Annotated in this window: 173 protein-coding genes, 6 tRNA genes, 1 other RNA gene, 2 pseudogenes and 2 riboswitches; of the genes and pseudogenes, 117 read left to right on the top strand and 65 right to left on the bottom strand. The window is 59.7% G+C overall.

Annotated features, from left to right (window positions below; translation table 11 throughout):
* Positions 1 to 408: 408 nt before the first annotated feature.
* Positions 409 to 726: a PTS system regulator TmaR gene (gene tmaR, locus BN1130_RS10585; RefSeq protein ID WP_042041924.1), complete on the top strand. Its 318-nt coding sequence runs from the start codon at positions 409 to 411 to the stop codon at positions 724 to 726.
* Positions 727 to 931: 205 nt separating this feature from the next.
* Entirely contained in the window at positions 932 to 4,030 is a 3,099-nt protein-coding gene (locus BN1130_RS10580; protein WP_042041923.1) for a transglycosylase domain-containing protein, read from the top strand.
* A gap of 75 nt (positions 4,031 to 4,105) precedes the next feature.
* Here BN1130_RS10580 and yjgA read toward each other — a convergent pair whose 3' ends face one another.
* Positions 4,106 to 4,630: a ribosome biogenesis factor YjgA gene (gene yjgA / locus BN1130_RS10575; protein ID WP_042041922.1), complete on the bottom strand. Its 525-nt coding sequence runs from the start codon at positions 4,628 to 4,630 to the stop codon at positions 4,106 to 4,108.
* Between the two features lie 112 nt (positions 4,631 to 4,742).
* On the opposite strand from yjgA, the gene pmbA reads away from it, so the two are divergent.
* On the top strand, positions 4,743 to 6,086 hold the full coding sequence (gene pmbA, locus BN1130_RS10570) for a metalloprotease PmbA (RefSeq protein WP_042041921.1): 1,344 nt from the start codon (positions 4,743 to 4,745) through the stop codon (positions 6,084 to 6,086).
* A gap of 76 nt (positions 6,087 to 6,162) precedes the next feature.
* On the opposite strand, the gene murA is transcribed toward pmbA, so the two are convergent.
* From murA to mlaF, 7 genes are read right to left on the bottom strand one after another with little or no spacing between them, the layout of a single operon-like run.
* Positions 6,163 to 7,419, bottom strand: a complete 1,257-nt coding sequence (gene murA / locus BN1130_RS10565; protein ID WP_042041919.1) for a UDP-N-acetylglucosamine 1-carboxyvinyltransferase — start codon at positions 7,417 to 7,419, stop codon at positions 6,163 to 6,165.
* Between the two features lie 17 nt (positions 7,420 to 7,436).
* Complete coding sequence (ibaG, locus tag BN1130_RS10560) at positions 7,437 to 7,694, bottom strand: BolA family iron metabolism protein IbaG (protein WP_005891007.1); 258 nt, start codon at positions 7,692 to 7,694, stop codon at positions 7,437 to 7,439.
* Positions 7,694 to 7,966: an STAS domain-containing protein gene (locus tag BN1130_RS10555; RefSeq protein WP_042041917.1), complete on the bottom strand. Its 273-nt coding sequence runs from the start codon at positions 7,964 to 7,966 to the stop codon at positions 7,694 to 7,696. The genes ibaG and BN1130_RS10555 overlap by 1 nt, the downstream gene beginning before the upstream one ends.
* On the bottom strand, positions 7,963 to 8,595 hold the full coding sequence (gene mlaC / locus BN1130_RS10550) for a phospholipid-binding protein MlaC (protein WP_042041916.1): 633 nt from the start codon (positions 8,593 to 8,595) through the stop codon (positions 7,963 to 7,965). The genes BN1130_RS10555 and mlaC overlap by 4 nt, the downstream gene beginning before the upstream one ends.
* Before the next feature lie 2 nt (positions 8,596 to 8,597).
* A complete protein-coding gene (gene mlaD / locus BN1130_RS10545; RefSeq protein ID WP_042041915.1) occupies positions 8,598 to 9,095 on the bottom strand; it encodes an outer membrane lipid asymmetry maintenance protein MlaD in 498 nt (165 codons plus the stop codon).
* Positions 9,096 to 9,102: 7 nt separating this feature from the next.
* Complete coding sequence (gene mlaE / locus BN1130_RS10540) at positions 9,103 to 9,882, bottom strand: lipid asymmetry maintenance ABC transporter permease subunit MlaE (RefSeq protein ID WP_042041914.1); 780 nt, start codon at positions 9,880 to 9,882, stop codon at positions 9,103 to 9,105.
* On the bottom strand, positions 9,882 to 10,682 hold the full coding sequence (mlaF, locus tag BN1130_RS10535; RefSeq protein ID WP_042041913.1) for a phospholipid ABC transporter ATP-binding protein MlaF: 801 nt from the start codon (positions 10,680 to 10,682) through the stop codon (positions 9,882 to 9,884). The genes mlaE and mlaF overlap by 1 nt, the downstream gene beginning before the upstream one ends.
* A gap of 206 nt (positions 10,683 to 10,888) precedes the next feature.
* Between mlaF and BN1130_RS10530 the strand changes: the two genes are divergently transcribed.
* From BN1130_RS10530 to npr, 10 genes are all read left to right on the top strand, one after another.
* Positions 10,889 to 11,884, top strand: a complete 996-nt coding sequence (locus BN1130_RS10530) for a KpsF/GutQ family sugar-phosphate isomerase (RefSeq protein ID WP_042041912.1) — start codon at positions 10,889 to 10,891, stop codon at positions 11,882 to 11,884.
* Positions 11,884 to 12,438 (top strand): 3-deoxy-manno-octulosonate-8-phosphatase KdsC, encoded by a 555-nt coding sequence (kdsC, locus tag BN1130_RS10525; RefSeq protein WP_042041911.1) that lies wholly within the window; start codon positions 11,884 to 11,886, stop codon positions 12,436 to 12,438. Before BN1130_RS10530 ends, kdsC begins: the two co-directional genes overlap by 1 nt.
* The gene (gene lptC, locus BN1130_RS10520; protein ID WP_042041962.1) at positions 12,438 to 12,998 is read left to right on the top strand and encodes an LPS export ABC transporter periplasmic protein LptC; all 561 of its coding nucleotides are present in this window, start codon (positions 12,438 to 12,440) and stop codon (positions 12,996 to 12,998) included. Before kdsC ends, lptC begins: the two co-directional genes overlap by 1 nt.
* Positions 12,985 to 13,509, top strand: a complete 525-nt coding sequence (gene lptA / locus BN1130_RS10515; RefSeq protein WP_042041910.1) for a lipopolysaccharide transport periplasmic protein LptA — start codon at positions 12,985 to 12,987, stop codon at positions 13,507 to 13,509. Before lptC ends, lptA begins: the two co-directional genes overlap by 14 nt.
* A gap of 3 nt (positions 13,510 to 13,512) precedes the next feature.
* Positions 13,513 to 14,238, top strand: a complete 726-nt coding sequence (lptB, locus tag BN1130_RS10510; protein WP_042041909.1) for an LPS export ABC transporter ATP-binding protein — start codon at positions 13,513 to 13,515, stop codon at positions 14,236 to 14,238.
* Positions 14,239 to 14,303: 65 nt separating this feature from the next.
* Positions 14,304 to 15,743, top strand: a complete 1,440-nt coding sequence (locus BN1130_RS10505) for an RNA polymerase factor sigma-54 (RefSeq protein ID WP_042041908.1) — start codon at positions 14,304 to 14,306, stop codon at positions 15,741 to 15,743.
* A gap of 21 nt (positions 15,744 to 15,764) precedes the next feature.
* Complete coding sequence (gene hpf, locus BN1130_RS10500; protein WP_042041907.1) at positions 15,765 to 16,052, top strand: ribosome hibernation promoting factor; 288 nt, start codon at positions 15,765 to 15,767, stop codon at positions 16,050 to 16,052.
* Positions 16,053 to 16,054: 2 nt separating this feature from the next.
* Complete coding sequence (gene ptsN, locus BN1130_RS10495; RefSeq protein WP_042041906.1) at positions 16,055 to 16,501, top strand: PTS IIA-like nitrogen regulatory protein PtsN; 447 nt, start codon at positions 16,055 to 16,057, stop codon at positions 16,499 to 16,501.
* Positions 16,502 to 16,548: 47 nt separating this feature from the next.
* Complete coding sequence (rapZ, locus tag BN1130_RS10490) at positions 16,549 to 17,415, top strand: RNase adapter RapZ (RefSeq protein ID WP_042041905.1); 867 nt, start codon at positions 16,549 to 16,551, stop codon at positions 17,413 to 17,415.
* A gap of 19 nt (positions 17,416 to 17,434) precedes the next feature.
* Positions 17,435 to 17,707 (top strand): PTS phosphocarrier protein NPr, encoded by a 273-nt coding sequence (npr, locus tag BN1130_RS10485; protein ID WP_005891045.1) that lies wholly within the window; start codon positions 17,435 to 17,437, stop codon positions 17,705 to 17,707.
* Positions 17,708 to 17,725: 18 nt separating this feature from the next.
* Here npr and BN1130_RS10480 read toward each other — a convergent pair whose 3' ends face one another.
* The 12 genes from BN1130_RS10480 to BN1130_RS10425 all read right to left on the bottom strand — a co-directional run bounded on the left by BN1130_RS10480 (position 17,726) and on the right by BN1130_RS10425 (position 28,661).
* Positions 17,726 to 19,630: a BglG family transcription antiterminator gene (locus BN1130_RS10480; protein WP_042041904.1), complete on the bottom strand. Its 1,905-nt coding sequence runs from the start codon at positions 19,628 to 19,630 to the stop codon at positions 17,726 to 17,728.
* Positions 19,631 to 19,755: 125 nt separating this feature from the next.
* Positions 19,756 to 20,496 carry a 2-dehydro-3-deoxy-phosphogluconate aldolase gene (dagF, locus tag BN1130_RS10475; protein WP_042041903.1) on the bottom strand — a complete coding sequence of 247 codons (741 nt, stop codon included), beginning with the start codon at positions 20,494 to 20,496 and terminating at the stop codon, positions 19,756 to 19,758.
* Entirely contained in the window at positions 20,496 to 21,611 is a 1,116-nt protein-coding gene (locus tag BN1130_RS10470) for a DgaE family pyridoxal phosphate-dependent ammonia lyase (protein WP_042041902.1), read from the bottom strand. The genes dagF and BN1130_RS10470 overlap by 1 nt, the downstream gene beginning before the upstream one ends.
* A complete protein-coding gene (locus tag BN1130_RS10465; protein ID WP_042041901.1) occupies positions 21,595 to 22,731 on the bottom strand; it encodes an amidohydrolase/deacetylase family metallohydrolase in 1,137 nt (378 codons plus the stop codon). The genes BN1130_RS10470 and BN1130_RS10465 overlap by 17 nt, the downstream gene beginning before the upstream one ends.
* Positions 22,732 to 22,781: 50 nt before the next feature.
* Entirely contained in the window at positions 22,782 to 23,432 is a 651-nt protein-coding gene (locus BN1130_RS10460; RefSeq protein WP_042041900.1) for a DUF4310 family protein, read from the bottom strand.
* A 10-nt stretch (positions 23,433 to 23,442) separates the two neighbouring features.
* Positions 23,443 to 24,219: a DUF4311 domain-containing protein gene (locus BN1130_RS10455; RefSeq protein WP_042041899.1), complete on the bottom strand. Its 777-nt coding sequence runs from the start codon at positions 24,217 to 24,219 to the stop codon at positions 23,443 to 23,445.
* 24 nt (positions 24,220 to 24,243) lie between these two features.
* A complete protein-coding gene (locus BN1130_RS10450; RefSeq protein WP_042041898.1) occupies positions 24,244 to 24,540 on the bottom strand; it encodes a DUF4312 family protein in 297 nt (98 codons plus the stop codon).
* Positions 24,540 to 24,905 (bottom strand): SFCGS family glycine-rich protein, encoded by a 366-nt coding sequence (locus BN1130_RS10445; protein ID WP_005891061.1) that lies wholly within the window; start codon positions 24,903 to 24,905, stop codon positions 24,540 to 24,542. Before BN1130_RS10445 ends, BN1130_RS10450 begins: the two co-directional genes overlap by 1 nt.
* A complete protein-coding gene (locus BN1130_RS10440; RefSeq protein WP_042041897.1) occupies positions 24,906 to 25,277 on the bottom strand; it encodes a transcriptional regulator in 372 nt (123 codons plus the stop codon). It abuts the gene before it with no gap.
* Between the two features lie 328 nt (positions 25,278 to 25,605).
* Entirely contained in the window at positions 25,606 to 26,730 is a 1,125-nt protein-coding gene (gene degS, locus BN1130_RS10435) for an outer membrane-stress sensor serine endopeptidase DegS (protein ID WP_042041896.1), read from the bottom strand.
* Between the two features lie 110 nt (positions 26,731 to 26,840).
* The gene (locus BN1130_RS10430) at positions 26,841 to 28,199 is read right to left on the bottom strand and encodes a DegQ family serine endoprotease (RefSeq protein WP_042041895.1); all 1,359 of its coding nucleotides are present in this window, start codon (positions 28,197 to 28,199) and stop codon (positions 26,841 to 26,843) included.
* An 81-nt stretch (positions 28,200 to 28,280) separates the two neighbouring features.
* Positions 28,281 to 28,661, bottom strand: a complete 381-nt coding sequence (locus BN1130_RS10425; protein ID WP_042041894.1) for a Z-ring associated ZapG family protein — start codon at positions 28,659 to 28,661, stop codon at positions 28,281 to 28,283.
* Between the two features lie 139 nt (positions 28,662 to 28,800).
* Between BN1130_RS10425 and zapE the strand changes: the two genes are divergently transcribed.
* From zapE to BN1130_RS10385, 8 genes are all read left to right on the top strand, one after another.
* Complete coding sequence (gene zapE / locus BN1130_RS10420; RefSeq protein ID WP_042041893.1) at positions 28,801 to 29,895, top strand: cell division protein ZapE; 1,095 nt, start codon at positions 28,801 to 28,803, stop codon at positions 29,893 to 29,895.
* A 268-nt stretch (positions 29,896 to 30,163) separates the two neighbouring features.
* On the top strand, positions 30,164 to 30,592 hold the full coding sequence (gene rplM, locus BN1130_RS10415) for a 50S ribosomal protein L13 (RefSeq protein WP_042019612.1): 429 nt from the start codon (positions 30,164 to 30,166) through the stop codon (positions 30,590 to 30,592).
* A 15-nt stretch (positions 30,593 to 30,607) separates the two neighbouring features.
* Positions 30,608 to 31,000 (top strand): 30S ribosomal protein S9, encoded by a 393-nt coding sequence (gene rpsI / locus BN1130_RS10410; RefSeq protein WP_005891084.1) that lies wholly within the window; start codon positions 30,608 to 30,610, stop codon positions 30,998 to 31,000.
* A gap of 288 nt (positions 31,001 to 31,288) precedes the next feature.
* Positions 31,289 to 31,879, top strand: coding sequence for a ubiquinol-cytochrome c reductase iron-sulfur subunit (petA, locus tag BN1130_RS10405; protein ID WP_042041892.1), 591 nt, complete (start codon positions 31,289 to 31,291; stop codon positions 31,877 to 31,879).
* Positions 31,880 to 31,881: 2 nt separating this feature from the next.
* Positions 31,882 to 33,099 carry a cytochrome b gene (locus tag BN1130_RS10400; RefSeq protein WP_042041891.1) on the top strand — a complete coding sequence of 406 codons (1,218 nt, stop codon included), beginning with the start codon at positions 31,882 to 31,884 and terminating at the stop codon, positions 33,097 to 33,099.
* Positions 33,096 to 33,830 carry a cytochrome c1 gene (locus BN1130_RS10395; protein ID WP_042041890.1) on the top strand — a complete coding sequence of 245 codons (735 nt, stop codon included), beginning with the start codon at positions 33,096 to 33,098 and terminating at the stop codon, positions 33,828 to 33,830. The genes BN1130_RS10400 and BN1130_RS10395 overlap by 4 nt, the downstream gene beginning before the upstream one ends.
* Positions 33,831 to 33,917: 87 nt before the next feature.
* Positions 33,918 to 34,547, top strand: coding sequence for a stringent starvation protein SspA (gene sspA, locus BN1130_RS10390; protein WP_005891096.1), 630 nt, complete (start codon positions 33,918 to 33,920; stop codon positions 34,545 to 34,547).
* Positions 34,544 to 34,969 (top strand): ClpXP protease specificity-enhancing factor, encoded by a 426-nt coding sequence (locus tag BN1130_RS10385; RefSeq protein ID WP_042041888.1) that lies wholly within the window; start codon positions 34,544 to 34,546, stop codon positions 34,967 to 34,969. The genes sspA and BN1130_RS10385 overlap by 4 nt, the downstream gene beginning before the upstream one ends.
* Before the next feature lie 66 nt (positions 34,970 to 35,035).
* Here the strand turns inward: BN1130_RS10385 and dolP are convergent, their stop codons facing one another.
* Genes dolP through BN1130_RS10365 form a run of 4 tightly spaced genes read right to left on the bottom strand, consistent with a single transcriptional unit; the run spans position 35,036 to position 38,475 of the window.
* A complete protein-coding gene (gene dolP / locus BN1130_RS10380; RefSeq protein ID WP_042041887.1) occupies positions 35,036 to 35,614 on the bottom strand; it encodes a division/outer membrane stress-associated lipid-binding lipoprotein in 579 nt (192 codons plus the stop codon).
* 4 nt (positions 35,615 to 35,618) lie between these two features.
* Positions 35,619 to 36,209: a D-sedoheptulose-7-phosphate isomerase gene (locus BN1130_RS10375; protein WP_005891102.1), complete on the bottom strand. Its 591-nt coding sequence runs from the start codon at positions 36,207 to 36,209 to the stop codon at positions 35,619 to 35,621.
* 9 nt (positions 36,210 to 36,218) lie between these two features.
* Complete coding sequence (locus BN1130_RS10370; RefSeq protein ID WP_042041886.1) at positions 36,219 to 36,620, bottom strand: YraN family protein; 402 nt, start codon at positions 36,618 to 36,620, stop codon at positions 36,219 to 36,221.
* Positions 36,532 to 38,475, bottom strand: coding sequence for a penicillin-binding protein activator (locus tag BN1130_RS10365; RefSeq protein WP_042041885.1), 1,944 nt, complete (start codon positions 38,473 to 38,475; stop codon positions 36,532 to 36,534). Before BN1130_RS10365 ends, BN1130_RS10370 begins: the two co-directional genes overlap by 89 nt.
* Before the next feature lie 79 nt (positions 38,476 to 38,554).
* On the opposite strand from BN1130_RS10365, the gene rsmI reads away from it, so the two are divergent.
* The 16 genes from rsmI to BN1130_RS10290 all read left to right on the top strand — a co-directional run bounded on the left by rsmI (position 38,555) and on the right by BN1130_RS10290 (position 53,816).
* Complete coding sequence (gene rsmI / locus BN1130_RS10360) at positions 38,555 to 39,397, top strand: 16S rRNA (cytidine(1402)-2'-O)-methyltransferase (protein WP_042041884.1); 843 nt, start codon at positions 38,555 to 38,557, stop codon at positions 39,395 to 39,397.
* A gap of 208 nt (positions 39,398 to 39,605) precedes the next feature.
* Positions 39,606 to 39,991, top strand: an RNA gene (rnpB, locus tag BN1130_RS21320) — RNase P RNA component class A.
* A gap of 219 nt (positions 39,992 to 40,210) precedes the next feature.
* Positions 40,211 to 41,083: a FliM/FliN family flagellar motor switch protein gene (locus BN1130_RS10355; protein WP_198135258.1), complete on the top strand. Its 873-nt coding sequence runs from the start codon at positions 40,211 to 40,213 to the stop codon at positions 41,081 to 41,083.
* Between the two features lie 7 nt (positions 41,084 to 41,090).
* A complete protein-coding gene (gene lfiN, locus BN1130_RS10350; RefSeq protein ID WP_042041883.1) occupies positions 41,091 to 41,468 on the top strand; it encodes a lateral flagellar motor switch protein LfiN in 378 nt (125 codons plus the stop codon).
* Positions 41,468 to 42,199 carry a flagellar type III secretion system pore protein FliP gene (fliP, locus tag BN1130_RS10345; protein ID WP_042041882.1) on the top strand — a complete coding sequence of 244 codons (732 nt, stop codon included), beginning with the start codon at positions 41,468 to 41,470 and terminating at the stop codon, positions 42,197 to 42,199. The genes lfiN and fliP overlap by 1 nt, the downstream gene beginning before the upstream one ends.
* A 2-nt stretch (positions 42,200 to 42,201) precedes the next feature.
* The gene (fliQ, locus tag BN1130_RS10340) at positions 42,202 to 42,471 is read left to right on the top strand and encodes a flagellar biosynthesis protein FliQ (protein ID WP_042041880.1); all 270 of its coding nucleotides are present in this window, start codon (positions 42,202 to 42,204) and stop codon (positions 42,469 to 42,471) included.
* Complete coding sequence (gene lfiR, locus BN1130_RS10335; RefSeq protein ID WP_042041879.1) at positions 42,468 to 43,250, top strand: lateral flagellar biosynthetic protein LfiR; 783 nt, start codon at positions 42,468 to 42,470, stop codon at positions 43,248 to 43,250. Before fliQ ends, lfiR begins: the two co-directional genes overlap by 4 nt.
* Positions 43,247 to 44,383 (top strand): flagellar biosynthesis protein FlhB, encoded by a 1,137-nt coding sequence (gene flhB / locus BN1130_RS10330; RefSeq protein WP_042041878.1) that lies wholly within the window; start codon positions 43,247 to 43,249, stop codon positions 44,381 to 44,383. Before lfiR ends, flhB begins: the two co-directional genes overlap by 4 nt.
* 3 nt (positions 44,384 to 44,386) lie before the next feature.
* Positions 44,387 to 46,462 carry a lateral flagellar biosynthesis protein LfhA gene (gene lfhA / locus BN1130_RS10325; protein ID WP_042041876.1) on the top strand — a complete coding sequence of 692 codons (2,076 nt, stop codon included), beginning with the start codon at positions 44,387 to 44,389 and terminating at the stop codon, positions 46,460 to 46,462.
* A 195-nt stretch (positions 46,463 to 46,657) separates the two neighbouring features.
* A riboswitch (cyclic di-GMP riboswitch) is annotated at positions 46,658 to 46,745 on the top strand.
* 246 nt (positions 46,746 to 46,991) lie between these two features.
* Positions 46,992 to 48,257, top strand: coding sequence for a sigma-54-dependent transcriptional regulator (locus tag BN1130_RS10320; protein ID WP_370736605.1), 1,266 nt, complete (start codon positions 46,992 to 46,994; stop codon positions 48,255 to 48,257).
* Positions 48,258 to 48,268: 11 nt separating this feature from the next.
* A complete protein-coding gene (gene lfiE, locus BN1130_RS10315; RefSeq protein WP_084218181.1) occupies positions 48,269 to 48,595 on the top strand; it encodes a lateral flagellar hook-basal body complex protein LfiE in 327 nt (108 codons plus the stop codon).
* 74 nt (positions 48,596 to 48,669) lie between these two features.
* Positions 48,670 to 50,349 carry a lateral flagellar M-ring protein FliFL gene (gene fliFL / locus BN1130_RS10310; RefSeq protein ID WP_042041959.1) on the top strand — a complete coding sequence of 560 codons (1,680 nt, stop codon included), beginning with the start codon at positions 48,670 to 48,672 and terminating at the stop codon, positions 50,347 to 50,349.
* Positions 50,336 to 51,364, top strand: coding sequence for a lateral flagellar motor switch protein FliGL (fliGL, locus tag BN1130_RS10305; protein ID WP_042041871.1), 1,029 nt, complete (start codon positions 50,336 to 50,338; stop codon positions 51,362 to 51,364). The genes fliFL and fliGL overlap by 14 nt, the downstream gene beginning before the upstream one ends.
* Before the next feature lie 12 nt (positions 51,365 to 51,376).
* Positions 51,377 to 52,069, top strand: a complete 693-nt coding sequence (locus tag BN1130_RS10300) for a FliH/SctL family protein (protein ID WP_042041870.1) — start codon at positions 51,377 to 51,379, stop codon at positions 52,067 to 52,069.
* Positions 52,062 to 53,396 carry a lateral flagellar FliI-like assembly ATPase LfiI gene (lfiI, locus tag BN1130_RS10295; RefSeq protein WP_042041869.1) on the top strand — a complete coding sequence of 445 codons (1,335 nt, stop codon included), beginning with the start codon at positions 52,062 to 52,064 and terminating at the stop codon, positions 53,394 to 53,396. The genes BN1130_RS10300 and lfiI overlap by 8 nt, the downstream gene beginning before the upstream one ends.
* Positions 53,397 to 53,405: 9 nt before the next feature.
* On the top strand, positions 53,406 to 53,816 hold the full coding sequence (locus BN1130_RS10290; RefSeq protein ID WP_042041867.1) for a flagellar FliJ family protein: 411 nt from the start codon (positions 53,406 to 53,408) through the stop codon (positions 53,814 to 53,816).
* A gap of 24 nt (positions 53,817 to 53,840) precedes the next feature.
* On the opposite strand, the gene BN1130_RS10285 is transcribed toward BN1130_RS10290, so the two are convergent.
* The 3 genes from BN1130_RS10285 to flgA all read right to left on the bottom strand — a co-directional run bounded on the left by BN1130_RS10285 (position 53,841) and on the right by flgA (position 55,412).
* Entirely contained in the window at positions 53,841 to 54,287 is a 447-nt protein-coding gene (locus BN1130_RS10285; RefSeq protein ID WP_042041866.1) for a flagellar protein FlgN, read from the bottom strand.
* On the bottom strand, positions 54,284 to 54,556 hold the full coding sequence (gene flgM / locus BN1130_RS10280; protein ID WP_042041863.1) for a flagellar biosynthesis anti-sigma factor FlgM: 273 nt from the start codon (positions 54,554 to 54,556) through the stop codon (positions 54,284 to 54,286). The genes BN1130_RS10285 and flgM overlap by 4 nt, the downstream gene beginning before the upstream one ends.
* Before the next feature lie 79 nt (positions 54,557 to 54,635).
* Positions 54,636 to 55,412, bottom strand: coding sequence for a flagellar basal body P-ring formation chaperone FlgA (gene flgA / locus BN1130_RS10275; protein ID WP_157013968.1), 777 nt, complete (start codon positions 55,410 to 55,412; stop codon positions 54,636 to 54,638).
* An 88-nt stretch (positions 55,413 to 55,500) separates the two neighbouring features.
* Here flgA and lfgB point away from each other — a divergent pair, with 88 nt between their 5' ends.
* From lfgB to BN1130_RS10215, 12 genes are all read left to right on the top strand, one after another.
* Positions 55,501 to 55,890: a lateral flagellar basal body rod protein LfgB gene (lfgB, locus tag BN1130_RS10270; RefSeq protein WP_042041862.1), complete on the top strand. Its 390-nt coding sequence runs from the start codon at positions 55,501 to 55,503 to the stop codon at positions 55,888 to 55,890.
* Positions 55,891 to 55,892: 2 nt separating this feature from the next.
* Positions 55,893 to 56,315 carry a lateral flagellar basal body rod protein FlgCL gene (gene flgCL / locus BN1130_RS10265; protein WP_042041861.1) on the top strand — a complete coding sequence of 141 codons (423 nt, stop codon included), beginning with the start codon at positions 55,893 to 55,895 and terminating at the stop codon, positions 56,313 to 56,315.
* 2 nt (positions 56,316 to 56,317) lie between these two features.
* The gene (locus tag BN1130_RS10260) at positions 56,318 to 56,995 is read left to right on the top strand and encodes a flagellar hook assembly protein FlgD (RefSeq protein ID WP_042041859.1); all 678 of its coding nucleotides are present in this window, start codon (positions 56,318 to 56,320) and stop codon (positions 56,993 to 56,995) included.
* 18 nt (positions 56,996 to 57,013) lie between these two features.
* Entirely contained in the window at positions 57,014 to 58,216 is a 1,203-nt protein-coding gene (gene flgEL, locus BN1130_RS10255; RefSeq protein ID WP_042041857.1) for a lateral flagellar hook protein FlgEL, read from the top strand.
* A gap of 9 nt (positions 58,217 to 58,225) precedes the next feature.
* Complete coding sequence (gene lfgF / locus BN1130_RS10250; RefSeq protein ID WP_042041855.1) at positions 58,226 to 58,960, top strand: lateral flagellar basal-body rod protein LfgF; 735 nt, start codon at positions 58,226 to 58,228, stop codon at positions 58,958 to 58,960.
* Positions 58,961 to 59,026: 66 nt separating this feature from the next.
* Positions 59,027 to 59,812, top strand: a complete 786-nt coding sequence (lfgG, locus tag BN1130_RS10245) for a lateral flagellar basal-body rod protein LfgG (protein WP_042041854.1) — start codon at positions 59,027 to 59,029, stop codon at positions 59,810 to 59,812.
* Positions 59,812 to 60,483, top strand: coding sequence for a flagellar basal body L-ring protein FlgH (gene flgH / locus BN1130_RS10240; protein WP_042041852.1), 672 nt, complete (start codon positions 59,812 to 59,814; stop codon positions 60,481 to 60,483). Before lfgG ends, flgH begins: the two co-directional genes overlap by 1 nt.
* A gap of 8 nt (positions 60,484 to 60,491) precedes the next feature.
* Positions 60,492 to 61,598 (top strand): lateral flagellar basal body P-ring FlgIL, encoded by a 1,107-nt coding sequence (fgIL, locus tag BN1130_RS10235; RefSeq protein WP_042041851.1) that lies wholly within the window; start codon positions 60,492 to 60,494, stop codon positions 61,596 to 61,598.
* 9 nt (positions 61,599 to 61,607) lie between these two features.
* Complete coding sequence (locus BN1130_RS10230) at positions 61,608 to 62,000, top strand: rod-binding protein (RefSeq protein WP_042041849.1); 393 nt, start codon at positions 61,608 to 61,610, stop codon at positions 61,998 to 62,000.
* 61 nt (positions 62,001 to 62,061) lie between these two features.
* On the top strand, positions 62,062 to 63,381 hold the full coding sequence (gene lfgK / locus BN1130_RS10225; protein WP_042041847.1) for a lateral flagellar hook-associated protein LfgK: 1,320 nt from the start codon (positions 62,062 to 62,064) through the stop codon (positions 63,379 to 63,381).
* A 77-nt stretch (positions 63,382 to 63,458) separates the two neighbouring features.
* Complete coding sequence (lfgL, locus tag BN1130_RS10220; protein WP_042041845.1) at positions 63,459 to 64,358, top strand: lateral flagellar hook-associated protein LfgL; 900 nt, start codon at positions 63,459 to 63,461, stop codon at positions 64,356 to 64,358.
* A gap of 18 nt (positions 64,359 to 64,376) precedes the next feature.
* Positions 64,377 to 65,381, top strand: a complete 1,005-nt coding sequence (locus BN1130_RS10215; RefSeq protein ID WP_042041844.1) for a hypothetical protein — start codon at positions 64,377 to 64,379, stop codon at positions 65,379 to 65,381.
* A 77-nt stretch (positions 65,382 to 65,458) separates the two neighbouring features.
* Here the strand turns inward: BN1130_RS10215 and fliB are convergent, their stop codons facing one another.
* A complete protein-coding gene (fliB, locus tag BN1130_RS10210; protein WP_198135257.1) occupies positions 65,459 to 66,631 on the bottom strand; it encodes a flagellin lysine-N-methylase in 1,173 nt (390 codons plus the stop codon).
* A 237-nt stretch (positions 66,632 to 66,868) separates the two neighbouring features.
* Between fliB and lafA (BN1130_RS10205) the strand changes: the two genes are divergently transcribed.
* The 11 genes from lafA (BN1130_RS10205) (at position 66,869) to BN1130_RS21650 (ending at position 75,667) form a co-directional block, all read left to right on the top strand.
* Positions 66,869 to 67,729, top strand: coding sequence for a lateral flagellin LafA (gene lafA / locus BN1130_RS10205; protein ID WP_042041841.1), 861 nt, complete (start codon positions 66,869 to 66,871; stop codon positions 67,727 to 67,729).
* 171 nt (positions 67,730 to 67,900) lie between these two features.
* Positions 67,901 to 68,767, top strand: coding sequence for a lateral flagellin LafA (gene lafA, locus BN1130_RS10200; RefSeq protein WP_042041839.1), 867 nt, complete (start codon positions 67,901 to 67,903; stop codon positions 68,765 to 68,767).
* A 119-nt stretch (positions 68,768 to 68,886) separates the two neighbouring features.
* A complete protein-coding gene (gene lafB, locus BN1130_RS10195; protein WP_042041838.1) occupies positions 68,887 to 70,170 on the top strand; it encodes a lateral flagellar capping protein LafB in 1,284 nt (427 codons plus the stop codon).
* Between the two features lie 39 nt (positions 70,171 to 70,209).
* Complete coding sequence (gene lafC / locus BN1130_RS10190; protein ID WP_042041837.1) at positions 70,210 to 70,602, top strand: lateral flagellar export chaperone LafC; 393 nt, start codon at positions 70,210 to 70,212, stop codon at positions 70,600 to 70,602.
* 125 nt (positions 70,603 to 70,727) lie between these two features.
* Positions 70,728 to 71,066 (top strand): hypothetical protein, encoded by a 339-nt coding sequence (locus tag BN1130_RS10185; RefSeq protein ID WP_042041835.1) that lies wholly within the window; start codon positions 70,728 to 70,730, stop codon positions 71,064 to 71,066.
* On the top strand, positions 71,057 to 72,157 hold the full coding sequence (locus tag BN1130_RS23030; RefSeq protein WP_269745809.1) for a flagellar hook-length control protein FliK: 1,101 nt from the start codon (positions 71,057 to 71,059) through the stop codon (positions 72,155 to 72,157). Before BN1130_RS10185 ends, BN1130_RS23030 begins: the two co-directional genes overlap by 10 nt.
* A gap of 31 nt (positions 72,158 to 72,188) precedes the next feature.
* Positions 72,189 to 72,647, top strand: coding sequence for a lateral flagellar basal body-associated protein LafF (gene lafF / locus BN1130_RS10175; protein WP_042041832.1), 459 nt, complete (start codon positions 72,189 to 72,191; stop codon positions 72,645 to 72,647).
* A gap of 7 nt (positions 72,648 to 72,654) precedes the next feature.
* Positions 72,655 to 73,365, top strand: coding sequence for a lateral flagellar system RNA polymerase sigma factor LafS (gene lafS / locus BN1130_RS10170; protein ID WP_042041830.1), 711 nt, complete (start codon positions 72,655 to 72,657; stop codon positions 73,363 to 73,365).
* 53 nt (positions 73,366 to 73,418) lie between these two features.
* Positions 73,419 to 74,276, top strand: coding sequence for a lateral flagellar motor stator protein LafT (lafT, locus tag BN1130_RS10165; RefSeq protein ID WP_042041828.1), 858 nt, complete (start codon positions 73,419 to 73,421; stop codon positions 74,274 to 74,276).
* A complete protein-coding gene (gene lafU, locus BN1130_RS10160; RefSeq protein ID WP_042041825.1) occupies positions 74,277 to 75,215 on the top strand; it encodes a lateral flagellar motor protein LafU in 939 nt (312 codons plus the stop codon).
* Entirely contained in the window at positions 75,212 to 75,667 is a 456-nt protein-coding gene (locus tag BN1130_RS21650) for a hypothetical protein (RefSeq protein ID WP_084218179.1), read from the top strand. The genes lafU and BN1130_RS21650 overlap by 4 nt, the downstream gene beginning before the upstream one ends.
* On the opposite strand, the gene BN1130_RS10150 is transcribed toward BN1130_RS21650, so the two are convergent.
* Positions 75,603 to 76,502, bottom strand: a complete 900-nt coding sequence (locus BN1130_RS10150; protein WP_232301964.1) for a lytic transglycosylase domain-containing protein — start codon at positions 76,500 to 76,502, stop codon at positions 75,603 to 75,605. The two genes, BN1130_RS21650 and BN1130_RS10150, sit on opposite strands and share 65 nt — an antisense overlap.
* Before the next feature lie 218 nt (positions 76,503 to 76,720).
* On the opposite strand from BN1130_RS10150, the gene BN1130_RS10145 reads away from it, so the two are divergent.
* From BN1130_RS10145 to mutT, 19 genes are all read left to right on the top strand, one after another.
* Complete coding sequence (locus BN1130_RS10145; protein ID WP_042041823.1) at positions 76,721 to 77,017, top strand: hypothetical protein; 297 nt, start codon at positions 76,721 to 76,723, stop codon at positions 77,015 to 77,017.
* 241 nt (positions 77,018 to 77,258) lie between these two features.
* Positions 77,259 to 77,717, top strand: coding sequence for a division/cell wall cluster transcriptional repressor MraZ (gene mraZ, locus BN1130_RS10140; protein ID WP_042041821.1), 459 nt, complete (start codon positions 77,259 to 77,261; stop codon positions 77,715 to 77,717).
* Positions 77,718 to 78,656: a 16S rRNA (cytosine(1402)-N(4))-methyltransferase RsmH gene (rsmH, locus tag BN1130_RS10135; protein WP_042041819.1), complete on the top strand. Its 939-nt coding sequence runs from the start codon at positions 77,718 to 77,720 to the stop codon at positions 78,654 to 78,656. It abuts the gene before it with no gap.
* A 3-nt stretch (positions 78,657 to 78,659) separates the two neighbouring features.
* A complete protein-coding gene (ftsL, locus tag BN1130_RS10130; protein WP_042041817.1) occupies positions 78,660 to 78,974 on the top strand; it encodes a cell division protein FtsL in 315 nt (104 codons plus the stop codon).
* Positions 78,971 to 80,716, top strand: coding sequence for a penicillin-binding transpeptidase domain-containing protein (locus BN1130_RS10125; protein WP_042041815.1), 1,746 nt, complete (start codon positions 78,971 to 78,973; stop codon positions 80,714 to 80,716). Before ftsL ends, BN1130_RS10125 begins: the two co-directional genes overlap by 4 nt.
* Positions 80,700 to 82,193: a UDP-N-acetylmuramoyl-L-alanyl-D-glutamate--2,6-diaminopimelate ligase gene (gene murE / locus BN1130_RS10120; RefSeq protein ID WP_232301963.1), complete on the top strand. Its 1,494-nt coding sequence runs from the start codon at positions 80,700 to 80,702 to the stop codon at positions 82,191 to 82,193. Before BN1130_RS10125 ends, murE begins: the two co-directional genes overlap by 17 nt.
* Positions 82,194 to 82,263: 70 nt before the next feature.
* A complete protein-coding gene (locus BN1130_RS10115) occupies positions 82,264 to 83,619 on the top strand; it encodes a UDP-N-acetylmuramoyl-tripeptide--D-alanyl-D-alanine ligase (protein ID WP_042041812.1) in 1,356 nt (451 codons plus the stop codon).
* A complete protein-coding gene (mraY, locus tag BN1130_RS10110; protein WP_042041811.1) occupies positions 83,613 to 84,695 on the top strand; it encodes a phospho-N-acetylmuramoyl-pentapeptide-transferase in 1,083 nt (360 codons plus the stop codon). The genes BN1130_RS10115 and mraY overlap by 7 nt, the downstream gene beginning before the upstream one ends.
* 2 nt (positions 84,696 to 84,697) lie before the next feature.
* Positions 84,698 to 85,981 carry a UDP-N-acetylmuramoyl-L-alanine--D-glutamate ligase gene (murD, locus tag BN1130_RS10105; protein ID WP_042041810.1) on the top strand — a complete coding sequence of 428 codons (1,284 nt, stop codon included), beginning with the start codon at positions 84,698 to 84,700 and terminating at the stop codon, positions 85,979 to 85,981.
* A 91-nt stretch (positions 85,982 to 86,072) separates the two neighbouring features.
* Positions 86,073 to 87,257: a cell division protein FtsW gene (gene ftsW, locus BN1130_RS10100; RefSeq protein WP_042041809.1), complete on the top strand. Its 1,185-nt coding sequence runs from the start codon at positions 86,073 to 86,075 to the stop codon at positions 87,255 to 87,257.
* Positions 87,254 to 88,348 carry an undecaprenyldiphospho-muramoylpentapeptide beta-N-acetylglucosaminyltransferase gene (murG, locus tag BN1130_RS10095; RefSeq protein WP_269745808.1) on the top strand — a complete coding sequence of 365 codons (1,095 nt, stop codon included), beginning with the start codon at positions 87,254 to 87,256 and terminating at the stop codon, positions 88,346 to 88,348. The genes ftsW and murG overlap by 4 nt, the downstream gene beginning before the upstream one ends.
* A gap of 108 nt (positions 88,349 to 88,456) precedes the next feature.
* Positions 88,457 to 89,911 (top strand): UDP-N-acetylmuramate--L-alanine ligase, encoded by a 1,455-nt coding sequence (murC, locus tag BN1130_RS10090; RefSeq protein WP_042041808.1) that lies wholly within the window; start codon positions 88,457 to 88,459, stop codon positions 89,909 to 89,911.
* A 96-nt stretch (positions 89,912 to 90,007) separates the two neighbouring features.
* On the top strand, positions 90,008 to 90,760 hold the full coding sequence (locus BN1130_RS10085; RefSeq protein WP_042041807.1) for a cell division protein FtsQ/DivIB: 753 nt from the start codon (positions 90,008 to 90,010) through the stop codon (positions 90,758 to 90,760).
* Complete coding sequence (ftsA, locus tag BN1130_RS10080; protein WP_042041806.1) at positions 90,741 to 92,000, top strand: cell division protein FtsA; 1,260 nt, start codon at positions 90,741 to 90,743, stop codon at positions 91,998 to 92,000. The genes BN1130_RS10085 and ftsA overlap by 20 nt, the downstream gene beginning before the upstream one ends.
* Before the next feature lie 40 nt (positions 92,001 to 92,040).
* Positions 92,041 to 93,192, top strand: a complete 1,152-nt coding sequence (ftsZ, locus tag BN1130_RS10075; protein WP_005891146.1) for a cell division protein FtsZ — start codon at positions 92,041 to 92,043, stop codon at positions 93,190 to 93,192.
* Between the two features lie 95 nt (positions 93,193 to 93,287).
* Positions 93,288 to 94,211, top strand: coding sequence for a UDP-3-O-acyl-N-acetylglucosamine deacetylase (gene lpxC / locus BN1130_RS10070; RefSeq protein ID WP_042041805.1), 924 nt, complete (start codon positions 93,288 to 93,290; stop codon positions 94,209 to 94,211).
* Between the two features lie 137 nt (positions 94,212 to 94,348).
* Positions 94,349 to 95,254 (top strand): M23 family metallopeptidase, encoded by a 906-nt coding sequence (locus BN1130_RS10065; protein ID WP_042041802.1) that lies wholly within the window; start codon positions 94,349 to 94,351, stop codon positions 95,252 to 95,254.
* 57 nt (positions 95,255 to 95,311) lie between these two features.
* The gene (gene secA / locus BN1130_RS10060) at positions 95,312 to 98,032 is read left to right on the top strand and encodes a preprotein translocase subunit SecA (protein WP_042041800.1); all 2,721 of its coding nucleotides are present in this window, start codon (positions 95,312 to 95,314) and stop codon (positions 98,030 to 98,032) included.
* Positions 98,033 to 98,117: 85 nt separating this feature from the next.
* Entirely contained in the window at positions 98,118 to 98,528 is a 411-nt protein-coding gene (mutT, locus tag BN1130_RS10055) for an 8-oxo-dGTP diphosphatase MutT (RefSeq protein WP_042041952.1), read from the top strand.
* A 75-nt stretch (positions 98,529 to 98,603) separates the two neighbouring features.
* On the opposite strand, the gene yacG is transcribed toward mutT, so the two are convergent.
* From yacG to BN1130_RS10010, 9 genes are all read right to left on the bottom strand, one after another.
* Positions 98,604 to 98,798 carry a DNA gyrase inhibitor YacG gene (yacG, locus tag BN1130_RS10050; protein WP_042041799.1) on the bottom strand — a complete coding sequence of 65 codons (195 nt, stop codon included), beginning with the start codon at positions 98,796 to 98,798 and terminating at the stop codon, positions 98,604 to 98,606.
* A gap of 61 nt (positions 98,799 to 98,859) precedes the next feature.
* On the bottom strand, positions 98,860 to 99,582 hold the full coding sequence (gene zapD / locus BN1130_RS10045; RefSeq protein WP_042041798.1) for a cell division protein ZapD: 723 nt from the start codon (positions 99,580 to 99,582) through the stop codon (positions 98,860 to 98,862).
* A gap of 37 nt (positions 99,583 to 99,619) precedes the next feature.
* On the bottom strand, positions 99,620 to 100,234 hold the full coding sequence (gene coaE, locus BN1130_RS10040; RefSeq protein WP_042041797.1) for a dephospho-CoA kinase: 615 nt from the start codon (positions 100,232 to 100,234) through the stop codon (positions 99,620 to 99,622).
* A gap of 66 nt (positions 100,235 to 100,300) precedes the next feature.
* Positions 100,301 to 101,173 carry a prepilin peptidase gene (locus BN1130_RS10035; RefSeq protein ID WP_042041796.1) on the bottom strand — a complete coding sequence of 291 codons (873 nt, stop codon included), beginning with the start codon at positions 101,171 to 101,173 and terminating at the stop codon, positions 100,301 to 100,303.
* A gap of 84 nt (positions 101,174 to 101,257) precedes the next feature.
* Positions 101,258 to 102,499, bottom strand: a complete 1,242-nt coding sequence (locus BN1130_RS10030) for a type II secretion system F family protein (RefSeq protein WP_042041795.1) — start codon at positions 102,497 to 102,499, stop codon at positions 101,258 to 101,260.
* A 62-nt stretch (positions 102,500 to 102,561) separates the two neighbouring features.
* Positions 102,562 to 104,268, bottom strand: a complete 1,707-nt coding sequence (tapB, locus tag BN1130_RS10025) for a PilB family type IVa pilus assembly ATPase TapB (RefSeq protein ID WP_042041794.1) — start codon at positions 104,266 to 104,268, stop codon at positions 102,562 to 102,564.
* A 3-nt stretch (positions 104,269 to 104,271) separates the two neighbouring features.
* Positions 104,272 to 104,706, bottom strand: coding sequence for a pilin (locus tag BN1130_RS23025; protein ID WP_042041793.1), 435 nt, complete (start codon positions 104,704 to 104,706; stop codon positions 104,272 to 104,274).
* A 424-nt stretch (positions 104,707 to 105,130) separates the two neighbouring features.
* Positions 105,131 to 106,000 (bottom strand): carboxylating nicotinate-nucleotide diphosphorylase, encoded by an 870-nt coding sequence (gene nadC, locus BN1130_RS10015; RefSeq protein ID WP_042041792.1) that lies wholly within the window; start codon positions 105,998 to 106,000, stop codon positions 105,131 to 105,133.
* A gap of 5 nt (positions 106,001 to 106,005) precedes the next feature.
* Positions 106,006 to 106,482, bottom strand: a complete 477-nt coding sequence (locus tag BN1130_RS10010) for a retropepsin-like aspartic protease family protein (RefSeq protein WP_042041791.1) — start codon at positions 106,480 to 106,482, stop codon at positions 106,006 to 106,008.
* A gap of 112 nt (positions 106,483 to 106,594) precedes the next feature.
* On the opposite strand from BN1130_RS10010, the gene ampD reads away from it, so the two are divergent.
* The 5 genes from ampD to lpdA all read left to right on the top strand — a co-directional run bounded on the left by ampD (position 106,595) and on the right by lpdA (position 114,590).
* Positions 106,595 to 107,170 (top strand): 1,6-anhydro-N-acetylmuramyl-L-alanine amidase AmpD, encoded by a 576-nt coding sequence (gene ampD, locus BN1130_RS10005; protein ID WP_042041950.1) that lies wholly within the window; start codon positions 106,595 to 106,597, stop codon positions 107,168 to 107,170.
* A 273-nt stretch (positions 107,171 to 107,443) separates the two neighbouring features.
* Positions 107,444 to 108,208, top strand: a complete 765-nt coding sequence (gene pdhR, locus BN1130_RS10000) for a pyruvate dehydrogenase complex transcriptional repressor PdhR (protein WP_042041789.1) — start codon at positions 107,444 to 107,446, stop codon at positions 108,206 to 108,208.
* Positions 108,209 to 108,286: 78 nt separating this feature from the next.
* Positions 108,287 to 110,947, top strand: coding sequence for a pyruvate dehydrogenase (acetyl-transferring), homodimeric type (gene aceE / locus BN1130_RS09995; RefSeq protein WP_042041788.1), 2,661 nt, complete (start codon positions 108,287 to 108,289; stop codon positions 110,945 to 110,947).
* 163 nt (positions 110,948 to 111,110) lie between these two features.
* Positions 111,111 to 113,009, top strand: coding sequence for a pyruvate dehydrogenase complex dihydrolipoyllysine-residue acetyltransferase (gene aceF / locus BN1130_RS09990; RefSeq protein ID WP_042041787.1), 1,899 nt, complete (start codon positions 111,111 to 111,113; stop codon positions 113,007 to 113,009).
* A gap of 153 nt (positions 113,010 to 113,162) precedes the next feature.
* Positions 113,163 to 114,590 carry a dihydrolipoyl dehydrogenase gene (gene lpdA, locus BN1130_RS09985; protein ID WP_042041786.1) on the top strand — a complete coding sequence of 476 codons (1,428 nt, stop codon included), beginning with the start codon at positions 113,163 to 113,165 and terminating at the stop codon, positions 114,588 to 114,590.
* A 79-nt stretch (positions 114,591 to 114,669) separates the two neighbouring features.
* On the opposite strand, the gene BN1130_RS09980 is transcribed toward lpdA, so the two are convergent.
* From BN1130_RS09980 to BN1130_RS09965, 4 genes are all read right to left on the bottom strand, one after another.
* A complete protein-coding gene (locus BN1130_RS09980) occupies positions 114,670 to 114,984 on the bottom strand; it encodes a hypothetical protein (RefSeq protein WP_042041785.1) in 315 nt (104 codons plus the stop codon).
* Positions 114,985 to 115,409: 425 nt separating this feature from the next.
* Entirely contained in the window at positions 115,410 to 115,622 is a 213-nt protein-coding gene (locus tag BN1130_RS09975; protein ID WP_042041784.1) for a hypothetical protein, read from the bottom strand.
* 143 nt (positions 115,623 to 115,765) lie between these two features.
* On the bottom strand, positions 115,766 to 117,412 hold the full coding sequence (locus tag BN1130_RS09970; protein WP_042041783.1) for a methyl-accepting chemotaxis protein: 1,647 nt from the start codon (positions 117,410 to 117,412) through the stop codon (positions 115,766 to 115,768).
* Positions 117,413 to 117,583: 171 nt separating this feature from the next.
* The gene (locus BN1130_RS09965) at positions 117,584 to 119,494 is read right to left on the bottom strand and encodes a methyl-accepting chemotaxis protein (RefSeq protein WP_042041782.1); all 1,911 of its coding nucleotides are present in this window, start codon (positions 119,492 to 119,494) and stop codon (positions 117,584 to 117,586) included.
* A 302-nt stretch (positions 119,495 to 119,796) separates the two neighbouring features.
* Between BN1130_RS09965 and BN1130_RS09960 the strand changes: the two genes are divergently transcribed.
* From BN1130_RS09960 to BN1130_RS09945, 4 genes are all read left to right on the top strand, one after another.
* Positions 119,797 to 122,076 carry a patatin-like phospholipase family protein gene (locus BN1130_RS09960; protein WP_042041781.1) on the top strand — a complete coding sequence of 760 codons (2,280 nt, stop codon included), beginning with the start codon at positions 119,797 to 119,799 and terminating at the stop codon, positions 122,074 to 122,076.
* 227 nt (positions 122,077 to 122,303) lie between these two features.
* On the top strand, positions 122,304 to 124,901 hold the full coding sequence (gene acnB, locus BN1130_RS09955; RefSeq protein ID WP_042041779.1) for a bifunctional aconitate hydratase 2/2-methylisocitrate dehydratase: 2,598 nt from the start codon (positions 122,304 to 122,306) through the stop codon (positions 124,899 to 124,901).
* Positions 124,902 to 125,238: 337 nt separating this feature from the next.
* Positions 125,239 to 126,813 carry an EAL domain-containing protein gene (locus BN1130_RS09950; RefSeq protein WP_042041778.1) on the top strand — a complete coding sequence of 525 codons (1,575 nt, stop codon included), beginning with the start codon at positions 125,239 to 125,241 and terminating at the stop codon, positions 126,811 to 126,813.
* 160 nt (positions 126,814 to 126,973) lie between these two features.
* Positions 126,974 to 128,557: an EAL domain-containing protein gene (locus BN1130_RS09945; RefSeq protein WP_042041777.1), complete on the top strand. Its 1,584-nt coding sequence runs from the start codon at positions 126,974 to 126,976 to the stop codon at positions 128,555 to 128,557.
* A 127-nt stretch (positions 128,558 to 128,684) separates the two neighbouring features.
* On the opposite strand, the gene BN1130_RS21645 is transcribed toward BN1130_RS09945, so the two are convergent.
* Together BN1130_RS21645 and BN1130_RS09940 are read right to left on the bottom strand one after the other, a co-directional pair.
* On the bottom strand, positions 128,685 to 128,858 hold the full coding sequence (locus BN1130_RS21645; protein ID WP_232301962.1) for an SDR family oxidoreductase: 174 nt from the start codon (positions 128,856 to 128,858) through the stop codon (positions 128,685 to 128,687).
* A gap of 258 nt (positions 128,859 to 129,116) precedes the next feature.
* Complete coding sequence (locus BN1130_RS09940; protein WP_042041776.1) at positions 129,117 to 130,025, bottom strand: LysR family transcriptional regulator; 909 nt, start codon at positions 130,023 to 130,025, stop codon at positions 129,117 to 129,119.
* A 76-nt stretch (positions 130,026 to 130,101) separates the two neighbouring features.
* Here BN1130_RS09940 and BN1130_RS09935 point away from each other — a divergent pair, with 76 nt between their 5' ends.
* The 4 genes from BN1130_RS09935 (at position 130,102) to mdtD (ending at position 135,087) form a co-directional block, all read left to right on the top strand.
* Positions 130,102 to 130,719, top strand: a complete 618-nt coding sequence (locus tag BN1130_RS09935) for a LysE family transporter (protein WP_042041775.1) — start codon at positions 130,102 to 130,104, stop codon at positions 130,717 to 130,719.
* A gap of 116 nt (positions 130,720 to 130,835) precedes the next feature.
* Positions 130,836 to 132,257, top strand: coding sequence for a D-arabinono-1,4-lactone oxidase (locus BN1130_RS09930; RefSeq protein ID WP_042041774.1), 1,422 nt, complete (start codon positions 130,836 to 130,838; stop codon positions 132,255 to 132,257).
* Positions 132,250 to 133,389: a CobW family GTP-binding protein gene (locus BN1130_RS09925; RefSeq protein ID WP_042041773.1), complete on the top strand. Its 1,140-nt coding sequence runs from the start codon at positions 132,250 to 132,252 to the stop codon at positions 133,387 to 133,389. Before BN1130_RS09930 ends, BN1130_RS09925 begins: the two co-directional genes overlap by 8 nt.
* 297 nt (positions 133,390 to 133,686) lie before the next feature.
* Positions 133,687 to 135,087 carry a multidrug transporter subunit MdtD gene (mdtD, locus tag BN1130_RS09920; RefSeq protein ID WP_042041772.1) on the top strand — a complete coding sequence of 467 codons (1,401 nt, stop codon included), beginning with the start codon at positions 133,687 to 133,689 and terminating at the stop codon, positions 135,085 to 135,087.
* A 94-nt stretch (positions 135,088 to 135,181) separates the two neighbouring features.
* Here the strand turns inward: mdtD and BN1130_RS09915 are convergent, their stop codons facing one another.
* The 4 genes from BN1130_RS09915 to folB form a co-directional block, all read right to left on the bottom strand.
* Positions 135,182 to 137,017 (bottom strand): methyl-accepting chemotaxis protein, encoded by a 1,836-nt coding sequence (locus BN1130_RS09915; RefSeq protein ID WP_042041771.1) that lies wholly within the window; start codon positions 137,015 to 137,017, stop codon positions 135,182 to 135,184.
* A gap of 66 nt (positions 137,018 to 137,083) precedes the next feature.
* Positions 137,084 to 137,665 carry a YbaK/EbsC family protein gene (locus tag BN1130_RS09910; RefSeq protein ID WP_084218184.1) on the bottom strand — a complete coding sequence of 194 codons (582 nt, stop codon included), beginning with the start codon at positions 137,663 to 137,665 and terminating at the stop codon, positions 137,084 to 137,086.
* 134 nt (positions 137,666 to 137,799) lie between these two features.
* Entirely contained in the window at positions 137,800 to 138,306 is a 507-nt protein-coding gene (gene folK, locus BN1130_RS09905; protein ID WP_042041769.1) for a 2-amino-4-hydroxy-6-hydroxymethyldihydropteridine diphosphokinase, read from the bottom strand.
* 46 nt (positions 138,307 to 138,352) lie between these two features.
* Positions 138,353 to 138,724 (bottom strand): dihydroneopterin aldolase, encoded by a 372-nt coding sequence (gene folB, locus BN1130_RS09900; RefSeq protein WP_042041768.1) that lies wholly within the window; start codon positions 138,722 to 138,724, stop codon positions 138,353 to 138,355.
* A 152-nt stretch (positions 138,725 to 138,876) separates the two neighbouring features.
* Here folB and plsY point away from each other — a divergent pair.
* From plsY to BN1130_RS21640, 7 genes and pseudogenes are all read left to right on the top strand, one after another.
* Positions 138,877 to 139,548, top strand: a pseudogene (gene plsY, locus BN1130_RS09895) (glycerol-3-phosphate 1-O-acyltransferase PlsY).
* Positions 139,549 to 139,595: 47 nt separating this feature from the next.
* Positions 139,596 to 139,671 (top strand) — tRNA-Phe (locus tag BN1130_RS09890).
* Between the two features lie 51 nt (positions 139,672 to 139,722).
* Positions 139,723 to 139,798, top strand: a tRNA-Thr gene (locus BN1130_RS09885).
* 10 nt (positions 139,799 to 139,808) lie between these two features.
* A tRNA-Phe gene (locus BN1130_RS09880) sits at positions 139,809 to 139,884 on the top strand.
* Between the two features lie 44 nt (positions 139,885 to 139,928).
* Positions 139,929 to 140,004, top strand: a tRNA-Asn gene (locus BN1130_RS09875).
* A 290-nt stretch (positions 140,005 to 140,294) separates the two neighbouring features.
* Positions 140,295 to 140,447: pseudogene (locus BN1130_RS22245) on the top strand (potassium channel family protein); the annotation flags it as partial.
* Positions 140,448 to 140,979: 532 nt separating this feature from the next.
* Entirely contained in the window at positions 140,980 to 141,309 is a 330-nt protein-coding gene (locus BN1130_RS21640) for a hypothetical protein (RefSeq protein WP_084218177.1), read from the top strand.
* A 100-nt stretch (positions 141,310 to 141,409) separates the two neighbouring features.
* Here BN1130_RS21640 and BN1130_RS22240 read toward each other — a convergent pair whose 3' ends face one another.
* Positions 141,410 to 142,234 (bottom strand): DUF6236 family protein, encoded by an 825-nt coding sequence (locus BN1130_RS22240; protein WP_157013966.1) that lies wholly within the window; start codon positions 142,232 to 142,234, stop codon positions 141,410 to 141,412.
* Positions 142,235 to 142,422: 188 nt separating this feature from the next.
* Here BN1130_RS22240 and BN1130_RS09870 point away from each other — a divergent pair, with 188 nt between their 5' ends.
* From BN1130_RS09870 to BN1130_RS09840, 7 genes are all read left to right on the top strand, one after another.
* Entirely contained in the window at positions 142,423 to 142,641 is a 219-nt protein-coding gene (locus BN1130_RS09870) for a YMGG-like glycine zipper-containing protein (protein WP_042041766.1), read from the top strand.
* An 11-nt stretch (positions 142,642 to 142,652) separates the two neighbouring features.
* Positions 142,653 to 143,177: a hypothetical protein gene (locus BN1130_RS09865; protein WP_042041765.1), complete on the top strand. Its 525-nt coding sequence runs from the start codon at positions 142,653 to 142,655 to the stop codon at positions 143,175 to 143,177.
* A 19-nt stretch (positions 143,178 to 143,196) separates the two neighbouring features.
* Positions 143,197 to 143,691, top strand: coding sequence for a hypothetical protein (locus BN1130_RS09860; RefSeq protein ID WP_042041764.1), 495 nt, complete (start codon positions 143,197 to 143,199; stop codon positions 143,689 to 143,691).
* Between the two features lie 67 nt (positions 143,692 to 143,758).
* On the top strand, positions 143,759 to 144,205 hold the full coding sequence (locus BN1130_RS09855) for a DUF2787 family protein (RefSeq protein WP_042041763.1): 447 nt from the start codon (positions 143,759 to 143,761) through the stop codon (positions 144,203 to 144,205).
* A 183-nt stretch (positions 144,206 to 144,388) separates the two neighbouring features.
* Entirely contained in the window at positions 144,389 to 145,114 is a 726-nt protein-coding gene (locus BN1130_RS09850) for a site-specific integrase family protein (RefSeq protein ID WP_232301961.1), read from the top strand.
* Positions 145,083 to 145,844, top strand: a complete 762-nt coding sequence (locus BN1130_RS09845; protein ID WP_042041761.1) for a hypothetical protein — start codon at positions 145,083 to 145,085, stop codon at positions 145,842 to 145,844. The genes BN1130_RS09850 and BN1130_RS09845 overlap by 32 nt, the downstream gene beginning before the upstream one ends.
* Positions 145,837 to 146,226, top strand: coding sequence for a hypothetical protein (locus BN1130_RS09840; RefSeq protein ID WP_042041759.1), 390 nt, complete (start codon positions 145,837 to 145,839; stop codon positions 146,224 to 146,226). Before BN1130_RS09845 ends, BN1130_RS09840 begins: the two co-directional genes overlap by 8 nt.
* A gap of 67 nt (positions 146,227 to 146,293) precedes the next feature.
* Here the strand turns inward: BN1130_RS09840 and BN1130_RS22235 are convergent, their stop codons facing one another.
* Complete coding sequence (locus tag BN1130_RS22235) at positions 146,294 to 147,772, bottom strand: P-loop ATPase, Sll1717 family (protein WP_157013965.1); 1,479 nt, start codon at positions 147,770 to 147,772, stop codon at positions 146,294 to 146,296.
* 170 nt (positions 147,773 to 147,942) lie between these two features.
* Between BN1130_RS22235 and BN1130_RS09835 the strand changes: the two genes are divergently transcribed.
* Positions 147,943 to 148,018 (top strand) — tRNA-Asn (locus tag BN1130_RS09835).
* Between the two features lie 266 nt (positions 148,019 to 148,284).
* Positions 148,285 to 148,794 carry a DUF1993 domain-containing protein gene (locus BN1130_RS09825; protein ID WP_042041757.1) on the top strand — a complete coding sequence of 170 codons (510 nt, stop codon included), beginning with the start codon at positions 148,285 to 148,287 and terminating at the stop codon, positions 148,792 to 148,794.
* An 86-nt stretch (positions 148,795 to 148,880) separates the two neighbouring features.
* Here the strand turns inward: BN1130_RS09825 and BN1130_RS09820 are convergent, their stop codons facing one another.
* Both BN1130_RS09820 and BN1130_RS09815 read right to left on the bottom strand, forming a co-directional pair.
* Positions 148,881 to 149,486 carry a LysE family translocator gene (locus tag BN1130_RS09820; RefSeq protein ID WP_042041756.1) on the bottom strand — a complete coding sequence of 202 codons (606 nt, stop codon included), beginning with the start codon at positions 149,484 to 149,486 and terminating at the stop codon, positions 148,881 to 148,883.
* Positions 149,487 to 149,502: 16 nt separating this feature from the next.
* Positions 149,503 to 150,327, bottom strand: coding sequence for an AraC family transcriptional regulator (locus BN1130_RS09815; RefSeq protein WP_042041755.1), 825 nt, complete (start codon positions 150,325 to 150,327; stop codon positions 149,503 to 149,505).
* A gap of 242 nt (positions 150,328 to 150,569) precedes the next feature.
* Between BN1130_RS09815 and BN1130_RS09810 the strand changes: the two genes are divergently transcribed.
* Complete coding sequence (locus tag BN1130_RS09810) at positions 150,570 to 150,902, top strand: YegP family protein (protein WP_042041753.1); 333 nt, start codon at positions 150,570 to 150,572, stop codon at positions 150,900 to 150,902.
* A gap of 136 nt (positions 150,903 to 151,038) precedes the next feature.
* Here BN1130_RS09810 and BN1130_RS09805 read toward each other — a convergent pair whose 3' ends face one another.
* The gene (locus BN1130_RS09805; RefSeq protein ID WP_042041752.1) at positions 151,039 to 151,371 is read right to left on the bottom strand and encodes a hypothetical protein; all 333 of its coding nucleotides are present in this window, start codon (positions 151,369 to 151,371) and stop codon (positions 151,039 to 151,041) included.
* A 357-nt stretch (positions 151,372 to 151,728) separates the two neighbouring features.
* A complete protein-coding gene (locus tag BN1130_RS09800) occupies positions 151,729 to 152,595 on the bottom strand; it encodes an EamA family transporter (protein WP_042041751.1) in 867 nt (288 codons plus the stop codon).
* A gap of 106 nt (positions 152,596 to 152,701) precedes the next feature.
* Here BN1130_RS09800 and BN1130_RS09795 point away from each other — a divergent pair, with 106 nt between their 5' ends.
* Positions 152,702 to 153,160 (top strand): Lrp/AsnC family transcriptional regulator, encoded by a 459-nt coding sequence (locus BN1130_RS09795; RefSeq protein WP_042041750.1) that lies wholly within the window; start codon positions 152,702 to 152,704, stop codon positions 153,158 to 153,160.
* Between the two features lie 126 nt (positions 153,161 to 153,286).
* On the opposite strand, the gene BN1130_RS09790 is transcribed toward BN1130_RS09795, so the two are convergent.
* From BN1130_RS09790 to treR, 4 genes are all read right to left on the bottom strand, one after another.
* A complete protein-coding gene (locus BN1130_RS09790; RefSeq protein ID WP_042041749.1) occupies positions 153,287 to 153,892 on the bottom strand; it encodes a sugar O-acetyltransferase in 606 nt (201 codons plus the stop codon).
* 3 nt (positions 153,893 to 153,895) lie between these two features.
* The gene (treC, locus tag BN1130_RS09785; protein WP_042041945.1) at positions 153,896 to 155,557 is read right to left on the bottom strand and encodes an alpha,alpha-phosphotrehalase; all 1,662 of its coding nucleotides are present in this window, start codon (positions 155,555 to 155,557) and stop codon (positions 153,896 to 153,898) included.
* Positions 155,558 to 155,648: 91 nt separating this feature from the next.
* Entirely contained in the window at positions 155,649 to 157,079 is a 1,431-nt protein-coding gene (gene treB, locus BN1130_RS09780; protein WP_042041746.1) for a PTS trehalose transporter subunit IIBC, read from the bottom strand.
* Positions 157,080 to 157,266: 187 nt separating this feature from the next.
* The gene (gene treR / locus BN1130_RS09775; protein WP_042041745.1) at positions 157,267 to 158,214 is read right to left on the bottom strand and encodes a trehalose operon repressor TreR; all 948 of its coding nucleotides are present in this window, start codon (positions 158,212 to 158,214) and stop codon (positions 157,267 to 157,269) included.
* Positions 158,215 to 158,352: 138 nt separating this feature from the next.
* Between treR and BN1130_RS09770 the strand changes: the two genes are divergently transcribed.
* The 3 genes from BN1130_RS09770 to ansB all read left to right on the top strand — a co-directional run bounded on the left by BN1130_RS09770 (position 158,353) and on the right by ansB (position 160,775).
* The gene (locus BN1130_RS09770) at positions 158,353 to 159,303 is read left to right on the top strand and encodes an AEC family transporter (RefSeq protein ID WP_042041744.1); all 951 of its coding nucleotides are present in this window, start codon (positions 158,353 to 158,355) and stop codon (positions 159,301 to 159,303) included.
* A 90-nt stretch (positions 159,304 to 159,393) separates the two neighbouring features.
* A complete protein-coding gene (locus BN1130_RS09765) occupies positions 159,394 to 159,588 on the top strand; it encodes a heavy-metal-associated domain-containing protein (RefSeq protein ID WP_042041743.1) in 195 nt (64 codons plus the stop codon).
* Positions 159,589 to 159,716: 128 nt separating this feature from the next.
* Positions 159,717 to 160,775: an L-asparaginase 2 gene (ansB, locus tag BN1130_RS09760; protein WP_042041742.1), complete on the top strand. Its 1,059-nt coding sequence runs from the start codon at positions 159,717 to 159,719 to the stop codon at positions 160,773 to 160,775.
* A 95-nt stretch (positions 160,776 to 160,870) separates the two neighbouring features.
* On the opposite strand, the gene BN1130_RS09755 is transcribed toward ansB, so the two are convergent.
* Positions 160,871 to 161,857: a sodium:calcium antiporter gene (locus BN1130_RS09755; protein WP_042041741.1), complete on the bottom strand. Its 987-nt coding sequence runs from the start codon at positions 161,855 to 161,857 to the stop codon at positions 160,871 to 160,873.
* Between the two features lie 88 nt (positions 161,858 to 161,945).
* A riboswitch (yybP-ykoY riboswitch) is annotated at positions 161,946 to 162,053 on the bottom strand.
* A 204-nt stretch (positions 162,054 to 162,257) separates the two neighbouring features.
* Between BN1130_RS09755 and BN1130_RS09750 the strand changes: the two genes are divergently transcribed.
* A complete protein-coding gene (locus tag BN1130_RS09750; RefSeq protein ID WP_042041740.1) occupies positions 162,258 to 162,845 on the top strand; it encodes a superinfection exclusion B family protein in 588 nt (195 codons plus the stop codon).
* 69 nt (positions 162,846 to 162,914) lie between these two features.
* Here the strand turns inward: BN1130_RS09750 and BN1130_RS09745 are convergent, their stop codons facing one another.
* From BN1130_RS09745 to BN1130_RS09735, 3 genes are all read right to left on the bottom strand, one after another.
* Entirely contained in the window at positions 162,915 to 163,373 is a 459-nt protein-coding gene (locus tag BN1130_RS09745) for a methylglyoxal synthase (protein ID WP_042041739.1), read from the bottom strand.
* A gap of 170 nt (positions 163,374 to 163,543) precedes the next feature.
* A complete protein-coding gene (gene bfr, locus BN1130_RS09740) occupies positions 163,544 to 164,020 on the bottom strand; it encodes a bacterioferritin (RefSeq protein WP_042041738.1) in 477 nt (158 codons plus the stop codon).
* Between the two features lie 107 nt (positions 164,021 to 164,127).
* Positions 164,128 to 164,316, bottom strand: coding sequence for a bacterioferritin-associated ferredoxin (locus BN1130_RS09735; protein ID WP_042041737.1), 189 nt, complete (start codon positions 164,314 to 164,316; stop codon positions 164,128 to 164,130).
* 135 nt (positions 164,317 to 164,451) lie between these two features.
* Between BN1130_RS09735 and BN1130_RS09730 the strand changes: the two genes are divergently transcribed.
* Positions 164,452 to 164,754, top strand: a complete 303-nt coding sequence (locus BN1130_RS09730; RefSeq protein ID WP_042041736.1) for an HlyU family transcriptional regulator — start codon at positions 164,452 to 164,454, stop codon at positions 164,752 to 164,754.
* Positions 164,736 to 166,802, top strand: a complete 2,067-nt coding sequence (locus tag BN1130_RS09725) for a tRNA(Met) cytidine acetyltransferase TmcA (protein ID WP_370736607.1) — start codon at positions 164,736 to 164,738, stop codon at positions 166,800 to 166,802. Before BN1130_RS09730 ends, BN1130_RS09725 begins: the two co-directional genes overlap by 19 nt.
* Before the next feature lie 78 nt (positions 166,803 to 166,880).
* Here the strand turns inward: BN1130_RS09725 and nhaC are convergent, their stop codons facing one another.
* On the bottom strand, positions 166,881 to 168,287 hold the full coding sequence (gene nhaC, locus BN1130_RS09720; protein WP_042041733.1) for a Na+/H+ antiporter NhaC: 1,407 nt from the start codon (positions 168,285 to 168,287) through the stop codon (positions 166,881 to 166,883).
* A gap of 304 nt (positions 168,288 to 168,591) precedes the next feature.
* On the opposite strand from nhaC, the gene BN1130_RS09715 reads away from it, so the two are divergent.
* Positions 168,592 to 168,801, top strand: coding sequence for a hypothetical protein (locus BN1130_RS09715; RefSeq protein WP_042041943.1), 210 nt, complete (start codon positions 168,592 to 168,594; stop codon positions 168,799 to 168,801).
* A gap of 7 nt (positions 168,802 to 168,808) precedes the next feature.
* Here BN1130_RS09715 and BN1130_RS09710 read toward each other — a convergent pair whose 3' ends face one another.
* Together BN1130_RS09710 and BN1130_RS09705 are read right to left on the bottom strand one after the other, a co-directional pair.
* The gene (locus BN1130_RS09710) at positions 168,809 to 169,078 is read right to left on the bottom strand and encodes a late competence development ComFB family protein (RefSeq protein ID WP_042041732.1); all 270 of its coding nucleotides are present in this window, start codon (positions 169,076 to 169,078) and stop codon (positions 168,809 to 168,811) included.
* Between the two features lie 96 nt (positions 169,079 to 169,174).
* Positions 169,175 to 169,260: transfer RNA gene (locus BN1130_RS09705), tRNA-Leu, on the bottom strand.
* Positions 169,261 to 169,389: the final 129 nt, after the last annotated feature.

The following is a 169,389-nucleotide window of genomic DNA, read 5'->3' as shown; positions in this document are numbered from 1 at the left end:
GAACTCAGAAGTGAAACGCGGTAGCGCCGATGGTAGTGTGGCATTCGCCATGCGAGAGTAGGACACTGCCAGGCTCCTAATTACGGTCACAGCGATGTGATTGGCCACAAATGCAGAGGCATTTGACTGGTAGCAAGACCCTGAAAGCCCGCTCTCACGAGCGGGCTTTTTTCATGCCTGAAATTCCGGAAGGAATAGATCCTCCATGTTACCTTCTGCTTACTTCCTCTTTTCAAATCATATGTTTACTGGCCGGACATCTAGCGTTAGCACGCAATAGGCTTGTATCTGTCATATAACTCGGTAGAGTGAAGAGATGTGATGTTCGCCTGCTTTTCTGCAGATGGTTTTTCGTATCAGGCGTAACCTGCCCCCCGCTTTTATCAACCTTGAGTCAGTGGTATCGATATGGAACAAGTAAATAAATCTACTTTTAGCGATGTATTGGAATACGTGCGTATGTCTCGTCGTCAGAACAAGCTCAAACGCGAGATCACCGATAACGAGAAAAAAATCCGTGATAACCAGAAGCGAGTACTGTTGCTCGATAACCTAAGTGACTACATCAAGCCGGGCATGAGCATAGATGAAGTTCAGGCCATCATCGCCAACATGCGCACCGACTATGAAGAGCGAGTCGATGACCATATCATCAAGAATGCTGAGCTCTCCAAGGAGCGTAAGGAGCTGAGCTCCAAGCTGAAAGCGATGAGCTCCCAGAAGTAATCCATCCAGGATAGAGATATTGAACACCGGCACATCGCCGGTGTTTTTGCATGAGTACAGCGGGTTAGAACGAGACAATCGACTCCCATTTTGGAGGTCGGCCTGTTACCATCGGCACGAAGCGGTGAATAGTTTTCAAGCCATTGACTTGAAAAGACTAAGCTTGAGTGAAACACAATAAATTGCGTAACCATGGTGGGCAAATATGGGCGCATTACAACGGACGGATCTGGATACAGTGGCACCTCAAGAGTTTCCCGTCCCGCCAGAGGGCGGTCCCAAAAAGCGCAAGCGTCGCTCCTGGTGGCGTTGGCTATTCTGTCTGTTTATCTTGCTCTGCCTGATAGCGGCAGGCCTGCTGATCGCTTACGAGATGAAGACCTCCAAGCTTCAATCACAAGAGATTTCCCGTTATGCGGCCAAGCTGACATATCAGGTCGAGCCAGGGCCGAGCAAACAGATTATCTTCCCGGATGACGGCCCCTTTGATAAACGGTTGGGCTATGTCTTGTTGCCCATGATGCAGGAGCGCTTGCTTCAGCGAGGCTATGAGGTAAGCGCGCAGGTACGCTTCTCCGATGCGCTCTACGACTATGCCAAACGTGGTTTCTTCGTACCATACACCGAGAAGGTACAGGCTGGTCTGACCCTGCATGACTGCCGGGCCGACTCTTTCTACGCGTTCCACTATCCCACTTATTACTACCCCGATTTTGCCGCGATCCCGCCGCTGGTCGTGCAGTCTTTGCTGTTCATCGAGAACCGCGATCTGCTGAGTAATGAGCAGCCTTTGGCGAATCCCGCTGTCGACTGGCCACGCTTTACCAAGGCGGCCGTCTCCCAGCTTGGCAAGGCGCTGGACATGGAAGGGCAGTCGGCGGGTGGCAGTACCCTGGCAACCCAAGTGGAGAAATACCGGCACTCACCCGATGGTTTGACCGTCTCGCCGACTGAGAAGATCCGTCAGATGATTTCAGCCAGCGTAAGGGCTTATCGATTGGGGCCTGAAACCCTGGAAGCGCGCAAACTGGTCGCCTGGGCCTACCTTAACTCTGTCCCCTTGTCGGCAGCCCCTGGTCATGGCGAGGTGCATGGACTGGGTGATGGTCTCTGGGTATGGTTTGGTGCCGATGTGGCCGAGGTGAATCGCCTGCTCGATCCTGCGCGCAATCAGGATGCCTCCCTGGACGATAAAGGGTTGGCACTGCGCCAGGTGGTCTCCTTGATGATCGCCCACCGTCGTCCCTCCTACTACCTCGCTCAGGGGCGTGATGCCCTGTCCGCGCTCACCGACAGCTATCTGCGTCTCTTTGTGCAAGAGGGCATGATCACCCCGGATCTGATGGCGGCTGGCCTTAAGGCCAAGATCAAATACCGGGATTTCTTGCAGTCACCTGCTATTACCAAGGTCAATAACAACAAGGGGTTGCAGGTTGCTCGCACTCGTTTGAGCCGCCAGCTAGGGGTGCAGTTGTACGATCTGGATCGCATGGATTTGACCGCCGAGACCAGCCTCAATATGCCGCTGCAAAAAGAGATCACTGGCTACCTGCATCAGTTGGCCGATCCCGTCTTTGCCGAGAAAGTCGGTTTATTTGGTGAGCGGTTACTCTCGCCGGAGAAGACGGGGGATGTGCGTTACAGCTTTACCCTGTTCGAGAAATCCCAGGATGGCTTCAAGGTTCGGGTACAGACCGACAACACGGATCAACCCTTCGACATCAACGAGGGCAGCAAGCTGGAGCTGGGATCTACCGCCAAGTTGCGGGTGCTGACGACTTATCTGCAGATCGTCGCCGAACTGCATGACAACTATGTGGATATGCCGGCTGAGAACCTGCGCAAGCTGGATCTCTCCCCCCAGGACAACATCAGCCGCTGGGCAGTCTCCTATCTGGCCTCGGCCAAGGACAAGAGCCTGTCCACCATGCTGGAGGTGGCACTGGATCGCAAATATTCGGCCAGCCCCTATGAAGGCTTCTTCACGGGCGGCGGCATGCACACCTTCAACAACTTCAACAAGTACGATAACAATCGCAATCCGTCGATCCGTGACGCGCTGCGCGAGTCCCTCAACCTGCCATTCGTGCGTCTGATGCGTGATCTGGTGCGCTATACCCTCTACAAGGAAGGTAACCGCAATCAGCTGCTCAAGGATGACAAGGATCCGCGCCGCACCGAGTATCTGACCCGGTTTGCCGATAAGGAGGGGCAGACCTATTTGCTGCGCTTCTGGCGCAAATACAATGGCAAGACCCCGACCGAGCAGATCGATACCTTCCTCGATGGGCTCAAACCGAGTGCGAGTCGTTTGGCGGCGGTGCATCGCTATCTCTACCCCGATGCGGATTTACCGACCTTCACCGCCTTCCTGGATGCGCGTCTGCCCAAGGTGCTGCGTAATCAGTTGAGTGAAAAGCGTATCAGCCAGCTCTATGACTCTTATGGTCCAGGTAAGTATTCACTACCGGATCAGGGCTATATCGCGCGGGTACACCCTCTCGAACTGTGGCTGGTCTCCTATCTCAAGGCCTATGAGAAGGCGACGTTCGCCGATGCGGTGCTGGCGAGTCGGGACGAACGTCAGGAGGTCTATAGCTGGTTGTTCAAGACCCGCCATCGCAGTGCCCGCGATACCCGGGTTCGTACCATGCTGGAGGTGGAGGCCTTCCTCGACATTCATCAGCGCTGGGCCAAGGTGGGCTATCCGTTCGATCACCTGGTGCCCTCTCTGGCCACCGCCCTGGGCAGCTCGGGCGACCGGCCAGCGGCCCTGGCGGAGCTGATGGGCATCATTCAGAACGATGGTATCCGGGCACCGACCTTACGCATCGACCACCTGTCGTTTGCCAAGGGCACGCCGTTCGAGACCGAATTTGAGCCACTCCATACCCAGGGTGAGCGGGTGCTACCCTCCGAGGTGGCGACAGCCCTGCGGGGTGCGCTCTCCAAAGTGGTGGAAGGCGGCACGGCGCGGCGCATCTCTGGCGCCTTTACCCTGGCCGACGGCACAGTGCTGACCATGGGTGGCAAGACGGGGACAGGGGACAACAGGCTCGAAACCGTGGGACGCTACGGCAATGTCACCAGCTCCCTGGCTCGTAACCGCACGGCTACCTTCGTGTTTTTCATCGGCGATGATCACTTCGGAACCCTGACCGCCTATGTACCTGGCAGTCAGTCAGACAAGTTCCGCTTCACGTCGGCGCTGCCAGTGCAGGTGCTCAAGGGCATGGCACCCTTGCTCACTCCTTATCTGGTGCCTGGGACCCAGACCCAGTGTCTGGCACCGGTTGCGGGTTGAGAACAAGAGAATGCCAGATACGAAAACGGGGCCTGATGGCCCCGTTTTTATGGCGATATCCGCCCAGCACTTCCCTTACAACTGGTCTTCTATCTCGCCACGCAGATACTGGTAGATCTCGCGAAACGCCGCGGGCGGCTTGTTATGCTCGCGCTCTTTCTTGGCGTTGCGGATCAACTGGCGCAGCTTCTGGCGATCCAGTTCATGGAACTGGGACATCAGTTCATTGAGTGCCTCGTCCCCTTCGACAATCAAGCGCTCGCGCCACTGCTCCAGGCGGTGCAGGCGAGCATTGATGGTGGAGTGGCGATTCTTGAAGATCGACAGTGCTTCGGTGATGGGCGCTATGTCGCGACTGCGCATCAGTTTACCGATGAACTGCAGGTGACGGCGGTAGGACTCATCCTTCTTGGGCTTGAGTTTACGACCCAGCTCGATGGCTTCCGCCAGCTCTTCGTCCAGTGTGATACGTTCCAGCTCACTGTGGCTGAGATCGACGAGATCATCACCCATCTGCTGCAGTATCTCGGCCTCACGCTTCAACTGGCTCTTGCTGGGGCCCCAGTCATCCAACTCTTGCTCATCGTTAAAGTGGCTCATTATTCTTCATATCCTGTCATTCGCGTTTGGTCGATATGTTACCAGTTTCTCCCGCTGGGCGCAGGGGTCTGATATGCTTAGCCCCCTTCCTTTCTTCACGCAGACTTGAGTTATGACGCAGCAAGACGAAATCCGCCAGGATCAGGCGCAACTGGAGGCCGTGGTGGCCGAGGCGCTTGAGATTGCCAAAGGGCTGGGCGCCTCCTTGGCGGAGGTCTCTATCAGCAAGCAGACCGGTTTGTCGGTCAATACCCGCGGCTGCGAGCTGGAAAGCATCGAATTCAACAAGGATGGGGCGCTGGGCATCGCCGTCTACCGTAACGGTTGCAAGGGATCCTCATCGACCACGGATCTGAGCCAGTCCGCGATTCGTGCCGCCGTCGAAGCGGCCATCGAGATTGCCCGCCACACCTCGGCCGATGATTGTGCCGGCCTGGCCGATCCCGAGCTGCTCGCCTGGGATGCCCCGGACTTGCAGCTCTGTCACCCCATAGAACTGGATCCCCAGCGTGGCATCGCATTGGCTATCGAGTGCGAGCGGCTCTCCCTGAATCGAGACAGCCGGATCAAGCACTCCGATGGTGCCGGTTTCTCCAGCCACCTCGGCATCAAGGTCTATGGCAACAGTCACGGTTTTGTGAAGGGCTATGCGGCTTCGCGTAACTCTCTGAGCTGCATGCTGATCGGGGAGCAGGATGGCGACATGCAGCGTGATTATGGTTACTCCTCCAGCCGTGACCTTGCCGGGCTCTGGAGCCCGCAACGCATCGCCGATGAGGCCGTAGAGCGTACTCTAGCCCGCCTTGGTGCCCGCAAGATAACGACCCGCCATGCTCCTGTGCTCTTCCACCCCGATACCGCAGCCGGTCTGTGGGGGCATCTGGTGATGGCCATCAGCGGCGGCAATCTCTACCGCAAGTCGAGCTTCCTGCAAGGTCGACTGGGTGAACAGATCCTGCCTGCCTGGCTCAGGATCCAGGAGTTCCCCCATCTGCTGGGGGGCTTGGCCAGTTCGCCCTTCGATGGTGAGGGGGTGCGTACCCAGGATCGCGACATCATCCGCGATGGCAGCCTGATGAGCTGGCTGCTCACCTCCTACTCGGCGCGCAAGCTGGGGCTGACCACCACGGGCCACGCCGGTGGCATTCACAACTGGCAGGTGTCAAACACGGGTCAGGATTTCCAGAGCTTGCTCAAGGAGATGGGCACGGGTCTGCTGGTGACCGAGCTGATGGGGCAGGGGGTCAATATCGTCAATGGCGACTACTCCCGTGGCGCGGCTGGGTTCTGGGTCGAGAATGGCGAGATAGCCTACCCGGTCGAGGAGATCACCATCGCGGGCAACCTCAATGACATGTACCGCCAGATAGTGGCAGTCGGTACCGACGAAGATGAACGCTCCAGCCTCAAGACCGGCTCTGTGCTGATCGAGAACATGAAGCTGGCCGGCCACTGAGTCTTTGCCAGCCAAGACAATATAAAAAGGCCCCCTCGCCTGGCGAGGGGGCCTTTTTTATTGGCCAGCATGGGTTTTAGCCGGCGATGCGCTCGATGCGACCACCCAGGGCTTGCAGCTTGTGCTCTATGTCTTCATAGCCACGGTCGATGTGATAGATGCGCTCGACTATGGTGGTGCCTTCGGCGACGAAGCCAGCCAGAACCAGGCTGGCGGAGGCGCGCAGATCGGTGGCCATGACCTGGGCACCCTTGAGCTGCTCGGTGTCACGGCAGATGGCAACGTTACCCTGCAACTCGATATCCGCGCCCATCCGCACCAGCTCGGGCACGTGCATGAAACGGTTCTCGAAGATGGTCTCGGTGACCATGCCGGTGCCCTTGGCGACGGCGTTCAACACGGTAAACTGGGCCTGCATGTCGGTCGGGAAGGCCGGGTAGGGAGCCGTCTTGATGGTGACCGGCTTGAGGGTGCGGCCTGTCATGTCGAGGCTGATCCAGTCTGGGCCCTTCTCGATGAGTGCGCCAGCCTCTTCCAGCTTGACCAGCACAGCTTCCAGCAGGGAGGGGTCCGTCTTGCGGCAGACAACTTTGCCACCGGTGACGGCGGCACCGACCAGGAAGGTACCGGTTTCGATGCGATCCGGCTGGACGCTGTAGGCGCCACCGTGCAGCTTCTCGACCCCGTCGATAGTCAGGGTATCTGTGCCTGCACCCTGTACCTTGGCGCCGAGGGTGTTGAGGAAGTTGGCGAGATCGACCACTTCCGGCTCACGGGCGGCGTTCTCGATCACGGTGCGGCCATCGGCCAGGGCCGCGGCCATCATCAGGTTCTCGGTGCCGGTGACGGAGATCATGTCCATCAGTATGTGGGCACCCTTGAGGCGACCATCGACACGGGCCTTGATGTAACCATCTTCGATGGTGATCTTGGCACCCATCAGCTCCAGGCCATGCACATGCAGGTTGACCGGACGGGCTCCAATGGCGCAACCGCCAGGCAGGGAGACGTCTGCGGCACCGAAGCGGGCGGCCAGGGGGCCGAGGGCCAGTATGGAGGCGCGCATGGTCTTGACCAGCTCATAGGGGGCGACGTGGTTGTTGACGGCACCGGTCAGTACGGTCACGTTACCGTTGACCTTGGTGCTGGCACCCAGCATCTCCAGCAGCTTGAGGGTGGTGCCGACATCTTTGAGGCGAGGCACGTTGGAGAGCTGGATCTCTTCGTCACACAACAAGGTGGCGAACAGGATCGGCAGGGCGGCGTTTTTGGCGCCGGAGATGGTCACTTCGCCGTTGAGAGTACAACGACCATCGATCTTGAATTTGTCCATGTTACTTAAATACCAAATCAGGAGGGCAGGATAAATTTGCGTTCACGGGCCCACTCGGTAGGCGTAAAGGCCTTGATGGAGAGGGCATGAATGGCGTTGGTGGCGATCTTGTCCATCAGCGGGGCGTAGATGGCCTGCTGCTTCTTGACCCGGCTCATGCCGTCGAACATGTCGCCGACGGCGATCACCTGGTAGTGACTGCCATCCCCTTTGACGTGCACTTCGGACAGGGGCAATGCCTCTAGGAGTAGTGCTTCAATTTCAGAGACTTGCATTATGCGTCCTCGGTTTGTTGGGCAATGGGTTGGAAAAGAGCGACGACCCCGTACAGGGTCGCCAGAGTATAGATGTCGGCGGTGGCATTGATCAGCTGTGGTTGGGCGCCCCGGGCCAGTGCGGCCTTGGCCCACTTGACCAGCAGCGCCAGCCCGGCGGAGTCGAGTCGCTCGACCTGGCTGAGGTCCAGACTGTCTTGCTGCCACCACTGATCGCGGCTCTGCCACAGAGTGATGACCTGCTCGGATTGCAGGTCGGCACCGAATGTCATGACTTGAGTACCAGCGGCTTGGCGTTGTGGGCCTGCAGCTGGGCAATCACGGCGTCTATGCCGTTCTGGCGGATCAGGCCACCGAGCTCGCTCTGCTTGGCGGAGAGCAGGCTGATACCTTCGGCCACCATGTCAAACGCCTTCCACTCACCGGTCTTGTTGTTCTTGCGCAGCTTGAATTCGAGGAAGAGATCGGGCTTGCCGCTCTCCTTGACGCTGACGCTGACCGCCGTGATGTTACCGGTCGCGGGCTTGCCCGGTTCAACCTTGACCACCTGCTTGTCAAAATGGGCAAGGGCATCGGCATAGGAGCTCACCATGTATTCGGTGAACACCTGCACGAAGGCATCACGCTGGGCCGGGGTGGTCTCTTTGATCTGGTTGCCGAGCACCTTGTAGGCAGCAAAGCGGGTGTCGATGTAGGGCAGCAGCTCTTCGCGGATGATGACTCTCAGGTGATCCGGATCCTGCTTGATTTGTGCCTGATCGGCCTTCAAGCGGGCGAACGTCTGCTTGGCTGCGGTATCGACCAGAGCATAGGGGTCGCTCGGATAGCTCTCGGCCTGGGCCACCAAGGAGAACAATATGCTGGTCATCAGCCCGATCAGCAGGGTCATTTTCTTCAACATGGTTACTCCTTCTTGGTGTCGTCTTTGCTGTCGGAAGATTGGCTATACAAGAACTTGCCAATCAGATCCTCGAGCACTATGGCGGACTTGGTGTCTTCTATGGTGTCACCATTCTTGAGCATGCCTGTCCCCATCTCCTCGTCGGAGAAACCGGGTGCCAGGCCGATATATTGCTCGCCGAGCAGGCCAGAGGTCAGGATGGAGAGGCTGCTGGTTTCGGAGAACTCTCCGGCACTCTTTTGCATCTCCAGGGTGACAACGGGCACCTGGGTTTTGCTGTCCAGGCTGATGTCACTGACTCGACCGACTACCACGCCGCCCACCTTGATCGGCGAGCGCACTTTCAGGCCGCCGATATTATCGAAATGGGCGCGCAGGGTATAGGTTTCTCCCTCAGGTTTAAAGCTCAAACCGGCGACTTGCAATGCCAACGCCAGAATGGCCGCGATGCCGGCCAGCATGAAGGCGCCAACCAGGAATTCTACTTTGCTGAACTTCATCTTTACCTTATCCAAACATGATTGCGGTGAGTATAAAATCCAGGCCGAGCACGGCCAGGGAGGAGTTGACCACGGTGCGGGTCGTGGCCTGGCTTATCCCAGCCGAGGTGGGTTTGGCATCATAACCGTTAAAGAGCGCAATCCAGGTGACAACCAGGGCGAAGATCACGCTCTTGATGGCGCCCTGCATGATGTCGTCCTGCCAGTCTACCGCGGCCTGCATGGCGGACCAGAAGCCGCCCTCATCGACACCGAGCCAGTCTACCCCGACCAATTTGCCACCCATGATGCCAATCAGGCTGAACATGAAGGCCAGCAGCGGCATGCTGATGACGCCAGCCCAGAAACGGGGGGCGACCACGCGGCGCAGGGGATCTACCGCCATCATCTCGAGGCTGGAGAGCTGCTCGGTCGCCTTCATCAAACCTATCTCGGCGGTGAGTGCTGAACCGGCCCGGCCTGCGAACAGCAGCGCCGTGACCACAGGACCCAGCTCACGGAGCAGGGAGAGGGAGACCAGCGGCCCCAGGCTGCCTTCTGCACCGAAGTCTTTCAGTACGTTGTAACCCTGCAGCGAGAGCACCATGCCGATGAAGAGGCCGGAGACCAGGATGATGGCGACCGACTGCACCCCCACCACATAGAGCTGCTGGATGAGCAGCGGGAAGTGCTTGCGCGGTTGCGGGCGACCGGCCAGGGCGTGAAACAGCATTATGGTCGCCCGTCCCATGGCGGTCAGAGACTGGATCCCGGCTCGCCCCAACTGGGTTATTTGACTTATCAACATCATAGATCCTGTAGCAGTTCGCCAGCCGGGAAATGAAATGGAACCGGACCATCGGGCAGCCCTTGCAGGAACTGTTCGACCTCGGGATTGCGATCCTCCCGCAACTGCTGGGGTGTGCCCTGGGCCACGACCTTGCGATTGGCGATGATATAGGCGTAATCGGCGATGCCCATCACCTCGGTGACATCATGGGTGACGATGACGGAGGTAATGCCAAGGGCATCGTTGAGCTCGCGAATAAGTTTTACCAGCACCCCCATGGTGATGGGATCCTGGCCGACGAAGGGCTCATCGAACATGATGAGGTCCGGATCCAGGGCGATGGCCCTTGCCAGGGCCGCGCGTCTGGCCATGCCCCCCGAGAGCTGGGAGGGCATCAGGGATGCCGCGCCGCGCAGACCGACGGCTTCCAGCTTCATCATGACGATGGTGTGGATCAGCGCCTCGGGCAAGCCGGAGTGCTCACGCAGGGGGAAGGCTACATTGTCGAACACCGTCATGCCGGTGAAGAGGGCACCACTCTGGAACAGCATGCTCATCCGCTTGCGCAGGGTATAGAGTCGGCCGCGCGACAGGCTGGGCACGTCCTCACCGTCAAACAGTATGGTGCCAGCATCGGGTTTGAGTTGACCGCCTATCAGCCGCAGCAGCGTGGTCTTGCCGATCCCGCTTGGCCCCATCACGGCGGTCACCTTGCCACGGGGGATGGTGAGGCTGATGTTGTCGTAGAGCAGGCGATCGCCGTGACTGAAGCTGAGATCGGAGATGGTGATCAGATCGTTGTTCAAACAATTGTCCATCGGGTGCAAATGAAGAGCGAATTTTATGGGCTAGTCTAGGTCTAAGCAACAACAAGGCACAACTATTGAGCAGGCCCGTCCCCTCTGTCGGCGACAGTTTCCGGCCTTTCGCCCCCCATCATGCTCACCAGAAACCATCAGATTCGCTTATCTGGACAGACTTTTTTATAATCCCGCAGCTAATTTCGGCCCGGAGCTCTCCCCATATGTCTATCAAGCCTGAAAACCTGTCTGAAATGTTCGATTTTCGTCGCAGTGCCAAAGCGGTGCTGGACATAGAGAAACAAGCCATCGAGGGCTTGCATCAGTATCTGGACGAGACCTTTGTTCGTGCCTGCCAGCTGATGCTGGGCTGCGGGGGCAAGATAGTCATCACTGGCATGGGCAAGTCCGGCCACATCGGCAACAAGATTGCCGCTACCCTGGCCAGTACGGGTACCCCGGCCTTTTTCCTGCATCCTGGCGAAGCCAGTCATGGGGACCTTGGCATGATCTCGGCAGGGGATCTCATCATTGCCATCTCCAACTCCGGGGAGAGCGACGAGATCCTGGCCCTGCTGCCGGTACTCAAGCGCCGGGGCATACCGCTCATCTGCATGACCGGCAATCCAGCCTCGACCATGGCCAAAGAGGCGAATGTGCACCTCTGTGTCAGGGTCGAACAAGAGGCCTGCCCCCTGGGACTGGCCCCGACCTCCAGCACCACGGCTACCTTAGTCATGGGAGATGCTCTGGCGGTGGCTCTGCTGGAAGCCCGTGGCTTCACCGCCGATGACTTCGCGCTCTCCCATCCGGGGGGATCCCTGGGCAAGCGCCTGTTGCTGCGGGTTGGCGATCTGATGCATGCCGGAGATCTGTTGCCCCGGGTAGGGATAGATGCCACCATCAGCCAGGCTCTGCTGGAAGTCAGCAGCAAGGGGCTCGGCATGACGGCCGTGGTCGATGGCGACGGCCTGTTGGCCGGCCTGTTTACCGATGGTGACCTGCGCCGCATCCTGGATCTGCGGGTCGATATTCACAGCACGCCTATCGCGCAGGTGATGACGGCCAACTGTGTTACCGTAAGACCAGAGATGATGGCCGCCGAGGCGGTAAAGCTGATGGAAACGAAAAAAATCAATGGCTTGTTGGTAGTTGATGCGGACAAACGACCGCTCGGTGCCTTCAACATGCACGATCTGCTTAAGGCGGGAGTGATTTGATGCAACAGATTGCAACGCCCTATGGCCCAGTGACGGCAGCCCAGTATGAGAAGGCTGCCCGTATACGCCTGCTGGTGTGCGACGTGGACGGCGTACTCTCCAATGGCCTCATCTATATGGGCAACGATGGCGAAGAGCTCAAGACCTTCTGCACCCGGGACGGGGCAGGCATGAAGGCCTTGATGAAGGCGGGGATTGAGATTGCCATCATCACCGGCCGCAACTCGCGCATCGTCAGCAACCGGATGGCGAGTCTGGGGGTCAAGCATCTGGTACAGGGGGCGGACACCAAGCGGCCTCACTTTGAGGCGCTATTGGCCAAACTGGGCCTGGAGGCCAACCAGGCCGCTTATATGGGGGATGACACCATAGATCTGCCGGTGATGCAGGCCTGTGGGTTGGGGGTCGCAGTTGCCGATGCTCATCCGCTGGTTGCGGCCCGGGCCGATCTGGTCACCCGTTTGGGTGGCGGCCTGGGGGCGGTACGCGAGTTGTGCGATCTCATCTTGCAGGCTCAGGGCCATGCAGATGAGCTGGCCGAGGTGTCGGCATGATCAATCGCCAGACCTTGCTGTTCGCCGTGCTCTTCCTGGCTGCCCTGGCCATCTGGCAATTGGGAGACGTGACCCTGGCGCCGCCAGCCGCGACCAAGACAGAACATTATCAGCCGGACTTCATCGCCAAGGATCTGGTGACCACCCGCTTCGACGAGACAGGCAAGCGCAGCGAGCGGCTGGAGTCTGTCTATGCCGAGTATTTTCAGCTGCTCGAGCAGGCTACCTTCGACAAGCCCATCGTCTATCTGTTTGATGACAAGGGTCAGGAAGAGTGGAAGGTGACCGCCGAGACGGGAGTGCTCAACACGGACGACAACGTGATACTGCGCGACAAGGTCCATCTCGATGGCCTCTTGCCCACCTCCTTCATCTCCACCCTGGACACACCCTATCTGGAGCTGGACTTGGTGACCCAGGATGTGAGAAGCAATCGGCAGGTCAACATAGTCGCCAAAGAGTTCCAGACCGAGGGCGTGGGCCTGAAGGGTCATCTGGATCGCAAATATTTCGAATTACTGGATCAAGGTCATGCCATCTATTTCAATGAAAAACGTTAATCTGGCCGTCCTGGCACTGCTGCTGTGCGGCGGCGTCAACGCCAAAGAGTCCGACTTCGCCGAGAAGGTGTATGTGGACGCCGTCAAGCAGATCGCCGAGATGCAGGATAATCGCGTCACCTTCAGTGACGATGTGATCATCACCCAGGGCACCATCAAGATTAAGGCCGACAAGGTCGTGGTGATCCGCTCCGGCGAGAAGGGTGCCGAGGTGATGACCGCCTATGGCAAGCCCGCCACCTTCTTCCAGATCCTCGATAACGGCAAGCCGGTCAATGCGCACGGTGACAGCATCCGCTATGAGCTGAAGAACCGCCTGGTGACCATTACCGGCAACGGTGAACTCAAGCAGGAGGACAGCCAGGTCAACGGCGACCTCATTCGCTATGACATCGTCAAGCAGAAGATGATCGCCGAGAGCAAGGGGGAGACCAATCGCGTCAAGACGGTCTTCCTGCCTGATCAGGTTGAGAACTTCGACAAGCCCGCCGACAAGAAGCAGGACAAATAAACCATGGCCGTGTTGAAAGCAGCAGGGCTGCAGAAGAGCTACAAGAAGCGCATGGTGGTCAGTGATGTCAGCCTGGAAGTGGGCACTGGCCAGATCGTGGGTCTGCTCGGCCCGAACGGTGCGGGCAAGACCACCTCTTTTTACATGATCGTCGGCCTGGTGCAGCGCGATGCGGGCCTCATCACCATCGATGAGCAGGACATCAGCCTGCAGCCCATGCATATCCGTGCCCGCAATGGCATCGGTTACTTGCCGCAAGAAGCGTCCATTTTTCGTCGCCTCTCCGTCTATGACAACCTCATGGGGGTCATGCAGACCCGCAAGGGGCTGAGTCGGGAGGAGCGTGAAGACAAGGTTGAGCAACTGCTGGAAGAGTTCAGCATCACCCACATTCGCGACAACCTGGGCCAGAGCCTGTCCGGTGGCGAGCGACGCCGAGTCGAGATAGCCCGTGCCCTGGCCGCCGAACCGCGCTTCATCCTGCTGGATGAGCCCTTTGCCGGGGTAGATCCCATCTCCGTCATCGACATCAAGAAGATCATCCAGCACCTCAAGGAGCGGGGCCTGGGTGTGCTTATCACCGACCACAACGTGCGGGAGACGCTGGACGTGTGCGAGAAGGCCTATATCGTCAGCCATGGCCAGATGATAGCGGAAGGCACTCCCGCCGAGATCCTGGCCGATGAACAGGTCAAGCGTGTCTATTTGGGCGATCAATTCAGTCTATAGTAAGGGGAAATCACCCTTTGCTGCCTGATGACCGCCTCGCTGAATATAAGGATATCCCGACGTAGATGAAGCCGACACTCCAGTTGCGCCTCGGTCAGCAATTGACCATGACGCCACAGTTACAACAAGCGATTCGTCTGCTCCAGCTCTCCTCATTGGAACTTCAGCAGGAGATCCAGCAAGCCCTCGATAACAACCCCCTGCTCGAGCAAGAAGAGGCCGAGCTGCAGGAGACCCATGCCGAGGTCAAGCAAGACGAGAGTCAGCTCGACAGCAGCGAGGCCATGGCGCAGGAACAGATGCCGGACGATCTGCCGGTCGACAGCAGCTGGGATGATGTCTACTCGGCCGGTACTGGCCAGAGTGCGGGGCCCGTCTTTGAGGGGGAAGAGAGCGTCTACCAGGGGGAAACCACCGAAAACCTGCAGGACTACCTGCTGTGGCAGATGCGACTCACCCCCTTTAGCGATGTCGATGCCGCCATCGCCCTGGCCATCATCGATGGCATTGATGAGTCCGGTTACCTGACCAGTCCCTTGGAGGATATCCGGCAGGCGGTGAGCAGCGAAGAGGTTGAGGTAGAGCTCGACGAGGTGGAAGCCGTGCTCAAGCGGGTGCAGCATTTCGATCCCGTGGGCATCGCCGCCCGTTCGGTGCAAGAGTGCCTGCTGATCCAGTTGGGTCAGTTCAGTCCCGATCTGCCCTGGCTGGCCGAGGCGCGGGAGGTGATTGGCGAGCACATGGATTTGCTGGGCAATCGTGACTATCGCACCCTGGCGCGCAAGACCCGCCTCAAGGAGGGGGATCTCAAGGAGGTCATCGACCTTATCCAGCAACTCGAGCCCAGACCCGGCAACAGGGTGGTGCAGAGTGACTCCCAGTATGTGATCCCGGATGTGTCCGTCATCAAGCGTCAGAATCGCTGGGTGGTGGAGCTCAATCCGGATTCGGCACCGCGCATTCGGGTCAACGAAACCTATGCGGCCATGGCCCGCCAGGCGCGCACCAGCCAGGATACCCAGTTCATTCGCTCCCATCTGCAAGATGCAAAATGGTTCATCAAGAGCCTGGAGAGCCGCAATGAGACGCTGCTGAAAGTTGCCACTTGCATCGTGGAGCAGCAGCAGGGGTTCTTTGAATATGGCGAAGAGGCCATGAAACCCATGGTGCTCAACGACATCGCCGAGGCGGTGGAGATGCATGAATCGACTATTTCCCGGGTGACTACCCAGAAGTACATGCATACCCCGCGCGGCATCTTCGAACTGAAGTATTTTTTCTCCAGCCACGTCAATACCGAAGGAGGAGGTGAATGTTCATCGACTGCAATTCGCGCCCTGATCAAGAAGCTGGTGACGGCGGAGAACCCGGCGAAACCGTTAAGTGATAGCAAGATCGCGGATTTGTTGGCCGAACAGGGTATTATGGTGGCACGACGCACGATCGCCAAATACCGTGAATCCTTGTTGATACCACCGTCCAATCAGCGCAAACGCCTGGTTTAGGCAAAACAAAAGGAAGACGTTATGCAAATTAACTTGACCGGACACCACGTAGAGATCACCGAAGCACTACGTGATTATGTGAATAACAAGTTTGCCAGACTCGAGCGTCACTTTGACCAGATCAACAATGTTCACGTGGTGTTGAGCGTAGAAAAACTGAACCAGATTGCCGAAGCCAAGCTACACGTCAGCGGGGGCGAAGTGTTCGCCAACTCACAACATGCAGATATGTATGCTGCGATAGATAGCCTGCTCGACAAACTTGATCGACAGATCATCAAGCACAAAGACAAGCTAAATCAAAAATAACTATGCAACTTGAACACATACTGAGTCGGGACTGCACCAAGAGTGCGGTCCCTTGTACCAGCAAGAAACGCGCCCTGGAAATCATCAGCGAACTGGCCGCCGAGCGGCTGGGAACCTCACGCCAGGCCCTGTTTGAATGTCTGCTTGCCCGTGAAAAGATGGGTAGCACCGGCATAGGTGCCGGGATCGCCATTCCCCACGGTCGTATCGGCGACGAGTTCCCGCCAACGGCCGTCCTGATGACCTTCGCAGAACCCATCCCCTTTGACTCCATCGACAATCAGCCCGTCGATCTGCTGTTTGCGTTGCTGGTGCCGGAGAGCGAGTGCAAGCAGCACCTCAAGACCCTCTCCCTGATGGCATCCAAGCTCGGTGACAAGGCGGTGTGCCGCCAGTTGCGCCAGGCCAGCAGCGATGATGATCTCTACCAGATCATGATCTCCGCCTGATGGGCATCACTCAGCTCTAATCAATCCTTGTTGTGGGAGGGCGCAAGATGCAGCTCATCGTAGTCAGTGGCCGATCCGGGTCGGGCAAGACAGTCGCCCTGCGGGTGCTGGAAGATCTCGGTTATTACTGTGTCGACAACCTGCCGGTCAATTTATTGCCCCAGCTGATCGTGTCGGTACAGAGTCAGTACGACAAGCTGGCGGTCAGCATAGACGTGCGCAATCTGCCCAGCGATCCGGAGCGGCTAGAGACGCTGCTCGCCCAGGTGCGCAACGATGGCCGGGTGCAGTACAGCAGCTTCTTCTTCGATGCCGAGAACAGCACCCTGCTCAAGCGCTATGGCGAGAGTCGCCGTTTGCACCCGCTGTCACGCAAGAGTCTCTCATTGGACGAGGCGATCCGTGAAGAGACCCATCTGCTGGCGCCTATCTCGGCCAGCGCCGACCTGCGCATCGACACCACAAGCCTCAGCATCCATGACCTGAGCGAGCTCATCAAGACCCGGGTGCTCGGCAAGAAAGAGAACGAGCTGGTGCTGGTGTTCGAGTCGTTCGGTTTCAAATATGGCATTCCCAAGGATGCCGACTTCGTGTTCGATGCCCGCTTCCTGCCCAATCCGCACTGGATCCCCGAACTCAAGCCCTTTACCGGCAAGGACGAGCCCGTGGCTCGCTACCTGGCCAGTCAGCCGGACGTGATGCAGTTCACCCTGCAGATAGAGAACATGCTGGCGACCTGGTTGCCAGCTCTGGAGCGCAACAACCGCAGCTACCTCACGGTCGGCATTGGCTGTACCGGTGGCCAGCACAGATCGGTGTTTATCGCCGAACAGCTGGCTCGCACCTTCGAGGGGCTCGGCAAGAACGTGCAGATCCGCCATCGCACCCTGGACAAACGCGATCCGCAACATTGATGGCCCAACGGGAGGTCAGATGACAGTTTCCGCCTCGGTAGAAGTGAAGAACAAGCTGGGCATGCATGCGCGCCCGGCCATGATGCTGTTCGAGCTGGTACAGGGGTTCGATGCCCATGTGCTGCTGCGTAACGAAGAGGGGGTCGAGGCCGATGCCGATAGCGTCATCGGCATGCTGATGCTGGATTCTGCCCAGGGCAAGCAGGTGGAAGTGCAGGCCGAAGGGCCCCAGGAAGAGGCGGCCCTGGCCGCAGTGGTGGCGCTGTTCACCTCGGGTTTCAACGAGGAGTAGGGCCGGCCACTCCCCTGGTTAGCGGGGCCCGGTGCGTGCCAGCGCCTTGAAACTGGCAAAGTTTTCACAGGCCAGCAGACTCTTGCTGGCCTTCTCGTTCATCAGGCTGATGAAGAGATCGTAGAGGCCCATGGCCTCCTCATAGTCCCCCTTGCTGATGGCCAGCACGAAGATGAGGCTGGCACTCTCGCCGTTGCCCCACTCTATGCCTTGTGGCGCCAGCACCGTATAGACACAAGTACGCTTGGCCAGCAGGCCGAGGGAGTGGGGCAGGGCTATCCCTTCCCCCAGCATGGTGGAGACGATGTGCTCGCGCTCGAACAGAGAGGCGCGAAAACCGGCCTCGACCATCTCTTCCGCTTCCAACTGCTCGCAGACTCGCATCAGTAGCTGACTCTGGCTGATGGCTTCATTGAGAATAAGGAAGTGGCGCTCGCTGAAGTATTTGTCGAGCAGGTAGGGGCGGGTGCGATCGATCAGCACCAGCTTGCCGAGCTGCTCCAGCTGATACTGGGTCGGAAAAGGGTTGACCTGTACCACTGGGATGCCCTTCTCGCTCACCCGTACCGTGCTTATCACGAAATCCTGATCCAGCCTGTCCAGGGCCTCGTAGTCGCGCACCGAATCCAGGCTGGTGAACCTCAGTTGCGGGTATTCACGTCTGATGCTGGCCTCCAGTACCCGGAAGGTGGCATTGCCCGCATCGCAGAGCAGCAGGGCATGGGGGCGACGCTCGTAGCCGATGTCGTAGTGACGCTCCAGCCCGACCCCTATGTGGATCACCAGGTAACCAATCTCGTGGTTGGTGAGCCGGTAAGGGGTCTGCCTGATCCACTCGGAGATGGCGGCAAGGGTGATGTCGTAGGCGAGGGGGTAGTGCTGCTTGATGTGCTCGGCCAGCGGGTTGTGACTGCCTATCTGGTATTTGACCCGCAGCAGCATGGTGCTGATGTGGGTGAGCAGATCCCCGCGCAGCTGGGCATCGTGGCGCAGGTCATAGGGGAAATGCTGATGGATATAATCGAGCAGATGGCTGACGAGCCGCTCACTCTCAGCGGCCATGACCGGATTGAGCAGGGGATTGTCGGCAATGACCCGTGCCTGGATCTGGATGGCCAGACAGGCCAGCTCGCTTGCACCCGGCCGGGTCAGGCTGGGCAGTTGCGCGAAGATGGCTTCGGCCGCCGTCAACATGCTGTCGGTCAAGTCTTCGGTATCGAACTGGGCCAGCTCATGCCCTGCGGCGAGACGCAGCAAGGCGACGGCGCAGTAGATGGTCAGCTGTTGCAACCCCTCATCGGTCAGCCGCAACTGGTGGCGGCTGAGTTGCTCGTGGATCCGATTGCCGAGCACCTCCAGGGTCTTGCTGGGGCAGAGGGTGGGCAGCAGGCTCTGCAACTGGGTGTTATGGAGCAGCTCCTGATAGAGCAACTGGGTCAGGCAGGCGCGGATCGCCGTCTCCTCGCCCTGGATGCGCATGCCGAGGCGAGCCTTGCTCTCTATGGTCAGCCCGAAGTGAGCCAACCGCTCGCGCACCTCGGCCATGTCCCCCTGCAGTGCCGCCCGGCTCAGATACCAGGTATCGGCCAGGTCTTCCAGCCTGATCCCCTGCTCGGCGCTGAGCAGCATGATCTGCAGATGCAACACCCGCTCCCGGCTGGTGCGTGGCAGGCTCGCCTCCTGCTGGCGGCTGGCAAGCAGCGCATCGAAGAGCGTCTGGTTGTAGATCTTGAGCCGATAACCGGCACCACGCTGATGAATGAGGTGGGCACCGTGGTTGGCGATCAGCTCATTGAGGGTAGAGACATCGGTGCGCACCGTGCGGGTCGAGACCTGCAGCTGGCGCGCGAGCTCCTCCTGGGGCAAGGCTTGATCGCGCAGGGCATCCAGCAACTGGTTCAGGCGGGGAGTGGGAAACTTCATAGGGGTCTGGGTCGCTCCGATCTGGCCATGAGGGGATGAGGGATGGGATCATATCGACAAATCATTCAATAACCCAACCCGACCAGCTGGGTCGGGTTGGGTGTTAACCAGGGGCTATGGCGATATCAAGCCAGCAAGCCCTTGACGGTGGCGAGCAGGGTGCGTACATCCTCGGGGCGGGTCTCGCCACTGGCCTGGTCGATGATGGAGCTGTAGATGTGCGGTATCACCTTGGTGACGCCGGCCTCCAGGGCAATGCGCACTATCTCCTCGAAGTTGTCGAGGTCGATGCCGCCGGTGGGCTCCAGCCAGAAGTCATGGCGGGCGCACGCCTCGGCCACCGCCACATACTCATCCCGGTAGGCGAGACCATTCATGGGGAAGAACTTGACCGAGCTGCCGCCCATGTCTTTGAGCAGGGCGATGGCGGTATCGATGGGCACTATGCCATCGGCCTGCTGCGCGCTGAGGGCGCCGGTGGAGATCTTGACCATGCCGGGGGTGCCGGTCGGGGAGATGAGACCATTGACCAGGCTCTCGCTCTGACCGAGCAGCGCCCGGCTGGCGCCGACCCCGGTGAACACCTGGTTGACGTGTTGGGGCTGCAGCTGGCGGGCCAGCTCGGCCACCATGGCGGACTGGCGGGGATCCCCTGCGCCCAGGCCGATGGAGAGGGCGTTGTCGATAAGCTTCGCGTACTCACTCATGTCGGCGACGGCGGAGGGCACATCCGGGTAGTTCTTGGAGAGCACGCCGACCAGCACATGGCCCTCGGCGGCTTCATAGACATCGACGGCGTTTTGCCTGGAGCCGGCCAGCACGTTGAGGCAGACACGGTCACGGTAGTAGTTGGGAATAAGGGACATCAGCGGGTCTCCTGGGTTAACTGGGCGATGGCGGTATGGATCTGATCGAGCTGGGCAGGGCTGACGCTGCGCACATCTATCTCGATATGGCCTTCATTGGCCTTGTAGCCGCGACAGTAGATGGCCGGGTTGCCCTGTTGCAGGCGCTGCACCAGCTGGGTCGTATTCATCGGGAGTCTGGCGTGGTCGAAGGCGATGTCGGTGCGGGCGATGTCGCGTCCGGCACTGTCCCACACCGTTCTGGCGCTGACGCCCGGTAGCTGATTGAGCCGCTCGATGAAGGGGGTCATCTTGGCGACCATGGCGGCGCCGCTCTCTTTTTCTTTGACGAGATAGCGTTCGATGGCGTGGGTCAGGCCGAGGATCCCCTCCTTGCCCACCTTCATGGCGCGACCTATGCCGTTGCTCTGCTGCTTGACCCACTCCACATACTGACGCTTGCCGAGCACCAGGCCGCTGGTCGGGCCCTCGATCGCCTTGGCGCCACTGTAGATGACGAGATCGGCGCCGAGTCGATAGTAGAGCTGCAGATCCTCCTCGGCCGCCGCATCGACGATGAGCGGCAACTGGTGAGCCTGGGCCACCTCGACTGCCTCTGCGACCGACAGCATGCTCTTCTGCACGCAGTGGTGAGACTTGATATAGAGGATGGCGGCGGTATTGGGGTTGATGGCGGCGGCCAGTTGGGCGGGGGAGCATTCGTTGGCATAGCCCGCCTCGACCAGCTTGCCGCCGCCCAGATTGATCATGGTGCCGACCGGGGCGCCGAAGTTCACGTTATGGCCCTTGGCCAACACGATTTCGCTTGGCACCTGATGCGGGTGGGCGTGCAGTTGCTCCAGGCGGTAGGGATCGCCGCGCACTATCATGGCGGCCACCGACTGGGCGATGCCTGCGGAGGCGCAGGAGACCACCACGGCGTCTTCCACATCCAGCAGGCGGGCGATATAGGCGCCGCTCTTGTTGACCAGATCCTTCACTTCGAAGTAGTGATCCAAGCCGAAGTTGACCGCCTCGACCACTTCTTGTTCCGGGGTCGAGACCCCGAGAATCGTCATGCGGCCGGAGGCGTTGATCACAGGTTTGAGATCATATTTTTCATAGACGGAAGACATGATGAGATTCCCCATGTTGAGTCAGAGTCAGTTTGCCCGCGACCAGGGCGGCAACAGGCATTAGCTGGTGGTCGCCGCTGCGGTGCTGCGCCTCGGTATCGGCGAACAGGCGCGGCTGGTGGGCTAGCTCGAACAGGGTCAGGTCGGCATCGGCCCCCAGGCTTAAGCGCCCCTTGCCGCGCAGGCGCAGGGCATCGGCGGCGCGGTCGGTGACGCAGGAGATGACCCGCTCCAGGGGCAGGCCGATGGCCAAGAATTTGGACATGACGTGCGCCAGGCTGTAGACGGGGCCCTTGATGCGGTTCTTGCAGTAGATATCCGAGCTGATGGTGTCCGGCAGCACGCCAGCCTTGATGGCTTGCTCCGCCACCTCGAAACTGAAGCTGGCACCACCGTGGCCGACGTCCATCAGCAGGCCGCGGGTCATGGCGCTGCGCACGGAATGCCTGAGTTCCCCGGCCGGGGTTAGGATGCGATTGGGCTTGCCGTTATAGCAGTGGGTCAGCAGATCCCCGTCGCCGAGCAGGGCGACCAGCTCATCCAGGTCCGGCGGGGTGTTGCCCACATGCACCATGAGCGGCAAGTTGCCGTTGTCGCGCTGGATCTGCTTGGCGATACGCAGGGGTTCCAGACCGTTTTCGCCCACCACGCTGCCACTCATCCGAGCCTTGATACCGACGATGAAGTCCGGGTGACGGCGGATGGCTGCCTGGGCCAGGGCCGGGTCGATGTCTGCGCGGTTGGCCAGCTCATTCTGGCGCAGCAGACCGATACGGGAGATGTTGAGCAGGGCATGGACCCGGGTCTGACAATGGGCGGTCAGGGCCTGGAAGTCATCCACGTCGTCGGCGCCGGTGCTGCCGGCATCGATGACGGTGGTGACGCCGGACTCGACGCCTACCTTGTCCGGCTCATCCTGATAGATGGGGGACCTTGGGTAACAGTGGGTGTGGGAGTCTATCCAGCCAGCGCTGAGATAGAGGTTGCCACCGAGATCCAGCTCGCGGCTGGCGTGGGCCTTGTCAAGCTGACCGAGGGCGGCAATCTTGCCAGCCGCGATGGCCACATCGGTCAGGTCGCCGCAGGCCAGGCGTGCTCGTCTGAAGATGATGTCGTACATAGGATGCCTCGCAGGTTCTGTTCGCCACCCCCGGGTGGCGAACAGAAGGGTCAGGAGATGGCGATCGGGAAGAAGGCGCCCAGCAGCATGGCGCCGAGTATGGCCCCCCCCGTGATGGGTTTGCCCCAGAGGTAGAAGAGCAGGGCACCAAACAGGGATCCCAGGCCGATGGGGATGGAAGCCCCGATGGCGGAGAGGATGATCAAGGGGCCCAGGAAGCGGCCTGAACTGTTGCCGGCCCCCATCATCACATCCGCCCCGTAGGTGGAGTCACTCTGGTTCACGGTGAATTTACGGGCCAGTATGATGAGGCCGCCGATGATGACCCCCACGGCCATGCCGGTTGCGAGAGCCGCCCCGAAGTTCTCCACCGGGTACATGATGCCCGCGCCCATCAGCAGCGCCGGGATCCCCAAGCCAACCCCGGTCTGGATGGCGCCACCTATATCGAGTATCCCCACCAGGGAGCCTTCGATGATGCGGGCGAACAGGAAGCTGGCCCCAAAGGCGGCGACAGCACCGTAGACGCCGGTATCAATGCCGGCGCGCAGCATGGAGACGAAGGCCACTTCGTTGAAGGCACCCACCCCGTAGAGGTAGTACATGTGGGTACCGGCAAAGACACCGGCCGAGAGCAGCCCCACGAAGATGGGGAAGGACCAGTCGGCATACCAGAAGTTGTTTCTCAGTTTCTCATCCATGGGATAGCCCTTATTTGCTGCTAAGCAGGTTATGGACATTATCCAGCCACAGGGGGATACCCATGTGGAAAGACTCAATCAGTTTCATGTCGAAGCCGCGGAAGAATCCGCTCAGCACGAACAGCAGCACGATGGCGGTCATCATCACGCGAGTGACATGGTTCCAGCCGCTCTCTTCGACCCCTTTACCGATCAGGATGCCGAGTACCAGACCCGGTACGGCGTTACCCATGATGAGCTGGGCCAGGCCCCCAAAGATGGTGGCCCAGAAGCCGGACTTCTTGCCCGCCTCTATGGCTGCCAGCCAGAAGATCACCGGCATGATGGTGTTGACCAGCAGGTTGGCGGCGGGCACCAGCACCTTGACGGCGGTCACCTGCAAGGCTTCGGGGACGGCGGCGGCGGTGCTGTTGAGGAAGGTGACCACGATGGCACCAATGATGCCGCCGGCGATGGCCATCTTCTTGGGATCGTGCAAGGTGGTGGCGAGATCCCGGTTCTTGATCATCAGCACGGCAGTGGCCCAGTGCGGGATGATGCGGTGATCCACGTCCTGGGTGAAGGCGCCGGCCGCCACGGTCGAGGCCCAGGCGTTGAAGAAGAAGCCGAGGCCGAAGGAGAAGTGGGAGGCAGGATCCCCTTCACAGGAGTTGAGCTCTCCCAGGGTACGAAACGCCCCCATGCCCTGCACGGTCGGCGCGTGGAACATGCGGGCCGCTCCGGCCCCGACCCCGACGCCTACCAGGCCACCGATGATCAGCGACTTGATAAAAATGATGAGAAACATGCAATTTATCCTTTGTGAATTGCGTTACACCCGGGTGAAGTCCAGCTGCCGGGTATCGATCGCGTTGATGCTGACCTGGATCTCGAGTTCGACCCGAAATTCGTGTCGCGTCCGGGGCAGGAAGAAGAACAGGAACTTTTCGACCCGAATCGACTCTTCCGCCTTGAGTACCTTGACCGCGAGGGGTTCAACCCGCAGCAGCACCTGCTCTGTCTCCTTGAGCAGATTCTGTTGCACCTTGCTGAGGGCCGCGGCAAAGGCTTGTTGCCGGGTGGCCCCCTTGCCGCTCACGACCACCTGGCTGGTGAACTGGTGCTGCATCAGGCGCGACCGTGTTTCTTGGCGAAGGCTTCAATCAGCTTCTGACCCAGCTCTTCCTTGTCCATGAAACCAAAGCCCAGCACCACACAGCCATCATTGATGGCGGTGACCCCCTCTTCGACGGAGCGCATGCCATAGCGGCACTTGTAGCCGTACTTGGTCTGGGCCGTGATGGCGCCAGCGCCGCCGCTGCCGCAGAAGGAGATGCCCAGATCCGCCTGCTCCTTGTTCATCACATCACCGAGCTTCATGTCCGCGGCCATACCGGGGATGACAGTGACCTCTGCCCCGGCTGCACTGGCACCGGCGCCGACTTTCTGGCCCTTGCCGAGACGATCTCCAATCACGAGTTTGATGGCTGACATTTAGTTATCTCCTGTGGTTACTGGTCGAGCAGCTGAGCTGAGTTCGTTTTCTTTGGCCACTTCGAAGTGGACAGACAACAGATGGGCTTCTTCATAGGCCAGATTATCCAGCCAGGCGACGACCTGTTCGGCCAGTCGCAGGGACAGGGGGGAGATCTCGTCAAACAGGGAGAGATCAACCTCCGGCAGTGCTTCACCACTGTATGAGCGCCACACCATGGCCTTGACGTGGGAGGCGAGCATCTGCTGCTGGACGTCATTGGGGACTATGCCGCGCTCGGCGAGCAGAGGATAGATTCTGGCCAGGGTATCGGTACTCTTGCGCCCTATTTGTGGGCTGTCCGGGGTGAGGTTGTGGCTACTTGCTTGCAAAGTCTTCTCTCCTGATGACAACGAGATGGTGACGACGAGACATGGGCTTACCCTATGCCTCCCCGGAATGGACAGGGAGGCAGGCTTTTTCCACAAGCAAATGGAAATTCGCCATCATCGGCGTTGAGGGGAGGGTTTTCTTGAACTGGATCCGGGGAATGGGCGTCAAGGGGCCCGAGGATGTGAGCCGCCTCACACCCCGGTGGCGTAGGCCGTGGCGAAGCCGGGTGCAGGAAGTGTGACCCTGTTCACATCAGGGAAGGAGGATGGCGAGGGCATGGAGGTGAAGGGGCGGACGGTATGAGTCCCGTCCGCCGCAGGGCAAGTGTCAGCTGGCGCTGGCTGCGCTGGTGCTGCCTTGCTGGTTCTGGTAGCGCAGGTCTTCTTCTATGGTGACCGTCAGTTCGAGGGGCTTGCCGTCGCGGATCACCGAGATCTTCATCTGGGCGCCGGGTCGGCTCTCGACAATTTTATCCATGGCGGCACGGACGCCGCTGATGGCCTCGCCGTTGATCTTGAGCAGCACGTCACCGCGCTGAATACCCCCTTTGGCAGCAGGACCGGCAGGGTCCAGGCTTTCGACCACCAGGCCGCGGAGATCGCCAAGGTTCATCATGCGCGCGACGATGGGATTGATTTCGACGCTGGAGATGCCGAGGTAGCCGCGGATGACCCGGCCATTGCTGATCAATTCGTCCATGATGCGCTTGGCAAGGCGATAGGGGATGGCGAAGCTGATGCCATAGCTCTCCTGGTTGCCACTCAGGTGATAGGCGGCGGTGTTGATACCGACCAGATTGCCATTGGCGTTGACCAGGGCCCCCCCCGAGTTGCCCTCGTTGATGGCGGCATCGGTCTGCAGCAGATCCTGGCGGCCATTGCTGTCGGGCCCCATGCTGGAAAGGCCGAGGCGACCGGTGGCACTGATGATGCCCTGGGTGATGGTCTGGCCGACGTTATAGGGGTTGCCGATGGCGAGCACCACGTCCCCGACGTCCGGGCGCAGATCGGGATCCTGAGGGATCACCGGCAGGTTATCTGATTCGATATAGAGCACGGCAAGATCGGTGAGCTTGTCGGTACCGACCAGCTCGGCGCTGAACACCCGGCCATCTTGCAGCGCGACAATGATTTGGTCCGCATCGGCGATGACATGGTAGTTGGTCAGCACATGGCCACGGGGGTTCATGATGACCCCGGAGCCCAGCCCCTGAGGCCTGAGCTCGGCCTTCTCGCCACGATTGCCAGCGAAGCTGCGGGTGTAGATGTTGACCACGGCAGGACCTGCGCGGTGGGCGGCATAGGAGAAGCTCATCTCCCGATTGTTACTGATGAGGTCGGGCAGCAGGGCACCGCCTCTGAGGCTGGGGAAGAACAACAGCAATAGGGCCGCGACCGTGAGGCCAAAGGCGACTGACTTGCCCAAGTAACTGATCAGAGGTGGGATTTTCATTTCATTCTCATTGCGGCTCGCTGCCAGCAGAGAATAACACTAACGGTGCATAAAAATCACCCGCGACCTGGGTCGCGGGTGATGGGGGTTAATGCGTGCTCATGAAGGGATCAGCGGATCACCAGGTAGAGCGAGGAGTCGCCGCGCTGGATGTTGAGGGCCAGCACATCCGGCTTGTTCTTCAACGCCTTGGTCAGGTCGGCAAGGGCATTCACTCTCAGCCGGTTGACCCCGATGATGATGTCGCCCTTCTGCAGGCCGGAAGCGGCTGCCGGAGAGCGCGGATCTATCTCGGAGACGGCAACACCCGCCACGGGGTCTGTGGTGGTGCTGAGCTTGGCGCCTTCCAGAGCCGGATGCAGGGCACTGGCACGCACCTCGCTGTCATCGGCCTGTTTCAGGGTGACCTTGACGCTCTGCTCCTTGCCATCACGCACTATGCCCAGGGTGACTTGTTTGCCGGCACCCATGGTCGCGATTTTGGCACGCAGTTCCCCAAACGAACGTATGGGCTTGCCATCTATGCTGGAGATGATGTCCCCGGCCTTGATGCCAGCCTTGTCGGCGGAGGAGCCCGGCATGACCTGGTTGACGAAGGCACCATTCTGCTTGGTTGAGCCGAAGGTCTTGGCCAGATCCGAGGTCAGCTCGGCACCTGTGATGCCCAGCTGGCCACGGCGCACTTCACCGAACTTGATGATCTGATCGGACAGGTCGCGCACCATGTTGGATGGAATGGCGAAGCCAATGCCGATGTTGCCCCCATTCGGACCCAGGATGGCGGTGTTGATGCCGATCAGCTCGCCACGCAGGTTGAGCAAGGCGCCACCCGAGTTGCCCGAGTTGATGGCCGCGTCAGTCTGAATAAAGTTTTCGAAGTTCTCGATGTTCAGGCCGCTGCGCCCCAGGGCGGAGACGATGCCTGAGGTGACGGTCTGACCCAGGCCGAAGGGGTTGCCGATGGCCAGGGCATAATCCCCGACTCTCAGTTCGTCGGAGTCAGCCAGCTTGATGGCCGTCAGGTCATCCGCCTTGATCTGCAGCAGGGCGATATCGGACTGCTTGTCTTCGCCGATCTTCTTGGCCGTGAATTCGCGGCCATCCTTGAGGCTGACCTTGATCTCGTCCGCTTCGTGGATCACGTGAGCATTGGTGATCACATAGCCTTTCTTGGCATCAATGATGACCCCGGAGCCGAGCGCCTGGAAAGGCTGTTCGCTGACCTGTTCATCAGGCATGTTGGGGCCGAAGAAGAAACGGAATTGCTCGGGCAGACGCTGTCTGGTGACTTTCTTGCCGGAGACAGAGATGTTGACCACAGCAGGAGTCACCTGTTCCAGCACGGGGGCCAGACTCGGGATCTCCTGATTTCCCATCAGGGAGGGCAGTGCCGCCTGGGCAGGGGCCGCAGACATGGCGATACCGACGCTGAGGGCTAGCACGCTGAGCAGAGAAAGAGGTTTACGCATATGAATAACAGCTCCCAGTTAATTGACAGTGCTTTTGCCAAGAATCTGACTACGGATCAAGGAATTAGTTCCAGGAAAGTGTCAGCTGGATTGCTTGAGCAGGCCTGAGGCGCTACCGGCATAGTCCCGCGGAGGCAGACCCTGGCTCTCTTCATCCTTGACTTGTGTCGGTTCGACTTCTTGCTCGCGGAACAGGGGTTCCTCGGCCTTGGCCAGGAATTTGCTCTGTTCGGCCATGTGGCGGTAGAGGGTCTGGTAATGCTCGGCTAGCTGCTCCATCAGGGCGGCGCTGTCGGCAAAGTGAGTGTTGATCTGGCCCTGGTAACTCTCCATGTCCTTGCGGGCCGTGCTGAGTTCGCGCTCGAGGCGACCGGCATCACGGCTACGTACCGAGAAACGACCAATCAGGACGCCGATAATCAGGGCGGCAACGGCCAGCAGGATCCCATTTAACAGACTCATAGATGCTCCTTGTTACAGCTAATTCAACATGTGGATGATGGCCCAGAATGGCCGTCAACCCTGGTGGCACTATACCGTGCACCCCGGGGCCGTGATACCCTTTTGTCCTCTATTCAGGGACTTGGAGACGTTTGACAGGATGACCCCGCAGCAAAAATATCAGCAAGATCTGCAACGCTCTGATTTTCAGGCCGATCCGGCCCAGGCGATGGCAGTGGCACATCTGGAGCGACTCTATCAGGATTTGTGCGCTCCCCCGACTCCGACCAGATCCCGTGGCTGGCTGGGCTGGTTGCAAAAACCGCAAGCCGTCACGCCTGTCCAGGGATTATATATGTGGGGTGGGGTCGGCCGGGGCAAGACCTGGTTGATGGATATTTTTTTTGACGCCCTGCCCGGGGATCGTAAGTTACGGGTGCATTTTCACCGTTTCATGCACAGGGTTCATGATGAACTCAGCGGCTTGACCGGTCAGGCCGATCCACTGGAACTCATTGCCAGCAAGCTGGCCAGCGAGACAGACATCATCTGTTTCGATGAGTTTTTTGTCTCGGACATCACCGATGCCATGCTGCTGGGCACCCTGTTTCAGGCGCTGTTTGGCCACGGTGTCGTGCTAGTGGCGACCTCCAATATTCCCCCCAAGGATCTCTACCGCAATGGGCTGCAACGGGCGCGCTTTCTGCCAGCCATCGCGTTGATCGAACAGCATTGCGAGATCCTCAATGTCGATGGGGGAGTCGATTACCGGCTGCGGACGTTGGAGCAGGCCGAGATCTATCACCATCCCCTCGACGGGGAAGCAAGATTGAACTTGGAGCGCTATTTCCAGCAACTGACCGGGCAGAAGCAACCAGTGCCATTGGCCATCGAAGTGAATCATCGTCAGTTGCAGACACTGGGGGCCGAGGAGGGACTGCTCTACATCAGCTTCGATCAACTCTGTCGGAGCGCCCGCTCTCAGGGGGATTACATCGAGCTGTCACGGCTGTTTCATACCGTGCTGCTGGCCGAGGTACAACCAATGGGGGCGGGGTCGGACGATGCAGCCCGGCGTTTCATTGCCATGGTTGACGAGTTCTATGAGCGTCACGTCAAGCTCATCATGTCGGCAGCCGTCCCCATGGCGGAACTCTACAGCGGAGGCTTGCTCAGCTTCGAGTTCAAGCGCTGTCTTTCACGGCTCCAGGAGATGCAATCGCACGAATACCTTGCCAGAGTGCACCTTCCTTAGTCACAATACCCGCGCCTGCCAGTCGGATGGGCATCTGCGGCAGGTAGGGTCGGGCGACATTTGCTAGCGTCATGGCAGTGAAATTAGCAGGTGATATTTAAGGCAACTTCACTTATAATCGCCCGGCCCACGTTACAGCTGTCGATAAGACAGCAATACTTTAAAGCTTTACTTGTATTCGAAGGGGTACAGGTAGGCCATCGTTTGTTGCTTGTGGGCGAGCCCCCATAAGCAATTGGGTCTGTAACAGGTAATTGGGTTTAACTTAATGAAAACTTTCGTTGCCAAGCCAGAAACCGTAAAACGTGACTGGTACATTGTGGACGCAGAAGGTAAAACTCTGGGTCGTATCGCAACTGAGATTGCTTCTCGTCTGCGTGGTAAGCACAAAGCTGAGTATACTCCGCACGTTGACACCGGTGATTACATCATCGTTGTAAACGCTGAGAAGGTGCATGTTACCGGTAAGAAATTTACCGATAAAATCTACCATTCTCACTCCGGTTTCCCGGGTGGTATCAAGTCAATCAGCTTCGACAAGCTGATCAAGCGTAAACCGGAAATGGTAATCGAAGCTGCTATCAAAGGCATGCTGCCGAAAGGTCCTCTGGGCCGTGCCATGTTCCGTAAACTGAAAGTTTACGCAGGCGCCGAGCATGCTCATGCTGCTCAGCAACCTCAAGTACTGGATATCTAATCGGGAACTGGCAACATGGCAGAAAATCAATACTACGGTACCGGCCGTCGCAAAAGCTCCACTGCTCGCGTCTTTATCAAAGCGGGTAGCGGTAAAATCGTAATCAACCAGCGCTCCCTGGAGCAGTACTTCGGTCGTCCGACTGCCCGTATGGTAGTTCGTCAGCCGCTGGAACTGGTTGAAATGACCGAGAAACTGGATCTGTACATCACCGTTAACGGTGGTGGCATCTCCGGTCAAGCTGGTGCGATCCGTCACGGTATCACTCGTGCTCTGATGCAGTACGATGAGACCCTGCGCGGTGAACTGCGTAAAGCAGGCTTTGTTACTCGTGATGCCCGTAAGGTTGAGCGTAAGAAAGTCGGTCTGCACAAAGCTCGTAAGCGTCCGCAGTACTCCAAGCGTTAATTCGCTTTTGGTACTCACTCTTTCGAGTGTTAAAAAAGCCTGGCAGCCGCCAGGCTTTTTTTATTGGTAACGTTTCGATAGCCATTGCTAACCTCACGTCACAAAAGACAAAAAATTGTGTCTTTATTGTTTTTGCCCTTCGCTTCTCTTTCTTGTCAATTTGTTATCTTTTCTTTAAAATTTCCTCGATTTTTCTGTGACAATTGTAACTCCTGCTTCCGCCACTGTTGTCACAGGGGAACAGGGACATTATAAGAATGCGCCGAGTCCACATGGGAGAGTTTTTGGATGAGCAATGCGCCAGTTGATACCGGCCGCCGCAGATTTCTTACCTGGTCAACGATCGCCGTTGGTGGGGTAGGGGCTGCTTTTACCGCAGTGCCGTTTATAAAATCATGGAACCCGAGTGCCAAGGCCAAGGCTGCTGGCGCTCCGGTTGAAGTCGACATTAGCAAGTTGGAGCCGGGTCAACTCATTCGCGTTGAATGGCGCGGCAAACCGGTTTGGGTGGTCAATCGCTCCAAGCAGATCCTGGATGGCCTGCCGACGCACGATAACTTGTTGCGCGATCCAAAGTCCGATGAGCCCCAACAACCTGACTATGCCCATAATGGATACAGATCCATCAAGCCGGAAATCTTCGTGGCTGTTGGTATCTGTACTCATTTGGGTTGCTCCCCGTCTTATCTGCCGGACAGCTTCGGTGAACAGGTCGAAGGGGTCAGTTCTGGCTTTTTCTGCCCCTGTCATGGCTCCAAGTTTGACATGGCCGGTCGCGTGTTTCAGGGGGTTCCTGCCCCATTGAACCTGGTGATCCCGCCGTACCAGTATCTCAACGACACCACCATCCTGGTCGGTGCCGATGGCAAGGAGGCCTGACCATGTTTGCCAAATTGATGGGCTGGATCGATTATCGTTTTCCGCTCACAGCCATGTACAACGACCACATGGCCAAGTACCCGGCACCGAAGAACCTCAATTTTTGGTACTTTTTCGGGTCCCTTGCCATGCTGGTGCTGGTTAACCAGATAGTCACAGGCATCTGGCTGACCATGAACTACAACCCGTCGGCCGAGGGTGCTTTCGCCTCTGTCGAATACATCATGCGGGATGTGGATTACGGCTGGCTGCTGCGCTACATGCACAGTACCGGCGCCTCCGCCTTCTTCGTGGTGGTCTATCTGCACATGTTCCGTGGCCTCATCTATGGTTCCTACCAGAAACCCCGTGAGCTGCTGTGGATCTTCGGCATGCTGATCTTCCTGGTATTGATGGCGGAAGCCTTCATGGGGTACTTGTTGCCCTGGGGGCAGATGTCCTTCTGGGGCGCTCAGGTCATCATCTCGTTGTTTGGTGCCATCCCGGTGATCGGTGACGATCTGACCCTGTGGATCCGGGGTGACTATGTTATCTCGGGGGCAACACTCACCCGCTTCTTTGCACTGCATGTCATCGCATTGCCGTTAGTCATAGTCTTGCTGGTTGCCATGCATATTTTGGCACTGCATGAGGTGGGCTCCAACAACCCGGACGGGATCGAGATCAAGGCACACAAGGACGAGAATGGCTGGCCGCTGGATGCCGTTGCCTTCCACCCCTACTTCACCGTCAAGGACATGATAGGTGTGGCCGGGTTCCTGTTCTTCTTCTGCGCCATCATCTTCTTCAAGCCGGACATGTGGGGTTATTTCCTCGAGAAGCCGAACTTTGAAGTGGCGAATGGTCTGAAGACCCCGGAGCATATCGCCCCGGTCTGGTACTTCACTCCTTTCTACGCCATCTTGCGTGCGGTGCCGGACAAGTTGCTCGGTGTCATCATGATGGGCCTCTCCATCGTCGTGCTCTTCCTGCTGCCATGGCTGGATCGCTGCAAGGTGCGTTCGGTACGCTACCGCAGCATCCTGCATAAGCTGAACATCGCCCAGTTTGTGGTTTGCTTCGTCATTCTCGGTGTGCTTGGCGTATTGCCCTCCACCCCGACACTGACCCTGCTTGCCCAGATCTGTTCGCTTGGTTACTTCGGGTTCTTTGTCCTGCTCTATTTCTATAGCAAGAACGAAAATACCAAGCCGCTGCCGGAGAGGATCACATTCAAATGAAACGGATAATCTTTGCTGTGCTGGCTCTGCTCCCCGGACTGGCGATGGCGGCCACTCATGGTGTAGCCCTGGACAAGGCTGATTATGATCTGAGCGACAAGGCGTCTTTGCAGCGTGGCGCGACCACCTTCATGAACTACTGTGCAGGCTGCCATTCCACCCAGTATCAGCGTTACAACCGGGTGGCTGAGGATTTGGATATACCCGAGGATCTGATGCGGGACAATCTCATCTTCACCGGTGCCAAGGTGGGGGATCTGATGAAGAGCTCCATCGCCGAGAAGGATGCTGCCCGCTGGTTCGGCGCACCGCCACCGGACTTGACGCTGGTCGCCCGGGTGCGTGGTGCAGACTGGATCTACACCTACCTGCGCTCCTTCTACGTGGATCCGACGCGCCCATTCGGGGTGAATAACCTGGTGTTCCCCTCTGTGGGCATGCCCCATGTGCTGGAGCCGCTGCAGGGTACTCCACGTCTGGAACAGGAGACCCGCCTGGTCGATGGGCAAGAGGTGCAGGAGACCATTGGCATCAAATCCGACGGCAATGGCGAAATGACCAACGAAGAATATGATCAGACGGTACTGGATCTGGTAAACTTCTTGGTCTACTCGGCTGAGCCGGTCAAACTGGAGCGCGAACGCATGGGCTTCTGGGTGCTGGGCTTTATCGCGATCTTCTTCATCTTCACTGTGCTGTTGAAGAAGGAATTCTGGCGCGACGTTCACTAAGCGACCAGATCCGAGTAATATAATGCACGGCAATGAGGTCCAAGTTACTTCATTGCCGTTTCTGCTTTTTAATGACGGGAGGGTTCAATGGCTGTAGCTGCCAATAAGCGTTCGGTAATGACGCTGTTTTCCGGTGCCAACGATATGTTCAGCCATCAGGTGCGCATTGTCCTGGCGGAGAAGGGTGTTAGCGTAGATATCTGCCAGGTTGACCCGAGCAACCTGCCGGATGAACTGGCTGAGCTGAACCCGTACAACTCGGTGCCGACTCTGGTGGATCGTGAGCTTGCACTCTATACCTCACGCATCATCATGGAGTATCTGGACGAGCGCTTCCCCCATCCACCACTGATGCCTGTCTACCCGGTTGCCCGTGGTAACAGCCGTCTGATGATGCATCGCATCGAACTGGACTGGTACAGTCTGGCCGACAAGATCATGGCTGGCACCGATGTCGAGGCGGCACGCAACGAGTTGCGTGACAATCTGCTGGCCATCGCCCCCATCTTCGGTGAAATGCCCTATTTCATGAGCGAAGAGTTCGGTTTGGTTGACTGCTACATGGCTCCATTGCTGTGGCGTTTACCGAGCCTGGGGATCGATCTGGGTGGCCGTGGCGCGAAAGAGCTGAAGGCCTATATGGTTCGTCTGTTCGAGCGTGAGTCCTTCCAGGCATCGCTCACTGAAGCTGAGCGCGAGATCCGCTCCGGTATATGAGTATGGAACCGACAATGACCCCGAGCCGCCCGTATCTGTTGCGGGCGTTCTTTGACTGGCTGCTGGACAATGACTTGACGCCTCACCTGGTGGTGAACGTCAACATTCCCCATGTGCAGGTGCCGCTGCAATTTGCCCAAGATGGGCAGATAGTGCTGAACATAGCGCCGCGAGCGGTGATGCAGTTCCACATGGATAATGATGCTATCAGCTTCAGCGCCCGCTTTGGTGGCGTGTCCCAGCAGGTTTATATTCCCATGGCGGCCATAGTGGCCATCCATGCCAGAGAGAACGGTGTTGGTACTCTGTTCCCGCCCGAGCCAGCTTATGACCTCTGGCTGGAGCAGGCGGAAGATCAGGCGCAACCTGAGCCTGAACCGCCGCGCCCCACGGGCAGGCCGAGTCTCACTGTCATCAAGTAACCTTGTTGAATCAATAAAAACGCAGCCAATCGGCTGCGTTTTTTTATTTCGGATGCGGGACCCGCATCAGTCCTGAGCGTATTCGAACGCCTTGATGACCCGGGTCACACCGCTGACGTGGCGGGCAATCTCGACCGACTGTTCCGCCTCTTTACGGGTTACCAGACCGATCAGGAAGACCTCGCCGTTCTCTGTCACCACCTTGACCTTGGCACTGTCGAAGTCCTTGGCGGCCAGCATGTCGGTGCGCACCTTGGAGGTGATCCAGGAGTCGTTGCTGCGGGTACCTATGCTCACCGGTTTGCCAAGGCGCAGTTCGTTGTAGACGTGACGAACGCCCTCAATGCGCCCAACCGACTGGCCTGCGGTCTGCTTGTAAGCATCGGTTGGTGTCTGACCGACCAGCAGCACGCGGCCATTATTGCTGTAGACACTGATCTTGCTGGCCGCAGAGAGCTGCTTGTTGTCTGCCAGCACGTTGGACGCTTTCAACTCGATGGCCTGATCGTCCCACTGGGTGCTCAGGGTGCGGCGATCGCCGGCGCTGGATGCGGTACCGGCGGCACCACCGACCAGCACGGCCGCACAGCCTTGCAGCAGGAGAGTTCCGGCCACCAGGGTCAGGGTCAGCGTGGTTTTTTTCAAGATGTCAGTCCTCTTGTTGCGGGAAAAGCGTCTGATCGATGAGATCACAGAGGCAATGCAGGGTCAACAGGTTGACTTCCAAAATGCGTGGTCGACGGGCAGAGGGAACCCGGATCTCGACATCGTTTGGACCGAGCAGACCGGCCATCTCGCCGCCGTCACCGCCGCTCAGCACCACTATGGTCATGTCACGGGAGAGGGCGGCTTCGGCCGCCTTGATCAGACTGCGGCTGTGGCCGGAGGTGGTAATGACCACCAGGATGTCACCGGGTTGACCCAGGGCGCGGATCTGCTTGGCATACACCTCTTCGAAGCCGTGATCGGTGGCGATGGCACTGATGGTCGCCATGTCCGCGGTCAGTGCCATGCCAGGCAGGGAGGGGCGCTGTGTCTCGTAGCAGTTGACCAGCTCGCTGATAAACAGCTGCGCCAGGGCGGCGGAGGGACCGTTGCCACAGGCTAGTACCTTGTGGCCATTGAGCAGGCAGATGGTGATCATCTGCGCCGCAGTATGGATGGCATCCGGTAGCGCCTCCGAGGCGGCGATCTTGGTTTGAATGCTTTCTGTGTAGTTTTCTTTGATGCGATCTGTCATGGGATCCTCTTAAAAAGCGTTCTGGATCCAGTCAGGCTGGTTGCCCTCGAACGCCAGCACATCGAATCGACAGGCCTGGCTGGCCTCGTTGATGCCATGGTGCGTCAAATAGTGGCGGGCGGCTAGCATGAGCTTGCGCTGTTTGGCCGGAGTGACCGAGGCGGCGGCACCGCCATGGTCGTTATTGGCCCGATATCGAACCTCGACAAACACCAGGGTATCACCCTGGCGCATGATGAGATCCAGCTCGCCACCGCGACAGTGATAGTTGCGTTCAATCAGTTGCAGGCCCTTGGCCTGCAACCAGTCGGCGGCGACTAACTCAAAGTGCTGCCCCGGGCGCTGTGGTGTCGCTGTCGTCTGAAACAGGTTCAGGCAGTGCTGTATCAGGGGCTTGAGCCGGCTCTTCATCGCTGGACTCCGGGGTGTCAGGGAGTGTGGCTTGCTCCATGCCGATGGGGTTACCTGTTGCATCGAGCAGCTTGCCATCCTGATAGGTGGCCCAGCTCTGCTCCCGCTGTACGACGCCATCCTGACTAATGCTGAGCTGACCGCTCAAACCCGGCTGTTTCATGGCGCCGACGGCGCGCATCTGCATCAGGTTAGGACTCAGGCTGACGGCGTCATAGCCCAGGGCAAACAGGCGCAGCAGGTCACCCTGAGTCTGTGGCCAGAGCAGCTGGGCCTTGCCGCGCAGCTCGTTGAACTCACCCAGCATCAACGGCATATCGCCTATGCGCAGACCATTGAGCTCCGAGGCTGCCTCGGTGGCCCCGCTGTCATAACCGCGGGGGCCGGTGAAGATCGGCAGGCTACCCATGGGATTGACCGAGATATCCACATAGGGTTTGACCATGCGGGTCTCGAGGTTGTTGGCGATCAGATAGACGACATCGATGCTGCGCGGCGTCTCATCGGAGAGCTGCATGACCTCGCCCGCCCGGGCGGTGGAGCGACCGCTCAAGGCATTTTTCACCATGCCCGGCACCTCTTTGCGGGAGGTAAAGGTCGCGACCACGGGCTTGTCCTGACTCAGACCGCTCCAGGTCTGCTCGAACGCCTTGATGCTGCCATAGCCAATGCGGCCCTGGGTGGCGATCAGCAGGGGCTTGCGATAGCCCTGGCCAAACAAGTAGTTGGCAGCCTGACTTGCATCGGCGGCGGCCGAGAGGGAGAAGTAGAAGGTGCTGTCATTGACGATCGGCTTGTCCAGCTCGTTCAGGGCGAGCACGGGCACGGTCGGGTTGAGCTTGAGCAGCTCCTCGACCCTGTCCTTGAGCAAGGGACCGATGATCATGTCGGCACCATCCTGGATGGCTTGCTGGTAAAGCTCGCCAACGGATTTGGTCTGGGTGTCGTAGAAGTTCAGGCTGTATTGGCCGTTATTCTCCTTGTAGGACATCAGCATACCGTTGCGGATTGCCGATCCCTGGGGCTCCAGATTGCCGGACAGTGGCAAGAACACGGCGATCTGCTGAGGAGCCAGGCCAGTGGTACTGGCCAAGTCGCCAAGACCGGCCGGCATGTCCTGTTGGGCAGGATGGTTTGGGAAGTCACGCTTCCAGCCATCTAACTGACGAGCCAGCTGGCTCGGCTGAGCACCAAACTCGTTGACCAGGGCAGCCAGTCGCAGCCAGCCGGTGGTCACATCGGGTGCCGGTGCTTCTTCCAGCGCTTGCAGGGTGGTGGGGGTCATGCTTTTCAGCAGGGACCAGATCTGCTTGTGATTGGTGGCAACCTCCTCTTTGGCCAGATAGGGCTCCAGCAAGATCAGGGATTTGGCGGCACCAAACTTGTTATTGATGTCGAGCTGCAACACGGTGCGCTGGCGATACCAGTCACGCTGGGTATCGGCATCGAGCTCCACCGCCGGCTTGCCTTCCAGCAAGATCAGGGCCTGATTGGCATTGCCCTGGGCCAGGAGCACATGGGCTTCAAGCAACTGCGCCTGAGCTTGCTGTTGTGGTGTCTTGGCCTGTTTTTGCAGCTGTTGCAGCAAGGCCTGCGCCGGGTTGAGCTGGCCTTGAGCCAGATAGCTGCGCGCAGCCAGGGTTTGCCAGATGAAGGCTTCATCCGGCTTGGCCGGATCCACCTTGGCCAGATAGGCCTCTGGATTCTGGGTCAGTGTGGCGAAGCCAGAGAGGCCTCCTTCCTGTCCAGAGGGTTGATTGGGTTCCGACGCGCAACCCGCAAGCAGGATAGCTGCGAGTAGGATGCCGAAGAGTCGTGATACACTTAGCTGCTTTGTAACCCGGTTCAAGTTCATTCCCCGACCAGTGTTGAAGTTACCCATAGTGTAAACGGGCCAATATGGCGACACAATTGTCGGGATGCTCGGAGATCCCATGAGTGACACCCCAACCCTCTATATAGTCCCCACTCCCATCGGTAATTTGGCCGATATCACCCAGCGCGCCCTCGATATTCTGCGCCGGGTCGATCTGGTGGCGGCCGAGGATACCCGCCACACCGGCATACTGCTCAAACACTACCAGATCTCGGTGAGCTGCTTCCCTTTGCACGATCACAACGAGCAGCAGAAGGCCGAGGTGTTGATAGCGAAAATCAAGGAAGGCAAGAGTGTAGCCCTGGTATCGGATGCGGGCACGCCGCTGATTAGCGACCCCGGTTATCACCTGGTCACCCGCTGTCGCGAAGCCGGGGTCAAGGTAGTGCCGCTGCCGGGCCCGTGCGCGGCCATCACGGCGCTCAGTGCTGCTGGCCTGCCCACCGACCGTTTCGCCTTCGAGGGATTCTTGCCTGCGAAAGCCAAGGGACGTGACGACCGGCTGCAGGCCGTCATCGAAGATACCCGCTCCCTGGTGTTCTACGAGTCACCGCGCCGGGTGCAGGACACGGTAGAAGCGATTGCTCGCATCCTGGGGGAGCGCCAGGTGGTGGTGTGCCGCGAGTTGACCAAGACCTTTGAATCCATCCACGGTCTGCCCGCCTCCGAGATGCTGGTCTGGCTGGGCGAGGATGAAAACCGTTGCCGCGGTGAAATCGTGCTGGTGGTGGCCGGCGCCAGCAAGGTGGAAGAAGAGCTGCCCTTTGATGCGATCCGCACCCTGGGTCTGCTGGTGGCCGAACTGCCCCTCAAGAAGGCGGCCGCGCTGACCGCCGAGATCCATGGGGTGAAGAAGAACGCCCTCTACAAGTACGGACTGGATCACCACCAGAAAGCATAAATAGAGTCGTCGGTTCGGGTCACAGGGTCATCCTCACCATGAGGGTCTCTGACGAAGGTCGCATCTACCAACCTGACCTGGCAGCCCATCGATGGGGGCGGCTTGATGACAGTGTCACTCTAGAATGAGTCATCAAGCCGTTAATAAATGCCACTATCGAAAATTGCCGGTTTACCCCGGCCAGCAGACAGGGCTATAATCCGCGCCCGGAGTCGGCTGGACAATCGCTGCTTCGTCGTTGTGCCTTTCGGGGCAGACGGGCGGAGGGGAGGAAAGTCCGGGCTTCATAGGGCAGGGTGCCAGGTAACGCCTGGGAGGCGTGAGCCTACGACCAGTGCAACAGAGAGCAAACCGCCGATGGCCCGCAAGGGATCAGGTAAGGGTGAAAGGGTGCGGTAAGAGCGCACCGCGCGTCTGGCAACAGTTCGTGGCACGGTAAACTCCACCCGAAGCAAGACCAAATAGGCCCCTATTGGCGCGGCCCGCGTTGGGGGCGGGTAGGTTGCTTGAGCCAGTGAGCGATTGCTGGCCTAGAGGAATGATTGTCACCGGGGCAACCCGGAACAGAACCCGGCTTACAGGCCGACTCCGACCTAATTTCAGGGTACTCTGTTACCCACAAGAATCCCGGTACCTTCTGGTCCGGGATTTTTCTTTATGGGCCTGCCTGGGTCGATAGCACCTTTTTTCATTTTGTAATACAGTTCCCGCCCATTTTGGTCGCTTCAAGTCGACTGGTCCCCTTTTCTCCACCTGCCCCGTCACCCTGATGTGGGTTAAGGGTGGCATGAACATGGTTAAGGTGAATTCGCAATGTCAGCTAGCAGCCTAACGCTAACACCCTCCCGGCTGCTGCCGGCCGAACAGGGACGGGGGCTTCCTCGCTACGATCTGCTCGGTGTCGAGCGAGCCAAACAGGGTCATCTCAAGCAGATGAATGCCCACTTGGCCAGCTTCTCCTTGCAGGCTGCCGGGTGCATAGCCCAGCTGTTCAACAGCGCCGAGTGCGATCTCGTGTTTCAGGATTTCGTCAGTGCCGGCCATTTCCCTCCTGAAGATCAGCAGTTCTGGCTCGAAGCCAGGGCCCAGCGTGACGAGCGCTACCGAGTGTTTTTCTCCATCTCAGCGTCCGTCATCTATCGTCTCGCCGTGATCTTCTTCGGAGGACAGCTGCAAGCGGGTGAGGAGCCGAGTCAGGCCAAATCCCTCAGTGATACCGAGCAGCGCCTGTTGCACCGACTCTGCCAATACCAGGTCGATATTCTCTCCTCCTGCATGGGACTCGGCGATCTGGGCTGGCAGCTCACCCCCGTGCCTGCCGATGTGCTGCCAGTGGGGCCTGCGCTCTGGTCCAGCCAGGCGACCCTGAGTCTGGGAGAACATAACCATCAGTGGCGGTTGTGGTGGCTGCAGGCCGAAACCGAGGCGCAACTGACCGATCAACGCCCTGTTCGCGGTGAGCTGGAACAAGCGATGACTCACCTGCCGGTGCAATTGCGGGTGGTGATGGGACAGATGGCCATGACCCTGGCTGATCTGGAGACCTTGCAGGTTGGTGATGTGCTGGCCTTGGATATGCCTGACCTGGTGCCTGCCCTGATCGGCAGCCGCCCCTGTTTCAATGGACGCATTGCCGAGCAAAAAGGCAGCCTGGTGTATCAGGTAACGGCAGTGATAGAGGAGTAAGAACAAGATGAACGAACATAACATCAATGATCCCCTGGATCTGGACAGCCTGGATCAGTTGTTTGATGACGAACTCAGCATGCCGAGTGCGGCCGATTACCTGGCGCCGACCGGTAGCGGCAAGCCGAGGGATCTCTCCTTCTTCCGCCAGATCCCGGTCAAGGTGACCCTGGAAGTGGCCAGTGCAGAGGTGCCGCTTGGGGATCTGATGCAGCTCGAAGAGGGGGCTGTCATCGAGCTGGACAAGTTGGCGGGTGAGCCGCTGGATGTCCGGGTCAATGGCAAACTGTTGGCCCGTGGTGAGGTGGTGGTGGTCAATGGCAAGTATGGCCTGCGTCTGGTCGAGGTGGTTGACACCAAGCTGCTGGGTGGCATGGACGACTGATGCGCGTCCTGCTGCCGCTGCTCTTGCTCGTCGCCCTGCCCAGCTGGGGTGCGGACATGACCCTCTTCTCGGTCGCGCCTGGCGCCGAAGGGGGCGAGGACTACAACATCAAGTTGCAGATCCTCTTCTTCATGACCCTGCTGGGGTTGTTGCCGACCCTGTTACTGATGATGACCAGCTTTACCCGCATCATCATAGTGCTGGCCATATTGCGCCAGGCGCTGGGTCTGCAACAGAGCCCACCAAACCGAGTACTGATCGGCATCAGTTTGATCCTGACGCTGGTCATCATGCGTCCGGTCTGGACCGAGATGTACGAAAACGCCTTCCTGCCCTATGACAACGACGAAATCACCCTGTCCGAGGGGATAAGCCGTGCCGAGCAACCCTTGCGGCGCTTCATGTTGGCGCAGACCCGGGAGCCGGATCTGGAGCAGATGCTGCGGATCTCGGGGGAGTCGACCAACCTCACCAAGGCGGAAATACCCTTCGGTGTCTTGTTGCCCGCCTTCGTGCTGAGCGAGCTCAATACCGCGTTTCAGATAGGCTTCATGCTGTTTATCCCCTTCCTGGTGATCGATTTGGTGGTCGCCAGCGTCTTGATGGCCATGGGGATGATGATGCTGTCGCCGCTCATCATCTCGTTGCCGTTCAAGCTGATGGTATTCGTATTGGTTGATGGGTGGTCGATGACGGTCGGCACCCTGGCCGCCAGCTTCGGGGGGGGCTGACCATGACCCCCGAGCAGAGCGTCAGTCTGGTGGGTGGCGCAGTGAATCTGGTGGTGATCATGGTCTCTGTGCTGGTGGTGCCCGGCTTGATCGTCGGACTCATCGTGAGTGTGTTTCAGGCGGCGACCCAGATCCAGGAACAGACCCTCAGCTTCCTGCCCCGTTTCATCGTGACGCTGTTGACGCTGATCTTCACTGGCCACTGGCTTTTGGCCCAGATCACCACCCTCTTCAATGAGCTGTTTGCCAAGATCCCCGGGCTTATCGGATGAATTCGCTGATCTCGGTCAGTGCGGCCGAGCTGACGGCCTGGCTGGGACAGTGGTGGTGGCCCTTCATTCGTATCGGCGCCGCCTTCTGGGTGATGCCCTTCTTCGGCGATGGCCGGGTGCCGCCCCAGATCCGGCTGTTGCTCGCCTTCCTGCTCAGCCTGTTGCTGGCCCCCATGCTCAAGGCCATGCCGCTGATAGACCCCTTCTCGGCACAGGCTATCCTGGTCACGCTGGAACAGTTGATGTTCGGCCTGTTATTCGGGCTCTGCGTCCAGATGCTGTTCATGGTGATGACCATGGCGGGCCAGATACTGTCGATGCAAATGGGTCTGGGTATGGCGGTCATGAATGACCCCAGCAATGGTGAATCGGCGCCCATCATCAGCCAGATCATGCTCATCTTTGCCACGCTGTTGTTTCTCGGCCTCAATGGCCATCTGGTGGTGCTGGAGGTGCTGGTGCAGAGTCTGCGCAGCTGGCCGCCGGGCTCTTCGCTCTACCTGCTCGATATCAAGGGGGTCATCGGCCTGTTTGGCTGGAGTATCGGGGCCGCCCTCATCCTGACCCTGCCTGCCGTGGTGGCGATGCTGATGGTGAATCTCACCTTCGGGGTCATGAACCGCACGGCCCCCTCCCTCAACATCTTCTCCCTGGGGTTCCCCATGACGCTGTTGCTGGGGTTGCTGACCATGGCGCTCTCCATCAGCGGGGTGCCTGCTCGTTATCTCGATCTGGTCAGCCATGTGCTGGAGCAGTTGCAGGGATTGAGTGTGCAATGAGTCAGACCAGCGCCCAGGATAAAACCGAGCAGGCCTCCACCCAGAAACAGCGCAAGGCTCGGGATGAGGGGCAGATTGCCCGCTCCCGGGAGATGAGCTCGGCGGGTTTGCTGCTGCTCGGTGGACTCGCCATGCAGTGGATGGTGCCCGGCCTTGGCAGTTTCTTCGCCGAATTGATGAAACGTCCCATCCGTTTCGACTGGCAGGGGGCGCGGGATCCCCAGATGATGATGAGCTGGACCGGGGAGGCCCTGCTCAGCATGCTCATGGCCTTGCTGCCCCTGTTCGGTTTCCTGGCACTGATGCTGATCCTGGTCAGCATGGTGCCGGGGGGCATGGTGTTCACCTGGAAAAAGTTGATGCCCAGCGGTGAGAAACTCAATCCGCTCAAGGGGCTCAAGCGCATGTTTTCCACCCATAGCCTGATGGAGCTGCTCAAGTCCATTCTCAAGATAGTGCTGATTGGTTCAACCTTGGCCCTGTTATTGCAGCATCAGTGGCCGACCCTGTTGCAAATGAATCGAATGCCGCCCCAGATGGCGATGGAGCAGGCGCTGGGGATCCTCTCCCAGGCCTTTATCCTACTTGGCGCCGTTCAGATGCTGATCGCCCTGCTCGATGTGCCTTACCAACGCTGGTCGATGCAGAAACAACTGCGCATGACCAAGCAGGAGGTCAAGGATGAGCACAAGAACAGCGAGGGTCGCCCGGAGATCAAGGCGAAGATCCGTCAAGTACAAGCCATGCTGGCCAGGGCCCGCATCGAGAAGCGGGTGCCCCAGGCCGATGTGATAGTGGTGAACCCGAGCCACTATGCGGTGGCCATCAAATACGATCCCGCCCGCGCCAATGCCCCTTATGTGATCGCCAAGGGGGTCGACAGCATGGCCGAGCGGATCAAGCAGGTGGGCAAGCAGCACGACAAGATGGTATTGAGCCTGCCTGAGCTGACTCGAGCCATCTACTACTCGACCCGAATCGATCAGGAGGTCCCGGCCGGTCTCTATACCGCGGTGGCTTATGTCCTGAACCATGTATTGCAGTTGCAGGCCTATCAGGCTGGGCGGGGCAAGCAGCCCGGCCCGCTAGCCCCCCTGCATGTGCCCCCTGAATTGCGTCAACCCGAGAGGTAAGTTGTGAACTGGCGTACCCTGACCAAGTCCTATACGGCCATCCCCCTGATGCTGCTGGCCATACTGGCCATGATGATACTGCCGCTGCCGGGTTGGCTGCTCGATGGCCTGTTCACCTTCAACATAGTGTTGGCGATCATGGTGTTGCTGGTCTCGGTCTCGGCCCGCCGTCCCCTCGACTTCTCCGTGTTCCCGACCGTGCTGCTGGTGGCTACCCTGATGAGGCTCTCCCTCAACGTCGCCTCGACCCGGGTGGTGCTGCTCAATGGCCATGAGGGCAATGATGCGGCGGGCAAGGTCATCCAGGCGTTTGGCGAGGTGGTCATCGGCGGCAACTATGTGGTTGGCCTGGTGGTGTTCATCATCTTGATGATCATCAACTTCGTGGTCATCACCAAGGGTGGCGAACGGATATCCGAGGTGTCGGCCCGCTTCACCCTGGACGCCATGCCGGGCAAACAGATGGCCATAGATGCCGACTTGAATGCCGGCATCATGGATCAACACCAGGCCCGGGCCCGGCGGGAAGAGATCTCCCGCGAGGCCGACTTCTACGGGGCCATGGATGGTGCCTCCAAGTTCGTGCGTGGGGATGCCATCGCCGGGTTGCTGGTGCTCATCATCAACCTGGTTGGCGGTCTTGCCATCGGTATCTTTCAGCATGCCCTGCCGGTGGCAGAGGCCTTCCAGCGCTATGCCCTGCTCACCATAGGGGACGGTCTGGTTGCCCAGATCCCCTCCCTGCTGATGTCTACCGCAGCCGCCATCATAGTGACCCGGGTCAGTGATGAGGGGGAGATGTCCGATCAGGTGGGCCAGCAGCTATTGGCGTCGCCCAGGGTTATCTACACGGCTGCCGCCATCATGCTGATCCTGGGTCTGGTGCCCGGCATGCCCATGCTGGCCTTCGTCAGTTTTGCCGCCGTGCTGGCCTGGACCGGCTGGCGGGTGAGCCTGCGACAGCAGCAGGATCCGGCGCTCGATGCCGCCGAGCAACTGAGTCAGCAGTTGGTGTTGCCTGAACATCAGGGGTTGGAGTGGCAGGATCTGCCCTATGTCGATCCCATCGCCATCGAGCTTGGTTACAAGCTGGTTCCCCTGGCCGAGGCGGACAAGGGCGCCGAGCTGCTGGTGCGGGTGCGGGGCATCAGAAAGACCCTCTCCGAGCAGTATGGTTTCTTGCTGCCCGAGATCAGGGTGCGCGACAACCTGCAGCTGCAACCCGATCAATACCGAGTCCGGATCTCCTCCGTGCCCATGGCGAGCGGGCAGGTGGATTGCCAGCGGCTGATGGCCATCAGCAGTGGCGAGACCTACGGTGCCCTGGACGGCGAGCTGACCCAGGATCCCGCCTACGGCATGAACGCGGTCTGGATAGCCCCGGACCACAAGGCCAAGGCACTCAATCTGGGTTACTCGGTGGTGGACTCGGCGACCGTGATAGCGACCCATGCCAGCAAGCTGCTGCGTGAACAGCTCGACACCCTGTTCGGCCACGATGAAGTCGGCAAGCTGGGTCAATACCTGGCGACCCTGTCTCCCCGTCTGGCGGAGGAGCTCAACCTCGCCCTGACCCAGATGCAGCAGCTTCGGGTGTTCCGGCAACTGCTCAAGGAGCAGGTGAGCCTGACCGACATCCGCACCATAGCGACCACCTTGCTCGACGCGAGCGAGCTGACCAAGGATCCCGTGCTGCTGGCGGCGGACGTGCGCTGCGCCCTCAAGCGCCAGATAGTGCGCCAGGTGATAGGACAGCGTGAGCTGCTGGCCACCTTTACGCTGGATGAACGGCTGGAGCAGACACTGTTGGCGGCCATGAATCAGGCTCAGCAACAGGGCAAGGTGGCGCTGGACAGTTTCCCGGTTGACCCCCAATTGCTGGCTCAGCTCCAACAAAATATGCCCCTTGTCAAGGAGCAGCTCCAGCAGCAGGGCCATGCCCCAGTATTGGTGGTGATGCCCCAACTGAGACCTTTGCTGTCCCGTTATGCCACCTCCTTCGCCAAGGGGCTCAAGGTACTCTCTTACAACGAGATCCCGGAGGAGCTGAGGGTGGAAGTGGTCGGTACCCTGGGGTGAAGAGAATTGCCCTTGATCTCAGTCAGATAGGAAAACCTTATTCCGCATCTGTGCTTGAACTGTCTTCTCAACTTGTTATGATGCGCCGTGTTTTGACGCTTTCCGCCAAAACATACTGATAAATATAATAATTTGATACGTGCTGCCAGGCTGCGACAACCGCTGTCTGGCTGTCCTTTTGCATAAGGGCATATCGCATGAAAAAGGCAAACTGAACTGAAAAGTCAGGACGCAAAGCCTCCGGTCTAATGGCGGGAATGCCAATGATAGCGGGGTTACCAGGGATAGGTACCGTCACGAATGACGCCTATAGCAAACCGACATGCACGCAGATGCATGGCGGCGGCCACCTCTTTCCTCGGTTTTGACATTTCAGTTCTGTTGATTGACGACAATACAATCACAGGTTCAGGTTCATATGCTTTCGGATGTTTCTCTGAAATGTACCCCGACGCCGCCAGGCCTTGGGGGGCTCCCTCATCTGTTATTGCTGCAGCCAGACTCTTCTGCCGGGGAAGAGATACTGATCATGCTGGAGAGTTCGGGATATCGGGTATCTATCGTCGACTCGGCAAGGCAGGCATGCGCCAGCCTTGCCAATGACAGGGTCGATCTGCTGTTGCTGGACGTGAGCACGCCCATCGACAACCTCAAGGGCTTTCTGGGCAAATTGACCGACACCGACAGTGTCATCCTGGTCAATGAGCACCAGGGGCATCTGGCGGCCGAGGCCATGGGGGCCGGCGCCATCGATTACATCATCAAACCCTTCGGGCGACAGCAGATGCTGGATGCGATCCGGGGAGCCTTGCGCCTGCGCCAGCCGATCCCGGATCTGATTGCTGAGTCGAGTGCCAGTCGTCAGGTATTGCAGCTGGCCCGCCGGGCCGCCAAGACCTCGGCCACTATTCTCATCGGTGGTGAATCCGGGACCGGCAAGGAGCGCCTGGCACGGTACATCCATGAGATGTCCAACCGCTGTGATGGCCCCTTCGTCGCCATCAACTGCGCCGCCATCCCCGAGTCGATGATCGAGTCCATCCTGTTTGGTCATGCCAAAGGGGCCTTCACCGGGGCGGTGTCGGCCCAGCCTGGCAAGTTCGAGCAGGCGCAGGGGGGGACCCTGTTGCTGGACGAAATCTCCGAACTGCCCCTGGCACTGCAAGCCAAGCTGCTGCGGGTGTTGCAGGAGCGCCAGGTCGAGCGACTGGGGAGCCATCAACTGATCAACCTGGATGTACGCATCATCGCGGCCAGCAACAAGGATCTGCGGACCCTGGTGGCCGCAGGGCTGTTTCGCGAGGATCTCTTCTACCGCCTCGATGTGCTGCCCATGAGCTGGCCTGCGTTGCGTGAACGGCCGGGAGATATCCTGCCGCTGGCTGAATATTTCATCGCCCGCTATGCACCCAGACAGGGTCATTGGTTGAGCGAGCTGGCACGCAAGCAGATGCTTGCTTATCCCTGGCCCGGCAATGTGCGCGAGCTCGACAATGTCATTCAGCGTTCGCTCATCATGGCGCGAGGATTGCATATTCAAGCGATCGATTTGATGCTGCCCCGTGAGCCGGGGGCCGCAGAACCCGGTTTGGTCGAGCCTTTATTGGCCCCTGAAGGGCTGATGGAGACCCGCCGCCATGCCGAGTTTCAGTTCGTATTAGAGACCCTGCGCCGCTGTAGCGGCCATCGAACCCGCACGGCCGAGGCCCTGGGCATGACGACCCGGGCATTGCGCTACAAGCTGGCGGCGATGCGTGAGCAGGGCATAGACATTGAACTCCAGATTCAAAATTGAGGGATAACCCAGTGAAGATTGAAATGATGTCGTCACAGACCACTCTGTTGCAGCAGATGCAGGAGCTGAAGCGGGTGGCGAGCCAGGAGCCTCACATCGAGCTCCAGGGCGGTCAGGAAGTCTCCTTCGGCAATGCCATGCGAGACGTGGTCAATCGGGTCAACGAACAACAAAACATCTCTTCCCGTCTGATGACGGCGGTCGATGCGGGCCAGAGCGATGATCTGGTCGGGGCCATGGTGGCCAGTCAGAAAGCCGGTCTTAGCTTTTCCGCCCTGATGCAGGTGCGCAACAAGCTGATGACGGGTTTCGATGACATCATGCGCATGCCGCTCTGAGGTTACTGATGACTGAATTGGTAAGCGGCTCGCCACGGGAGGCCGTCAGCATGCAGCAGCGCATACAGGCGTGGCTGAAGAACTGGCGCAGCCTCTCTCGCGACAATAAATCCATCCTGACCATAGCCCTGTTGGCCGCCACCGTGGCGGGGACCATAGTGGTCATCCTCTGGACCTCCAGCAAGAACTACGTGCCCCTGTACGGCAAGCAGGAGTTGTACGACACCGCCAATATCATGGAGATGCTGGAGAAAGAGCAGATCCCCTTCCAGCTTGAGAAAAGCTCCGGGCAGGTACTGGTGCCAGAGGGTCAACTGGCTCACATTCGTATGGCACTAGCTGCGCGTGGGGTCCGTGCCGCCATGCCCTCTGGCCTGGAAGGGCTGGATGCGGTCACGGGTCTTGGCACCAGCGAATTCATGGAAGGGGCGCGTTATCGTCACGCCCTGGAAGGGGAGCTGGCGCGTACCATTATCTCCCTCAACGCGGTGCGCAGTGCCCGTGTCCATCTGGCTATTCCCAAGCGAACCCTGTTTGTCGGTCGTGATGAAGAGAAGCCCAGTGCCTCTGTCATGGTGGATCTGCAACCGGGTCAATCGATGGAAGCGGGTCAGGTTGAGGCCATCGCCAATCTGGTGGCCGGTAGCATCTCCGGCATGAAACCGGGCGCCGTGACCATCATCGATCAGGCTGGCCAGCTGCTGAGCAGCGAGCTGGGAGACAAGATGGGCTTTGGCAAACAGAGCGTGCAGCAGATGGAATACGTGCGCAAGCTGGAGCAATACATACGCCAGCGTGCCACTGACATGCTCTACCCCATGCTGGGCACGGGCAACTTCCGGGTGCAGATAGCCGCAGACGTCAATTTCAATGCGGTCGAAGAGACTCAGCAGCAGTTCGATCCGCAAGGTGTGATCACCCAGGAGACCAACAAGTCCGACAAGACGGTCGATGCCCTGGCCATGGGGATCCCGGGAGCCCTGTCCAATCGGCCACCCGAGACGGCACCCCAGGCCGAACCGGCCGATGGTGCCGCCGCGGTACCCGCGGAACCGGCCCCCAAGAACGACAGCCGGACCGAGCGCCAGGAGAGCAGTCGCCAATACGAAAATAGCCGCACCGTGGTGCATACCCGCTATCAGCAGGGGCGACTCGAGCGGATGAACGTCTCGGTGCTGCTCAACGAGCAGACTGCGCCGAAAGAGGGCTGGAATGAGGCTCAGCTTGGCCAGATCCGTCAGATGGTGGAGCGGGCCGTCGGCTTTGATACCGGTCGGGGCGATCAGATCAGCCTGCAGGTATTCAACTTCACCGACGAGGTGCAGGTCGCCCCTCCCGAATCCAGCTGGTGGGAGACCCCGTACTGGCAGGACTCCCTGCGTTACCTGGTCGGCGGCCTGCTGGGTCTGACTCTGGTGTTCTTCGGGATACGTCCCCTGGTCAAGCATCTGGTGCGTACCCAGCAGCCAGTGGTCGTGCCGGACGAAGAAGAGCAGGAGGAGCGGGAACCCGAACTCGGCCTGCCGCTACAGCGCCGGACCGATGAGACGCTGGCGGCGCCTCACAGTAAAGGTCTCATCCGTACCGATGATGAGCAGGGGCCTCACTTCAGCGCCCTGGACCTCGATGCGCTGCCCGAGCCGGGCTCTGAACTCGAGGTGCAGCTGAAACACCTGCAACTGCTGGTGGACAAAGACACGGCCCGGGTGGCCGAAGTGGTCAAGGCATGGGTGAGCAGTAATGAGCAACGCTAACATGAACCAGAGTGCAGTGGACATCGACATAGACAACCTGGAGAAGGCGGCCATCTTGTTGCTCAGCATGGGCACAGAGGCGGCCGCCAAGGTGATGCAGAAGCTGTCGCGCGACGAGGTGCAACGGCTCATCTCCAAGATGGCGGGCCTGTCCGGGGTCAGCTCCATCGAGGCGAAGTGGACCCTGCAGCAGTTCTTCATCCAGTACCGGGAGCAGAGCGGCATCGCCAGCGCCTCCCGGGATTATCTGGAGCAGACCCTGGATCTTGCCCTGGGCCAACGGCTCTCCCGCAGCCTGCTCGATAGCCTGTATGGCGACGCCATGAGCCAGGATATCCAGCGTCTGCAGTGGGTGCCTGCCGAGGTGCTTGCCCGCTTCTTTCGCAACGAACACCCGCAGATGCAGGCCGTCTTGCTGGCCTTCCTGCCGCCCCAGACCGCCTCGGCAGTGCTCGATGCCTTGCCAGGTTCGCTCCACGATGACCTGCTGGTTCGGGTCGCCGGACTCAGCTCGGTGAGCGAGCATGTGCTCGATGAGCTGCGACTCACCCTGGATCGCTGTCTGGCCTATGTGGCGGATCAGTCCGGCGCCAAGGTCAACGGGGTGCGCCAGGTTGCCGATATCCTCAATCGTTATCAGGGCAACAAGGAGCAGATGCTCTCCCTGCTGCGTGAGCGCGATGGCGACATGGCCCTCGAAATAGAGAAGAACATGTTCGACTTCATGGCCCTGCGCCGTCAGAGCGACGACACCTTGCAGCGCCTGGTGCAGGAGTTGCCCGCCGATCTGCTGGCCCTGGCTCTGAAGAACACCGAGACCAGCTTTCGCAAGGTGGTGCTCGGTGCCATGCCCAAGCGGATGGCCCAGTCCCTCGAGGCCCAGATCCAGGATCAGGGCAGCGTCTCTTTGCGCAAGGTGGAACAAGCACGGGACGACATCATGCAACTGGTGCGCGAACTGGTCGAGCAGGGCGAGGTCGAGTTCCAGCTGTTCGAAGAGCCCACGGTCAACTGATGAGAGACGAGCATGCCTAACAAGATGCGCAAGTTGGCCCCGGGGGCGACCCGTCGCTACCGTTTCCCGCAACTCGGCCAGGTCGGAGAGGGGGAGCCGAGCGAGCAGGAGCAGTTCGAGTTCGGTTACCAGCAGGGGCTGGAGCAGGGCCAGGATCTGGGTTATCAGGAAGGTTACCAGCAGGGACTCACCAGCGGCCTGATTGAGGGTGAGAGTCGTGGGGTGGCGCAGGGCCAGGCCCGGGGCCTTGCCCAGGGATTGGCCGAAGGACGCGGCTCCTTCGACCAGGCCATGGTGCCTTTTGAGAAATTGCAGCAACAGTGGGATAGCCTCTGCCAGGCCCGCATGTTGCAGCAAAAGCAGGTGTTGGCTCAGTTGGTTGAGCAGGTGGCGCGGCGGGTCATCCAGGCCGAGTTCACCCTCAACCCCCAGCAAGTGCTGACGCAAGTCGAGCAGGCGCTGGCCAGCCTGCCGAGCCAGCCTGAAGAGTTGGTCATCTACCTCAATGAGGGAGACAGACGCCGTCTGGCCGAACTCGGCGTGACCCGCTGCGCTGGCTGGCCGTTGCAGCAGGATGCGGCCCTGGCCATGGGGGATGCCAGGCTCGAGACTCAGGCGGCTGTGATTGAGGTCAATACCGCGGAGCGGCTCGACGCCTGCCTTGACAAGATCAACAGCGCCCTGGATGCCAGCCTGAATGGATAAGCGTTTGCAGCAGGCGCTCAGTTCGGCACTGGATGACTTTGAGCCCGCCCCCGGCTTTCGCCGTTATGGCCGGCTGGTGCGGGTCACGGGGCTCACCCTGGAAGTGGTTGGCTGCCAGCTGGTCATGGGCCAGCGCTGCCGGGTGGATACCGCGGGCGAGGGCTATCTGCTGGCGGAGGTGGTCGGCTTCAATCGCGACGTCTCTTACCTGATGCCGTTGCAGGCCATGAGTGGCCTCTACTCGGGGGCGAGGGTGTTGCCCATCTCGGGTGAGGAGACGATCCGGGTCGGCGATCACCTGCTTGGCCGCGTGCTCGATGGTTTGTTGCAACCTCTGGATGGCCTCCCGCTGCCAGACGCCGGGGAGCGCGTCAGCTTGTTCAGTTCCCCCCCCAATCCCCTGCAGCGTACCCCGGTGCGCGAGCCCCTCGACGTCGGGGTGCGTGCCATCAATGGCTTGCTCACGGTCGGCAAGGGTCAGCGGCTTGGGTTATTCGCAGGCTCCGGGGTCGGCAAGAGCATGCTGCTTGGCATGATGACCCGCAACACCACGGCCCAGATCGTCATCGTCGGTCTGATCGGCGAGCGAGGGCGCGAGGTGCGCGAGTTTATCGAACACAGCCTGGGCCGCGAGGGGCTGGCGCGGGCCGTGGTCATTGCAGCACCGGCCGATCAATCCCCGCTGATGCGGCTGCGCGCGGCTCAGCTTTGTCATCGCCTCGCCGAATACTTTCGCGAGCAGGGCCAGGACGTGTTGCTGCTGATGGACTCCCTGACCCGTTATGCCCAGGCCCAGCGCGAGATAGCCCTGGCCATCGGTGAGCCACCCGCCACTCGGGGTTATCCGCCTTCTGTGTTCAGCATGTTGACCCAGCTGGTGGAGCGGGCCGGTAACGGTGTCGATCCCAATGGCAGCCTGAGCGCCTTCTATACGGTGCTGGCGGAAGGGGACGATCAGCAAGATCCTGTGGTGGATGCGGCCCGCGCCATTCTGGATGGCCACATAGTGCTGACCCGGCGCCTGGCCGAAGAGGGCCACTATCCGGCCATCGACATCGGTGCCTCGGTCAGCCGGGTCATGCCTCAGGTGGTACCGGCAGAGTGGCAATCCCTGGCGGTCACCCTGCGCCAGCTGTGGGGGCGTTATCAGCAGGTGCGCGAATTGCTGCCTCTTGGCGGTTATCAGGCGGGGGCGGATGCCCAGATGGATGAGGCCGTGCAGCGTTACCCCGCCATCGCGGCGCTGCTGCAGCAAGGGATCCATGAAGTGACCCCCCTGGCCGAGGCCCCTGCCGGGTTGCGCCAGGCGCTTGGCCGCCCGGCCTAAGGAGAGACAGTGCTCAATGCCTATCTGGGTTTACAACAGCAGGCGCTGGACGAGATGGGCAAGGAGCGTCAGCGGTTGCGTGAGCTGGCTCAGCGTGAGGAGCTGCGGGCATTCAGATTGCAGGAGGTGATCGCCAGCCTGGGTCAGGGGCAGGGTTTCCACCCTCTGTTGCTGCAAAATCGTCAGCAGATGGATGCCCAGCTGCGCCGCTTGCATGCCCATCAGGTTCAGCAATCGGCGATGGCGCGCCTCGATCTGGATCGCCATGAGTTGCAATTGCGCCAGCAGTTCGGGCGCGTGAAGGGATTGGAAGGGGTGCTGGATCGGCGGGCACTGGCGGACAGGAGACTCAGGGAGTCACAGGAGCAGCGTCTGCTCGATGAGATAAGCGGCCTGCGCCATCGTACCCGGGGTAGTTGACGCAGGGGGGGAAGAGCCTGAGGTTCAGGCTTCCTGGCCATACTCCTGGCGCTGACCGAGCAGGGTATGCAGGGTTTCAATCTGTCCCGCCAGCAGGCGACCGTTGCGATCGTTCTGCTGTTGGCACTGGCGCAGGCTGGACTCGAGTTGTTGCCACTGGCCCGTCATGGTGTGTTGCAACTGAGCGGGCAGGCGAGCGATCAGCTTGGCCATGCCCTGCTCATTGGGCGCCATGCCCAGGGCGAGCAGATGCTGGCAGCGTTGCTGAGCCTGTTGCTCTATCTGCTTCATCAGTTCAGTTTGCTGCAGATTATGCTGGGTCAAGGCATCCACTTCGTGGGTCGCCAGCAACAGATGCTGGCGCTGCAGCATCTGTTGCAACTCGCCATAGCGGCCGAGATCCCGCTGGATGCCGAGCAGCAGTTGCTTGACTCTCTGTTTGGCATCCAGAGGGCTGGCGGATTGGCTCATCGACGGTGCAGTTCCAATATGGCCTGGCTCAAGGCATCCATGTCGAGGCTCAGATGCCCTTCGCCTATGGCCTGACGGATCTGCTCGACCTTGGCCATGTCGACATCCGGGGTGTCGGCCAGGGCGATACTGGCTTGTGCCATGGTCTGGGCAGTGGCACTGATCTGGCTCTCACCGCTCTGGCGAGGTGGGTTTGGCGTTGGGGCCGCATCCTGCCTGCGTTGAGTCAGGGGTTGAGTCGGGATGAGGTCGGCGCGGGTGATCTTCATATGTTCACTTCCTGATGGTCTACTGGAGTAAAGCGACCGGGGTTCAGCATAACTTGAATGGACTGTTCGCTCAAAACACTCAAAATCGTGTCTCCACCTCGCCCTTGCCCAGCACCCAGGTCTGGATCTCTCTGCCCGAGCTGTTGTTGCGTACCCTGATACCCTCGCCAATGGCGCCATTTTCCAGCGCCTCCCCCCGTGTCGTGGCGGCAAAGCTGCCCTGACCCGCCCGGATCAGTACCCCTTCCCCCTGGCGCACCGCCCACTGTTTCTGCAGGTCGAGTTCACCGATCAGCTGGCCCGTGCGCAGCCTGCGACCGCTTTTTTGCTCGAGCAAGGAGAGGCTCGCCGGGGTGAAACCGCGCTGAATGCGGCTGACTTCCAGCTCCTTGGCAACCAGATCGGCGACCTGGATTGGGTGCCCCTTGGCTATCTCCTGGGCCGTGGCCCAGACCGACATGAAGACGCTGACATCGACCCTGCCCCTGAGTTGCCATTGGGGATCGCCGCAGCTGATGAGGTAGGGGCGCCGACCCCAGGGCTGGCGATAGAGACCGCCAGCCTGCAACCCGAGGGCTTGTCGACAAGGGGGCAGGTGCGCCGCCGCTGGCGCGAGCCAGACTTGATAATCGACGCGGTTGGCCTGCCAGCGTTGCAGGGTCAGATAATCGTCGAGCTGACGTTGCGCCTGTTGGCGCAGGGTCTGCTCCAGGGCGGTGATATCCAGTGTCTCCGTCTGGGCTTGCACCCCGGGAGACAGGGCGAGCAGCAGCATCAACAAGAGGCCGCCCCACTTCCTGCCGGGAAAGCCAGCTTCCCCCTGATGCGTGCCAGGCAGGGTATGAGGCCACGCCATAGGGCGAACGGGGTGATTTTTCATGGTTGGCATGAGTCTTGATATGGCCTGCACGGGTCTGACTATTTCGCTGACGAGAGGATGAAGCATGAGTATCTCATTTGACAGTGCGCTGGGGGTACATCCCTATGCCCTGAATGTGCGAACGGATAGGGCGCGTATCCTCGCAGGTAATCTGGCAAATGTGGATACCCCGGGCTATCTGGCCAGGGACGTGGATTATAAGAGCATTCTGGGTCGGGTCGCACAGCAAGTGGCGGCCAAGGAAGAGAGCGGTGCCATTGCGGGGGGGCGTCTGCAGGATGATATGCAGCATCCCCTCTACCGCATGCCTTACCAGGTCTCCATGGATGGCAACACCGCCGAGCTCAGTGTGGAGCAGAGCAAGTTTGCCAACAATGCCACCGATTTTCAGACCAGCCTGACCTTCCTCAATATGAAACTCAGCGGGATCGCCAAGGCGATCGAGGGCCGTTAATCATGTCGTTCAATCGAATCTATGAGATCGCCGGCAGTGCCATGCGGGCACAGACGGTCCGTCTCGATACCGTCGCCTCCAACCTTGCCAACGTCGATAGCGTGGCGGGACGGGAAGAGGAGGCTTTTCGTGCCATCAAGCCGGTGTTCTCCACCCTGTATCAGCGGGTTCAGGATGCCGATGGCATGGGGGCCGCCCAGGTACAGATTGCCGGCATAGTGCAATCCGATCGCCAGATTGAGCGGCGGCTGGAGCCGACCAATCCCCTGGCCGATGAGGATGGCTTCGTGTACCACTCCAACGTCAATGCAGTGGAGGAGATGGCCGACATGATGAGTGCCTCGCGCGGCTTTGAGACCTCGGTGGAGGTCATCAATCGTATCTCCAGCATGCAGCAGGGTCTCCTGCGCCTCGGGCAGGTCTGATCATGAGCCTTCCTCAGGTCAGTAGCCTGGACACGGCCCGCAGCATCAGTCAGAGCCTGGATGACAACATCGCTGGCAACGGCACGGCGAGCGGTGGCATGCAGCTGCGCAACGAGTTTTTGCAGATGATGGTGGCCCAGCTCCAGAATCAGGATCCCACCAATCCCCTCGACGGCTCCCAATACGTCACCCAGCTGGCCCAGTTCAGCATGGTGGAGGGGGTCGAGCAGTTGAAGGTATTGCAGCAAAAGTCCATCGCCATGATGGATACCCAGCAGGTGCTGCAGAGCACGGATCTGATCGGTCGGGATGTCATGGTGCCGACTGCTTCCCTCAAGCAGGGGGCAGAGAAGGCGATACGGGGCCAGATTGAGCTGGGTGGCGCGGCCGACCAGGTCGAGCTCAAGGTATTTGATCAACATGGCACCCTGGTTGCGACCCGCAACTGGGGTGAGAGCAAGGCTGGTGGCATCGATTACGACCTGCCGGTATTACCCGCCGGCGAGTACAGCTTTGAGGTGAAAGCCTCCCTGGCCGGGAGCAAGGTGCAGAGCAAGCACTATGTCTCCAGTACGGTGGACAGGGTCACCCTGCCCGGCACCGGCGACATCATGTTAGAGGTGGCGGGCGTTGGGGAAGTCCCCCTGTTCAGCGCCATCCAGTTTGGCAAATCGGCATAAGCCCATAGGAGCGACACAGTGTCTTTTAGTATCGGACTGAGCGGCCTGCGCGCCGTTAACCAGGAATTGAGCGTCATCAGCAACAACGTAGCCAACGTCAGCACCGCCGGTTTCAAATCGAGCCGTGCCGAGTTTGCAGCCATCTATGGTGGCGGCCAGGCGGGTGGGGTCGAGATGAACAACGTCTCCCAGAACTTCGATCGCAACGGCGATCTGATGCGCACCGGCCGTGGTCTGGATCTGGCGATCTCCGGCAATGGTTTCTTCCAGCTCAAGGATGGCAACGGCCAGACCTCCTACACCCGTGCCGGCATGTTCCAGCGCGATGCCAACAACTACCTCACCACCTCGACCGGGGATCGCCTGCAAGGCTATACCGTCAACGGCGCCGGTCAGTTGCAGACGGGGGTTGTGGGCGATCTGCAGGTGGGTACCGGCAGTCTGCCCGCCAAGGCCTCCGACTCCCTGGAGTTTGTGGGCAATCTGAAGGCGGATGCCAGCAACATAGACACCACGCTCAATCCGTTCGATGCCAGCAAGGCGGAGAGCTACAACTTCTCCCAGTCCAGCAAGGTGTTTGACTCCCTGGGCAGCGAACACAATGTCACCCAGTATTTCGTCAAGGTTGGCAGCAACGACTGGCAGGTGCACTACACGGTCGATGGCGTCGCCAACGGGACCACCACCAACCTCAAGTTCAATACGGATGGTTCTTTTGATGCGGTGGGCAGCGGTGCCGACAAGGCGACCCTGGCCCTGACACCGCAGGGTGCGGAGCCCATGACCCTGGACATCGGTCTGAGCAAGTTCAGCCAGTATGCCTCCGACTTCAACGTCAGCCGCAACCAGTCCAACGGTTACACCTCCGGCGACCTGACCGGGGTCCGCATCGATGGGGATGGCGGCGTCTACGCCACCTTCACCAATGGTCAGAGCCTGTTGCAGGGGCAGGTGGTCATGGCCAATTTCGCCAACCCCAATGGTCTGCTGCAGAGCAACAACACCACCTGGCAGCAATCCTTCTCCTCCGGTCAGCCAGTGGTCGGTGCCCCGGGCAGCGGCACCCTGGGTTCGCTGACCTCGGGCGCCTACGAGGGCTCCAACGTGGACTTGACCGGTGAGCTGGTGAACCTGATGACCTCTCAGCGCAACTACCAGGCGAACGCCAAGAGCATCAGCTCGGCAGACAAGATGACCCAGGTGCTCTTCAACTCCTTCTGAGGCTGATCCGTGGAAAAGCTAATCTACACCGCCATGTCCGGCGCCCAGCACTCCCTGGTCGCCCAGCAGATCCGGGCCAACAACCTGGCGAACCTCAACACGGCGGGTTTTCGAGCCGATTTCGAGCGGGTCTCCGCTTACGCCTTGAGCGGGGATGGTTACCAGAGCCGCGTCATGGCGCGGGAAGAGGTAGCCGGCACCGACTTTCGAGCCGGTGCCCTGATGCAGACGGATCGCAAGCTGGACGTGGCGGTGCGTGGTGAGGGTTTTCTGACGGTGCAAACGGCAGATGGTGCAGAGGCCTATACCCGGGCCGGCAATCTGGAAGTCGATGCCGATGGCCTGCTCAGCCTCAATGGCCGCCCCGTGCTGGGGGATGGCGGTGAACTGGTGGTGCCGGCCTATCGGGATCTCAGTTTCGGCAATGATGGCTCCCTGAGCATCACGCCTCCCGGTGGGGGCGCCCGCCTCGATGTGGGACGGCTCAAGCTGGTCAATCCGGCGGCCAGCGAGCTGGTCAAGGGACTGGATGGCTTGTTTCGCCTGCGCCAGGGCGGCGATGCCGAGCCGAGTGAAGAGGTGGTGATGGCCTCCGGCTTCCTGGAAGGGGGCAACGTCAACGCGGTCGACGAGCTGATCGGCAGCATGGCACTGACCCGCAACTTCGAATTGCAGGTCAAGTTGATGAAGACGGCAGACGATCAGGCCCGCCAGGGCGCCCGCCTCATCTCGGGCCAGGGTTAACCCTCAGGGGCAATATTTCGGATCCGGCCCCTGGCCGGGTCCTCATGAACGCAGTGGAGAGAGTCGATGCACGCAGCATTATGGGTCAGCAAGACCGGCCTGTCGGCACAAGATGCCAAGATGGCCAGCATTTCCAACAACCTGGCCAACGTCAACACGGTCGGCTTCAAGCGAGATAGGGTTGCTTTCGAAGACCTCTTCTATCAGGTCCAGCGCCAACCGGGTGCCCAGCAGGATCAACAGAATCTGGCGCCGATCGGCATCCAGATGGGGAACGGGGTTCGGGTGGTCGGGACCCAGAAGGTGTTCACCTCGGGTCAGTTCCAGAATACCAACCAGGAACTGGACATGGCGGTGGTCGGGGCGGGTTTCTTCGGGGTAGAGCGCCCGGATGGTGAAACCGCCTATAGCCGCAATGGCCAGTGGCATCGCAGCGCCGAGGGGTTGCTGGTCAATGCCGATGGCCTGCCCATGCTGCCGCAGATCCAGATCCCGGACAATGCCACCAAGGTCTCCATCGGCACAGATGGCACCGTCAGTGCCACTCTGCCGGGCCAGCAGGAGAACGTGGAGCTCGGCCGGATCACCCTGACCAACTTCGCCAATCCGGCCGGTCTGGAGGCGCTGGGCGGTAACCTGTATCGGGCCACCGGAGCCTCCGGTGAGGCGATCGAAGGGGTGCCTGGCGAGGATGCCATGGGGGCCATCAAGCAGTACACCCTGGAGAGTTCCAACGTCAATGTGGTGGAAGAGATGGTCGACATGATCACCACCCAGCGCGCCTATGAGATGAATGCCAAGGTGGTCTCGGCGGCGGATCAGATGCTGAAGTTCGTGACCCAGGCCCTGTGATGATGAGCGTGTTCAGGCAGAGTCTCTGGCTGGTGTTGCTGCTCGGTGGCTGCGCCACCTATGAGCTGCGCGCCCCCGAGCCGGGTGAAGAGCAGTGGGCCCCCTCGCGTCCCAATCTGCCCGTGGCGGCCAGTGGCGAGGATGGCAGCCTCTATCGCGACAACTATATGTTCACCCTGTTTCAGGACAGGCGCGCCTATCGGGTCGGCGACATCTTGACCGTCATGCTGGAGGAGCGAACCCAATCCAGCAAGAAGGCCAATACCAGTACCAGCAAGAGCAGCAGTCTCAATGTACCGGCCCCGTCCATCGGCGGTGAGGTGCGCACCGACTGGGGGGCAACCCTGAGCGCTGACCGGGATTTTGACGGCGGCGCGACGTCCAGCCAGCAAAACACCCTGTCCGGTGCCATCACGGTCACAGTGGCAGAGGTGATGCCCAATGGGGTGATAGGGATCCGCGGCGAGAAGTGGATCCGTCTCAACCAGGGGGACGAGTATGTGCGGCTCGGCGGCATGGTGCGGGTCGAAGACATCGATCAGCGCAATCGCATCTCTTCCCAGCGCATCGCCGACGCCCGCATCACCTATGCCGGGCGAGGTGCCTTGGCAGACAGCAACCAGATGGGGTGGTTGAGCCGCTTCTTCAGCTCAGCCTTTGCGCCATTTTGAGGACTCTTATGAAAAAGTGGCTTCCTGCCCTGCTCTGCCTGGTTCTGCCCCTGCTTGCGACGGCGGCACCGGCCAGCAAGCGTGCTCTGCTCGACATTGCGGACGTGCAGGGACTGCGCCCCAACCAGTTGGTGGGCTATGGCCTGGTGGTCGGTCTGTCCGGCACCGGGGATCGCAGCCAGGTCAAATTCACCGGTCAGTCGATGGCCAACATGCTCAAGCAGTTCGGTGTGCAGCTGCCTGACGATATCGATCCCAAGCTCAAGAACGTGGCCGCGGTGTCGGTGCAGGCGACCCTGCCTGCCCTGGCGGGCAAGGGCCAGCTGGTGGACGTGACAGTCACCTCCATCGGCGATGCCAAGAGCCTGCGTGGCGGCTCCTTGCTGTTGACGCCACTGCGGGGTATTGACGGTGAAGTCTATGCGGTCGCCCAGGGCAATCTGGTGGTCGCCGGGGTGAAGGCCGAAGGCCAGTCCGGCTCCTCGGTCACCATCAATGTCCCGACCGCAGGTATCATCCCCAATGGCGCCATCATAGAGCGGGAGGCGGTCAACAGCTTCGCCGACAAGCCTGAAGTGACCCTCAACCTGCATCAACCCAACTTCCGAACCGCTCGCAACGTGGAGCGCGCCATCAATGCCCAGTTGGGGCCGGTGGCCAGGGCGGTGAGCGCGGGCCGCATCCAGTTGGCGGCCCCCAAGGATGAGAGCCAACGTATCTCCTTCATGGCCTTGCTCGAAGACATCCAGATTGACCTTGGCAAGGCGCGGCCCAGGGTGGTATTCAACAGCCGGACCGGCACCGTGGTGATGGGGCAGGGGGTCAAGGTGCGCAAGGCGGCGGTCAGCCATGGTAGTCTCACTGTCACCATAGGCGAGAGCCAGACGGTGAGTCAGCCCAACGCCTTCTCCAATGGGCAGACCACCACCACACCGAACTCCCAGATCCAGGTTGATCGGGAGCGCAACAATATGTTTGTCTGGCCGGAAGGGACCTCCCTCGAGGTGATCGTCAAGGCGGTCAACTCCCTGGGAGCCACCCCGGATGATGTCATGGCCATACTGCAAGCCCTCGATGAGGCGGGAGCCCTCGAAGGCGAGCTGGTGGTCATCTGAGGACCTATCATGACTAGAATCACATCAGAACCTGGTTTTTATCAGGATCTCAATGAGTTGCAGCAGATAAAGAGCAACCCGGATCAGCGGGCCGCCCTGGAGGCGGCCGCCGGCCAGTTCGAGGTTGGCTTTTTGCAGACGGTGCTCAAGCACATGCGAGCCGCGACCGATGCCTTGCAAGACGAGGATGACAAGCTGATCAAGGGCGAGGGGCTCTATCGCGACATGTATGACAGCCAGCTCGCCATGAGCCTGGTGCAGCGCGGTGGTTTGGGGCTCAAGGAGCAGATGGTCAGGCAACTGGATCCCGCATTAAAGAATCCCGAGCCCATGGTCGCTTCACAGGAACAGGGCCTGGTGGCTTTCCAGCAACCCCTGACCCGGATGAAGAAACCGGGGTGATGCCAAGGCATACCCGCTTCTATCCCTATCGCCAACCTGCCAACAGAAGGAACGCTGACAGATGTCACTGCTCAATATCGGCTTCAGTGGTCTCAACGCCGCCCAGATAGCGTTGAATGTCAGCGCCCAGAACATTGCCAACGCCAATACCACCGGCTATTCGCGCCAGGAGGCCATGATGGGCAGCCTGTCTGGTTTTGGTCGGCTGGATAACGGCATGGGGGTTGAAGTCGTCGGAGTGCGCCGCATCACCGACGACTATCTGGTGGCCCAGCACTGGCGTGCCGGCTCCTCCCTGGGATCTGCCTACTCCTTTCATCAATACATCAATACCACCGAGCAACTGCTTGGCAGCGAATCGATGAATATTGCCAAGGGACTCGACAGTTTCTTTGCCTCACTCAGTGCGGCCCTGGACAGTCCGGAAACCCCGGCCCAGCGCAGTCAGATTGTCAGCTCGGCCGGTGCGCTTGCCAACCGTTTCAATCAGCTAAGCGAGAGCCTGCTGACTCAGGAGAAGCAGATCGACGATCAGCTCAACGGCAGCGTCAGTCAGGTCAACAGTTACCTGGGGCAGGTGGCCGAACTCAACAAGCAGATCGGCGATCAATCCTCGAAAGGGGTGAATACCTCGGTGCTGGAAGATAGCCGGGATCAGGTGATCCGTGAGCTTTCCACCCTGATGGAGGTCAGGGTCAACCGCCAGAGCGATGGATCCGTGGCACTCAGCCTGCCTCAGGGACAACCCCTGGTGCTGGGCGCGAGCAGCAGCAGCCTCACCATCAAGGGTGACCAGCTCTCCCTGAGCTTTGGCCCCCAGACGTTCGAGGTGCCCAAGCTCAGTGGCGGCACCCTGGCCGGCATGCTCGCTTACCGTGCCGAGGTACTGCGTCCGACCCGGGATGAGCTAGGCCAGATAGCCAGCAAGCTGGCCGATGAATTCAATGCCAAGCAGATGAACGGCATAGACCTCAATGGCGGCACCGGCAAGCCGCTGTTCGTCTATGACCCGCTGGATCCTGCCGGCACGCTCAAGCTGGCGTCGGGTTTTAAAGGGGACGATCTCGCCTTTGCCCAGGTCGGAGGGGGCCCGGGCGACAACCGTAATCTGCAGGCGCTGATCACCATCAAGGATGGCCAGTATGACGCCTACGGCAGTTTGCTTGGCCAGATGGCGGTGCAGAGCGGCCAGGCCAAGGCCCAACTGGATGCCAACGCCAACCTGGAGCAGCAACTCTCCCTCAAGCTGAGCAGTGTCAGCGGCGTCAATACCGATGAGGAAGGGGTCAAGGTGATGGCCTACACCAAGGCGTATCAGGCCAATGCCAAGGTGATCAGCACCTCGGATCAACTCTTCACCTCCCTCCTGAATATGTTCTGAGGCTAAGTCCATGATTGTCAGCGCCGACCAGCACCCGCTCTTCACCTTTTTCCTGAACATGTTCTGAGGAACTCTCCATGCGTGTCAGTACCAACCAGATCCAGCTCAGCATGCTCGGCAACCTGCAACAGGGCTTCGGTGACTATGCGCGGCTCGATCGTCAGATCGCGAGCAACAAGCGGATCCTGCAGCCATCGGATGACGCCATCGGCAGCGTGCGCCTGCAGGGGCTGCACAAAGAGCAGACGGCCATGGCCCAGTACCAGAAGAACATTTTCAATGCCAAGAGCCAGCTATCCCAAGGGGAGCAGCAGCTCGACACCATGACCAACATGCTGATGCGGTTGCGAGACCTGACCCAGATGGCGGCCACCGGCAGCATGTCCCCCGATGACAGGGCTGCGGTTGCCAGCGAGCTGGCGGTGCTCAAGGAGGGTCTGCTCGATCTCGCCAATGGCCGCAACGAGAGTGGCTCCAGCCTGTTTGCGGGCAGTCAGGTCGACAAGACCGCCATCGTCAAGGATGCGGGTGGCAACTACCTCTATCAGGGGGATGCCCTGGTGCGGGAGGTGGTGGTGGCCAAGGGGGTGACGGTCGGCCTCAATCACACCGCCGATAGCCTCTTCATTCAGGGCGGGGACTTCTTCAAACAGCTGGACGATCTGGTGACGCTGCTGGAGAGCTCGACCGGTGATACCAATGCCGAGGCGGGTGCCATGCTGGATCGCAGTCAGCTGTTGCAAGATGAGATCAGCCAGATGGTGAGCGGCATAGGCGCCCGCATCAATCTGCTCGACCAGATCGACGAGAGCCATGCCGAGAAGACCATCTATAGCAAGGAAGTGAGCGATCAGATAGAGTCCCTCGATTATGCCGAGGCGGTGACCAAGCAAGCCCATGTGCTGATGGCTCTTCAGGTCCAGCAGCAGGCGTTTGCCAAGGTCAATGGCCTGAGCCTGTTCAACTACATTCCCTGACCCGGATAAGGACCCAAGATGCAGATCCAGCAGACCAGACCGGGCGGTGTGGCCGAAGCCCCCGCCCAGCTCAAGTTGCGCGGTCAGGCATCTGTCCAGGGGAAGAATAAGAGTCGCCAGCCGGTCGCCATGGATCGTCACCCCAATGTGGCGAGGCTGGAACGTTGGGCGCTGATTGGCACGGCCCAGCAACGTATCGCCCATGCTCAGGGTGGCGAGCAGGCCCTCGGTCAGGTGTGGGGCGAGCTCAAGCGCCTGGAGCGGCAGCTCTCGCAGACCACGAGTGCCGGGGGGGAGATAGTCCAGCGTCTGCGCACCCTCGAAGAGAAACTGACCAGTCAGGATGCCCCCTTGACGGATGCCCTCAAGCCGAGGTTGCTGAATGGTGCGGGCAGCCGGGTTCATTATGGGGTCGATCATCTGGAGCTGCTGACGGCCAAACCGACGGCCGAGCGACTGGTACTGGCCTTTCCCGTCAGCAACAGCGCGGTGGAAGTGTTGATTCCGGCGGGAGCCCAGGGACAAGAGGTGATCAAGCGGCTGGATCAGGCCCTGAACAAGGAGCAGATCCAGGCCAGGATGAGTGAGCAGGGCAAGCTGGAGCTGAGTCTACCGGAGGCGCAGAGACGCAAACTGGATGAACCTGTCCTCATCAGTGGTGAAGGGATCCGGATCCCGGCCGGTAACCCGGTGCCGGTCAAGTTCAAGCAGCACCCTGGTCAATTGAGCCTGCTGGGTGAGGGGCTGGGGCGCGGTGAGATCAAGCAGGAGCAGCGCAGATTGCACAAGCTGCTCGGCGAGATAGAGCAGTCGGTTCGCGAACTCAAACAGTTCCGCCAGAAGATGGTCCAGCAGCTGGACAAGGTGAAATCCCGCAGCCAGAGTCTCAAGCTCGATGAGCTGGAACAGCTGCAAAGCAAGTTGAGCAGCCAGCTCAAGGATGGCGGTTTTGCCGGTACCATGGCGGGCCTGTTGGCCCAGGCCAATGTCTCCCGCCAGAATGTGGTGGCCCTGCTGGCCTGATCGCGTCGTGCATTTGGTGACACAGACAACACCCCGTGACCCGGGGTGTTGTCGTTTCTGGCATCCCCGCTCCCGGATTATCCCGTCTTGAGCAAGGCGTAGAGGGTCAGGTCGCTGGCGAGCCCGGAATCTTCCAACCCCTTCTCTAGGGTGCTCAGGAAGGTCGCGTTGTGCTGGCGAACCGTGTGATAGCTGTAGAAGAGGTCCGTGACATCCCCCTCGGTCAGGGGCGCATCCCCCATGGCCAGCAGGCACAGGTAGCTGCGCAGCAGGAAGTAGTCCGCGATCAGCAGGCGATAGGCCAGCTGCGGACTCTGTCCCTGGGCCGGGAACTGGTTGTGATAGACGTAATAGAGCAGGTGGTTCTGCTGAATATGGGGTCGTTCGGCCAGGAAGGGGGCAACCCGTTCATGCCAGCACTGATGCAGGCTGGCGAGTTTGTGTTCATCATACTCGCCCTCCAGCACCCGATTGATGGTCTCCAGACAGCGGCTCATGGTCACGCGCCCACGGCGCTGCTGGTGCTGGTTGTTGAGCATCAGCAGATGGGTGAGGGTGCGCAGCGCCCACCACTGGATCTTGCCCATGAAGGGGAGCTGGGCGAAGGCCGTGGCGAGTTGGCCCTGCTCTATCATGGGCACCATCTGCTCGAGGAAGGCCTGGTTAGATACCTTGCTCTCATCTCTGTGTACCAGCATGCCAATCAACCAGAGCCGCTCTTCCACCGTCATGGCATCGGCCAGCAGCACATCGATGCTCAACATGTGCAAGGAGGCCTGGGCCGGAGCGATGGCCTTGGGCTTGCCCTTGCCGATGAAGGGGGTCGCCTCCATCGCCATGGCCTGGGGGTCGAGCAACACCCGGCGGCTGACCTCGGGGCAGGAGAGCATCAGACTGCGCCTGTGCTGATCACCCAACTGGGTTTGCTGCCTGGGGTAGCTCTTGCAGGTCTGGCTGAGGGCTTCGGGGCCCGCCTGCTTGTGGACATTGCACAATCCTGTTCCGTCGAGGAAGGGGCAGGCTCCCGTCTTGTCCATGCGGATGGTGCCCCAATGAGCATCGGATTTTTTCACCTTCTGGATATGCTGTTTGGCGGTGCTCTGGATGAGTTGATCAGGGTGGCTGACGTAGTGGCGATAGGTCTGCTTGTCGATGGAAATGGTCCAACCATGACAGCAGTTGTCTTCGCATCGATCGCCGATGCACTGGAATTGCTGATAGTACCTGGGGGTAAGCAGGGTATGGGCCATTCTGATCTCCTTGCGTGGCTTGAACCTCATGATCGCACGGGCGGCTGCCCGTATTGATCGCTGTGGCCGACGCACTGCAAGAAGGGTGCCCGAAGTGGCAAGCGATGCACCCAGGCAGGGGGCGGGTGAAAATTTTAAAAAAGTGCGGCCGTCATTTCATTTTCACCGCCGGGCGGTCGCTCTTGAAGGGAGTCAACCAATCAGCTGCCCGGCAGCATCTCACTCAAGGAAACGACCATGGGTCTGTCCATTCACACCAACTTCGCCTCGCTGACCACTCAGAGCCAGCTCAATACCACCAACAAGATGCTGGGCACCGCCATGCAGCGTCTGGGCACCGGTCTGCGCATCAACTCCGCCGCCGACGATGCCGCCGGTCTGCAGATGGCTACCCGCCTGCAAGCCCAGTCCAATGGCCAGAAAGTGGGCATGCGCAACGCCCAGGATGCCGTCTCCATGATGCAGACCGCCGAAGGCGCCATGGACGAGATGACCAATATCGTCCAGCGCATGAAGGACCTGGCCACCCAGGGTGCCAACGGCACCACCAATGATGACGATCGTCTGGCTATTGGTGCCGAGATGAAGGAATTGACTGCTGAGTTGAAAAATATCAGTGACAATACCAAGTTTGGCGGCCAGGCCTTGATCAGCGATGCTGGCAAGTTTGGTGCTGCTGCCGTGACTTTCCAGATAGGTGGTACTGCTGGTGAGAAACTTGATGTGAATGCCAGTGCAAATGTTAAAGCTGTGAATGCAACCATCACAACTGCTACAGCAGACTTTGGCACTGCCGATACGGCTGCCCTCGCTGCTACGGCCTTCAATGCTCAAATCACTAAGATGGAAGATACCTTAGACGCCATTGGTACCGCACGTTCCCAATTCGGTGCCAACATCAACCGTCTGGAGCACACGGTCAACAACCTCTCCAACATGAAAGAGAACACCGACATGGCGAACGGCCGCATCATGGATGCCGACTTCGCCCAGGAGACCACCAACATGACCAAGAACCAGATGCTGATGCAAGCTGGCATGTCCGTGCTCTCCAACTCCAACCAGATGACCGGCATGGTCACCTCCCTGCTGCGTTGATATCTGTGGCACTCATCCCCTGGATGAGTGCCTTTTTCCGCTTCCTCCCCTCCTGACCGTTTCCGCTTTTCCCGTATTTTTTCAGTAATCCATTCAAGTCTTGGCCGCCCCCGGTCGCTTCTCCTCCCTACAGGGTTACCCGCTGCATCGCAGCTTTTCGAGGAGTACATCATGGGTTTGTCCATTCACACCAACTTCGCCTCTCTGACCACTCAGAGCCAGCTCAATACCACCAACAAGATGCTGGGCACCGCCATGCAGCGTCTGGGCACCGGTCTGCGCATCAACTCCGCCGCCGATGATGCCGCCGGTCTGCAGATGGCCACCCGCCTGCAGGCCCAGTCCAACGGCCAGAAGGTCGGCATGCGCAACGCCCAGGATGCCGTCTCCATGATGCAGACTGGCGAAGGGGCGATGGACGAGATGACCAATATCGTCCAGCGCATGAAGGATCTGGCCACCCAGGGCGCTAACGGCACCACCAATGATGACGATCGTCTGGCCATCGGTGCCGAGATGAAGGAGCTCTCCGCCGAGCTGAAAAACATCAGCGACAACACCAAGTTTGGCGGCCAGGCCCTAATCAGCGATGCTGGCAAGTTTGGTGCTGCCGCCGTGACCTTCCAGATCGGTGGCACTGCTGGGGAGAAACTTGATGTTGATGCCAGCACCAATGTTCAAGCAGTGAACAAAGCTATCGATGATGCTGAAACTGCTTTTAAGGACGCCGATGTGGCCGCTACCGTATTGAAGTCCACCGATTTCAATACGCAAATCACCGAGATGGAAAATGCCCTGGACGCCATCGGTACCGCCCGTTCCCAGTTCGGTGCCAACATCAACCGTCTGGAGCACACGGTCAACAACCTCTCCAACATGAAAGAGAACACCGACATGGCGAACGGTCGCATCATGGATGCCGACTTCGCCCAGGAGACCACCAACATGACCAAGAACCAGATGCTGATGCAAGCTGGCATGTCCGTGCTCTCCAACTCCAACCAGATGACTGGCATGGTCACTTCCCTGCTGCGTTAATGGTGTTGACAGGCTGCCCTGTCCGGGCGGCCTGTTTTTATCGCCTGTCCATCGGAAAGCAGGTGCCTGTGTTTTCCAATCGACATGCCGGATGAACCTAGTCTCAAGGGTGTAACAAGATGCAGATAGATCCCTCCTCCATGGCCTCTCAGCTGGTTGCCGCCGAGCGTCAGAACATGGATGCCCTGCTCAATCGCCAGATGGCGAGCGTCAAGGGGCAGCAGACGGCGTTGAGCGCGCTCAACACCAAGCTCTCCACCTTCCAGACCATGCTCAAGGACTTGAACAAGGCTTCCACCTTGCAGGCCCAGAAGGCGACCATGTCCCAGGAGGGCTTCATGACGGTCACCAGCAACGGCAAGGCGAGCTCGGGTCAATACAGTTTCTTCGTCGAGCAGCTGGCTCAGGCTCATCAGCTGGGGGTGCAGCTCGACAGCGACACGGATCTCCTGCCGGCGAGTGGCACTCTCTCTCTGGCGGTGAAGGGCAAGACCATGAACGTGGACCTGGCCGCCCTGCCGGCGGGGGCGACCGTCAAGGATCTGGTCTCCCACATCAACAATGCCACGGACAACCCCGGGATCAAGGCGACCCTGGTGCGCACCGATGGCAAGGTCAACCTGGTACTGACCGGCAAGGAGACGGGGGAGGAGAACGTCATCAATCTGAGTTACAGCGGCGATCCGGCCAGTGCCTTCGCCACTGCGCTGGCGGCTCGCACCGACATCACCAAGGCGCAGGATGCCAAGTTGCGGATGGGGGGGGATAGCCCGCTCACCATCACCTCTGCCAGCAACAAGATAGAGAATGTGGTCGATGGTCTCACTTTGGAGCTGACCAAGGTGCAGGCGGCCGGGGATCCCCCGATGCAGGTCACCATTGGTCAAGATACCGAGGCCGTGACCGGCTCCCTCAAGCAGTTTGTCGACAGCTACAACGAGCTGGTGGGCGAGTTGGCCAAGATGACCGCCAGCGATCCCAAGGCGCCGGGAGCCCTTGCCTCGGACAGTGGGGTGCGCGGTCTCAAGAGCCTGCTGGCTGCCAAGGTACGGGATCTGCCCAATGGCCTGACCCTGAATAGCTTGGGGATCAAGACGGATAAGGCGGGCAAGCTGGCGTTCAACGAGACTGACTTCAACAAGGCGCTGGAGAAGGACCCCGAGCTGCTTGGCAAGGCATTGATGGGGGATGATGGTCTGCTCAAGCGGATGAGTAACGCCATGGATCCTTACACCAAGCGGGATGGGATGCTCAAAGGACGCAAGACGGGTCTTGAGAACAACCAGCGCCGTCTGGACGAGCGGATGGAGGCACTGGATCGGCGCATGGAATCCACGTATAAGCGCTACCTCAATCAATTCACCACCATGAACCAGATGATGCAGACCATGGGTTCTTTGTGAGTCGATGCCCGCGCTTTATTCTGACTAAGTGAGTTTTCCATGTTTGAACACCAAGATGGCTACGATGCCTACCAATTTGCCGCCACTCAGGCCAAGGCCGCCAGCGCCGATCCCCATCAGCTGGTGCTGATGTTGATGGATGGCCTGCTCGATGAGATAGCCCGGGCCGAAGGCCATATCCAGGCCAGGCAGTATGAGCGCAAGGGGCAGGCCATCAACAAGTGTCTGCAGATCCTCGGTGGCCTCGACAGCGCCCTCGACATGGAGAAGGGGGGGGAGCTTGCGGCCAACCTGCACCGTCTCTATGACTACTGTGGCCAGCGCCTGTTCGAGATCAGCGTCAGCAATGATTTGGCTGGTTTCGCCGATGTGCGACGCATTCTACTGGAGCTAAAACAGGGCTGGGAAGCCATGGCGGCTCACAAGGGGTGAAGCAGGCGGAAGCAGCACTTCCCGCCATTCCCATGTCGACATCCTAATTCATTGATAATTATTATTTATTTTATGGCCCACTCCTTGCTAGTGGCTATGTGCTACCACTCATTAAGGCCCTTGCCATGCCCGTCAAAAAGCCATCGATACCCGGCATCGAGTATGAGACTCGCCAGCGCCAGCTGCTGGCTCTGGGTCGTCAGTTGCAACAGCAGGCCCAGGCCGGTCAGTGGGATGCGGTGCGCTTGACCGATCAGCGGTTGGCACAGTTTTGCGGCGCACTGGCGAACTCGCCCTCCCTTTGGCAGGCTCTGCAGCCTGTCCGTCAGCAGATCAAAGCCTGGCATGGCGAGGCGCTTGCCCAGTGCCGGGCCGAGCTGGAGACCCGTCAGCAAGAGTGGCAACGACTCAGTCAGGGGCACGAAGGGATGCAAGCCTATGACGAGGTGCAGTCATGGCTGTGATCCGCCATCTGGAGCAGGCGACACTGGCCGCCGCGTCCCCAGAGCAGGGCACTATTCGTAGTCGCCAGCCGGTGGAGCCCGAACAGGGTTACCTGCCGCTCGACAGCCCCCACGCTGAGGTACCGCCTCTTCCTTTGCCAACGCTGCCTCAAGAACAAGGCAATGAGCAGGCCCCGCCGGAAGAGGGTCACCATGATGAGGAGGCGCTGGCCGCCGCCCTCGCTGTTTTCCTGCAGCAAGACCCCATGACTGGTTTCACAGCATCCACGAGCAGCGGCTTCTCCCGGCGCAGTGCCGGGGTGGAGACACTGACTTTCAGCGTGGAGTCGCGCCCGACGCAGGTAACCCAGGCACTTGTCTCGACTCGGGAGGATCGGCCGCTGTTGCCGGATGTGCCATCGCTCGCATTCGAGACGCTGCAGGCGAGGCTCAAGCTGCGTCAAGGTGCCTTCGCCGATCTGGCCGGTCAAGCCAGCCAGGCTGAACATCAGACTCCCGCGACAACCCGCGCCGGTGAAGCCGTTACCGCCCGTCCCTTACCCGTTTTGCCTCCCGCCCTGATCGCTGCGTTGGGGGGGGATCTGCCCAAAGGGGAGGGGGTCGAATCGAAAGGGATGCAAGTGCCCACCCTCACCACCCAGCAGCTGGCTCGCGGTCCCGAGTATCAATGGGCACCGGCCAAGCTGGCAGACAACCAGTCTCAATGGGGTCAGCAACTGGCCGATCTGCTTCGCGACAAGGTCGAGATGCAGGTCAACCATCAGATAAAGCAGGCTCATATTCGCCTGGACCCCCCTGAGCTGGGGCGCCTTGAGCTCACGGTGCGGATGGAGGGAGACAAGCTCAGTGTGCAGCTGAATGTGGCTAATCCGGCGGTGCGTGACGCCCTTATCCAGTCAATGGAACGGCTGCGCATGAGCCTGGCACCCCATCATGCCGGTGGGGTCGAGGTCAATGTGGGTCAGGGGGGCGAGCAGGAGCGGCGTCAGGCCTGGACTCAGGATGAGGTACTGGCCGGGCGGCGCGACTGGGCCGATGAACCCTCACCGACCGACACCCGGGGCCGAGATTGGCTCAACACCCTGGTCTGATAGCAACCGAACAACAAGGTAACGAGATACGATGCGGCGATTTTTCAAGTGGTTGATGGTGATAGTGGCGGCTTGCTGCTTACTGCTGGTGCTAGCTTATGGCGCTTATCTGAAGCGGGAGCAGATCGGGGTCTGGCTCGGTCTGACCGAGGCCAAGCCTGAACTCAGTGCGACGCCGTTATTCAAACCCATGGAGCGTTTCGTCATCAGCCTGGAGGGGGGGGCCCAGACCCATTATCTGGTACTGGAACTGGCCCTGGTGACCCACAATCCGGCCCAACTGACCGTGCTGGAAGAGCTCAAACCCCTGATCCGCAACGCCATGGTGCAGTACTTCAGCCATCGGACCCTGGAGAACGTGCGGCAGGAGCTGCAGAACATCAGCGTCCTGCAGAGCTCGCTGCTTGGCAAGTTGACCACGACGCTACAGGGATATGGTTATCAGACCTATCTGGATGAAGTGCTGATCACCAAGGTGTTGGTGCAATAGGTCCGCGATGAGTCATTCGGAGTGGGAGCAGCCAGATGTCTTCGCCGCCAAGAGGCCCATCTTAGGCGAGCAGGCCATCTTGATGCGCTATCTGCCCCTGGTCAAACGGGCGGCCAGTCACCTGCGTAGCCAGGTATCTGCCAGTTTCGATCAGGATGACATGGAGCAGGTGGGCATGATGGGCTTGCTGGAGGCCTGGCGTCGCTATGATGGTGAGCCGGATCAACAGTTCGAGAGTTATGCCTTCAAGCGCGTCCGTGGCGCCATGCTCGACGAGCTGCGTCGTCTCGACTGGCGACCACGCCAACTGCGTCAGCAGGTCCATGTTTACAACCAGGCCCAGCGCGAGCTGCACAACAGCGCAGGGCGCGCACCGACCGAGCAAGAGCTGGCCGATGCGCTCGCCACCTCGGTGGAGGAGGTCCGCCAGCTTGCCTATGCCAGCCAGGCCGAGGCTTTGCAGAGTCTGGAAGAGTGGCTGGAGAACGGTGGCCGGGCGCCGACCGCCGAATCCGATGATGCCGACCTGGCCATGACCCTCAGCAAGGTGCTCGCCACCCTGGACAAGCGGGAGCAGTTGCTGCTCTCCCTCTACTACCAACATGAGCTGAACATGAAGGAGATAGCCCTGGTACTCGGTCTGACCGAGTCCCGGGTTTGTCAGCTGCATAAGCAGTGTGTGCTTCAGCTCAAGAAGCAATTGGTCGATTCCATCTAATCATGCCTCGCCACACCCCGTGGCGAGGCTCCTTGTGTTGTGCGGGAGCATTCATGCAAAAACAGCTAGGCCTGGGCATCATCTTCGTGTGTGTGCTGGGCGGTTTCATGATGGCCGGTGGGCGCCTGCTCGCCCTGTGGCAGCCCGCCGAGATGGTCATTATCTTCGGCGCGGCCATCGGCTCCATGTTCATCGGCAACTCCAAAGAGGTGCTCCACGAGATGTGGCGCCAGATCAAACTGGTGGCCAAGCCAAACAAGGCTGAGCGGGAGCTCTACCGCGAGTTGCTGACCTTGATGCATCAACTGCTGGAAGAGACCCGCAGCAAGGGCCTCAAGGCCCTCGATGAACACATCGAGAATCCGCAGCAGAGCTCGGTCTTCCTGATGTACCCGCAGATCGCCGAGGATCCTCAGTTGCTGGGCTTCATCATCGACAACCTGCGCCTGCTCGGCATGGGCAAGATCAGCCCCCATGAACTGGAGACCATGCTCGAGCAGGAGATCATGGCCATCGAGGAGGAGATGCTCAAACCGGCCCATGCCCTGCACAAGACGGGGGAGGCCTGCCCGGGCTTCGGCATACTGGCGGCAGTCATGGGCATCATCATCACCATGCAGCAGCTCGATGGCCCTCTCACCGCCATTGGCGTACACGTGGCTGCGGCCCTGGTCGGCACCTTCATCGGGATATTCATGTGTTACTGCCTGCTCGAGCCCCTGAGCAGCGCCATGGAAGATCTGGTCAAACGGCGCATCTCCCTGCTGATGTGCGTCAAATCCATACTGCTGGCCCAGTTGCGTGGCAAACAGCCTCTGCTTGCGGTGGACTCGGGACGCAAGGTATTAGAGCCCGACGTCAAACCCAGCTTCATGGAGCTGGAAGAGTGGGTCACCAACAAGGCGATGTAGATGCGTAACCACGAACAGATCATTATCAAGCGGCAGAACCGACGCAACTCGGCGCCCAAGAGCGGAGGGGCCTGGAAGGTGGCCTTCGCCGACTTCACCCTCGCCATGATGGCCCTGTTCATGGTGCTCTGGATCCTGGCCGTCTCCAATCAGGAGGAGCGTGAGCAGGTCGCCAGCCATCTGCGTGATTACAGTATTCTGGACAACGCGGCCAATCCCTTCGATATCCGTAATAGCCCCTTCCCGGTCGACCTCGGCGGCCAGCCCTCACCCCTGGAAGAGCTGGTGCCCGTTTACACGCCGGACGGCCAGTTGATGCCCAGACACAGAGACCCCAGCCAGAGCATCCTCAATGAGAAGGGAGTCGATCACTACAGCAACCTGATTGTGGGGCGGGTCGAGGGCAAGCAACAGATGGCGCAATTGGCTGGCGTCATCGACTCCCTGGCCGATCAACTGCAGGCCAAGAACAACCTGGAGCTTCAGCTGGTGCCGCAGGGGCTGCGGATCCTCATCCGGGACAACGAGGACAGGGAGATGTACAGCCGGGGTAGTGCCAGGATCAGCCCCTTCTTCCGTCATCTGCTGATGGGGCTGGCCCCGGTGTTTCAGCGGGTGGAGAACCGGGTGATGATCTCGGGTCACACGGATAACACCCCCTTTGCCGGAGACAACTACAGCAACTGGGAGCTCTCCTCCGATCGCGCCATGATGGCCAGACGGGTGTTGCTGGCAGGCGGCATGCCGCCACAGCGGATTGCCCAGGTAGTGGCGATGTCAGATACCATGCTGGAGGATGCCGATAACCCGACCGGTAGCCGTAACCGGCGCATCGAATTGCTGATCATGACGACCGAGGCCGAGCAGAGCCTAGATCAGTTGTTCAGCTCACAGATACAGGCCGCGACGGCCCAGGCCAAGGAAGGTGTGCCCAGATGAAGGATGAACTAGCCCATGAGCTAACGCTGCTGCAGCAGGATCCCAGACGCAAGGTACCGCGTTGGTATCTGCACGACGGCACCACCCCCTTAGAGGCGCAAAGCTGTGGCATCGCCGCTCGCCTGCTGATCAGCGGTCTGTTGTTTGACAAGCGGATCGGGCGGGCAGTGATCAAGGACATAGGACCTGGCGGGGTGGGCTTCCTGGCCCCGTCCCGTTTCGAACTGCCTGACACCATCAGCCTCTCGCTTGCCCCCCACATCCGGCTCGAGTGCCAGATCATGCATAGGCGCGGCATAGGCCAGTATTTGAGTTTCTATGGAGCCAGCTGGACGGATCCGGGACAAGTGGATCTGGCTCCTGTGCTCAGCCACTGGCGACACTGCTTCATGGCAGTAGCGGAACCGGGCGTCGATCCAGACCCAGCGGATCAGGCACCTTCTCCAACCTGAGCCCGCCTTGACCCAGATCCAGTCCCTTGCTTGCCTGGAGCAGCAAGGGATCATGCAGACTCTCCAATGAAATGGTACTGGCGATAAAGGGCCCCCTGGTCGCTTGATGTCCACTGGGTTGGTGCCCGTCGGATGTGCTGTAGGCAATGGGACAACGGCTTACCCCCTGAGCCTGGGGCAGGCGCCAGGCGGGATTCCAGCGACTGGCATCATTCATGGAAACACCTTTCTCAAGTGCCCAGGCCAGCAGGGAACAGCCCTGAGGTTCTGATTCGAGTTGCAGATCGGCCCCTTGGCGCCAGGGGGGTAGCATGAAACTGTAGCGATCTGGGTTCTGCAACAGACGAGAGAGGGCCAGCAGGCGTGCGACATAGAAAAGGGTCTCCTCCGGCAGCGCCAGATCCCACAGATTACGGCTGTTGGCGGCCAGTATGGCCTTGGCGACTCGACCCTCCCCCGCGTTGTAGGCTGCCAAGGCCAATGGCCAGTCCCGATCGAACAGTTGATAGAGCCAGGCGAGGTAGGTGAGTGCTGCCTCGGTGGCGAGCGGCAGGGAGTAGCGGCCATCAAAGCTGTTGTTAATGGGGACCCCGAAGCGACTCGCCGTCTGGGGCATCAATTGCCAGGGACCGGCTGCCCCCGCGTGGGAGACAACCTCCAACCGGTAACTGCTCTCGATGAGGGGTACGAAACTGAGCAGGGGGGGGAGATGTCTGGCTTCGACCTGCTGGGCGACCCAGCGGATCATCGGTTGCACCTGACTCAGGCGTCGCTGCAGATAATCCTGCTGTTTGAGCAGGAACTGAGTCTGTTCCTGTACCAGCTCATTGCCCACCCCTGTCAGGGGGCTGGGAAAACCCGACTGCCAATGATAGTTTTGATAAGAATAACAACAGGATGATGTCAAAATTGTCAGCGAGTACAGCCATTTTGTTATGACTCTCATGGCGCCGCCATCTCTGGGTGGCCGAATGGGAATAAAAACATGGTTGCTCTCAACAGTTTCAGACCTTTTTTGTCGACTGTTCATGTGGATTCAAGGATGTGATGAGCATGATACCACAAGCAAAAACCCCCTCGACAGCAGGCAGAACACTACAGAAATTTCTGCTCTATCTCATCCTGATTAACTTCGTGCTGATGGGACTCTACATCCTTTATATGGATGGACTGGGTCTGGCGACAAATATGCTGCTGAGCGCCCTCCTCATTCTCTACAACCTGCTGCTTTGTCAGCTTGTTTGCCTGCGAGCACGGCGGGCTGGGGATGGTTACATCATCTATCCCGTGGTCGGTGTGAGCATTGCCTTGTGTACCTTAATCCTTTATCGCTTTATTATTTCGCCCTGAATGGAGGCGTTGCCTCAATGGGTCTCTAATTAATCGCTGTCTTTTTCCAGCAAATAACTTGTGGAAAATCAACTCACTTAATCTGCCCTTGTCAGCCGCTGCGTCAATATGTTCCCCGCCGTAAGGATCCTTGCTTGAAAAGCACTTTACTCGTCCTTAAACTTCACAGTGGAGAAAAGTGGATCAAAGTGGTTTTTCTGGGCAAAGGCCCACCATGTGTTACTCATTGGGGATGGCTAATTTGTTGCGTGGTGCTCACGCCATCAGCCTGGATGTCAAAGGGCGACTGGCGATTCCGACCAAATACCGTGATTGGCTGCGCGACGAATGCGACGGCCAGCTGGTCTGTACCATCGATATCGCCCACCCCTGCCTGCTGCTCTACCCCTTGCATGAATGGGAGGAGATTGAGCGCAAGCTGAAGACACTCTCGAGCATGGATCCGGCACAGCGCCGCCTGCAGCGTCTGCTGCTCGGCCACGCGACCGAATGTGAACTGGACGGCAATGGCCGTCTTTTGCTCTCCCAGCCCCTGCGCACTCATGCCGGGCTGGACAAAAAAATCATGCTGGTGGGTCAGCTCAACAAGTTTGAGCTGTGGGACGAGTCCCGCTGGCAACATCAGATCGATACCGATATCGCGAGCCTGCCCGAGGATGACTGGGCTGGCTCGGATCGTTTACAGGATTTCTCGCTATAAATGAGCCAAGCCGCTGAACACATCACAGTGCTGTTGCACGAAGCCGTCGAAGGTCTGGCCATCCAGCCGGACGGCATCTACGTCGACGGCACCTTTGGCCGTGGCGGTCACTCCCGTCTCATCTTGGAAAAACTGGGCCCCCATGGCCGCTTGATCGCGATTGACCGCGATCCCCAGGCCATCGCCGAGGCCGCCAAGATCCAGGACTCCCGTTTCGAGATAGTCCATGGCCCCTTCTCCGGCATCACCGACTACCTCAATGATCGCGGCCTGCTCGGCAAGGTAAACGGCTTCCTGCTGGATCTGGGGGTCTCCTCGCCTCAGCTCGATGATGCAGAGCGCGGTTTCAGCTTCATGAAAGATGGCCCCCTCGACATGCGCATGGATCCGACCAGCGGCCAGAGCGCCGCCGAGTGGCTGGCCAGGGCCGATGTGGATGATATTGCCTGGGTGCTCAAGACCTTTGGTGAGGAGCGCTTCGCCAAGAAGATAGCCCGCGCCATCGTCCATGACCGTGCCACTGAGCCCTATGTGCGTACCCGGCCACTGGCGGAGATGATTGCCAGGGTCAATCCGAGCAAAGAGAAGGGTAAACACGCCGCCACCCGCAGCTTCCAGGCGATCCGCATCTATATCAACAGCGAGCTGGACGAGATAGAGACGGCCCTCGATGGTGCCTTGCAGGCCCTGGCCCCGGAAGGGCGCCTGTCGGTCATCAGCTTCCACTCCCTGGAAGATCGCCTCGTGAAACACTTCATCCGCAAACATGAGAAGGGCCCGGACGTTCCCCGCGGCATCCCCCTGACCGAGTCCCAACTGGCCGGTGGTCGCAAGTTGAAGTCGGTGGGCAAGGCACTCAAGCCTTCTGACCATGAAGTCAGCGAAAACAGCCGATCACGCAGCTCGGTGCTGCGGGTCGCCCAGCGGTTGGCGGATTAACTCATGAGCGAGCCCCGCGTTCACCTCGGCAAGGAGATAATCCAGGACCTGTGGCGCCACAAGCTGCAGCTCGCGCTGGCCGTTGCCGTGCTGGTGACCTCCTTTGCGGTGATCCTGGTGACCAACATGACGCGGGTCATGACGTCGACCCAGAACGATCTCATGGCCGAGGAAGACAGGCTCAATATCGAATGGCGTCACCTGCTGCTGGAGCAGGGGACCCTGGCCGAGCACTCCCGTGTGGCAGCGCTGGCCATGGATAAGTTACAGATGGCTCGCCCCCTGGTGACCACTGAGAAGGTAATCAACCAACCATGAAACGCAAGACGCCCGCCAAGGCGCAGGCCAAAGCCCCGTCACTCTATCCGTGGCGCTTTCGCACCCTGGTGTTCTTCATCGGGGTCGCGTTTATCGGGCTTATCTTGCGTCTGGCCTGGATCCAGGTGATCAACCCGGACAGGTTGCGTCAGGAGGGGGACCTGCGCTCTTTGCGTACCACCTCGACCCAGGCTGTGCGCGGCATGATCACGGATCGGAACGGCGAACAGCTGGCCGTCTCCGTGCCGGTTGAGGCGGTCTGGGCCGATCCCAAGACGGTGCACGAATCCGGCTCCATCCATAACGAGCGGGCCTGGCTGGCGCTCTCCGCCGTGCTGAAGGTCGATATCGATGTGCTCAAGCGCCGTACCGCCAACCCCAAGAAACGCTTCGTTTACTTGCAGCGCCAGGTGACCCCTGCGGTGGCCGAATACATCAAGGGCCTCAAGCTGGGGGGGGTCTTCCTGCGCCCGGAATCCCGCCGTTTCTACCCCACTGGGGAGATCAGCTCTCATCTGGTGGGGGTGACCAACATCGATGGCCACGGCATCGAAGGCATAGAGCGCAGTTACGACCAGTGGCTGACGGCAACCCCTGGGGAACAGCGGGTGCGCAAGGATCGTCAGGGTCGGGTCATAGAGCGGCTCGGGGTGGTGAAAGAGGGCAAGAATGCCAACAACCTGGCCTTGAGCATCGATCAGCGGGTACAGGCGCTGGCCTACCGCGCCCTCAAGCGCGCCACCGATGAGAACAAGGCGACCTCCGGATCCCTGGTCATGCTGGACGTCAAGACAGGGGAGGTGCTGGCCATGGTCAACACCCCCTCCTACAACCCGAATAACCGCGGTCAGTATCAGAGTTTCCGGGTGCGCAACCGGGTTGTGACAGATACCTATGAGCCGGGCTCCACCCTCAAGCCGTTGATATTGTTGAGTGCCTTGCAGGCCGGGGTGACGAGCTGGAAAGATCATATCCCGGGTGGCCCGCTCTATATCGGCGCCAAGCAGATCAGGGATGTCAGCATCCACAGTGCCAACAACCTGTTCGACATACTGCGTTACTCCTCCAACATCGGCATGTCACGGATCGCCTTGCGCATGCCGGCTCAGGAGATGATCAACACCCTCAGCCTGTTCGGGCTTGGCAATGACACCGGCAGCGGCCTGATCGGTGAGAGCCTTGGGATGCTGCCCCAGCGTCGGCGCTGGTCCGATATCGAGCGCGCCACCCTGTCGTTCGGCTACGGCCTGCGGGTGACACCGCTGCAGCTGGCCTCCGCCTACGCCACCCTGGCCAATCAGGGCAAGCGGGTACCCATCTCCACAATCAAGCTGGACAAGGCGCCCAGGGGAGAGCAGGTCATCGACCACAACAACGCCAAGGCCATGATGCAGGCGCTGGAGTTCGTGGTCGACAATGCCATTCCCAAGGCCAAGGTGCCCGGCTACCGCATCGGTGGCAAGAGTGGCACCGCCAAGGTGGCGGTCGCCGGTGGCTATGGCAAGGACTACATGGGCTGGTTCGCCGGCTTCGCGCCAGCCAGCGATCCTCGCTTCGTCATGGTGGTGGTGATCAACGAGCCCAAGGGCAGTGCCTATTACGGTGGCGCCGTTGCCACCCCGCCCTTCGCCGAGGCCATGGGCGGCGTACTCCAGCTCTACAACATTCGTCCCGATGCGGTGCCCAATGCGCCGCCCCCCTCGCTCGCCCAGATGGAGGCCGCCGTTGTCCCTCACACTTGATGCACTCGTGCGCCCCCTTGGCATTGAGGCCCAGGCGCTCCCGCTGACCGACATGCAGCTCGATAGCCGACGGGTCGGCCCCGGCTGTCTGTTCGTGGCGCTCAAGGGGCATCAGGTCGACGGCAGACAGTTCATCGAACAGGCGGTTGCCCAGGGGGCGAGCGCCGTGCTGTTTGAGGAAGATGGGACATTCGTACCGTCTGCGCTCGATGTGCCCTGCGTCGGTATTCGCGATCTGCCCGCCAGGCTGTCGGGTCTGGCCGGGCGTTTCTTCGGGGAGCCTGCGGCGGCGCTGGACTTGATTGGTATCACCGGCACCAATGGCAAGAGCACCACCGCCTTGCTGGTCGCCAACTGGCATAGCCTGCTGGTCGGTGAACCGGGTGGCAAGGCCGCCGTCATGGGCACCATAGGCAATGGTCTGTTTGGCGAGCTGATTGAAGCCGCCAACACCACGGGCAGCGCCCTCGAAGTGCAGGCCAATCTGGCCGCCTTGCGGGACAAAGGCGCCAGTCTGGTTGCCATGGAAGTCTCCAGCCACGGTCTGGTTCAGCACAGGGTCGCCGACCTGCATTTTGCCGCCACTGTTTTCACTAATCTGAGTCGGGATCACCTCGACTATCACGGCACCATGGCCGCCTATGGCGAGGCCAAGGCGCTGCTGCTCAAGCAGGTCGATGCCGCGAATGCCGTCATCAATCATGATGACCCGCTCGGGCGCGAATGGTTGAACCTGTATCCCCAGGCGGTGGCCTTTGGCACCAATGGCCCGATTGAAAATCATCCAGGGCGACAGTTGACGGCGCAGGATCCCCAATTTCATCAGCAGGGATTCAGTTCTGCCATTAACTCCAGCTGGGGGAATGGTGTATTATCCGCCCCCTTGCTCGGCCGCTTCAACGTCAGCAATGTGCTGGCCGCCATGGGGGTCATGCTGGTGCTCGGCCATGAGCTCGAGCAGCTGCTGGTGACCGCTCCCCGCTTGCAGGGAGTCACGGGGCGCATGGAGTGCTTCGGTGGTGGTCAGGTGCCGCTTGCCGTGGTCGATTATGCCCATACCCCGGATGCGCTGGAGAAGGCATTGCAGGCCCTGCGGGTGCACTGCGAGGGTCGTCTGTGGTGCATCGTCGGTTGCGGCGGTGACAGAGACAGCGGCAAGCGTCCCATGATGGCTGCCATGGCAGAGCAACATGCGGATTGCGTGATCCTGACCGATGACAATCCCCGTACCGAATCGCCGGCCCGCATCATGGCTGACATGGTGGCGGGTCTTGCCGATCCTGATGCTGTGACCATAGAGCACGACAGGGTCAAGGCCATCGAATTCGCGTTGGCGCAGGCGAGCAAAGAGGACATCATCCTGGTGGCCGGTAAGGGGCACGAGGATTATCAGATCATTGGTACCGACAAGCGGCACTACAGCGATCGGGAGACCGTCGCGGCCGCCTTGGACACAATAATGGAGTCATTCAGATGATGGCCCTCAGGCTTTCCGACCGGGAGACCGTCGCGGCCGCCTTGGACACAATATTATTGGAGTCATTCACATGATGACCCTCAGGCTTGCCGAACTGGCGCAGGCACTCGATGCCCGGTTACTGGGTGAGGACGCAGAGATCACCGCGATCAGCACGGATACCCGTACCCTGGGTCCGGGCGCACTTTTCGTTGCCTTGCGCGGTGAGCGTTTCGACGCCCACGATTTTTGTGAGCAAGCCATGGCGGCAGGCGCCAGCGCCTTGCTGGTTGAGCGCGAGCTGCCCCTGGCCATTCCCCAGCTGATAGTGACAAACAGCCTCAAGGGGTTGGGTCTGCTCGGTCGACTGGTGCGCGAGCGCGTCAACCCCAAGGTGCTGGCCATCACCGGCAGTTGCGGCAAGACCACGGTGAAAGAGATGGCGACCGCCATACTGCGCCATGAAGGCGAGGTGCTGGCCACCGCTGGCAACTTCAACAACGAAGTGGGCGTACCGCTCACCCTGCTGCGCCTCGAGGCGCAGCACCAGTTTGCGGTGATGGAGCTGGGTGCCAACCACCCGGGGGAGATCGCCTGGACCACCTCCCTGGCCCGGCCCGATGCCGCCATCATCAACAACGTGGCGGCGGCTCATCTGGAAGGTTTTGGCTCTCTGGAAGGGGTGTTCCATGCCAAGAGCGAAATCTTCGAAGGTCTGGGCGAGTGCGGTAACGCCATCGTCAATGCCGACAACGAGTTCTGGCCCCAGTGGCGGGAACGGGGCATTCGGTGCGCCTTCTCCCTCGAAGATCAGAGCCAGCCCTTCCATGCCCGTGACATCGTACTCAACGGGCAGGGCTGCGCCGAATTCGTGCTAGTGACCCCGCAGGGAGAGTTGACCCTTACCCTGGCCATTCCCGGTCGCCACAACGTGGCCAATGCCCTGGCCGCCGCCGCGGGCTGCCTGGCACTGGGGGCGTCGCTTGCCTCGGTCAAGGCGGGGCTGGAGCAGATGGCGCCGGTCAAGGGCCGCTTCTGCGTGCGGCGCTGGGGTGACCTGACCCTGATTGATGACACTTACAACGCCAGTGTGGAGTCCGTACTGGCTGGCATCGATGCCCTGACCGCCATGGGTGGCTACAAGGTGCTGGTGTTTGGTGACATGAAGGAGTTGGGCGAGGAGTCTGCCGCGCAACATGCCCGGGTTGGACACCACGCCCGCGAACGCGGCCTCGACGCCGTGCTGACAGTGGGTGAACAGAGCCGCCACACCGCGGATGCTGCGGGCGGCCGACATTTTGACAACAAGGCGTCCTTGTATGACGCGCTGGCACAGATGATAAACACAGAGCAAACCATCTCGATTCTGGTGAAAGGGGCGCGTGGTTCGCGCATGGAAGAGATAGTCAACATGGTCGCCGACCATCAGGAGCAAGCCTCATGCTAGTCTGGCTGGCGGAATTACTCACCCCGCACTTCACCTTCTTCAACGTCTTCTCCTATCTGACGCTGCGCGCCATCCTGTCTATCCTCACGGCGCTCGGAGTGGCACTCTGGTTGGGACCACGGCTGATCCGTCGCCTGCAGATCATGAAATTTGGCCAGGTGATCCGCCAGGACGGCCCTGAGTCTCATTTCAGCAAGGCGGGTACCCCGACCATGGGCGGCCTGATGATACTGGCGGCCATCTTCGTCTCTGTGCTGCTCTGGTGTCGCCTCGACAACCCCTATGTCTGGCTGGTGCTGTTCGTGCTGGCCGCCTACGGTGCCATCGGTTTCGTCGATGACTATCGCAAGGTGGTGCGCAAGAATACCGATGGCCTGATCGCCCGCTGGAAATATTTCTGGCAATCCGCGGTGGCACTGATCGTCGCCGTCTTCCTCTACACCACGGCCACCCATGATGGTCAGACTCAGCTGGTGGTGCCCTTCCTCAAGGATGTGATGCCGCAGCTCGGGCTGATGTTCATCCTGCTGACCTACTTCGTCATCGTCGGTACCTCCAACGCGGTCAATCTGACCGATGGTCTGGATGGTCTGGCCATCATGCCGACCGTTATGGTGGCAGGAGGCTTCGCCCTGATTGCCTGGGCGACCGGCAACGTCAATTTTGCCAGCTACCTGCACATTCCTTATGTGCCCTATACCTCCGAGCTGGTGATTGTGTGCACCGCCATCATAGGGGCGGGCCTGGGCTTCCTCTGGTTCAATACCTATCCCGCTCAGGTCTTCATGGGGGATGTGGGCTCACTGGCTCTGGGCGGTGCCCTTGGCACCATAGCCGTGCTGGTACGCCAGGAGTTCCTGCTGGTGATCATGGGGGGCGTCTTCGTGATGGAGACCGTCTCCGTTATCCTGCAGGTTGGGTCCTACAAGCTGCGCGGGGTACGCATCTTCCGCATGGCGCCCATTCATCACCACTACGAGAAGAAGGGCTGGCCCGAGCCGCGCGTCATCGTGCGCTTCTGGATCATCACCCTGATGCTGGTGCTGCTGGGTCTTGCCACCCTGAAGGTGCGTTAATCATGGTCATCATCATAGGTCTGGGGAAAACCGGTCTCTCTTGTGTCGATTATTTCCTCGGCCGTGGTGTGACCCCCCTGGTGATGGATACCCGTCGCAATCCCCCTGGTCAGGATCAGCTCCCGGCCGGGGTTGAACTCATTGAGGGACTGGATGAAGCCTTGCTCACCCAGGCCCATCTGATCGTGGCCAGTCCCGGTATCGCCCTGGCGACCCCCGAACTCAGGGCTGCCGCCGAGCGGGGGGTGGACATAGTCGGCGACATCGAGCTGTTCGTGCGCGAGACCCACACCCCCGTCATTGCCATCACCGGCTCCAACGGCAAGAGCACGGTCACCACTCTGGTCGGCGAGATGATCGCCGAGGCGGGCCTCAAGGTGGGCGTCGGTGGCAACATCGGCACCCCTGCGCTGACGTTGCTCAAGCAGCCGATGGATCTCTGCGTGCTGGAGCTCTCCAGCTTCCAGCTCGAGACCACCCATAGCCTGCGCGCCGTCGCCTCAGTGGTGCTGAACCTCTCTGAGGATCACATGGATCGCTACATGGGCATGGCCGATTACCGCGCCGCCAAGCAAGAGATCCATCAGCATTCCCAACATATTCTGGTCAATCGGGACGATGCCCTGACCCTGCCCGACGTGGGCGAGCTCTGGCAAAGTTTTGGCCTGGACGACAAGAGTTATGGCCGAACCCTCTGCGAGGGGCGCCTGTGGCTGAGTCTGCATGGCGAGCCGCTCATCGCGGTGGACGAGATGAAGATCGTCGGTGCCCACAACCAGGCCAACGCCCTTGCCGCCATGGCCCTGTGCGACGCCGTCGGCATTCCCCGCGAGCCACAGCTTGCCGTGCTGCGCCGCTTCGAAGGACTGCCCCACCGTGCCCGCTTCGTGCGCGAGGTGGCGGGGGTTCGCTGGATCAATGACTCCAAGGCCACCAACGTGGGGGCCACCCTGGCCGCCGTGGCTGGGGTGCGGGAATCGGTCAAGGGGCACCTGCTGCTGTTGGCTGGCGGCCAGGGCAAGGGCCAGGATTTTGGCCCTGTGCAAGCGCTGCTCGGCAGCCAGATAGACAAGATGTACTGCTTTGGTCAGGATGCCGACACCTTGCTGGCGCTGGGCGAGCAGACTGAGCGGGTTGACTCCCTCGAGGCCGCCGTCGCCAAGGCCGCAGCCGACGCCAGACCCGGCGACTGGGTGCTGCTTGCCCCGGCCTGCGCCAGTCTGGATCAGTTCAAATCCTTCGAAGCACGGGGCGATCGCTTCACCGAACTGGTACTGATGCTATGAACGCGCCCCTTGCCAGCCTGGACGGGCTTAACCTCTTCACATCCTTCGACGTTCGCGGTGATCGCCTTACCGCTGAACGGGTGATGGCCCTATGAACGCCCTGCGCGCGACCCTGGCTTTCCTGCAACGGATCCTGCTGCCCGCCCGGCCCGGTGCGCTCTACGATCGCCAGCTGGTGGTGCTGGGCTTCTCGCTGATGACGGTGGGGCTGGTCATAGTGGCCTCGGCCTCCATCCCGGAAGGGATTGCGCTGGCCAACGACCCCTTCATGTTTGTCAAACGCCACGGCCTCTTCCTGGTGATGGCGCTCGGTATCTCCTGGTTTGTCTTGCAGGTGCCCATGGCCCGCTGGCAGCAATACAACGGCCCCATGCTGCTGCTCGCCATCCTGATGCTGGTGCTGGTGCTGCTGGTGGGACGGAGCGTCAACGGCTCGGTGCGTTGGTTGCCCCTGGGGCCCTTCAACCTGCAACCGGCCGAATTTGGCAAGCTGGCGCTCTTTGTCTATCTGGCGGGCTACCTGGTACGCCGCCAGAACGAGGTGCGCGAGCGGCTCATCGGCTTCATGAAGCCGATGGCGGTGCTCTTCCTGGTGGCCGTGCTGCTGCTGGCCCAGCCGGATCTGGGCTCCGTGGTGGTGATGTTTGTCACCTCGTTGGGGATGCTGTTCCTGGCGGGGGCCCGCATGGGTCAGTTCATCGCCCTCATTCTGGTGGGGGTGAGCGCCGTGGTGACCCTGATCATCGCCGAGCCGTATCGGATGCGGCGGGTGACCTCCTTCCTCGACCCCTGGGCCGACCCCTTCGGCAGTGGCTATCAGCTGACCCAGTCGTTGATGGCGTTTGGCCGCGGCAGCTGGCTTGGGGAAGGGCTCGGCAACTCCATCCAGAAGATGGAGTACCTGCCGGAGGCCCACACCGACTTCGTGTTCGCCATCCTGGGTGAGGAGCTCGGCTATCTCGGGGTGCTCGGCGCCCTCTTCCTGATTTTCGCCCTGGCATACAAGGCGCTCAAGCTGGGTCATCAGGCCCTGGTGGCAGACAAGCTCTATGAGGGATATCTCGCCATCGGGATCGGCATCTGGTTCAGTTTCCAGACCTTCGTCAACGTGGGTGCCGCCAGTGGCATGATGCCGACCAAGGGGTTGACCCTGCCACTGGTCAGCTATGGTGGCTCCAGTCTCATCATCATGACGGTCGCGGTGAGCATGTTGATCCGGATCGATTTCGAATTGCGCCAGGCCAGTGCCCAGGCGCGCGTGCGGGAGGTTGCGTGAGTAGCAAGACGTTGTTGGTGATGGCCGGTGGTACCGGGGGCCATGTGTTCCCCGGCTTGGCGGTGGCTGACAGGCTCAAGGCACAAGGCTGGACCATACATTGGCTCGGCACGGCGGATCGCATGGAAGCCGAGCTGGTGCCGGCCCATGGCTACCCCATCTCCTTCATCGACATTCAGGGGGTGCGTGGCAATGGCATCAAGCGCTTGCTGGTCGCCCCTTACCGCATCGTCAAATCCATACTGCAGGCGCGTCAGGTACTGAGAGAGATCAAACCTGATGTGGTGCTCGGCATGGGGGGCTTCGCCTCGGGTCCAGGTGGCGTGGCGGCCTGGTTGTCCGGTATTCCTCTGCTGCTTCATGAGCAAAATGCCGCTGCCGGCATGACCAACAAGCTGCTGGCGCGCCTCGCCAAGCGAGTGCTGATGGCCTTCCCCGGCGCGTTTGCCCCCAGCAACCGCACCGCAGTGGTCGGTAATCCGGTCCGCCCGGAAGTAGTGGCGCTGCCGGAACCGGCCAGCCGCATCAACACTCAGCCCGCCCCTCTGCACCTGCTCATCATTGGCGGCAGTCTGGGGGCCCGGGTACTGAATGAACAGGTCCCCGCCGCGGTTGCCGCAGCGGGAGTGCCCATCGAGGTGCGCCACCAGACCGGCAAAGGAAACAGGGAGGCCGTGGCCAATGCCTATGCCGCCCTGGGGCAGGATGCGGAGGTGAGCGACTTTATCAAGGAGATGGCCGATGCCTATGCCTGGGCCGATCTCGTGGTGTGTCGCGCGGGGGCCCTGACCGTCTCTGAAGTGGCTGCCGCCGGTGTGGCGGCCATCTTCGTGCCGCTGCCCCATGCGGTGGACGATCACCAGACCCGCAATGCCTTGACCCTGGTCGATGGTGGCGCCGCCGAATTCCTGCCCCAGGCGGAACTGAGCCCCACCACCCTGGCGGCCCGCCTCAGCTGGCTGGCCGGGCGCAGGGAGATCTTGTTGAACATGGCCAAGGCGGCGCGGCGCGTCGCCATTATCGATGCGGCAGAACGGGTTGCCGATGAGTGCAAGCGGCTCGCAACCGGGCAGAGTGAGAAAGCATGCTGATCAGGATTGCACAGGCCAAGCCGTGCAGTCTTACCCCTCAATGTATTGAGGCCGCAGAGCGCGTTGCAGATGAGTGCGCGGGACTGGCGGCAGAGTCAAGAGAGAATTATGAACAAGGTTGAACTGGCAAAACTGCGTACTGTGATCCCCGAAATGCGCCGCGTGCGTCGCATCCACTTTATCGGAATAGGTGGTGCGGGCATGGGCGGCATTGCCGAGGTGCTGGCCAACGAAGGCTATCAGGTCTCAGGCTCTGACTTGGCCAGCAATGCCGTGACGGCGCGGCTTGCCAGCCTGGGGGCGCAGATCTTCGTCGGTCACAGTGCCGAGCATGTGGATGGCGCCAGCGTCGTGGTGGTCTCCACCGCCATCAATACCGACAACCCCGAGCTGCTTGCTGCGCGCGAGCAACGCATCCCCGTAGTGCGCCGCGCCGAGATGCTGGCCGAGCTGATGCGTTTTCGCCATGGCATCGCCGTCGCCGGCACCCACGGCAAGACCACGACTACCAGTCTGGTCGCCAGTATCTATGCCGAGGCGGACCGGGATCCCACCTTCGTCATCGGTGGCCTGCTCAACAGTGCCGGTACCAATGCGCGACTGGGCAGCAGCCGCTATCTGATAGCGGAAGCGGATGAGAGCGATGCCTCTTTCCTGCATCTGCAGCCCATGGTTTCCATCGTGACCAACATCGAAGCGGACCACATGGACACCTATGGCGGTGACTTCTCCAAGTTGAAAGCCACCTTCATCGAATTCCTCCATAACCTGCCTTTTTACGGTTTGGCTGTGGTATGTGTTGACGATCCTGTGGTCCGTGGCATGCTGCCTGAGATAGCGCGTCCGACCCTGACCTACGGCCTGTCCGATGACGCCGATGTGCAGGTGCTGGACTTCGTGCAAACTACCCATCGCAGCAGCTTCCGGGTATGCCGTAAAGATGCCGGTGAGTTGCAAGTGACTCTAAACCTGCCGGGTGTGCACAACGCGCTCAACGCCGCTGCCGCAATCGCGGTCGCGACCGAAGATGGTGTCAGTGATGAGGCCATCATCAATGCCCTGGCCAAGTTTGAGGGAGTAGGGCGTCGCTTCCAGCAATATGGCGAATTCGAGACCGGGCGTGGCAAGGCCATGCTGGTGGATGACTATGGCCATCACCCGAGCGAAGTGAAGGTCACCATCAACGCCGCGCGCGCCGGCTGGCCCGAGAAGCGTCTGGTGATGGTGTTCCAGCCGCACCGCTACAGCCGCACCCGCGATCTCTATGAAGATTTTGCCGACGTGCTCTCCAAGGTGGACGTCTTGGTGATGCTGGAGGTTTACGCCGCCGGTGAAGAGGCGATCCCGGGTGCCGATGGCCGCGCCCTGTGCCGTTCCATTCGCTCCCGTGGCAGCCTGGAGCCGGTTTTTGTCGCCACGCCGGATGATGTGCCGGCCGTGTTGGCGGATCTCATCGGTGAGGGGGATTTGGTGCTGACCCAGGGGGCGGGCAACGTGGGGGCGCTGGCCCGACGTCTCGGTGAGATGAAATTGAGCGTAGAGAGCATGAAATCCGGCGCCTGAGGGCCTAATGAGTATTTTGACCGCCAAGCCGGGGCCTATATAATGGCGCACCCGGCCCGGCCGGCGGTCTGGTCACGTTTTACGGGGATATGACGGGTGGAGGCAAGGGCACAAGGGCGCACCAAGGGCGGCTTCATCATCGGAGTGACGTTTTTCCTCCTGGTGATGGCGGGGCTCTACCAGAGTGCGCTGGACGTAAAGGATTGGCTGACAGATGCCAACCGGTTGCCCATCAGTGCCTTGCTGGTACAGGGGCAACACCAATATATCAAGGCGGAGGAGTTGCGCAGTGCCGTGCTGGATGGCGATGCGCCCCGCAACTTCTTCGAGATGGATGTGAATGCCCTGCAGACACGTCTGACGGCATTGCCCTGGGTCGCCCAGGTGTCGGTACGCAAGAAGTGGCCCGACAAGATCAAGGTCTACCTCACGGAGCAGAAGGTGGCGGCCCGCTGGAATGGCGACCGATTCATCAATGCCAAGGGTGAGCTGTTCAGTGCACCAAATCGGGTGAAGAGCCCCTTGATGCAACTGTCCGGCCCTGATGACCAGGCTGCCAAGGTGCTGGAGAACAGCCACCACTTTGAGGCGCAGCTGGCAGAGCGTGGTTACAAGCTCAGTGCGGTCAATCTGACCCCACGTTATGGCTGGGAACTGACGCTGGATAACAATGTTCAACTGTTTGTGGGGCGCTCGGATATGGCGCTCCGTCTACAGAGATTTATCGATGTCTTCCCGATCATCGAACCCCGTGAGCAAGTGGCTTATGTGGACCTTCGATACGACACCGGGATGGCGGTTGGCTGGAAGAAGAACGAAGAGAAAGCGCATGACCAAAACCGCAGATAGAAATCTGATTGTCGGGCTGGATATCGGCACTACCAAGGTGGCGGTTCTGGTGGGCGAAGTGCTGCCGGACGGTGAACTCAATGTCATCGGTATGGGCAGCCATACCTCTCGCGGCATGGACAAGGGCGGGGTCAACGATCTGGATTCCGTGGTCAAGTCCCTGCGTCGAGCCGTGGAAGAGGCCGAGATGATGGCCGACTGCCAGATTAGCTCCGTCTATCTGGGTCTGTCTGGCAAGCACATTGATTGCCGCAACGAGACCGGCATGGTGCCTATCTCCGACGAGGAGGTGACTCAGGAGGACGTGGACAACGTCATCCACACCGCCAAGTCGGTGCGTCTGTCCGATGAGCTGAGGGTGCTGCACGTGCTGCCCCAGGAGTTTGCCATCGACTACCAGGAGGGCATCAAGAACCCGGTCGGTCTGTCCGGGGTACGGATGGCCGCCAAGGTGCACCTGATCACCTGCCACAACGACATGGCTCGCAACATCGAGAAGTGTGTGGAAAAGGTGGGGTTGAGGGTCGATCAGCTGATCTTCTCCGCCCTGGCCTCCAGCTACGCCGTCTTGACCGAAGACGAGAAAGAGCTGGGCGTCTGCGTGGTCGACATCGGTGGCGGCACCATGGACATGTCGCTGTTTACCGGCGGGGCCCTGCGTCACACCAAGGTGATCCCCTATGCCGGCAGCACTGTCACCAGCGATATCGCCTACGCCTTCGGCACGCCGCCGTTGGACGCCGAAGCGATCAAGGTGCGCTACGGCTGCGCTCTGGGCCGCCTGGTCAGTAAAGAAGACAATATTGAAGTGCCCAGCGTCGGTGGACGCCCGGCCCGCAGTCTGCAACGACAGACCCTGGCCGAGGTGATAGAGCCGCGCTACACCGAGCTGCTCTCCATGATCAATGACGAGCTGGTGAAGGTGCAAAGCGAATTGAAACAGCAGGGGGTCAAGCATCAGCTGGCCGCCGGTTTGGTACTGACCGGTGGTGCGGCCCAGATCGAAGGCATAGTGGAGTGCGCAGAGCAGGTATTCCAGTGTCAGGTCCGGGTCGGGGAACCCATGAATGTGCGCGGATTGAGTGATTACGTGCAGGCGCCAGTCTACTCGACCGCGGTCGGGTTGCTGCAATACGGCCGTACCCATCAATCCACAGGCAGTAGCAACGATTATACCGCCAAGGCAAGTGTCGGTGGGCTGGTCAAACGGGTCAGCAACTGGTTGCGTGGCGAGTTCTAAAAGATTTTGCGTCAGTCAGCAAATAAAGCGGAGAGACAACATGTTTGAATTTATGGATAGCCACACGGACGAAGCTGTCATCAAGGTGATAGGCGTGGGTGGCGGCGGCGGCAACGCAGTCGAGCACATGGTTCGTCAAAACATCGAAGGTGTTGAATTCATCACCATCAACACCGACGCCCAGGCACTGCGTAACTCCAGTGCCAACACCACACTGCAGATCGGCAGTGGTATCACCAAGGGACTGGGTGCCGGAGCCAGCCCGGATGTGGGTCGTGAAGCCGCCCTGGAAGACCGTGAAGCACTGCGTGAGCTGCTGACCGGTTCCGACATGGTATTCATCGCCGCGGGCATGGGCGGTGGTACTGGTACTGGCGCGGCCCCCGTCGTGGCTGAAGTGGCCCGCGAGATGGGCATACTGACCGTCGCCGTGGTGACCAAGCCGTTCTCCTTCGAAGGCAAGAAGCGGATGGGCTTTGCCGCCCACGGCATCGAAGAGCTCTCGAAGAACGTCGACTCCCTGATCACCATCCCCAACGACAAGTTGCTGAAGGTGTTGGGCCGCGGTATCTCCCTGCTGGACGCCTTCAAGGCGGCCAACGACGTGCTGTTGGGCGCGGTACAGGGCATTGCCGAACTGATCACCCGTCCGGGCTTGATCAACGTCGACTTCGCGGATGTGCGTACCGTGATGCGTGAGATGGGTACCGCCATGATGGGTACCGGTTCCGCCTCCGGGGATGACCGTGCCGAAGAAGCTGCCGAGAAAGCCATCTCCAGCCCGCTGCTGGAAGACGTGGATCTGGCCGGTGCCCGTGGCATCCTGGTCAACATCACCGCCGGCATGGACATGACCATCGAAGAGTTCGAAACCGTGGGTAACGCGGTCAAGGCCTTCGCCTCCGAGAATGCCACCGTGGTGGTGGGTACCGTAATCGACCCAGAGATGCAAGACGAGCTGCGGGTGACCGTGGTTGCGACCGGTATCGGTGCCGATCGCAAGAGCGACATCACGCTCGTGAAAAACAACATGGTACAAGAGCGTCCGGCCCGTCAGCCCCTGATCAGCGAAGCCCTGCAGTCTCGCGTGATGGAAGAGGCCCCGGCCAAGGCGGTGAATGCCGAGCCACAAGCTCGTCGTGAGCCTGATTATCTGGATATTCCGGCTTTCCTGCGCAAGCAGGCAGACTAAGCCTCTAACGGGGCTGGTTTGTTTGTTGTTTAAGGAATGTGCTAAGATGGCCCGTCAACGACCATCTGGTCCGGAATTTAGCTGTGGATACGCCCATGATTAGACAAAGAACCTTGAAAACGAGTGTCCAGGCCACTGGTGTGGGCCTGCATTCGGGTCGGAAAGTCACAATGACATTCCGTCCGGCACCTGTGAACACAGGGATCGTTTACTTGCGTACCGATCTGGATCCTGTGGTGGAATTGCCAGCAAATGCTGACCAGGTGCGGGATACCGTACTCTGTACTGCGTTGGTCAACGAAGCTGGTGTGCGTGTTTCCACCATAGAACACCTCTCCGCCGCCTTGGCCGGAATGGGGATCGACAACCTCTATGTCGAGGTTGATGCTCCCGAGATCCCGGTCATGGATGGCAGTGCGCACCCCTTCATCTACCTGCTGCAGGAAGTCGGGATCCGCGAACAGAATGCGCCCAAGCAGTTTGTGCGGATCAAGCAGAGCATCCGGGTTGAGGACGGCGACAAGTGGGCGGAATTCCACCCCTATCGCAACGGCTTCAAGATGGATCTCGAGATCGATTTCCAGCACCCGGTGTTCGAAGGCCGCAATCAGCGTTGTGTACTGGACTTCTCCGGCGCCTCTTTCGTGAAAGAGATCAGCCGTGCCCGTACCTTCGGCTTCATGCGCGACATCGAGTACCTGCGCTCCCAGAACCTGGCCTTGGGCGGAAGCCTGGAGAATGCCGTGGTGCTGGATGACTATCGGGTGCTGAACGAAGATGGTTTGCGCTACGAAGATGAGTTCGTCAAGCACAAGATGCTGGATGCTATCGGTGACCTTTATATGTGTAACCGCAGCATCATCGGCGAATTCCGCGCCTACAAGACGGGTCATGCCTTGAACAACAAACTGCTGCGTGCCTTGCTGGCTCAGCAGGAGGCATGGGAACTGGTGACCTTCGAGGGTGAGGGCGACAAAGCGCCCATCGCTTACTACGATAACGGTTTGGTTCTAGCCTGATAGCTGTGCAACAGGACGTCGGTCATCTCTCCGCACCGACGTCCTGTCATTCTTGTTTACATCCCGATACCGATACTCTCCCGGTTTTATTTTCGTGGTGGCAACTCGCCTCACCCGACCGAGCAGATTGAATTTCTATGAGCATTACCCTGATCCTCAATGGCAAGCAGCGGCGCAAGCTGCACTTCCCCAAACAACGTCTGGCCTGGGTCGGCGGTCTCTTTCTTTCTATTCTGGTACTGGGTTGTGTCCTGTTATGGCAGAGCTGGCATCAGAAAATGGCCGCCCTCGAGCTGGCGCTGATTCAAGCAGAGCAGCAGCAGGCGAGCCAAACTACCGATCAGGCCCGTGAGCAACTCGCCATGCTGGCGGCTCAGGTAGGCACCATGCAGGGCCAGCTGGGCAGGCTCAATGCCCTCGGCGAGCGCCTGACCGAACAAGCCGAGCTCGATCCCGACGAATTCAACTTCAAAGAGCTGCCTCCCATGGGCGGCCCCTCCTATGATGCCGATCTGGAGGTGAACCTGGACGAGCTGCAAAGCTCCATGGCTCACCTCAGCAAACAGCTCAGCAGTCGTGAAGAACAGCTGTCAGTACTTGAATCTTTCATGCTCAATCACCATATCACTGACGCAGGCTTTATTTCCGGCTCGCCGGTCAAGCAGGAGCGGGTCTGGATAAGCTCCGGCTTCGGTGGCCGGGTCGATCCGTTCAACGGCCGGGCCAAGATGCACAAGGGTGTCGATTTTCGCGGCAAGCCGGGCACGCCCATATTGGCAACCGGGCCCGGCATAGTGAGCTGGTCGGGTCGGCATCCTGAATTTGGCAACATGATTGAGATCAATCATGGTAATGGCCTGGTGACTCGCTATGCCCACAACTCCAAGTTGTTGGTGGAGGTGGGCACGCTAGTGGATCAGGGTCAGCAGATAGCCCTGATGGGACGCACCGGTCGCGCGACCGGGGTCCATTTGCATTATGAAGTGTTGAAAGACGGTCGTCAGGTCAACCCCAGTCAATTCCTTACTGCCAGACGGGGTTAGGTTTTTTTCTCTCCAGTTCCAGCGACGGAACCTTATAACCAGAAACAGTTGGTACCCATGATTAGCACACTGCTTACCAAGATTATCGGCAGCCGGAACGACAGAACGCTCAAGGCCCTGCGCAAAATAGTAAAACAGATCAATGCAATGGAGCCTCAGTTCGAGGCGTTGTCTGATGCTGAACTGCAGGCCAAGACGGCCGAATATCGTCAGCGTCTGGATCAGGGCGAGACCCTGGAGCAGCTGCTGCCGGAAGCCTTCGCCACGGTGCGTGAGGCTTCGCGCCGCGTGTTTGGCATGCGCCACTTCGACGTCCAGCTGATCGGCGGCATGGTGCTCAACTCCAACCGCATCGCCGAGATGAAAACCGGTGAAGGTAAGACGCTTACCGCTACCTTGCCGGCGTATCTGAACGCCCTGAGTGGCCACGGCGTGCACGTGGTGACGGTGAACGACTATCTGGCCAGGCGTGATGCCGAGGCGAACCGCCCGCTGTTCACCTTCCTCGGCCTGACCGTGGATTGCAACGTGCCCGGCATGGATGCGTCCCAGAAGCGCGACGCTTACGCCGCCGACATCACCTACGGTACCAACAACGAATTCGGTTTCGACTACCTGCGCGACAACATGGCGTTCTCGCCGGAGCAGCGCGTGCAGCGCCCTCTCAATTATGCCCTGGTGGATGAGGTGGATTCGGTGCTGATCGATGAGGCGCGTACACCGCTCATCATCTCGGGCCCGGCGGAAGATAGCTCCGCCATGTATATCCAGATCAACAAGCTGATCCCGCTGCTGGTCAAACAGGACAAGGAAGACTCCGAAGAGTACACCGGTGACGGTCACTACACGGTCGACGAGAAGAACCGCCAAGCGCTGCTGACCGAGAATGGTCAGATCTTCGTGGAAGAGCTGCTCAAGAAGGAAGGGTTGCTGGCCGAGGATGACTCCCTGTTCTCCGCCACCAACATCAGCCTGCTGCATCACGTCAACGCCGGTCTGCGGGCTCACACCCTGTTTGAGCGCAACGTCGATTACATCGTGCAGAAAGACGAGATCGTCATCGTCGATGAACACACCGGCCGTACCATGCCGGGTCGTCGCTGGTCCGATGGCCTGCATCAGGCGGTCGAAGCGAAGGAAGGGGTCAAGATCCAGAACGAGAACCAGACCCTGGCCTCCATCACCTTCCAGAACTACTTCCGTCTCTATGACAAACTGGCGGGGATGACGGGCACCGCAGATACCGAAGCCTTCGAATTCCAGCAGATCTATGGTCTGGACACCGTGGTCATTCCGACCAACCAGCCGATGGTGCGCAAGGACATGGGCGATCTGGTCTATCTCACTGCGCAAGAAAAATACGGCGCCATCGTCGAAGATATCCGTGGTTGCGTCTCCCGCGGCCAGCCGGTGTTGGTGGGTACCGTCTCCATCGAGAACTCCGAGCTGCTGTCCGGCATCCTGACCAAGGAGAACATTCCGCACAAGGTGCTGAATGCCAAGTTCCACGCCATGGAGGCGGAGATCGTCGCTCAGGCCGGCCAACTCGGCGCCGTCACCATCGCCACCAACATGGCCGGTCGTGGTACTGACATCGTGCTGGGGGGCAACTGGCAGGCCGAGATTGCCGCGCTGGAGAACCCGACCACCGAACAGATCAGCGACATCAAGGCCGCCTGGCAGATCCGTCACGATGAAGTGCTGGCCGCCGGTGGCTTGCACATCATCGGTACCGAGCGCCATGAATCCCGCCGGATCGACAACCAGCTGCGCGGCCGTTCCGGTCGTCAGGGGGATCCGGGTTCGTCCCGCTTCTATCTCTCCATGGAAGACCAGCTGATGCGTATCTTCGCCTCTGACCGCGTCACCGGCATGATGAAGAAGCTGGGCATGGAAGAGGGCGAGGCCATCGAGCACCCATGGGTGACCAAGGCCATCGAGAATGCCCAGCGCAAGGTGGAGGGTCGCAACTTCGACATCCGCAAGAACTTGCTCGAGTTTGATGACGTGGCCAACGACCAGCGCAAGGTGGTCTACGAGCAGCGCAACGAGCTGCTGGAGACCAACGACATCTCCGAGACCATCCACATCATCCGTGATGACGTCTATGGCGCCGTGATTGACGAATACATTCCGCCCCAGTCTCTGGAAGAGATGTGGGACGTGCCCGGCCTGGAGGCCCGTTTGGCCGCCGATTTTGGCCTGGTCCTGCCCATTCAGCAGTGGCTGAGTGACGACGACAAGCTCTACGAAGAGAAGCTGCGCGAGCGCATTCTGGACGAAGCGAACCAACTCTATGCCCGCAAGGAGGAGCTGGTCGGTGTCGATGTGCTGCGCAACTTCGAGAAGGCCGTGATGCTGCAGACCCTGGATGGTCTGTGGAAGGAGCATCTGGCCGCCATGGATCACCTGCGTCAGGGCATTCATCTGCGCGGTTATGCCCAGAAGAACCCCAAGCAGGAGTACAAGCGCGAATCCTTCGACTTGTTCACCCAGATGCTGGAGACCCTCAAGCGTGACGTGGTCAGCATACTGAGCCGGGTTCAGGTACAGGAGCGGGATGTCGAGGTGATGGAAGAGCAGCAGCGCCAGCAGGCGGAAGCGACTCCCCGTACTTACACCCATGCTACCGCCGATAACCAGCTGGCCGACGAAGAGACCCAGGCCGACACGGCACCGGTTACCTTCGTGCGGGACGAGCAGAAGGTGGGCCGCAACGATCCTTGCCCCTGCGGCTCCGGCAAGAAGTACAAGCATTGCCACGGCCAGTTGACCTGAGTCGTCAATCAGTCATAAGGAGGCGGGCCCAGTGCCCGCCTTCATTTTGTTAAGGGCCCGAGTGGTCAGCCATGAGGTGAAGCGAGTGGAACAGAAGAAGCGGATTTGGGTGGCGGTTGGCGTCATCGAGAACGAGCGGGGTGACATCTTCATCGCCAAACGCTCCTCAGACCGTCACCAGGGCGATCGTTGGGAGTTCCCCGGTGGCAAGGTTGAGGCGGGGGAAGATCTGCTGGCAGCCCTGGACAGGGAGCTGTGGGAGGAGATCGGCATCCGGGTCGAGGATTGCGCCCCCTTCATGGAGTTGCATCATGACTATCCCGAGAAACAGGTATTGCTGGATATCTGGAAGGTGACGCAGTTCAGTGGTGAACCCTTTGGCAAGGAGGGCCAGGAGTGTCTGTGGGTACCCCTGGCCGAGCTGGATAACTACCAGTTCCCGGATGCCAATGGCCCCATAGTCGCGCGGCTACAGGGTTTGGTCGCTAAAAGCTGACAACGAATGCGGTAGCGAAACGTTGATAACAAAAAAGGGCCATTGTGGCCCTTTTTTGTTATGGAGGGGGAGGGCTCAGCGCCACTCCTCTCCGGCATCGGGATCTGGCAGCAGATCCGGATTGAGCTCTCCCGGGATCCGCTTCTCTTCATCGGCCCACTCGCCAAGATCGATCAGCTGGCAGCGCTTGCTGCAGAAGGGGCGAAACGGGCTCTGCGGCCCCCATTCCACGGGGGTTTGGCAATTGGGGCAGTTGACCTTGGTGACCATGAGTTCCTCCACAGGCAAGAGATGAATGACGCAGGATGGGAGCCAGGCTCCCATCTCTTGGTTAGCAGCAGGCGAGCTGGAAGGGCACATCGCCAATGGGTTGTTCCTGGGTGGGCAGGAAGCGCAGCGCAAAGCGGTTCTTGTGGCCACTCAGGGTCGGGTAGCAACCCATGGCATGGGGCAAGCGGATACGGATCAACTCCGCATTCTCCGCCGTGTCCTGATAGAAACCATTGGTGGCGACCTGATCGCTGAAGTGGGACGCATCGCGCCACAGTCGCAGCAAGAGGCCAATCGCCCCCATCAGCAACTGGATGTCGCTCAGCCAGGCTTCCATCTGCGGGTGTCGCAGGGACGCCGGGGTGGTCAACCAGTGGTGCAGCTGAGGCACATCAAAGGCGCAGAGTCCGCCGGGAATGGAGAAACGCTGGCGGATGGAGCCGAGCAGCTTGTCTTCCTTGAGGCGAGCGCCGGGACGCGCGGCACCCAACAGCTTGCGGGAAAGCTGGCTGCTCTCCTGTTGCATCGCACGGATCTGGTCGAGATCGACATCGGGCAGCTCTGCCCAGTGGCCGAGGCGCTGACTCAGGCGTTCAAGATCCTTGATGAGATCCGAGCGCAGATCTCCCCGCTCGAGCAGTTCCTGCAGATCGAACAGCCCCTTGAAGAAGGCGATATGAGACCAGGGGTGATCGCTACCCAGATTGTCATGGATCTGGTTGAACAGTGATTCCAGACGAAGATAGGTCCGGCTTTTTTCGTTGAGAGGGAAATCGTAAATCATGCCTAATCCTGGCCAGCCATAAACCGGCCTAGTGTACTCACAGTTGCCGGGCTTGTTGAGTGGCAAATGTCAGATATGTTTGGTGCAGCGCCAGAATTCGCCCACGCAATAGCTCGGGAGAGCCGTCCCGGTTCTCAATGATGTCATCGGCGGCGGCCAAGCGAGCCATACGACTCGCTTGAGCGGTGACGATGGCCCTGGCCTGTTCACGGCTGACCCCATCACGACGACAAGTGCGGGTGATCTGTGTCTCCTCGTCCACATCGACCACCAGTACCCGGTTAGCCATGGCGGTGAGCCGGTTTTCAACCAGCAGGGGCACCACCAGCAAGCAATAAGGGGAGCTAGCCTCGGCGCATTGGCGCTGCATCTCCTGGCGGATCAGGGGGTGGAGCAGGGCGTTGAGCCACCCCTTGGCATCGGGCTCTCTGAACACGCGGTCACGGAGCTTGCGTCTGTCCAGTGCACCCTCTTCATCGAGCACGCCAACCCCGAAGTGCTGGGTGATGGCCGCCAGTGCTGGCGTACCGGGTTCCACCACCTCGCGGGCGATGACATCCGCATCAATGATGTCGATGCCCAGCTCGCCAAACAGATTGGCGACAGTGGTCTTGCCACTGCCTATGCCCCCTGTGATTGCGACTATATACATGGGTGAGTGTGTCCTGAAGTGATCGTTCTTTATTCGTCTTGCTGGTTATTGTGCCCCAAGCGGGGGTCAGAGCACCATGTGCAGATACCAGGTGGTGATGCTATCTCCCCAGAGCAGAGCGACCCAACCGGCGATGGCGAGATAGGGGCCGAAGGGGATGGGTTTGCTGTGCGCTTGGCGGCGGGAGACGATAAGGGCTATGCCGATCACGGCACCCACCAAGGAGGAGAGCAGCAGGATCAGCGGCAGCGCCTGCCAGCCGAGCCAGGCACCCAGGGCTGCCAGCAACTTGAAGTCACCATAACCCATCCCTTCCTTGCCGGTGAGCAGCTTGAAGGCCCAATAGAGGCTCCAGAGCACCAGATAACCGGCCATGGCCCCGATGACGGCATCCGCCAAGGGCACCTTCTGCCAGATGAGGTTGACCAGCAGGCCAGCCCAGAGCAGCGGCAGCGTGAGGGGATCTGGCAGTAGCATCTTGTCCAGATCGATGAAGGTCAGAGCAACCAGCACCCAGGTGAGCAGCAGATAGGCCAGCAGGGAAGGGTCAGCAGGCAGGCGGCTGGCCACGACGACGGAGAGCAGGGCGGTGAGCAGCTCGACCAGGGGATAGCGCGCCGAGATAGGCGCGGAGCAGCTGCGGCAGCACCCCTTGAGCCAGAGCCAGCTCAATAGCGGGATGTTTTCCAGGGCGCTGATGGCATGGTGGCAATGGGGGCACCGGGAGCGTGGCACCATGAGGTTATAGGGCTCGGTAGGGGCGGGCTCGCTCTCAGGATGAAAGTAGTCCCGATACTCGGCCAGCCAGCCACGCTCGAGCATGATGGGCAGACGGTGGATGACGACATTGAGGAAGCTGCCAATGGTCAGGGAAAAGAGAAATACCAGGGCCAGGTAGAGCCAGGGCAGGCTGAGCGCCAGTTCAGTCATGGGTTGCATCGAGTCTCGGATAAGGAAGCAGGCAGTGTAGCATGACCCCGGCGGCTGAGGGCGCTGGCCCCCCGCCGGGATGGTTTGATCGCACTAGTGGATGACAGAGCCCAGTTTGAAAATGGGCAGATACATGGCCACCACCATGCCGCCAACCAGCACGCCCAGCACCACCATGATGAAGGGCTCGAGCAGGCTGGTGAGGCCGTCGACCAGATCGTCAACCTCCTGCTCGAAGATGGTCGCGACCTTGGAGAGCATCTCATCGATAGCGCCAGATTCCTCTCCTATCATCACCATCTGGATCACCATGTCGGGGAAGAGATCCACGGTGCGCATGGCGACGTTGATCTGCATCCCGGCGACGACCTCGTTACGAATGTCGAGGATGGCGCTGCGATAGACATAGTTCCCCGAGGCCCCTGCAGCCGAGATCAGTGCATCCACCAGGGGTATACCGGCACTGAAGGTAGTGGAGAGGGTACGGGCAAAACGGGCCATGGCGGCCTTGTGCAATATCATGCCGACCACGGGGATGGTGAGGATGAACTTGTCGGTGTTGTTGCGGACTTTGGGATAGCGGCGCCAGGCCCGCACATAGAGGAAGATGGCCAGGGCTATCCCCCCGAAGATCACATACCACCAATCCTGCATGAAGCGGGAGATGCCGATGACGAACTGGGTAAAAATGGGCAGTTCGGCGCCAAAGCTCTTGAAGATGTCTTCAAACTGGGGGATGACAAACAACAGCAGTATGGAGGTCACTATGATGGCCACCAGGATCACCATGCAGGGGTAGAACATGGCCTTCTTGATCTTGGATTTGAGCGCTTCGGCCTTTTCCCGATAGGTAGCGATGCGATCATAGATGGTCTCGAGTGCCCCGGAATGCTCCCCCGCTTCGACCAGATCGCAGTACAGCTCGTCGAAGTGGCGGGGGTGCTGGCGCAAGGCTTCCGACATGGGAGTGCCGGTTTCGACATCGCTGGCAATCTGCCCCATCAGCTCGCGCATGCTCGTCTTCTCGTGGCTGCGGGCGATGATCTGCAGGCTCTGTACGAGGGGCACGCCAGCGCTCAGCATGGTGGCTATCTGGCGGGTGACCACGGCGATGTCCATGGGCTTGATCTTGGCACCGGCTTTGGAGAAGAGCCCCTGGCTCTTCTTGTGTACCTTGGTGACGTTGACACCCTGTTTGCGCAGCTCGCTTTTGACCGTGTTGATATGCTCGGCTTGCAGCTCGCCGGATACGTTTTTACCTTTGCGGTTGACCCCTTTCCAGCGGAAGGTATAAACCTTGGGGGGAGCATTACGCTTCTTCGTAAGGGTAGCCATCCTTGCATCCTTGCAATGAGGGCCGCTTGATGAGCGGCGTGATAAGTCGGCGGCCTGACAAATTAGTTGGTGGTTATTCTATTGATTTCACTCAGACTGGTGATGCCGAGACGGGCCTTCTCAAGGCCTGATAACCGCAGGGTACGCATCCCCTCCTTCTGGGCGATGGCGGCAATTTGCAACGAGTTCGCCCCCTGCATGATGAGTTTGGCGATATTTTCTGACATCAACAGTATTTCATAAATGCCGACCCGCCCCCTGTAACCCCCGGTACACTCCTTGCATCCCTTGGGTTTGAACAGTCTTATCCCTGCGGAGACTTGCTGGGCGTTGAAGCCCAGCGCAGTCAGTTCGGTATCGGGGATAGCGTCAGGTTCTTTGCAGTGATCGCACAGCTTGCGGGCGAGCCGTTGAGCCATGATGAGGGTCACCGACGAGGCGATGTTGAAGGCCGGCACCCCCATGTTCATCATCCGGGTCAGGGTCTCTGCTGCCGAATTGGTGTGCAGGGTCGAGAGTACCAGGTGGCCGGTCTGGGCGGCCTTGATGGCTATCTCTGCGGTTTCCAGATCCCGTATTTCTCCGACCATGACCACATCGGGATCCTGGCGCAGGAAGGAGCGCAGGGCGCTGGCGAAGGTGAGCCCTGCCTTGGGATTTACCTGCACCTGGTTGACCCCGGGCAGGTTGATCTCCACCGGATCTTCTGCGGTGGAGATGTTGACTTCATGGGTATTGAGTATGTTGAGGCCGGTATAGAGGGACACCGTCTTGCCAGAGCCGGTGGGCCCTGTTACCAGGATCATGCCCTGTGGCTTGTTAAGTGCGGTCAGGTATTGCTGTTTCTGCGCCTCGTCAAAGCCCAGTTGCTCAATGTTGAGCCGGGCCGCCGAGGAGTCAAGCAACCGGATGACGACCTTCTCGCCCCACATGGTCGGCAGGGTATTGACCCGCATATCCATGGATCGGTTACGGGACAGCTTGAGTTTGATACGGCCATCCTGGGGCAGGCGTCGTTCGGCAATATCGAGTCTGGCCATAACCTTGAGGCGGGCGGCGAAGCGGTTGGCCAGATTGACCGGCGGGGTGGAGGCTTCGTGCAGTATGCCATCGATACGAAAGCGGATGCGGTACTTGAACTCATAGGGTTCGAAGTGCAGGTCGGATGCACCTTGCCGGATCGCATCCATCAAGATCTTGTTGATGTATTTGACGATGGGGGCATCGTCGTCGGCGGTATTGACGCTTTCGTCGAGGCGACTGCTATCGTCAGCCACTTCGAGTGCCGAGATCTCGGTCTCATCAATATCGTCCATGCCAAGGGCATCATGCTCGCTCTCGAGCAGCTTGCCGATGGCCTGGCTCAGTTTATCCTCTTCGACCAGCAGGGCCTCGGTATGCAGGCCAAAGCTGAAGCCGAAATCTTCCAGGGCCGCCACATTGGTCGGGTCGGACATGGCGATGTAGAGGGTATGACCCTGGGTGTAGATGGGCAGCACATGGTGCTTGTCGATCAACTTCTGATTGAGGTATTTCTGCGGGATCTCGGCCAGGTCGAAAGCGGCAAGATCCAGCAGAGGTACTCCATATTCCAGCTCGCAAAACTCGGCCAGCGTCTTGCTGGCGAGGATGTCATTCTCGATAAGGTAGGTGACAAAGGGTTTGCGCTGGGCCCGTGCCTGGCTCAGGTGGTGCTGTGAGTCGGACTCACTGATCAGGGAAGAAGCGGCCAGGCTCAGGGCCAGGCCGCTATGGGGGCTAGAGGTCATGGGTTAGCATTTACCATCAGTAACGCATGATCCTGAAATTTGCCACAACACTTGGCCACCAGGGATGACTGCACCAGAGGTAATTAATGCATAAGTGGATGAATCCAATGCGGCAGCGGCGGTGCCTGTGATGGTAATCACACCTGCGGCATTAGCTACGTCCACATTATCAAAGTTCACTGTCTGTGCGCTTGCTCCTGATACGGCATTTTCACCTGCCAAGGCACAGCTGGCACCAACAGCGCTGGATACGCCAGCCCATCCTTGCACGCACACTTCAACGGCCGTTTTTGCCGGCCCTACCGCTGCGATAACCTCCGAAAATTTGGCACGTTTGGTATAACTCTGATACGCCGGCAGGGCGATGGCGGCAAGTATGGCGACGATGGCCACGACGATCATCAGTTCGATCAGGGTAAAGCCTGTTTGCTTTCTCATCTTCAATATCCTTATTTCACATGGTCCTGATAACACTGGCGGTGACCTCACCGCTCTTGGCAGCTTAGCCAAACTGCTGCACTTGGCAACAACGCAATCCAGTTTAGTTGACGAGCATTAAATTAATGACATAAGTAGAGATAAATCAGAAGGTTAGTGGCCTCCTTTGGTTCCCTTTCATTCAGTCTGCTGTTCCGGTTTCTCCTTTTACCATGGGCGGGCCTTGCCTAAAGAAAAGGCGTCAATGGCGTCTTTTGCAAGTCGAGATGCGTCAGGGGTTGATTGCTGCCCCGGTATCGGGGAAAGGGGGGAGATCGAGGGAGTGAACCGAAAGGATTGAGGGGCTTGACTAAGAAGAGTTCCCTGCCCCCGCTGGCATCATGGCTAGCGGGGGCAGGTGAATGGTAATAACGGCGTTGACTGTTTAGATAAAGCGCATGGAGAGATCGAGGGCCCGCACATGCTTGGTCAGGGCACCGACCGAGATGTAATCCACGCCGGTGGCGGCAAATTCGGCCAGCGTGTCCAGGGTGACGTTGCCGGATACCTCCAGCTTGGCCCGGCGCTCGCCTCCCTTGCCGTTCAGGGTGACCGCCTCACCCATCATGGCCACATCAAAGTTATCCAGCATGACGATATCGGCGCCGGCATCGAGGGCGAGCGCCAGCTCGACGAGCGACTCCACCTCCACCTCCACCGGCTTGCCTGGATTGAGGCGGCGGGCCTCGCTCACGGCCTCCATGATGCCGCCGCAGGCGAGAATATGGTTCTCTTTGATGAGGTAGGCGTCATACAGACCGATACGGTGGTTTTTGCCGCCGCCGCAGGTCACCGCATATTTTTGGGCATCCCGCAGCCCTGGCAGCGTCTTGCGGGTATCGAGCAGGCGGCATTGGGTGCCGGTGAGCTCTGCGACGTAGCGGGCGGTCAGGGTGGCCACCCCGGAGAGGGTCTGCACAAAATTGAGGGCATTGCGCTCGCCGGTCAACAGCACCCGGGCCGGGCCGTGGAGACGAAACAGCTCCTGATCCGGCTGCAGAGTGTCGCCATCTTTGACCCCCCACTCAACTTGTACCTCGCCACCGAGCTGGGCAAAGACTTCATCCACCCAGGCTTGACCACAGAAGACCCCCGCCTCGCGGGTGATGACCCGGGCACTGGCCTGGCGATCGGCCGGAATGAGCTGCGCCGTGATGTCGGCGCGGGCGTCCGGTTGGCCTTGGGCGGTCAGGGCGCCCCCCAAATCTTCGAGTAACGCGGCGCGCACGGCGCGGCTGATGTCCTGTTGTAACATGCCTTTTATTCCTGCAAGGGTCTGAGAAGCAACTGCCTGTCTCGTTGAGTCAGCTCCAGCCGACCGAGGGCGTTCATGCCGACCAGGATCTCATTGCCGCTGGCGGCTGGATTGATGTAAACGGCCAGATCGTACAAGGTCAGCGGGCCCATCGCCAGGCTTTCTATCCGACCGTTGCCGACCAGAATAGGGCCAGCTGCCGTATTGACCCGACTCTGCCCCTGCACCACGAGCCCTAGGCGACTCGCCACCTCAGCCGGTATGGTGACCCGGGTGGCGCCTGTGTCGAGCAGCAGTTGCACCTCCTGGCCGTTGATGGCACCCTCCAGACGATAGTGGCCGCTGGCATCCATCGGCAGACGCAGTTCGCCGCTGGCAGTGACGCTGGGCTGGCTACCCGTGTGGAAATAGAGGGTGAGCAGTCCCATCAGCGAGAGCCAGGTCAGTAGCCAGAGCCAGCGGGCCGCAGCAGGGGCCGCCATTTAAGAGCGCCCCCCGGTGCAGGACAACAGCCCGGGCTGTGAACGCGGGGGGAGTGATAGCCAGACCCTAAGGGCGGTAATGCGCACATCCATACCATGAGCAAGAGAGATGATGACCCAGCCTAACACAGTATTTTCCATTGATTCAGACGGTTGGTGCGAGCAGGCCAGACGGGTGCCCTCTCCTCATCACAATGAGCGGGCCAGCCCCGAGGATGTCTCCTTGCTGGTGGTGCACGGTATCAGCCTGCCACCAGGGCAGTTCGGCGGTCCTCATATCGACGAGCTGTTCAGCGGCACCCTCAATCCCGACGGCCACCCCTATTTCGCCGAGATCCATCAACTGCGGGTCTCCGCCCATTGCCTGATCCGCCGTGACGGAGAGCTGGTGCAATATGTGCCTTTTATTGCCCGAGCCTGGCATGCGGGCCTCTCTTGCTGGGAGGGGCGAGAGGCGTGCAACGATTACTCCATCGGCATCGAGCTGGAGGGGACCGATGATCTGCCTTATAGCCCTGCGCAATATGCCGTGCTGGCGAGTCTCACTCGAACCATTCAGGCGCGTTTTCCGGCCATAGTGGCAGAGCGGGTGGTGGGGCACTGCGACATAGCGCCGGGCCGCAAGACGGATCCGGGCGGCAGTTTTGACTGGGTGCGATATCGCCAGGAAACAAACAAATCCTGCTAGTGTTGAAATTAAGTTTGTGTTTTTTAAATCAATGGCTTGCCAACAGGGCAGGCTATTTTTATTGGCTGTTACCCAAATGTTGTCTGTGATCTGGCGCAGAAATATTGGTCAGACCATTTTCTATGAGTGAGATCATGGTTCCCGAAGATTACCCATAAATAGGCAGTTCACTTTCTTGATGCAGATCAGATTTTGGGTGGACATTTTCCATGCCCTCTGCTAATTTTCGCCCCATTCATGAAATTGGTAATACCAATTTAACAAAGCTGCCTCATGCCCTATCGTAAAGTTACTCAACCCAAATTGGCTGACGCCATCGTCGCCGAGTTGGAGCACATGATCCTGGAAGGCAGCTTGCAGCCTGGCCAGAAGTTGCCGCCAGAGCGGGAACTCGCCATCCAGTTTCAGGTGTCGCGCCCCTCCTTGCGAGAGGCCATCCAGCGTCTGGAGGCTCGTGGGTTGCTGTATCGCCGCCAGGGCGGTGGCACCTTTGTGCAAAATGGTTTGAGCAAGGGCATCGCCGATCCCCTGTTCGAGCTGCTCAGTACCCACCCTGAAGCCCAGTATGACTTGCTGGAGTTTCGCCACGCACTGGAAGGCATCTGTGCCTACTATGCTGCACTGCGGGGTACAGAGGCAGATTTCGAGCGCATCCGCGCCGCCCAGGCCGCCATCGAGGCCGCCGGGCAGCAGGGATCGCTTGCGAGCGAGTCGAGCGCTGTCACCCAGTTCTATCTGGCGGTGGCGGAGGCCTCCCACAACGTGGTGCTGCTGCACCTGTTGCGGGCCATGGGCCCCATGCTCGAACAGAACATTTTGCGAAATAACGAAATTTTGAATCGCCGTCCGGGAGTGGTCGCCAAGATCCGTCGCCATCGTGCGTCGCTGATCGAGGCTATCCTGTCGGGGGCTCCGGAGCGGGCCAGGACTGCTTGTCATGAGCACCTGGCCTTTATCGAGGACACCTTGTTGGATATGCAGAGGGAAGATAGCCGGATCCAGCGATCCATGCGTCGGATCCGTCAGCAGGATAACTAATCCCACAAGGCTTTATTGTCGAATGCTTGCGCCCTTCGCCGTGCAATGCCGTGCAATCACAACAAATAGGAACCAGCCATGTCTGATATCCTGAAGAACGATGTGGACCCGATAGAAACGCTGGAGTGGCTTGCCTCTCTGGAATCCTTGTTGCGTGAAGAGGGTCCGCAACGCGCTCAGTTCATCCTTGAACAGCTTACTGAGAAGGCACGCGTTAGCGGTGTGGAAGTGGCTGAGAAAGCGAATCGCGATTACATCAACACCATTCCTGCCACTGACGAACCTGCTTACCCGGGCGATCAGGAGATGGAGCGCCGTATTCGCGCCATCATCCGCTGGAATGCCGTGATGATAGTGCTGCGCGCTTCTAAAAAGGATCTGGACCTGGGTGGTCACATGTCCTCCTTCGCCTCCAGTGCCACCATTTACGAAGTCTGCTACAACCACTTCTTCCGTGCTCGCAACGAGAAGGATGGTGGTGATCTGGTTTACTTCCAGGGTCACATCTCCCCGGGCATCTATGCTCGTGCCTTCGTCGAAGGTCGCCTGACCGAAGACCAGCTGGACAACTTCCGTCAGGAAGTGGACGGCAAGGGTATCCCTTCCTATCCGCACCCGAAACTGATGCCGGACTTCTGGCAGTTCCCGACCGTCTCCATGGGTCTGGGTCCTATCGCCGCCATCTATCAGGCGCGTTTCCTGAAGTACCTGACCGACCGTGGCATCAAAGACTGTGCCGACCAGACCGTGTACGCCTTCCTGGGTGACGGCGAGATGGACGAGCCGGAAGCCAAGGGCGCCCTGACCGTTGCCGTGCGTGAAAAGCTCGACAACCTGGTATTCGTGGTCAACTGCAACCTGCAGCGTCTGGATGGTCCTGTCGTCGGTAACGGCAAGGTCATCAACGAGCTGGACGGCCTGTTCGCCGGCGCCGGCTGGGACGTGACCAAGGTTATCTGGGGTCGCAAGTGGGATGAGCTGCTCAAGAAAGACACCTCAGGCAAGCTGATCCAGCTGATGAACGAGACCGTGGATGGTGACTACCAGACCATGAAGTCCCGTGACGGCGCCTATGTCCGTGAGCACTTCTTCAATCGCTACCCGGAAACCGCAGCCCTGGTCAAAGACATGACCGACGAGGAGATCTTCGCCCTGAACCGCGGTGGTCACGATCCTCGTAAGCTGTTCGCCGCCTTCTCCAAGGCCGCAGCGACCAAGGGCAAGCCGACCGTCATCCTGGCCAAGACCATCAAGGGTTATGGCATGGGCGAAGCGGCCGAAGGCAAGAACATTGCCCACCAGGTCAAGAAGATGGATCTCGGCTCTGTGCGTCACCTGCGCGATCGTTTCAACCTGCCGGTGACCGATGAGCAGATGGAAGAGCTGCCGTACCTGAAGATCGAAGAGGGTACCGAAGAGTACAAGTACCTACATGCCCGCCGTGCCGAGCTGAAAGGTTATGTACCGACTCGTCTGCGTGAGACCACCACCACCCTGGAAATCCCGGCGCTGGAGACCTTTGGTCCGCTGCTGGGCGAGCAGGCCCGTGAGATCTCCACCACCATGGCGTTCGTGCGTTCCCTGAACGTGCTGCTCAAAGACAAGTCCATCGGCAAGCGCATCGTGCCTATCCTGGCCGATGAAGCTCGTACCTTCGGGATGGAAGGTCTGTTCCGTCAGATCGGCATCTACAGCCCGCATGGTCAGCAGTACACCCCGCAAGACCGTGACATCGTCTCCTACTACAAGGAAGACAAACAGGGTCAGGTTCTGCAGGACGGTATCAACGAGCTGGGCGCCATGTCCTCCTGGCTGGCTGCTGCGACCTCCTACAGCACCAACGATTGCCCGATGATCCCGTTCTACATCTACTACTCCATGTTCGGCTTCCAGCGGATCGGTGACATGGCGTGGGCAGCGGGTGACCAGCAAGCTCGTGGTTTCCTGCTGGGCGCGACTTCCGGTCGTACCACCCTCAACGGTGAAGGTCTGCAGCACGAAGATGGTCACAGCCACATCCTGGCCGGCACCATCCCGAACTGCATCTCCTACGATCCGTCCTACGCCTATGAAGTGGCGGTGATCGTACAGGACGGCCTGCGCCGTATGTACGGTGAGAAGCCTGAGAACGTCTTCTACTACATCACCACCCTCAACGAGAACTACGCCATGCCGGCCATGCCGGAAGGCGCCGAGGAAGGCATCCGCAAGGGTATCTACAAGCTGGAATCCGTGGCCGGTACCAAGGCCAAGGTACAGCTGCTGGGTTGTGGTTCCATCCTGGGCCACGTCCGCACCGCCGCCCAGATCCTGGCGAGCGAGTATGGCGTCGGTTCCGACGTGTTCAGCGTCACCTCCTTCAACGAGCTGGCTCGTGATGGTCAGGACGTTGATCGCTGGAACATGCTGCACCCGACTGCTGCTGCCCGCGTACCCTACATCACCTCGGTACTGGGTTCCGAAGCCACCATAGCCGCGACCGACTACATGAAGTCCTTCGCCGAGCAGGTGCGTGCCTTCATGCCGACCGAGCACTACCGTGTACTGGGTACCGATGGTTATGGCCGTTCCGACAGCCGTGCCAACCTGCGTCGTCACTTCGAAGTGAACGAGTTCTATGTCGTGGTTGCTGCCCTGACCGAACTGGCCAAGCGCGGTGAGATCGACAAGCAGGTTGTGGCCGACGCCATCGCCAAGTACGGCATCGATGCCGACAAGGTTAACCCGCTGTACGCGTAAGAGGATTGAGCGCCCTGTCCGGACTTGCGTGCCGGACAGGGCCTTGCCCAGGTTAATGCGACATAAGGGTAAGAGGACAAACACAGGGGCCGGACGGCAACAACGAGCCGGAACCTGCTCTTGCCAAGGTTAACGCGACAGACGCGTAAGAGGATAAAGCACAATGTCCAAACAGATTATGGTGCCGGATATCGGTGCCGATGAAGTGGAAGTGACCGAAATCATGGTCGCTGTGGGTGACAAGGTCGAGCTCGACCAGTCCCTGATCGCAGTGGAAGGTGACAAGGCCTCCATGGAAGTCCCGGCTCCGGCCGCGGGTATCGTCAAAGAGATCCTGATCAAGGTGGGCGACAAGGTTGCCACCGGTTCCCAGATCATGATCTTCGAAGCCGAAGGTGCTGCTGCCGCCGCGCCAGCCCCCGCTCAAGCTGCCGCTCCGGTTGCTGCTGCACCGGCCGCTCCTGCTGCCGCCGCACGCAAAGACGTTCACGTCCCTGACATCGGTGACGACGAAGTCGAAGTGACCGAGCTGATGGTTGCCGTGGGTGACATGGTTGAAGCCGACCAGTCCATCATTGCCGTGGAAGGCGACAAAGCTTCCATGGAAGTGCCGGCGCCGTTCGCGGGCCGTGTGGTCGAGATCAAGGTTGCCGCCGGCGCCAAGGTCTCCACCGGTTCCCTGGTGATGGTATTCGAAGTGGCTGGCGCCGCGCCTGCCGCCGTGGCTGCCCCGGTTCAGGCTGCTGCTCCCGTGGCTGCTGCCCCGGTTGCCGCCGCTGCCAAAGAGGTCAATGTCCCTGACATCGGTGGTGATGAAGTCGAAGTCACCGAGATCATGGTCGCCGTCGGTGACAAGGTCGAAGCCGACCAGTCCCTGATCGCCGTGGAAGGTGACAAGGCCTCCATGGAAGTGCCAGCGCCCTTCGCCGGTATCATCAAAGAGATCAAGGTGAAGGCGGGTGACAAGGTCTCCACCGGCTCTCTGATCATGGTGTTCGAAGTGGCTGGCGCTGCCCCTGCTGCCGCCCCGGTTGCCCAGGCTGCTGCCCCCGTTGCCGCACCTGTTGCTGCCGCTGCGCCAGTTGCCCAAGCTGCCGCTCCGGCTGCTGCGTCCTCCGACTTCGTTGCCAACGATGCCTACGTGCACGCCTCTCCGGCTGTGCGCCGCCTGGCCCGTGAGTTCGGCGTCAACCTGGCCAAGGTGAAAGCCTCGGGTCGCAAGGGTCGCATCGTCAAAGAAGACGTGCAGGCTTATGTGAAGGATGCGGTCAAGCGCGCCGAGTCCGCCCCGGCCGCAGGTCAAGGCACTGGCAACGGCATGAGCGTCGTCGCCTGGCCCAAGGTTGATTTCAGCAAGTTCGGCCCGGTCGAAGAGCTGGAACTGACCCGGATCCAGAAGATCTCCGGTCCTGCCCTGCACCGCAACTGGGCCATGATCCCTCATGTCACCCAGTTCGACGAAGCCGATACCACGGATCTGGAAGCGTTCCGCAAAGAGCAGAACATGCTGGCCGAGAAGCAGAAGCTGGATGTGAAGATCACCCCGCTGGTGTTCATCCTGAAAGCCGCCGCCAAGGCCCTGGAAGCGCACCCGCGCTTCTGCAGCGCCCTGTCCGCAGACGGCAGCAAGCTGATCATGAAGAAGTACATCCACATCGGTGTGGCGGTAGACACCCCGGGTGGCCTGGTGGTTCCGGTGGTTCGCGACGTCAACAAGAAGGGCATCCATGAGCTGTCCCGCGACTTGGCCGAGATCTCCAAGAAGGCCCGTGCCGGCAAGCTGACCGCTGCCGACATGCAGGGCGGTTGCTTCACCATTTCCAGCTTAGGGGGCATCGGCGGTACCAGCTTTACCCCGATCGTCAACGCGCCGGAAGTGGCCATCCTCGGTGTTTCCAAGTCCGAGATGAAGCCGAAGTGGAACGGCAAAGAGTTCGTGCCGCGTCTGATGCTGCCGCTGGCACTGAGCTATGACCACCGCGTCATCGACGGTGCCGACGGTGCTCGCTTCGTCACCACCCTGAGTGGTGTGCTGTCCGACATTCGTCGACTGGTTCTGTAAATGTAAATGAGAGGGCGAGCACAGAGCTCGCCCTTTTCACTTCTCATTTCATTAACAAAATTATAAACTTGCCCCGTTTTTTTCACGGCTGCAGCCGCCTTCTTTGGCATAAGACTGTGCTGTCCGGGGATATAGAACGACAAAGAGGTCATGATGAGTAAAGAAATCAAAACTCAGGTCGTAGTACTGGGTGCTGGCCCTGCCGGTTATTCCGCTGCTTTTCGTGCCGCCGATCTGGGTCTGGAAACCGTTATCGTCGAGCGCTACTCCACCCTGGGTGGCGTCTGCCTGAACGTGGGTTGTATCCCGTCCAAGGCGCTGCTGCACGTCGCTAAAGTGATCGAAGAAGCCAAGGCGCTGTCCGATCACGGCATCGTGTTCGGTGCCCCCCAGACTGACATCGGCAAGGTGCGTCTGTGGAAAGAGAAGGTCATCAATCAGCTGACCGGCGGTCTGGCCGGCATGGCCAAGATGCGTAAAGTTCAGGTTGTGAACGGCTTCGGTAAATTCACCGGCCCCAACACCCTGGAAGTGACCGGTGATGACGGCAAGACAGTCGTTACCTTCGACAACGCCATCATCGCCGCGGGTTCCCGTCCGGTGAAACTGCCGTTCATCCCCCATGATGACCCCCGTGTATGGGATTCAACCGATGCGCTGGAACTGACCACAGTACCGGGCAAGCTGCTGGTTATCGGTGGCGGCATCATCGGTCTGGAGATGGGTACCGTGTACTCCTCCCTGGGTTCCGAGATCGACGTGGTGGAATTTGCCGACCAGCTGGTACCGGCTGCCGACAAAGACATCGTCAAGATCTACACCAAGCGCGTTGCCAAGAAATTCAACATCATGCTGGAGACCAAGGTCACCGCAGTTGAAGCCCGTGAAGATGGCCTGTACGTCTCTTACGAAGGCAAGCACGCCCCGGCCGAGCCGGTTCGCTACGACAACGTGCTGGTCGCGGTCGGTCGTGTGCCGAACGGCAAGCTGATGGACGCCGAGAAAGCCGGTGTGGCCGTCAACGAGCGCGGTTTCATCGAGGTGGACAAGCAGCTGCGTACCAACGTCGCTCACATCCACGCCATCGGTGACATAGTCGGTCAGCCGATGCTGGCCCACAAGGGTGTGCACGAAGGCCACGTGGCGGCCGAAGTCATCGCCGGCAAGAAGCACTACTTCGACCCGAAAGTGATCCCGTCCATCGCCTACACCGAGCCAGAGATGGCCTGGGTCGGTCTGACCGAGAAGGAAGCCAAGCAACAGGGCCTGAACTTCGAAGTCGCCACCTTCCCCTGGGCTGCCTCCGGCCGCGCCATCGCCTCCGATTGCTCCGACGGCATGACCAAGTTGATCTTCGACAAGGACAGCCATCGCGTCATCGGTGGTGCCATCGTCGGTACCAACGGTGGTGAGCTGCTGGGTGAGATCGGTCTGGCCATCGAGATGGGTGCCGACGCCGAAGATCTGGCGCTGACCATCCATGCTCACCCGACTCTGCACGAGTCCGTGGGTCTGGCTGCCGAAGTGTACGAAGGATCCATCACCGATCTGCCGAACGCCAAGGCCAAGAAGAAGAAATAATCTTCTTCCTGCACTCCATATGAAAAAGCCGCTCTTTTGAGCGGCTTTTTTGGTTTACAGGGTCTGCGAGCGAAAGCGCTCAGCAACGGCCCTTCTTGGCCTGGCCCGGCGGGCAGAAGGTTCGATAACCCCCCTGGCGATGGTGGTGACCATCATGGCGGTAGTAATAGCGATCGGGGTGGCGGTCATCGTAATAGCGGCGGTAATAGCCATCGTGGTGATGGCGGTTATCGTCATAGCGATAGTAATGACCCCCATGATAACGGTAGTAGCCGTCAGTGACCCGGATATGGGCATCCTCCACGCTAAAGTCTGCGCCATGCACCCGCACTGGACCACTGGTACAGGCGGTGAGCAGCGCGCCAAGCAGTACCATCAGAATCCGCTTGTCCATAACAACCTCCTAGGGTTTACCCTGATTATGCTGCCATCCCCAATAAGCATCGGGCGTGTAGATGGCGCTGCGTCATGACTTGCCGCTGGCTTAACTGGGAACATGTGGTATTCCCTCAAATCGGGGGTAGCACGGGGGCTGCACAGGCTGTGGTCTCAAGCGGTGTGCCCTTGCTGGCGCTGTCGTCCCATTGGCGCCACTGCATGGTGGAAGGGCTTATATGGTCGGCCAGAACCGTGCGGCTGCCGAGCAGGTTAGGCATTAAGGGCGCGGCCCATGGCAGGGCTCTGGCGGTGGCAGAGAGGCGCATTCCGGCTGATATGATGGTCGATGCAGGCATGGGATCCCATCTGGTTCGGCGTTGTCGCCCGCATCAGGTGCGGTTGCGGCAGGCTGAGCAGCAGATGACGACCATAAAAAAGGCGCTAGCAGCGCCCTTTCTTGGCCTGTCCCGGGGGACAGAAGCGACCCCGTTGGCCGCCGTGATAGTCATCGTCGTAATAGCCATCATTATGGCCGTCGTAGACCCGGATCCGGGTGTCATCCACGCTGACATCGGCGCCGTGCACTCGCACCGGACCGCTGCTGCAGGCCGACAACAGCGCCCCCACTACCACTACCATCATCAGTTTGCCCATTTCCGTTCTCCTTGGTTCTCCTCTGATTATGCGGTATTACGGCGGAGATCCAGAGTCGACTTGGCGGCGCTACGTCATGGCCTGCCGTTGTCGAAAAACAGGGAGCGCGGTGGCGCTCCCTGAGGGAGGAAGAGTGAGGAGGCTCAGAGCCGGAAGTTGCCTACCAGTTTGTCGAGCTGGCCGGAGAGCTGCTGCAGTCCGCGGCTGGAGTCGGTGAGCCTGTGGGCAATGTCCGTGGTCTCCATGGTGAGCTGGTTGATGTCCTCCACGTTGCGGTTGATCTCGCCCACCACGCTGGACTGCTCCTCGGTGGCGGTGGCGACCTGGATATTCATGTCGCTTATCTGGGTGATGTGCGAGGTGATATGACCCAGGGCCTCGTTGGCCTTGTCGGCTTGCGCCACCACGGCCAGGCTCTGGCTGCGCCCCTCGGCCATGGCGCTCACGGCGCGGGCGGATTGCGCCTGCAGGCTGTTGATCATCTTCTGGATCTCCTCGGTGGAGGCGGCGGAGCGGCTGGCGAGGTTGCGTACCTCATCGGCCACCACGGCGAAGCCACGACCCTGCTCACCGGCCCGGGCCGCCTCGATGGCGGCATTGAGTGCCAGCAGGTTGGTCTGCTCCGAGATGCTGCGGATGGTATCGAGTATGCTGCCGATGGCATCGGTCTGACCGGCCAGGGAGCCGATCACCCCGGAGACCTCCTCCAGCTCATTGGACAATCCCACTATGCCATGGCGGGCCTGCGCGACCACGTCCGCCCCGGATCCGGCCTGATCGTTGGCCTGCTTGGCCACCTCGGCGGCCAGGGAGGCGTTGCCGGCTATCTCGCCGACGGTGGCGCCCATCTCGTGAATGGCGGTGGCGACCTGCACGGTGCGATCCCGCTGGGCGGTGCAGTTGTGCTGGGTGAGCTGAGCCTGGTTGGCGACGTCGGTAGCCGTGCTCGCCAGCTGGCGCGAGTTGCTCGCCACCTCTTCGATGGCGCCATGGATGCGGGACACGAAGTGGTTGAAGCTGCGCGCCACCTCGGCCAGTTCATCCTTGCCCTCGATCTGGGCCCGGCTGTCGAGGGCCAGGTGTTCGGCCGCCTCGCCGATGTGCCGTTGCAAGAAGCTGACCCGACGGCGCAGGCTGGTCAGGATCTGGCTCGAGACCAGCAAGGAGATGAGGATGGCGACCACTATGATGATCATCATCTGGTTGCGGCCGCTGCCATAGCTCTCTTCACTGAGCTGGTTGCGCTGCTGGGCCTGGCCGATGAGGCCATCGAGCAAGGCGTTGGCCCCCTTGCGCATCTCCCCATAGGTCTGGCTATAGCGATCGCGATAGATGCCGCGCGCCACCTCCATCTGATCACTCTCCAGCGCCTGCAACATGGGGGTCAGCTCGTCGCGCTCCATCTGCTCGAACTGGCTGAGCAGTTTCTGGGCCTCGGCCCGCGCGCTGGGATCAACCTGGGCGTCCACCGCCTGTTGCATGGCCTGACGCATCTCGGGAATGTCTTCGGTGCGCGTCTCCTTGACCCGGGTCAGCACCCCCTTCTCGTCGCGCAGGGAGCTGTCTTGCAGCAGCATCATGTCGATGCCGACCCGCATGCGCGGGATGCGCGAGGCCACTTCGGCCATGGCCCGCATCGGCGTGGCCGTATTCTGATAGAGCTCATCGGCCTGATGCTTGATGTCGCCCATGCTGCGCAGGCTGGCGCCGCCGACCAGCAAGAGGGCAATACAGGGCACGGTGACGGCCAGGATGAGTTGAGACTTGAGGGTGATCTTTCCTGCGAGCATGGTGACTCCTTTAAGCTGCTGGGTTGGCCGCTAATCTAGTCGCTGTCGATGACAATTAGCGGTCTGGCACTGGGTGGGCCGCCGGATATCCCTACCCGGTCGATGTGCCCGCGCGGGGCCAGGGTCATCTCAATCGTTGCAAAGAGCGCCCCTGGCGCTCTTTGGTCAATGTCATAGCCGGAAGTTGCCGACCAGTTGATCCAGCTCGCTGGAGAGCTGCTGCAGACTACGACTCGATGCCGTCAACTGGTGGGCGATGTCCGCCGTCTCCATGGTGAGCTGGTTGATGTCCTCTACGTTGCGGTTGATCTCGCCGACCACGCTGGACTGCTCCTCGGTGGCGGTGGCGACCTGGATGTTCATGTCGCTTATCTGGGTGATGTGGGCGGTGATCTGGCCCAGGGCCTCGTTGGCTGCATCCGCCTGGTTTACCACGGCCAGGCTCTGGCTGTGACCCTCGGCCATGGCACTCACGGCGCGAGCGGATTGCGCCTGCAGGCTGTTGATCATCTTCTGGATCTCCTCGGTGGAGGCGGCGGAGCGGCTGGCGAGGTTGCGCACCTCGTCGGCCACCACGGCGAAGCCCCGACCCTGTTCACCGGCCCGGGCTGCCTCGATGGCGGCGTTCAGCGCCAGCAGGTTGGTCTGCTCCGAGATGCTGCGGATGGTGTCGAGTATGCTGCCGATGGCATCGGTCTGGCCGGCCAGGGAGCCGATGACCCCGGAGACCTCTTTCAGTTCACCGGAGAGTCCGACGATACCGTGGCGAGCCTGGGAGACCACACCTGCCCCGGCCTCGGCTTGCTCGTTGGCCTGCTTGGCCACCTCGGCGGCCAGGGAGGCATTGCCGGCTATCTCGCCGACGGTGGCGCCCATCTCGTGGATGGCGGTGGCGACCTGCACGGTGCGATCCCGCTGGGCGGTGCAGTTGTGCTGGGTGAGCTGGGCCTGGCTGGCAACCTGGGCGGCGGTGGCCGCCAGCTGACGGGAGTTGCTGGCCACCTGTTCGATGGAGCCATGGATCTTGGCCACGAAGTTGTTGAAGCCCTTGGCGACCTCGCTCAGTTCATCCTTGCCCTCGACCTTGAGGCGCTGGGTCAGGTCGCCATCACCGCTGCCGAGTGCCCGGAACAGGCGGGCCAGTTCGTTGAGGGGGCGGCTGACCGACCCCGCCAGCAGCATGCCAAGCAGGCCCATGCCCAGGGCGATGACCAAACTGACCAGCACTATGTGCAGGCGGGCCTTGTCGAGTTCCCCATAGATCTCGGCCTCGGGCACCTGTACCACCAGGTACCAGTCGAGCAGCGGGATATAGGTGGTGGCGAGCACCACGTCCTGGCCATCGACCTCGGCGCGGCTGGCGGAAAATGCCTGCTTGGTGAGCAGGGCCGCGGCATCCGGGCCGGCCAGCTGACTCAGCGTATCCCTGTCGATGCGGGCGGCATCCGGGTGCAGCTTCACCTTGCCACTGCCATCTGTCATGAACACGAAGCCGCTGTCGCCGACCCGGAAGTTGGAGAGGGTGGCGACCATGGTATCCAGGGATTTGGCGAGTCCGGCCAGGCCGCGACCATTGAGTTGCTGGAAGTTGACGAACAACTTCATCTCGCCATTGGCTTCGCGAAAGATGCTGAGCATCAGATCCTGGGAACTCTTGGTATAGCCATAGAACCAAGCGTCCTGCTCCGGGGTCAGGTTGCGCAGGAAACCATCCTGGTTGTAGTAGGCGGCGCTCTGCCGATCGGCGAAGGAGGCGGTCACCAGGCCATATTGCGCCGTGAGATCCTTGAGCTGACCAATAAGGATGCTCTCTTGCTCCTTGGGCATGCCGCGGGCGACCCAGTCCAGCACGAAGCGGTCATTGGCCAGCTGCTTGGCGGCGTTGGCCACCGAGTTGAGATCCTTTTCGATGTCCTTGCTGATCCGTTGGGTCAGGTTCGGCAGCTCCTGTTCGAACATGCGGCTCTCGATCAGCTGCTGGGCCGAGCGCTGACTGAAATAACCCACCAGCAGGCAGGAGAGCACCACGGCCAGGGTGACGGTAGCAATAATTTTCTGTTTGAGGGTCAGGCTTGCAAGCATGGCGTTGACTCGGGATCCGGTTGAAAAGGAGGTCATGATAGTAGCGGCCGGGGGAGGGCATTCTTGAGGCTGGACGGGTTTTTATTCAGGGTTTGCGTTTGCGCGCACAGCAGACGAGGGGGGCTCGGTGTCATCTGGCATCAGCGTTCGTGTGCCTGGGCCCTGGCTCGGGTGGAGAGGGGGCCGGGATCGGTGCCGGGCGCCATGGCACCTGGTCGGGATAGAGGCTTGCTGTTCCTTGATTGGCTCTTATAGTAGGCTGCAATCATTGCAATGCCGCATCGACCCCCATGGACACTCATATGTACGCTGCTCGCCGGGAATGGACCCGCACTCTGCTTCTGCTGCTCGGCTGTCTGCCGTTGCTTGCCCTGTTTGGTGGCCAGGCCATGGCGAGTGAACGCCCCAAAATCGCACTGGTACTCAGTGGTGGCGGCGCCAAGGGCTCGGCCCACATAGGGGTGCTCAAGGTGCTGGAGGAGAAGCGGATCCCGGTCGACATCATCGTCGGCACCAGCATGGGCTCCTATGTGGCGGGCATGTATGCCATGGGCTATAGCGCCGAGGAGGTGGAGCGCACCACGCTGGCCATCGACTGGAACAAGGGTTATCAGGACAAGGTGGGGCGCAACGAACTCTCCTTGCGCAAGAAGCAGCAAAATGAGCAGTACCAGCTGCGCACCGACATCGGCGTCAACGGCAATACCACCCAGTTGCCGGATGGTTTCTTCCAGGGCCAGTCCATGGCCAGCCTGCTGCGTTTCGCCACCTCCAACCTGCCGGTACAAAAGAGCTTCGACGACCTGCCGATCCCTTACCGTGCGGTCGCGACCGACATGGAGACCGTCACCCCTTATGTGCTGGACCACGGTAGCCTGGCCAAGGCGATGCAGGCTTCGATGTCGATCCCCGGTGCACTCAAGCCGGTGGAGTGGGAGGGGCATATCCTCGCCGATGGCGGCTCGGTCAACAACATGCCGGTCGATGTGGCCAAGGCCATGGGCGCCGACATTGTCATCGCCATCGACATCGGTGCCAAGCTGCGCACCCGGGAGGAGCTCAAGTCCGGGCTGGCCATGATAGATCAGCTCACCACCTACATGACGCAAGTGGGCACCGACAAGCAGAAGGCGCTGCTGGGCCCCAAAGATATACTGCTGGTGCCTGAGTTCGGCGGCATGGGCATCGCCGATTTTGCCCTGATGCCGGAGGGCATTGAAAATGGTGAAGCTGTGGCCAGGCGGGCCGCCAGCCAGCTCGACGGGCTCTCGCTCTCCAAGGCGGACTATGCCGATTATCGCAATCAGAAGCTGAGTCGCCGCGCCGAGCGCAGCGGCCAGCCAGCCTACTTCATCGACAAGGTAGAGCTGGTCAACAAGTCCCGTCTCTCTGACGAGACCATGATAGCCACCCTCAAGGTGCGCCCCGACAAGGTGCAGACCAACGAGAGCCTGGAAGCAGGCATTCGCCGCCTCTACGCCCTGGAGTCCTTCGATCGCATCACCTATCAGGTCGAGGAGCGCAACGGTGAGAACGTGTTGGTGGTCGATGCCAGCGAGAAGAACTGGGGGCCGGGCTATCTCAACTTCCAGCTCGGCTTCTCCGATGATTTCCAGAGCGACTCCAACTACAACGTCGGCATGTCCTACACCCTCACCAATGTGAACGATCTGGGGGCCGAGTGGCTGACCGAGGCGTCGCTCGGCACGGCCAAGCATATCAAAACCGACTTCTATACCCCGCTGGAGTCGTCGCAGACCTTCTATGGCGAGGCGAGCCTGGGCTATGACAAGACCCAGCGTCGGCTCTTTGTCTCACCGGACGAGGCGGGGTTCTTGCCGGTCGACTTTGTGGAGTCGGAATATAACTTCTTCAGTGCGGATGCCTCCCTTGGCTGGAACCGCCAACCCTGGAGCCGCGTCTCCATCGGCTTGAACGGCAAGATAGGCAAGATAGATCTGCAAAACTTCAAGGATGCCACTGTCGATGCCACCGCCTGGGGCCCCTACGTACGCTTCGAACACGACACCCTCGACAGTCGCTACTTCCCCTATGAAGGGGTGCAGTGGGATGTCAGAGCGGGTTATACCCGGGTCTCCACGGACGATAACACCGGTCTGGATGGCGACAACCATTCGTCGGGTGTCAGCTATCACCTCTCCCTCATCAAGCCCTGGTCCTGGGACAGGCACAGTATCAACCTGTTGCTCGAGGGCGGAGGCCTGGACACCGATGAGGTTATTCCCCTCGACATTCAGGATCTCGGCGGCCTGTTCCGTCTATCCGGTTACCAGCGCTATGAGCTCTCCGGGCGCTACAGCCTGTTTGGTGGCCTGCGCTATATCTACCGGGTGGCGGATAACGACTTCGGCGCGCTGCGGGCGCCCCTCTATCTGGGCGGCTCCATCGAACGGGGCGGGGTCTGGAACAAGGGCGAGGATATCAGCCTGGAGAGCTCCATCCTCGCAGGTTCCGTCTATGTGGGGATAGAGAGCTTCCTCGGCCCCATCTTCCTGGGCTACGGCATGGCGGAGGGCGGGAATGATGTCATCTATCTGCAGCTGGGCAGTACCTTCGAATAGGGTGTAAATGCTGACAACTTGTTAAGTTGAATTTTCTGTGTTTTCTGTTAACAGCCAAAACATCAGCAACTTTAAATGGTTAGCTGGTTGAGGTGAATAAGTGTGCAGGGATTGGATTTTAATTACTCGTTAAAACTTATATAGTGGGGGGCACCCTAAGGGTGTCCCGCAAGGACGATCGCCGCCAGCCTGGGCGAGCCCCAAAAAAGACCAAAGAGGAATTAGTCGTGCTTGAAACCTACCGTAAACACGTCGAAGAACGTGCCGCCGAGGGCGTGGTTGCCAAACCTCTGAACGCAGAGCAAGTTGCCGCACTGGTTGAACTGTTCAAGGCCCCCCCCGCCGGCGAAGAAGATTTTCTGAAAGAGCTGTTGTCCTCCCGCGTCCCGCCCGGCGTCGATGAGGCCGCCTACGTCAAGGCAGGCTTCCTGACCGCGGTCGCCAAGGGTGAAACCCTGTCGCCTATCCTGAGCGCCGCCCAAGCGGTCGAGCTGCTCGGTACCATGCAGGGTGGCTACAACATCCAGCCGCTGATCGACCTGCTCGACCACGCCGAACTGGCCCCTCTTGCTGCCAAGGGCCTCTCCCATACCCTGCTGATGTTTGACTCCTTCCATGATGTGCAGGAGAAAGCCGAGGCCGGTAACGCCTTCGCCAAACAGGTATTGCAATCCTGGGCCGATGCCGACTGGTTCCTGAACCGTCCGGAACTGGCCGAGAAGATCACCGTCACCGTGTTCAAGGTGACCGGTGAGACCAACACCGATGACCTGTCCCCCGCACCGGATGCCTGGTCCCGTCCCGATATCCCGCTCCATGCCCTGGCCATGCTGAAGAACGCCCGCCCAGGCATCACCCCGGACAATGACGGCACCATAGGTCCCATCAAGACCATCGATACGTTGAAAGAGCAGGGCTTCCCGCTGGCTTATGTCGGCGATGTGGTCGGTACCGGCTCTTCCCGTAAATCCGCGACCAACTCCGTGCTCTGGTTCATGGGCGACGACATTCCGTTCGTGCCGAACAAGCGTGCCGGTGGCGTCTGCCTCGGTGGCAAAATCGCCCCCATCTTCTTCAACACCATGGAAGATGCCGGCGCCCTGCCCATCGAAGTGGATGTGGCCAAGCTGAACATGGGCGATGTGATCGACATCTTCCCCTATGAGGGCAAGATCAAGCTCCATGGCACCGAGCAGGTGTTGGCCGAGTTTGAGCTCAAGACCGATGTGCTGATCGATGAAGTACGTGCCGGTGGCCGTATTCCGCTGATCATCGGCCGCGGCCTGACCGACAAGGCCCGCGACGTGCTGGGTCTGCCGTTCTCCACCGTGTTCCGTCGCCCGCAAGCGGTCGCCGATACCGGCAAGGGCTACACCCTGGCCCAGAAGATGGTCGGCAAGGCGTGCGGCGTGCAGGGCATTCGTCCCGGCACTTACTGCGAGCCCAAGATGACCACGGTCGGCTCCCAGGACACCACGGGCCCCATGACCCGCGATGAGCTCAAGGATTTGGCCTGCCTCGGCTTCTCCGCCGATCTGACCATGCAGTCCTTCTGCCACACCGCGGCTTACCCCAAGCCTATCGACGTGCAGACTCACCACACCCTGCCGGACTTCATCATGAACCGCGGCGGCGTCTCCCTGCGTCCGGGTGATGGGGTCATCCACTCCTGGTTGAACCGCATGTTGCTGCCCGATACCGTGGGTACCGGTGGTGACTCCCATACCCGTTTCCCCATCGGCATCTCCTTCCCGGCGGGTTCTGGCCTGGTGGCCTTCGCCGCCGCCACCGGCGTCATGCCGCTGGACATGCCGGAATCCATTCTGGTGCGCTTCAAGGGCGAGCTGCAACCGGGCATCACCCTGCGTGATCTGGTCCATGCCATCCCCTACGCCGCCATCCAGAAAGGGCTGCTGACCGTCGAGAAAGCGGGCAAGAAGAACGCCTTCTCCGGCCGCATCCTCGAGATTGAAGGTCTGCCGACCCTGAAAGTCGAACAAGCCTTCGAGCTGGCCGATGCCAGTGCCGAGCGCTCCGCCGCCGGTTGCACCATCAAGCTGGATCAGGCTCCGATCGCCGAGTACCTCAAGTCCAACATCGTCATGCTGAAATGGATGCTCTCCGAAGGCTATGGCGACGTGCGCACCATCACCCGTCGTATCAAGGGGATGGAAGAGTGGCTGGCCAACCCCGTGCTGATGGAAGCGGACAAGGATGCCGAGTACGCCGAAATCATCGAGATCGATCTGGCCACCATCAAGGAGCCTATCCTCTGCGCGCCGAACGATCCGGACGATGCCCGTCTGCTGAGCGACGTGGCGGGTGACAAGATCGATGAGGTGTTCATCGGCTCTTGCATGACCAACATCGGCCACTTCCGCGCCGCCGGCAAGCTGCTGGACAAGTATCAGGGCTCCTTGCCAACCCGGATGTGGATAGCGCCGCCCACCAAGATGGACCGCGACCAGCTGACCGAAGAGGGCTACTACGGCATCTTCGGCCGGGTCGGTGCCCGCATCGAGATACCCGGCTGCTCCCTGTGCATGGGTAACCAGGCGCGGGTGGCGGAAGGGGCCTCGGTGGTCTCCACCTCCACCCGCAACTTCCCGAACCGTCTGGGCAAGGGTGCCAACGTCTATCTGGCGTCTGCCGAGCTGGCCGCCGTTGCAGCCATCCTGGGCAAGATCCCCTCCGTGGCCGAGTACCTGCAATACGCCAAGACCCTGGATGCCACTGCGGCTGATACCTACCGTTACCTCAACTTCAACGAAATCGCCTCCTATACCCAGAAGGCCGATGCGGTGATTTTGCAGCAAGCGGTATAAGGATTGGCGCCGACTGGCGCACGCAGTCTGAAGAACAGCCCCGGTCCATGCCGGGGCTTTTTCATGGTGCTGGCTGAGGCTATTGCGGATCCTGGGCTCTGCCGTGGGCGATCCAAACGGGGAGCATCACGGCTGTCACTCCTTGTCGGCTCATCCCCATGACCTCTCGCCGCATTTCTCGTTTTATTGAGCAAAAACTGATCTGGTTCGTGAGCGCAATGGATCGGCCGCTGTATCATGCCTCGCTTTTTGGCTACGACTCTGTGCTTCATGCCGGCAAGGTGCCGACGTCATGGGGTTGGTCGTTCTATCCGCCTCATTTCTGGATGATCAGACGATGTCTCTATTGGGATTAGATGCCACGCGCCCCTGTTGGCGACTGCTATGTGCCTTGCTGGTGTTCGCATGCCCGGCCTCGGTGGGATTGTGGGAACTGCACAACAACTATCTGCACACCCTGGACAAGCAATCCGAGCTGGCGGCCACCAAGGCCGTGCGCCTGATAGAGGCCATGCTGCATCATGCCGAAGGGGTCAACAGAAACATCTTCCCGCTGATCAGCCACCCCTGTAATACGTCGCTGCTGACCCTGCGCAAGGAGGTGACCTTGACCCCTTTCGTTCGCAGTGCCAGCCTCATCAACCACTATGGGGTCTACTGCAATTCGCTGTTCGGGGATGTGCACTGGGAGGATGACGTCGGTCGCTATAGCGGGGGCTTCCTGCGGCTGCTGTCGGGCAACCCGGTCAGGGCCAATCACCCCATGCTGGTGGTGCGCACCGAGTCGCAGGATGGGGCCGTGCTCAGCACCATCGACAGCGAATACCTGAAGCTGATGCTGGCCTTGAGTGCCCCTGTCTCGGGGAAAGCGCAGCTGCATGTGGGCAATGCCTGGCTGGACGAACAGGGCCATCTGGTGGAGGGCTATCACAGATTGCCGACCCTGGCGGTGCACAAGGCCAAGTCCGAACACTACCCGCTCTCCGTCTATGTCGGTTTCGAACTGCCCTCCACCTGGGAGGCGCTGTGGCGTGTCAGGCATCTGACCATCTGGATGTTGCTGGGCTTCTCCCTGACCATCTCACTGCTGGTGTGGTGGCTGCTGGGACGGCCGGGCACCATGGAAGGGGAGCTGAAGCGGGCGCTGCGGGCCAGGGAGTTTGTGCCCTACCTGCAACCGCTGATAGCCAGCCGAAGCGGCAAGCTGATGGGGGCCGAGGTGCTGATGCGCTGGCAGCACCCCACCTCCGGCCTGATCCGACCAGACTTGTTCATTCCCCAGGCGGAAGCGTGCGGCGTCATAGTGCCCATGACCCAGCTGTTGATGCGGGATGTGGCCCAGCAGCTGGGTCAGCGGCAGGAGAGACTGCCGGACGGCTTTCATGTCGGCATCAACATCAGTGCCGTCCACTGCCGGGACTTCTCCTTGCTGACGGAGTGCCGCGCCTTCCTCGGGCACTTTGTACCGGGTCAGGTGGTGTTGGTACTGGAGCTCACCGAGCGTGAGCTATTGGTGGCGGACGCGCACACCCTCGCGCTGTTCAAGCAGCTGGATGAGATGGGGGTCAAGCTGGCCATCGATGATTTCGGTACCGGCCACTCCAGCCTGGCTTACCTGCAGCAGTTTCATGTGGACTATCTCAAGATCGACAGATCCTTTATCGGCCGGATCGGCACCGAGTCGCTGTCCGAACACATCGTTGACAACGTCATCGATCTGGCGACCCGGCTCGGCCTGGCGTTGGTGGCTGAAGGGGTCGAGACCGAGATGCAGGCCGACTATCTTCGCGGCAAGGGGGTGGATTACCTGCAGGGCTATCTGTTCGGTCATCCTGCGTCGCTGCGGTCTTTCTGTGATGCGTTATCAAAAGCAGAGGTGGGGGATAAGCAGACGCTTGTCAGGGTGGCCTGAGCCCCGGCCCTGCTGCGGATTGCGCCCAGTCAGCGCCCGAGTGTCAGGTTCTCGCACGCCGGACCTCAGTACCCTCGAGGGGAGAGTGTTTTTTGTACGGTTAGGTCAGGGTTCAGTTACAGCTGTTAGAATATCGGCCTCTTTAGTGGCTGGATCCGTTATGCCTTATAGTCCCACGTTCGATACGACTCGCCCCCACTTGCGCCTGCTGATCACCTTGCTGATGTTCTCGCTGCCCATGCTGCTTGGCAGTTTGGCGCTGCATAGCCGTTATCAGACCGAACTGCTGCAGCAGTCCAATGCCGCGGCAGCCCGGACCATGATGCTGATGGAGACCATGTTGGGCCATGCACAGGAGGCCAATCGCAATGCCTTGCCACTGTTGGGCAAGCCCTGTGAGGCGGTCCTGGATACCTTGCGGGAGCAGGTTGCCCTGGTGCCCTTCGTCCGCTCGGTCAATCTGGCGCGGCAAGGCAAGATCTACTGCACCTCTTTCTTCGGTGCGTTCAAGATGCCTTATGGGGTCGAACAGTATAGCCAAGGCAGTCTGTTGCTTGGCAATACCAGCCCGGCACGCAGGGATCACCCTTTCCTGGCGATGCGGGCCAAGCAGGGCGATGCTGCCGTCGTCACCCTGGTCGATGGCGATTACTTGAGCTTCATCCTGCATCTCAGTGATCCCTCCCTCGAGATCATGTTGAATGTGGGCGGGCGCTGGCTCGATGAGCAGGGCCATTTCTTTGACAAGACGCCGTTCTGGACAGGTCTGGCCCAGGTTAGCCTGAGCTCCGAGACCTACCCCCTCACTATTCGCGCTGGGCACAATCTTTCCTCCAGCTGGCTGAGTCTGCTGCAGTACCGCAGTTTCGGGTTGATACTGCTGTTCAGCTTCTGCGTCGGTTTTGCCTTCATTATGTGGTGGTTGCTGGGCCGACCGCGCTCGCCGACCAACGAGCTTGCCCGCGCCTTGCAGGCCAGAGAGTTTGTCCCCTTCCTGCAGCCTTTGGTGGCCAGTGATAGCGAGCGGGTCGTGGGGGCCGAAGTCTTGATGCGCTGGCAACACCCCACCGCAGGGCTGATCCGCCCGGATCTCTTTATCCCTCAAGCAGAGGCCAGTGGCCTGATCGTGCCCATGACCCATCTCATCATGACGGAGGTGGGAGCGGTGATGGCGGCCAGGCAGGCCTGTTTGCCGGATGACTTCCATATAGGGTTCAACATCAGTGCCGCCCATTGCCGTGACAATGTGCTGCTGGATCAGTGTCGTGAGTTCCTCGCCCGCTTCGCGCCGGGCAAGGTCGTCTTGGTACTCGAGCTGACCGAACGGGAGCTGCTGGTGGCGGATCCCCACACCCTTGAGCTGTTCAGGCAGCTCGATGCGCTGGGAGTGCAACTGGCGATGGATGATTTTGGCACCGGCCACTCCAGCCTGGTCTATCTGCAACAGTTTCATGTGAATTGCCTCAAGATCGATCAATCCTTCATCGGCCGGATCGGCACCGAGTCGCTCTCCGAACACATAGTCGACAATGTGATCGACTTGGGCAGCCGACTCGGCCTGGCTCTGGTGGCGGAAGGGGTCGAGACTCGGCAGCAGGCCGATTACCTCAAGGGCAAGGTAGCCTGCTTGCAGGGTTATCTGTTTGGCCGCCCCGTGCCTGTCCGGCAGTTTTGCGATGAGCAGTTGGCGCAGGCGGCCTCGCCAGCGATGGAGGTCAAACAGGAACAGCCTGAGCCAGCTTGAAGCGGACCTGCCACGCAAGCCGCATCACGAGTGTGCGGCAGTGGTGTCCCCTGATGAGCAAGCCCCGGCGAGTGCCGGGGCTTTTGTTTGTAACCTCCAACGGAGGCTCAGGCGGAGAAGCCGCCATCTATCTGGCGCCACTGACATAGCCTGCTTCAGGTCCCGCCAGGTCGGCGACGAAGCTGGCGATTTTGTCATCCTTGCCGTAGCGGGCCAGCGCCATCATCCCCTTGGGTTGCTCCGCCGATTCCCCGTCAGCCGGGTTCATGTCGGTATCGACCGGGCCTGGCTGCAATGCCAATTTCTCATCCCTTCAGGGGCTGAATCGATGACAGTACAGAACCCCTTTCTGAGCGTCAGACACTTTGTCGCCGTGGCGCAGTCGCGCAGTCGCGCAGTCGCGCAGCGGCGCTGGGGCTGACCGGCTCGGTGTGGAGCTGCGGTTCGTCTGCTGGCGGCGCAACAGAGCGGCAGTGCCTTTCGGGCCACCTGAGCCAGGTCACGGCTGGCTCAGGTGGCCCGAGGCCAACACTGCCGTGCGGGGAGGTGCAGTGAGCGCTCAGCTCAGGCTGTGCAACCAGTTCGCCAGTTTCTCGTGGGCGCTGCCGGGCTCGGGTCTGGCGGGGGCGAGCAGGTGGTAACCGGTGCCATCCGGGACGAAGCCGAGCGGGGCCGCCAATAGCCCAGCCTCCAGGTCGTCACACACCAGCCGATGGGGGCCTATGGCGACGCCAAGGCCCGCCACGGCGGCCTGCAGGCTGAAGTAGAAGTGTTCGAAGGTCTGGGTCGGCGCCTCGTCATTCTGGGGTTGCCCTGCATTCTCCTGCCAGCGTGACCAGGCATCCGGGCGCGTCTTGGTATGCAGGCGGGGGGCCGAGGGACACAGGGCGGATTTTTCTCCTCGCGGCTCGAAAAACTGCGCCACTTTGTCCGGCTGGCAGACAGGCCCGGTCAGCTCCTCGAACAGCAGCTGGCTGTGCAGATCCTCGGGCCAGTCGAAGTCATTGCGCCGGATGGCGAGATCGATGCCGCTGCCAAAGCTGAGGGCGCCGCCCCCCGCCATCAGATGCACGTCCAGCTCGGGGTGCAGGGCCTGAAAGGCGGGCCAGCGCGGGATCAGCCAGCGCATCAGCAGGGTGGGCTCGCAGGAGAGCACCAGCGACTGGGGGCGGCTCTGCTGGCGCAGGGCCTGGGCCGTCTCCCGGATCTGGCCCAGCCCCTCCCTGACCGTCTGATAGAGCTTGTCGCCCGCCTCGGTCAGGAAGACCCGGCGCTGGCGCCGCTCGAACAGCCTGACTCCCAAGTCTTCCTCCAGCAGGCGCACCGCCCGGCTGATGGCGCCATGGGTGAGGTGCAGCTCGTCAGCGGCGCGGCCGAAGTGTTCGGTGCGAGCCGCCACCTCGAAACAGCGCAGGGCCGTCAGGGAGGGCAGCGACAGGCTTTTCTGTGAATTTTTCTCACCATTCATGTCAGAAGTTATCGTTCGTCATTGGGGTTATTGCCAAATAAAATAGCCGATATTCCATGTGATCAGGACTATTTTCATGACCGAACTGTTAGCCGTAGTCGCCATTACCTTCTTTGCCGTCATCAGCCCGGGCCCCGATTTCGCCATGGTGTCGCGCAACAGCCTGCTGCTCTCCCGTCGCACCGGCGTGCTGACGGCGCTCGGCATCGCGGCCGGGGTCTGCGTCCACGTGAGCTACACCCTGCTGGGGGTGGGCCTGCTGATCCAGCAGTCCCTCTGGCTGTTCAACCTCATCAAGCTGGCGGGGGCGGCCTACCTCATCTTCCTCGGCATCAAGATGCTGCGGGCCCAGCCCGCGACCGGTGAAGAGCTGGCCAGTCAGCCAGCCCTCTCCAGCCTGGGGGCACTGCGTACCGGGTTTCTGACCAATGCGCTCAACCCCAAGACCACCATCTTCATCGTCAGCCTCTTCATGCAGGTGGTGCAGCCGCAGACGCCGTTGGCGGTTCAGCTCGGCTACGGCGCCTTCATAGTGCTGGCCCATGCTCTCTGGTTCAGCGCGGTGGCGATCTTCTTCTCCAGCGAGTCGGTGCGGGCTCGTCTGCTGGCGGTGCGCCACTGGATCGATCGGATCTTTGGCGGTCTGCTGGTGGGATTCGGCATGCTGCTGGCATTGACCCAGCAATCACGCTGAGGGGAAGAAGAGCGGCTCTCCTTATCCACCCTCGACTGTAGGGGCTTGTTTTTCATGCCTTGGCGCTCGCTTTTCGGTAGAATCCAGGCTCATTTTGAAGTCAGATGAGGCGCGGTATGACGGTCAGGTTCCAGGCATTTCATAGCATCAAGGCGATCGCGGATCGGGAGGTGCTGTTCAACTGGTCCAGAACCAACCCCCTCGGCGCCCTGGATCAGGTCTGGCGTCCCGGCAGTCATGAGGAGCTGCAGCGTCTGCTGCGCGAACAGCCTGGCCGCAAGATCCGGTTGCTTGGCTCCGGCCTCTCCTTCGAACCCATTCACAGCGTCTATGCCGAAGGCAGCCAGGCGCTGCTGGTGGATCTCTGCAAGCTGACCGGCCAGCTCGGGGTGACGGCAGACAGCGTGACTTACCACGCGGCGACGCCGCTCGATACCATCTATGGCGAGCTCATCGCCATGGATCGCATGTTGCCAGCCTCCCCCGGGGTGATCGGCATTCAGACTCTGGGCGGTGCACTCAGCACAGGCACCCATGGTCAGGGGCTGCACCAATCCACCCTGGGGGATGCCGTACTGGCGCTGCGCATCATGCTGGCCGATGGGGAGATCCGCGACATTGACCGCGCGCATCCCCAGTTCGGTGCCTTCGTGATGGGACTGGGACTGCTCGGTATCTTGCTGGCAGTCACCCTCAGGACGGTGCCGAACCGCATCATGCGCTGCACCAAGTTCACCACCGATTATCCTTTCCTGCTGGCCCATAACGAGCGGCTCAATCGCGAACATGGCTTCGTGAAGAGCTGGTGGTTCGCCTGGACGGGGGAGAGCCACATCTGGCTGGTGGACCCCGCCAGCGATGAGGAAGTAGCCCGCTACCGGGCAGGGGGCAGCGAGCCGCTGCTGCTGGAGGGGGACATAGACGCCCGGATGAACGCCACCATAGACGCCACCTTGCAGAAGATGGCCAAGGACACCAAGGATGAGGCCCTGGCGGGGGAACATTTCGAGACGGTGCGCCGCTTCAAGGATGCCTCTGACTTAGTGGGCAACGTCTATCAGATCCTCTGCAAGGGGATACCGGCGCCGCAGATCAACTGTGAGGTAGCGGTGCCCTTGCACCGCATGAACGAGGCGCTAGAGATCTTGCAGGCGTGGCAGGAGGCGAACCCCGGCGTGCTGCACTACCCCTTCATCCTGCGCTGCACCGGACCTTCCGAGGCCTGGCTCAGCGGCGCCTATCAGCAGGACGTCTGCTGGATAGGCTTCCTGGTCTACCTGGCGGCGGATGGTACCTTCGTCAATGGCTCCATGGAGCAGATGCGCGAGCTGCAACAGCTGCTGGTGCCGCTCGGTGGCATTCCGCATTTTGGCAAGCACCTGGCGATGGATCTCTACGACTTCCCGGCCCTGTTGCCACGCTGGCACGACTTCATGGCGCTCAAGGCCGAGCTGGATCCCCAGAGCCGCTTCGAAAACCGTTGGCTGGGCCAGCTGTTTGCCCCGGCCGCCCCGATGGCAGGAGAGAGCCATGACTGACAACCAGGATACCCGCATTCCCGTGACCCTGCTGACCGGCTTTCTCGGCAGCGGCAAGACCACCTTGCTCAACCACTGGGTCAAGCAGCCTGAACTTGGCGAGTGCGCCGTGCTCATCAACGAGTTCGGCTCCATCGGGCTGGATCATCATCTGGTGCAGCAGATAGACGAGCAGGTGGTACTGCTCGATTCGGGCTGCATCTGCTGCTCGGTGCAGGGCTCGTTGGTGGAGGCGCTGCAGGGGCTGTTCATGAAGGCCATCCAGAAGAAGATCAAACCCTTCAAGCGACTCATCATCGAGACCACGGGTCTGGCGGATCCCGCTCCCGTGCTGTTCACCCTGCGGGAAGAGGGCTTCATCGCCCAGCGCTACCGCTTCGATGGCACTGTGACTGTGGTGGATGCCGGCCACATCGAGCAGCAGCTGGCGAGCCAGTACGAGGCGGTCAAGCAGGTGGCGCTGGCGGACTTGTTGGTGATCAGCAAGGGCGATCTGGTGGATGTGGAGACGCTGGTGCGGGTGGAAAGCCAGCTGGCAACCCTCAACCCGGCGGCCCCCATCGAGCGGGTCAGCAACGGCGAGCTCTCGCCAGCGGTGCTGGAGAAGCTCGGCGCTTACAACGAAGGGGCGGGGCGGGATGTGCGCCGTCTGCTCGCCTGGCTGCGCACCGAGGCGCCCAGGCAGGGGCTGGCTTCCCCAATGCAGCAGATAATGCAACCCAAGATGCAGCCGTTCGCCGCCAAGGTGGGCACGGCCGCGCCCACCCATTTCGAACATGGCAACATAGAGAGCTTCTCCCTGCGGATCGGTGAGCCCCTCAAACCGGCCCGGTTATTGGCCGCCATCGAAGCGGTGCAGCTCACCCACGGGGATGCCCTGCTGCGGCTCAAGGGCATACTGCAACTGGAAGGGGAGAGTCAGCCCGTGGTGATCCACGGTGTGCACGGTCAGCTCTATCCGCTGCAGACGCTGCTCGACTGGCCGGAAGGGCGGGCCCAGTCCCGGCTGGTCTTCATCGTCAAGCGCGCAGAGCGCGCCGGGATAGAGGCGCTGTTTCTGGCGACCCTCAAGGCCCAGGAGCCAGATCTGGCAGCCCAGCTCAGGGCCATGCTGGGTACCCCCGACGCCTGAGTGGTGCTGTGTGGGTCGGCCAATCCGACCCATGTCATGAGCGTCATTTGGATTGATTAGCCCGATGCTGCGCTTGCGGCACCCGGGTCTGTGCCATGATGCACCGGACGCCGGTTCTGCGCCGAGGCGGGGCTTGTGCAAGTGGGTGAGATCCTGCGAGACTGGCTGGCGCTGCCCAAACAGCAAGGGCTGTTCTATCAGCCTGTCAGCACGCCGCCTTGTCGCGGTTGTTGCTCTGACAAGACCGGATAGGATGTGGGACCTGTTCCCTGGCGCTAACCCCTGAGGGAGATCTCAATGACGCAGCCACACCCGGAACTCTCGGCGGCCCAGCTCAAGTGGTTGCCCTGGCTGACTGCGGTCGGCTTCTTCATGCAGACCCTGGATGGCACCATCCTCAACACCGCGCTGCCGAGCATGGCCGCGACCTTGGGCGAGAGCCCGCTGCAGATGCAGTCGGTGGTCATCGCCTACATGTTGACGGTGGCGCTCTTGATCCCGGCTTCCGGCTGGCTGGCGGACAGATTTGGCACCCGCCGTGTCTATCTGTGGGCCATCGCCCTGTTCAGTTTAGGGTCGCTGGCCTGCGCCATGTCCAACACTCTCGCCATGCTGGTGGCCGCCCGGGTCTTGCAAGGGGTGGGCGGTGCCCTGTTGATGCCGGTGGGGCGTCTCGCCGTGCTGCGTGCCTTCAGCAAGCGAGAGCTGCTCAAGGTGATGTCGTTCGTGACCATCCCAGGCCTGGTCGGCCCATTGATAGGGCCCGCACTGGGGGGCTGGCTGGTGGAGGTCGCGAGTTGGCACTGGGTCTTCCTCATCAATCTGCCGGTGGGGTTGCTCGGCTTTATCGCCAGCTGGCACTACATGCCGGAGATGCGGCGCGAGACCCCCAGATTCGACTGGCGTGGTTTCGTGATGTTCAGTGCCGGCATGGTGCTGGTCTCGGTGGGTCTGCAGGGGCTGGGGGAGCACAGCCTCTCCACCGGCTGGTCTCTGTTGCTGCTCATCACCGGCCTGGCCGCCATGGCGAGCTACTGGCTCTATGCCGCCAATGCCGAGCGGCCCCTGTTCAGCCTGGCGCTGTTTCAGACCAAGACCTTTGCCATCGGCGTCTGGGGCAACCTCTTTGCCCGGCTCGGCAGTGGCGCCATGCCCTTCCTCACCCCCCTGTTTCTCCAGCTGGGCCTGGGCTTTTCACCGAGCGCGGCCGGTATGACCATGATCCCGACGGTCATCGGCGCCATGTTGACCAAGACCCTGGTCAACACGTTGATCCCGCGCATCGGTTATCGCCGAATTCTGGTGGGCAATACCCTGCTGCTGGGTGCCCTGATCGCCAGCTTCTCCCTCATTGACAATGACTTGCCCTACTGGGCACTGCTCACCTGGCTGGGGGTATTCGGCGCCGTCAACTCCTTGCAGTTCTCCGCCATGAATACTCTCACGCTGCAAGATCTGAGTGCCGAGCACGCCAGCAGCGGCAACGGCCTGCTCTCCGTGGTAATGCAGCTCTCCATGAGCCTGGGGGTCGCCATCGCCGCCAGCCTGCTGGGTCTGTTTGCGGCGGCGCACAGTGAACAGTGGTTGCATGGTTTTCACCTCACCTACCTCTGCATCGGTTTGATGTCGATGCTGGCGGCGATGATCTTCGCTCAGCTCAGGGATGAGCGGGAGGGGAAACGTTCCGACGCGGCCTGAGCGGGCTGGCAGAAAGAGTCGAACGGAGCAGGGTGATACTTGCGAGTGGAGAACGACAAGGGCGGCCCGGGGCCGCCCTTGTTATTTTCAGGGATCAGACCCGGAACTGATCGACCGCCTGGTGCAACAGACTGGCTTGCTCGGCCACATTCTGGCTGGCGCGGCTGTTCTGCTCGGCCTGCTCCATGGCCTCGTTGGCGATGTCGCGGATCACCACGGCGTTGCGGTTGATCTCGCTCGCCACCGAGCTCTGCTCCTCGACTGCCGTGGCGATTTGGGTGCTCATGTCCATCATCTGATCCATCTGGCGGGTGATGTTGGCAAGCTGCTGGCTCGCCTCGGCGGCGGCTTCGACGCTGCGCTCTCCCTGGCTGCGGCACTCGCCAATCAGGCTGACCACGCTCTGGGTGCGGGCCTGCAGCCCGCTGACGATGGTGGCTATCTCGCTGGTGCTCTGCTGGGTACGCATGGCCAGATTACGTACCTCGTCGGCGACCACGGCGAAACCGCGGCCCTGCTCCCCGGCCCGAGCGGCCTCGATGGCGGCGTTGAGGGCCAACAAGTTGGTCTGCTCGGCGATGGCACGGATCACCGCCAGCACATTGCCCACCTGCTGACTCTCTTCGGCCAGCTCCTGCACCACCTGGCTGGAGGCCTCCAGCTTGGCAGAGAGGGAGTGAATGACCGCCATGGTGGTCTCCACGCTATCCCGGCCCTGCTGAGCGCTCAGGTTGGTGGTGCGGGCGCTGTCGGCGGCACTCTCAGTGTTGTTGGCGATCTCTTGCACCGTGCTCTCCATCTCTGTGGCAGCGGTGGCGACCAGATCGCTCTCCTGCAACTGCTGCTGGGTACCTTCCCGGGCGGCGTTGGCGTTGCGCTGCAGCTGGGCGGTGAGCTGCTCGAGATCCGTGACCGAGGCGATCACCTGGCCGATGACCTTGTTGAAATGCTCAAGCATGGTGTCGAAGTCGCGCCCCATGGCGCCGAATTCGTCTTTGGAGGTGATGCGGGCGCGCAGGGTGAGATCGCTGCTGGCCGTCACCCGACGCATGGTGTCGGCCAGCCGTTGCAGACCCGCCATGACATCACGACCAATGAGCAGATTGAGGCCCAGGGCCACGAATATGCCGAGGCTGCAGAGCAAGCCCATGATCCAGAGGATGCGATCATGGGTGGCCTCGGCCTCCCGGGAGAGTGCCTGAGTCAGCCGCATGCCCGCCTGGCGCATCTGCTCGGCGCTGAGGTTGAGTTCGGCGCGCAGCCCCTCCTTGGCACTCAGACCCAGGCGCTGCTCCTGGCTCACCAGGGCGAGGAAGTTCTGGCGGTATTGCTCGAGCAGGGCGGCGAGGGCAGGTTCGCCAGCGAGGGCTGCGCTCAGGGGGGCAAGGTCTTGCTCAAACTTGTCTCTATAGCGCAGCTCACGGCGCAGCATGAAGTCTTTCTCATCCCGGCGCAGTTGCAGCATCAGCAGGCTCTCCTGCTGCTGATCCCGGCGCTTCAGCTCTTGCTCCAGGGCGTGGATGGCACCGCGCAGGGCACCGTAATAGCCGCTTTCCGGGGTGAGCCCTATCTTCTCCTGCTGGGCACGCAGGGCCTCGAACTGGCGGGCATAATCCTGAAGCTGAGTGGCAAACTTGAGGATGTCGGCCTGCTGGGGGCCCTGATGGTCTCTGGCCATGTCGGCGAGCAGGCGGCTGGCTTCATCCCGCAGTGCGCCGAAGGCGGTGGCTGCCACGGGGTCTTTGTGTAGCAGAAACTCCTTCTCCTTCAGATTCAGGGCGAGGAGATCGGCCTCTACCTGCTTGGTCAGCAGCATCTCGGCGCTGCTGCGCGACTCCTGGGCGGAGAAGTAGAACACGACCCCCATGACGATGGCCTGGATCCCGGCCACTAGGATGGCGGATAACAAGAGTTTTTGCTTGACGCTCACGGCGACCTCACGAGCAAATGGTGTGCAAGGGGTATCGGCTCGCGAAGGTATATCTTGAAGGCGGCTTTAGCCTTTTATGTCGGGCTGAACGGTGCAGGGGTCGATGGGTTTTGTCACGCCATTGTCATGGAGATAAATCACCTGATTGGTCAATCGAGCCAGCAGGATGGGCAGCGTCTCGCTATCCAGCTCCAGGGTCACGTCGGGCAGGCCCGGGGTCCAGGTGAATGCAGAATGGGTCAACAGGGCGGGGTCAACCAGCAGGGGGATATCGGGACGGGGCAGGAAGGGGCAGAGGGCACCGGGCAGGCAACCTGTCTCTTGCTGCATCTCGGCCGGGTCGCAGATGGAGGGGCTGGCGCCGAGGTGAGCACGCACGGCCCTGGCATCGAGGCGCCCCTCCCTGTGGGTCAGCAAGAGGGCGAAGCGACCATCCTTGAAGCGCAGAAACAGTGTCTTGCTGAACACCCCAAGCCAGCCGAGACGCGCCTTGACCCGTTCGTCCGTGGCGTAATCGAGAATGGGTTCATGGTTGTATTGGCGATGGGGCAGCGCGTTCAGCAGTTGCAGGTTGAAGGCGTGGATCTGTTGCAGGCGGTCGAGATCGGCCCTGGCAGTCGCGAGGGTGGTGCTGTGGTCTTGGGGCATGATGGGCTCCTGTGTGGCCCCCATAGTGCCCCTTCTCCCCTCGACTGACCAATCAGTACTGCTTATCAGAGATTAACCTCCGCGCATGGGTTAGCTGGCGGACGAGAGGCTGGCCCACCAGCGGGCGCCGAGGATCAGGCCAGGGCGTGAGCGGGCATCCAGGCAAAGGGAATGGGGGTGAGTCGCTGGGAGGCTTTGTCGTAGGCTGCCCAGTGCTCGGCCAGCGGCTGGCCCGTCTCGGGATGGGGCAACGCGGGGGCCAACTCGGCCAGGGGCCAGAGCACGAAGGCGTTCGTCAGGATCTCGCCGCGGGGCAGGGCGACGGGCTCCTGGCAGACGAGATCCCCATAGAGCAGCAGGTCGAGATCCAGGGTGCGGGGGGCAAACTTCTTGGCATCGGGTTCACGACCGTGGGCAAACTCCATGGCCCTCAGCTGGCGGCAGAGCTCGGCCAGTGGCAGCGCCGTCTCGGCACCGACCACCAGGTTGTAGAAGGGGCGACCGGCAAAACCGACCGCCTCGCTCTCAAACACCCGGGAGACCTCAAGGGGGCCACACAGTTCGTGCAGGGCATCGAGTCCGGCACGGATATGGTGATCCCTCTCTATGTTCGACCCCAGACTGATGTAGATGCGCGTCATCGGATCTGCTCCCGTTGCATCTGGATGCTGATGCTAACGCGGGTCATCACTGTTCGCTCGCGGTCGGGGTGCGATGGCGCAGAATCTCGACCCCCACTCCGGCGGCGTTGGGCACGGCCCCCGGCTTGGTCAGCGTCACCTTGACCCACTGCACCCGAAAGTCAGTCAGTATGAGGTGGGCGACCTGCTCGGCCATGGTTTCCACCAGTTCCACCACCTTGCTGCTGGCGTACTCCGACACTTTCTGGGAGAGGGTGGCGTAATCGAGCGCCAGCGTGATGTCGTCGCCTGCGGCGGCGGGGCGGTTGTCAAAGCCCATCTCGAGGTCAAAACGGAGCTTCTGGCGAATGCCTTTTTCCCACTCGTATACCCCTATGGTACTCAAAACCTCGAGTCCACGAATAAACACCTTGTCCATGACAGTACTTCTTCTTTACTCTTGATGGGCTGTGAAACAGCGCAGGGATGCTGGCCTGAGATCACGTGCCATTGACGAACGGCCCGGGTTACCCGGACCGGAGAATGTGGCCCGCATCATACCCCATTCATATCGTGGTAAAAACGACCAAGATGACGGCCCTGACGATTTTGATGATTATTCTGGCCTATCTGGGCGGATCCCTGTCCAGTGCTGTGCTGGTGTCTCGCACCAGCGGCCTGCCGGATCCGCGAGACCATGGGTCCCACAATCCGGGGGCGACCAATGTGCTGCGCCTCGGGGGACGGGGAGCCGCCCTGCTGGTACTGCTGCTCGACATGCTCAAGGGCATGGCTCCCGTCTATCTCTCCTGGTTTCTTGGTATCAAGCCCATCTATCTGGGCTTTATCGGCGTGGCAGCCTGCCTGGGTCACATGTACCCGCTCTTCTTCCACTTTCGCGGTGGCAAGGGGGTCGCCACCGCCCTTGGCACCATGCTGCCCATCGGGCTCGACATGGGGGCCATGGTGGTCGTGAGCTGGCTGCTGGTGGCCCTGCTCAGTGGTTACTCCTCACTGGCGTCCATCGTGACCGTGCTGCTGGCGCCCCTGTTTGCCTACCTGCTCAAACCCGAATATACGCTGCCGGTGTCACTGCTCTCCTGCCTTATCCTGATCCGCCACCACGAAAATATTGCCCGCCTGCTCAAGGGGGAAGAGCCCAGACTGTGGGGCAAAAGGGGACAGGGTCGGGGTTGAGCCGGATGAGAAATGCACAAAAGTCTGCTTGTTGTGCAAAAAAGAGACGAACGAGACAAAAAGTAAAATTTCCCGTTGACCCCCAAGGGCAAAATCCGTTTAATAGCGGCCACGCCCAGATAGCTCAGTCGGTAGAGCAGGGGATTGAAAATCCCCGTGTCGGCGGTTCGATTCCGTCTCTGGGCACCATATTTGGTGCCATGAAGTAAAAATTTGGTTCATGCACAGCAGTTTGAGTGTGCCGGCTTAGCTCAGTAGGCAGAGCAACTGACTTGTAATCAGTAGGTCACCAGTTCGATTCCGGTAGCCGGCACCATTTATAGATTGCCCAGATAGCTCAGTCGGTAGAGCAGGGGATTGAAAATCCCCGTGTCGGCGGTTCGATTCCGTCTCTGGGCACCAAGTTAAAGTGATGAGATAGCAATATCTGGTCTCAAAAGTACAATTCCTCCTTAGTTCAGTCGGTAGAACGGCGGACTGTTAATCCGTATGTCGCTGGTTCAAGTCCAGCAGGAGGAGCCAACACAAAAGCCCAGCAGCAATGCTGGGCTTTTCTTTGCCTGTTTGCCACGGCCATTGTCACCTACGCGTTGCGCAATAAGTGTGCACTTGAGGGACAAGCTGTCGCATTCATCCCCCCCTTATTCCTTCCCTGTCAGTGACTTGCCTTCTGTTTCTCGCCTAGTATGGTGACGTGCCGGGCGTTTGTCGCACCGCTTTTCCTGTGCCTGACCCGCCGTATCCGCCAGGGCTTTGTGTACCATGACTCTCAATCTGGCGAGGACGGGACATCTTTGTGATCGAGGTAATGTATGAATGCAACCGAGCTTTGGCAGCTTTCTCCCGAACAGTTCAACGAGTGGCGCCGGGAGAATGACTATCCCTTGATTTGGGATCTGCTGGTGGCCTCGCTACCCCATTTCAGTGACTGGATGGCGGAGCAGAAAATAGAGTCTCTTTTCATTTCTGGCTGACGGTTACCGTTCCATATCAGGTTCCGGTCCATATCTGGTCCGCTTGGCAACGCTATGTTTGTGGTGAATGGTGTCACTCAGATGAGTAGATAACAGCGTTCGCCGTCAGGCCATTTCTCCGGTCGCCAGCTCCGGTCTTTGCCGCTGAGTGGGTTGGCTATGGTAAGACCGGAGGGAGACCGGAGAGGCGCAATCAGAAGGAATAGCAGGCAAGAGTGAGCGTGGACTGTAAGCCTGATGTCAAAAGTCACCCAGCAGAGTTGACTGGATATGTTCAGCGTGGGTCTGGGGGATATCCGGTCTTGGGCTGTTGTTCCCATTTTCAATGCTAAATTCATGATTGTGCTAATCCTCCATTGATAATTTTAACTCCACAGAGGTTTTTGTTAATGCTATGTAAGAAAGCTATCTACGTAGCATTTTTTTGGCGTATTAGTGTTGCATTAATTAGGGTGTTCAGCATATAAGGATAGGGTTCGCTGAAGGCACCAAGGCCAGGAACTAATAAAACCTAGGATAAGTTATGTCAAAAAAATTCGTCACACAGTGGTTTTACGCACCTCTAGATACAAGAAAAGAGATTAGGCCAAGTGGGTTTCTGGGACTTAAAAAAGAGGTCGTAGATATCCACGAAGCAAAAATTGCAGATTTAGACAATTTCTCAGAACAATTAGAGAATATCTATAATGGGTTTGATGAAATGGGATATGATGTTGTAAATGTTGTTCCAATTTCTATAGGGAGTTCGGAACCCTGTCACTCAATATTGAGTAATGGGAAGAGCAATTATTTGGGGGAAACTGCATTTTCTATTACTCGAGGTGCGGTGGTTGTTGGGAAACTCCGTGATTAACTAGTATTCAGTAGTAGCCCTGATAATATCAAGCTGTCAGGGCTGATTATTGAATATTATTGCGATAGTTTATTTGCTTTTTATGTGTAATCTTGTCAGTTTAGAATTGTAGATTCTTTTCGATATTAACAATGTAAGATACTGCTTTTATATCTGCAGGGTAGGGATTTTTTGATAATGGGATTAGGGACGCTGATACACACCCTGCTAGCTCTAATAAAATATTGGAGTATGAGTGCGTGGTAACATCATTGACGATGTGAAATAGAGCTCCCAGTGATAAATTTACACTAATTCTAGAACTAAAATATTTTAGCCAAGGTCGATCTGAGCACTTTTTAAACTGCTCTACGCATCTTTTAAGTTCTTGAGTTGATGTATATATACCTCTGTCGGTATCAGGAGATGAAAGAATATTTTGATATAATTTATCAAGATACATATGAAGTTCGTCAAGTTCATCTTTACGTTGGTTTTTAAATTCTAAAATATCTTGAAATGATGCATCTGGGCTTGGCATAGGGAGTGATTCATGAAGCTTCATTTCAAGTAGCCCATTTCCAACAAGTTTTTTTGTATCGTCCTGAATATATTTGTCACTCACGACTGTCGTGGCTAAACTCCATTGACCTGGATTTTCTTTATTGCGCTGGCTTATCGCGTATTCAAGAGATGTAATATCAGTCTTAGGGAGAAAAGTTTCACCGTTATCATGAAATGTATGGACTAAGACACCATGATCTTCTAAAAATCTCTCATGTGATGGAGTTGAATATTCCATTAGGCTTGATGTAGGTATATCGATACGGTCCCAATAAAGAAGATAGTTCTTGAGTTTATTAGGGTGAACTGTGCCTAAATATTTAAGACTCTTATGCTCTTGTATATCTAACCCCGGTTGGACTATTATTCCCTTGCCACTCATTCTTTATCACCTCTGCACTCGCAATCATATGTAGTTTTATTAGTAGTCATGATACATGGCTACCTCTAAAATTCCCCTGTACCTGTCACACTTTTAAACACATATTACATTTAAGTATTATCTTAAACATCAGGCCCTGAGCTAACCGCTCAGGGCCTTTTTCATATCCACGATTCAAAGGAAAGAACATGTTTATCCATCACATTTTGAGCAAGCAAGTCGGCGCCGTCAGCATCAAGCCAATGAGAGACAGCAGTGTCGACTTCACGGTAAAGGGCAGCACCAAGGGAGCAGTCAAAGGTGCTATCACCGGAGCTGGCGTAGGTGTCAAAGGTGGTATCCCAGGAGCCGTCGCAGGCACCATCATCGGCGGCACTATCGGCTACATCACCGGCCCAGCAGACTAAGGGAGACTGCCATGGATGAGTTCATTCAAGAAGGAAAATACGCTTCCCACGAGACGCTAAAGGGTTATGCCCATAGTTGGCAAACGCTGAGCTTGCTGATGCAGGAGGTCATTACAAGCGGCATGTATGTTCCTGAGCTCCTGCCAGATGAAAATCAGCCTGTGCTGCTGGTCGTGATCAAAGAGGCGACCGTTCTCAAGGCCAAGTCCCTGCACCGTGAGGCACCTGAAGTATTGATCTCGATAGCAACCCATACAGGTGAGTCAGTCAGGGATGACGACGAGGGTTACTACGCCGACTACTGGAGGCAAGCTGCGGGAACCATCCAGCTTATCGACTGCGCCGAGCATGCCGTGTTCTGGCTGCCACTCCCAGCTGTCGAAACATGGGAGCCCTATCGCTTCTCCGGTTACGGCACTCCGTTCGATGCCCTGTCAGCTCCACTCCCTGTATTCCAGCATCTGGCCTTCGTTCTAAAACCTGAACAGGCACAGCCCGAGTTGGGCACCACTATCTACCTGAAATCCATTATCTGATGTACCCGAGGATCCCAATATGAATAGCAAGACCAACAAGCAAGCCGCCAGCCAGCAGACCAATACCCAGCCCGAGAACAAGGCCAGCGATAAACCCGCGCTGCCTGCCAAGGTTATCTTGACCAGTGGTGTCGCCACCTTGCTCTCGCCAGGCTCAACTACCACAGTGGGTTATGAGATAGGTCATGAGCCTGAGCAAGCTGAGCTGTTGATCCGTCTGACCGGTAGTAGCGGCGGGGGCCTCTGTTCCAAGGAGTGGTTCGGCTTGGCACAAGTCGTCGATCTGCTGAACGAGCAACAGCCGGACAAGGCATTTACCTCTGGCCTGTTCAAGGTGATCTGGCACTTCAAGGGCAGCAGCAATAACGCTGGGTTCCTGGCCGCCGTACTGCGCCATCTGGAATTGACCAAGGCTGCACCGGAAGTGCGTTTCGGCCATCTGATCACGGGCAAACATACCGAGTGGTTTGACAGCCTCAAGACCAAGCTGCCAAAGGTCAGCACCACCAACTAACCCATATCGACAGCCCGCACTATTCCATCACTCGAATCCCCACCTTTCACTTCAAGAGAAGCACAACATGACACCGACCCTCGTAATCACGGGCTTGCCTGTGAGGATAAGTCACGACCTGCAAACGCTACTGGAGCAAGCCATCAGCTCTGCGCTGGAGGATTTTCCAGACGAGATTCCGGATGGCTCCACATCTGCAGCCCTGACCCTCAACTACCGAGATCCTGACTACAGCGCAACAACCGGAGGCTATCACCCTGTCGAGATCCGTCTTGAACGCCGGGATGACGGCTGGCACCTGCGCTACGTCACTGACTTTGCCTATGTGGGCCAAGGCTGGTGCACCGAGCTCACCAAGGAGTTGGATTTCGATTTCAGCATGAGTGAGTACACCCATTCGTTGATGGGTGAAATGTCACTGGCAGAGGTGAATGAATGGTTTGACGTCTGGCAGCAGAGCTTTTGCTGCTATGCCCAGATGGACGTATTCACCCTGACAGTGACGCCAGACTGACGCCCAAGACAGGATATCGACCGGAAAGCCGGTGGCCACGAGTGGGTAAACCATCAGCGGCCAACATCACCACCAACAGATAAACCAGTACCACCAGAACAGCACAGGGATCCGACCTCCCTGTGCTGTTTTTTCTTGGGGCAATGCCAGCCCCTGCTCACACCAGTTAACAGGAGTTCCACTATGTCAGATCTCCCATCTCGTTTTCGCTTCACCCAAAAAGCGATTGAGGCGCTGCCACCCAATCCCGCAAATTCAAAATCCACAGAGGCCGAATACAGCGACACCCAGATCTCGGGGCTCAAATGCTTGGTAGGGAAAGGGGAGGGCAACAAGAAGTTCCTGATGCGATATCTGTGGCATGGTCGCAAGCGGGCTATTGCCATAGGTCGCTTTCCAGACGTAGACCTGAACACGGCTAGAGAGATTGCCACGGAGTATAAACGGCTGCTGTCACAAGGCATCGACCCCAAGCAATTGAAGGAGGATAAGAGGCAAGAGCTCACGTTGCATGAGCTGTTCCAGCTGCATTACCTGCCTTATGCCAAGCACCATAAACGCTCTTGGCGGAACGACGAGCAGCGGTTCCGGGATCACCTGCAACCGGCGCTTGGATCCCGGCTGTTATCGGAAATCAATCTGGAGCAAGGGCAAGCGTTGCAAACCAGCCTGATGTGCCAGTGCAAGCCCGCGACCAACAACCGGATCACCACCTTGCTCAAGGCCATCCTGACGTGGAGTGTGCGGATGGGGTACCTGGAGCAACATCCATTGGTCTATCTGAAGACGCTCCCCGAGAACAACCAGCGAACCCGATTCCTAGATAAGGCTGAGATCCGGCGTTTGTTCATGGCGGCGGATGCTGACGAGAATCGCTATGCAGGGCAGTACGCCCCCTGTGCTGGCTAAGGCTGGCGTTAAGTGTGCTGGAACGACAGAGGAGCAGAACGCATGGATCCTGAGGCTCTACCTTGACCGTGAGCCGGGGCAGAAGATCGACGCCAGTCACCTGATCTCGCTTCGGGAGCAGTGGCTGACGGAAAGCGACCTGATCGAAATCAAGAAGCAGATCAGGCTGCCCTACGAGTTCGACCAGAAGCGGCAGTTGGTGAACCCACGGATGGTTGAGGTGGCCGGTGAAACACACATCGCTTGCGATACGGTGCCTTGGGACGATGCTGGCATGGCGGATCATTGCCGTGCCCGTTTCGATGGATGGCGAGAGGACAACTGCCTCAAGACCATGGAGGACTGGACCAGTTGGGAGGACTACTACGAATCTGCCTTGGCTTTACAGGGTTCCAAGATGCGGATCCGAGAAGATGGCTCGCTGGGCATCTTGACCCGCATTCTGACCCGTTCACTGGTGCAGAAGGCTTGGTTCGCCCACTCGATGACTTACGGCGAGATTTCGGCGTTGCTGACCTCGGTGGGCTTGCCCGTCACGGTCGACACCTGCAAGAACAGCAAGCGGGCCGCTCTACCGGAGAATGTCGTGCCTGTTACTGGCGAGGTGCTGCGGGTGCTGGCTCTACTGCTACGCCAGCTCCCAGGCTACCCTCTTGAGCCACTGTTTAAGCCTGAGCGGTTGGCTGAGGCTACACGTCGTCTGAAGGAGTTGGAGGTGGCCCATGGCTGAACTTCAATATGGACCACAGATCCTGCTGGAAGCGCAGGCCTTGTATCAAGCCATGAAGAAGGGTAAGACCAACTATGGTCGCCGAGAAGTTTCAGACTTGATCACGCAGCATGTGCCGAGCTTATCGAATACACCCCAGTTCAGGATGGAGTTTTCTTCCTTGGTTTTGCGGAGGACTGGGTGGGGCCGGAGGGTCTTCATCAACCAGTTGTTTGATTTGATCGCGAGCCACTTTGAGATTGAAGCGCCTCATGATGTGGCTCCTGTTAATGATTGGGTCGCAGCTCCAGCCCCAGACCCCGTGAATCTAGTTGTGGACATTTGTGACATCCAGGATCTTGATCTAGACCTCCATGATCCTGACACCCCTCCTTGGGGTTAATTATCAAAACGCCGCAGCACTCGCTGCGGCGTTATTTTGTAGTGCTCTTACTAGCGAGCAAGCTGTTTTATGCAGCGCCCTGAATTAATTTGAGAGCCCCACGGTAGAGCATTGGAACCCAAAAAATAGGTTTTTCACGAGTGCCTCTCCGCTCAAAAAAACCCGCTTCAATAAGCTGCTCGATAATTATCGTCGTCTGCTCATTACTACACCCCCAAATAGTTGTTAGTGTTAAGGGAGTTTGTTGTGTTTTTTGACCTTCAAGTTTTTGTAAATAAGGTTGTAGTGATGGTTTTTCAGCACAAAGAGTCTGTTCGAATCGTGCTTTGGAGACTGATAGTAGCCCTGAGCGAATAGAGGAATTTCCAATCAAATAGAGCTGTTCTCTATCAGAACTGCCAAGTTCATCAAGTTTAAGCTGCTCATCTCTAGCCGCCAGAAGTAAGTGAATTAATTCTCTGGGCGCTGTACGTTTTGTGCCGTCCGCTGTACGAGACAACATCCAGTCGAGAGTTTTAGGCTTGCTTTTTCCTACATCTACTTGAGGTGGAAATACTTTATAGAAAAACAAACTTTGCTGCTCCGCCGACTTAAGCACTTCTTTTTGAGACATTTTATAAAACTTGCAAACACTCTCATTTGAGACAAGTCGCCTTACTATAAGGTTAAGAAGTGATTTTTGATCCCACGACAATGTGATTGATCGTGTAACATGACTAGCCTCACGAAATCCGCCCTTAACAATCTTGCTCCAGATATCATCCCGTAGAAAAATTTTAACTTTTATATGGGATAGCGACAGCATATCTAAATAGGTTCTAAACAATGATCTTAACGCTACAGCTTCTAATGTTTCTGAGTCTGAAAAAGCGACATCTAGTCTATCTAAAGCAAGCCAAACGGTTATTTTATAGATAGAGAAAACGTTATTGAGTTGAGCTAATAAATTGTCGAGAGACCTGTACCCTAAGCTTCGCTCTTCGATGGATGGTTCTTCGAAAGTTATCTTGGCTCCATATGTAACACCTGTCGGATCCGTGACGGACCCTTCAAACGAGGGAGCCAGTTTCCGAAGATACTCTAAAACACTTTTTAAACGGGTTAACAGAGTGATCCCCGGAGCAAGAAGTCCATGCTCGGACAGCAAATCAAAAACCTCATTAGCTTCCTGGTTTTTAATGTTTGAGGTTGTCAGGTGATGGCGGAGATAGTTTGCGGAAATTGATAAAAAATAAAGTTTCCATAATGAACGAAAGTTTTCTTCAGATAGATTTGATTTGGCTGACAATTCTCTGAAAACTGGTGTGCCTCGTGGGTTTTCAGCAGCAATAAAAAGAGTTCTATCTTTTACGCGGAGCTCATTTTCTTGTGCAACTAGGAGGGAATAAAGGGCACTTTTACCTGACCCTTTTGAACCGAAGACAATATCGACCTCCCCTGATAGAAGTTTTTTCCACTGGTCTGTCTCAACGAAATATGTGTGTAGCTCATCGACTTCGTCTTCCGCAATTCTGGTGCCAAAAACAGTTTCCTGCAATACAGACATTCTGTTCATCATCGCTCCGATGTACGTTGATTAGCCAAAATCCGTCCTGAGGCCAGTGCGGAAGGCAGATTGGCAATGCTATTACTCGCGCCCGCAAAAATCTACGATTCGCTGTTTTAACTTCGAAAGTTAATGCGATGGCGATTCCGTCTCTGGGCACCAAGTACAATTCCTCCTTAGTTCAGTCGGTAGAACGGCGGACTGTTAATCCGTATGTCGCTGGTTCAAGTCCAGCAGGAGGAGCCAACACAAAAGCCCAGCAGCAATGCTGGGCTTTTTCTTTATGCAGTTTTCCCCATTCCTCTCGCCATTCAAGCGGATGGCTGCGCTCATCGACATGGACAGCAGACAACATAGTTGCAAGTGGGCCACGCAGTTTCGCCCTACGGCAGAGGTTGTCGTCTGGTTGTGTTGGCGGGGCCACAAATCTGCGTGTGCGCAGGAAAAAAGGGGCTATATTGGGCTGCGCCGCCCCGCGGGGCGGCTCTCCCAGCCTTTATAGAGAGCGCATCATGAACCGTGAATTTACCGCCCAGTTTATCAAAATGCTCACCAACCTCGACCAGCTGCTGGTCAAGGCGGCGGCCCATGCCGAGATGAAGAAGTACGACGTGAATAACTTCTTCGGTGATCGGCTCATCGTCGATATGTTGCCACTGAGCAAGCAGGTACTGATTTGCTGCGAATCGGCCAAGGCCTGCGTGGCGACTGCCAGCCACAACGACAATCCGAGTTTCACGGATGAACCGGCCACCATGGCGGATCTTCGTGGTCGTATCCAGGGGACCATCGACTTCCTCAAGGGCCACCTGGATGCTGACTACAGTGCGTTCGAGAGCGGCAAGTACTTTCCTTACTGGGCCAATGGCAAGTGGATGGATGGCAAGACCTGTTTCTACGAGTACGCGCTGCCGAACTTCTATTTCCATCTGACCATGACCTATGCCCTGCTGCGCCGGGCCGGGGTCGAGCTGGGTAAAGGGGATTATCTGGGCGCGCTGGCATTCCATCAGCCGGAATAAGACAAACGGGATGCAAGACAGATGGGCCTGCCAATGTGGCAGGCCCGTTTTTATTGGTCGGTCTCTAGGCTGGGAAGCTGCGCGACTCAGCCCCTGAGAGGCAGATAGACATGTTGATAGGCCAGAGATGCGGCGGAGTAGAGCAGCAGGGCGGCCATGATGAGGTTGAAGTACCTGAACCAGCGTGGGTCTTGAATGTGGCGGCCAACGCGATCCCCCAGCAGTGAATAGCTGCCCGGTGCGCCCGCCGCCAGCAAGCCAAGCAGCAGGGACCAGGGCAGCAGGCTCCAGCCGTGGATCTGCGCCGCCGGGAACTGGATGCTGGTGATGGGCAGGGTCGCTATCATGGCCTTGGGATTGAGCAGCTGGATCACAAATCCATTGCCCATGCCGAGCGGGCGGGCCGAGGATGCTTGCCCGCTGACCTCGCCCTTGTCGAGGGCAATCTTGATGGCGAGATAGGTGATGTAGAGGTAGCCCACCAGACTGACATAGATCAGGGTATCCGCTCCGACCAACCGGGCCCCCAGCCATCCAAACAGAAGCAGTAGCAGGCACATCGCCATGCCGACGCCCAGGAAGAAACCGAGGGAGGCACGGGCCCGGCCGCCCAGGCCGGCATTGAGGCCAATCAGGTTGACGGGGCCAGGGGTATACATGATGCCAATGGCATAGGCGAGGATCTCAATCATGAAACTGTCCTTGGGCTCAGCGGTTCAGGTTGGCGCTGTATTGGGTCGGGGTCATGCCGTAGATGCGCTTGAAGCGGCGGTTGAGGTGGCTCAGATCGGTGAAACCGTAGCGATACACCAGATCCTGCACCGACTCCCCTCTCTCCAGGGCGCGGCGCGCCGCATTGATGCGGCAGTTGATCACATATTGATGGGGTGTGATGCCGAGCTGCTGGCGAAACAGACGCAGGAAGTGGTACTTGGAGATATTGGCCGCCGCGCTGATGTCGGCCAGGGAGATATCCTGCTGGAAGTGGCCATGGATGAAGTCCCTCCCCTGTAACAGGAGCCTGTCGATGCGACTCACTCTGGTATCCGGTTCGAAGCGGCCCGCCTGCTGCATCACCCGGGCGGCGAGACGATAGAGGGCAAACTCCTGCTCTATGCTGGCGGCCTGGCTGTTCACCGCCTGAGCCAGCTCGAGTATGCAGTCGCTCAGCCCGCTGTCGCGCACCAGGGGTTGTGGTAGCCGGTACTGCCCGGTGTGCTCCCCCGCCGCGTTGGCAAACAGCGGCGTGAGTTCGTGGGGAGGAATATAGAGCATGGTGTAGTCGAGGCTGGCGTTGTCTCCCGCATGGCCATCATGGACATCCCCTGGATTGAACTGGATGACGCTGCCCGCCGGACTGGAGTGGAAGCTGCCATGGCAGAAGAAGTTCTGCCGCCCGGCCAGGGTGACGCCGAAGGAGTACTCCTCGTGGGCATGACGGTCGTAGCGAAACGCCGTCATATTGACCCGCAGCGCAGTCAGGCTCGCCAAGTGCTGGCTCTGTGCGAATATGAACTGATTATCCTGCGCCATCTCTCCCTCTCTTGACCGCGATGCCATGCCCTAATCTACCGGCAAGAGGTGGCTAGCCGCTTGGACAATCTTGCTGTTTGCAGGTACTGACGGTATCCCCAGATGATAATGGCTCACATGGGTCTTCATTTGGCGCGTTCTCTGCCGGTGCTTTTTTGGTTGAGTGCCAATCCGGTCACATCCTTGTCAACAAAAGCGGGCTAGTTTAATGGGTGACCTCAACACAGCATAAGGATGCAACCATGGGATGGTATGAACTCAAGCTGGCCAAGAACGACCAGTATCACTTCGTGCTCAAGGCCGGTAATGGCGAAGTGATCCTCAACAGCGAGATGTACAACAGCAAGGCGGCGGCGCAAAACGGCATCGCCTCAGTGCAGACCAACTCTCCCGAGGCGGGCCAATATGAGCTGAAGGAGGCCGCCAACGGCAAGTATCATTTCAATCTGAAAGCGAAGAACCACCAGGTCATCGGTTCCAGCCAGATGTATGCCAGCCAGGCGTCGGCCCAGAATGGTATCGCCTCGGTGCAAACCAACGGACCCTCCGCGACCATCAAGGATCTGACCATCTAACGAGACCGGGCCCCATGGTCCGGTGTCGCGTTTGCTTTATCGCTTGCGAGCAGCTCAGCGTTGCATCGCCTGGGTTGTACTAAGCAGAAGGCCCCGCAATGCGGGGCCTTCTCTCTGAGGATGCTCGACGGGCTGCTTAGCTCTGCTTGCCGCTGCCTATGCCGAACGGGATGCGGTAGTCGCTGCTCTGTTCACCCAGGCTGACGGTCAGCGTGCCCTGAGTGCGGCTTGGGATCTTCACCACTTGGGTGCCTGTCAGGTTGGCATGAACCGAGGTCAATAAATCACCGGATCCGTCACGCACTTCCAGCATGGGGTTGGCTTTGCCATCGACCGCAGCGGTCGCGTGCCAGTTCACAAAGAGCACACCCGGGGTGGCATTGAAGTCAGCGGGAACCGAAGCCTGGGCGACACCAGCACTCATCAGGCCTGCGACGGCCAGCATCTTGATTAGGTTTTTCATGTTCATTCACTCTCTTGGTTTTTATGTCATTGGCAAGGCCGGTGAGGCCCGCATCAATGCATCCTTGCAAGAGGTTGTTCAAATACTGTGTAGGTCTTTTCTGACGTCAGACACCCTGTTCTTGGTATCCCAGCCTGGAAGAACCTGTTATTTGGCCGCTTGGCGCTCCTGCCTAAGCGATGAATGCATGGTAAACAGGTCATCGCTCGGTTGTTAGCGAGATAAATTGGTCTGAATATTCAAAAAAAATGAACAAGATGTGAGGGGGCTGCCATCTCGGATCGCCAGTGTCGGAACTGCTCCCGCCAGCGGCCAGCAGAACCGTTGCCGCAATGAAGCCGGTCGCCGCCTCTATTGAGGGGATCACGCCAGGTCGGCGCGCCGTCGTCCCCCATGCCAGGTGGTGCCCATCGAAGCGGTTATGATGGCGGCTATTCCCAGCCACTGGGACGGGGGCAGTTGCTCTCCCAGCAACAGCAACCCCATCAGGGCGCCCATGGCGGGTTCGCCGCTGGTCAGTATGCCGTAGCTCTTGAGCGGCAACCGACGCAGGGCAAACATCTCGAGGGAGTAGGGGATGGCGCTTGAGAGCAGCCCCACCCCCACTATGGTCAGCACCAGGGGAAGGGTGAAGCTGGCCTCACTCGCCCCACTCAGACCGAAGGGGAGCACCAGCAGGGTTCCCACCCACATGCCAAGGGCCGGGGCCTGGGCCCCCAGCAAGGCACCGGCCCGTTTGCCGGTCAGCATATAGAGCCCCCAGAACACGCCAGCACCGAGTGCCAGTGCGGCCCCCAGGGGATCTATGGCCTGTTCGGCGGCCCGCAGCGGCAGCAGCAACAGCAGACCGACGATGGCCAGCGCCAGCCAGATGAAGTCTTCCCGGTGGCGGGAGCTGAGCAGCGCCACCGTCAGGGGGCCTATGAACTCGATGGCCAGCGCCACGCCGAGGGGAATGCGCTCTATGGCCAGATAGAAGAGCAGGTTCATGGCTCCCAGCGAGAGTCCATAAGGGATGGCCCCCAGCAGGGTGCGTCTGTCGAGTGGCGCTCGCCAGACCCGTAACACCAGAGAGAGGAGGAGGGCAGCACACCCCAGCCGGAACAAGGTGGTGCCGGCGGCCCCGATCAAGGGAAACAGCGACTTGGCCAGGGAGGCGCCCAGGGTGATCGACAGCATGGCGAGCATGACCGCCAGCAGGGAGGGGAGGGCTGTGGTGGTCGGTGGCATCTTGTTCACACCTGAGCAGGGAAGGGGAAGTAAAATATATCTGGCGATAGCCGTAATTTCGGTCTAAAACTGGCCCCACTCGATAATTTTTATCTCTTTATCCCCCATGACCGACAAGTTCGATCTGCTCATCCTCGCCGAGCTGCAGCAGGATGCCCGTCTGCCCATTCCCGAGCTGGCCCACAGGGTCGGCCTCTCGGCGCCCGCCTGTTACCGCCGTGTCCGGACGCTGCGGGAGGCGGGACTTATCGAGCGGGAGGTGGCGCTGGTGGCACCGGCGACCATGGGCTGGCCTATCACCATGCTGGTGCTCGTCACCCTGGAGCGGGATCATGGCCGTATCGTCGATGAGATGATTGCCTGCCTGAAGGGGGAGCCTGAGGTCATGGACCTCTGGTATGTGACGGGTGAGCAGGACTTCGTGCTGCAGGTGGCCGCGCGGGACATGCCGAGTTACGAGCAGTTCACCCGGCGGGTACTGCATGCCAGGGAGCAGGTGCGCAGCTTCAAGACCCTGGTGGTCATGGGGCAGCACAAGCGCTGCGGGACCTTGCTGCCTGCCTGAGGGGGCGCCTATACTGCGATGCCGTGCCTGCAAGCCATTGGCAGGCTGTCGTGAACAAGAGAGGTTTGCAGGCGTTGGCCACAGCGCCGTGCACAAGCCGGTGCAGTATTAGCTGCCCCGGTTGTGTCAGATCTCCGCCAGCTCCTGCGCCGTCATGGGGCGTAATACCCGGCAGGGGTTGCCGACCGCGACCACATTGGCCGGGATATCTTTGGTGACCACGGATCCCGCCCCTATCACGCTGTTATCCCCTATGGTGACACCCGGGCAGATGACGGTGCTGCCCCCTATCCAGACGTTGTTGCCAATGCGCACCGGCTTGCCGAACTCGACGCCGGCCACCCGAGGGGCCACCGCCACCGGGTGGGCGGCGGTGTAGATCTGCACCCCAGGCGCCAGCAGCACGTTGTCACCTATGTGTACCTCGCACACGTCGAGGATGGTGCAGTTGACGTTGGCGTAGAAGTTCTCGCCCACGAAGATGTTGGCGCCATAGTCACAGAAGAACGGCGGGTTGATGGCGCACAGCTCGCCCCGGCTGCCGAGCAGTGCGCTCAGCAGGGCGTCCCGCTCCGGCTGCTCCTGCCAGTGGGTGTTGAAGCTGTGATAGAGGAAACGGCAGCGCTCGCGGGCCGCCTTCAGCTCGGGGTGGCCCGCATCATAGGGCTCCCCCGCCACCATCTTCTGCCATTCGTGACCGCGCACCGCAGTCTTCGTCATCACCTCGCTCATCGCCTACTCCATCAGCCAGATCAGGGATTCATAAGGGCGCAGCTCGCAGGATTGCGGCCGGGCCGGGCTGTCGGGGTAGTTGCCAAGCAGCAGGCGACCCTTGTCCGCTTGCATCCCCGCAGGCAATACAAAATCGACCACTTCGCCGTAGAAGTTGCTTACCACCAGCAGGGTCTGGCCGTTGGCGCGGCGGGCATAGGCCCAGATCTGGGCGTGCCCCGCCAGCAGCTCCTGATAATCCCCTTGCGTGAAGATGGGATGATCCTTGCGAAGCCGTACCAGATCCCGGTAGTGCCAGAACACGGAGTCAGCATCGGCCAGCGCCGCCTCGGCATTGATCTCGGGGTAGTTGGCGGCGGGCTTGAGCCAGGGTGTGCCTTTGGTAAAACCGGCGTTGGGGGCGGCATTCCACTGCATGGGGGTACGGGAGTTGTCCCGCGACTTGGCGCCCAGAATAGCGAGGATCTCGGCATCCTCCATCCCTTCGGCACGCTTGATGGCGAAGATATTGTGGCTCTCCACATCCTGATAGTCATGGATGCTGCCATAGCCGGGGTTGGTCATGCCGATCTCCTCCCCCTGATAGATGTAGGGGGTGCCTTGCAGGCCGTGCAAGGTGCTGGCCAGCATCTTGGCGGCAACAACCCGGTGTTCGCCCTCATCCCCGAAGCGGGAGACGATGCGCGGCTGGTCGTGGTTGCACCAGAACAGCGCCGACCACCCCTTGCCGTGCATGCCGCTCTGCCAATGGTTGAAGATGCGTTTGAGCTCGATGAAATCGAAGGGCGCCTTGGTCCACTTGTCGCCATTGGGGTAGTCGACTTTCAGGTGGTGGAAATTGAACACCATGGAGAGCTCGGAGCCATCCAGTGCGCCGTAGCGCTGGCAGTGCGCAAGCGACGTGGAGGACATTTCTCCCACCGTCATGGCGCCGACCGGGGCGAAGACGTCGCGGCTCACATCTTGCAGGAACTCGTGGATGCGCGGCCCGTCGGTGTAGAAGCGGCGGCCATCGCCACTGTCGTCGTTCGGGAAGGATTGATCCTTGGAGATGAGGTTGATGACGTCGAGACGGAAACCGTCTATCCCCTTGTCAGCCCAGAAGTGGATGATGTTTTTCACCTCGGCCCGCACCGCCGGGTTTTCCCAGTTGAGATCCGCTTGCTCGCGGGCGAACAGGTGCAGATAGTACTGGTTTGTGGCGGGGTCCAGCTCCCAGGCGCTGCCGCCAAACTTGGATTGCCAGTTGTTGGGCAGGCCGCCAGCTACCGGATCGCGCCAGATGTAGTAGTCGCGGTAGGGGCTGTTCTTGTCCCCCAGCGCCGATTTGAACCAGGCGTGCTCGGTGGAGGTGTGGTTGACCACAATGTCCATCACGATGCGGATGTCGCGCGCGTGGGCCGCTGCCAGCAGCGCCTCGAAATCGCTCATGGTGCCGTAGGCGGGATCGATGTTCAGGTAGTCGGCGATGTCGTAACCGTTGTCCACCTGAGGGGACACATAGACCGGAGTCAGCCAGAGGGCATCGACACCGAGGGTCTTGAGGTAATCGAGGCGGGCCATGATCCCCTTGAGATCGCCGGTGCCACGGGCGCCGGAATCTTGAAAGCTCTTGGGGTAGATCTGGTAAATCACGGCACTCTGCCACCAGGGAGTCTGTTTCATGGTCGGGTCGCTCATCTTGTTGAAACGGATGGTTGAATAGTAAAGAGGCATGAAAAGGGCGGAGCCTGGGCTCCGCCGCGGTACTTGTCGATCAGGTGGCGCTCAGTTCCAGCTTGCCAGCCGCCTGCTGGCGTTTGTAGACCAGCATGGTCAGCGCCAGGGGCACCACGATGGCCACCAGCATGGCGAGGGAGTAGATGCCCCAGAACTCTGGCTTGATGGTGAGGATACCTGGCAGGCCACCCACCCCGATGCCGTTTGACATGACATGGGCGAAACCACAGATGAGGGCCGCACAGCTCGAGCCCACCATGGCGCACAGCATGGGGAACTTGTACTTGAGGTTGACGCCGTACATGGCCGGTTCGGTCACTCCCAGATAAGCCGAGATGGCGGCAGGTACCGAGATCTCCCGCTCATTCTCCTTGCGGCTGATCAGTATGATACCGAGCACGGCGGACGCCTGGGCGATGTTGGACAGGGCGATCAGCGGCCAGATCGGGGTACCACCTATGTCCTTCATCAACTGCAGATCCACGGCATTGGTGGTGTGGTGGATGCCGGTGATGACCAGAGGCGCATAGAAGAAACCGAAAATGGCGGAGCCAATGGGGGCGAAATCGCCGGTCATGGCGGCTCTGGCGGCATAGCCCACGCCTTCACCTATCCAGCGGCCAAAGGGGCCTATCAGGGTGTGAGCCAGGATGACGGTCACGATGAGGGCCACAAACGGCACTATGACCATGTAGAGATAGGCCGGGATGATGCGTCTGAGATTGGTTTCGAGCCAGGCCAGCACTACACCCGCGAGGATGGAGGGAATAACCTGGGCCTGGTAACCCACCTTCTGGATGGTAAAGATCCCGAAGTCCCATACATCGGGGGTCGCGCCGCCGATGCCATAGGCATTCATCAACTGCGGCGACACCAGGGTGATCCCCAGCACTATGCCGAGGATCTCGGATCCCCCCATCTTCTTCACGGTGGACCAGCAGACGCCGACCGGCAGGAAGTGGAAGATGGCCTCACCGATCAGCCAGAGGAAGGAGTGAACCCCGGCCCAGAACTGGCTGATTTCGACCAGGGTATGGGTACCATCATCGAACATCTTGATGTCGCCGATGACGTTGCGAAAACCCAGGAGCAGGCCACCGGTGATGATGGCGGGCAGCAGAGGGACGAAAATCTCCGCCATATGGGAGATGGCTCGCTCCAGGGGATTCATGTTATGACGCGCCGCCTGCTTGGCGGCTTCTTTGCTGCCGCCACTGACCCCGATCTCCTCGGTGAGCGCTTTGTACCACTGGTCCACCTCATTGCCGATGACCACCTGGAACTGGCCGCCCTGAGTGAAACTTCCCTTCACTGCCGGAATGGTCTCTATGGCCTTGGGGTCGGCCTTGGCCGGATCGGCCAGCACGAACCTGAGCCGGGTCAGGCAGTGACTGACGGTGGTGATGTTCTCTTTGCCGCCGATCCGTTCGATCAACTGCGCCAGATGTTGTGTGTTGACTTTTGACATGAGCCTTCCCTCTGTGACTCGATGAATAATGGTCGTTTTTTTGCTGGCTAGCCAATGACCGCCCGCTTATTGGTATCGTTCCCAACCAGCATGAAGCCAGTGGCCATCATCGGCAATGGGAACGTTCCCAATTCGTGGGGGTGGTCACAAAAAGCGCAAAACGCCGAGGTGCAGGAGGAAAGATAGACTACAGGGGCTGACAGGGGGCTATGGTGGCTCTGGGGGCCTGGCCCTCTTCAATCTGACCGAGCAACTGTCTGGCGGCCAGAATACCGGCGTCCTTGTAGCCAAAATCCAGGCTGAGGGCGTTGGCAAACAGGAAGGTGAGCATGGGATTGCTACCCAGGCCACTGACCAGAATATCGGTGCGCCCCTGCTCTTGCAGGTATTTGGCAGCACCTATGGCCAGGGTGTCGCTGGCGCAGACCAGGGCCTGGGTCGTCGGGGTGAGCAGCTCGGCCGCCAGCCGGTAACCGCTCTGCAAGCTGAGATCGCCGAGGGCGGCATGGGGAGTGCGGCCATGCTCCTTGCAGTCATCGAGATAAGCCTGATGGCGGCGCAGGCCCGTGGTGAGATCCTTGCGATCAACCCCCAGATAGGCCACCTCATCAATGCCGCGCTCCCTGAGGTGCGCCAGTACGGCGCGCACCGCCCCCTCGTCATCGTAACAAACGGAGGAGAACCCGGGGCGCTCCCGGGCCATCAGCACCAGCTTGTCGGTCAGCGGCGCCATGGCGGCATAGTCGAGGTCATTGAAGGCGAACAGGATAATGCCATCCACCCCCCGTCTCGACAGCACGGCCAGATGCTCGCTCACCTTGGCCGGGGAGAACTTGCTCTCCATCAGCACTGCGTCGTAGCCGCAGCCATAGAAGGTCTCCAGCATGCCGCGTACCGCCTGATTCTCCGAGCTGGAATCGAGCCGTGATACCACTATGCCTATCACACGCTGACTCTGACTGCGCATGGCGCGGGCCGACTTGCTTGGCACAAAACCGTGTTGGGCGATCACCGCCTCCACCCTGGCCCGGGTCTCGGGATTGACCTTGGGATCCTGATTGAGCACCCGGGAGACGGTCGACTTACCGACCCCGCTGAGGCTGGCTATATCGAGGATGGTCAGTTTCTTTTCCATGTGGGATCCGTGGCAGGGGAGTCGGGCAGAGGACAATGTGCAGACATTGTTGTGATTAAGGCCTGTGAATACAAGTCCATAGCGCTAGAATGGATCCTCCGCCCGCGAGGGCGCCCTCTGTTGCACAGGACGAGCACCATGGATTTGACCACCAGTCTCAACTTCTCACTCTCCATCACCGGCCCCATATGCGTGGTGCTGATCCTCGGTATCGTCCTCAAGCGCCTCGGCCTCTTGCCGGACAGCTTCACCGAAGCCGCCGCCAAGCTGGTCTTTCAGGTCACCCTGCCAGCGCTGCTGTTTTTGAGCATAGTGCGCACCGATCTGGATGCCATGCCGAGCCCCTGGCTCATCGCCTATGGTCTGGCGGGTACCCTGGTAGGTTTTCTGGTGCTGGAGCTGTTGGCGGCGCGCTTCATCGGCGATCGGCGGCTACGGGGCATCTTCGTGCAGGGCAGTTTTCGCGGCAACATGGGCATCATAGGGCTGGCCTATGTGCAAAACGCCTATGGCCAGGCTGGGCTGGGGGGCGCCGCCTTCTTCGTCGGTGCCGTGACTGTGCTCTACAACATACTCGCCGTCATCACCCTCACCCGTAGTCTGGGTGGCGACCCCGGTCTCAAGCCCATTCTCAAGGGCATCATCAAGAACCCGCTGATCCTTGCCATCCTTGCCGCACTGCCCTTTACCATCTTCGGGGTACAGATGCCGCAACTGGTGCTGACCACGGGCAGCTACTTTGCCAACCTGACCCTGCCCCTGGCCCTGCTCTGTACCGGGGCCTCCTTGAGCCTCAAGGCGTTGCGCGGCGGGGCCGCACTGACTGGTTATGCCACCCTGGCGCGTCTGTGTGCCATCCCCTTTCTGCTCACTCTGGGTGGCTGGTTCATTGGTTTCACCCCGCTTGAGCTCGGTATTCTCTTCCTGGTCAGCTCGACCCCGACGGCGGCCGCCAGCTATGTGATGACCCGCGCCATGGGCGGCGACAGCGTGCTCGCTGCGAACATCATCGCCACCACCACCCTCGGTTCACTGGTGAGCACCAGCCTGGGGGCTGCCCTGATGAACTATCTGGGATTGATGGGGTAATGAAGGGCTGTTGACTGAAGAAAATCGGGGCTTGACCTTACCGCTGACGGCAGCATTAGGCTGGGATCACACCAACAGAGGAGACACAGTATGACCATCGAACTCACCGTATCCGGCATGTCCTGCGGTGGCTGCGCCGCCAGTCTGCAAAAAGCCCTGCTGGACGCGCCCGCCGTCACTCAGGCCCGGGTCGATTTTGACGGCAGCAAGGCTGTCATCGAGGGCGAGCTGAGCAAGGCCGAGTTGATCGCGCTGATCGAAGCCAAGGGGTTCAGTGCGAAGTGATTTATCCCTATATGGGTAAAAATTGGACTAATATTCTGTTTATCTGTTTTTATTGGTGAGAGTGATCACTTAAATTTGGTTTAAAAAGAATAAAAATGCTGCAATCACTTACCCAAAAGGATTGCAGCATGACCCTCCCTATCCGCAAGACCCTGCTCGCCGCCGTCGTTGGCCTGACCCTCTCCCCCCTGGCCATGGCCCTGCCCAGCGTGCACATACTGGCGACCGGCGGCACCATCGCCGGTGCGGGGCAGTCCGCCACCCAATCCAACTATGAGGCTGGCAAGGTGGCCATCGAGACCCTGATCGCCGCCGTGCCCGAGATGAAGAACGTGGCCGAGGTGCAGGGGGAGCAGGTGGTCAAGATAGGCTCCCAGGACATGAACGATGAGGTGTGGCTCACCCTGGCCAAGCGAGTCAACGAGCTGCTGGCCAAGGATGAGGTGGATGGCATCGTCATCACCCACGGTACCGACACCATGGAAGAGACCGCCTACTTCCTCAACCTCACCATCAAGAGCGACAAGCCGGTGGTGCTGGTGGGTGCCATGCGTCCCTCTACCGCCATGAGTGCCGACGGCCCGCTCAATCTGTACAACGCCGTGGTCACCGCCTCCGACCCCAGCTCCAAGGGCCGTGGCGTCATGGTCGCCATGAACGATACTGTGCTGGACGCCCGGGACGTCACCAAGACCAATACCACAGGGGTGCAGACCTTCGCCGCCCCCAACTTTGGCCCGCTCGGTTACATCCACAACGGCAAAATAGACTACCAGCGCAGCCCGGCCCGCCTGCACACCAGCAAGACGCCGTTCGACGTGAGCAAGCTCGACAAGCTGCCGCAGGTGGGCATCGTCTACAACTATGCCAATGCCACCGATCTGCCGGCCAAGGCCATGGTGGATGCCAAGTTTGACGGCATCGTCAGCGCCGGGGTGGGCAACGGCAACCTCTACCACACACTGTTCGACACCCTGGCCAAGGCGAGCGAGGACGGCATCCGCGTGGTGCGTTCTTCCCGCGTGCCGACCGGGGCCACCACCCTGGATGCCGAGATCGACGACGCCAAGTACGGCTTCGTGGCCGCCGGCACCCTGAACCCGCAGAAGGCACGCATCCTCTTGATGCTCTCCCTGACCCAGAGCAAGGATCCGGCCCAGATCCAGCGCTGGTTCCAGCAGTTCTGATCCCGGGGTTCAACCCGCTAACCTAAATCCATGACAAAAGGGCAGGATCGGATCCTGCCCTTGCTCATGGCGTCATCTTCACATAGCGCGCGCCCTCAGCTCACCATCAACCAGCCGCAGAAGCCCAGGTACACCAGTCCCACGCAGGCCAGCCTGCCTGCCGTCATCCGCCCACGGCTGAAGCCCCACCACAGCAGTACCACCGCCAGCAGGGTCACTAGCGAGGAGGCCAGCATGGTGCTGTCGAGCAACCAGGGGGTGAACAGCAGACAAAACGCCTTGGGAATGGTGCCCTGGATCATCATGGCGCCGGAGATATTGGCCAGCGCCAGCCGGTATTTGCCCTGACGCACCCAGATCAGCACGTTCATCAGCTCCGGCATCTCGGTCGCCACCGGGCTCAGCAGCAGGGCCGCCAGTACGGGGGAGAGGCCAAGCAGCTCGCCCATGCTCTCCAGTTGATGAACGAACAGCTGGGCCGCCAGCGCCACCACCAGCAGGGCTCCCAGGGTCTGCAGTAGCACCTTGCCGAGCGCCGGGATCCCGGCCTTGGGATCCAGCTTGAGGGGCTCTGGCAACGGGGTCTCGTGGCTGTCGCTCTGTTTCAGCTCGCGCCGCACATAGACCAGATACACCAGCACGAACAGCGGGGCCAGCCAGGTTTTGCCAGTGAAGGCCATCATACCGAGGGCCACCGCCACCAGGAAGATAGCGACAAACCAGGCCTGATCCCGACCAGTCTCTCGCTGTACCTTGCCATCGATTGCCCTGTGTTCAGGGCCCATGCACAGCAGCAGGGTCAGGCCGACGGCGGCATAACCTATGGTGGAGAGCACCAGGGGACCACCGAGGGCGGCCCCTATCCCTATCTGCTGCTGGGCGGGAGCCTCCCCCATCAGCAGGGCGCTCAGGGTGACTATGCATTCGGGCAAGGCAGTGCCTAGGGCCGCCAACAGGGAGCCGGTGGCGCTTTGGGAGAACTTGAGGTGATGGCCGGTCCATTCGATACCGTTGACGAAATATTCGCAGGCCAGGTAGATGGTGACGGCAGAGAGCAGAAATAACAGCAGGGTGATCAACATAATAGGCAACCGCCAGGCGAGCAGAACAACCGATGGACCCGATACGGCTCGCCCGGCTGGCTTGCGTATCGAGGCCAAAGGTCTTGCAGAGCGATAGATGTTATCGCCGCCCATGCCATGGATCTGATGATCCAAGAATGTTGACATGAGCCTTGCCCGGATCTCGGGCGGGTTGCTACTCCCCAATGACAGTGCGGGTTTTTTACCAAGAGATGGGTTGCCCCACAAGGAAAATGGCGGCCCGTCCCCCCGGCAACTTGTAAGGGAATGTAACCTGGCCACAGACCCATCCCATCAGCTCTACCCGCCAGGATCCAGATCCCTCCCACAGAATCCTCGCCTTGGCACAGGGATTGCTATGAGTTGACTACTGTCCACATTGACTTGGGAAGGGTGAACGATGAAACGGTGGATCCAACATTTTTATCAACTGAACCGCCTCAACTGGCTCATGGTCTGGTTGCTGCTGTGCTGCAGCATCATATTGCTGTTCCCGACCGGGCTGATGAAGGGGGCCGTGAGTGCCTGGGCCGAACTGCACGCCGCCTGGCTAGGGGTCGGCATGCTGATCGCCATCTCTTACTTCTGTAGCCAGGGCATGTTGATCCTGTGGGAGTGGGCCTGTGGCGAATGGTTGTCCCGCAAGCAGAAAGATCAGCTCTCCCGGATGATTGCCTTCCTCGATTTCAACGAGAAAGCGGTGCTGCGCGAGTTCGTGCTGCAGCGTAAAAGCGTCATAAACCTGCCGATCACCGAACCCGCCGTCAAAAATCTGATTGATGCCGGTGTGCTCACCTATGCCTATGGCAAACCGGTGCGGGAGAAGGATGACGAAAACCAGATCCGGGCACTGATGATAGCCCTGCCGGCTCGCCCCTTGCTCACCTACAAGGTGCTGGGTCTCTCCCGTGGCAAGATGAGTGACGAACAGGTGGAGCAGATCATGAACGCCAGACCCAAGTTCGCCCAAAAAAGCCTGCAGCGCTGAACTCTGCACGCTCACCCATAAAAAAGGCGCCAGATTGGCGCCTTTTTCCATTCCGCTATCGACGACTCTCTATTGGGTACGTGCCTTGAGGTAGCCTGCGTAGTCCGGGATCTGCACGCTGAATGCCTGATCCATGTGAGGGCTGTCCATGATGAAGTCGGCGGTTGCCTCATTGGTTGCCATCGGTATGTTCCAGACGGCGGCCAGACGCAGCAGCGCCTTCACATCCGGATCATGGGGCACGGCGTTGAGGGGATCCCAGAAGAAGATGAGTACATCTATCTTGCCTTCGGCAATCAGGGCGCCGAGCTGCTGATCGCCGCCCATGGGGCCGGAAAAGAGGCAGGTGATGGGTAACTGCGCCGACTTGCTGAGCAGGGAGCCGGTGGTTCCCGTGGCATAGAGGTGATGCAGCTTGAGCGCCTCCTTGCGACGGCCAACCCAGTTGAGCAGCGCCGTTTTCATATTGTCATGAGCCACCAGGGCCACCCGTTTGTGGGGAGCCATTTCCCGTGCAATCTGTTCCATCTTGGTATCCGAGGGTGAAAAGTTGAGATGCCTATCCTAATCGAAAGCGCGTCCCCCTGCCTATCGGTGCGCCATAACTGTGATCCGGGTGAAACTTGGGTGTTGGGCACGATAAAAACCCGCCGAAGCGGGTCTGGGTATAGTCAGTTGGGGGTGAAGAGCGCCGAGGGTCAGGAGCCTTGATGAAGCTGGGATTGCTGATAATTTTCGAGACCGATGCGACCGATAAGATCGATCTGAGTCTCCAGCCAGTCCACATGCTCCTCTTCATCTTCGAGGATCTCCTGGAACAGATCCCGGCTGACATAGTCATGCTTGGATTCGGCATAGCCGATGGCAACCTTCAGATCCGGGATGGCATCCATCTCCAGAGAGAGATCACAGCGCAGCATCTCTTCGACCGTCTCACCGATGCGCAGCTTGCCCAGCTCCTGCAAGTTGGGCAGTCCCTCCAGAAACAGGATGCGCTTGACCAGTTCGTCCGCGTGTTTCATCTCGTCAATGGATTCGTGATACTCCTTGTGCCCCAAAGCCTTGAGGCCCCAGTCATCATAGATGCGGGCATGCAGGAAATATTGATTGATGGCGACCAGCTCGTTGGCCAGCACCTTGTTCAAATGCGCGATAATCTTGGCATCACCTTTCATCGTCAATCCTCCTTGCTGGATCCATCAAGCTTAGACCAGGAAGGTGACAACAACAGGGCGAGCGGGCAGATGCCCGCTTATGGAAGGGGGAGGTGAGATCGAGAAGGTCAGGCTACCTGATAGTAGCTGGGCGCCTGGTCGAGTTCGGTCTTGATGATCGCCTTGGCCATGGGCAGGCACTTGCCACACTGGCTGGCCAGTCCCAGCTCTTTCCTGAGTTGACGAAGATCCTTACCTGCCTGTACCGCCTGACGTATCTGGGTATCGGTAATGCCACGGCACAAACAAACGTACATATTTACACCTCACCTTGGGATAGGTTGAAATCTAAATGAGAATGGTTTGTAGTGCAAATAACAATTGGGAATAAGCCGAGCCACTTGCCAGCCCCCAGCCCCTTGAGGACAATGTCCCATCACCACGGAGGTTCCATGCTCAAGACCCTGTTCAAGTCACTGTTTGGTGGCGCAGCTCCCATCGCACCTGAGATCACCCCCACTGAATATGCCGGCTATCTCATCTACCCAGAGCCCATGGCCGAGGGGGGGCAATATCGGCTGGCGGGGCGCATCACCAAGGAGATTGATGGCGAATTGTGCAGCCACAGGTTCATTCGCTCAGACCTGTTCGTCAATCCGGCTGATGCCGAACGATTCATGGTGCAAAAGGCCCAGACCTTCATCAATCAGACGGGGGATCAGATGTTCGAGCCCAGATCCGGTCAGGGCGCATGACCACATTACGTCAGGCGCTGAGCAGGGTGGGGGAGCGGCGTCTGGTCTGGCTGGAGGGCTCCGAGGCCGAGACCCAGGCTGCCGCCCAGCCATGGTTGTCCGGCGATATTTTCTGGCTCGGCGAAGGACCATCGCAATATGCCCCCCTGCCGGCGGCCAAGGCGCTGCAACGGCTCGGTCAGGAGTGCGATACTCTGGTGTTCAATAGCTTCAGCGGCTTTCACCCCGATGCGTTCGGCGCCCTGGCGGGCACCCTTCGCGCAGGGGGCTTGCTGATCCTGCTCACCCCGCCACGGGCTGAGTGGCCCGCTTTCGCGGATCCAGACAGGCTACGTCTGGTCTCAACGCCGGACGAGTTGCCGCGAGCGGGTCAGGGTTTTATTGCCCGGCTGGCACGGCTGCTGCCTGAGGATCCCGCCCTGGATCTCACACTGCCGAGCGGATCTTCCCCCTGGCAACCCATTCGGGCCGATCGCCCCATGACGGCGGGGCAGGCCAATGCCATCCAAGCCGTTTGCCAGGTGTTGCATGGCCACCGGCGGCGGCCCTTGGTGATCAGTGCCGATCGGGGGCGAGGCAAGAGCGCGGCGCTGGGACTGGCCGCCGCGACCTTGCTGCGCGAGCAGCCCGGGCTGCGCATCGCCGTCACGGCGCCCGCCAAGGCAACGGTCGCCAGCCTGCTCGAACATGCGGGATCTGCTGGCCAGACTCTGGACGGAATCGACTTTTACTCTCCCCAGCAGTTAATACAAGAAGAGATAAGCTGCGATCTGTTGCTGGTCGACGAGGCCGCTGCGATCCCGACCCCGCTGCTTGAGGCCATGTTGGCGCGTCACAGTCGCATCGTCTTTGCCACCACCGAGCATGGCTATGAAGGGACGGGACGTGGCTTCCACCTGCGCTTCAAGGCCCATCTCGACGGCCATGTCCCAGGCTGGCGTGAGCTGCACCTTGACGAGCCGGTGCGCTGGCGCGCCGGTTGCCCGCTGGAGGCCCTGGTGTTTCGCCTGCTGGGGCTGGCTGCCGAGGTGAGCGCGCCGCGGCCCGCGCTTGCTCCGGTGCGGCGCCAGATAACCCAGCAGGTATTGGCCAGCGACGAGGCTCTGCTCAATCAGGTCTTCGGGCTGCTGGTGCTGGCTCACTACCAGACGACCCCCAGCGATCTGCGTATCCTGCTGGAGAGCCCGGATCTCGACATTCATCTGTTGGAGCAAGATAGCGGTCTGCTTGGGGTGGCACTGGTGGCGCGGGAGGGTCATATCCCGGTCGAGCTGGCCGAGGAGATCTGGGCGGGGCGGCGGCGCCCCCGCGGTCATCTGTTGCCACAATCCCTGCTGGCGCACGCTGGCCTGCGGGAGGCCGGAGATCGCAGCTATGGCCGGGTGCTGCGCATCGCCGTGCATCCCGAGTTGCATAGACGCGGGCTGGGCAGTTTGCTGCTTGGCCAGTTGGTGAGCCATTACCGGGAGTCCGGGTTCGATTACCTCGGCGCCGCCTTCTCTGCCACGGCCGATCTGCTGCCCTTCTGGCGCCGGGCGGGCCTGCAGGCATTGCGCATCGGTCTGCAAAGAGATGCCGCCAGTGGCAGCCATGCCGCCCTGTTGCTGCGTGCCTTGCGCTCCGAGCGGGAGGCCGAACTTGCCCGCTGGCACGCGCGCTTTTGCCGCCAACTGCCAACCCTGCTGGCCGGTGAGCTGCGGGAGTTGGATCCTGAGCTGGTCTGGCAGTGCGTAGCCCCCATTGAGGGGAAGGAAGGTGACAAAGGGGAACCTACGGACAGATGGCCAGGGTGGGAGGCGTTTGATGGGGATGAGCTGGCATGCTTTGCCCATCACCACAAGCCGTTCGAGCTGTGCCAACCCAGTCTGCAGCGCTGGCTGGCGGCCCACCTGAACCGCCTGCATGGATTGAAGCCCGCGGAGCGAGCCCTGCTCATCGCCAGCATCTGGCAATACGCCCCCTGGGAGGGGCTGGCCCGTCACCAGAGGCTCAGTGGCAAGCCGGCACTCATCAAGGCATTGCGTGGCTTGCTGGCGCGGCTGTTGTAGTGCAAAGCCCGGGATACAAATCCTGCCTCCAGATACAAACAAGGCGCCCTGAGGCGCCTTGTTTGTATCAAGGGTGGCTCAGCGTGAGCTGGCCGCCTCGATCACCGGCACCCGGTTCACCGCCTTGCCCAGATAGGCGAGGGTGATGGTCACTATGATGCAGGTGAAGCTGAGCCACATGTAGGGCAGGTAATCGAGGGTGGCCACCCCCAGCACCCCGGCCATGAAGATGCCGTTGTCGCTCCAGGGCACCATGCCGCAGGTGAGGGTGCCGCCGAACTCGGCGTTGCGGGAGAGGTTCTTGCGTTCAAGTCCCAGCCTGTCGTAGTTCTTGGCCATGATCTTGGGGGTCAGGATCAGCGACACATACATGGCCGAACCAAACACGTTGGCCAGGAAGGCGGTGCCCAGGGTATGAGTGGTCAGGCTGCCGACGCTGTTGATGCGCTTCTCGAAGGCGCTGGCGATCACCTCAAGCAGTCCCACCTTCTCCAGCAGACCGCCGAAGCCCAGCCCGAAGATGATGACCGCCACCGAGCCCAGCATGGACTCCATGCCGCCGCGACCGAGGATGTTGTCGATGAAGTCGACCCCGGAGACGATGGCGAACGGACTGTAGGCGGAGTGCATCGCCTTGACCGGATCCATGTCCTGGAAGGCGATGGCCCAGACAAGTCCGAGCAGGGCGCCGAAGCTGATCACCGGGAAGGCGGGCTTGCGGTTCGCCAGCAGGCCCAGCACCAGGATCACCGGCACCACGGCCAGCGGGGTGATGTTGAACTGCTTGTCGAGGGCCTCCATCACCAGGTTGACCTGCTCCAGGCTGACATTGCCCGAATACTGCATGCCGACCACGGTGAACAGGGCTGCCGTGATGACATAGGAGAACAGGCTGATGGGCAGCATGCCCTTGATGTGCTCCACCACGTCGACGTTGGACATGGTCGAGGCCAGCACCACGGAATCGGAGAGGGGGGAGAGCTTGTCGCCAAAGTAGACGCCGGAGAGCACGGCGCCGGCGACCAGCGGGGCGGGTACCCCCAGGCTGTGGCCTATGCCCATCATGGCGATACCCGCGGTGGCGGCAGAGCCCCAGGAGGTGCCGGTAGCCAGCGAGGTGAGTGAACAGATGAGCAGGGTCGCCAGCAGGAAGATGGAGGGGTGTATCACCTTGAGGCCGAAGTAGATGATGCTGGGCACTATGCCGCCGGCGATCCAGGTACCGACCAGGGCACCGACGGAGACCAGTATCAAGATGGCTCCCATCCCTTTGGCGACGCCGTCGACGGCGGCCTGCTCCAGGGACTTGTAATCATGGCCGAGCTTGATGCCGAGGCCCATGATGACGAACCAGGCGATGAACAGGGCCAGCTGGATCGGCAGATCGAGCAGGCTGGTAAACGAGAATGCCAGTGCCAGAAAGATGGCCAGACAGGCCAGCACCTGAAACATGCTTGGCAGACGGGGATGTTGTTGGTTTTGCATAGATACTTCCTAAACTCTTGCTCGCCAAGGTGGGGACCTCTCATCCTGTGAACCTGTCATGTCCCGAGGCACCCACCCAAAATGAGGCGGCAATCTACCACAGAGTCTCCCCTGAAAATTCAAACTTACCGGGCAATTTTGAACATTTGATTGATAAACTTACACAAAATTTGATTTTGTAACGGTTTTTTAGGAGGAGGGAACCCACTGGACTCCTGGGATCAGCGTGAAGAGGAAGATAGTCATTGCACTGGAACTGGCATCAAATGATAATCATTTCTATTAATGATCTATGGAGATGGCAATGGGCTGGATATACAGGGTCGCCCTTTTCCTGGTGCTGGTGTTAGTGGGGATCTGGGGCCATGACAAGCAATACGGGCTCTGGAGCCTGGGTTTTGTACTGGCCGCCTGGGTCATGATTGAGCCCAGACTCAGGCCTGTACTCATATTGTTGCCCGTCGCGGGCATGACCGGAGTGGCGGCCTTGCTGTGGCAACATCCCTGGCTCTAGCGGCCAGTCAGTCACGGCTGGCCGAGCTCTGCACTCGCACCAGCGCATGGGCAAGGGAGAGCCTGACTTCCTGCTCCATGGCGTCCCGTTTTTCCTGGCTGAGAAAATAGATCATATCCACGTCATGGCGTATGTAGTGGGCGGGGAGTTGATTGAGGGTGAGGCAGCAGAGGTCGGCGAGCTCATCGTCACTCAGGCGCCTGGCCAAGTCTTGCTGGACGATAGCCTTGCTGACCAGCTGCTCATAGAAATTGTGGATCTCGGTGCTGAGTTTCATGGACCCGTCTCCTTGGTGTTGACAGGGCAAGGATAGCTAGCCGGGGTCAAATACAAAAGGCCCATGACTGTCGTCATGGGCCTTTTGCCGAATAGATGGTGCGAAGAGAGGGACTCGAACCCTCACATCCGTGGGACACTAACACCTGAAGCTAGCGCGTCTACCAATTCCGCCACCTTCGCACACTGTTTTTCCCAACCTGTTTTACATGGAGTTGGCCATGCACTGTCTGTTTTTACATGTCAGAATCATGGTGCGAAGAGAGGGACTCGAACCCTCACACCCGAAGGGCACTAACACCTGAAGCTAGC

Source organism: Aeromonas rivuli (assembly GCF_000820045.1).
GTDB classification, from domain to species: Bacteria; Pseudomonadota; Gammaproteobacteria; order Enterobacterales; family Aeromonadaceae; genus Aeromonas; species Aeromonas rivuli.
This window is presented reverse-complemented; position numbering and strand designations above follow the sequence as displayed.

Coding starts and splice junctions, on each gene's coding strand:
- tmaR (WP_042041924.1), top strand. CDS start 409: ATGGAACAAGTAAATAAATCTACTTTTAGCGATGTATTGGAATACGTG.
- BN1130_RS10580 (WP_042041923.1), top strand. CDS start 932: ATGGGCGCATTACAACGGACGGATCTGGATACAGTGGCACCTCAAGAG.
- yjgA (WP_042041922.1), bottom strand. CDS start 4,630: ATGAGCCACTTTAACGATGAGCAAGAGTTGGATGACTGGGGCCCCAGC.
- pmbA (WP_042041921.1), top strand. CDS start 4,743: ATGACGCAGCAAGACGAAATCCGCCAGGATCAGGCGCAACTGGAGGCC.
- murA (WP_042041919.1), bottom strand. CDS start 7,419: ATGGACAAATTCAAGATCGATGGTCGTTGTACTCTCAACGGCGAAGTG.
- ibaG (WP_005891007.1), bottom strand. CDS start 7,694: ATGCAAGTCTCTGAAATTGAAGCACTACTCCTAGAGGCATTGCCCCTG.
- BN1130_RS10555 (WP_042041917.1), bottom strand. CDS start 7,966: ATGACATTCGGTGCCGACCTGCAATCCGAGCAGGTCATCACTCTGTGG.
- mlaC (WP_042041916.1), bottom strand. CDS start 8,595: ATGTTGAAGAAAATGACCCTGCTGATCGGGCTGATGACCAGCATATTG.
- mlaD (WP_042041915.1), bottom strand. CDS start 9,095: ATGAAGTTCAGCAAAGTAGAATTCCTGGTTGGCGCCTTCATGCTGGCC.
- mlaE (WP_042041914.1), bottom strand. CDS start 9,882: ATGTTGATAAGTCAAATAACCCAGTTGGGGCGAGCCGGGATCCAGTCT.
- mlaF (WP_042041913.1), bottom strand. CDS start 10,682: ATGGACAATTGTTTGAACAACGATCTGATCACCATCTCCGATCTCAGC.
- BN1130_RS10530 (WP_042041912.1), top strand. CDS start 10,889: ATGTCTATCAAGCCTGAAAACCTGTCTGAAATGTTCGATTTTCGTCGC.
- kdsC (WP_042041911.1), top strand. CDS start 11,884: ATGCAACAGATTGCAACGCCCTATGGCCCAGTGACGGCAGCCCAGTAT.
- lptA (WP_042041910.1), top strand. CDS start 12,985: ATGAAAAACGTTAATCTGGCCGTCCTGGCACTGCTGCTGTGCGGCGGC.
- lptB (WP_042041909.1), top strand. CDS start 13,513: ATGGCCGTGTTGAAAGCAGCAGGGCTGCAGAAGAGCTACAAGAAGCGC.
- BN1130_RS10505 (WP_042041908.1), top strand. CDS start 14,304: ATGAAGCCGACACTCCAGTTGCGCCTCGGTCAGCAATTGACCATGACG.
- hpf (WP_042041907.1), top strand. CDS start 15,765: ATGCAAATTAACTTGACCGGACACCACGTAGAGATCACCGAAGCACTA.
- ptsN (WP_042041906.1), top strand. CDS start 16,055: ATGCAACTTGAACACATACTGAGTCGGGACTGCACCAAGAGTGCGGTC.
- rapZ (WP_042041905.1), top strand. CDS start 16,549: ATGCAGCTCATCGTAGTCAGTGGCCGATCCGGGTCGGGCAAGACAGTC.
- npr (WP_005891045.1), top strand. CDS start 17,435: ATGACAGTTTCCGCCTCGGTAGAAGTGAAGAACAAGCTGGGCATGCAT.
- BN1130_RS10480 (WP_042041904.1), bottom strand. CDS start 19,630: ATGAAGTTTCCCACTCCCCGCCTGAACCAGTTGCTGGATGCCCTGCGC.
- dagF (WP_042041903.1), bottom strand. CDS start 20,496: ATGTCCCTTATTCCCAACTACTACCGTGACCGTGTCTGCCTCAACGTG.
- BN1130_RS10470 (WP_042041902.1), bottom strand. CDS start 21,611: ATGTCTTCCGTCTATGAAAAATATGATCTCAAACCTGTGATCAACGCC.
- BN1130_RS10465 (WP_042041901.1), bottom strand. CDS start 22,731: ATGTACGACATCATCTTCAGACGAGCACGCCTGGCCTGCGGCGACCTG.
- BN1130_RS10460 (WP_042041900.1), bottom strand. CDS start 23,432: ATGGATGAGAAACTGAGAAACAACTTCTGGTATGCCGACTGGTCCTTC.
- BN1130_RS10455 (WP_042041899.1), bottom strand. CDS start 24,219: ATGTTTCTCATCATTTTTATCAAGTCGCTGATCATCGGTGGCCTGGTA.
- BN1130_RS10450 (WP_042041898.1), bottom strand. CDS start 24,540: ATGCAGCACCAGTTCACCAGCCAGGTGGTCGTGAGCGGCAAGGGGGCC.
- BN1130_RS10445 (WP_005891061.1), bottom strand. CDS start 24,905: ATGTCAGCCATCAAACTCGTGATTGGAGATCGTCTCGGCAAGGGCCAG.
- degS (WP_042041896.1), bottom strand. CDS start 26,730: ATGAAAATCCCACCTCTGATCAGTTACTTGGGCAAGTCAGTCGCCTTT.
- BN1130_RS10430 (WP_042041895.1), bottom strand. CDS start 28,199: ATGCGTAAACCTCTTTCTCTGCTCAGCGTGCTAGCCCTCAGCGTCGGT.
- BN1130_RS10425 (WP_042041894.1), bottom strand. CDS start 28,661: ATGAGTCTGTTAAATGGGATCCTGCTGGCCGTTGCCGCCCTGATTATC.
- zapE (WP_042041893.1), top strand. CDS start 28,801: ATGACCCCGCAGCAAAAATATCAGCAAGATCTGCAACGCTCTGATTTT.
- rplM (WP_042019612.1), top strand. CDS start 30,164: ATGAAAACTTTCGTTGCCAAGCCAGAAACCGTAAAACGTGACTGGTAC.
- rpsI (WP_005891084.1), top strand. CDS start 30,608: ATGGCAGAAAATCAATACTACGGTACCGGCCGTCGCAAAAGCTCCACT.
- petA (WP_042041892.1), top strand. CDS start 31,289: ATGAGCAATGCGCCAGTTGATACCGGCCGCCGCAGATTTCTTACCTGG.
- BN1130_RS10400 (WP_042041891.1), top strand. CDS start 31,882: ATGTTTGCCAAATTGATGGGCTGGATCGATTATCGTTTTCCGCTCACA.
- BN1130_RS10395 (WP_042041890.1), top strand. CDS start 33,096: ATGAAACGGATAATCTTTGCTGTGCTGGCTCTGCTCCCCGGACTGGCG.
- sspA (WP_005891096.1), top strand. CDS start 33,918: ATGGCTGTAGCTGCCAATAAGCGTTCGGTAATGACGCTGTTTTCCGGT.
- BN1130_RS10385 (WP_042041888.1), top strand. CDS start 34,544: ATGAGTATGGAACCGACAATGACCCCGAGCCGCCCGTATCTGTTGCGG.
- BN1130_RS10375 (WP_005891102.1), bottom strand. CDS start 36,209: ATGACAGATCGCATCAAAGAAAACTACACAGAAAGCATTCAAACCAAG.
- BN1130_RS10370 (WP_042041886.1), bottom strand. CDS start 36,620: ATGAAGAGCCGGCTCAAGCCCCTGATACAGCACTGCCTGAACCTGTTT.
- BN1130_RS10365 (WP_042041885.1), bottom strand. CDS start 38,475: ATGAACTTGAACCGGGTTACAAAGCAGCTAAGTGTATCACGACTCTTC.
- rsmI (WP_042041884.1), top strand. CDS start 38,555: ATGAGTGACACCCCAACCCTCTATATAGTCCCCACTCCCATCGGTAAT.
- BN1130_RS10355 (WP_198135258.1), top strand. CDS start 40,211: ATGTCAGCTAGCAGCCTAACGCTAACACCCTCCCGGCTGCTGCCGGCC.
- lfiN (WP_042041883.1), top strand. CDS start 41,091: ATGAACGAACATAACATCAATGATCCCCTGGATCTGGACAGCCTGGAT.
- fliP (WP_042041882.1), top strand. CDS start 41,468: ATGCGCGTCCTGCTGCCGCTGCTCTTGCTCGTCGCCCTGCCCAGCTGG.
- fliQ (WP_042041880.1), top strand. CDS start 42,202: ATGACCCCCGAGCAGAGCGTCAGTCTGGTGGGTGGCGCAGTGAATCTG.
- lfiR (WP_042041879.1), top strand. CDS start 42,468: ATGAATTCGCTGATCTCGGTCAGTGCGGCCGAGCTGACGGCCTGGCTG.
- flhB (WP_042041878.1), top strand. CDS start 43,247: ATGAGTCAGACCAGCGCCCAGGATAAAACCGAGCAGGCCTCCACCCAG.
- BN1130_RS10320 (WP_370736605.1), top strand. CDS start 46,992: ATGCTGGAGAGTTCGGGATATCGGGTATCTATCGTCGACTCGGCAAGG.
- fliGL (WP_042041871.1), top strand. CDS start 50,336: ATGAGCAACGCTAACATGAACCAGAGTGCAGTGGACATCGACATAGAC.
- BN1130_RS10300 (WP_042041870.1), top strand. CDS start 51,377: ATGCCTAACAAGATGCGCAAGTTGGCCCCGGGGGCGACCCGTCGCTAC.
- lfiI (WP_042041869.1), top strand. CDS start 52,062: ATGGATAAGCGTTTGCAGCAGGCGCTCAGTTCGGCACTGGATGACTTT.
- BN1130_RS10285 (WP_042041866.1), bottom strand. CDS start 54,287: ATGAGCCAATCCGCCAGCCCTCTGGATGCCAAACAGAGAGTCAAGCAA.
- flgM (WP_042041863.1), bottom strand. CDS start 54,556: ATGAAGATCACCCGCGCCGACCTCATCCCGACTCAACCCCTGACTCAA.
- flgA (WP_157013968.1), bottom strand. CDS start 55,412: ATGGCGTGGCCTCATACCCTGCCTGGCACGCATCAGGGGGAAGCTGGC.
- lfgB (WP_042041862.1), top strand. CDS start 55,501: ATGAGTATCTCATTTGACAGTGCGCTGGGGGTACATCCCTATGCCCTG.
- flgCL (WP_042041861.1), top strand. CDS start 55,893: ATGTCGTTCAATCGAATCTATGAGATCGCCGGCAGTGCCATGCGGGCA.
- BN1130_RS10260 (WP_042041859.1), top strand. CDS start 56,318: ATGAGCCTTCCTCAGGTCAGTAGCCTGGACACGGCCCGCAGCATCAGT.
- lfgG (WP_042041854.1), top strand. CDS start 59,027: ATGCACGCAGCATTATGGGTCAGCAAGACCGGCCTGTCGGCACAAGAT.
- flgH (WP_042041852.1), top strand. CDS start 59,812: ATGATGAGCGTGTTCAGGCAGAGTCTCTGGCTGGTGTTGCTGCTCGGT.
- fgIL (WP_042041851.1), top strand. CDS start 60,492: ATGAAAAAGTGGCTTCCTGCCCTGCTCTGCCTGGTTCTGCCCCTGCTT.
- BN1130_RS10230 (WP_042041849.1), top strand. CDS start 61,608: ATGACTAGAATCACATCAGAACCTGGTTTTTATCAGGATCTCAATGAG.
- lfgK (WP_042041847.1), top strand. CDS start 62,062: ATGTCACTGCTCAATATCGGCTTCAGTGGTCTCAACGCCGCCCAGATA.
- lfgL (WP_042041845.1), top strand. CDS start 63,459: ATGCGTGTCAGTACCAACCAGATCCAGCTCAGCATGCTCGGCAACCTG.
- BN1130_RS10215 (WP_042041844.1), top strand. CDS start 64,377: ATGCAGATCCAGCAGACCAGACCGGGCGGTGTGGCCGAAGCCCCCGCC.
- fliB (WP_198135257.1), bottom strand. CDS start 66,631: ATGGCCCATACCCTGCTTACCCCCAGGTACTATCAGCAATTCCAGTGC.
- lafA (WP_042041841.1), top strand. CDS start 66,869: ATGGGTCTGTCCATTCACACCAACTTCGCCTCGCTGACCACTCAGAGC.
- lafA (WP_042041839.1), top strand. CDS start 67,901: ATGGGTTTGTCCATTCACACCAACTTCGCCTCTCTGACCACTCAGAGC.
- lafB (WP_042041838.1), top strand. CDS start 68,887: ATGCAGATAGATCCCTCCTCCATGGCCTCTCAGCTGGTTGCCGCCGAG.
- lafC (WP_042041837.1), top strand. CDS start 70,210: ATGTTTGAACACCAAGATGGCTACGATGCCTACCAATTTGCCGCCACT.
- BN1130_RS10185 (WP_042041835.1), top strand. CDS start 70,728: ATGCCCGTCAAAAAGCCATCGATACCCGGCATCGAGTATGAGACTCGC.
- BN1130_RS23030 (WP_269745809.1), top strand. CDS start 71,057: ATGGCTGTGATCCGCCATCTGGAGCAGGCGACACTGGCCGCCGCGTCC.
- lafF (WP_042041832.1), top strand. CDS start 72,189: ATGCGGCGATTTTTCAAGTGGTTGATGGTGATAGTGGCGGCTTGCTGC.
- lafS (WP_042041830.1), top strand. CDS start 72,655: ATGAGTCATTCGGAGTGGGAGCAGCCAGATGTCTTCGCCGCCAAGAGG.
- lafT (WP_042041828.1), top strand. CDS start 73,419: ATGCAAAAACAGCTAGGCCTGGGCATCATCTTCGTGTGTGTGCTGGGC.
- lafU (WP_042041825.1), top strand. CDS start 74,277: ATGCGTAACCACGAACAGATCATTATCAAGCGGCAGAACCGACGCAAC.
- BN1130_RS21650 (WP_084218179.1), top strand. CDS start 75,212: ATGAAGGATGAACTAGCCCATGAGCTAACGCTGCTGCAGCAGGATCCC.
- BN1130_RS10145 (WP_042041823.1), top strand. CDS start 76,721: ATGATACCACAAGCAAAAACCCCCTCGACAGCAGGCAGAACACTACAG.
- rsmH (WP_042041819.1), top strand. CDS start 77,718: ATGAGCCAAGCCGCTGAACACATCACAGTGCTGTTGCACGAAGCCGTC.
- ftsL (WP_042041817.1), top strand. CDS start 78,660: ATGAGCGAGCCCCGCGTTCACCTCGGCAAGGAGATAATCCAGGACCTG.
- BN1130_RS10125 (WP_042041815.1), top strand. CDS start 78,971: ATGAAACGCAAGACGCCCGCCAAGGCGCAGGCCAAAGCCCCGTCACTC.
- BN1130_RS10115 (WP_042041812.1), top strand. CDS start 82,264: ATGATGACCCTCAGGCTTGCCGAACTGGCGCAGGCACTCGATGCCCGG.
- mraY (WP_042041811.1), top strand. CDS start 83,613: ATGCTAGTCTGGCTGGCGGAATTACTCACCCCGCACTTCACCTTCTTC.
- murD (WP_042041810.1), top strand. CDS start 84,698: ATGGTCATCATCATAGGTCTGGGGAAAACCGGTCTCTCTTGTGTCGAT.
- ftsW (WP_042041809.1), top strand. CDS start 86,073: ATGAACGCCCTGCGCGCGACCCTGGCTTTCCTGCAACGGATCCTGCTG.
- murC (WP_042041808.1), top strand. CDS start 88,457: ATGAACAAGGTTGAACTGGCAAAACTGCGTACTGTGATCCCCGAAATG.
- ftsA (WP_042041806.1), top strand. CDS start 90,741: ATGACCAAAACCGCAGATAGAAATCTGATTGTCGGGCTGGATATCGGC.
- ftsZ (WP_005891146.1), top strand. CDS start 92,041: ATGTTTGAATTTATGGATAGCCACACGGACGAAGCTGTCATCAAGGTG.
- lpxC (WP_042041805.1), top strand. CDS start 93,288: ATGATTAGACAAAGAACCTTGAAAACGAGTGTCCAGGCCACTGGTGTG.
- BN1130_RS10065 (WP_042041802.1), top strand. CDS start 94,349: ATGAGCATTACCCTGATCCTCAATGGCAAGCAGCGGCGCAAGCTGCAC.
- secA (WP_042041800.1), top strand. CDS start 95,312: ATGATTAGCACACTGCTTACCAAGATTATCGGCAGCCGGAACGACAGA.
- yacG (WP_042041799.1), bottom strand. CDS start 98,798: ATGGTCACCAAGGTCAACTGCCCCAATTGCCAAACCCCCGTGGAATGG.
- zapD (WP_042041798.1), bottom strand. CDS start 99,582: ATGATTTACGATTTCCCTCTCAACGAAAAAAGCCGGACCTATCTTCGT.
- coaE (WP_042041797.1), bottom strand. CDS start 100,234: ATGTATATAGTCGCAATCACAGGGGGCATAGGCAGTGGCAAGACCACT.
- BN1130_RS10035 (WP_042041796.1), bottom strand. CDS start 101,173: ATGCAACCCATGACTGAACTGGCGCTCAGCCTGCCCTGGCTCTACCTG.
- BN1130_RS10030 (WP_042041795.1), bottom strand. CDS start 102,499: ATGGCTACCCTTACGAAGAAGCGTAATGCTCCCCCCAAGGTTTATACC.
- tapB (WP_042041794.1), bottom strand. CDS start 104,268: ATGACCTCTAGCCCCCATAGCGGCCTGGCCCTGAGCCTGGCCGCTTCT.
- BN1130_RS23025 (WP_042041793.1), bottom strand. CDS start 104,706: ATGAGAAAGCAAACAGGCTTTACCCTGATCGAACTGATGATCGTCGTG.
- nadC (WP_042041792.1), bottom strand. CDS start 106,000: ATGTTACAACAGGACATCAGCCGCGCCGTGCGCGCCGCGTTACTCGAA.
- BN1130_RS10010 (WP_042041791.1), bottom strand. CDS start 106,482: ATGGCGGCCCCTGCTGCGGCCCGCTGGCTCTGGCTACTGACCTGGCTC.
- ampD (WP_042041950.1), top strand. CDS start 106,595: ATGACCCAGCCTAACACAGTATTTTCCATTGATTCAGACGGTTGGTGC.
- pdhR (WP_042041789.1), top strand. CDS start 107,444: ATGCCCTATCGTAAAGTTACTCAACCCAAATTGGCTGACGCCATCGTC.
- aceE (WP_042041788.1), top strand. CDS start 108,287: ATGTCTGATATCCTGAAGAACGATGTGGACCCGATAGAAACGCTGGAG.
- aceF (WP_042041787.1), top strand. CDS start 111,111: ATGTCCAAACAGATTATGGTGCCGGATATCGGTGCCGATGAAGTGGAA.
- lpdA (WP_042041786.1), top strand. CDS start 113,163: ATGAGTAAAGAAATCAAAACTCAGGTCGTAGTACTGGGTGCTGGCCCT.
- BN1130_RS09980 (WP_042041785.1), bottom strand. CDS start 114,984: ATGGACAAGCGGATTCTGATGGTACTGCTTGGCGCGCTGCTCACCGCC.
- BN1130_RS09975 (WP_042041784.1), bottom strand. CDS start 115,622: ATGGGCAAACTGATGATGGTAGTGGTAGTGGGGGCGCTGTTGTCGGCC.
- BN1130_RS09970 (WP_042041783.1), bottom strand. CDS start 117,412: ATGCTCGCAGGAAAGATCACCCTCAAGTCTCAACTCATCCTGGCCGTC.
- BN1130_RS09965 (WP_042041782.1), bottom strand. CDS start 119,494: ATGCTTGCAAGCCTGACCCTCAAACAGAAAATTATTGCTACCGTCACC.
- BN1130_RS09960 (WP_042041781.1), top strand. CDS start 119,797: ATGTACGCTGCTCGCCGGGAATGGACCCGCACTCTGCTTCTGCTGCTC.
- BN1130_RS09950 (WP_042041778.1), top strand. CDS start 125,239: ATGTCTCTATTGGGATTAGATGCCACGCGCCCCTGTTGGCGACTGCTA.
- BN1130_RS09945 (WP_042041777.1), top strand. CDS start 126,974: ATGCCTTATAGTCCCACGTTCGATACGACTCGCCCCCACTTGCGCCTG.
- BN1130_RS09940 (WP_042041776.1), bottom strand. CDS start 130,025: ATGAATGGTGAGAAAAATTCACAGAAAAGCCTGTCGCTGCCCTCCCTG.
- BN1130_RS09935 (WP_042041775.1), top strand. CDS start 130,102: ATGACCGAACTGTTAGCCGTAGTCGCCATTACCTTCTTTGCCGTCATC.
- BN1130_RS09930 (WP_042041774.1), top strand. CDS start 130,836: ATGACGGTCAGGTTCCAGGCATTTCATAGCATCAAGGCGATCGCGGAT.
- BN1130_RS09925 (WP_042041773.1), top strand. CDS start 132,250: ATGACTGACAACCAGGATACCCGCATTCCCGTGACCCTGCTGACCGGC.
- mdtD (WP_042041772.1), top strand. CDS start 133,687: ATGACGCAGCCACACCCGGAACTCTCGGCGGCCCAGCTCAAGTGGTTG.
- BN1130_RS09910 (WP_084218184.1), bottom strand. CDS start 137,665: ATGCCCCAAGACCACAGCACCACCCTCGCGACTGCCAGGGCCGATCTC.
- folK (WP_042041769.1), bottom strand. CDS start 138,306: ATGACGCGCATCTACATCAGTCTGGGGTCGAACATAGAGAGGGATCAC.
- folB (WP_042041768.1), bottom strand. CDS start 138,724: ATGGACAAGGTGTTTATTCGTGGACTCGAGGTTTTGAGTACCATAGGG.
- BN1130_RS21640 (WP_084218177.1), top strand. CDS start 140,980: ATGTCAAAAAAATTCGTCACACAGTGGTTTTACGCACCTCTAGATACA.
- BN1130_RS22240 (WP_157013966.1), bottom strand. CDS start 142,234: ATGAGTGGCAAGGGAATAATAGTCCAACCGGGGTTAGATATACAAGAG.
- BN1130_RS09870 (WP_042041766.1), top strand. CDS start 142,423: ATGTTTATCCATCACATTTTGAGCAAGCAAGTCGGCGCCGTCAGCATC.
- BN1130_RS09865 (WP_042041765.1), top strand. CDS start 142,653: ATGGATGAGTTCATTCAAGAAGGAAAATACGCTTCCCACGAGACGCTA.
- BN1130_RS09860 (WP_042041764.1), top strand. CDS start 143,197: ATGAATAGCAAGACCAACAAGCAAGCCGCCAGCCAGCAGACCAATACC.
- BN1130_RS09855 (WP_042041763.1), top strand. CDS start 143,759: ATGACACCGACCCTCGTAATCACGGGCTTGCCTGTGAGGATAAGTCAC.
- BN1130_RS09850 (WP_232301961.1), top strand. CDS start 144,389: ATGTCAGATCTCCCATCTCGTTTTCGCTTCACCCAAAAAGCGATTGAG.
- BN1130_RS09845 (WP_042041761.1), top strand. CDS start 145,083: ATGCAGGGCAGTACGCCCCCTGTGCTGGCTAAGGCTGGCGTTAAGTGT.
- BN1130_RS09840 (WP_042041759.1), top strand. CDS start 145,837: ATGGCTGAACTTCAATATGGACCACAGATCCTGCTGGAAGCGCAGGCC.
- BN1130_RS22235 (WP_157013965.1), bottom strand. CDS start 147,772: ATGTCTGTATTGCAGGAAACTGTTTTTGGCACCAGAATTGCGGAAGAC.
- BN1130_RS09825 (WP_042041757.1), top strand. CDS start 148,285: ATGAACCGTGAATTTACCGCCCAGTTTATCAAAATGCTCACCAACCTC.
- BN1130_RS09820 (WP_042041756.1), bottom strand. CDS start 149,486: ATGATTGAGATCCTCGCCTATGCCATTGGCATCATGTATACCCCTGGC.
- BN1130_RS09815 (WP_042041755.1), bottom strand. CDS start 150,327: ATGGCGCAGGATAATCAGTTCATATTCGCACAGAGCCAGCACTTGGCG.
- BN1130_RS09810 (WP_042041753.1), top strand. CDS start 150,570: ATGGGATGGTATGAACTCAAGCTGGCCAAGAACGACCAGTATCACTTC.
- BN1130_RS09805 (WP_042041752.1), bottom strand. CDS start 151,371: ATGAACATGAAAAACCTAATCAAGATGCTGGCCGTCGCAGGCCTGATG.
- BN1130_RS09800 (WP_042041751.1), bottom strand. CDS start 152,595: ATGCCACCGACCACCACAGCCCTCCCCTCCCTGCTGGCGGTCATGCTC.
- BN1130_RS09795 (WP_042041750.1), top strand. CDS start 152,702: ATGACCGACAAGTTCGATCTGCTCATCCTCGCCGAGCTGCAGCAGGAT.
- BN1130_RS09790 (WP_042041749.1), bottom strand. CDS start 153,892: ATGAGCGAGGTGATGACGAAGACTGCGGTGCGCGGTCACGAATGGCAG.
- treC (WP_042041945.1), bottom strand. CDS start 155,557: ATGAAACAGACTCCCTGGTGGCAGAGTGCCGTGATTTACCAGATCTAC.
- treB (WP_042041746.1), bottom strand. CDS start 157,079: ATGTCAAAAGTCAACACACAACATCTGGCGCAGTTGATCGAACGGATC.
- treR (WP_042041745.1), bottom strand. CDS start 158,214: ATGGAAAAGAAACTGACCATCCTCGATATAGCCAGCCTCAGCGGGGTC.
- BN1130_RS09770 (WP_042041744.1), top strand. CDS start 158,353: ATGGATTTGACCACCAGTCTCAACTTCTCACTCTCCATCACCGGCCCC.
- BN1130_RS09765 (WP_042041743.1), top strand. CDS start 159,394: ATGACCATCGAACTCACCGTATCCGGCATGTCCTGCGGTGGCTGCGCC.
- ansB (WP_042041742.1), top strand. CDS start 159,717: ATGACCCTCCCTATCCGCAAGACCCTGCTCGCCGCCGTCGTTGGCCTG.
- BN1130_RS09755 (WP_042041741.1), bottom strand. CDS start 161,857: ATGTTGATCACCCTGCTGTTATTTCTGCTCTCTGCCGTCACCATCTAC.
- BN1130_RS09750 (WP_042041740.1), top strand. CDS start 162,258: ATGAAACGGTGGATCCAACATTTTTATCAACTGAACCGCCTCAACTGG.
- BN1130_RS09745 (WP_042041739.1), bottom strand. CDS start 163,373: ATGGAACAGATTGCACGGGAAATGGCTCCCCACAAACGGGTGGCCCTG.
- bfr (WP_042041738.1), bottom strand. CDS start 164,020: ATGAAAGGTGATGCCAAGATTATCGCGCATTTGAACAAGGTGCTGGCC.
- BN1130_RS09735 (WP_042041737.1), bottom strand. CDS start 164,316: ATGTACGTTTGTTTGTGCCGTGGCATTACCGATACCCAGATACGTCAG.
- BN1130_RS09730 (WP_042041736.1), top strand. CDS start 164,452: ATGCTCAAGACCCTGTTCAAGTCACTGTTTGGTGGCGCAGCTCCCATC.
- nhaC (WP_042041733.1), bottom strand. CDS start 168,287: ATGCAAAACCAACAACATCCCCGTCTGCCAAGCATGTTTCAGGTGCTG.
- BN1130_RS09715 (WP_042041943.1), top strand. CDS start 168,592: ATGGGCTGGATATACAGGGTCGCCCTTTTCCTGGTGCTGGTGTTAGTG.
- BN1130_RS09710 (WP_042041732.1), bottom strand. CDS start 169,078: ATGAAACTCAGCACCGAGATCCACAATTTCTATGAGCAGCTGGTCAGC.